This window comes from Streptomyces sp. NPDC002386 (assembly GCF_053593175.1).
Window position 1 is genome coordinate 9661 of the sequence record NZ_JBSFBX010000005.1, and the last position, 223125, is coordinate 232785.

At 73.6% G+C, this 223125-nt stretch carries 202 protein-coding genes and 5 pseudogenes (1 of these 207 only partly in view); 103 read left to right on the top strand and 104 right to left on the bottom strand.

Annotated features, from left to right (window positions below):
- A pseudogene (locus ACWCPN_RS12010) lies at positions 1-1204 on the bottom strand (hypothetical protein); the annotation flags it as partial.
- A gap of 460 nt (positions 1205-1664) precedes the next feature.
- Between ACWCPN_RS12010 and ACWCPN_RS12015 the strand changes: the two are divergent.
- Together ACWCPN_RS12015 and ACWCPN_RS12020 are read left to right on the top strand one after the other, a co-directional pair.
- Complete coding sequence (locus tag ACWCPN_RS12015) at positions 1665-3701, top strand: DUF1996 domain-containing protein (RefSeq protein ID WP_451204558.1); 2037 nt, start codon at positions 1665-1667, stop codon at positions 3699-3701.
- Positions 3702-3835: 134 nt separating this feature from the next.
- A complete protein-coding gene (locus tag ACWCPN_RS12020; protein ID WP_451204560.1) occupies positions 3836-4468 on the top strand; it encodes a GNAT family N-acetyltransferase in 633 nt (210 codons plus the stop codon).
- Positions 4469-4494: 26 nt separating this feature from the next.
- On the opposite strand, the gene ACWCPN_RS12025 is transcribed toward ACWCPN_RS12020, so the two are convergent.
- Positions 4495-5196: a lipoprotein gene (locus ACWCPN_RS12025; protein ID WP_451204562.1), complete on the bottom strand. Its 702-nt coding sequence runs from the start codon at positions 5194-5196 to the stop codon at positions 4495-4497.
- A 228-nt stretch (positions 5197-5424) separates the two neighbouring features.
- Here ACWCPN_RS12025 and ACWCPN_RS12030 point away from each other — a divergent pair, with 228 nt between their 5' ends.
- Positions 5425-6726, top strand: coding sequence for a lipase family protein (locus ACWCPN_RS12030; RefSeq protein ID WP_451204564.1), 1302 nt, complete (start codon positions 5425-5427; stop codon positions 6724-6726).
- Between the two features lie 15 nt (positions 6727-6741).
- Here ACWCPN_RS12030 and ACWCPN_RS12035 read toward each other — a convergent pair whose 3' ends face one another.
- Positions 6742-7383 carry a class I SAM-dependent methyltransferase gene (locus tag ACWCPN_RS12035; RefSeq protein WP_451204566.1) on the bottom strand — a complete coding sequence of 214 codons (642 nt, stop codon included), beginning with the start codon at positions 7381-7383 and terminating at the stop codon, positions 6742-6744.
- 123 nt (positions 7384-7506) lie between these two features.
- Here ACWCPN_RS12035 and ACWCPN_RS12040 point away from each other — a divergent pair, with 123 nt between their 5' ends.
- From ACWCPN_RS12040 to ACWCPN_RS12060, 5 genes are all read left to right on the top strand, one after another.
- Complete coding sequence (locus ACWCPN_RS12040; protein ID WP_451204568.1) at positions 7507-7965, top strand: flavodoxin family protein; 459 nt, start codon at positions 7507-7509, stop codon at positions 7963-7965.
- 210 nt (positions 7966-8175) lie between these two features.
- Complete coding sequence (locus tag ACWCPN_RS12045; protein WP_451204570.1) at positions 8176-10311, top strand: acetoacetate decarboxylase family protein; 2136 nt, start codon at positions 8176-8178, stop codon at positions 10309-10311.
- Positions 10312-10345: 34 nt separating this feature from the next.
- Positions 10346-10684, top strand: a complete 339-nt coding sequence (locus ACWCPN_RS12050) for a hypothetical protein (protein WP_451204572.1) — start codon at positions 10346-10348, stop codon at positions 10682-10684.
- Complete coding sequence (locus ACWCPN_RS12055) at positions 10681-10980, top strand: acylphosphatase (RefSeq protein ID WP_365129330.1); 300 nt, start codon at positions 10681-10683, stop codon at positions 10978-10980. The genes ACWCPN_RS12050 and ACWCPN_RS12055 overlap by 4 nt, the downstream gene beginning before the upstream one ends.
- Before the next feature lie 142 nt (positions 10981-11122).
- Positions 11123-11620, top strand: coding sequence for a hypothetical protein (locus ACWCPN_RS12060; protein WP_365129328.1), 498 nt, complete (start codon positions 11123-11125; stop codon positions 11618-11620).
- Between the two features lie 132 nt (positions 11621-11752).
- On the opposite strand, the gene ACWCPN_RS12065 is transcribed toward ACWCPN_RS12060, so the two are convergent.
- Positions 11753-12742 carry an aldo/keto reductase gene (locus tag ACWCPN_RS12065; protein ID WP_451204574.1) on the bottom strand — a complete coding sequence of 330 codons (990 nt, stop codon included), beginning with the start codon at positions 12740-12742 and terminating at the stop codon, positions 11753-11755.
- 338 nt (positions 12743-13080) lie between these two features.
- Here ACWCPN_RS12065 and ACWCPN_RS12070 point away from each other — a divergent pair, with 338 nt between their 5' ends.
- Positions 13081-16455, top strand: coding sequence for a pyruvate carboxylase (locus ACWCPN_RS12070; RefSeq protein WP_451204576.1), 3375 nt, complete (start codon positions 13081-13083; stop codon positions 16453-16455).
- A gap of 87 nt (positions 16456-16542) precedes the next feature.
- Here the strand turns inward: ACWCPN_RS12070 and ACWCPN_RS12075 are convergent, their stop codons facing one another.
- The 3 genes from ACWCPN_RS12075 to ACWCPN_RS12085 all read right to left on the bottom strand — a co-directional run bounded on the left by ACWCPN_RS12075 (position 16543) and on the right by ACWCPN_RS12085 (position 18985).
- Positions 16543-16998 (bottom strand): hypothetical protein, encoded by a 456-nt coding sequence (locus ACWCPN_RS12075; RefSeq protein WP_451204578.1) that lies wholly within the window; start codon positions 16996-16998, stop codon positions 16543-16545.
- 149 nt (positions 16999-17147) lie between these two features.
- Positions 17148-18365 carry a chitinase gene (locus ACWCPN_RS12080; protein WP_451204580.1) on the bottom strand — a complete coding sequence of 406 codons (1218 nt, stop codon included), beginning with the start codon at positions 18363-18365 and terminating at the stop codon, positions 17148-17150.
- A 191-nt stretch (positions 18366-18556) separates the two neighbouring features.
- Entirely contained in the window at positions 18557-18985 is a 429-nt protein-coding gene (locus tag ACWCPN_RS12085; RefSeq protein ID WP_451204582.1) for a PaaI family thioesterase, read from the bottom strand.
- 262 nt (positions 18986-19247) lie between these two features.
- Between ACWCPN_RS12085 and ACWCPN_RS12090 the strand changes: the two genes are divergently transcribed.
- From ACWCPN_RS12090 to ACWCPN_RS12105, 4 genes are all read left to right on the top strand, one after another.
- The gene (locus tag ACWCPN_RS12090) at positions 19248-20423 is read left to right on the top strand and encodes an FAD-dependent oxidoreductase (RefSeq protein WP_451204584.1); all 1176 of its coding nucleotides are present in this window, start codon (positions 19248-19250) and stop codon (positions 20421-20423) included.
- A 64-nt stretch (positions 20424-20487) separates the two neighbouring features.
- Complete coding sequence (locus ACWCPN_RS12095) at positions 20488-21294, top strand: inositol monophosphatase family protein (protein WP_451204585.1); 807 nt, start codon at positions 20488-20490, stop codon at positions 21292-21294.
- A 150-nt stretch (positions 21295-21444) separates the two neighbouring features.
- A complete protein-coding gene (locus tag ACWCPN_RS12100) occupies positions 21445-23985 on the top strand; it encodes a discoidin domain-containing protein (RefSeq protein ID WP_451204587.1) in 2541 nt (846 codons plus the stop codon).
- A 664-nt stretch (positions 23986-24649) separates the two neighbouring features.
- Positions 24650-24886 carry a chaplin gene (locus tag ACWCPN_RS12105; protein ID WP_199213115.1) on the top strand — a complete coding sequence of 79 codons (237 nt, stop codon included), beginning with the start codon at positions 24650-24652 and terminating at the stop codon, positions 24884-24886.
- 49 nt (positions 24887-24935) lie between these two features.
- Here the strand turns inward: ACWCPN_RS12105 and ACWCPN_RS12110 are convergent, their stop codons facing one another.
- The 8 genes and pseudogenes from ACWCPN_RS12110 to ACWCPN_RS12145 form a co-directional block, all read right to left on the bottom strand.
- Entirely contained in the window at positions 24936-26621 is a 1686-nt protein-coding gene (locus tag ACWCPN_RS12110; RefSeq protein ID WP_451204590.1) for a PP2C family protein-serine/threonine phosphatase, read from the bottom strand.
- Positions 26605-27669 carry a SpoIIE family protein phosphatase gene (locus ACWCPN_RS12115; RefSeq protein WP_451204592.1) on the bottom strand — a complete coding sequence of 355 codons (1065 nt, stop codon included), beginning with the start codon at positions 27667-27669 and terminating at the stop codon, positions 26605-26607. The genes ACWCPN_RS12110 and ACWCPN_RS12115 overlap by 17 nt, the downstream gene beginning before the upstream one ends.
- Positions 27669-28115, bottom strand: a complete 447-nt coding sequence (locus ACWCPN_RS12120) for an ATP-binding protein (protein WP_451204594.1) — start codon at positions 28113-28115, stop codon at positions 27669-27671. Before ACWCPN_RS12120 ends, ACWCPN_RS12115 begins: the two co-directional genes overlap by 1 nt.
- Positions 28115-28492 carry an STAS domain-containing protein gene (locus tag ACWCPN_RS12125; protein ID WP_451204596.1) on the bottom strand — a complete coding sequence of 126 codons (378 nt, stop codon included), beginning with the start codon at positions 28490-28492 and terminating at the stop codon, positions 28115-28117. Before ACWCPN_RS12125 ends, ACWCPN_RS12120 begins: the two co-directional genes overlap by 1 nt.
- On the bottom strand, positions 28489-29385 hold the full coding sequence (locus tag ACWCPN_RS12130; RefSeq protein WP_451205251.1) for an STAS domain-containing protein: 897 nt from the start codon (positions 29383-29385) through the stop codon (positions 28489-28491). Before ACWCPN_RS12130 ends, ACWCPN_RS12125 begins: the two co-directional genes overlap by 4 nt.
- 212 nt (positions 29386-29597) lie before the next feature.
- The gene (locus tag ACWCPN_RS12135) at positions 29598-30101 is read right to left on the bottom strand and encodes an SRPBCC family protein (RefSeq protein WP_451204598.1); all 504 of its coding nucleotides are present in this window, start codon (positions 30099-30101) and stop codon (positions 29598-29600) included.
- A 123-nt stretch (positions 30102-30224) separates the two neighbouring features.
- The gene (locus ACWCPN_RS12140) at positions 30225-31412 is read right to left on the bottom strand and encodes an acyltransferase family protein (RefSeq protein ID WP_451204600.1); all 1188 of its coding nucleotides are present in this window, start codon (positions 31410-31412) and stop codon (positions 30225-30227) included.
- Between the two features lie 482 nt (positions 31413-31894).
- Positions 31895-31989: pseudogene (locus ACWCPN_RS12145) on the bottom strand.
- 290 nt (positions 31990-32279) lie between these two features.
- Here ACWCPN_RS12145 and ACWCPN_RS12150 point away from each other — a divergent pair.
- The 3 genes from ACWCPN_RS12150 to ACWCPN_RS12160 all read left to right on the top strand — a co-directional run bounded on the left by ACWCPN_RS12150 (position 32280) and on the right by ACWCPN_RS12160 (position 35857).
- Positions 32280-32717: a Fur family transcriptional regulator gene (locus ACWCPN_RS12150; RefSeq protein ID WP_451204602.1), complete on the top strand. Its 438-nt coding sequence runs from the start codon at positions 32280-32282 to the stop codon at positions 32715-32717.
- A 73-nt stretch (positions 32718-32790) separates the two neighbouring features.
- Complete coding sequence (gene katG, locus ACWCPN_RS12155) at positions 32791-35022, top strand: catalase/peroxidase HPI (protein WP_451204603.1); 2232 nt, start codon at positions 32791-32793, stop codon at positions 35020-35022.
- A 232-nt stretch (positions 35023-35254) separates the two neighbouring features.
- Complete coding sequence (locus tag ACWCPN_RS12160) at positions 35255-35857, top strand: Rv1733c family protein (RefSeq protein ID WP_451204604.1); 603 nt, start codon at positions 35255-35257, stop codon at positions 35855-35857.
- Between the two features lie 99 nt (positions 35858-35956).
- On the opposite strand, the gene ACWCPN_RS12165 is transcribed toward ACWCPN_RS12160, so the two are convergent.
- Both ACWCPN_RS12165 and ACWCPN_RS12170 read right to left on the bottom strand, forming a co-directional pair.
- A complete protein-coding gene (locus tag ACWCPN_RS12165; protein ID WP_365129310.1) occupies positions 35957-36892 on the bottom strand; it encodes a serine hydrolase in 936 nt (311 codons plus the stop codon).
- Complete coding sequence (locus ACWCPN_RS12170; protein ID WP_451204606.1) at positions 36889-37866, bottom strand: LysR family transcriptional regulator; 978 nt, start codon at positions 37864-37866, stop codon at positions 36889-36891. Before ACWCPN_RS12170 ends, ACWCPN_RS12165 begins: the two co-directional genes overlap by 4 nt.
- 140 nt (positions 37867-38006) lie before the next feature.
- Here ACWCPN_RS12170 and bla point away from each other — a divergent pair, with 140 nt between their 5' ends.
- A complete protein-coding gene (bla, locus tag ACWCPN_RS12175) occupies positions 38007-38927 on the top strand; it encodes a class A beta-lactamase (protein ID WP_451204607.1) in 921 nt (306 codons plus the stop codon).
- A 244-nt stretch (positions 38928-39171) separates the two neighbouring features.
- Positions 39172-39345, top strand: a complete 174-nt coding sequence (locus ACWCPN_RS12180; RefSeq protein WP_365129304.1) for a hypothetical protein — start codon at positions 39172-39174, stop codon at positions 39343-39345.
- Positions 39346-39358: 13 nt separating this feature from the next.
- On the opposite strand, the gene ACWCPN_RS12185 is transcribed toward ACWCPN_RS12180, so the two are convergent.
- From ACWCPN_RS12185 to ACWCPN_RS12205, 5 genes and pseudogenes are all read right to left on the bottom strand, one after another.
- The gene (locus ACWCPN_RS12185; RefSeq protein ID WP_451204609.1) at positions 39359-40378 is read right to left on the bottom strand and encodes a phosphotransferase; all 1020 of its coding nucleotides are present in this window, start codon (positions 40376-40378) and stop codon (positions 39359-39361) included.
- Positions 40379-40436: 58 nt separating this feature from the next.
- Positions 40437-40531 (bottom strand): annotated as a pseudogene (locus ACWCPN_RS12190).
- Positions 40532-40702: 171 nt separating this feature from the next.
- On the bottom strand, positions 40703-41461 hold the full coding sequence (locus tag ACWCPN_RS12195) for a polysaccharide deacetylase family protein (RefSeq protein ID WP_451204611.1): 759 nt from the start codon (positions 41459-41461) through the stop codon (positions 40703-40705).
- Positions 41462-41686: 225 nt separating this feature from the next.
- Entirely contained in the window at positions 41687-42079 is a 393-nt protein-coding gene (locus ACWCPN_RS12200; protein ID WP_199213128.1) for a RidA family protein, read from the bottom strand.
- A gap of 65 nt (positions 42080-42144) precedes the next feature.
- Complete coding sequence (locus ACWCPN_RS12205; protein WP_451205254.1) at positions 42145-42915, bottom strand: isoprenyl transferase; 771 nt, start codon at positions 42913-42915, stop codon at positions 42145-42147.
- 119 nt (positions 42916-43034) lie between these two features.
- Between ACWCPN_RS12205 and ACWCPN_RS12210 the strand changes: the two genes are divergently transcribed.
- On the top strand, positions 43035-44003 hold the full coding sequence (locus ACWCPN_RS12210) for a TAXI family TRAP transporter solute-binding subunit (protein ID WP_451204613.1): 969 nt from the start codon (positions 43035-43037) through the stop codon (positions 44001-44003).
- A gap of 23 nt (positions 44004-44026) precedes the next feature.
- Here ACWCPN_RS12210 and ACWCPN_RS12215 read toward each other — a convergent pair whose 3' ends face one another.
- The 8 genes from ACWCPN_RS12215 to mdlC form a co-directional block, all read right to left on the bottom strand.
- On the bottom strand, positions 44027-45394 hold the full coding sequence (locus ACWCPN_RS12215) for an ATP-binding protein (protein ID WP_451204615.1): 1368 nt from the start codon (positions 45392-45394) through the stop codon (positions 44027-44029).
- A complete protein-coding gene (locus ACWCPN_RS12220; RefSeq protein ID WP_451204617.1) occupies positions 45391-46092 on the bottom strand; it encodes a response regulator transcription factor in 702 nt (233 codons plus the stop codon). The genes ACWCPN_RS12215 and ACWCPN_RS12220 overlap by 4 nt, the downstream gene beginning before the upstream one ends.
- 71 nt (positions 46093-46163) lie before the next feature.
- Positions 46164-47540 (bottom strand): MFS transporter, encoded by a 1377-nt coding sequence (locus ACWCPN_RS12225; RefSeq protein ID WP_451204619.1) that lies wholly within the window; start codon positions 47538-47540, stop codon positions 46164-46166.
- Between the two features lie 210 nt (positions 47541-47750).
- Positions 47751-48500 (bottom strand): GNAT family N-acetyltransferase, encoded by a 750-nt coding sequence (locus tag ACWCPN_RS12230; protein ID WP_451205256.1) that lies wholly within the window; start codon positions 48498-48500, stop codon positions 47751-47753.
- A gap of 286 nt (positions 48501-48786) precedes the next feature.
- The gene (locus ACWCPN_RS12235; RefSeq protein ID WP_451204621.1) at positions 48787-50040 is read right to left on the bottom strand and encodes a PP2C family protein-serine/threonine phosphatase; all 1254 of its coding nucleotides are present in this window, start codon (positions 50038-50040) and stop codon (positions 48787-48789) included.
- Positions 50041-50213: 173 nt separating this feature from the next.
- Positions 50214-51497, bottom strand: coding sequence for an MFS transporter (locus tag ACWCPN_RS12240; protein ID WP_451204623.1), 1284 nt, complete (start codon positions 51495-51497; stop codon positions 50214-50216).
- Between the two features lie 120 nt (positions 51498-51617).
- Complete coding sequence (locus ACWCPN_RS12245) at positions 51618-53072, bottom strand: benzaldehyde dehydrogenase (RefSeq protein WP_451204625.1); 1455 nt, start codon at positions 53070-53072, stop codon at positions 51618-51620.
- A gap of 63 nt (positions 53073-53135) precedes the next feature.
- A complete protein-coding gene (gene mdlC, locus ACWCPN_RS12250) occupies positions 53136-54716 on the bottom strand; it encodes a benzoylformate decarboxylase (RefSeq protein WP_451204627.1) in 1581 nt (526 codons plus the stop codon).
- A gap of 98 nt (positions 54717-54814) precedes the next feature.
- Here mdlC and ACWCPN_RS12255 point away from each other — a divergent pair, with 98 nt between their 5' ends.
- Complete coding sequence (locus tag ACWCPN_RS12255) at positions 54815-55750, top strand: LysR substrate-binding domain-containing protein (RefSeq protein WP_451204629.1); 936 nt, start codon at positions 54815-54817, stop codon at positions 55748-55750.
- A 99-nt stretch (positions 55751-55849) separates the two neighbouring features.
- Positions 55850-56293, top strand: coding sequence for a universal stress protein (locus ACWCPN_RS12260; protein ID WP_451204630.1), 444 nt, complete (start codon positions 55850-55852; stop codon positions 56291-56293).
- Between the two features lie 15 nt (positions 56294-56308).
- Here ACWCPN_RS12260 and ACWCPN_RS12265 read toward each other — a convergent pair whose 3' ends face one another.
- Positions 56309-56992 carry a CBS domain-containing protein gene (locus ACWCPN_RS12265; protein WP_451204632.1) on the bottom strand — a complete coding sequence of 228 codons (684 nt, stop codon included), beginning with the start codon at positions 56990-56992 and terminating at the stop codon, positions 56309-56311.
- Between the two features lie 73 nt (positions 56993-57065).
- Positions 57066-57410, bottom strand: coding sequence for an STAS domain-containing protein (locus tag ACWCPN_RS12270; protein WP_392294229.1), 345 nt, complete (start codon positions 57408-57410; stop codon positions 57066-57068).
- 309 nt (positions 57411-57719) lie between these two features.
- On the opposite strand from ACWCPN_RS12270, the gene ACWCPN_RS12275 reads away from it, so the two are divergent.
- The 4 genes from ACWCPN_RS12275 (at position 57720) to ACWCPN_RS12290 (ending at position 61247) form a co-directional block, all read left to right on the top strand.
- Entirely contained in the window at positions 57720-58790 is a 1071-nt protein-coding gene (locus ACWCPN_RS12275; protein ID WP_451204634.1) for a zinc-dependent alcohol dehydrogenase family protein, read from the top strand.
- 97 nt (positions 58791-58887) lie between these two features.
- Positions 58888-59538 (top strand): helix-turn-helix domain-containing protein, encoded by a 651-nt coding sequence (locus tag ACWCPN_RS12280; protein WP_451205259.1) that lies wholly within the window; start codon positions 58888-58890, stop codon positions 59536-59538.
- Positions 59539-59897: 359 nt separating this feature from the next.
- Entirely contained in the window at positions 59898-60599 is a 702-nt protein-coding gene (locus tag ACWCPN_RS12285; RefSeq protein WP_451204636.1) for a CBS domain-containing protein, read from the top strand.
- 42 nt (positions 60600-60641) lie between these two features.
- Positions 60642-61247 carry an Rv1733c family protein gene (locus tag ACWCPN_RS12290; RefSeq protein WP_451204638.1) on the top strand — a complete coding sequence of 202 codons (606 nt, stop codon included), beginning with the start codon at positions 60642-60644 and terminating at the stop codon, positions 61245-61247.
- 5 nt (positions 61248-61252) lie between these two features.
- On the opposite strand, the gene ACWCPN_RS12295 is transcribed toward ACWCPN_RS12290, so the two are convergent.
- The 4 genes from ACWCPN_RS12295 to ACWCPN_RS12310 all read right to left on the bottom strand — a co-directional run bounded on the left by ACWCPN_RS12295 (position 61253) and on the right by ACWCPN_RS12310 (position 64545).
- Positions 61253-61903: a CBS domain-containing protein gene (locus ACWCPN_RS12295; protein ID WP_451204640.1), complete on the bottom strand. Its 651-nt coding sequence runs from the start codon at positions 61901-61903 to the stop codon at positions 61253-61255.
- 26 nt (positions 61904-61929) lie between these two features.
- Positions 61930-62391, bottom strand: a complete 462-nt coding sequence (locus ACWCPN_RS12300) for a Crp/Fnr family transcriptional regulator (RefSeq protein WP_199213143.1) — start codon at positions 62389-62391, stop codon at positions 61930-61932.
- 325 nt (positions 62392-62716) lie between these two features.
- Positions 62717-63754 carry an L-idonate 5-dehydrogenase gene (locus ACWCPN_RS12305; RefSeq protein WP_451204642.1) on the bottom strand — a complete coding sequence of 346 codons (1038 nt, stop codon included), beginning with the start codon at positions 63752-63754 and terminating at the stop codon, positions 62717-62719.
- 20 nt (positions 63755-63774) lie between these two features.
- Positions 63775-64545 (bottom strand): SDR family oxidoreductase, encoded by a 771-nt coding sequence (locus ACWCPN_RS12310; RefSeq protein WP_451204644.1) that lies wholly within the window; start codon positions 64543-64545, stop codon positions 63775-63777.
- Positions 64546-64711: 166 nt separating this feature from the next.
- On the opposite strand from ACWCPN_RS12310, the gene ACWCPN_RS12315 reads away from it, so the two are divergent.
- The 6 genes from ACWCPN_RS12315 to ACWCPN_RS12340 all read left to right on the top strand — a co-directional run bounded on the left by ACWCPN_RS12315 (position 64712) and on the right by ACWCPN_RS12340 (position 69166).
- The gene (locus ACWCPN_RS12315) at positions 64712-65497 is read left to right on the top strand and encodes an IclR family transcriptional regulator (protein ID WP_451204646.1); all 786 of its coding nucleotides are present in this window, start codon (positions 64712-64714) and stop codon (positions 65495-65497) included.
- Positions 65498-65605: 108 nt separating this feature from the next.
- The gene (locus tag ACWCPN_RS12320; protein ID WP_451204648.1) at positions 65606-66280 is read left to right on the top strand and encodes a helix-turn-helix transcriptional regulator; all 675 of its coding nucleotides are present in this window, start codon (positions 65606-65608) and stop codon (positions 66278-66280) included.
- 55 nt (positions 66281-66335) lie between these two features.
- Positions 66336-67529 carry an alanine racemase gene (locus tag ACWCPN_RS12325; RefSeq protein ID WP_451204650.1) on the top strand — a complete coding sequence of 398 codons (1194 nt, stop codon included), beginning with the start codon at positions 66336-66338 and terminating at the stop codon, positions 67527-67529.
- A gap of 78 nt (positions 67530-67607) precedes the next feature.
- Positions 67608-68576: a threo-3-hydroxy-L-aspartate ammonia-lyase gene (locus tag ACWCPN_RS12330; protein WP_451204652.1), complete on the top strand. Its 969-nt coding sequence runs from the start codon at positions 67608-67610 to the stop codon at positions 68574-68576.
- Positions 68577-68637: 61 nt separating this feature from the next.
- Positions 68638-68952: a DUF6400 family protein gene (locus tag ACWCPN_RS12335; protein ID WP_451204654.1), complete on the top strand. Its 315-nt coding sequence runs from the start codon at positions 68638-68640 to the stop codon at positions 68950-68952.
- Positions 68939-69166, top strand: coding sequence for a hypothetical protein (locus ACWCPN_RS12340; RefSeq protein ID WP_143633568.1), 228 nt, complete (start codon positions 68939-68941; stop codon positions 69164-69166). The genes ACWCPN_RS12335 and ACWCPN_RS12340 overlap by 14 nt, the downstream gene beginning before the upstream one ends.
- A 25-nt stretch (positions 69167-69191) precedes the next feature.
- On the opposite strand, the gene ACWCPN_RS12345 is transcribed toward ACWCPN_RS12340, so the two are convergent.
- The gene (locus tag ACWCPN_RS12345; RefSeq protein ID WP_451204656.1) at positions 69192-69770 is read right to left on the bottom strand and encodes an AMIN-like domain-containing (lipo)protein; all 579 of its coding nucleotides are present in this window, start codon (positions 69768-69770) and stop codon (positions 69192-69194) included.
- Positions 69771-69872: 102 nt separating this feature from the next.
- Positions 69873-70946 carry an NAD(+)/NADH kinase gene (locus ACWCPN_RS12350; protein ID WP_451204658.1) on the bottom strand — a complete coding sequence of 358 codons (1074 nt, stop codon included), beginning with the start codon at positions 70944-70946 and terminating at the stop codon, positions 69873-69875.
- A gap of 217 nt (positions 70947-71163) precedes the next feature.
- Here ACWCPN_RS12350 and ACWCPN_RS12355 point away from each other — a divergent pair, with 217 nt between their 5' ends.
- Positions 71164-71877, top strand: coding sequence for a DUF4232 domain-containing protein (locus ACWCPN_RS12355; RefSeq protein ID WP_451204660.1), 714 nt, complete (start codon positions 71164-71166; stop codon positions 71875-71877).
- An 82-nt stretch (positions 71878-71959) separates the two neighbouring features.
- Entirely contained in the window at positions 71960-72871 is a 912-nt protein-coding gene (locus tag ACWCPN_RS12360; RefSeq protein WP_451204662.1) for an NAD-dependent protein deacetylase, read from the top strand.
- Positions 72872-72981: 110 nt separating this feature from the next.
- On the opposite strand, the gene ACWCPN_RS12365 is transcribed toward ACWCPN_RS12360, so the two are convergent.
- Entirely contained in the window at positions 72982-73848 is an 867-nt protein-coding gene (locus ACWCPN_RS12365) for a serine hydrolase (RefSeq protein ID WP_451204664.1), read from the bottom strand.
- Positions 73849-74028: 180 nt separating this feature from the next.
- Here ACWCPN_RS12365 and ACWCPN_RS12370 point away from each other — a divergent pair, with 180 nt between their 5' ends.
- Together ACWCPN_RS12370 and ACWCPN_RS12375 are read left to right on the top strand one after the other, a co-directional pair.
- Positions 74029-75480 (top strand): purine-cytosine permease family protein, encoded by a 1452-nt coding sequence (locus tag ACWCPN_RS12370; RefSeq protein ID WP_451204666.1) that lies wholly within the window; start codon positions 74029-74031, stop codon positions 75478-75480.
- A 169-nt stretch (positions 75481-75649) separates the two neighbouring features.
- Complete coding sequence (locus tag ACWCPN_RS12375) at positions 75650-76531, top strand: NmrA/HSCARG family protein (protein ID WP_451204668.1); 882 nt, start codon at positions 75650-75652, stop codon at positions 76529-76531.
- Here the strand turns inward: ACWCPN_RS12375 and ACWCPN_RS12380 are convergent.
- From ACWCPN_RS12380 to ACWCPN_RS12390, 3 genes are all read right to left on the bottom strand, one after another.
- A complete protein-coding gene (locus tag ACWCPN_RS12380) occupies positions 76526-77332 on the bottom strand; it encodes a ribonuclease BN (RefSeq protein WP_451204670.1) in 807 nt (268 codons plus the stop codon). The genes ACWCPN_RS12375 and ACWCPN_RS12380 overlap by 6 nt on opposite strands.
- 236 nt (positions 77333-77568) lie before the next feature.
- On the bottom strand, positions 77569-78207 hold the full coding sequence (locus ACWCPN_RS12385) for a hypothetical protein (RefSeq protein WP_451204672.1): 639 nt from the start codon (positions 78205-78207) through the stop codon (positions 77569-77571).
- 53 nt (positions 78208-78260) lie between these two features.
- A complete protein-coding gene (locus tag ACWCPN_RS12390; protein ID WP_199213155.1) occupies positions 78261-78752 on the bottom strand; it encodes a peptidylprolyl isomerase in 492 nt (163 codons plus the stop codon).
- A gap of 174 nt (positions 78753-78926) precedes the next feature.
- On the opposite strand from ACWCPN_RS12390, the gene ACWCPN_RS12395 reads away from it, so the two are divergent.
- From ACWCPN_RS12395 to tpg, 3 genes are all read left to right on the top strand, one after another.
- Entirely contained in the window at positions 78927-79784 is an 858-nt protein-coding gene (locus ACWCPN_RS12395) for a class I SAM-dependent methyltransferase (RefSeq protein ID WP_451204674.1), read from the top strand.
- A 69-nt stretch (positions 79785-79853) separates the two neighbouring features.
- Complete coding sequence (gene tap, locus ACWCPN_RS12400; protein ID WP_451204676.1) at positions 79854-82148, top strand: telomere-associated protein Tap; 2295 nt, start codon at positions 79854-79856, stop codon at positions 82146-82148.
- 8 nt (positions 82149-82156) lie between these two features.
- Positions 82157-82714: a telomere-protecting terminal protein Tpg gene (gene tpg / locus ACWCPN_RS12405; protein WP_451204678.1), complete on the top strand. Its 558-nt coding sequence runs from the start codon at positions 82157-82159 to the stop codon at positions 82712-82714.
- A gap of 35 nt (positions 82715-82749) precedes the next feature.
- Here the strand turns inward: tpg and ACWCPN_RS12410 are convergent, their stop codons facing one another.
- Positions 82750-84543: a coagulation factor 5/8 type domain-containing protein gene (locus ACWCPN_RS12410; protein WP_451204680.1), complete on the bottom strand. Its 1794-nt coding sequence runs from the start codon at positions 84541-84543 to the stop codon at positions 82750-82752.
- Positions 84544-84839: 296 nt separating this feature from the next.
- Here ACWCPN_RS12410 and ACWCPN_RS12415 point away from each other — a divergent pair, with 296 nt between their 5' ends.
- The 6 genes from ACWCPN_RS12415 (at position 84840) to ACWCPN_RS12440 (ending at position 93287) form a co-directional block, all read left to right on the top strand.
- Complete coding sequence (locus tag ACWCPN_RS12415) at positions 84840-85907, top strand: DUF1996 domain-containing protein (RefSeq protein ID WP_451204682.1); 1068 nt, start codon at positions 84840-84842, stop codon at positions 85905-85907.
- Positions 85908-85934: 27 nt separating this feature from the next.
- Positions 85935-87689 (top strand): discoidin domain-containing protein, encoded by a 1755-nt coding sequence (locus ACWCPN_RS12420; protein WP_451204684.1) that lies wholly within the window; start codon positions 85935-85937, stop codon positions 87687-87689.
- Positions 87690-87723: 34 nt separating this feature from the next.
- Positions 87724-90165: a glycoside hydrolase family 3 C-terminal domain-containing protein gene (locus ACWCPN_RS12425; protein WP_451204686.1), complete on the top strand. Its 2442-nt coding sequence runs from the start codon at positions 87724-87726 to the stop codon at positions 90163-90165.
- Between the two features lie 66 nt (positions 90166-90231).
- Entirely contained in the window at positions 90232-91272 is a 1041-nt protein-coding gene (locus tag ACWCPN_RS12430) for a LacI family DNA-binding transcriptional regulator (RefSeq protein ID WP_451204688.1), read from the top strand.
- 224 nt (positions 91273-91496) lie between these two features.
- A complete protein-coding gene (locus tag ACWCPN_RS12435) occupies positions 91497-92627 on the top strand; it encodes an MFS transporter (RefSeq protein WP_451205261.1) in 1131 nt (376 codons plus the stop codon).
- Positions 92628-92711: 84 nt separating this feature from the next.
- Positions 92712-93287 carry a DUF6174 domain-containing protein gene (locus tag ACWCPN_RS12440; RefSeq protein ID WP_451204690.1) on the top strand — a complete coding sequence of 192 codons (576 nt, stop codon included), beginning with the start codon at positions 92712-92714 and terminating at the stop codon, positions 93285-93287.
- On the opposite strand, the gene ACWCPN_RS12445 is transcribed toward ACWCPN_RS12440, so the two are convergent.
- Entirely contained in the window at positions 93238-93789 is a 552-nt protein-coding gene (locus tag ACWCPN_RS12445; protein ID WP_451204692.1) for a TetR/AcrR family transcriptional regulator, read from the bottom strand. The two genes, ACWCPN_RS12440 and ACWCPN_RS12445, sit on opposite strands and share 50 nt — an antisense overlap.
- 378 nt (positions 93790-94167) lie before the next feature.
- On the opposite strand from ACWCPN_RS12445, the gene ACWCPN_RS12450 reads away from it, so the two are divergent.
- Positions 94168-95013: an SGNH/GDSL hydrolase family protein gene (locus tag ACWCPN_RS12450; protein ID WP_451204694.1), complete on the top strand. Its 846-nt coding sequence runs from the start codon at positions 94168-94170 to the stop codon at positions 95011-95013.
- Between the two features lie 96 nt (positions 95014-95109).
- A complete protein-coding gene (locus ACWCPN_RS12455; RefSeq protein WP_451204696.1) occupies positions 95110-95913 on the top strand; it encodes a maleylpyruvate isomerase family mycothiol-dependent enzyme in 804 nt (267 codons plus the stop codon).
- A gap of 240 nt (positions 95914-96153) precedes the next feature.
- Here the strand turns inward: ACWCPN_RS12455 and ACWCPN_RS12460 are convergent, their stop codons facing one another.
- Positions 96154-97314, bottom strand: a complete 1161-nt coding sequence (locus ACWCPN_RS12460; RefSeq protein ID WP_451204698.1) for a PP2C family protein-serine/threonine phosphatase — start codon at positions 97312-97314, stop codon at positions 96154-96156.
- A gap of 193 nt (positions 97315-97507) precedes the next feature.
- On the opposite strand from ACWCPN_RS12460, the gene ACWCPN_RS12465 reads away from it, so the two are divergent.
- From ACWCPN_RS12465 to ACWCPN_RS12480, 4 genes are all read left to right on the top strand, one after another.
- The gene (locus ACWCPN_RS12465; protein ID WP_451204700.1) at positions 97508-98773 is read left to right on the top strand and encodes a glycosyltransferase family 4 protein; all 1266 of its coding nucleotides are present in this window, start codon (positions 97508-97510) and stop codon (positions 98771-98773) included.
- Positions 98770-99591, top strand: a complete 822-nt coding sequence (locus ACWCPN_RS12470) for a transferase (RefSeq protein ID WP_451204702.1) — start codon at positions 98770-98772, stop codon at positions 99589-99591. Before ACWCPN_RS12465 ends, ACWCPN_RS12470 begins: the two co-directional genes overlap by 4 nt.
- A gap of 95 nt (positions 99592-99686) precedes the next feature.
- Positions 99687-100445 carry an IclR family transcriptional regulator domain-containing protein gene (locus tag ACWCPN_RS12475; RefSeq protein ID WP_199213165.1) on the top strand — a complete coding sequence of 253 codons (759 nt, stop codon included), beginning with the start codon at positions 99687-99689 and terminating at the stop codon, positions 100443-100445.
- A gap of 258 nt (positions 100446-100703) precedes the next feature.
- Complete coding sequence (locus ACWCPN_RS12480) at positions 100704-101810, top strand: PP2C family protein-serine/threonine phosphatase (protein WP_451205264.1); 1107 nt, start codon at positions 100704-100706, stop codon at positions 101808-101810.
- Between the two features lie 32 nt (positions 101811-101842).
- On the opposite strand, the gene ACWCPN_RS12485 is transcribed toward ACWCPN_RS12480, so the two are convergent.
- Positions 101843-102268: an ATP-binding protein gene (locus ACWCPN_RS12485; RefSeq protein ID WP_451204703.1), complete on the bottom strand. Its 426-nt coding sequence runs from the start codon at positions 102266-102268 to the stop codon at positions 101843-101845.
- A gap of 200 nt (positions 102269-102468) precedes the next feature.
- On the opposite strand from ACWCPN_RS12485, the gene ACWCPN_RS12490 reads away from it, so the two are divergent.
- Together ACWCPN_RS12490 and glpK are read left to right on the top strand one after the other, a co-directional pair.
- A complete protein-coding gene (locus tag ACWCPN_RS12490; protein WP_199213167.1) occupies positions 102469-103236 on the top strand; it encodes an IclR family transcriptional regulator in 768 nt (255 codons plus the stop codon).
- A 45-nt stretch (positions 103237-103281) separates the two neighbouring features.
- Complete coding sequence (gene glpK / locus ACWCPN_RS12495; RefSeq protein WP_451204705.1) at positions 103282-104796, top strand: glycerol kinase GlpK; 1515 nt, start codon at positions 103282-103284, stop codon at positions 104794-104796.
- A 44-nt stretch (positions 104797-104840) separates the two neighbouring features.
- Here glpK and ACWCPN_RS12500 read toward each other — a convergent pair whose 3' ends face one another.
- Positions 104841-105632: an SDR family NAD(P)-dependent oxidoreductase gene (locus ACWCPN_RS12500; RefSeq protein ID WP_451205267.1), complete on the bottom strand. Its 792-nt coding sequence runs from the start codon at positions 105630-105632 to the stop codon at positions 104841-104843.
- Between the two features lie 82 nt (positions 105633-105714).
- Between ACWCPN_RS12500 and ACWCPN_RS12505 the strand changes: the two genes are divergently transcribed.
- From ACWCPN_RS12505 to ACWCPN_RS12525, 5 genes are all read left to right on the top strand, one after another.
- Entirely contained in the window at positions 105715-106320 is a 606-nt protein-coding gene (locus tag ACWCPN_RS12505) for a TetR/AcrR family transcriptional regulator (RefSeq protein WP_451204707.1), read from the top strand.
- A gap of 133 nt (positions 106321-106453) precedes the next feature.
- Entirely contained in the window at positions 106454-107140 is a 687-nt protein-coding gene (locus ACWCPN_RS12510; RefSeq protein WP_451205270.1) for a FadR/GntR family transcriptional regulator, read from the top strand.
- A complete protein-coding gene (locus ACWCPN_RS12515; RefSeq protein WP_451204709.1) occupies positions 107137-108564 on the top strand; it encodes a hypothetical protein in 1428 nt (475 codons plus the stop codon). Before ACWCPN_RS12510 ends, ACWCPN_RS12515 begins: the two co-directional genes overlap by 4 nt.
- On the top strand, positions 108561-110393 hold the full coding sequence (locus ACWCPN_RS12520) for a GMC family oxidoreductase N-terminal domain-containing protein (protein WP_451204711.1): 1833 nt from the start codon (positions 108561-108563) through the stop codon (positions 110391-110393). Before ACWCPN_RS12515 ends, ACWCPN_RS12520 begins: the two co-directional genes overlap by 4 nt.
- 59 nt (positions 110394-110452) lie before the next feature.
- A complete protein-coding gene (locus tag ACWCPN_RS12525; protein ID WP_451204713.1) occupies positions 110453-111019 on the top strand; it encodes a hypothetical protein in 567 nt (188 codons plus the stop codon).
- 33 nt (positions 111020-111052) lie between these two features.
- Here ACWCPN_RS12525 and ACWCPN_RS12530 read toward each other — a convergent pair whose 3' ends face one another.
- Both ACWCPN_RS12530 and ACWCPN_RS12535 read right to left on the bottom strand, forming a co-directional pair.
- The gene (locus tag ACWCPN_RS12530; protein ID WP_451204715.1) at positions 111053-112465 is read right to left on the bottom strand and encodes an FAD-binding oxidoreductase; all 1413 of its coding nucleotides are present in this window, start codon (positions 112463-112465) and stop codon (positions 111053-111055) included.
- A gap of 69 nt (positions 112466-112534) precedes the next feature.
- Positions 112535-115756 (bottom strand): BTAD domain-containing putative transcriptional regulator, encoded by a 3222-nt coding sequence (locus ACWCPN_RS12535; RefSeq protein ID WP_451204717.1) that lies wholly within the window; start codon positions 115754-115756, stop codon positions 112535-112537.
- A gap of 104 nt (positions 115757-115860) precedes the next feature.
- Between ACWCPN_RS12535 and ACWCPN_RS12540 the strand changes: the two genes are divergently transcribed.
- Positions 115861-116292 carry a hypothetical protein gene (locus ACWCPN_RS12540; RefSeq protein ID WP_451204719.1) on the top strand — a complete coding sequence of 144 codons (432 nt, stop codon included), beginning with the start codon at positions 115861-115863 and terminating at the stop codon, positions 116290-116292.
- Positions 116293-116336: 44 nt separating this feature from the next.
- Here ACWCPN_RS12540 and ACWCPN_RS12545 read toward each other — a convergent pair whose 3' ends face one another.
- The 6 genes from ACWCPN_RS12545 to ACWCPN_RS12570 all read right to left on the bottom strand — a co-directional run bounded on the left by ACWCPN_RS12545 (position 116337) and on the right by ACWCPN_RS12570 (position 126700).
- Positions 116337-117566, bottom strand: coding sequence for an FAD-dependent oxidoreductase (locus ACWCPN_RS12545; protein WP_199213768.1), 1230 nt, complete (start codon positions 117564-117566; stop codon positions 116337-116339).
- 76 nt (positions 117567-117642) lie between these two features.
- Entirely contained in the window at positions 117643-118680 is a 1038-nt protein-coding gene (gene sbnA, locus ACWCPN_RS12550; protein ID WP_392403106.1) for a 2,3-diaminopropionate biosynthesis protein SbnA, read from the bottom strand.
- Between the two features lie 32 nt (positions 118681-118712).
- Positions 118713-119783: a 2,3-diaminopropionate biosynthesis protein SbnB gene (gene sbnB / locus ACWCPN_RS12555; RefSeq protein WP_451204721.1), complete on the bottom strand. Its 1071-nt coding sequence runs from the start codon at positions 119781-119783 to the stop codon at positions 118713-118715.
- Positions 119780-120784: a TauD/TfdA family dioxygenase gene (locus tag ACWCPN_RS12560; RefSeq protein ID WP_451204723.1), complete on the bottom strand. Its 1005-nt coding sequence runs from the start codon at positions 120782-120784 to the stop codon at positions 119780-119782. Before ACWCPN_RS12560 ends, sbnB begins: the two co-directional genes overlap by 4 nt.
- 41 nt (positions 120785-120825) lie before the next feature.
- A complete protein-coding gene (locus ACWCPN_RS12565; RefSeq protein WP_451204725.1) occupies positions 120826-124089 on the bottom strand; it encodes a non-ribosomal peptide synthetase in 3264 nt (1087 codons plus the stop codon).
- A 13-nt stretch (positions 124090-124102) separates the two neighbouring features.
- Positions 124103-126700 carry a Pls/PosA family non-ribosomal peptide synthetase gene (locus ACWCPN_RS12570; RefSeq protein ID WP_451204726.1) on the bottom strand — a complete coding sequence of 866 codons (2598 nt, stop codon included), beginning with the start codon at positions 126698-126700 and terminating at the stop codon, positions 124103-124105.
- A 444-nt stretch (positions 126701-127144) separates the two neighbouring features.
- Here ACWCPN_RS12570 and ACWCPN_RS12575 point away from each other — a divergent pair, with 444 nt between their 5' ends.
- On the top strand, positions 127145-127855 hold the full coding sequence (locus ACWCPN_RS12575) for an FAD binding domain-containing protein (RefSeq protein WP_451204728.1): 711 nt from the start codon (positions 127145-127147) through the stop codon (positions 127853-127855).
- Between the two features lie 27 nt (positions 127856-127882).
- On the opposite strand, the gene ACWCPN_RS12580 is transcribed toward ACWCPN_RS12575, so the two are convergent.
- Positions 127883-128419, bottom strand: coding sequence for an isochorismatase family cysteine hydrolase (locus ACWCPN_RS12580; RefSeq protein ID WP_451204730.1), 537 nt, complete (start codon positions 128417-128419; stop codon positions 127883-127885).
- A 101-nt stretch (positions 128420-128520) separates the two neighbouring features.
- On the opposite strand from ACWCPN_RS12580, the gene ACWCPN_RS12585 reads away from it, so the two are divergent.
- Positions 128521-129477, top strand: coding sequence for a hypothetical protein (locus ACWCPN_RS12585; protein ID WP_451204732.1), 957 nt, complete (start codon positions 128521-128523; stop codon positions 129475-129477).
- A gap of 18 nt (positions 129478-129495) precedes the next feature.
- Here ACWCPN_RS12585 and ACWCPN_RS12590 read toward each other — a convergent pair whose 3' ends face one another.
- The gene (locus ACWCPN_RS12590; RefSeq protein ID WP_451204734.1) at positions 129496-130305 is read right to left on the bottom strand and encodes an SGNH/GDSL hydrolase family protein; all 810 of its coding nucleotides are present in this window, start codon (positions 130303-130305) and stop codon (positions 129496-129498) included.
- 351 nt (positions 130306-130656) lie between these two features.
- Here ACWCPN_RS12590 and ACWCPN_RS12595 point away from each other — a divergent pair, with 351 nt between their 5' ends.
- Positions 130657-131829 carry a S1 family peptidase gene (locus ACWCPN_RS12595; protein WP_451204736.1) on the top strand — a complete coding sequence of 391 codons (1173 nt, stop codon included), beginning with the start codon at positions 130657-130659 and terminating at the stop codon, positions 131827-131829.
- A 122-nt stretch (positions 131830-131951) separates the two neighbouring features.
- On the top strand, positions 131952-132461 hold the full coding sequence (locus ACWCPN_RS12600; RefSeq protein WP_451204738.1) for a GNAT family N-acetyltransferase: 510 nt from the start codon (positions 131952-131954) through the stop codon (positions 132459-132461).
- Between the two features lie 118 nt (positions 132462-132579).
- On the opposite strand, the gene ACWCPN_RS12605 is transcribed toward ACWCPN_RS12600, so the two are convergent.
- From ACWCPN_RS12605 to ACWCPN_RS12620, 4 genes are all read right to left on the bottom strand, one after another.
- Positions 132580-133524: a carbohydrate ABC transporter permease gene (locus tag ACWCPN_RS12605; protein ID WP_451204740.1), complete on the bottom strand. Its 945-nt coding sequence runs from the start codon at positions 133522-133524 to the stop codon at positions 132580-132582.
- 1 nt (position 133525) lies between these two features.
- Positions 133526-134431 (bottom strand): carbohydrate ABC transporter permease, encoded by a 906-nt coding sequence (locus ACWCPN_RS12610; protein WP_451204742.1) that lies wholly within the window; start codon positions 134429-134431, stop codon positions 133526-133528.
- Positions 134432-134465: 34 nt separating this feature from the next.
- Positions 134466-135809, bottom strand: coding sequence for an ABC transporter substrate-binding protein (locus ACWCPN_RS12615; protein WP_451204744.1), 1344 nt, complete (start codon positions 135807-135809; stop codon positions 134466-134468).
- 131 nt (positions 135810-135940) lie between these two features.
- The gene (locus tag ACWCPN_RS12620; protein WP_451204746.1) at positions 135941-137767 is read right to left on the bottom strand and encodes a glycoside hydrolase family 2 protein; all 1827 of its coding nucleotides are present in this window, start codon (positions 137765-137767) and stop codon (positions 135941-135943) included.
- A gap of 159 nt (positions 137768-137926) precedes the next feature.
- On the opposite strand from ACWCPN_RS12620, the gene ACWCPN_RS12625 reads away from it, so the two are divergent.
- The gene (locus ACWCPN_RS12625) at positions 137927-138949 is read left to right on the top strand and encodes a LacI family DNA-binding transcriptional regulator (RefSeq protein ID WP_451204748.1); all 1023 of its coding nucleotides are present in this window, start codon (positions 137927-137929) and stop codon (positions 138947-138949) included.
- A gap of 261 nt (positions 138950-139210) precedes the next feature.
- Here the strand turns inward: ACWCPN_RS12625 and ACWCPN_RS12630 are convergent, their stop codons facing one another.
- From ACWCPN_RS12630 to ACWCPN_RS12650, 5 genes are all read right to left on the bottom strand, one after another.
- The gene (locus ACWCPN_RS12630; RefSeq protein ID WP_451204750.1) at positions 139211-140245 is read right to left on the bottom strand and encodes an ABC transporter permease; all 1035 of its coding nucleotides are present in this window, start codon (positions 140243-140245) and stop codon (positions 139211-139213) included.
- Complete coding sequence (locus ACWCPN_RS12635) at positions 140242-141204, bottom strand: ABC transporter permease (RefSeq protein ID WP_451204752.1); 963 nt, start codon at positions 141202-141204, stop codon at positions 140242-140244. Before ACWCPN_RS12635 ends, ACWCPN_RS12630 begins: the two co-directional genes overlap by 4 nt.
- Positions 141197-142714, bottom strand: a complete 1518-nt coding sequence (locus ACWCPN_RS12640) for a sugar ABC transporter ATP-binding protein (RefSeq protein ID WP_451204754.1) — start codon at positions 142712-142714, stop codon at positions 141197-141199. The genes ACWCPN_RS12635 and ACWCPN_RS12640 overlap by 8 nt, the downstream gene beginning before the upstream one ends.
- A 1-nt stretch (position 142715) precedes the next feature.
- Positions 142716-143813, bottom strand: a complete 1098-nt coding sequence (locus tag ACWCPN_RS12645) for an ABC transporter substrate-binding protein (RefSeq protein WP_451204756.1) — start codon at positions 143811-143813, stop codon at positions 142716-142718.
- Between the two features lie 167 nt (positions 143814-143980).
- The gene (locus ACWCPN_RS12650; RefSeq protein ID WP_451205273.1) at positions 143981-144994 is read right to left on the bottom strand and encodes a LacI family DNA-binding transcriptional regulator; all 1014 of its coding nucleotides are present in this window, start codon (positions 144992-144994) and stop codon (positions 143981-143983) included.
- A 159-nt stretch (positions 144995-145153) separates the two neighbouring features.
- On the opposite strand from ACWCPN_RS12650, the gene ACWCPN_RS12655 reads away from it, so the two are divergent.
- Positions 145154-147757, top strand: a complete 2604-nt coding sequence (locus tag ACWCPN_RS12655) for a PA14 domain-containing protein (protein WP_451204758.1) — start codon at positions 145154-145156, stop codon at positions 147755-147757.
- 215 nt (positions 147758-147972) lie between these two features.
- Positions 147973-148140 carry a hypothetical protein gene (locus ACWCPN_RS12660; RefSeq protein ID WP_199213182.1) on the top strand — a complete coding sequence of 56 codons (168 nt, stop codon included), beginning with the start codon at positions 147973-147975 and terminating at the stop codon, positions 148138-148140.
- A 51-nt stretch (positions 148141-148191) separates the two neighbouring features.
- On the opposite strand, the gene ACWCPN_RS12665 is transcribed toward ACWCPN_RS12660, so the two are convergent.
- On the bottom strand, positions 148192-149004 hold the full coding sequence (locus ACWCPN_RS12665; RefSeq protein WP_451204760.1) for a class I SAM-dependent methyltransferase: 813 nt from the start codon (positions 149002-149004) through the stop codon (positions 148192-148194).
- Positions 149005-149292: 288 nt separating this feature from the next.
- On the opposite strand from ACWCPN_RS12665, the gene msrA reads away from it, so the two are divergent.
- The gene (gene msrA / locus ACWCPN_RS12670; RefSeq protein ID WP_451204762.1) at positions 149293-149814 is read left to right on the top strand and encodes a peptide-methionine (S)-S-oxide reductase MsrA; all 522 of its coding nucleotides are present in this window, start codon (positions 149293-149295) and stop codon (positions 149812-149814) included.
- Positions 149815-149947: 133 nt separating this feature from the next.
- Here msrA and ACWCPN_RS12675 read toward each other — a convergent pair.
- From ACWCPN_RS12675 to ACWCPN_RS12685, 3 genes and pseudogenes are all read right to left on the bottom strand, one after another.
- Positions 149948-150178: pseudogene (locus tag ACWCPN_RS12675) on the bottom strand (3-beta hydroxysteroid dehydrogenase); the annotation flags it as partial.
- Between the two features lie 88 nt (positions 150179-150266).
- Positions 150267-150434: pseudogene (locus ACWCPN_RS12680) on the bottom strand (asparaginase); the annotation flags it as partial.
- 257 nt (positions 150435-150691) lie between these two features.
- Positions 150692-151279, bottom strand: coding sequence for a TetR/AcrR family transcriptional regulator (locus tag ACWCPN_RS12685; protein ID WP_451204764.1), 588 nt, complete (start codon positions 151277-151279; stop codon positions 150692-150694).
- A gap of 274 nt (positions 151280-151553) precedes the next feature.
- Here ACWCPN_RS12685 and ACWCPN_RS12690 point away from each other — a divergent pair, with 274 nt between their 5' ends.
- The 4 genes from ACWCPN_RS12690 to ACWCPN_RS12705 are packed head-to-tail and all read left to right on the top strand — an operon-like array spanning position 151554 to position 156382.
- On the top strand, positions 151554-152129 hold the full coding sequence (locus ACWCPN_RS12690; RefSeq protein WP_392294276.1) for a (2Fe-2S)-binding protein: 576 nt from the start codon (positions 151554-151556) through the stop codon (positions 152127-152129).
- On the top strand, positions 152126-153118 hold the full coding sequence (locus ACWCPN_RS12695; RefSeq protein WP_451204766.1) for an FAD binding domain-containing protein: 993 nt from the start codon (positions 152126-152128) through the stop codon (positions 153116-153118). The genes ACWCPN_RS12690 and ACWCPN_RS12695 overlap by 4 nt, the downstream gene beginning before the upstream one ends.
- Positions 153115-155250, top strand: coding sequence for a xanthine dehydrogenase family protein molybdopterin-binding subunit (locus ACWCPN_RS12700; RefSeq protein ID WP_451204768.1), 2136 nt, complete (start codon positions 153115-153117; stop codon positions 155248-155250). Before ACWCPN_RS12695 ends, ACWCPN_RS12700 begins: the two co-directional genes overlap by 4 nt.
- Complete coding sequence (locus ACWCPN_RS12705; RefSeq protein ID WP_451204770.1) at positions 155243-156382, top strand: XdhC family protein; 1140 nt, start codon at positions 155243-155245, stop codon at positions 156380-156382. The genes ACWCPN_RS12700 and ACWCPN_RS12705 overlap by 8 nt, the downstream gene beginning before the upstream one ends.
- Positions 156383-156525: 143 nt before the next feature.
- Here ACWCPN_RS12705 and ACWCPN_RS12710 read toward each other — a convergent pair whose 3' ends face one another.
- Positions 156526-157398, bottom strand: coding sequence for a trypsin-like serine protease (locus ACWCPN_RS12710; RefSeq protein ID WP_451204772.1), 873 nt, complete (start codon positions 157396-157398; stop codon positions 156526-156528).
- A 261-nt stretch (positions 157399-157659) separates the two neighbouring features.
- On the opposite strand from ACWCPN_RS12710, the gene ACWCPN_RS12715 reads away from it, so the two are divergent.
- On the top strand, positions 157660-158469 hold the full coding sequence (locus ACWCPN_RS12715) for a hypothetical protein (protein ID WP_451204774.1): 810 nt from the start codon (positions 157660-157662) through the stop codon (positions 158467-158469).
- A 19-nt stretch (positions 158470-158488) separates the two neighbouring features.
- On the opposite strand, the gene ACWCPN_RS12720 is transcribed toward ACWCPN_RS12715, so the two are convergent.
- Entirely contained in the window at positions 158489-160555 is a 2067-nt protein-coding gene (locus ACWCPN_RS12720; protein WP_451204776.1) for a discoidin domain-containing protein, read from the bottom strand.
- Positions 160556-160741: 186 nt separating this feature from the next.
- Between ACWCPN_RS12720 and ACWCPN_RS12725 the strand changes: the two genes are divergently transcribed.
- Positions 160742-161872 (top strand): sulfite oxidase, encoded by a 1131-nt coding sequence (locus ACWCPN_RS12725; protein ID WP_451204778.1) that lies wholly within the window; start codon positions 160742-160744, stop codon positions 161870-161872.
- Positions 161873-162146: 274 nt separating this feature from the next.
- On the opposite strand, the gene ACWCPN_RS12730 is transcribed toward ACWCPN_RS12725, so the two are convergent.
- On the bottom strand, positions 162147-163037 hold the full coding sequence (locus tag ACWCPN_RS12730; protein ID WP_451204780.1) for a DMT family transporter: 891 nt from the start codon (positions 163035-163037) through the stop codon (positions 162147-162149).
- Positions 163038-163435: 398 nt separating this feature from the next.
- Between ACWCPN_RS12730 and ACWCPN_RS12735 the strand changes: the two genes are divergently transcribed.
- Both ACWCPN_RS12735 and ACWCPN_RS12740 read left to right on the top strand, forming a co-directional pair.
- Positions 163436-164242: an SDR family NAD(P)-dependent oxidoreductase gene (locus ACWCPN_RS12735; protein ID WP_451204782.1), complete on the top strand. Its 807-nt coding sequence runs from the start codon at positions 163436-163438 to the stop codon at positions 164240-164242.
- Between the two features lie 66 nt (positions 164243-164308).
- A complete protein-coding gene (locus ACWCPN_RS12740; RefSeq protein ID WP_451204784.1) occupies positions 164309-165103 on the top strand; it encodes a polysaccharide deacetylase family protein in 795 nt (264 codons plus the stop codon).
- 21 nt (positions 165104-165124) lie between these two features.
- Here the strand turns inward: ACWCPN_RS12740 and ACWCPN_RS12745 are convergent, their stop codons facing one another.
- Positions 165125-166204, bottom strand: coding sequence for an MGDG synthase family glycosyltransferase (locus ACWCPN_RS12745; RefSeq protein WP_451204786.1), 1080 nt, complete (start codon positions 166202-166204; stop codon positions 165125-165127).
- Between the two features lie 355 nt (positions 166205-166559).
- On the opposite strand from ACWCPN_RS12745, the gene ACWCPN_RS12750 reads away from it, so the two are divergent.
- From ACWCPN_RS12750 to ACWCPN_RS12760, 3 genes are all read left to right on the top strand, one after another.
- The gene (locus tag ACWCPN_RS12750) at positions 166560-167471 is read left to right on the top strand and encodes a DMT family transporter (RefSeq protein ID WP_451204788.1); all 912 of its coding nucleotides are present in this window, start codon (positions 166560-166562) and stop codon (positions 167469-167471) included.
- A 252-nt stretch (positions 167472-167723) separates the two neighbouring features.
- The gene (locus tag ACWCPN_RS12755; protein WP_451204790.1) at positions 167724-168113 is read left to right on the top strand and encodes a hypothetical protein; all 390 of its coding nucleotides are present in this window, start codon (positions 167724-167726) and stop codon (positions 168111-168113) included.
- A gap of 155 nt (positions 168114-168268) precedes the next feature.
- Positions 168269-169636 (top strand): alkaline phosphatase PhoX, encoded by a 1368-nt coding sequence (locus ACWCPN_RS12760; RefSeq protein ID WP_451204792.1) that lies wholly within the window; start codon positions 168269-168271, stop codon positions 169634-169636.
- Between the two features lie 85 nt (positions 169637-169721).
- On the opposite strand, the gene ACWCPN_RS12765 is transcribed toward ACWCPN_RS12760, so the two are convergent.
- Together ACWCPN_RS12765 and ACWCPN_RS12770 are read right to left on the bottom strand one after the other, a co-directional pair.
- Positions 169722-169895, bottom strand: coding sequence for a hypothetical protein (locus tag ACWCPN_RS12765; RefSeq protein WP_451204794.1), 174 nt, complete (start codon positions 169893-169895; stop codon positions 169722-169724).
- Positions 169896-169977: 82 nt separating this feature from the next.
- On the bottom strand, positions 169978-170334 hold the full coding sequence (locus ACWCPN_RS12770; RefSeq protein ID WP_451205277.1) for a PRC-barrel domain-containing protein: 357 nt from the start codon (positions 170332-170334) through the stop codon (positions 169978-169980).
- A gap of 111 nt (positions 170335-170445) precedes the next feature.
- Between ACWCPN_RS12770 and ACWCPN_RS12775 the strand changes: the two genes are divergently transcribed.
- Together ACWCPN_RS12775 and ACWCPN_RS12780 are read left to right on the top strand one after the other, a co-directional pair.
- Positions 170446-170847 carry a PPOX class F420-dependent oxidoreductase gene (locus tag ACWCPN_RS12775; protein ID WP_199213197.1) on the top strand — a complete coding sequence of 134 codons (402 nt, stop codon included), beginning with the start codon at positions 170446-170448 and terminating at the stop codon, positions 170845-170847.
- 96 nt (positions 170848-170943) lie between these two features.
- Entirely contained in the window at positions 170944-171267 is a 324-nt protein-coding gene (locus tag ACWCPN_RS12780) for a hypothetical protein (RefSeq protein WP_451204796.1), read from the top strand.
- Between the two features lie 5 nt (positions 171268-171272).
- Here the strand turns inward: ACWCPN_RS12780 and ACWCPN_RS12785 are convergent, their stop codons facing one another.
- Entirely contained in the window at positions 171273-172067 is a 795-nt protein-coding gene (locus tag ACWCPN_RS12785; protein WP_451204798.1) for a L,D-transpeptidase family protein, read from the bottom strand.
- A 256-nt stretch (positions 172068-172323) separates the two neighbouring features.
- Between ACWCPN_RS12785 and ACWCPN_RS12790 the strand changes: the two genes are divergently transcribed.
- The 3 genes from ACWCPN_RS12790 to ACWCPN_RS12800 all read left to right on the top strand — a co-directional run bounded on the left by ACWCPN_RS12790 (position 172324) and on the right by ACWCPN_RS12800 (position 177835).
- Entirely contained in the window at positions 172324-173517 is a 1194-nt protein-coding gene (locus ACWCPN_RS12790; protein WP_451204800.1) for a carboxylate-amine ligase, read from the top strand.
- Positions 173518-173768: 251 nt separating this feature from the next.
- Positions 173769-175553 (top strand): N-acetylglutaminylglutamine amidotransferase, encoded by a 1785-nt coding sequence (locus ACWCPN_RS12795; RefSeq protein WP_451204801.1) that lies wholly within the window; start codon positions 173769-173771, stop codon positions 175551-175553.
- Entirely contained in the window at positions 175526-177835 is a 2310-nt protein-coding gene (locus tag ACWCPN_RS12800; RefSeq protein WP_451204803.1) for a prolyl oligopeptidase family serine peptidase, read from the top strand. Before ACWCPN_RS12795 ends, ACWCPN_RS12800 begins: the two co-directional genes overlap by 28 nt.
- A 37-nt stretch (positions 177836-177872) precedes the next feature.
- Here ACWCPN_RS12800 and ACWCPN_RS12805 read toward each other — a convergent pair whose 3' ends face one another.
- The 4 genes from ACWCPN_RS12805 to ACWCPN_RS12820 all read right to left on the bottom strand — a co-directional run bounded on the left by ACWCPN_RS12805 (position 177873) and on the right by ACWCPN_RS12820 (position 183182).
- Entirely contained in the window at positions 177873-178301 is a 429-nt protein-coding gene (locus ACWCPN_RS12805) for a hypothetical protein (RefSeq protein ID WP_451204804.1), read from the bottom strand.
- A gap of 143 nt (positions 178302-178444) precedes the next feature.
- On the bottom strand, positions 178445-179791 hold the full coding sequence (locus ACWCPN_RS12810; protein WP_451204806.1) for an MFS transporter: 1347 nt from the start codon (positions 179789-179791) through the stop codon (positions 178445-178447).
- A gap of 8 nt (positions 179792-179799) precedes the next feature.
- Positions 179800-181812, bottom strand: a complete 2013-nt coding sequence (locus tag ACWCPN_RS12815; protein ID WP_451204808.1) for a PEP/pyruvate-binding domain-containing protein — start codon at positions 181810-181812, stop codon at positions 179800-179802.
- Positions 181809-183182, bottom strand: coding sequence for an ATP-grasp domain-containing protein (locus ACWCPN_RS12820; protein ID WP_451204810.1), 1374 nt, complete (start codon positions 183180-183182; stop codon positions 181809-181811). The genes ACWCPN_RS12815 and ACWCPN_RS12820 overlap by 4 nt, the downstream gene beginning before the upstream one ends.
- A gap of 334 nt (positions 183183-183516) precedes the next feature.
- Between ACWCPN_RS12820 and ACWCPN_RS12825 the strand changes: the two genes are divergently transcribed.
- On the top strand, positions 183517-184803 hold the full coding sequence (locus ACWCPN_RS12825) for a helix-turn-helix transcriptional regulator (RefSeq protein WP_451204812.1): 1287 nt from the start codon (positions 183517-183519) through the stop codon (positions 184801-184803).
- 260 nt (positions 184804-185063) lie between these two features.
- On the opposite strand, the gene ACWCPN_RS12830 is transcribed toward ACWCPN_RS12825, so the two are convergent.
- A complete protein-coding gene (locus tag ACWCPN_RS12830) occupies positions 185064-186023 on the bottom strand; it encodes a GlxA family transcriptional regulator (protein WP_451204814.1) in 960 nt (319 codons plus the stop codon).
- A gap of 533 nt (positions 186024-186556) precedes the next feature.
- On the opposite strand from ACWCPN_RS12830, the gene ACWCPN_RS12835 reads away from it, so the two are divergent.
- The 4 genes from ACWCPN_RS12835 to ACWCPN_RS12850 all read left to right on the top strand — a co-directional run bounded on the left by ACWCPN_RS12835 (position 186557) and on the right by ACWCPN_RS12850 (position 188926).
- A complete protein-coding gene (locus ACWCPN_RS12835) occupies positions 186557-186856 on the top strand; it encodes a putative quinol monooxygenase (RefSeq protein ID WP_392294145.1) in 300 nt (99 codons plus the stop codon).
- 55 nt (positions 186857-186911) lie between these two features.
- The gene (locus ACWCPN_RS12840) at positions 186912-187463 is read left to right on the top strand and encodes a PaaI family thioesterase (protein ID WP_451204816.1); all 552 of its coding nucleotides are present in this window, start codon (positions 186912-186914) and stop codon (positions 187461-187463) included.
- 93 nt (positions 187464-187556) lie between these two features.
- Positions 187557-188357: a thioesterase family protein gene (locus ACWCPN_RS12845; RefSeq protein WP_451204818.1), complete on the top strand. Its 801-nt coding sequence runs from the start codon at positions 187557-187559 to the stop codon at positions 188355-188357.
- 164 nt (positions 188358-188521) lie between these two features.
- A complete protein-coding gene (locus ACWCPN_RS12850) occupies positions 188522-188926 on the top strand; it encodes a hypothetical protein (RefSeq protein WP_451204820.1) in 405 nt (134 codons plus the stop codon).
- Positions 188927-189023: 97 nt separating this feature from the next.
- Here ACWCPN_RS12850 and ACWCPN_RS12855 read toward each other — a convergent pair whose 3' ends face one another.
- Positions 189024-189500, bottom strand: coding sequence for a glutaredoxin domain-containing protein (locus ACWCPN_RS12855; protein ID WP_451204822.1), 477 nt, complete (start codon positions 189498-189500; stop codon positions 189024-189026).
- 170 nt (positions 189501-189670) lie between these two features.
- Between ACWCPN_RS12855 and ACWCPN_RS12860 the strand changes: the two genes are divergently transcribed.
- The 3 genes from ACWCPN_RS12860 (at position 189671) to ACWCPN_RS12870 (ending at position 192636) form a co-directional block, all read left to right on the top strand.
- Entirely contained in the window at positions 189671-190951 is a 1281-nt protein-coding gene (locus ACWCPN_RS12860) for an ATP-binding protein (protein ID WP_451204824.1), read from the top strand.
- A 90-nt stretch (positions 190952-191041) separates the two neighbouring features.
- Positions 191042-191647, top strand: coding sequence for a TetR/AcrR family transcriptional regulator (locus ACWCPN_RS12865; RefSeq protein WP_451204826.1), 606 nt, complete (start codon positions 191042-191044; stop codon positions 191645-191647).
- Positions 191644-192636 (top strand): DMT family transporter, encoded by a 993-nt coding sequence (locus tag ACWCPN_RS12870; RefSeq protein ID WP_451204828.1) that lies wholly within the window; start codon positions 191644-191646, stop codon positions 192634-192636. Before ACWCPN_RS12865 ends, ACWCPN_RS12870 begins: the two co-directional genes overlap by 4 nt.
- Positions 192637-192666: 30 nt before the next feature.
- On the opposite strand, the gene ACWCPN_RS12875 is transcribed toward ACWCPN_RS12870, so the two are convergent.
- Positions 192667-194748 (bottom strand): SpoIIE family protein phosphatase, encoded by a 2082-nt coding sequence (locus ACWCPN_RS12875; protein WP_451204830.1) that lies wholly within the window; start codon positions 194746-194748, stop codon positions 192667-192669.
- A gap of 171 nt (positions 194749-194919) precedes the next feature.
- On the bottom strand, positions 194920-195858 hold the full coding sequence (locus ACWCPN_RS12880) for an amidohydrolase family protein (RefSeq protein ID WP_451204832.1): 939 nt from the start codon (positions 195856-195858) through the stop codon (positions 194920-194922).
- Positions 195859-196110: 252 nt separating this feature from the next.
- Between ACWCPN_RS12880 and ACWCPN_RS12885 the strand changes: the two genes are divergently transcribed.
- The 4 genes from ACWCPN_RS12885 (at position 196111) to ACWCPN_RS12900 (ending at position 199414) form a co-directional block, all read left to right on the top strand.
- Entirely contained in the window at positions 196111-197529 is a 1419-nt protein-coding gene (locus tag ACWCPN_RS12885) for an MFS transporter (RefSeq protein ID WP_451204834.1), read from the top strand.
- A gap of 188 nt (positions 197530-197717) precedes the next feature.
- Positions 197718-198362 carry a lytic transglycosylase domain-containing protein gene (locus ACWCPN_RS12890; RefSeq protein WP_451204836.1) on the top strand — a complete coding sequence of 215 codons (645 nt, stop codon included), beginning with the start codon at positions 197718-197720 and terminating at the stop codon, positions 198360-198362.
- Between the two features lie 66 nt (positions 198363-198428).
- A complete protein-coding gene (locus tag ACWCPN_RS12895; protein WP_451204838.1) occupies positions 198429-198926 on the top strand; it encodes a hemerythrin domain-containing protein in 498 nt (165 codons plus the stop codon).
- A gap of 95 nt (positions 198927-199021) precedes the next feature.
- A complete protein-coding gene (locus ACWCPN_RS12900; RefSeq protein WP_451204840.1) occupies positions 199022-199414 on the top strand; it encodes a DUF2267 domain-containing protein in 393 nt (130 codons plus the stop codon).
- Positions 199415-199474: 60 nt separating this feature from the next.
- On the opposite strand, the gene ACWCPN_RS12905 is transcribed toward ACWCPN_RS12900, so the two are convergent.
- Positions 199475-199900, bottom strand: a complete 426-nt coding sequence (locus tag ACWCPN_RS12905; RefSeq protein WP_199213213.1) for a DUF6003 family protein — start codon at positions 199898-199900, stop codon at positions 199475-199477.
- Positions 199901-200290: 390 nt separating this feature from the next.
- On the opposite strand from ACWCPN_RS12905, the gene ACWCPN_RS12910 reads away from it, so the two are divergent.
- Positions 200291-200629 carry an alpha-amylase gene (locus ACWCPN_RS12910; protein WP_451204842.1) on the top strand — a complete coding sequence of 113 codons (339 nt, stop codon included), beginning with the start codon at positions 200291-200293 and terminating at the stop codon, positions 200627-200629.
- 82 nt (positions 200630-200711) lie between these two features.
- Here ACWCPN_RS12910 and ACWCPN_RS12915 read toward each other — a convergent pair whose 3' ends face one another.
- The 5 genes from ACWCPN_RS12915 to ACWCPN_RS12935 all read right to left on the bottom strand — a co-directional run bounded on the left by ACWCPN_RS12915 (position 200712) and on the right by ACWCPN_RS12935 (position 205122).
- Complete coding sequence (locus ACWCPN_RS12915; RefSeq protein ID WP_451205279.1) at positions 200712-201575, bottom strand: class I SAM-dependent methyltransferase; 864 nt, start codon at positions 201573-201575, stop codon at positions 200712-200714.
- A 130-nt stretch (positions 201576-201705) separates the two neighbouring features.
- A complete protein-coding gene (locus tag ACWCPN_RS12920; RefSeq protein WP_451204844.1) occupies positions 201706-203469 on the bottom strand; it encodes an MOSC domain-containing protein in 1764 nt (587 codons plus the stop codon).
- Between the two features lie 177 nt (positions 203470-203646).
- Positions 203647-204336, bottom strand: coding sequence for a hypothetical protein (locus ACWCPN_RS12925; protein WP_451204846.1), 690 nt, complete (start codon positions 204334-204336; stop codon positions 203647-203649).
- 51 nt (positions 204337-204387) lie between these two features.
- Positions 204388-204774: a nitrilase-related carbon-nitrogen hydrolase gene (locus ACWCPN_RS12930; protein ID WP_451204848.1), complete on the bottom strand. Its 387-nt coding sequence runs from the start codon at positions 204772-204774 to the stop codon at positions 204388-204390.
- A gap of 18 nt (positions 204775-204792) precedes the next feature.
- On the bottom strand, positions 204793-205122 hold the full coding sequence (locus ACWCPN_RS12935; protein WP_451204850.1) for a helix-turn-helix transcriptional regulator: 330 nt from the start codon (positions 205120-205122) through the stop codon (positions 204793-204795).
- Positions 205123-205221: 99 nt separating this feature from the next.
- Between ACWCPN_RS12935 and ACWCPN_RS12940 the strand changes: the two genes are divergently transcribed.
- Positions 205222-205755, top strand: a complete 534-nt coding sequence (locus ACWCPN_RS12940; protein WP_451204852.1) for an STAS domain-containing protein — start codon at positions 205222-205224, stop codon at positions 205753-205755.
- On the opposite strand, the gene ACWCPN_RS12945 is transcribed toward ACWCPN_RS12940, so the two are convergent.
- Both ACWCPN_RS12945 and ACWCPN_RS12950 read right to left on the bottom strand, forming a co-directional pair.
- Complete coding sequence (locus tag ACWCPN_RS12945; RefSeq protein ID WP_451204854.1) at positions 205677-207362, bottom strand: RecQ family ATP-dependent DNA helicase; 1686 nt, start codon at positions 207360-207362, stop codon at positions 205677-205679. The two genes, ACWCPN_RS12940 and ACWCPN_RS12945, sit on opposite strands and share 79 nt — an antisense overlap.
- Positions 207363-207575: 213 nt before the next feature.
- A complete protein-coding gene (locus ACWCPN_RS12950; protein WP_451205282.1) occupies positions 207576-208502 on the bottom strand; it encodes an SDR family oxidoreductase in 927 nt (308 codons plus the stop codon).
- A gap of 287 nt (positions 208503-208789) precedes the next feature.
- Here ACWCPN_RS12950 and ACWCPN_RS12955 point away from each other — a divergent pair, with 287 nt between their 5' ends.
- Positions 208790-209119 (top strand): WhiB family transcriptional regulator, encoded by a 330-nt coding sequence (locus tag ACWCPN_RS12955; RefSeq protein ID WP_451204856.1) that lies wholly within the window; start codon positions 208790-208792, stop codon positions 209117-209119.
- Positions 209120-209161: 42 nt separating this feature from the next.
- On the opposite strand, the gene ACWCPN_RS12960 is transcribed toward ACWCPN_RS12955, so the two are convergent.
- The 4 genes from ACWCPN_RS12960 to ACWCPN_RS12975 all read right to left on the bottom strand — a co-directional run bounded on the left by ACWCPN_RS12960 (position 209162) and on the right by ACWCPN_RS12975 (position 211061).
- Positions 209162-209548, bottom strand: a complete 387-nt coding sequence (locus tag ACWCPN_RS12960) for an SRPBCC family protein (protein WP_451204858.1) — start codon at positions 209546-209548, stop codon at positions 209162-209164.
- 55 nt (positions 209549-209603) lie between these two features.
- Positions 209604-209867, bottom strand: coding sequence for an HU family DNA-binding protein (locus tag ACWCPN_RS12965; protein WP_451204860.1), 264 nt, complete (start codon positions 209865-209867; stop codon positions 209604-209606).
- Between the two features lie 346 nt (positions 209868-210213).
- Positions 210214-210693 carry a DUF3618 domain-containing protein gene (locus ACWCPN_RS12970; protein ID WP_451204862.1) on the bottom strand — a complete coding sequence of 160 codons (480 nt, stop codon included), beginning with the start codon at positions 210691-210693 and terminating at the stop codon, positions 210214-210216.
- The gene (locus tag ACWCPN_RS12975) at positions 210690-211061 is read right to left on the bottom strand and encodes a phage holin family protein (protein WP_451204864.1); all 372 of its coding nucleotides are present in this window, start codon (positions 211059-211061) and stop codon (positions 210690-210692) included. Before ACWCPN_RS12975 ends, ACWCPN_RS12970 begins: the two co-directional genes overlap by 4 nt.
- A 323-nt stretch (positions 211062-211384) precedes the next feature.
- Here ACWCPN_RS12975 and ACWCPN_RS12980 point away from each other — a divergent pair, with 323 nt between their 5' ends.
- Positions 211385-211864 carry an ATP-binding protein gene (locus ACWCPN_RS12980; RefSeq protein WP_451204866.1) on the top strand — a complete coding sequence of 160 codons (480 nt, stop codon included), beginning with the start codon at positions 211385-211387 and terminating at the stop codon, positions 211862-211864.
- 45 nt (positions 211865-211909) lie between these two features.
- On the opposite strand, the gene ACWCPN_RS12985 is transcribed toward ACWCPN_RS12980, so the two are convergent.
- On the bottom strand, positions 211910-212899 hold the full coding sequence (locus tag ACWCPN_RS12985; RefSeq protein WP_451204868.1) for a magnesium and cobalt transport protein CorA: 990 nt from the start codon (positions 212897-212899) through the stop codon (positions 211910-211912).
- Between the two features lie 312 nt (positions 212900-213211).
- Here ACWCPN_RS12985 and ACWCPN_RS12990 point away from each other — a divergent pair, with 312 nt between their 5' ends.
- Positions 213212-214135 carry a class I SAM-dependent methyltransferase gene (locus ACWCPN_RS12990; protein ID WP_451204870.1) on the top strand — a complete coding sequence of 308 codons (924 nt, stop codon included), beginning with the start codon at positions 213212-213214 and terminating at the stop codon, positions 214133-214135.
- A gap of 41 nt (positions 214136-214176) precedes the next feature.
- Here the strand turns inward: ACWCPN_RS12990 and ACWCPN_RS12995 are convergent, their stop codons facing one another.
- Positions 214177-214809, bottom strand: coding sequence for a TetR/AcrR family transcriptional regulator (locus tag ACWCPN_RS12995; RefSeq protein WP_451204872.1), 633 nt, complete (start codon positions 214807-214809; stop codon positions 214177-214179).
- A 65-nt stretch (positions 214810-214874) separates the two neighbouring features.
- Between ACWCPN_RS12995 and ACWCPN_RS13000 the strand changes: the two genes are divergently transcribed.
- Entirely contained in the window at positions 214875-215489 is a 615-nt protein-coding gene (locus ACWCPN_RS13000; RefSeq protein ID WP_451204874.1) for a peroxiredoxin-like family protein, read from the top strand.
- A 48-nt stretch (positions 215490-215537) separates the two neighbouring features.
- On the opposite strand, the gene ACWCPN_RS13005 is transcribed toward ACWCPN_RS13000, so the two are convergent.
- On the bottom strand, positions 215538-216095 hold the full coding sequence (locus ACWCPN_RS13005) for an ATP-binding protein (RefSeq protein WP_451204876.1): 558 nt from the start codon (positions 216093-216095) through the stop codon (positions 215538-215540).
- Between the two features lie 180 nt (positions 216096-216275).
- Here ACWCPN_RS13005 and ACWCPN_RS13010 point away from each other — a divergent pair, with 180 nt between their 5' ends.
- Positions 216276-216911, top strand: a complete 636-nt coding sequence (locus ACWCPN_RS13010; protein ID WP_451204878.1) for a TetR/AcrR family transcriptional regulator — start codon at positions 216276-216278, stop codon at positions 216909-216911.
- Positions 216912-216998: 87 nt separating this feature from the next.
- On the opposite strand, the gene ACWCPN_RS13015 is transcribed toward ACWCPN_RS13010, so the two are convergent.
- The gene (locus tag ACWCPN_RS13015; protein ID WP_451204880.1) at positions 216999-218267 is read right to left on the bottom strand and encodes an MFS transporter; all 1269 of its coding nucleotides are present in this window, start codon (positions 218265-218267) and stop codon (positions 216999-217001) included.
- A gap of 163 nt (positions 218268-218430) precedes the next feature.
- A complete protein-coding gene (locus ACWCPN_RS13020) occupies positions 218431-219120 on the bottom strand; it encodes an ArsR/SmtB family transcription factor (protein ID WP_451204882.1) in 690 nt (229 codons plus the stop codon).
- A 47-nt stretch (positions 219121-219167) separates the two neighbouring features.
- Between ACWCPN_RS13020 and ACWCPN_RS13025 the strand changes: the two genes are divergently transcribed.
- Positions 219168-219371 (top strand): hypothetical protein, encoded by a 204-nt coding sequence (locus tag ACWCPN_RS13025; protein ID WP_451204884.1) that lies wholly within the window; start codon positions 219168-219170, stop codon positions 219369-219371.
- Between the two features lie 25 nt (positions 219372-219396).
- Here the strand turns inward: ACWCPN_RS13025 and ACWCPN_RS13030 are convergent, their stop codons facing one another.
- Positions 219397-220047 carry a hypothetical protein gene (locus ACWCPN_RS13030; RefSeq protein ID WP_451204886.1) on the bottom strand — a complete coding sequence of 217 codons (651 nt, stop codon included), beginning with the start codon at positions 220045-220047 and terminating at the stop codon, positions 219397-219399.
- Between the two features lie 829 nt (positions 220048-220876).
- Between ACWCPN_RS13030 and ACWCPN_RS13035 the strand changes: the two genes are divergently transcribed.
- Positions 220877-222061 carry a type III polyketide synthase gene (locus ACWCPN_RS13035; protein ID WP_451204888.1) on the top strand — a complete coding sequence of 395 codons (1185 nt, stop codon included), beginning with the start codon at positions 220877-220879 and terminating at the stop codon, positions 222059-222061.
- A 97-nt stretch (positions 222062-222158) separates the two neighbouring features.
- Here ACWCPN_RS13035 and ACWCPN_RS13040 read toward each other — a convergent pair whose 3' ends face one another.
- Positions 222159-223125, bottom strand: the final stretch of a protein-coding gene (locus ACWCPN_RS13040) for a SpoIIE family protein phosphatase (RefSeq protein WP_451204890.1). It continues 1196 nt past the right edge of the window; only the last 967 of its 2163 coding nucleotides appear in the window; its start codon lies beyond the right edge, outside the window; it ends in the stop codon at positions 222159-222161.

Below are 223125 nucleotides of genomic sequence, written 5' to 3' on the forward strand. Positions count from 1 at the left end.
CCGGGAAAGCGCCGGTGTCCGTGCCGGCGTCGCCCAGGGGGTGCGTGAAGGAGCCGGTGCCGACGGTGTCGGTGACGGCGAACCCCGGGAAAGCGCCGGTGTCCGTGCCGGCGTCGCCCAGGGGGTGCGTGAAGGAGCCGGTGCCGACGGTGTCGGTGACGGCGAACCCCGGGAAAGCGCCCGTGTCCGTGCCGGCGTCGCCGAGAGGCCGCATGAAGGAGCCCGTGCCGCCGAGGGGGTCGGCGAGGTCATGGGTCGCTGCCGGGGCGGGCGCGCCTGCCGTGGCCGTCGTACCGGGTGCCGTCCACGCGGGCTGCTCCCACTCGGCGGTGAGGGGCTGCGACGTCGTCGCGGGGGCCGTGAGCCGGGCGGCATGCCGGGCCAGCAGGTCGCGGGCCGCGGTCAGTCTGCGGCGGTGGCCCGCCTTGGACTCGGCGGGGGAGGGGCGCCGGGAGGCGGGGCCGGGGGCGGATGGGTCCCTCGGTATCGGCGCCGGGGCGGTCCGCGGCACGGGAAGGGTGCCGACGGGCAGCACGGCCGTCCCCGCCGGGCCTGGGAGACTCGTCTCCGAGGCGCCGGGGCGAGCCGGTTCCGCCGTGCCCCAGCCGCTCGCCTCGATGGGTATCGGAGCGGACAACTCGTCCTGCTTCGGCGTAAGTTCGGCGGGGCGGGCGACCGCGAGCCCGGCCGGACCCGCGACCGCGAGTTCCGCGGGACGAGCGGCCGGGAGTTCCGGACGGCCCCCCGGCGCGCCGGACGGGGCGGCCTCCAGAGCGGCCCGGGGACGGCCGTCCGGTGCCGCCGAGGGCCCGCCCGTCAGCTCGGCCACCGCGCGATCGGAGGCCCGGCCGGCGGAGCCGGGAGCGAGTTCGGGCAGCGCGACGCTGAACGCGTCCCGGTCCCCGCCGTTCGCGCGGTTCCACGACCGCGCCGGGCCGACCGGGGTTTCGGGCAGGCGGTCGGCCGGCAGCACGGCCGCAACCGTCGGGCCACGCATGGCGCGCGCCCCGTCGAACCACTGCCGGGCCACCGCGTCGAGGTCCGCGTCCGCACGCGGCCCGGACCTCTTGGACAGCGCGACCCCGCGGTTCCTCCCGGCCGCCGACATGGCCCGGGTGGCGTTGTAGTTCCCCGTCGCGTTCTCGGCCTGTTCGTAGAGGAAGTCGATCCGCTGCCGAACCTCGTCGCGGCCCTCCGGCACCATGGAAGACGTGCTCCTTCCTTGCCCCGCGGGGCAGTTGGGCCGATCCCGGGGTCGGTCGAGCCCCGGCCCCGGACGCCACGGCGAGTTCGTCGGCGCGGTCCGGCGGCCTGGCGGTCAACCTAGCCAACTTGTGTGCTCGGTGTGAAGGTTGCAGGGCGGAATGTCCGATACGTATTTGTGATGTTCGCGGTGCTGTCCGAGTGGGAAAGCTCTTCGGTCTTTTCATGGCCCTGCCACCCGCCTCGCGTTGCCGTACGCTGCCGCCGCCGGTGTGACCACGGTTTCCTGTGAGATCCCGGTGAATCACCGATTCGGCTGAACGCCGCGGGCCCGCCCTGCGTATGGGACGCGGGAACTCCATGCCCGACCGACCGCTCCACACAAGGGGACCACCGTGGTAAGCAACAGGCGCAGACGCCCGACCGGCGCACGACGCGCGACCTTCGCAGCAGTCGCCCTGATGCTGGGCGGAGGTGGCCTCGTCGCCGCGAACGTCTACGCCTCGGCCACGGAGGGCGGTTGGGGCGGCGGCTCCGGCCAGGACGCCACCGGACAGGTCAGGTCCGCCGGTATGGCCACGATCGACTGCCCGGACGTGGGGAGCCGTCTGACCTCGGTCCCGGACGACGCCCGCGCCGACGTCGACCGTGAACTCGCCGACCTGGACCAGCAGACGGCTGCCGCCTACCGGCAACTCCAGGCGTCCGCCCAGGAGATCCGCCAGGACCCGAACGCCGCCGACGGCGCCATCATGGACCCGCTGAAGGAGAAGCGGACGGCGACGATCGAGCGCATCGCGGTCGCCATCGACCGGGTCGGGGACCGGCCGGAGGGGCTGGAGTCCCTGGCGGCCTGCACTCTGCGCCCCGGCCAGGACGGCGCGGACGGCGGCGCGGACGGCACCGGCCAGGCCACCGCCTCGCCGAGCGGCGCCGGACAGCAGGGCGGCGGCCAGGGGCAGAACGGGGCCGGACAGGCGGGCACCGGCCAGGGCGGCAACGGGCCCGTCGCCTCGGACTACACGGACATCACCGCAGTGCAGCCCAACGCGCCGAAGCCGCCCCAGGGGGACGGCGCCTCGCGCGGCACCTTCACCACCGAGTGCGGCGTCAACGCGAACGGCCTGTTCAACTCCGACAACGTCATCGTGGCCCCCGGCGTCTCCAACGGCGCCCACCACTTCCACGACTACGTCGGCAACCAGTCCAACACCGCGTTCGCCAGCGACGACGACCTGGCCAAGGCCGACACGAGCTGCGTGGACAAGGGTGACAGGTCGACGTACTACTGGCCGGTGGTGCGCCTGCAGAACGGCAAGCAGGAGCGGGACGCCGGTGCGCCCGGCGGCGGCACCGAAGGCAACGCGGGTCAGATCGTCACGCCGAAGGACGTCACGCTGACCTTCGTCGGCAGCCCCCAGGGCAAGGTGACCGCCATGCCGCGCCTGCTGCGCATCATCACCGGTGACGCCAAGGCCTTCGTCAACGGCCCCACGAACGCCAACGCCTCCTGGAGCTGCACCGGATTCGAGGACCGGCAGCTCAAGGACAAGTACCCGCTGTGTCCGTCCGGCAGTGACGTGGTGCGTACCTTCCGCTTCCAGAGCTGCTGGGACGGCCGCAACATCGACAGCGCCAACCACCGTACGCACGTGGCGTTCGCGGCGCCCGACGGCGCGTGCCCCGCGGGCTTCCAGGCGATCCCGCAACTGGTGCAGCGCATCGTCTACGACGTCAAGGCGCCGAGCCTGAACGACGGCGGGCGCACGGTACCGCTGTTCGCGGTGGACTCCTTCCCGGAGCAGCTGCACAAGCCGGTCACCGACCACGGCGACTTCATCAACGTCTTCGACGAGGGCCTGATGCGCGAGATGGTCGACTGCATCAACTCCGGCCGCACCTGCGGTGCGGGCGGCGACGACTCCGGTGCCACCGCGGCCCCGAGCGGGAGCCCCGGCGACGGCGCGTCGGACGCCCCCGGCGACGGTGCGACGGACGCCCCCGGCGGCGGGGCCTCGGGCGATCCCGGCACGGGTGCCACGGCCACGGCCGAACCGAGTTCCTCCGCCCCGGCCGAGGAGCCCAGGACCGACGCGACGACCGAACCGGCGAACACCACCAAGCACGGCAAGCCGGCCAAGGACGGCAAGCGGACCGAGCCCGCCGCTGACGGCAACCGCACCGAGGCGGCCGAGGACGGCGGGAAGACCGAGGGCGACACGGTGACGTCGGACGGTTCGGACGGCAAGGGAGAGGTCGGCCGGGCCACCCGGACGGCGCCCGCGCCGGCGGCCGACGGCGGCAGCGGCACCCAGACCCCGGCCGCCCAGGCCGCGGACGCGCAGTCCCAGGCACCGGTCGCCCAGACGGAACCGCAGGCCGCCGGACAGGGCGGACTCGCCGAGACCGGGGCCGACCTGTGGCCCGCGGGCATCGGGATCCTGCTGGCGCTGGCGGGCCTGTTCATGCTGATCAAGGGCAAGCGCATGACCCACTGACCATCCCGCCCGGTCCCCGGCCCGGGCCCGGTCCACGAACGGCGGCCCACCCCCTGCGGGTGCGGCCGCCGTTGCGCCGTCCGGACCGGGCGCACATCCTGTGGGAGCGCTCCCATGGGCGTGAGGATGTCCCCATGCCGACCGATGCCCCCAGCCCCTTCGTCCGTCCCTATCGCCCCGCCGACCGTGACGCGGTCGGCGACGTCTGCGTCCGCACCGCCCACAACGGCGGCGATTCCCGGGAGCTGTATCCCGACCTTCGCCTCATGCCGGCGATCTTCGCCGAGCCCTACTGCCACTTCGACCCGGACCTCGCCTTCGTCCTGGACGACGGCAAGGGCCGGGCCGAGGGCTATGTGATCGGCACGGCGGACACCGAGCGTTTCGTCGAGGACTTCCGGCGGACCTGGATCCCCCGTCTGATCGACCGCTACCCGGCCCCGGCGGCACCTCCGTGTACGCCGGGTGAGGAGATGATCGGTCTCCTGCACCGTCCCGAGCGCATGCTGGTCCCCGAACTCGCCGCCTATCCGGCCCACCTGCACATCGACCTGCTGCCCGCGCGGCAGCGCCGCGGACACGGCCGTCAGTTGATGGGCGCGCTGCTCGACGCCCTCCACCAGAAGGGTGTTCCGGCCGTCCACCTCGGCATGGTCACCGCCAACACGGCCGCCCGCGCCTTCTACGACCGTCTCGGCTTCCACGAGATCCCGGTTCGCGACCCGGGCCCGCTCACCTATCTGGGCCGGGTCACGGCGAACGGCTGAACCGGGCCGCCGGCCGAACCCGGCCGTCAGTGGACGCGCAGGGTCCGCTTGGCGAGTTCGTAGGCGGGCCGCATCTCCTCGTGCTCCTCGGTGTCCATGCCGCCGAGGTGCAGCACGACCGGTCCGTCGGGCGTGCCGACCGCGAGCGCGGTCTCCTTCTTGGTCTCGTCGAGGAGCTTGCTCGTGTAGAGGTACTCGACCTCCACGCCGGCCACCCCGCCGGACGTCCTGAAGGAGTGGTACTTCTCCTCGCTGACGCCGTCCTCGGCCGCCACGAACTCCCGCAGCGCGCCGCGCGCGCCGGGGCCGCCGGGCCTGCCGGTCCACACGCGCAGGAAGCCGATGTTGCCCGCGGGCTTGGCGTCGATCTCGCAGGCGGTGGTGACCGGTCCCTGGCGCAGGAAGGCGTCGGCGAGGTCGCCCGACAGGCCGCCGCCCGAGTCCTTCGACGTCTTCGACAGCTCCGCCTCGGCGTCGATACCCTTCGCCTTCCAGTGCTTGGCCATGTCGAAGCTGACGGGAAGTTCGCAGGCCGAACCGGCGGCGCCGATCGTCCCTCCGCTCGCCGCCGTTCGGGCCGCCGCCGCCGCCGTCGCCGTCGAAGCCGGCCGGCCCTCGCCGCCCGTGCCGGACGACCCGGCGCACCCGCTCGACACCGCCGCGAGAAGAGCCGTCCCGGCCGCCAGGCCCACTGCTCCGCCGCGCACAATCCCCACCTTGACCTGCACCGTCTTCTCCCCAATGGTCCGGCCGGACACTGTATCCGAGAGGTCGGCGGCACCGCGGGGCATATCCGCGCGGGACGCTTGCTGACGGTGCGTCTCATTGCCCAACCGTGACCTACCGCGGGCTACCGCGAGTAACTTACTCAAAAGTAAGGTCCGTGCCACCCACTTCGGTACCCCCTGCCCCACCACTCGGGAGGTCCGCCATGCCCGCACACACCCGTACTCCCGGTGCTCGCCGTCGCCGTCGCCGCCTGCCTGGGCGCACAGACCGCCGCCGCACTCCCCGCCACGGCCTCGGAGACCGTCGTGTCCCGGGGCGTCACCATCCCCGCCTTCTACGATCCGCCCGCCACCCTGCCCGCCGCCGACGGCTCCCTGGTCCGCAGCGAGCACCTCCCGCTCGCCCTGAGTCTGCCCGGCCTCGACAGCCCCCTGCCGGGCCGGGCCACCCGCCTGATGTACAAGTCGACCGACTCGACCGGGAGTCCGGTCGCCGTGACCGGCGCCTACATCGAGCCGGCCGCCGCCTGGAGACACGGCGGGCCGCGCCCTCTCGTCGCCGTCGCGCCCGGCACCATGGGGCAGGGTGACCAGTGCGCCGCATCACTCGGCCTGGAACACCCGCTCAGCCTCAACGGCCGGACCGTGTCGGTCGGTTACGAGGACCTGGCGATCTACCGGATGCTCGCCAGGGGCGTCGCCGTCGTCGTCACCGACTACGCGGGTCTGGGCACCATCGACCGGCTGCACACCTACGTCAACCGCCTCGACGGCGGGCACGCCGTGCTGGACGCCGTACGCGCCGCCCGGAACCTGGCGGGTACGTCCGTGACGGCCGCCTCGCCCGTCGGGCTGTACGGCTACAGCCAGGGCGGCGGCGCCACGGCCGCCGCCGCCGAACTCCAGCCCGCCTACGCCCCCGACATCACCCTCGCCGGCACCTACTCGGGCGCGCCGCCCGCCGATCTGACCGCCGTCACCAGGGCCATCGACGGCAGCGACCTGGCCGGTGCCCTCGGCTGGGCGGTCAACGGCTTCCTGCAGGCCGACCCGGCCCTGCGGCCGATCGCCGACAAGCGTCTCAACGCGGCGGGCAAGGCCGCACTGGCCGACCTGTCGACGATGTGCGTCGGGGACGCGCTCCTCTCCTACAACTCCGCCCACAGCACCGCCTGGACGGCGGACGGCTCCTCCATCAGCGACGTCATCGGGGCGGAGCCGGCCCTGCGGGACTTCCTCGACCGGCAGCGCATTGGCCGGACGAAGCCGACGGGCCCGGTCAGGGTGGCGACCGGCGTCAACGACGACCTCGTCCCGCACGCGCAGGCCCGCGCGCTCGCCGCCGACTGGTGCCGCGAGGGCGCCGACGTCACCTATGTGCCGGTCATGGTGCCGCCGTTGGGCCGCTCCCTGATCAACCACTTCACCCCGCTGATCGCCGACCAGGGCGACGCCATCGACTGGCTGGCCGACCGCCTCGCCGGCAAGCCCGCCGGCTCCGCCTGCCGGGCGTTGCCCGTCCAGCCCTGACCGCGGCCGGCGCCCTCAGCCGGAGGCGTGCCGGCAGTGCAGGAACAGGTGCGGCTCGGGGACGGCGCCGGGATGGGCCGGGGCGAACACGGCGTGCTCCTCCGCCAGGACCGTCAGACCCGCCCCGGTCACCAGCGCCGTGAAGTCACCGGCCGCGAAGCTGGTCACCCGTACCGGCTGCCCCATGAACTGCCCCTCGACGGCCTCCAGGTCGAGGGGCACGGTGGCCAGCACGGCGTACCCGCCCGGCCGCAGTGCCCGCGCCAGCCGGGCCACCACGGCCGACTGCTCGGCGCGGGACATCTGCAGCAGTGAGAAGTACACGCACACCGCGTCGAACGAGGCCTCTTCGAGGGGCAGTTCGCGGATGTCGCCGAGGCGGAAGACGGCGCCGGGGACCTGCCGGGAGGCGACGTCGACCATGACGGGGGAGACATCGACGCCGAGCACCTCGTGCCCCGCGTCGCTGAGCGTCCCCGCGGTCGGCCGCCCCGTACCGCTGCCCACGTCCAGCACCCTGCTGCCCGGCTCCAGCCGTTCCAGCAGCCACCGCAGGGAGTCGCGGTGCGCCTCGGAGGCGGCGAACGCCTTCTCGTAGTCGAGACCCAGCGCGTCGAACAGGACCGCTGCCGGCGCCCGGTGATCGTCCTCGGCCAAGACGGCCCCTTCCGTCGTCCCCTGCGGGTGCCCGGCATCGTCGCACTCCCGGCGTGTGCCCCACAACGCCGCGCGCCGGGCGCGGTTTGCGGGGCACGGCACCCACAGGGCAGGGTTCGGGACGTGCCCACCCTGCTGATCGTGCATCACACCCCCTCACCCCACTGCCAGGCGCTGTTCGAGGCCGTCGTCTCCGGCGCGACCACACCGGAGATCGAGGGCGTGCGCGTCGTGCGCCGGGCCGCGCTGTCCGCGACCGCCACCGACGTCCTCCAGGCCGACGGCTACCTCCTCGGCACCCCGGCCAACCTCGGCTACATGTCGGGCGCCCTGAAGCATTTCTTCGACCAGATCTACTACCCGTGCCTGGACGAGACCCGGGGCCGGCCCTTCGGCTACTACGTGCACGGCGGCAACGACGTCACGGGCGCCGTCCGCGCCGTCGAGTCCGTCACCACCGGCCTCGGCTGGCGCCGTACGGCCGACGCGGTGACCGTCACCGGCGCACCCGGCAAGGCCGACGTCGAGGCCTGCTGGGAACTGGGTGCCACGCTCGCCGCCGGGCTCATGGACGACGCCTGAACGACGCCGCCGCACCGGCGTGGCCGCCCCGCCCGCCGATGGGCCGTTCGGGTGCCCGACCGACCGGGCCGAATTCCGTTCCGCCTGGTCAGGACGGGGCCGCCCGGCAGGTGGAGGTGCGGGCGCGATGTCCCTCGCCCACGATGGGACCGCGGCCGGCCTTCGCGGATCCGGTCGCGCACGCACGTCATCGAGCCGAGGGAGCGTCGGATGCGAGCGGACGGCCACGCTCCCGGACAGCCGGACGGGCAGGACGCCGGGGAACTCCTCCGCCGGTGCGCACAGGACGTCCTGGACGTCGCCGAGGGCATCCGCGCGGTCTCCGCGCGGACCGGCGCCGCGCTGCTCGACCCGGGGCTCACCGGCTCCGCACCCCGCCGGCCCCGCACCGCCCTCGCCGCCCGCTGGGCGCTGCTGCGCGCCCTGACCGGCGGGCAGGGCCTCGGCAGCCCGGCGGTCACGCCCCCCAGGGGTCCGGCCCGGCTGCCCGGCCGTGCGGGCCTGCCCGCGTGGGTGGCGGTCACCGCGCTGCGGCTGAGGGCCGCCGCCGTGCTGGCCGGTCACCCCGGGTTCGCCCGGGACCCAGGCATGCGACGGCTGACGGACGCCCTCGCGCCCGGCCGCGACCCCGCCGCCGTACGCGCCCTGCGCGCCCTCTTCCAGGACCCGGGAGCGCAGCGCGCCCTGTCCGGCCTCACCCCCCTGATGGCCGAACTCAGCGCCGTACGCGAGCTCCTGGAGGGGAGAGCACAGGGTGACAGGCCCGGCTGGGCGCTCGTACCCGGACCGCCGGACGGGCAGCCGTCCGCCCGTCACGTCCCCCCGCCCGGGGCCCGGGACGGGGGTGAGGCCGCCGCCGACGCCGTCGGCCTCACCGACCAGGAGCGACAGGCCATCGCCACCGAGGGGTCCTTCCTCGGCTTCCTGCGCAACATCAGGGCACTGTCCACCGACGGGCGGATCCTGGTGCAGAACGTGCGCGGGCCCGACGGCGTCGGCCGCTACGTGGTCCAGGTCCCCGGCACCTCACCCGGCCGGCCCCGCGACGACGGCCCCCGTGACTTCGCCGACGCCTGGCACGACCTCTTCGCGACCGACTCCCCCTCCACCCGCTCGATCCGGCTCGCTCTCGCGGAGTACGGCATGCCGCGCGGCGCCGACCTCGCCCTGATCGGGCACGGCGAGGGCGGCACCGCGCTGCTGAACCTCGCCCGGGACCCGGAATTCTGCCGGACCTACCGGGTCACCCACGTCATAACCGTCGGCTCCCCGGCGGCCGGCCGCCGGACCGCCGACCCGCGCACCTGGGTCGCCGCCATCACCGACCAGCACGACATGGTGCCCGACCCCGGCGGCCCGGACGCCGGCCCCGACCCGGACCCGCACCCCAACCGGTACGTGCTGCACTACCCCGGCCCCGCCGGCCCGGACGCGGTGCGCCGCACGGTGCGCGACTACATCGAGCATCTTCGGTCCGTCGTCCCGCAGGCCCGCGAGATCGTCGACGACGCGCTCACGCCCTACCGGGGTCCGGTCGTGCGCACCCGGGCCTACCGGATCCGCGACCGTGCCCACCCGCCCGAGGGGCACCCCTTCCTCACCCTGCCGACCGCGTCCGTCCCCACCGCGACCGGCGCGGTGGACGTGCCGGTGCGCTACTACGACTCCTCCGCCGTCCACCTGTGCTACCTCGTCGACGCCGGCGCGGCGCACGCGCTGCTGCCCGCCGGGACCCGGACGGTGCCGGGCAGGCCGGGCGGCCGGGCGCTGGCGGTGCTGTCGCTGTACGAGCACCGCTGCTCCACCATCGGCCCCTACACGGAGGTCGCCCTGTCGGTGCCGGTGGCCGACCTGTGGCGGCCGCGCCCCTACGACGTCGCCGCCGATCTGCTGCGCCGCGCCGACCTGCGCCGTACCGGCCGGCACGTCCTCTCGCTCGCCGTCAGCAGCGAGGAGGCGCGGTCCGTCGCCCGGGAGATCTGGGGCCAGCCCGCCACCCTCGGCTCGGCCGTGGCCGACCTGATGGGCCGCCATTTACGGTTCGCCACCATGGAGACCGGCCTCGTCGTGGCGGGCCGCCTCGGTCCCGGCGTCCGCTGCCCGGAGGCGGACTGGGTGCTGTACGGCCGGCGCGACGAGAGTACGGTCCGCACCCTGGTCCGCGCGCACGGTGCGCCACGGCTGCACTCCGGCGCCCGGGTGCGGCTGCGTCTGGACACCGCGGCGGCCGAACCCATGGCCGGACAGCTGCGCCGGCTCGGCATCGACGCGGCCCGGCCCCTCTTCGTGCTGCACAACCCGCGGTTCACGGCACACCGCAGCGCCGGCGCCGTCCTTCCGCGCTGAACCGAACGCACCGATCGACGAGTTGGGAGCTTTCGTGACCGAGCTGCTGTCCCGCACCGTGCCGTCGCCCGCCGGCCTCCTCGACCGGGCGATCGCCCTGCGCACCGACGCCGACCTGCTGGACGGGTACGCCCGGCGACTGCTCGCCACCGCCGCGGCACTGACCGGTACCGCGGCACCGGAGGGGAGCCGCGACGCCCTCGAACGCCAGGCGGCCGCGTGCCGCGCGTCGGCCCGGCGGCTGCGCACCGCCGCCGGGGCGCTGCTCGCCCACCGGCGCCCCAGCGGGACCGTTCGGGACGGAGCACCGGCCCGCACCGGCCGGGACGTGACCTGGACGGGGCCGGGCGAGGACGGGGGCGCCCGGGGATGACGGTCCGGCAGCACGTGCGCGTCAGCGGCCGCGTCCAGGGGGTCTTCTACCGGGACACCTGCCGCCGGCTCGCGCAGGAGCGGGGCGTGGCTGGGTGGGTGCGCAACCTGCACGACGGAGACGTGGAGGCCGTGTTCGAGGGGCCGCCGGACGACGTCGCCCACCTCGCGCGCTGGGCGGCGCAGGGCCCGCCGGCGGCCACCGTGACGCGCTGCACGGGCGCCGCCGAGGACCCCGAAGGACTGTCCGGCTTCCGCGTACTGCCCGACGCCGCGCCCGGCGACCGGTCCGACTGAAGGGCGGGCCGGCGGGAAAGAAGGGGAAAGAGACGGAAAAGAGAGGCGGGGGAGAGGGAACCGGCGGAAGGTAATCGGGGTCTTACGGTCCGTCGGCGTCCGGGATCGGCCCGGTCGCGAATAAAACGGGGGAATGAGAAAGATGCCCGTCCGCAGTCGCAGGACTCTTCTGACCGCCGTCACCGTCACGGCCGGCCTCACCCTGGCCGCCGTCACGCCCGCCCTCGCCGGTACCGGCGCGGACCACGCCCGCCCCGGCGCCGTGACCTCGGCCCACGGCGACCCGCGCGACGCCACCCAGCGCGTGGCCGACTTCTACGGCGCGTACATCGACTCCGTCTGGGCCGCCGACGACCCGGCGGCCGCCGCCAACGCCAAGGCGCTGCGCGCCTTCTACCTGTCCGCCGCCGCCCAGAAGAAGGCCGGCGCCTACGAGAAGAAGAACCACGCCGACGGCATCCTCTTCGCGCAGAACGTGCCGGTGAGGTGGAAGGTCGCCTACACCGGCTCCGGCATGGGCCACTCCACCAGCAGGGTCACGCTGACCTGGAGCGACGGCGGCAACGCCCAGGTCACCAGGATCGACGTCCAGTCCGACCTGAAGACCCTGAAGATCACCGGTCTGAAGCCGGCGGACTGACCCCGTGAGCGGGCCCGCGGTCCCGCCCCGCCCCACCCGGGGCGGGGCCGCGCGGTCGTCGGCGCCGGCCCGGGGCCGAGCCGTATCGGCCCGGGTGCCCCGCGCGGCGTACCAGCGGCCGACGGGACCGCCCTAGCGGTTGACCGACCGCATCCCGGCCTCGTCGTAGCGCTCGCCCGACGCCTGCGGCAGCTCGGCGTCGATGCGGGCGAGGTCCTCCTTGGTCAGCTCGATGTCCGCCGCGGCCGCGTTCTGCTCCAGATAGGTACGGCGCTTGGTGCCCGGGATCGGGACCAGGTCCTCGCCCTGCGCCAGTACCCAGGCGATCGCGAGCTGGGCCGGGGTCACGTCCTTCTCCGCGGCGATCTCCTTGACCTTCGCCGCCAGCCGCTGGTTCGCCTCGATGTGGGCGTCGGTGAAACGGGGGCTGCTGCGGCGCCAGTCGTTCTCGTCCAGCTCGTCCGGGGAGGAGAAGCGGCCGGCGAGGAAACCGCGGCCGAGCGGCGAGTACGGCACGAAGCCGATGCCGAGCTCCCGGCAGGCCGGCAGCACCTCGGCCTCCACGTCCCTGCTCCACAGCGAGTACTCGCTCTGCACGGCGGTGACGGGGTGCACGGCGTTCGCCCGCCGGATGGTCTCCGCGCTCGCCTCGCTCAGCCCGATGTACCGGACCTTGCCCTCGGCGACCAGTTCTCCGAGGGCACCCACCGTCTCCTCGATCGGCACCTGGGGATCGACCCGGTGCTGGTAGTACAGGTCGATGTGGTCCGTGCCGAGGCGCTCCAGCGAGCCGTGCACCGAGCTGCGCACATGCTCGGCGGAGCCGTCCTGCCGGCCCACCGTGCTGATGTCGCCCGGCACCGCGTCGTCCATCCGGTAGTTGAACTTCGTGGCGATCACGTACTCGTCCCGGTGCCCCCTGATCGCCTCGCCGACCAGTGACTCGTTGGTCAGCGGCCCGTACATCTGTGCGGTGTCGAGGAAGTCGATGCCCAGTTCGAGGGCGCGGCGGATGGTCGCGATGCCCTCGTCCTGGTCGGCGGTGCCGTAGAAGGCGGACATTCCCATGCAGCCGAGGCCGATGGCCGATACCTGGAGATCCCGCAGACTGCGCTGTCGCATGTGCTGTCCCAGCCTTTCCGTGCCCACTCGATCGTGATGCGTCTCCGTACGCCCGGGGGCCCTCGTCCATCCAAAGACGGATCCGGCCGCCCGGCATCCCGTGCGGCGGACCCGGCGGCGCGGGCCCGGTGTCACGAGACGCCGGTGACGCTACGAGCTGGAGCGCGCTCGAAGTCAACCCGGCCCCGAGGGACCCGGGCCGGAGGTCCGCAAGCGTCAATGTGACGCTTTTCGCACTTCGACATGTACGGGTACCCCCTAATGTTGCCGCGACGTACGGCAGGGCATGGCTGACACCATGGTGTTTGTCGCCGCCAGGCAGCTGAAGGGAATCCAGGATGTTCCGCAAGGTGCTGGTCGCCAACCGTGGGGAGATCGCGATTCGCGCGTTCCGCGCGGGCTACGAACTCGGTGCGCGCACGGTCGCCGTGTTCCCGCACGAGGACCGCAACTCACTGCACCGGCTGAAAGCCGACGAGGCGTACGAGATCGGGGAACCGGGGCACCCCGTGCGGGCCTACCTCTCCGTCGAGGAGATCGTGGGCGCGGCCCGCCGGGCGGGCGCGGACGCCGTCTACCCCGGGTACGGATTCCTCTCCGAGAACCCCGAACTGGCCCGCGCCTGCGAGGAGGCGGGCATCACCTTCGTCGGCCCGGACGCGCAGACGCTGGAGCTGACCGGCAACAAGGCCCGCGCGGTCGCCGCCGCGCGCGCCGCCGGCGTACCCGTGCTCGGCTCCTCCGCGCCCTCCAACGACGTGGACGAACTGGTGCGGGCCGCCGAGGAGATCGGCTTCCCGGTCTTCGTCAAGGCGGTCGCCGGCGGTGGCGGTCGCGGTATGCGCCGGGTGGAGGAGCCCGCCCAGCTGCGCGAGTCCATCGAGGCCGCCTCCCGCGAGGCCGCGTCCGCGTTCGGCGACCCGACCGTCTTTCTGGAGAAGGCCGTCGTGGACCCGCGCCACATCGAGGTGCAGATCCTCGCCGACGGCGAGGGCAACGTCATCCACCTCTTCGAACGCGACTGCTCGCTCCAGCGCCGCCACCAGAAGGTCATCGAACTGGCGCCCGCGCCCAACCTCGACCCCGGGCTGCGGGAGCGGATCTGCGACGACGCGGTGCGCTTCGCGCGCGAGATCGGCTACCGCAACGCGGGCACCGTGGAGTTCCTGCTCGACCGCGACGGCAACCACGTCTTCATCGAGATGAACCCGCGCATCCAGGTCGAGCACACGGTCACCGAGGAGGTCACCGACGTCGACCTCGTCCAGGCCCAGCTGCGCATCGCCTCCGGCCAGACCCTCGCCGACCTCGGGCTGTCCCAGGACACCGTCACCCTGCGCGGTGCCGCCCTGCAGTGCCGCATCACCACCGAGGACCCGGCCAACGGCTTCCGCCCGGACACCGGCCGGATCAGCGCCTACCGCTCCCCGGGCGGCTCCGGCATCCGACTGGACGGCGGAACCACCCACGCGGGTACGGAGATCAGCGCCCACTTCGACTCCATGCTGGTCAAACTGACCTGCCGGGGCCGGGACTTCCAGGCGGCCGTCGGACGGGCCCGGCGCGCCGTGGCCGAGTTCCGCATCCGCGGCGTGGCCACCAACATCCCGTTCCTGCAGGCGGTCCTGGACGACCCCGACTTCCAGGCGGGCCGGGTCACCACCTCCTTCATCGAGCAGCGCCCGCACCTGCTGACCTCCCGGCACTCCGCCGACCGCGGCACCAAGCTGCTCACCTACCTGGCCGACGTCACCGTCAACAAGCCGCACGGCGAACGGCCCGAGCTGCTCGACCCGGTCAGCAAGCTGCCCTCGCTCCCGGCCGGGGAGCCCGCGGCCGGCTCCCGGCAGCGGCTGGTCGAACTCGGTCCCGAGGGATTCGCCCGGCAGCTGCGCGAGTCGCCGACCATCGGGGTCACCGACACCACCTTCCGCGACGCCCACCAGTCGCTGCTGGCCACCCGGGTGCGCACCAAGGACCTCCTCGCCGTCGCCCCGGTGGTGGCCCGCACCCTGCCGCAGCTGCTGTCCCTGGAGTGCTGGGGCGGCGCCACGTACGACGTCGCGCTGCGCTTCCTGGCCGAGGACCCCTGGGAGCGGCTGGCCGCCCTGCGCGAGGCCGTGCCCAACATCTGCCTGCAGATGCTGCTGCGCGGCCGCAACACCGTCGGCTACACCCCGTACCCGACCGAGGTGACCGACGCCTTCGTGCAGGAGGCGGCCGCCACCGGCATCGACATCTTCCGCATCTTCGACGCCCTGAACGACGTGGGCCAGATGCGGCCGGCCATCGAGGCCGTGCGGGAGACCGGCACCGCGATCGCCGAGGTCGCCCTCTGCTACACCGCCGACCTCAACGATCCGGCCGAGCGGCTCTACACCCTCGACTACTACCTGCGACTCGCCGAGAGAATCGTCGAGGCCGGCGCCCACGTCCTGGCGATCAAGGACATGGCGGGACTGCTCCGCGCCCCGGCCGCCGCCAAGCTCGTCACCGCGCTGCGCCGCGAGTTCGACCTGCCCGTGCACCTGCACACGCACGACACCGCGGGCGGCCAGCTCGCGACCTACCTCGCCGCGATCCAGGCGGGCGCCGACGCGGTCGACGGCGCGGTGGCCTCGATGGCCGGTACGACCTCGCAGCCCTCTCTGTCGGCGCTCGTGGCCGCCACCGACCACTCGGACCGGCCCACCGGCCTCGACCTGGGCGCCGTCGGCGACCTGGAGCCCTACTGGGAGGGCGTGCGCAGGATCTACGCCCCGTTCGAGGCGGGTCTCGCCTCCCCGACCGGGCGGGTCTACCACCACGAGATCCCCGGCGGGCAGCTCTCCAACCTGCGCACCCAGGCCGTCGCCCTCGGCCTCGGCGACCGCTTCGAGGACATCGAGGCGATGTACGCCGCCGCCGACCGGATCCTCGGCCGGCTGGTCAAGGTGACCCCGTCGTCCAAGGTGGTCGGCGACCTCGCGCTGCACCTGGTCGGCGCCGGGGTCTCGCCGGAGGACTTCGAGGCGACCCCGGACCGGTTCGACATCCCGGACTCGGTGATCGGCTTCCTGCGCGGCGAGCTGGGCACCCCGCCCGGCGGCTGGCCCGAGCCCTTCCGCACCAAGGCCCTGCAGGGCCGGTCGGCTGCCAGGCCGGCGCCCGAGCTGTCCGCCGAGGACCGCGACGGGCTGGCCAAGGACCGCCGCGCGACCCTCAACCGGCTGCTGTTCCCCGGCCCGACCCGCGAGTTCGACACGCACCGCCAGAGCTTCGGCGACACCAGCGTGCTGGACAGCAAGGCCTTCTTCTACGGCCTGCGCCCGGCCAAGGAGTACGCCGTCGACCTGGAGCCCGGTGTCCGGCTGCTGATCGAGCTGCAGGCGGTCGGCGAGGCCGACGAGCGCGGTATGCGCACCGTGATGTCCTCGCTCAACGGCCAGATCCGGCCCATCCAGGTGCGGGACCGGGCGGCGGCCTCGGACGTGCCGGTGACGGAGAAGGCGGACCGGGGCAACCCGGGCCACGTGGCGGCGCCGTTCGCCGGCGTGGTGACGCTCGCCGTGACCGAGGGTGACGAGGTGGCTGCCGGCGCCACCGTGGCCACCATCGAGGCGATGAAGATGGAGGCGACGATCACCGCGCCGAAGGCGGGCCGGGTGTCCCGGCTGGCCATCAACCGGATCCAGCAGGTGGAGGGCGGAGACCTGCTGGTGGAGATCGCCTGACGGCGGCGCCCGCGCGCCGCGGCCGGATGTCACCGGCCGCGGCGCGCGGGCGTACGGACCGGCTCGGTGCCGGTCGGGAGGTGCCGGTCAGCTCGGCAGCGGGTAGCTCACGACCTGGTCGAAGCCCGCGGGCCGGGCGCCCTCGTAGGTGAGGGTGATCCGGCTGAACCGCTGGACGCCGGGATGCTTCTGCCACGGGGCCGGGCTGTCCAGCCGCACCGTCACCCGGTACGAGTGGAACTTGCCGGCCGCGCAGTACGGCTTGCAGTCGTTGACCGCGTTCAGGCCCTCGGCCACGGCCGCCCGGGAGCCCCACTTGGTCCAGTGCAGCCCCAGCAGGCGGCTGTTGCCGTCGCCGCAGGCCAGGATGTAGTCGGCCGGGCGGACGGTGCGCTGGAAGGAGCAGTCGACCAGCACCGGCTGCGTCCGCCGGGCCTGCGCGGCCGACGTGCCCGGCGGAGTCGCGGAGGCCGTCGTCATGGCCGCCGTGAGCATGGCTCCCGCCGCGAGCGTGACTGCCGTTCCCACCAATGATCCGCGCATGGCCGCTCCCACTGCCGTTCCGTGTCCGACCGCGTGCACATCGACGCTACGACCGTACGCCCGGATGTACCAATCGCGCAGGTCGCGCCGTGTGTCCGCGGTAGGGACAGCTGTTCGGCGCCAGGTTTGGTCCGAGCACGTCAAGCGGCTCAGCAGGCGCCCTCGTCCTGCCAGGGACCCCACTCCGAGGCGCCGGGCACCTCGTTCTGGGTCCACCACTTGGCCTTCCAGTTGTGCTTGCCGTACGAGACCTCGTTGTCCTTCGTGTACACCGCGGCCGAGCTCCAGGCGGTCTTGCAGGAGGTGCCCGGAGACGGGGTCGGGGTCGGGGTGGGAGTGGGTGTCGTGGTGGGCGGGGTGACGCCCGCGAACTTCACGGAGTACTTGGCGAAGTCCCAGGAGCTCTGCGCCACGCTCGAGCAAGTGCCGGACGTGCGGCCTCCGTTGTCGGCCGGCGTGCACTGGCGGTCGCGGTTCAGGGACCAGAACGTGAACCGGTCCATGTGGTGACCGGTGGCGTAGTCCAGCACGGTCTGGAAGTCGGCCTGGGAGAAGTACTCACCGGTGTCGCTGCGGCCGTTCATGCCGGAGAAGCCCTCGTGGGCGTAGGCGGTCGCCTGGTCCCAGCCGAAGGTCGACCGGAGGATCGAGTTGAAGTCGGTCAGCGCCGCGGTCTGGCTCGCCGCCCCGCTGAAGCCGCCGTCGAACGGCATGATGGAGAAGTTGTTCGGGGTGAACCCCTGGGACTTGGCCTCCAGCAGCATCTGCTTGCCGAACCAGCCGGTGCCGTCCGCCGTGCCGGCGGTGGTCACGGAGACGTACAGGCCCGGATTGTTCTGCTGGAGGATCTTCGCGGCGCCGATCTCGTTCCTGATCGCGGCGCTGTTCTCGTACTCCGGCTCCTCGAGGTCGAAGTCGATGGCGTGCAGGCCGTACTTGGTGATCACCTGCTGATAGGCCGCGGCCGTGGCGGCCGGGTCGGCGCACGCCTGGCCGAGCTTGGTGCCGCCGTAGCCGCCGATGGAGACGGAGACGTCACCGCCCTTGGCGCGGATGGTGTTGATGACCGACTGGACGGCGGTGTCGGAGGAGACGGGGGAGGTGCCGCCCCAGGTGGGGGAGCAGCCGCCGCCGTTCGGGGCGAGGACGAAGGCGAGCTGGAACGCCTTGAGGCCGGTGGCGTCCATGATGGCGGCCGCGTCCGGCGGGTCGTTGTCCGTCGGCATCAGGTAGGGGGCCGCGGCGTACCACCGGTCGCTCAGCGCGTTGGTGGCGCCGGAGGCGCTGGTGGTGACGAGGGCGGTGGTGCCCGCGGCGGCCAGTGCGACGGCGGCCGCCGCACCCAGACATGCGCGAAGAGGTCTCACTGCGTGCCTCCAGGGGGTGGGGGTGGGGGTTGCCCAGCGGGGAGTCGCCCCAGCGTCCGGGAGCTGTTGCGGTCACGTCAATGAGTTGGTCTAGTCCAAAGAGGTCCTTGGACTAGACCATACGTTTTCTTTACTCCATTGCCCGCTCGCGGCGCGGGGAGTGCGAGGGGCGGGGCGGTGTCAGCCCGGGATCAGGACCCGCTCTTCCGCAGCACGATCTGGGTCTGCGTGGTCAGGCCGACCAGCCGGTCCCGGTCGTCCCGCAGCTCGGTCTGCACCACCACGAGGGTGCCGCCGACGTGCAGCGGGCGGGCCGTGGCGCGGACGTGCCCGGCGGTGACCGCCCGCAGGAAGTTGGTCTTGGACTCCACCGTCGAGGTGCCGGTGGCCCCCGCCGGCAGGTTGAGGTGGGCGCACACGGCGCCGACGCTGTCCGCCAGCGCCATCAGCGCGCCGCCGTGCAGCGCGCCACCCGCCGTGCAGATCTCCGGGGACCAGGCGAGAACGCCGACCGTGCGCTCGGCGCCGGCCTCGGGCAGCTCGATGCCCAGGCCCGCCGCGAAGGGCATGGCGGCCAGCAGATCGGCGGGCCGCGGAGCGGCCGGCTCGGACAGGGACATGGTGTACCGCCTCTCGTGGACGCCGTGCTGCTCCGCACGTCGATCAGGCAGTGTGCCAGCGGTGCCCGGCACGGGCCGGGATCATGGTCGTCATCGCGCCAGTCGCCGCCCGGTCTCCCGAACGGCCCGGGGCCCGGTCCCTGTGGCCGCCCGTCCCTTGCGGAGGCGACCGGATGTGGGCGTGCCGGTTTGCCCGCCCGGCCGTCGATGGCGTAGCTCTGCCACCCGTCGGGGCACGCGAACGGAACGGTGGGTGGTACCGATGGCACGCATTCTGGTGATCGGCGGCGGTATCGCGGGCACGGCGGCCGCGCTGGGCCTGCGCAAGGCCGGGCACGACGTCGCCGTCTTCGAGGCGCACCCCGGCACCGCCGAGGACCTCGGCGCCTTTCTGACCCTCGCGGCCAACGGCATGCGTGCCCTGGCGCAGATCGACGCCACGGACGCCGTCACCGCCATCGGTTTTCCGCTGACTTCCCTGCGCCTGCTTGACAGCGGCGGCGGCGAGGTGGCGCGCGCGCCGCTCGCCGGTGCCGACGACCCCGCGCTGCGCTACCGCTGCCTGCGCCGCGGCGATCTCAACGCGGCCCTGCAGGCCGAGGCGGTCCGGCGGGGCACGCCCCTGCGCCACGGAGCCCGCCTGGTCTCCGTGGACGAAGCCACCGACGGCGTGACCGCGCGATTCTCCGACGGCAGCAGCGCCACCGGAGACCTGCTGATCGGCGCCGACGGCCTGAACTCGGCCGTACGCCGGCTGGTCGTGGCGCCCGCCGCCCGGCCCCGGTACGCGGGCCAGCGCGTCTACTACGGCTACACCGGCGCGGCACCCGCGCCGGGCGCGACCGGCGTCATCACCATGGTGCGCGGCAGCCGGGCCGCGTTCGGGTACGCGGTCTCTCCGGCGGGGGAGACGTACTGGTTCGCCCGGGTCGACGGCGACCCCATGCCCGCGGGCGGCGCCGCGAGCCCCGCACCCGCGCAACTGCGCGGCGAACTGCTCCCGCTGCTGCGCGAGGACGCCACGCCCGCCGGAGACATCGTCGAGGCCTGCGGCGAGACCCTCATGGCCACCGACGCCACCGAGATGCCGCTGGGCATCCCGTGGCACACCGCCCGCGTCCTCCTCCTCGGCGACGCGGCGCACGCGGCCTCGCCGGCCACCGGCCAGGGCGCCTCCATGGCCCTGGAGGACGCCGTCGTCCTCGCCAAGGCCCTGCGCGACCTCCCGGACCCGCGGACCGCCTTCACCGCGTACGAGCGCCACCGCCGACCGCGCGCCGAGCGCAACATCACCGTCAGCGGCGCCATCTCGCGCGGTACCCACAGTCCGGCGCGGGACGGTTCCGCGGCCCCCGGCGCGCCCCGCGAGGACGACATGCCGAACCGCCGGCTGGACTGGGAGACCCCGCTCGACGAGGTCTCCCCGACGGAGTGCTGAACGGGTCAACTCGACCGGGAGGAGGTGAAGTTCGGCGGAAGGGGGAGACGGCTATCCTGCCCGCATGCAGATGACCGACTCGGGGTCCGACGCCCACCTCGCCCGTACGGCGGCGCGGGCGGGAGCCGCGGTGGTCCGCGAGATGTACGGCAGGCGCCTGGACCGCTTCGAGAAGTCGGCCGGTGACTTCGCGACGGCGGCGGACCTCGCGGCCGAGAAGGCCATCCTCGACGTCCTGCGCACCGCGCGGCCCGGCGACGCCGTCACGGCCGAGGAGAGCGGCAGCAGCGGTGCCGCGGGCAGCCGGCGCCGCTGGCTGGTCGACCCGCTGTGCGGCACCCTCAACTACGCCGTGCGGAACATGCTGGTGGGGGTGAACGTGGCGCTGCGGGAGGGCGACGGGATCACCGCGGCCGCGACGGCCGACCCGTTCGGCGACGAGGTGTTCTGGACCGACGGCCACCGCGCCCTGGTCCACCGCGACGGCCGGGACGAGAAGCCGGCGCCCTCGCCGGAGTCCCGGCTGGTGGACGTCAACCTCGACCCGCCGTTCCCCAACGCTCCCGGTTTCCAGGCGGTCCGGCTGCTGGCCGACCCCGGCTTCGGCCGGCGGTTCCGCCCCCGAGTGGTGTCCACCACCCTCGCGGTCGCCTGGGTCGCCGCGGGCCGCAGGGCCGCGTACGTCACCGACGGCGACCTGCGCGACAGCGTGCACTTCGCCGCCGGGATCGCGCTGTGCCAGGCCGCCGGCTGCACGGTGACCGGCATCGACGGCCGGCCCCCGCACAGCGGCGCGGGCGGACTGATCGCGGCCGCCGACGACGAAACCCACGCCGCGCTGCTGGAAATGGTCAAGAACCAGACGCGGTAGCGGAGTTGGCGCACGGGCACGCCAGGTCGCGCGTATTTCAGGTTTTGACTTCCGAAGGCTTGCCGCCCGCTTGGCTCATCACTTAAATCAAAACATGAACTAAGCCATGGGGTCAGCTTCCTGACCTCCGCAGCCGCATGGAGCCACCACATGAGACTGAGATCCCTGGGCATCGCGCTGGCCGCCACGGCGGCACTGATCGCCCTGCCCACCACCCATCCACCCGCCGCCGCGGCCGAAACCCCGCTGTCGCAGGGGAAGACGGCCACCGCGTCCTCCGAGGAGAACGCCGGCACCTCCGCCGCCAAGGGCGTCGACGGCGACACCGGCACCCGCTGGTCCTCGGCCGCCACCGACGACCAGTGGTACCAGGTCGACCTGGGCGCCACCGCCACGGTCAGCCAGGTCGTCCTCACCTGGGAGGCCGCCTACGGCAAGGACTACAAGGTCCAGCTGTCCAAGGACGGCAGCACCTGGACCGACCTGAAGTCCGTCACCGGCTCCGACGGCGGCGTCGACACCCTCGACGTCTCCGGACAGGGCCGCTACGTGCGCATGCTCGGCATGCACCGCGCCACCCAATGGGGCTACTCCCTCTGGGAGTTCCAGGTCTACGGCACGACGGGCGGCGGCCGGACCGGCTGCGGTACCGCCAACGCCGCGCAGGGCCGGCCCGCCACCGCGTCCTCCACCGAGAACGCCGGCACCCCCGCCTCCGCCGCCTTCGACGGCGACACCGGCACCCGCTGGTCCAGCCAGGCCACCGACCCGCAGTGGCTCCGGGTGGACCTCGGCGCGGTCAAGGACCTCTGCCGGATCGACCTCAGCTGGGAAGCGGCGTACGGCAAGGACTTCCAGCTCCAGGCGTCCTCCGACGGCCAGACGTGGAACACCCTGAAGAGCGTCACCGGCGCGGCCGGCGGCACCGCCTCCTACGACGTCAGCGGCACCGGCCGCTACGTCCGGGTCTACGGCACCGCCCGCGGCACCGGCTACGGCTATTCCCTGTGGGAGGCCGCCGTGCACACCGGCTCCGGCGACGAACCGCCCGTCCAGGGCGGCGGCGACCTCGGCCCCAACGTCATCGTGGTCGACCCCTCCACGCCGAACCTGCAGCAGAAGTTCGACGACGTCTTCAAGCAGCAGGAGTCGAACCAGTTCGGCACCGGCCGCTACCAGTTCCTGCTGAAGCCGGGCACCTACAACGGCATCAACGCCCAGATCGGCTTCTACACCTCGATCTCCGGCCTCGGCATGAACCCCGACGACACCCAGATCAACGGCGACGCCACCGTGGACGCGGGCTGGTTCAACGGCAACGCCACCCAGAACTTCTGGCGTTCGGCGGAGAACCTCGCCATCAGGCCGTCCAACGGGACCGACCGCTGGGCGGTCGCCCAGGCCGCCCCGTTCCGCCGCATCCACGTCCAGGGCGGCCTCAACCTCGCCCCCAACGGCTACGGCTGGGCCTCCGGCGGCTACATCGCCGACTCGAAGATCGACGGCACCGTCGGCCCCTACTCCCAGCAGCAGTGGTACACCCGCGAGAGCTCCGTCGGCGGCTGGACCAACGGCGTCTGGAACATGACCTTCTCCGGCGTGCAGGGCGCGCCCGCGACCAACTTCGACAACGGCCCCTACACCACCCTCGACACCACACCGGTCTCGCGCGAGAAGCCGTTCCTCTACCTGGACGGCACCGCCTACAAGGTGTTCGTCCCGGCCAAGCGCACCAACGCCCGCGGCGTCTCCTGGCCGGCCGACGCGGGCACCTCCCTGCCGCTCGACCAGTTCTACGTGGTCAAGCCGGGCGCGACCGCCGCCACCATCAACGCGGCCCTCGCCCAGAGCCTCAACCTCCTCTTCACCCCCGGCGTCTACCACCTCGACCGGACGATCGACGTCACCCGCGCCAACACCGTGGTCCTCGGGCTCGGTCTCGCCACCCTGGTCCCGGACAACGGCGTCGACGCCATGCACGTCGCCGACGTCGACGGTGTGAAGCTCGCCGGTTTCCTCATCGACGCGGGCCCCGTCAACTCCGACACCCTGCTGCGGATCGGCGAACCCGGTGCCACCGCCGACCACTCGGCCAACCCCACCACCATGCAGGACGTGTTCGTCCGGATCGGCGGCGCCGGACCCGGCCTCGCCACCAACTCCGTCGTCGTCAACAGCGACGACGTCATCGTCGACCACACCTGGATCTGGCGCGCCGACCACGGCAGCGGCACCGGCTGGGACACCAACCGCGCCGACTACGGCCTGCGCGTCAACGGTGACGACGTCCTCGCCACCGGTCTGTTCGTCGAGCACTTCAACAAGTACGACGTGTACTGGAGCGGAGAACGCGGCCGCACGATCTTCTTCCAGAACGAGAAGGCGTACGACGCCCCGAACGCCGCCGCCATCACCCACGACGGCATCGTCGGCTACGCGGCCTACAAGGTCGCCGACTCGGTCACCACGCACGAGGCGTGGGGCCTCGGCAGCTACTGCAACTACACGTCCGATCCCACGATCGTGCAGGCGCACGGCTTCCAGGTCCCGGTCACCACGGGGGTCAGGATGCACGACCTCCAGGTGATCTCCCTCGGCGGCAAGGGCCAGTACGCCCATGTCGTCAACAGCACGGGCGCGCCCACCTCGGGGACGGACACCGTTCCCTCCAAGGTGACCTCGTTCCCGTGACGCACGCCCCGCTCCCGCGCGTCCGCCCGGCGCGCGGGAGCGGGCTCGGTCGTCGGCCGGCGCCGGCCGAACTGCGCGGTCCGCGCGCAGCACCTAGGGTGGCGAATGCGGGCGGCCGTGTGCCGGTCCGCTCGCGGGTCAAGCAACGGCCCTCCTCCGAACCCGTTTTCGGCTGGGGGCGGTTGACCCCGCCGACGGTACCCGGGTCCGGGTGCGTGTCCGAAGGGCCGGAAGCGCGGACGACACTCCGCGTTCCCGACCCGACTTCACCCCACGGGACAGGCCGCACGGCTCCCCGGTTTCGGACGCCCCGGCCCGGGGCCCTCGGTGCGCCGGCCTCCGCCGGCCCCGACGGGTCCCGGGACCGTTCCCCCACGTGAAAGGCCGGCGCCCCTCCCCGGCCGAGGACGGCGAGAGCGCGCCGAAGACGGCGGGCGTCCCGCTCGACGCCACCGGGCGCGGCCCGCGGCGACGGCGCCCCGCCGTGGAGCGGCGACGTGGCCAACTGCGGGCGACGACCCGCTCCGGAAACGCTTCCTCCGCCTCCTGAACCGCCCCTGACCTGCGCCGGTCACCCAACGGCGTATTCCAACAGGCGGCCGCCGCGCCCAGCCGGTGTGATGAGAGGGTCCCTACGTCAACCAGTGAGGCAACACACATGCGTATGCGTAGCTTTGCCACGGCGGCGGTTCTCGCGGGCTCCCTCGCGCTGGCCGGCACGACGGCCGCCCACGCGGCCGACCCGGACCCCACGACCGGTACCGCCAGCAACAGCCCGGGCGTCCTCTCGGGCAACGTCACCCAGATTCCGGTCGACCTCGGCCTGAACCTGTGCGGCGACAGCATCGACGTCATCGGGCTGCTGAACCCGGCCGGTGGGAGCACCTGCTCCACGCAGTGACGTCGTCGCGTGCGCCGGCCCCCTCGCGCGGGGGCCGGCGCACGGCTGTTCAGGACTCCGAGGTGCGGCAGAGCAGCAGACAGACGTCGTCGTCGTGCTCGGAGTCGTGCAGCATCGGCTTCAGCAGCGACTCGGCCGCCGCGTCCAGGTCGTCCAACTCCGCGGCCCCGAGGGCCTCCAGGGCCCGGGCGAGCCGGTCGATGCCCGCGTCGATCCCGGCCGACCGCCGCTCCACGAGACCGTCCGTGTAGAGCGCCAGCGTGGAGCCGGCCGGCAGTCGCACCGAGTGTTCCTCGTACTCGTACGCCAGGGGCACACCCAGCATGATCCCCGGCTTGAGGTCCAGGACACCGACCCTGCCGTCGGGATCCCGGGTGACGGCCGGCGGATGCCCGGCGGCGGCCCACACCACCGTCGGGTCGCCCGGGGTGAAACGGGCGACGGCGCAGGTCGCGTACAGCTCCGGCTGCTGGTGGCGGAGCATCCGGTGCAGCAGGGTGAGGATGCGGGCGGGGCCGTTGCCCTCGACGGCGTACGCGCGCAGGGCGGTGCGCAGCTGACCCATGATCACCGCCGCGCGCAGCCCGTGCCCCGTGACGTCCCCTATCACCGCGAGGACGCTGCCGTCGGGCTGCGGGAACGCGTCGTACCAGTCGCCGCCGATGTTCAGGCCGCGGGTCGCGGGCAGATAGCGCGCGGCCAGTGACACCCCCCGGACCTCGGGCAGTTCGGTGAGCTGCGCGCGCTGCAGCGCCTCGGCGACGTCCCGGTGCTGCTCGTACTGGCGGGCGTTGTCCAGCGCGATCCCCGCCCGCCGGCCCAGCTCCAGCAGCATCACGGTGGAGTCCGGGTCGAATCGCTCGCCCGGCGCGGTCAGCGTCAGCACCCCCTGCACCGTGCGCGCGCCGAGCGGGATGCACAGCAGCGGCCGTTCGGGGGAGAGGGGGGAGGGCGGCAGGTCGTCCACGCCGGGCAGTTCGCCGGGGTGCCGGGCCGCGTGCTGCGGGCGGCCCGTGCGGGCCGCGGTGAGCGTGGCGACCGCCCGGGTGTCCGTCGGCGTGCGCCCGTCGTCGGCGAGCCAGATGTCGACGTCGGCGGCGTACTCCGGGACGAGCAGGTCGGGCAGCCTGCGCAGGATGTCGTCGTGTTCGAGGGAGGCGTTCAGGGCGGCGCTCGCGTTCGCCAGGAACGTCAGCAGCCGCCGGGCGTTCTCCGCCGCGGTGCGTGCCGCCCGTTCCGCGTCCAGCAGTTCGTCCTGCGCCAGCGCCGCCGCCTCCAGCTCGGCGTGCAGCGCCAGCACCCCCTGGTTGGTCTGGTGGAGTTCGTCCCGGTGGAAGGCGACCATCTCCTCCGTCTCGGTCAGGCTCTCCAGTACCGCGTCCGCGTCCGCGTCGGCGTCCAGCAGCGCCTCGGCGAGCCGCGTGCCGTCCAGCTCGGCGGGCGTGGGCAGCGGTGTGGCCACCGGGCGGGGACAGGTCAGGGTGTGCCGCCACGCCCCGGGCCGGCCGGGTCGCCGTACCGCGACGTGCAACTGCCCGGAGGCGTCGGCGCGGACGGTGACCTCGGCGCCGCCCTCGCCGATACAGCGGCGCAGCCGCGCGGTGAACGCGGTCAGGAACCGGGCACGGTCGAGCGCGGGCAGGCCGGCGTCCGCCGTCAGCCGCGCGAGCACGGCACGGGCGCGGGCCGCGTCGGCGGTCGAGTCGATGGTCCAGAGGTCACGGGCGGCTGTCATGGGAGCTGGTCCGGCGGTCGGGGGCCAGTACGGCCACACTGGTGTCGTCGCGTACGGGGCGGGCGGGGCTGCTCGCGTCGCGGAGGATCGTCGCGGCGACCACCGTCGGGTCGCGGGCGAGCAGCCCGGGGTCGTCGGGCGGCGCCCAGCGGCCCGGCAGCCCGTCGCTGTGCACGACGAGCAGGCTGTCCGCGTGCCACGGCATCCTGCGCAGCGGAACCTGTGCCGGGAAGTAGGCCCCGACGATGCCCGGATGGGAGATCAGGGACGTCCAGGTGTCTCCCGTGCGCAGCCGGGCGCCGGCGTTGCCCACCCCCGCGAAGCGCAGTTCCCGCCGCTCGGTGTCCACCTGCGCCACCACGGCGGCCGCGCCCCGGGTGCGCCGCAGGGCGGTGTGCAGACGGCGCAGTATCTCGACCGGTGGCAGATGCGCGGTACCGCGCAGCTCCTCGACCGCGGCGGTGGAGGCGTGGGCCGCCTTGGCGCCGTGCCCGAGACCGTCGGCCAGCAGCAGCGTGAGCAGGGGACCGGAGCGCGCCCAGCTCCAGGAGTCCCCGGAGTGCTCCGCATGGTCGAGCGCGACGGTGATTCCGCCCACCGGTACCTCCCGCGCCGAGGCGCCGCCGGCCCGGGCGGCGGCCACCTGGTCGACGCGGGCCGTCGCCACCGTTCCGCTGCCGGGGACGCTGTGCAGGTGGAAGGCGTTCGCGAGCCGATGGCAACTGCCCAGGCCCGCCCCGAGGGATCCGTCGGCGGTGCTGAACCCGTCCCGCAGGGCCGTGCCGACGTCCGCGATGCCCGGCCCCTGGTCGAGCGAGCACAGCTGCACCGACGGCGCGTCGCCGTCCGGCCCGTCCACCAGGTTCAGCACCATGCGGCCCCCGTCGGCGTGCTTGAGCAGATTGGTCGCCAGCTCGGTGGCGACCAGCGCGGCCGCCGCGGTGCGCTCCTGACCGAGACCCGCGACGGCGCTCGCGGCCTCGGCCGCGACCCGGACGTCCCGGACCCGTGTCGAGTCGTGCACCGGGATCTCCCACACCCGGCCCATCACACCGCCGTCCTGGCCGGCGGCACCGGAGTGACCCAGGCGACGGCCGTCACCGTGGTGCCCCGGCCGGGCGCGGTGTCCACGGCGAACTCCTGTACGAGCCGCTTGGCACCGCTCAGTCCCAGACCCAGACCGCCGCCGGAGGTGTAGCCCTCGGTCATCGCCAGGTCCAGGTCCCGGATGCCCGGGCCCTCGTCGGTGAAGCGCATCCGCAGCCCCGGAACGCCGCCGTGCTCCAAGGGGGTGATCTCCGCACGCCCGCCGCCGCCGTGCACCAGCGTGTTGCGGGCCAGTTCACTGGCCGCGGTCACCAGTTTGGTCTGCTGCACCAGGCCGAAGCCGAGCGCCGCCGCGGACTGCCGCACCTGCTGCCGGACGTAGGCCAGATCCCCGTCCGAGCCGATGGGCAGACGGGTCGAGCAGGCCTGGCCGGACGACGCCGGCATCACTTCTCCTCCGGTGAGAGCAGTTCCATGGCGCGGTCGACATCGAGAGCGGTGGTCAGACCGGGCAGGGTCAGCCCCAGCTCGACCAGGGTGATCGCGACCGCCGGCCGCATACCGGCCAGCACCGTACGGGCGGCGAGCAGCCGCGCCGTCGACGCGATCTCCGCGAGCACCCGGCCGAGGAAGGAGTCCACGATCTCGACGCCGGAGATGTCGATCACCACACCGGTCACCCTGCTGGCGGCGACACGGCTGGAGATGTCGTGCTGGAGCTGTTCGGCCATGCCGTCGTGCAACTCGCCCTGCAGCGAGACGAGCAGTATGTCGCCCAGCGCCAGGACGGGCACCTGAACCTGACCGGAGAAGGGCTGGATCACCGCGTGCCCGCCCCGGCGCCCGTGCGGGCGGAGACCTCGATGCCCTGCCGGCCGAGCGCGTAGGCGAGCGCGTCGGCCAGCGAGGACCGGGTGACGACCGTCCCGAGGTCGATGCCGAGCTGCACGATGGTCTGCGCGATCGCCGGCCTGATGCCCGAGACGATGCACTCCGCGCCCATCAGCCGCGCGGCGGCCACCGTCTTCATCAGGTGCTGCGCGACCAGCGAGTCCACGGTGGGCACACCGGTGATGTCCAGGATCGCGTACCGGGCCCGCTGTTCGACGATCGCCTCCAGCAGGGACTCCATGACCACCTGGCTGCGCGCGCTGTCCAGGGTGCCGATCAGCGGCACGGCGACGGTGCCCTCCCACAACTGGATGACGGGCGTGGCCACTTCGAGCAGCTGCTGCCGCTGCCGGTGGATCAGGTCCTCACCCGCGTGCAGCGCCGTCTCCATCACCACCAGACGCAGGGTGCCCATGATCAGGGTCAGGGCGAGCTGACCCTCCTGCGCCTCGGGTCCCGACGGATCGGAGAACTCCTCGCGCAGCAGATCGACCGCCGGGCCGCGCAGCGAGGCCACCTCGTCGGAGATCTGCCCCGGGCTGGAACCCGTACGGGCCCGGGTCGCGGCCATACGGCCGAGCTGCTCACGCACCGTGCCGAAACCGGGGGCGTCGATGTCCTCGAACCGGCCGCTCATCGCCACGTCCGCGAGCGCGTCCAGCACGGCCTTGCACGCCTCGACCGCTTCGTCGCGGGAGACGGTGAACACCGAGCGGAACAAGGGAGCGTCCGCCCAGCGCTGCGCGATCTGCTCCTGACGCCGCTCCAGAAACGTGCTCACCACACGAGACGCCGACGCGGCCGCATCCTGCTCCGGCACGTGAATCCTCTCCCTTCCGCGCGGCCCGGCTCCGCTCCCGTCCGGCCGGTTGCGGGCCGATGGCCTCCGTACGACAGACAGCAGGGGCCCACGCCGCGAGCGGCGGAACCCCGGACGGCCCGGCGGCCGAGGCCGCCGGGCCGGTGTCGGAGGCCGTCTACCCAGGATCAGGAAGACCTCTCCGTACTGTTAGACACATCACTCGGGCGCGCGACGGATCAGATCGTCCCGCCGCCGCCCGGACCGGCCGTCGGGCTGCCGCCCGGACCGGCCGTCCCGCCGCGCCACGCCCCGGTCTCCCGGCCGCCGCGCTGCTCGATGAAGTCCTTGAACCGGTGCAGATCCCCGGAGACCCGCCGCTTGACGACACCGAGCTTGTCGCCGACCGTCTCGGCCAGCCCCTCGGGCTCGAACTCCATCTGCAGCATGACCTTCGTGGTGGAGTCGTCGATGCGGTGGAAGGTGACGACACCGGCCTGCTTCGCCTCGCCGTCCACGGTGGTCCAGGCGACCCGCTCGTCCGGCCGCTGCTCCGTGATCGCCGCGTCGAACTCCCGCCGTACACCGGCGACGTTGGTCACCCAGTGGGTGAGGGTGTCGGTGCGCTGCTCGATGCGCTCCACCCCCTCCATGAACTCCGGGAACGTCTCGAACTGGGTCCACTGGTTGTAGGCGGTGCGCACCGGGACGCCGACCCGCACGGACTCCTCGACCTGCGACATACAGGAACACCTCTCGTTCTCGTCGGCTGTACGAAGAGCGGGTTCCTGTTCGGCGCCAGGTCATGCACGCGATCCCGCGAACGGGTGACGCGGGGCAGGTGCCGAAGTCGCGGGCGGCGCCCGTCAGTCCCGGGCGGGCGCCGGGGCCTCCCGCGTTCCGGCGACCGGCTCGCGCGGCTCTCGTGACTCGCCGCCGGTCCGCCGGCGGCGCAGCAGCAGGCGCCTCGCGGGCCGCTCCACCGCCTCGTACAGCACCCAGGACAGCGCCAGCGACACGGAGAAGGCGACCGCCGTCACCGTCAGGCCCGCGAGCAGACCGAAGTGCGGTTTCGTGCCAAGCAGTTGGGTGCCCGCGCGCAGGACCAGCAGGTGGATCATGTAGAAGGCGAAGGACAGCTCCCCGAGCCGCACCAGCCGCCGGCGCCGCCACAGCGACGGCAGGCCACGCAGGTCAGCGTCGGCCGCGGCCGGGATGAGCAGGGCGAACCCGGCGATGGTGCAGACGGTGGCCGAGTAGCCGGGTGTCACCTGGGGCACCAGGAAGTAGCCGATGACCGCCAGCGCCAGCGAGGCCTCCAGGCCGGGTCCGCGCCACCGGCCGAGCAGTACCAGCCGGGCCGCGACGGCGCCGAGCACGAACTCCGGGAGCCGGGCGGCGGGCATCGAGTACAGGGCCTGCTCCGTCCAGTGGTGGGCGTCCGCCCGGGCCAGGACGAGCACGGCCACCACCGACAGCACGCCGAGCACCGTCGCGCCCCGGGCGCCCAGTCGGCGCAGCAGCAGGAACAGCAGCGGGAAGGCCGCGTAGAAGAACGCCTCGCAGGCCAGCGACCAGCTCACCGGGTTCAGCGTCTGCCACCAGGGACGCCACCACGAGTGCACCAGCAGCAGGTTGGACAGTGCCTGTCCGGAGGTGGGTCTCGGCTGGTGGGGCAGTGCGTACGCCATGAGCAGGGCGATGCCCAGGGTGACCAGGTGCACCGGGTAGACGCGCGCGATGCGCCGTCGCCAGAAGGCGGGTGCGCGGTCGTGGGGGCGCGCGGACCACGTCAGTACGAAACCGGACAGCACGAAGAAGAACGACACCCCCGTGGCGCCCGCCCCGAAACCCCACAGGACGATGCGGCCGGCCTCGCCGCCGAAGTAGCCGAAGTTGTTCACGTGCAGTCCGAAGACCAGCAGTGCCGCTACCCAGCGCAGCCCCGTGAGGGACGGCAGGGCGGGCCGGGCGGCTGGCGGGGCGGAACCGGCCCTGGTATCGCCGGTTCGTGTGGGCGGCGTCCGGGTGGTCCGGGTCGTCGCCGTGGTCATCACATCACCTGCCGCGGGAGGGTTGCGTGGGGCATAAAGGGGAACGTTGCCCGTTCGCGCCTTTGCATTCACGTCGCGTTGCAGACATCACACTGCTGCCGAACGAATCGGCCCGGTGCATGCCACGGACGGCGCCACCCTGGCATCCATACGAGTGAAAGGCCCGTGTCCCCGCAACGCTGCCCCGTTGCCCGACGGCGGTGCCGTGGCCGGTGCGCCCGGCGTGTCGCGGCCGACCGTGACGGCAGTGGGCGACGGTGGGAGCGGGTCGACCGCCTCGCCGGTTCCGCCGGCTGCGGATGCCGGCGCAGGAGCGGGCAGGGCCGGCGTTCGTTCCGCCGGTGGGGGAGCGGCGGGCGAGCGGGTGCGGTGGGTGGGCCGGTGGCCCAGGCGTCGACGCGCGACGGCCGGGACGCGGCGGTCGGTACGCGGCGGTCGGCACCCGACGACGGCGACGCACCGGTGCCCGGGGCTCACGGCGGCGGAGAGGGCAGGATTCGAACCTGCGTGGACCCCTCGCGGGGTCCGACCTCGAGCGTGCTCTCGGTCCCCGATCAACCACTCCGGGCACCTCTCCCTGTTCCCGGCCCGGTCTCCCGCGCCGTTCACACGCATCACTGTGGCAGCGGTCGCTGACCGGGCCCTGACATCGCGCTGACGTCGATCTCCCCGCGCTCACCCGTTCGGAGGACCCGTCGGCTCGGCGCGCCGTCCGGTGAGCGGTACGGCCACATGATGCGTTCACACGACGCCTCCGGCGATGCCGGGCAGAGCCACGCGCAGGCGAACGCCGGGTGTCGGCAGGAATCCAGAATTGGATGCTTCGTTTCATTGAACCCTTCGTGTTTACAGGGGTAGGTTCGGCCCATGACCGCATCCGGTGCTCCGACCACCGCCGAGGAGCTGCGCGGTGCCGGCCTGCGCGTGACGGCGGCCCGTGTCGCGCTGCTGGAGACAGTCCGGAACGGTGACCACCTCGGTGTCGAGGCGATCGCCTCCGGGGTCCGCGACCGCGTGGGCCACATTTCCCTGCAAGCCGTCTACGAGGCACTGCACGCGCTGACCGCGGCCGGCCTCGTGCGGCGGATCGAGCCGGCGGGCAGCGCCGCCCGGTTCGAAGGCCGCGTCGGCGACAACCACCACCACCTCGTGTGCCGGTCGTGCGGTGCCCTCGCCGACGTCGACTGCGCGGTCGGCGACGCGCCCTGCCTGACCGCGTCCGACGACCGCGGCTTCTCGATCGACGAGGCCGAGGTCGTCTACTGGGGCACCTGCCCCGACTGTTCCACCGGCCGTATTTCCTGAGTTCCCGAGTTCCCGAGTTCCCGAGTTCCTGAGTTCCTGAGCACAGAGTTCCGTTCCGTTCGGAAGGATTGCCATGACTGAGAACCACGAAGCGATCGTCACAGACGCGAAGTCGGAGGAGCCGAGCGGCGGCTGCCCCGTCGCGCACGGGCGAGCCCTGCACCCCACCCAGGGTGGTGGCAACCGTCAGTGGTGGCCGGAGCGGCTCAACCTGAAGATCCTTGCCAAGAACCCGGCCGTCGCCAACCCGCTGGGTGCCGACTTCGACTACGCCGCGGCGTTCAAGTCGCTGGACCTGCCCGCCGTGAAGCAGGACATCGCCGAGGTGCTCACCACCTCCCAGGACTGGTGGCCGGCCGACTTCGGCCACTACGGCCCCTTCATCATCCGGATGGCCTGGCACAGCGCGGGCACCTACCGCATCAGCGACGGCCGCGGCGGCGCCGGCGCCGGCCAGCAGCGCTTCGCCCCGCTGAACAGCTGGCCCGACAACGCCAACCTGGACAAGGCCCGCCGGCTGCTGTGGCCGGTCAAGAAGAAGTACGGGCAGAGCCTGTCCTGGGCCGACCTCCTGGTCCTCGCCGGCAACGTCGCCCTGGAGTCCATGGGCTTCGAGACCTTCGGCTTCGCCGGCGGCCGCGAGGACGTGTGGGAGCCGGAGGAGGACGTCTACTGGGGTCCCGAGACCACCTGGCTCGACGACAAGCGCTACACCGGTGACCGCGAGCTGGAGAACCCGCTCGGCGCCGTCCAGATGGGCCTGATCTACGTCAACCCGGAGGGCCCCAACGGCAACCCGGACCCGATCGCCGCGGCCCGCGACATCCGTGAGACGTTCCGCCGCATGGCGATGAACGACGAGGAGACCGTCGCGCTGATCGCCGGCGGCCACACCTTCGGCAAGACCCACGGCGCCGGCCCCGCCGACCACGTCGGCCCCGACCCGGAGGCCGCGGGCTTCGAGGAGCAGGGCCTGGGCTGGCGGAGCACGTACGGCACCGGCAAGGGCGCCGACGCGATCACCTCGGGCCTCGAGGTCACCTGGACCACCACGCCCACCCGGTGGAGCAACGGCTTCTTCGACAACCTCTTCGGCTACGAGTGGGAGCTGACCGAGTCCCCGGCCGGCGCCAAGCAGTGGAAGCCGAAGGACGGCGCGGGCGAGGGCACCGTCCCGCACGCCCACGACTCCTCGAAGAAGATCGCCCCGTCGATGCTCACCACCGACCTGGCGCTGCGCCTCGACCCGATCTACGAGCCGATCTCCCGCCGCTTCCACGAGAACCCCCAGGAGTTCGCGGACGCCTTCGCCCGCGCCTGGTACAAGCTGACCCACCGCGACATGGGCCCGAAGTCGCTCTACCTCGGCCCGGAGGTTCCGGAGGAGACCCTGCTCTGGCAGGACCCGCTGCCGGAGCGCGAGGGCGAGCTGATCGACGACGCCGACATCGCGGCCCTCAAGACCAAGCTGCTCGACTCGGGTCTGACCGTCACCCAGCTCGTCACCACCGCCTGGGCGTCCGCCTCCACCTTCCGCGGCAGCGACAAGCGCGGCGGTGCCAACGGCGCCCGCATCCGCCTCGAGCCGCAGCGCGGCTGGGAGGTCAACCAGCCCGACCAGCTCGCGCTGGTGCTGCGCACCCTGGAGAGCGTCCAGCAGGAGTTCAACGCCTCCTCCGGCGCCAAGCGGGTCTCCCTCGCCGACCTCATCGTCCTCGGCGGTGCCGCCGCGGTGGAGAAGGCCGCGAAGGAGGGCGGCTTCCAGATCGAGGTGCCCTTCACGCCGGGCCGGGTCGACGCCGGTGAGGAGCACACCGACGCCGAGTCCTTCGAGGCGCTGGAGCCGACCGCCGACGGCTTCCGCAACTACCTCGGCAAGGGCAACCGCCTGCCGGCCGAGTTCCTGCTGCTGGACCGGGCCAACCTGCTGACGCTGAGCGCTCCGGAGACGACCGTCCTGGTCGGCGGTCTGCGGGTGCTGGGCGTCGGCCCCGAGGGTTCCCAGCTCGGTGTCCTCACCACGACCCCCGGCTCGCTGACGAACGACTTCTTCGTCAACCTGCTCGACCTGGGCACGACGTGGTCGGCGACCTCCGAGGACCAGACCGCGTTCGAGGGCCGGGACGCCGCCACGGGTGAGGTGAAGTGGGCCGGCAGCCGCGCCGACCTGGTCTTCGGCTCGAACTCCGAGCTGCGCGCGCTGGCCGAGGTCTACGCGGGCGACGACGCGAAGGAGAAGTTCGTGAAGGACTTCGTCGCCGCCTGGGACAAGGTCATGAACCTCGACCGGTTCGACCTGGCCTGACCGGCCGACCGAGGGCGTCCGGCCCGGCCCGCACGGGCCTGGCCGGGCGCCCTCGGCGTGCCCGGGTGCGGTGGGAACCGGCCACGGGACCGCCGCCGGTACTGCGGTCGCGGCGGTCGGGGTGCACGATGGTGGGGTGGCGATCCGGATCCCGGTCCGGATCCTCCGGACGCCGAGCGGGCCCGCGCGCTCCGGCACGTGGCCGCCGGCATGCGAGAGGAGGCGGCGGCCGATGACTCGGACACCTCCCACGACGGTGACTCGGGACCGGCTGTGGCGCTGGCGGCGCAACCCACTGCGCCGGCACAGCGACGTCGTCGAGGGCTGGGTCGTGCTCGCCACCTGGATCCTCGCTCTGCTGGGCGCCGTCATCGGCGGCTGGGCGGCGGCGCACTCCGTGGACTCGACACTGACCGCACGGCGGGCCGAGGTGCACGCCGTCTCCGCGGTCCTCACCGACGGCGCGGTGAAGACCCCGGCCACCGGCAGCGGCTACGACGACGGCCGGGTCTGGGCCACGGCCCGCTGGACGGGCCCGGACGGCAAGGTGCACATGGGCCGGACGAAGGTCCTGCCCGGCGCTCCGGCCGGAACCCAGGTCACGGTGTGGACGGACCGCACGGGCCGGTCTGTGCCCGCACCGGCCTCCTCGGCCGAGGCCATGCTGCAGACGGTCCTCACCGGCGCCCTGGTCGCCCAGGTCACCGGCACGACGGTCTGGGCCGGCGGCTGGCTGGTCCGCAACGCGCAGGTGCGGCGCAGGCTGGCCGAATGGGACGAGGAGTGGAAGCGCGTCGGCCCCGAGTGGCGGAACTACAGCGGCGGCCGAGGCTGAGAGCCCGCCGCCGGTCCGCGAGCCTCACCCGTACTCGCCCCATCCGCCTGACCGCCACCCACCTGCCCGCCACCCACCTGCCCGCCGCTCGCCCGCGCCTCACCGCCGCAGCGCCTCGAACGCCTGCCGGGCGCCGATTCCGATCGCCAGGTCGATGTCCGGTGCCTGGGCCGCCCGCCGGTCCGCACGGGTGAGCGCGGCCAGGGCCACCCGGGTCCCGGAGTCCGCTTCGACCACGCCGATCTCGTGCCGCAGATGCAGGAACGTGCCCGTCTTGCCGCTCAGCCGCAGGCTGTCGGCGCGCAGTTCGCTCGCCAGTCGCTGGGTGAAGACCTGGTGTCCCATCAGCCGCCGCAGTTCGGCCGTGGCCCCGGGCCGCGCCACCTCGTCGCGCCACACCCGCCCGAGCAGGCCGACCAGCGCCGAGGCGGTGCCGAGGTTGGCGTGTGCGGGGTCGAGCGTCTCGATGGTGTGCCGTCCCGCCCGCTCGTCGCGCACGGCCAGTTCCAGAGCGAGGGAGAAGTCGTTGCCCGCGGCACCCGCCGCGCACTCGTACATGTGGTTCATCCGGTGCCGTACCCGGATGCCGGAGCACCCCCAGGCTCGCAGCCGGGCGTCCACCTCGGCGACCGGCACCAGGTCGAACAGCGCGTCGGCGGCGGCGTTGTCGCTGACCGAGAGCATCAGGAGGAGCAGGTCGGCGACGGCCACCGTGACCGGGTGGCGGAACGCCGCGATGCCGGTGGGGCCGACACTGGCGACGGCCGGGTCGACCGTCACCTGCTGGGCCGGATCCAGGTCGCCGCTCGCGATCAGGTCCAGCACGACCAGCGCGAACGGCACCTTCACCACGGACGCGAGGGGAACCGGCTCCTCGGTGTCGAAGCCGAGCTGCTCGCCGCTGTCGATGTCGCGGGCGAGGAACGAGCCGCGGACGCCGAGTGCCGCCCAGTCCCGGGCGATCTCCTCGGCGACGTCCAGAAGGGCGCCGTCACCGCGGAGCTGAGCCGGACGGTACGCCGTGTCCCCCGTCATCCGCGCGCCGCCAGCCGCGACGTGGCATCCGTGGGCTCCGGCCCCCCGGCGGCGCGTACGGCGGCCTCGGCACCGGCCGCCGCCGCCAGCACCGCGCACAGCCACTCCGGCACGTCGCCGCGGTGCCGACGCCGGGCGCCCAGCACGTCGTACCCCCGGTGCAGGGAGGCGTTGGCGAGCGGCGTCCAGCCGGCGCCGTGCCGCCGTGCGAAGGGTTCGTCGCACAGCAGCATCGCCCGCCCGGCCAGGGTCTCGGCCAGCGCCGTGGCCGCCGGCCCGGCCGGCCGCACCAGCCGCTCGGGCAGCCCGGCGCGGGCCGCGGCGCGGACCAGCCTGTCCCGCGCGTAGGGCACTTCGTCCTCCGTCGGAGTCAGCACCGGCAGGGGAACGGTCCGTTCCCCGGTGGCGGCGGCGCGGCGCGGCCGCAGGTCCTCGAGATGGACCGGACGCCCCCGCGGGGCGCGCGGCGGCCGCTCCGTGCCGAGGGGCGGCGCGCCCGCCAGGCCGAGCGGCACCCGGTACGCGGCGTGTTCGGGCGGGACGCGCAGCAGCGCGTACGCGAGCGAGCCGTCCGCCAGCCGGACCGCCCGCTCCTGGGGCGGCAGTTCGCGCACCGCGAGGGTGATGCCGCGTTCCGCCGCCGCGCGGATCACCCGTGCCAGTGCCGCCGGCGCACGGTCGGCGGGCACCCCGACGGCCTGTGCCTGGGCCCGGCGGGCGGTCCTGGCGGCCTGTTCGAGGCGCTGGGCGCGGTCCAGGACGTCCTGCGCGTACGGGAGCAGCAGCAGGCCCAGTTCCGTCGTCGCGACCTGCCGCCGGGAACGGTCGAACAGCAGGCCGCCGAAGTGGGCCTCCAGCGTCTTGATACGGCGGCTGAGAAGCGGCTGGGCGATCCCGAGCCGGTCGGCGGCGCGCGAGAAGCTCGCCTCGTCCGCGGTGGCGACATACGCCTCGAGGTGTGCGAGCAGATCCATCCAGCAGTCATATCAATTGGGTATGGGACCTTCAAAGTTCACTCTTGGACATGGGTGGAGTCCTGCTGTTTCGCTGTCCCGGTCGACGAAGATCCACCGAGCCGACGCCCGATCACCGACGACCCGGGAGAACTCCGCACATGACCAGTGCCAGCCCGATGCCGCGCCGCCGCCTGTTCAAGGCCGGTGTCGCCCTCACCACCGCCGCCGCGATGGCCCCAGCCCTGACCTCCACTCCCGCCACGGCGGCTCCGGACGCCCGGCCGGACGAACTCCGGGCCCGTTTCGCCGATCTGGAGCGGCGCTACGGCGCGCGAATCGGCGTTCACGCCCGGAACGCGCGCACCGGCCGCACCGTGGCGTACCGGGCGGGGGAGACGTTCGCGATGTGCTCCACCTTCAAGGCCTTCGCCGCCGCGGCCGTGCTGCGCGACCACGGGGACTGCGCGCCGCTGGACAAGGTGATCCACTACCCGCCGCACGACATCCTCGCCAACTCCCCGCGGACGGAGGCCCATGTGGCCACGGGGATGACGGTGGGCGACCTGTGTGCCGCCGCGATCCAGTACAGCGACAACACCGCCGGGAACCTGCTGCTGCGTCAGCTCGGCGGTCCGGAGGGGCTCACCCGGTTCTTCCGGTCGCTCGGTGACCCGGTGAGCCGCCTCGACCGCTGGGAGACCGACCTGAACACCGCCGTCCCCGGCGATCCGCGCGACACCACCACGCCCGAAGCCCTCGGTGCCGCCTTCCAGCGGCTGACCCTGGGGCGGGCCCTCGCCCGTGCCGACCGCGAGCGGCTCATCACCTGGCTGAAGGGCAACACCACCAGTGGCGAGCGGTTCGGCGCCGGACTGCCACAGGAATGGGTCCTCGCGGACAAGACGGGTACCGGCGACTACGCGACCGCCAACGACATCGGCGTCGCCTGGACCACCCGGGGGACGCCCCTGCTGCTCACCGTGCTGTCCACGAAGGACACCAGGGACGCGCCCGTCGACAACCGGCTGATCCGCGACGCGGCCGCCGTGCTGGCCGAGGCCCTCGCGCCCGGCGAGTAGGGCCGGCCGTGCCGCTCTGCTCTCCGGGCGGACCTACGGCAGCACCTCGTACTCCGGGGCCCTCGGCTGGTCCCTCGCCCCGGACAGGAGCCTCGTAGGCAGCGGGGCGCCGTGACCCGGCGTCCCGCTCCGGCCGGGGAAACCGCGATTTTCCACTACCGCAAGTAACGTGATGATCTTCTCCGCAGTTGTACCAGTCAGTCAATTTGCACGTCCGAGGGGCGTGCTCTGCCCGGAGAAGTCCATGTCCTCTGAAGCCTTCGAGAACGCGCGCCTCACGTACGAGCACCACATGCGGACCTGCCGCCAGTGCCATGTGGACACCGTGCCCTGCGCGGTGTCCAAGCACCTGCTGCGGATCTGCAACAACGCCCGCCGGGAGCTGCTGCGCACGGGCGGGCGGGCCGCCCAGGCCTGAACCCGCCGCCCGGCTACAGCGGGGGCTCCTCGGCGAGTTCCAGCAGCGAGCGGGCGCTCTCGGCCGTCAGGGGGGAGGACTCGGCCGCGGCCGGGAACAGGCCGCCCCAGGCGCGGGCCCGCCCCAGGGCGCTCAGCCGCCAGGCGAGACGTGCCGCGCGCCGGAGCTCCGCGGCCGTGCGGCCGGCTCCCGTCCACGGCTCCAGATAGGCGTCGAGCAGGCGCGGCAGTACGTCCGGCCCGTACCGTTCGCAGGCCTTGCGAGCCGGTACCCGCAGGCTGCAGAACGGGTGCGAAACGGCCGCGTCACCCCAGTCGAAGAAGGTGAACCGGCCCGGCTCCGGGTTGAACAACTGCCCGTCGTGCAGGTCCACATGGTCCAGCGAGTCGGGCACGCCGAGGGCCGCGAGCTCGGCGCACCACTCCACCACCCGGGGTCTCAGTCCCGCCAGCCGGGCGCGTTCGTCCGGCCCCAGCGCCGGACTGTCGGCGACCAGCTCGTCGTAGGCGTGCGGCAGTTCGGTGGTGCGGACGCTCGGTACACCCAGGAGTTCGAGTTCCCGCGTGTGCGGGACCAGCGCGCACTGCATGGCCGCGTACTGGCGCAGCAGCGCCTCCCACGCCTCCGGCCCGACGGGCTCCCGGTCGAGCACGTCCCGGAAGAGGGCGCCCCCGTCGGGCAGCAGCGACCAGCCGCGGCCGGGGTCGACCGCCAGCGGCGCCAGGACGTCCCGCGGCACCCAAACGGCGAGCGCGGCGGTGAGCGCGCCCTCGAAGCCGCTGGCCGGCGGATTCGCCTTGAACCAGACCGTCCTCCGCTCCGCGGCGGCCTGCCGGTCCGTCACGGGCACCCGCGCCAGCACGGACCACGGGCGGAGCCGCACCCGCAGCCCGCCGGCCATCCGCAGCCCGTTGGCGGTGAGTCCGTCCTCCAGCCAGCGGAGGGCCGCGGACCGCCAGCTCTCCTGCTCCCAGGGGGTCACCGCGTCCGGGTAGGCTCCCCGGTCCACGGTCGGTGACGCAAGATCTCGCATCCGGCCATCCCAGCACGGAGCATGCCGTCCGGCCAGCGGTTTTCCATGTCACGAGCGGCGGAGAGGGCAGGATTCGAACCTGCGTGGACCCCTCGCGGGGTCCGACCTCGAGCGTGCTCTCGGTCCCCGATCAACCACTCCGGGCACCTCTCCCTGTTCCCGGCCCGGTCTCCCGCGCCGTTCACACGCATCACTGTGGCAGCGGCCGCTGACCGCGCTCCGACGCCCCGCTGACACCCGCGTCGGATGCGCGCCCCTGCCCACCGCTTCCGGACCGCTGCGGGGCGGCCACCGGGCAACTCCGGCGCCCCGCCCACGTCCCGCTCAGCGCACCGGGAAGCCGAAGGAGTAGCCCTGCTGCTTCAGCCACGGCAGTACGGTCCGCAGGGCGGCCACCGTCTGCGAGCGGTCACCGCCGGCGTCGTGGAAGAGCAGGGTGGGACCGTTGGGGAGTTCCCGCTGGACGGTCGCGACGATGGCCTCGGTGCCGGGCCGCTCGAAGTCCTTGGAGTCGACGTTCCAGCCGAGCGGCCGCATGCCGTGGGAGGCCGCGAGATGCCGGCTGTAGGGGGTGAAGGCGCCGCCGGGGGCGCGGTAGTACATGGGGCGCACCCCGCCGGACGCCTTGGTGATCTGGCGTTCTGCGGTGAGGATCTGCTCCGACTGGTAGGACTGCGGCTTCTTGTCCATGGTGGTGTCGTGCGACACCGTGTGGTCGCACAGCCGGTGCCCGGCCGCCACCACCCGCTTGACGAGGTCGGGGTGGGCCTCGGCCTGGGGCCCGACCATGCAGAAGGTCGCCTTCACACCGTTGTCCCGCAGCACCTGGAGCACCTGCGGGGTCCAGGCGGGGTCCGGGCCGTCGTCGATGGTGATGTTGACGGCGTGGTCGCCGCCGTCGGAGGCGTGCACGATACCGGCGGACACGGGGGCCGCCTTCGGGGCGGCGGGCTTCGCGGCCTGGTTCCCGCCCGCGGGACCCGCCTGCGCGGTCCACACCGAGGTCGCGGCCGCCACCGCCGTCACCCCGACCGCCGCCGCGACCACCCGGCCGTACCATCCCCGCCCGCCGTGCCGTGCCATGTCCCGCCCCGTTCCTGCCGTGTTGGTGTCCCCGTGCACCTGACAGGACGGGCGGGAACGGTCCGGGGATCCCGCTGTTACCGATCAAGGACAATTCCGGGGTGCTTCCGGGACAACGAAGCGAGCCCCGGGACGGGAACGGCCCTCCGCCGCCCGGGTCACCCGGTTGGTCCGCCGCCCGGGTCACCCGGCCGGTCCGGTCCCGCAGCCGGGTCCGTGACTCCGTCAGACCGTGGCCGGGCGGCGCGCGTACACCTCGATCTCGATCTTCATGCGGGGGTCTGCGAGACCGCACACGAGCATCGTCGCGGCCGGCCTGATCTCGCCGAAGCGGCGGCGCAGCACCGGCCAGCAGGGCTCGAAGTCGGCGCGCTCGGGCAGGAGATAGCGCACCCGCACCACGTCGGGGAAGCCGCAGCCGGCCTCGGCGAGCGCGGCCCCGATGTTCCGCAGGCACTGCTCGGCCTGCTCCACCACGTCGTCGGAGATGGTCATCGTGGCGTAGTCGAACCCGGTCGTCCCGGACACATGCACCTGGTCGCCGTCCACCACGGCGCGGGCGTACCCGATCTGCTCCTCGAAGGCGGAACCACCGAGGATCGCGCGTCGCATCGTCATGCGCCGCACGCTAGGCGGCCCGCACGGATCCGTCCAACACCGGCCCCCGGGCGCCGGGATCGCGGTCAGCGGCCGTAGCGGCGGTCCCGGGCGGCGTACGAACGCAGGGCGCGCAGCAGGTCGATCTGACGGAAGGCTGGCCACAGGACGTCGACGAAGTGCACCTCCGCGTAGGCGGACTGCCACAGCAGGAAGCCGGACAGCCGCTGTTCGCCCGAGGTCCGGATGATGAAGTCGGTGTCGTCACCGGCCGGCGAGTACAGGTTGTCGCTGATGTGCTCCAGGTCGAACTCCGCCGCCAGGTCCCGCGGATCGCCACCCGCCCCGATGTGCTTGTCGAAGGCCGCCCTCACGGCGTCGACGATCTCCCGGCGGCCGCCGTAGCCCACGGCGACGTCGACCTTGAGCCCGCCCCGGCCGGCGGTGCCCGCCGCGGCCTCCTTCAGGACACGGGCGGTGTTCCCGGGCAGCAGGTCCAGCGCGCCGATGATCTCGATCTCGCCGGGCTCCCCGGGAGCGCAGACCCGCTGGACGGTCTCCTCGATTATGGCGAGCAGGGGACCGAGTTCGTCGGCCGGCCGGTGGAGGTTGTCGTCGGACAGCATCCACAGCGTGACGTGCCTGATCCCGGCGTCGGTGCACCAGTGCAGGAAGTCCGTGACCTTGGCGCCGCCGACGCGGTAGCCCTCGCGGACGTCGCTGTGGCCCGCGCCCCGGGCCCAGCGCCGGTTGCCGTCCAGCATGATCGCCACGTGCCGCGGCCGCGGCAGGCCCTCCAGCTTGCGGTTCAGACGCCGTACGTAGACCGCTTCCAACGCCGCACGCAAGGCCTTCATCGCCACACCGACATCCTTTCTCCGAGCCGTGTTAGAGGGCGCAACGATAGTCCCACGTCCGCCGCGGGGACATGCGGAGCCCCGTCGTCCGCGGTGCCGGTAGCCGCTACGCTGCGGGCGTGACCGGTCGACCGATGAGCCGCCGCGGGCTGCTGCGGGCCGCGGGCCTCGGTCCGGCCGCCGTCGCCGCGGCCGGCTGCTCCGGGGACACCGGGCCCGGGCCGCGGCTCAGGCTCGCGACGGGAGCGCCGGGCGGGCCGTACCACGCCTTCGGCCGGGCACTCGCCGCCGAGGCCGCCCGCGGCGACACCCCGTTGCGCATCAGCGCGCTCAGCACCTCGGCGAGCGTCGACAACCTGCGCATGCTGGCGGACGGTTCCGCCGACCTCGGCCTCGCCATGGCCGACGCGGCCGAGGACGCCGTCCGCGGCCGGGCACCGTTCGCGCGCCCGACGGGGGTGACCGCCCTCGCCCGTGTCTACGTCAACTACGCCCACCTCGTCGTGCCGGCCGGCGGCCCCGTACGGTCGGTGCGTGACCTGGCCGGGCGTGCCGTGGCCACCGGCGCGGCGGGGTCCGGCGGACAGGTGCTGGCCGGCCGGCTGCTGCGGGTCGCGGGACTGACCGGCGCGCGGTCGGTGCGGCAGCGGCGGTTCGGACTCACCGCCTCGCTGGAGGCCCTGCGCACGGGCACGGTCGACGCCCTGGTCTGGGCCGGCGGTGTCCCGACCCCGGCCCTGGCCGTCCTGGCCCGCGAACTGCCCCTGCGTTTCCTGCCGCTGGAGTCCGCCGCCGGGACCCTGCGCGACACCTACGGCCCTGTCTACACCACCGTCACCCTCCCGGCGGGCGTGTACGGGCTCACCGCACCGGTCGCCACCATCGGCGTGGGCAACTACCTGCTGGCGCGCCCCCAGGTGCCCCGACGGGCCGCCGAGGACGTGCTCCGGGTGGTGTTCGACCGGTGGCGGGTGCTGCTGCGGGAGGTGACCGCGGGAGCCCGGCTCGAACCCCGGTTCGCCGTCGCCACGGGTGACGTGCCCCTGCATCCGGGGGCGGTGGCCTACTACCGGTCGGTCTACGGCTGATGCGGGAGCGCGGGCCGCCGGGTTCAGACGGCCGGCAGCCGCAACTCCACCACCAGGCCGTGTGGATGGTTCCGGGCCGTACCGAGCCGGCCGCCGCTGAGCCGGGCGATCTCGTCCGCGATGGCCAGTCCGAGGCCGCTGCCGGGCACGTTCTGGTGCTCGGGAGCCCGCGCGAAGCGCCGGGTGAGCACGGGAAGCCGGTCGTCCGGTACGCCCGGCCCGTCGTCGGTGACGCGGACCACCGTCTCGCCGTCCGCGACCGTGGCCGCCACCACGACGGCCCCGCCGGACGGGACGAACTTCACCGCGTTGTCCAGCGCGGCGTCCAGGATCCGGCCCACCGCGTCCGCCACCGCGCGCGCCCGCGGCCCCTCCGGTGCGCACGTGGCGCTCAGCGTCAGCCCCGAGGCCTCGAAGACCGGCTGCCACGCGGCCACCCGCTCGCGCACCGCTCGCGACACGTCCTGCTCCGTCCGCCGCGCCGCACCGGACTCCACCCGCGCCAACGCGAGCAGCCCGTCAAGGAGTTCCTCCAGGCGCTCCGCCTCGTCCAGGGCACGCGCGTGCTCCTTCCGGCCGGGGCCCGGCACCAGATGCGGCTCGACGTTCTCCAGTTGCAGGACCAGCGTCGCCAGCGGATTGCGCAGCTGGTGCGAGGCGTCCGCGACGAAGGCACGCTGCCGCCCCAGGGAGTCGGCGACCGCCTCCGCCATGGCGTTGAAGTGCTCCCGCAGACTGCGCAGTTCGGGCGGGCCGGTGTGGGAGCCGGCCCGCGTCTGCAGACTGCCGGAGGCGAACCCCGCGACGGCCCGGTCGAGATCACGCACCGGGCGCATCAGCCAGCGCGTGATTCCGGCCGCGACCAGCGCGGCGGCCGCGAAGGCGGTGAGCGCACCGCAGGCGATGAGAGCCCAGCGCACGGTCACGTCCCGCCGGGCGGCCGCCGTCGGCACGGCCAGCAGCACCGCCCCGCTGACCCGCTCGTCCCGCCCCACCGGCTCGGCCAGCACCGCCCGGTGCGGGCCCCAGGGCCGCACGGTGGGCAGCCGCTCGGTGGACCGGCCGGTCAGCGCCCGGTCCAGGACCTCCTGCGCCGAGGACGCCGGGACTCCCGTCCCCACCCGCGCCAGGGTCCGCCCCGCGGAGTCCACCACGGTCACCGAGGCGCCGTACAGGCCGGCGTACCGGCGGATCTCGGTGGACAGCTCGGCGCGGTCGGCCGCGGTCCGCGCCCGGTCGGCGAGGTCGGCGAACCGTGCCGCGTCGGAGCGCCGTTGCAGCAGCAGATGCTCCGTGCGCCCGCTCGCGTAGGAGCCGGCCAGCGGCACCGACAGCAGCAGCGTGGCGGCCCCCATGAGGACCATCAGGACGGCGAGCAGCCGGCGCCTCACCGGCCCTCCGGCCCCGCCGCCGGGCCGTCCGGCGCCCCCAGCCGGTACCCGAAACCCCGCACCGTGCGCACCAGCGCGGCCCGGCCCGTCTTCGCGCGGATGCCCGCCACATGGACGTCCAGCGAGCGGGAGGCGGCGAGGAAGGCGTCGCCCCAGACCCGGTCCAGGATCTCCTCCCGCGAGTGCGCCTCCTCGGGCCGCGCCGCGAGGACGGCGAGCACGTCGAACTCCCGCCGGGTGAGCCGTACTTCCGCGCCCTCGACGGTGACCGTACGGCCCGCGACGTCGATCTCCACGTCCCCGGCCCGCACGGGACGCCCCCCGGTGCCGGCGCGGGACGGCGCCGCCCCGGTACGGCGGCGCACGGTGTCGATCCGGGCCATCAGCTCGTTCATCCGGAACGGCTTGACCACGTAGTCGTCGGCGCCGGCCCGCAGCCCCTGCACGATGTCGCGTTCCTCGCAGCGGGCCGTCACCACGATCAGCGGGGCGTCGCAGACCGTGCGCAGCCGGCGCAGCAGTTCCAGCCCGTCCAGGTCGGGCAGCCCGAGGTCGAGCAGGACGAACTGGGCCTCGTGGACGTGCCGCAGGGCGTCCAGGGCGCGGGCGGCCCGGCGCACGGTGTGCCCGCGCTGGGTGAGGGCCGTGGCCAGCGCCTGGGCCATCCGGTCGTCGTCCTCGACGAGCAGCGCGTGCATGGGGAGTCCTCGTGCCGTGGTGACCTGGGCGGCAGCTTACGCAGACGGCGCGGCCCAGGTCACCACCCCGGTCAGCGGACGGCCCGCGCCCGGGCCGGACCGGGGCCGGTGTCAGCCTCCGTGGCCGCCTCGGCCCGGCTGAGCGCGGCGTCCCGGGTGTCCGGCATCAGGACGTAGGTGACCAGCGAGACCAGCGCACAGCCCGACACGTACCAGAAGAACAGCTTCTCGTGACCGGCGTCCTTGAACCACAGGGCCACGTACTCGGCCGTGCCGCCGAACAGCGCGTTGGCGATCGCGTACGGCAGCGCCACGCCGAGGGCCCGTACCCGGGTGGGGAACAGCTCCGCCTTCACCGCCGCGTTGATCGAGGTGTAGCCGGTGACGATCACCAGGGCCAGCAGGGACAGACCCAGCGCCGGCCAGTAGGACGACGCCGTACCCAGCGCGGTCATGATGGGGTACGTGCCCACCGTGCAGCCCACCGCGAAGGTGATCAGCAGCGGTCGCCGCCCGATCCGGTCGGACAGCGCCCCGGCGAGCGGCTGGAGCAGCGCGAAGACGGTGAGCGCGGTGAAACTCACCAGCGTGGCCGTGGACTTGGCCATGCCGGCGCTGCCGATCAGGTACTTGGTGAGATACGTGGTGTACGTGTAGTACGCCACCGTGCCGCCCAGCGTGAGCGCCATGACGAGCCCGGCCTGGCGGCGGTGCTGCCACAGCGCGGCGAGCGTGCCGCGCGCGCTGTCCGGGCCCGCGTCCGCGCCGGACTCCTCGGTGAAGGCCTCCGTCTCCGTCAGCCGCCGCCGCAGCCAGTACACCACCACGGAGAACAGCGCACCGAGCACGAACGGGACGCGCCAGCCCCAGCTCTCCAGCTGACCGGTGGTCAGCGTGTGCTGCAGCGTGATCAGCACGGCCAGCCCGAGGAGCTGACCGCAGGTCATCGACACGTACTGGAAGGAGGAACCGAGGCCGCGCCGGTTCCGGGCCGACACCTCGGTCAGATACGTGGCGCTGGCGGCGTACTCGCCGCCGATGCTCAGCCCCTGCAGCAGCCGCGCCAGCAGCAGCACCAGGGCGCCGAGATAGCCCGACCGGCCGTAGGTGGGCGCGAGGGCGATGAGCAGGGCGGCCACCGACATCAGGGTGACGGTGAGGGTGAGCGCGCTCTTGCGGCCGTGCCGGTCCGCCGCCCGCCCGAGGATCCACCCGCCGACCGGGCGCATCAGGAAGCCGACGGCGAAGATGCCGGCCGTGTTCAGCAGTTTGGTGGTCTGGTTGTCGCCGGGGAAGAACGAGTCGGCGAAGTAGATCGCGAAGCTCGCGTAGACGAACCAGTCGTACCACTCCACGAGGTTGCCCAGGGACCCGCCGACGAGGGCGAGGCGGCGGCTGCCGGGGGAGTGGCCCGGTGGCGTCGCGGGCGGGGCGGCGGAGGATGACATGGCGGCTCCAGGTGGGGAATTCCGGTGGGAACCGGGGAACGGGGCGGCTGCCCCCGGGACCTGAACGCGCCCGAGCATGCGGGTGCCCGCCGCCACCGGACAAGCACCGGCGCGCAGATCTAACGTGCCGCTAAGAAAGCCGCACGGGCTCGGACCGGGAGCGCCGGCCGGCCGGGACCGGGCGCCGCCCGGCCCCCGCCGGCCGGCGGATCACAGGGTCAGGTAGAGCCGCGTGCCCCGGGGCCGGAAGCCGACCCGTTCGTACACGCGGCGGGAGCCCTCGCCCGAGTACTCCAGCCACACGGACGACGTGCCGCGGCTGAACGCGGCCTCGGCCAGGGCGGCGGTGACGGCGGCCGCGACGCCCCGGCCCCGGTACGCGGGACGGGTGCCGACGCCCGCCAGTTCCGCGGTGTCCTCGGCGGGCGCGGAGCACAGGGCACCGCCGGCGCAGGTCCCGTCGGGCGCGCGCACGAAGCGGACGGCGCCGCCCTGCTCCTCGGTCCGCCGCAGCCGGGCCGCGCCCGCCTCGGAGGGGCCGAACTCGCCCGCGAACGCCTCGGACAGCGCGGTGTCGATCGCCCGGTAGTCCTCGCCGGAGCGCGGTGCCCGCACGGCGGGGCCGCCGTCGCCGCCCGGCACCGCCAGGGTCACGGGGGTGCAGACCAGGTACTCGTGGACCGCCTCGGTACGGAAGCCCGCCCGGCGCAGCGCGGGTTCGACGGCGGGTGCGGCGTCCGGGGCGAACTCCAGCCGAGGCCGCAGACCGCGTTCGCGGAACGCCCGGATCAGGGCGGTGACGTCCCGGTCGGCCGGCTCGGCGCCGGGGAACGGGGTGGCGTAGTTGACGTACGGGCTGTCCGTCGCGGGATCGAAACCCGCGACGAAGCCTCCGGTCTCGACCGGCGCCGGACGGCGGAGCAGATGGGCGACGGCGAAGTTCTGCACATGGTCGTGCACGATGATGTCGGACCTCACGGTGAAGGGCAGCCGTCAGGGCTGCGGAACCGGCCTCGGCCGGGGAGACGGGACGCGCGTGGGGCCGCCGTGAGGAGACGCGAGGGCACCGGGCGCCGCCGTGGTGGCGGGCTTCGTCAGTGCCGACGGCGGCCGCTGGGGGACGCCGCGATCAATGGCTTCAGTCCTTCGCCGTGCATGAATCCGCGTGGATCGGTCGATCGACTCGGCGGATGCTGCCACACGTCGGTTCGCACGCACAAGCCCCCGGCCGCCGGTCCGGGGCTGCTCACAGCCGGACCACGACCAGGGCGATGTCGTCGCGGCCGCCGCTGGCCACCCCGAGTTTGGTCAGCAGCGTGTCGGCGAGCCGCTCGGCGCCCAGGCTGCCGCACTCCGCCAGGGCGCGCGTCAGCCGGTCGAGACCGACATCGATGTCCTCCTTGCGGCGTTCGATGAGCCCGTCGGTGTACAGCACCAGGGTGTCGCCCGGCGCGTACGGGATGCTGGCCTGGGGCCGCGGCACATGCATGGGACGGGCGCCCAGAGGCGGGTCGGTGGCCCGGTCCAGCAGGTCCATGCGGCCGTCCGGGTGGGCCAGCACCGGCGGCGGGTGGCCGGCGCAGCTGTAGGTGATGAGGTGGCTGCGCCGGTCGACGATCGCCTTGACCGCCGTGGTGCCCAGGGCTCCCTCGATCGAGCGGGCGTACAGCCCCAGGACCTCCAGCGCCTGCGCGGGCCGCTCCAGAGCCCGGATGGCAGCCGACAGGGCGCTGCGCAGCATGCCCATCACCGCGGCGGCCTCCAGACCGTGCCCGATGACGTCGCCGACCGCCAGGGCGAGCTGGTCGGGCGGGATGTCGACCACGTCGTACCAGTCGCCGCACACGTTCAGCGAGCCGATCGCGGGCAGGTAGCGCACCGCCACGTCGTGCGGATGGTGGGCCAGGTCGGGGGCGTGCAGCATGGCCTCCTGCAGCGTGACCGCGACCTCCCGTTCCCTGGTGTTGGCCTGCCGCAGCTCCTCGTTCAGCCGTTGCAGCTCCCGCGCCCGGGCGTACAGCTCCGCCTCCAGCGTCTGGGCTGCTCCCAGACGCTTGCCGACCCGGACCCCGGTGGGGTTGCCGGCCTGGTGGGCCTTGACGAACGCGGTCACGTCCTCGACCCGGTGGATGATCCACGCGACCTGCCCGTCCGCCCCCATGACCGGCGTGTTCACCGGGGACCACCAGCGCTCCTCGAACTCTCCGGGCCGGAGCACGACGGGGATGTCGTACTTCTGCAGCGCCATCGTGTCCTGCTTGCGGGTGGACAGGACCCGGTGCAGGGAGGCGTTGAGGTTCCGCGTCCCGTCCGCCTCCGGGTCGTTCGGGTTGTCCGGGAACGCCTGGAAGACGTGCTGCCCGATCAGGTCGTCGCGGGTCCGCCCGGTCGCCTCCAGATAGGCCCGGTTGACGTCCACGATCACCAGGTCCGGCCTCAGGACGAGGTACGGGCTAGGGGTGGCGGCGAACAGCGCCGCGTGATCGACCTCCGCCGGCATCCTCCGCTCCCTGTTCCACTGGTGGCCTGCACACCCAGGCTGCACCAGGCGGACGCGTCCCGCTCTCCCAGCGGTCCCCGGGACACGTCGGCAGGCCGGCGTACGACCGAGGCACGGACCGGGTCCGGTCCGTGCCTCGGTCGTACGGTGCGGGAGCCCTCGTCCCGAAAGCGTCAGACGGCGGGCCGGACGGCCTCCGCCTCGGTAGGTGCTTCGGTGTGCGCCCGGCCCGGCAGGGTGAGCACGGCCAGGAAGCCGAGGACGGCCACGGCGGCGAAGAAGTAGAAGCCCCACGGGTGACCGACCCCGGAGGCGACCAGGGCGCCGGTGATCGACGGGCCGACGATCGACCCGATGCGGCCGATGCCGGAGGCCGAGCCGAGCGCGGTGCCGCGCACGGCGGCCGGGTAGAAGTTGGTCACGTAGGCGTAGACGAGCACCTGCGCCGAGAAGACGAACACACCCGTCAGGAAGACCACGGTGTCGAGCAGCAGGTCGCTGTCCATCCGGATGCTCAGGCAGGCCAGCATCACCACCGAGACCGCGAACCACCCCAGCGTGACCGGCTTGATGCCCCGCCGGTCGGCGACGAGGCCGCCCAGCACCAGCCCGGCCACACCGCCGGCGTTGAGGATCAGGAGCTGGGTGACGGCCGTGGGGACGGGGTAGCCGGCCTCGTTCATCAGCTTGGGCAGCCAGGTGTTGAGGCCGTAGACCAGCAGCAGGCCCATGAAGGAGGCGACCCAGATGCCGATGCCCGCCCGCAGGTGGGCCGGCTTGAGCAACTCGGTGAACGGCACGCGCTGGACCCCGGTCTCCTTCCGGGCGCGTACGAACGCCTCCGACTCCGGCAGCCGGAACCACTGGACGGCCGCGACGACGAGCCCGGCCGCGCCGAGGACGTAGAAGAGCACCTCCCAGTCGTCGGTCACCTGCAGGGCCAGCAGCGAGGTGATCACGGCACCGGTGTGGTAGCCGGTCATCGTCAGCGTGCTGGCGCGTGCCCGGCGCCTGGCGGGCATGTGCTCGGCCATCATGGTGAGCGACACGGGCATGCAGGCGCCGAGGCCGACACCGGCGATCAGCCGCAGCACGGCGAACATCGCCACGGACGAGGCGAGCGGCACCAGCAGGGTGAAGACGGAGAACAGCACCACCGACCCGATGAGCAGCAGGCGCCGCCCGAGCCGGTCGGCGAGCGGACCGACCAGGACCGCGCCGATGGCCACACCGACCAGCGAGAGCGTGGCGATGGTGGTGGCGTCCCCGGCGGTGATGCCGAGGTGCTTGGTCTTGATCAGGGTCGGGATGATCGCGCCGAGGACGACGAGGTCGTACCCCTCGAGCATGACGGTGATCCAGCACAGGACCACCGTCCAGAGGCTGCGGCCGGCGGCGCCGGTGCCCGCGGAGGTGTGGGACGCGTCGGACGCGTCGGAAGAGACGACGGATGCCATGGTGACATTCCCCCCAGAGCGGCTACGGGAGACGGAGGTGGGTGAGCGCAGGAGGCCGGAGCGGCCGCGCGGCGAGCCGGAGGGGTCGCGCGCGGGTCCGGCGGAACGGGAACGCGGGGATCAGAACGGGTAGTCGGCGATGTCCGGCCGGACGGTGACCCACTGGGTCTCGGTGAAGGCCTCGACGTTGGCGGCGGCTCCGCCGAACCGGGACCCGGTGCCGGACGCCTTGACCCCGCCGAACGGGGCGTGTGGCTCGTCGGCGACGGTCTGCTCGTTGATGTGGATCTTGCCGGAGTCGATCCGGTCGGCCAGCTTCATCGCGGCGCCGACGTCCCCGAGGATGCCGACGGACAGCCCGTACTCGCAGTCGTTGACGAGCCGCGCGGCCTCCTCCGGCGTGGAGAAGCCGATGACGGGCGCCACGGGACCGAAGATCTCCTCCCGCCAGGCCGGCATGTCGGGTGTGAGGCCGGTGAGCACGGTGGCCCGGTACCCGGCGCCCACGATCTCGCCGCCCGCGGCCAGCTTGGCGCCCGCCGCGACGCTGTCGGTGACGATGCCGTGCACCCGTGCGAGCTGCCGCCGGTCGATGATCGGGCCCAGCGCCACGTCCTCCCGGGCCGGGTCGCCCACCGGCAGTGCCTCCGCCTTCGCGGCGAGCACCGCCGAGTACTCCTCGAGCAGCGACTCGTGCACGATGTGGCGGCCGGTCGTCATACAGATCTGCCCCTGGTGCAGATACGAGCCGAACGCGCCGGCGGAGGCCGCCTTGCGCACGTCGGCGCCGGGCAGCACCACCAGGGCGTTGTTCCCGCCGAGTTCGAGGTGGGCCCGCTTGAGCAGCCGGCCCGCCCGTTCGCCGATCGCCCGGCCGACCCGGGTGGAGCCGGTGAAGGAGACGACCCGCACCTCGGGCGCCTCGACGACCGCCTCGCCGACCGGTCCGTCGCCGGGCAGCAGGTGCAGCAGACCGGAGGGCAGCCCGGCCTCCTCGAAGACACGGGCTATGACGACGCCGCCGCTGACCGCGGTGCGCGGGTCCGGCTTCAGCAGTACCGCGTTGCCCAGCGCCAGCGCGGGCGCCACCGAGCGCAGGCCGAGGACGAGCGGGAAGTTGAACGGCGAGATCACACTGACCACCCCGGCCGGGCGGCGCCGGGCGAACGACCAGCGGGCCTCCTCCGAGGCCAGCACCTCGCCCTGCGGATGCGTCGGCAGCGCCGCGCACTCGAAGCACTCGCCCTGGGCGAGCCCCACCTCGAAGGCCGCCTTGGACCGCACCGAGCCGGCCTCCCGCACCAGCCAGTCCTCGATCTCGGCGGCGTGCTCGGTGAACAGCTCGCCCGCGCGGCGCAGCACGGCCGCCCGTTCCGCCGCGGGCGTCGCCGCCCAGGTCCGCTGGGCCTCGGCGGCGCGGCCCGCGGCCCGGCCGGCGTCCTCGGCCGTGGCCAGGCCCACGGTGCCGAGCCGGTCGCCGGTCGCCGGCTCGGTCACCGGCTGGTCGAGTGAGGCGTCCCGCCAGCCGTCGCTGAGGAACTTCCCGCCCCAGACGGCGCTGTCCAGGAGTGTCATCGGTTTCCCTTCCGCCCCCGTCGGGGGCGAGTTGTCTGAGAGGGGCTCGGGCGGGAAGGGCGGTCAGGACGGCGTGGTGAGCTCCGTGTCGACCTGGACCAGCCGGGGGCCGTCAGGACGCTCGGCCAGCACGGCCCGCAGTTCGTCCACCCCGCCGACGTGGCGGGCGGGCACCCCGTAGCCCTCCGCGATACGGGTGAAGTCCAGGCCCGGGATGTCCAGGCCCGGCGCGTCCGGCACGCCGAGGAGCCCGCTGAACCAGCGCAGCGCCCCGTACGTCCCGTTGCGCAGCAGCACCACGGTGAGCGGGACCCGGTGCCGCGCGGCGGTCCACAGCGCGGTGATGCCGTAGTTGGCCGAGCCGTCCCCGATCACACCGACGACCGGCCGGCCGGGCTGGGCCATGGCGACGCCGACGGCGCCGGGCAGTCCGAAGCCGAGGCCGCCGGCCGCCGGGAAGTAGTAGGAGCCCGGCTCGCGCAGATCCATCTGGCGCCACCACGCGGAGTTCGTCGAGGTCGACTCCACGACGTAGGCGGTGTCGCCGGGCTGCTCGTCCCGCAGGGCGGCGAAGACCTGCTCGGGGTGCAGGCGCGGGGCCTCGGCGGCCGCCGGCGGGGGCACCGGCCGGAATGCGCCGGACGGCGCCGCGGGCGCGTCCAGCTCCTTCAGCAGCAGCTCGATCACCGCCCCCGGGTCGGCCACCAGGGCCTCGCCCATCGGAGCCCGCGCCGCGGCCTGGGCGTCCCCGGTCACCTGGATCAGCCGGGTGCCCTCCGGCAGGTACCGCCCCGGAAGGTACTCGTGGTACCGGAACACCGGGGCGCCGAGCACCAGCACCAGATCGTGGCCCTCGAACGCCCGGGACACCGGCTCGATACCGGCCGGCAGCACACCGCGGAACAGCGGATGGCGGTTGGGGAAGGGCAGCCGGAACTGCGACGGCGCCGCCCACACCGGACCGCCCAGCCGTTCGGCGAGGCGCACCGCCTCGTGGAACAGGCCGGCCGAGTCGATGTCCCCGCCCAGCACCAGCGCGGGCCGGCGCGCTGCGGCGACCCGCTCGGCCAGGCGGCGTCCCTGTTCCGGGCCGGGCACTCCCGCGAGGTCGACCCGCCGGTCCAGGACGGCCGGGGAGTTCTCGCCCGCGTCGGCCGCCCAGTCGTCGTACGGCACGGAGAGGTACGTGGGCCGGCGCTGCAACCGGGCCTCGAAGACCGCCTGGGCGAGCGCGCGGGGCACGTCCTGCGCGCACGCCGGTTCGGCGGCCCAGCCGACCAGCGGCCGCATCACCGCGGGAGCGTCGACGTTGGCCAGGTTGGCCTCCGGCCCGATGGCCGGCCGTACCTGCTGGCCGGCCACGATCACCAGCGGGGTGCGCGAGGCCACCGCGTTCGTCAGCGCGCCCATGGCGTTGCCGGAGCCGGACGCGGCGTGCAGGTTGACCAGGACGGGACGGCCGGTCGCCTGGGCGTAGCCGTCGGCCATGCCCACCACGGCCCCCTCGTGCAGACCCAGGACGTAGCGGAACCCGTCCGGCAGACCGGCGAGGAAGGGCAGCTCGTTGGAGCCGGGGTTGCCGAAGACGGTGGTGAGCCCCTGACGGCGCAGGAACTCGTGGGAGACATGACGCACGGATGGCACGGCTGCTTTTCCCTTCGGAAGTGACGCAGCACACGCTAGGGAGCCCGCGACCTGGTCACCAATAAATGTTGCCCGGCTCCGATATAGACTCCATCGATATGAGCAGCTTCGACCTCAACCTGGCCCGGGTCTTCGTGCTGCTCTACGAGACCGGCAGCGTCACCGCGACCGCCGAGACCCTGCACGTCACCCAGCCCACCGTCAGCTACAGCCTGGGCAAACTCCGCCGCCACTTCGGCGACGACCTCTTCCGCCGGACGGGCCGCGGTCTCACCCCGACCGCCGGCGCCCGCCGCCTGTACGAGCCGCTGCAGCGCGCCCTTGCCGACATCGACGGGGCGATCCGGCAGTCCGACGACTTCGACCCGGCGACCATGGGGGGCCGCTTCACCGTCTCCTTCTCCGACCTGGGCGAAGTGACCCTGCTACCGCGCCTGGTGGCCGCGGCGCGCGAGCGCGCGCCCCGGGTGTCCTTCGCCGTCCGCTCCCTGGACGTGGACGAGGCCGAGAGCCGGCTCCGCAGCGGCGAACTCGACGCCTTCGTCGCCACACCGGTGCTGACGTCCCACCGCACCGTGCGCATCCCGCTCTTCCACGAGCGCTACGTCGGCATGGTCGCCGCCGACCACCCCCGTGTCCGCGGCGCCCGCGTCACCCTGGCCGAACTCGCCGTCGAGCACCACGCGTCGGTGTACGGGCCCAGCGGCCACGTCGTCCCGCGGTCGCTGCTGGCCACCCACGGACTGCTGGACCGCGTGGCCGTGGACGCCACCCGCTTCTCGGTGCTGCCGTACCTGCTGGAGCGGACCGACCTGATCGCGATCGTCCCCGAGTACGTCGGCGAGGTCTTCACCGCCTCGCACCGCCTGCGGCTGGTCCGTCTGCCGTTCGACACCGAGCCGATCGAGATCGCCCTCTACGCCCGGCACGAGGCGTCCCGCAGTCCTTCGCAGCGCTGGCTGGTCCACTTCATGGCCGAGGTCCTGGGCGAACTGGTCAGCCCCGCGCAACTGCCGCCGACCGCCATCCGGTAGGGCGCGCTCTTCTGGCGGTGCGGCGCCGTCTCCCGCACCGTGGAGGGGAGTGGATGGACCGTCCAGGCGGGCGCACGTTCCGCGAGAGAGGTGGGACACGTGGACAGCAACGTCTCCGGGCCGAAGGTCGTGGTCGGCGTCGACGGCTCGCCGTCCTCGTACGCGGCGCTGCGCTGGGCCCTGCGCTACGCCGATCTGGTCGGCGCCACCGTGGACGCCGTCACCGCGTGGGAGCTGCCGGGCCTGTACGGCTGGTCGGGGCCCGCGGTGGACATGGACGTCGACCGGGACGAGGCCCGGGACCGGATGCGGCAGGAACTCACCGACGTGCTCGGCGCGGAGGCGGCCGGCTCGGTGCGGACCCATGTGGTGCACGGCAACCCCGCCGAGGTGCTGCTGCGCGCCGCCGAGGGAGCCGAGGCGCTGGTCGTCGGCAGCCGGGGCAGGGGCGGTTTCGCCCGGGCCCTGCTGGGCTCCGTCGGCCAGCACGTGACGCAGCACGCGACCTGCCCGGTCGTGCTGGTGCGCCCCGAGCCGAAGTAGGCCCGCCCGGGGCGGTCACTCGGTGGCGGCGCCCTGCCCGGCCACCGCGCCGTGGCCTTCCGGCGGCAGATCGAACCGTACGTCGACCACGCCCTCGACGGCCCTGACCAGGCGGGCGGCCACCGGTACCAGGGCGGTGTCGCGCACCCTGCCGACGAGCGTCACCACCCCGTCCTCGACCACCACGTGCAGGGACGAGGCCGGCGGCGGGAAGAGGTAGGACACGATCTCGCGCCGGACCTGCTCGGCGATGTCCTCGTCCCCGCGCAGGAAGACCTTGAGCAGATCGGCGCGGCTCACCACGCCCTGCAGCAGCCCGAGTTCGTCCACCACCGGCAGCCGCTTCACCGCGGCCCGCGCCATCACCCGGGCGGCCTCGGCCAGGGTGGCGTCGGCCCGTACGGTCACGGCGGGCGAGGACATCAGGTCCCCGGCGCTGAGCGCGCCGGCCTTGGCCAGGTCGGCGGGGCGGCGCAGCCGCGTGTACTCCTCGGAGGGGTGGTCCCGCAGCTCCTCCGTCGGCAGCAGGTCGGCCTCGGAGACCACACCGACGACCCGGCCCTCGCCCTCGATCACCGGCAGGGCGCTGACCCGCCAGTCCTGCATCATCTCCACGATCTCCTTGAACGGGGCCCGGCGGCCGACCGCGGCGACCGTGTGCGTCATGACGTCGCTGACGATGTGCGGGGTGCCGTACATGGGGACTCCAGGGTGGGGCTCGGCGGTCGGCGGCGGATCCGGCGGTGGGCCGGGTCCTGCGGCGGCCCGGGTGCTAGGGCAGTCGCGAGTGCACCTCGAAGACCCCTCCCAGGCCCGTGAGGCGCAGCATGCGCAGGAAGCCGGTGCTGTCGTCGGCGACCAGCCGCAGCCGGCCCCGGCGCTCCAGCGCCCGGTTCCGCGTCCGGCACAGGACGCCCAGCCCGGCGCAGTCGATGAAGGTGGCCGGACGCAGGTCGAGCACCAGATCGGGGCGCGGGCCCGCGGTGAGCGTGTCGAGCCGTTCGGCCAGCTCGTCCGCGGACAGCAGGTCTATCTCCCCGTTCAGGGCCACGACGGTCGCGCCGTCGGCCCCGCGGAGCGCGGAGGCCGGGCCGGGCGTCGTGTGGTTCTCGGACATGCAACGAGACAACCGCCCGCGGGGGTCTCGGCGGAAGGGCCGGTCGGCCCCATCCCGGGCACGACGTGACACCCGGGACCCGTGGGTGGGCGGCGCCCCGGGGTCCGGATGGGGGGTCCGGCGGGGGCGATGGATCCGGACGGGCGCCCTCCGGCCGGTGGAGAGGGCCGGTCGGCCCCATGCGGGACCCCCGCGCACCGCACAAGCTGAACATGTGGGGCACTTCCGGTACCCCGCCGGAGTCCGTCCGGCGCCCGCACGTCCGCCGGAGGTCCTGGTCCCGCGCCAGACCGAGAGGTGAGGAGCGTCATGAAGGGCTATGTCTTCCACGGTCCCGGGCAGGCCTCCTGGCAGGACGTCCCGGACCCGGCGATCAAGGAGCCGACCGACGCGATCGTACGGGTCGGCGCCGTGACCATCTGCGGGACGGACCTGCACATCCTCAAGGGCGACGTGCCCGAGGTACGCCCCGGCACCGTGCTCGGCCACGAGGCGGTCGGCGAGATCGTCGAGGTCGGCAGCGACGTGAACACCGTGCGCCCCGGTGACCGGGTGCTGATCTCCTGCATCAGCTCCTGCGGCCGGTGCCGCTTCTGCCGGGACGGCTCCTACGGCCAGTGCCGCGGCGGCGGGGGCTGGATCCTCGGCCACCTGATCGACGGCACCCAGGCCGAGTACGTCCGCGTCCCCTACGCCGACCTGTCCGTGCACCCGCTGCCCGGCGCGGTCCGCAGTGAGGACGCGGTACTGCTGGCCGACATCTTCCCCACCTCGTACGAGGTGGGCGTCCTCAACGGGCGGGTCCGTCCCGGCGACACCGTCGCCGTCGTCGGCGCCGGTCCCATCGGCCTCGCGGCGATCGTCACGGCGCACCTGTTCTCGCCCGAGCGGATCATCGCCGTCGACCTGGCACCGGCCCGGCTCGAGGCGGCCAGGCGGCTCGGCGCCGACGCGGTGGCCGACGTGCACGAGGCGCCCCGGCAACTGGTGGCCGACCTGACCGACGGGCTCGGCGCGGACGTCGTCATCGAGGCGGTCGGCGTCCCCGAGAGCTTCGAGCTGTGCACCCGCATGGTCCGCCCCGGCGGTCACGTCGCCAACATCGGCGTGCACGGGCGGCCCGCGACCCTGCACCTCGAGGACCTGTGGATCAGGAACGTGACGATCACCACCGGCCTGGTGGACACCTACTCCACGCCGACGCTGCTGCGGATGGCCGCGGCCGGCCGGCTGCCGACCGGTCAACTGGTCACCCACACCTTCCCGTTGCAGCAGATGGAGGAGGCGTACGACATCTTCTCCCGGGCCGGCGAGACCGGTGCGCTCAAGGTGGTGCTCGGCGGGGAGCAGCACGCCGAACTGGCCGTCCCCGCGGCCTGACCGAGAAGCGAGAAGGAGGCGAACGAGCATGACCGGCAGGACGAGGACGAGGACGGCGGGCCCTTCCGCGGGAACCGCGAAGGACGCCGCCGCGGAGATGGACACGCGCACCGCGCTGGGCGATCTCGGCCGGCGGCTGGCGGCCCGGCGGTTGCAGCTCGGTCTGACCCGGCGGCAGGCGGCGACCCGCGCCGGGATGGCGGCCAGCTATCTCAGGTACCTGGAGGAGCACCCCGGCGCCGCGCCGGGCACGGGTGCCCTGATGAACCTGGCCGAGGCACTGGAGACCTCCGTCACGGAACTCACCGGCGGCGGTGTCGACCTGCCGCCGGGCACCGGCAGGGCGGGCCGCGCACCGGAGTTCAGCAAGCTGCGCCCCAGCGAGTGCCGCACCCTGCTGGCCATGCACGGTGTGGGACGGCTCGCGGTGCCCACCGCGTCGGGGCCGGTGATCGTGCCGGTCAACTACACCGTGGTGGACGGCGCGATCGTCTTCCGCACCGCGCGCGGCGCGACCCCCTCCCTGGCCGCGGGACTCCAGGTGGCGTTCGAGGTGGACCGCATCGACGACGCGTTCAGTCAGGGCTGGAGCGTGCTGGTGCGCGGTCCCGCCCGGGCCGTCACGGACCGGCACGAGCAGCTCAGGCTGGCGGAGCGGGCGTACAGCATGCCCTGGGCCGGGGGTCCCCGGAGCGTATGGGTGCGCATCGATCCGTTCACCATCACCGGACGCCGGATCACGGTGTGAGGGAACCGGCGCCGGGGCCGGGGGCCGTCCCGCCGGATGCGGGGCGACGGATGCGCCGGGCGGGAGACGACGGAGCGACACCGCGGGGGATCGGTGCCGCTCCTGCGACCACTGTCACCCACGCCATGCCCGGTCCGTAGTGCCGATGGGCCCTCAGCAGGGACCACAGGTCCCTCGGAACACGTGGCCGACCGTGGCCCGGGCCGCTCCGCCCCCGGGAACGGGCCACTCGGCCCCTCCCGCGCACGGTGCTTCGGCCGCACGCTGGAAGGTGTCCCGGTAAGGGATCTCCGGCACAGGCCCCCAGGGACCGCCAGGAAGGGATCCCGGCAAGGGATCCGAGCCTCCGGGAGGACGTCATGAACGGCACTCCGACCGTCGTGGACGACGTGATGACCCGCACGGTCGTCGCCCTGCGCACCGGCGCCGTCTTCAAGGAGATCGTGCAGGCGATGCAGGAGTGGCGGGTGAGCGCCCTCCCCGTCCTGGACGCCGACGGCCGGGTCGTGGGCGTCGTGTCCGAGGCCGATCTGCTGCCCAAGGAGGAGTACCGCGAGGGCGACCCGGACCGGTACGCACAGGGGCGGCACCTCGCCGACCTCCGTAAGGCCGACGCGGTGACCGCGGGGGAGCTGATGACCTCCCCGGCCGTCACCGTGCCGCCCGGGGCCACCCTCGCCCACGCGGCGCGCGTGATGGCCCGCCGCGGGGTCAAGCGTCTGCCGGTCGTAGACCAGGACGGAACCCTCCAGGGCGTCGTCAGCCGCTCCGACCTGCTGAAGGTGTTCCTCCGCACCGACGAGGACATCGCCGAGGACGTGCGCCGGGAGGTCGTCGTGCGGCTGTTCGGCACGGGCGAGGCGCCGGTGCGGGTCGAGGTGCGCGACGGGGTGGTCACTCTCACCGGGCGCGTCCACGACGTCGTCCTCGTGCCGCTCGCCACTCTGCTGGCCCGGTCGGTCCCCGGTGTCGTCGACGTGCGCTGCGCCCTGACCGGCCCGCGCCGCCACCCGCACGCAGGTCCGGAGCTTCCGGAGCCCCGGCGGACGGCTCCCGCCTGACCGTGGCCGACGGCAGGCGGAGCCGAGAGGAGGCCACCCCCGATGCCGGCGAAGACCCCCCGCCCGGACAAGTCCCGCGTCCTGCTGTGGCGTTGGCGGCACAACGCGCTGCGCAGGCACAGCGACATCGTCGAGGCATGGATCGTGCTCGGCATCTGGCTCCTCGTCGTCGTCGGCGGAGCCGTCGCCGGGCTGGTGGCGGCACGGACGGTGGAATCGGACTTCGCCGCGCGCCGGGCCCGCGCGCACGCGGTGGCCGCCGTGGTCACCGACGTCACGCCGGCGACGCCGCCCACCGCGAGCGGACGGGACGACGGCCGGGTGTGGGTCACCGTGCGCTGGACCGACGCGGACGGCTCGGTGCACCAGGACAAGGCCAAGGTGCTGCCGGGCGCCCCGGCCGGCACCCGGCTCACGGTGTGGGCGGACAACGCCGACCGGGTGGTGCCGGAGCCCCTGGGCAGGACGGCGGCCGCCGTCCAGGCGGACCTGACCGGCATCCTCTTCGGCCCCCTCGCCGCCGGGGCGATATGGGCCGGCGGCCACCTGCTCCGAGCCGTCCTCGTACGCCGCCGCCTGACCGAATGGGACGAGGAGTGGAAGCGCGTCGGCCCGGAATGGCGCAACCTCAGCGGGGGACGGGGGTGAGGGAGTCAGCCGTCCGCCGAGGTGAGGTGGCAGTCCACGCCCACCACGCCCTCGACGGCGCGGACCATGCCGACCGCCAGGGGGATGCGGGTCGCGTCGGTGACACGGCCGGTCAGGGTGGCGACGCCGTCCGAGACCGTGATGTGCACGGGCTCGACCGGGGCCGGGAAGAGGACGTCGACGACGTCGCGCCGGATCTCGTCGGCGAGGTCGTCGTCCGGGCGCAGGAACACCTTGAGCAGGTCCGAGCGGCTGACGACGCCCTCGAGCACGCCCTCGGCGTTCACCACGGGCAGCCGCTTGACGTGCCGCAGCGCCATGATGCGGGCCGCCTCGGCGAGCGTGGCGTCGCCGTGCACGGTGACGGCCGGGGTGCTCATCACCTCGTCCGCCGTCACCGCCCCGGCCTTGGCCAGGTCGGGCAGCCGGCGCAACTGGGTGCGCCGGTCCGGGTCGCTGTCCCGGAACTCCTCCTTGGGCAGCAGATCGGCCTCGGAGACCAGGCCGATCACCCGGCCGTCGCCCTCCAGCACGGGCAGCGCGCTGACCTTCCACTGCTCCATGCGCTCGACGATGTCCTTGAACAGGGCCTTGCGGCCCACCGCGACGACGGCACGCGTCATCACGTCGTTCACCCGGAACGGGCTGCCTGCCATGGTGTCCTCCTCGCCCGGCCGGGTGCTCACACCAGGCCGCCGCTGCCGTAGGGGCCGTAGAGGTCGAGCAGCCGGATCCGGGACGCGTGCAGGCGCTGCGCGACCACCCGGCCGACCCAGACCGCGATCGCGCGGCCGAACTCCGGGTCCTCGGCGCACATGTCGAGGACGGTCCCGGCGTCGAACTCCCAGGCGCGCACGGGACTCAGCGCCTCGGCGCCCAGCTGCCAGATGTGCGGCGGGTAGTGCCAGGACCAGCCGATCAGGTCGCCGTGGCCGAGCGACTCGATGACGGCGGGGCGGCGGCCGGGCACCCGCAGGTCCAGGGCCACGGTGCCGGTGCGCACGATCCAGAAGCGGTCGGCCCGCCGGCCCTCCTCGAACAGGCGGGTACCGCTCTCGAACGAGACCTCGCGGGCGGCCCGCATCAGGCGTTCACGGTGTTCGGCGGGCAGAGCCGCGTTCACGGTGGTGGTGGCGGAGGTCATGGCACCGGCTCCCTTCAAGGCGTCTGCTGCCAGCGTGGGCCTCCCGGACCCCTGGCACCACGGGCCGCTCGGGCCCGAACCGGGGGTCCTTCGGCCCGTACGCGAAGGCCGGGAAGGACGCATGACGGGAAGGGCGCATGACGGGCGGGAAGGACGCCATCCGCTTCTCGTGGATCCTGATTGCGCGGTGCACGGCCGCCAGCCGCTTCTCCGCGTCTCCAAGGAGTCCTTCCCGCTACCTCCAGCACACCACGGGAAACGCCCGTCCACCAGTAGTGTCCGGCCGCCGGTCCCCTTCAGCCACCCCAGCCCCTCCAGTCCCTCCTCAGTCCCCGGACAGGTCGAGCAGGACCTTGGAGGCGACCGTGCGGTCCCGGGCCACGGCGAACGCGGCGGCGGACCGCTCCAGCGGGAAGACGTGGGTGACGGCGGGCTCCACGTGCAGGCCCCGGGTCAGCAGCGTCAGCGCCTCGTCGAACTCGGTGTCGAAGCGGAAGGCGCCGCGCAGCTCCAGCTCGCGGGTGACCGCGACATTGCCGAGCAGCCCGATCTCGCCCGGCGGCAGCAGTCCCAGCAGTACGACGGTGCCGCCACGGCGCGCCCGCTCCACGCAGGTGCGCAGCCCCGCGGGCGCGCCGGACGCCTCGACGGCGACGTCGAACTCCCCGGACCAGGCCGGATCACCGTGCCGGTCGGCTCGGGCCGTGGCGGTGGCGCCCATCGCGGAGGCGATCCGCAGCGGCTCCTCGTGCAGATCGCTGACGACGATCTCGGCGGCCCCGGCGTGCCGGAGCGCCGCCACGACCAGGCAGCCGATCGGTCCGGCGCCGGTCACCAGGACCCGTCTGCCCCGCACTCCGCCCGCTCGGCGCACGGCGTGCAGCGCCACCGACAGCGGCTCGGCGAGCACCGCGCGCCGCAGGCTCAGGCCGGCCGGCAGCGGCCGGACCTGGCCGGCGGGCACGCTGATGAGCTGGGCGAAGCCGCCCTGTACGTGCGGGGTGTGGGCGGCGCTGCCCAGGTACCGGCTGCGGCCGCAGATGTTGCGCCGGCCGCGCGCGCACTCCTCGCAGGTGCCGCAGGGGGTGGCCGGGTGGATCGCGACCGGGGTGCCCGGCGCGGGTCCGTCCGGTGCGCCGGTGCCGGGTCCCTGGTCCGCGACATGGCCGACCACCTCGTGCCCGAGCACCATCGGCTCGCGCAGCGCGAAGTCGCCCACGCGGCCGTGGTGGTGGTAGTGCAGATCGGATCCGCAGATCCCGCCGAGGGCGACGGCGACCGCGATCTCACCCGGTCCGGGACCGGTGAACGGCCGCTCCTCGACCCGCAGATCGCCGGCTCCGTGGACGACACAGGCTCGCATGGTCGGGGGCTCCTTCACGGTCACAGGACGGAGAGCATGCCGCCGTCGACGTACAGCAGCTGCCCGTTGACGAAGTCGGAGGCCGGGGAGGACAGGAAGAGCAGGGCGCCGACGAGGTCCGCGACGTCGCCCCAGCGCCCGGCCGGGGTGCGTCCGCGCACCCAGGCGCTGAACTCCTCGTCGGCGACCAGCGCGGAGGTCAGCTCGGTGTCGAAGTAGCCCGGGCCGATGCCGTTGACCTGGAGGCCGTGCGGCCCCAGGTCGGCGCACATGCCCTTGGTGAGCATCTTCAGGCCGCCCTTGGTCGCGGAGTAGGGCGCGATGCCGGGGCGCACCGCCTCGCTCTGCAGCGAGCAGATGTTGACGATCTTGCCGTGCCCACGCGGCACCATGCGCCGGGCCACCTCACGGCCGACCAGGAAGGCGCTGGTGAGGTTGGTGTCCAGCAGGGTGTGCCAGTCCTCGTCGGTGAAGTCCAGCAGGGGCGCGCGGCGCTGGGCCCCGGTGTTGTTCACCAGGACGCCGACCGGTCCCACCTCGTCCTCGATCCGGGCGACGGCGCCGGCTACCGCGGCGGAGTCGGTGACGTCGAACGCCTCCGCGACGACCGCGTCCCCGAACTCCGCGGCCAGCTCCGCGCGGGCCGCCTCCAGCGCCGCGGCTTCCCGGCCGTTGAGGACGACCGTGCAGCCCGCCTCCAGCAGGCCCCGGGCCAGTGCCTTGCCGATACCGCGGCTCGAGCCGGTGACCAGGGCCACCTTGCCGGTGACGTCGAAAAGGGGATGGCTCATGTGTGTCGTCCTCCGGGTGGCCTCGACCGCGTTCCAGGACCAGTCTTTCCATTGAATGGAAAGAATCTCTGCTCAGCGGAAAGCATCGTGGTCACGGCCGAGGATCAATGTCAACCACTGAATGAAATGCCTTTCCACTGAATGGAAAGTCGAGTATCTTGCGGCTGTGACCTCCAGTGACTCCAGTGATCCCGGCGCGGCTCCGGCGGACGTCGTGGGCCGGGCGATCCGGCTGCTCGTCCTGGTCGGTGAGCACGCGCACGGCGGCACCCTGTCCGTGCTGGCCCGCGAGAGCGGCGTCCCCGTGAGCACCGCCCACCGGCTGCTCAACACGCTGCGCCGCGAAGGCCTGGTGGAGTTCGAGCCCGACGGCAAGCGCTACAAGCCGGGGCTGAGGCTGTTCCAGCTCGGCCAGCAGGCCGCGCAGGCCTACGGTTTCGCCGGCACCGCCCTGCCGGTCATGCGGCGCGTGACCCGGCAGACCGAGGAAGCGACCCTGATGTCGGTGCTCGACGGCACCCGGCACCTGTACGTGCACTACGTGGACGGCCCCCTGCCGGTCGGCGTGCGCAGCGAGCCGGGCCGGCACGGGCCGCTGCACTGCACCTCGATGGGCAAGGTGCTGATGGCCTTCGCGCCCGACGAGGTACGCGCCGACCTGCTGGACCGCGTCGAGCTCACTCCGTACGGACCGAACAGCATCACCGACCGCGACGTCCTGCGCGCAGAGGTCGCCCGCGCCGCCGGCCTCGGCTACGCCACCGTCGACGAGGAGCACCACGCGGGGCTGCGGGCCGTGGCCGTGCCCATCCTGCGGCCGGACGGCAGTCTCTTCGGCGCCCTGTCCACCGCCGCCCCCGCGTTCCGGCGCGACATGGACGACCTGGTGGCCCTCGTCCCCGTGCTGAAGTCGGCCGCCGCCGAGCTTGGCGTCCGCCTGCCCGCCCGCTGAGCCCGGGCGGATTCCGGCACTGGACGGGGGCGAGGCGTCGGCATTAGCCTTTCGGTCCAGAGTTGGATTATCAGTCCAGATTCGAGGCGGATGCCGATGGACCACGTCATGGACGGAGCCGAGCCGCACCGGCGCACCGCCGCGGCGGCGTCCGCGTCCGTCGAGGCGGACGAACATCTCCTCCGCGAGGCGGAGAAGATCGCCGTCGCCCTCGGACGCATGTTCCCGGGTCTGTGCGAAGTGGTCCTGCACGACCTGCGCGACCCCCGGCACGCCGTCCGGGCGATCGAGAACAACCTCTCCGGCCGCCGGGTCGGTGACCCCGCCACCGAGCTGGGCCTGGCCCGTATCGCCGACCCGGAGTACCCCGGCGTCATCCAGAACTACCCCAACCGGTTCCCCGACGGCCGCCCCGCGAAGAGCACCTCGATCGGCATCAGGAACGCCGCCGGCGACTACATCGCCGCCCTCTGCCTGAACCTCGACGTCTCCGTGCTCTCACCGGTCACGCTCGCCCTGTCCAGCCTCGTCGCCACCGACACCGGCCACGGCGAGCAGCCACTGGAGACACTGCGCGACCGCAACGCCCGCGAGCTGCGCCGGGCGGTCGAGGCGCTCGCCGCGGAGCGCGGCGGGACACCGCGTTCGCTGAGCCGGGACGCCAAGAAGGCGCTCGTGCGGCACCTGCAGGCCGAGGGCTACTTCGACTCGCGCGACGCCGCCCGGACCATCGCCGACCTGCTCGGCGTGTCCCGTGCCACCGTCTACAACTACACCAGGTGAGAGGCCACCCATGACCGCCGCGGACCGTCGTCTGCCCGAAGGTGGGCAGCGGCCTGTGACCACCACCGCCCCCACCACCCCCGCGCGGACCGCCCCCACCACCCCCGCCCGGACCCTGGCCGACCCCGACACGCCTTTCGCGGTCGTCGACGCGCACCGGGTGCGGCGCAACGTCGAACGGCTGGCCCGGCACGCCGACCGGCTCGGCGTCACCCTGCGCCCGCACGTCAAGACCGCCAAGAGCCTCGACGTCGCAGCGCTCCTGCACGACGGGGCACCCGGCCCCGTCACCGTCTCCACCCTCGCGGAGGCCGAGGCGTTCGCCGACGGCGGCCACGACGACATCACCTACGCCGTCGGCATCGACCCGCACAAACTGCCCCGGGTGATCGCCCTGCTGCGCCGCGGCGTCACCCTGCGCGTCCTCCTCGACAGCGCCGCACAGGCGACGGCCGTGGCCGAAGCGGCCAGGGAGGCGGGTGTCGCCGTCCCCGCCCAGATCGAGATCGACTGCGACGGCCACCGGGGCGGCCTGCGCCCCGACGCGCCGGAACTCGTCGACGTCGGCCGCGTCCTGCACCAAGCGGGCTGCCTCGACGGCGTCCTGACCCACGCGGGCGAGTCCTACTTCGCCCACACCGCCGAGGAGCGGCGCCGGGCGGCGGAGGGGGAACGCGACGCCGCCGTCGCGGCGGCCGGGCGGCTGCGCGCCGCGGGCCTGCCCGTGCCCGTCGTCAGCGTCGGCTCCACCCCCACCGCCCACGCCGCCGAGGACCTGACCGGCGTCACCGAACTGCGCGCCGGGAACTACGTCTTCTTCGACCTCGTCATGGCCGGCCTCGGCGTCTGCGACCTGGACGACCTCGCCCTGTCGGTCGTCGTCACCGTCATCGGCCACCGCCCCGAGTACGGCTGGATCATCACCGACGGCGGCTGGATGGCCATGTCCCGGGACCGCGGCACCTCCGCCCAGCCCCAGGACCAGGGCTACGGACTGGTCGCCAGCCTCGACGGACGGCTCGTCCCCGGACTCGTCATGACCGCCGCCAGCCAGGAGCACGGCACCCTCACCGCCCGCGACGGCGCCCGCCCGCCCGACCTGCCCATCGGCACCCGGCTGCGCGTCCTGCCCAACCACGCCTGCGCCACCGCCGCCCAGCACCACGGCTACCACGTCGTCGACGGCACCCCGCCCGCCCCCTCCGCGCCCGCGATCCGGGCGGTCTGGAACCGCGTCGCCGGCTGGTGACACCCGCCGAGCCGGCCGTGTCCACCGGCCGCCGTCCCGCCCGTCAACCCCGCCCGCTCCTGCCGTAAGGAACCAGCAATGGCCGCCGCATCACCCGTCACGTTCGACGACGTCCGGGCGGCCGCCGCCCGCCTCCGGGGCATCGCCCACCGCACCCCCGTCCTCACCTCCCGCACGCTGAACTCGGCCGTCGGCGCCGAGGTGTTCATCAAGTGCGAGAACTTCCAGCGGGTCGGCGCCTTCAAGTTCCGCGGCGCCTACAACGCCGCCGCCCAGCTCTCGCCCGCTCAGCTCGCCAAGGGCATCGCCGCCTACTCCTCCGGCAACCACGCCCAGGCGACCGCGCTGGCCGCCCGCGAACTGGGCACCAGCGCCGTGATCCTGATGCCCGAGGACGCCCCCCGCTCCAAGCTCGCGGCCACCGCCGGATACGGCGCCGAGGTCGTCACCTACGACCGCTACGCCCAGGACCGCACCGCGCTCGGCGAGGCCCTCGCCGAGGACCGCGGCCTGGCCCTGATCCCGCCCTACGACCACCCGCACGTCATCGCCGGCCAGGGCACGGCGGCCCTCGAACTCCTGGAGGAGACCGGGGAACTCGACGCCCTCCTGGTGCCGGTCGGCGGCGGCGGTCTCATCGCCGGCAGCGCCACCGCGGCCAAGGCGCTGCACCCCGGCATCCGCGTGGTCGGCGTGGAGCCCGAAGCGGGCGACGACACCAGGCTCTCCCTGGCCAGTGGCGCGCGCGTCACCATCCCGGTGCCCCGCACCATCGCCGACGGCCAGGCCCTCGCCACGCCCGGCGAGATCACCTTCCCGATCAACCAGCGGCTCGTCGACGCCGTCTGCGTCGTCAGCGACGAGGAGATCGTGGACGCCATGCGGTTCGTCTTCGAACGCCTGAAGATCGTCCTCGAACCGAGCGGCGCGAGCGCCCTGGCCGCCCTGATGGCCGGGCGCGTCGAGAGCCCGCCGCGGCGGATCGGCGTCATCGCCTCCGGCGGCAACATCGACACCGAGAGGTTCGCCGGACTCGTCGCCCGCTGACCCTGTGACTTCTCCCACCTGCTCTTGCCGCGGCGGCCTGGGCGTACCTACGTTCGGACGCATGTCCACCCATGACCCCATCATCAATGGCGAACCGGACGAATCCGTCACGACGGGCGCGCCCCCGGCCGGCCGGCCCGGCACCGCCGAGCCGGTCGAGTTCACCGTCGACCTCAGCTCCCACGAGATGCTCCGGCGCACGCACACCGTGGCCGCCCTCGGCGCCGGATGGGACCCCGTCGCGGCGCTGCACGGTGAGGAGGCGGCGTACGACCTGCTGTACTCCGGCCTCGACGACGAACAGCAGCGGCTGTACGAGGAGCTGATCGCGGCCGGTGTGCTGCCGCGGCGCGGCGGCGGCGATGCTGCCGCTTGATCCGCAGGCCGACATCGGCCGCCGGGCCTGGGTGGCCTGCCCGAACTGCGACGACCGCCGCGGCTGCGCCACGTGCGAGCAGGGGCGCCCGTGCCGTGGGCACTGGCGCTACCTGCTCTCCAACACCGGCAGCCTGCTGCACCTGCAGTGCCCGTCCTGCCGTCACGTCTGGAACCACGAGACGCACTTCGGCGCCACCCGCTCCCAGATGTGACCCGGGCCGGGAACCGCGGCCGCGGTCAGCGGCCGCCCGTCCAGTTGTGGGCCACGTCGACGACCAGGCGGCCCGACACCTGCTGGACCCGGAACGGCAGCCGGGCCCGTACGCCGAGACCCACCTGCGTCTCGCCCTCGAAGCTGCCGGCGAACCGGGTGTCCCGGAAGGTGCGGTACCCGTGGACGTTCACGCCCGGCAGGGTGCGGCCCACCCGCCCCGGGTACGTGACCGCGCCGGTCTCCGGGTCGTAGCTCGGCGCGCCGACATGGACGTCCAGCACGGCCCCGCCGCCCACCGGGATGATGTGCCCGGTGGCGCTCTGCCGGAGCCGGTCCACGTACCGGACGGAGTAGCCGACCGCGCGGCCGCCGCCCGGAACGTCGAACACCATGCGGTCGTAGCAGTCGTGCCGGCCGGTCCTGATGTTCCTCAGCGGCACCGCCCCGGTGGCCGTACCGCCCTTGGCCCCGCTGCCCCAGCCGGTCGGACAGGCCGTGGCCCGCGCGGCGGCCGCCGGAGCCGCGTCCGCGGCCGCCGCCACGCCGCCCAGTCCGGCACCCGCCAGGACGAGAGCTGTCGCTATTACCCCTGTTCTCCGCATGATGTCCCCCTTGGTCACGCCATGCTGTTATGAGATGAGACATGCGGATATGGCGAATGGTTGCACGCGGAGCGGGGGGAACTGCCGCGAGTTCGCCGAGGGTCAGGACAGGGGCGGCGCCGGACGCGGGGCGGTGGGCAGCGCGAGGTGCGCGAGGTCGCCCGGCGGAGGTGTGGTCACCGGCCACAGGGGAGCCACGTCGCCGTCGGCGAGCGCGGCGGGAGCGTCCGTGAGGTTCATCCGCTCGCGCAGCCGGCCGTAGAAGTCCACCGGGCCCAGCCGGACCGCCTTGAGCCGGCGGGGAGCGGCGTACACGCCGATCCAGTCCCCGGGGTTCAGCACCCCGCGCACCTGCCCGTCGATACTGACGGCGGCCTGCCCGGACCGTTCCAGAACGCGCAGCGCGATCGGCTCGTCCGGGGCGGCCACGACCGAGCGGTTGAACGCCATGTGCGGGGCGACCGGGGTGAAGATCAGGCCCTCCGCGCGGGGTGAGACCACCGGGCCGCCCGCGGCGAAGCTGTACGCCGTCGAGCCCGTGGGCGTGGCCACCAGCAGGGCGTCGGCCGAATAGGCGGCGAGCAGCCGGCCGGCGAGATAGACGCCCACCGAGACCTGCCGGTCCCGGGTCAGCTTCTCCAGCACCACGTCGTTCAGCGCGACCACGTTCAGGGCGACGCCCCAGTCGTCACCGACCTCGCACTCCGGGCGCACCCGGGGCGGCGGCAGCATCGGACCGCGGCCGTAGCGCACCAGCGCCTCCATGTGCTCCGGCACCTCCAGCCGGCACGAGGCCCGCAGGGTGAGCAGCATCCGGTTCTCGACCGTGATCCGCTCCTCGCGCACGGCGTCCAGCGCGGCGCGCACCGCCGGAGCGGGCACCTCGGTCAGGAAGCCCACCCGGCCGAGATCGACGCCCAGCACCAGGGCGTCGTTCTCCGCCGCCAGCCGGGCACCGCGCAGGAACGTCCCGTCACCGCCCAGGGTGACGATCAGGTCCGGATCACCGGCCGTGGCCATCTCCTCCCGGGCACTGTGCCGCTCGCCCTCCTGCCACACGTCGATGTCGGCACAGGCCACCGCGTACTCCGCGCACCACTCGCGCGCGGCACGCGCGGCGGCCACGGCCTCCGCCCGTCCGCCGTGCACGACGAGGCCGACACGGTTCACCGTCATACCCGCCTCCCAGCCGGTCGCCCAGAACTCCATCGTCGCCGGGAATCACGGCGGCCACCTCCCGCGGGCGGGTTCCGTGCCGATCCGAACCCGTTACCGTCACCGCCTTGTCACAGGTGAGCCGCCGCGGAACCCCTGGTCAGGCCCCTCTGTCTGGGTGGTTGAGCACCGGCGCCGAGCCGGGCGACCTGAGCACTTCGAACCATCGGGGGATCTAATGCAGCACCGCAGCACCGTCCGGGTCACCACATCCGCCGCCGCCGTGATCGCGGCCGTCCTGTCGCTGGCGGCCTGCCGGTCCGGCGACGAGCCGGCCGCCGGGGCGTCCCCGGCAACGGCGACCACCGCCGCTTCCCCCACCGCGTCCGCCGGACACGCCTCCACGCCCACGAGCCCGGCGCCCGCGGCCTCCGGGCCCGCCGCCGGCGGCACCCCGACCGCCACGGCGGTCCCCGCCTCACCGGTGTCCCACACCTCGGCGAAGCCCGCGCCGCCGTGCCCGGCCACGGCTCTGAAGGCCAGGGCCTACCAGGCCGCCGACCGCCCGGACGGCACGGGCACCGGCGCGGCGGTCGTGGAGTTCACCAACGTCTCCGGCGGTGCCTGTGTGCTGCGGGGCCACCCCACGGTGGCCGGGGCGGGCAACGGCTCGCCCGAGCACAACACGCCGCTGTCGGTCACCCCGCAGGGCACCGCGGCCGGCGTGCAGCTCGCGCCGGGCGGCAAGGCGTGGGTGAAGCTGACCTTCGTACAGGTGCAGGGCGAGGGCGACGGCTACTGCGCGTCCGGCGCGGAGCCCGCCGCCTACCCGACGCTGGTGATCGGCCTGCCCGGTGCGGGAGCGCACCAGGTGGCCCTGGACGACGGGGTCTTCGCCGAGTGCGACAACACGGTCACGGCGACCGCGGTGACCTCCGTCAAGCCGGTCTGACCCGGGCCCCGCGCGGCACGCCGGGGGAGGGGGCGACCTGAGCGCGGGCGGGCCGCGGCGGCCGGTTCCGTACCCTGGCGGCATGCGCATGCGCCCCACCCTGAGCTGGACCCCCGCCGAGGACCTGCCTCCGGCCACCACGGACCTGGAGCCGGTCGCCGACGCGCTGGGCACCGGCGGTGTGCTGGTGCTCAGCGGGGCCGGCATCTCCACGGAGTCGGGCATCCCCGACTACCGGGGCGAGGGCGGCAGCCTGAGCCGGCACACCCCGATGACGTACCAGGAGTTCACCGCCGACGCCCTGGCCAGGCGCCGGTACTGGGCGCGCAGTCACCTCGGCTGGCGCACCTTCGGCCGCGCGCGGCCGAACGCCGGTCACCGGGCCGTGGCCGCCTTCGAACGGCACGGCCTGCTCTCCGGCGTGATCACCCAGAACGTGGACCGCCTGCACCAGGCCGCGGGCACCGTGGCTGCCGTGGAGCTCCACGGCAGCCTGGACCGGGTCGTCTGCCTGTCCTGCGGCACCTTCAGCCCGCGCCGCGAGCTCGCCCGGCGCCTGGAGGAGGCCAACCCGGGCTTCGACCCGGTGGCCGCGGGCATCAACCCGGACGGAGACGCCGATCTGACCGACGAGCAGGTCGGCGACTTCCGCGTGCTGCCCTGCGCGGTCTGCGGCGGCATCCTGAAGCCCGACGTCGTGTTCTTCGGCGAAGCCGTTCCGCCGGAGCGGGTCGAGCACTGCCGCGCCATGGTCCGCGGGGCCGCGTCACTGCTGGTGCTCGGCTCCTCCCTGACGGTGATGTCCGGCCTCCGGTTCGTCCGTCTGGCGGCCCAGTGCGAGAAGCCGGTGCTGATCATCAACCAGGACCCCACCCGGGGTGACCGCCATGCCCGCACCCGCGTCGCGCTCCCCCTGGGAGCGGCCCTGACCGCGGTGGCGGGGCGGCTGGGCATTCCCCTCGACCGGCCGGCCGAGGGCCTGGCGACGCCCTGAGCGAGCCGGGCCGCGGCCCCGCACGACGGTGACCCGCCCGGGTGGTGCCCGTACGGGCGCCCTCGCCGTGGCACCGGGGCCGTGCCGTGTGACCTAGGGGGAGACGCCCCCTAGGGGGCCGTCGTGGTGGACACGGCGGTCCGCGCCGCCCGCTCCACCAGCGAGACGCCGTCCTTCATCGTCTTGCTGCCGTCCGTCAGGACCGCGACCAGGTAGTGGTGTCCGCCCGCCGTGACCCGCCCGACGCTGTTGACGTCCCACAGGTCGGTCGTGTCGCGCTGCAGCCAGCCGTTCTTCAGGGCCCACCCGGAGCGGCCGGCCGCCGAGACGCCCCATGACTGGTCGTCGGCGACGTGGCTCATCAGTGTGCGGACGCAGGCGCGGGACGCGGCGCTCAGCGCCGGCCCGGAACCCGTCTTCGTGGCCGGTCCGGCGTCGAACACCGCGCGCAGCAGGCGTATCTGGTCGGCGGCCGTGGTCCGGGTCAGGCCCCACTTGCCGCCGGGGCCGCCCTTGGTCTCGGTCAGCCCCAGCCGCTTGTTCGCCGCCTGGAGACCCGGGGCGAGCCCGATGCGCCGCCACAGGGTGTTCGCCGCCGCGTTGTCGCTGTGCTCGATCATCTTCTTGGTCTGCGCGCGCTCGTCGGAGGTCAGGGAGCGCCCCGAGTCCTGCGCCTTGAGCAGCAGCGCGGCGAGGATGTCGACCTTGACGATGCTGGCCGTGTCGTAGGGCGCGCTCTTGCCGAACACCGTGGGTGTGTGGCCCGGGCGGTCCAGGTCGAGGACCGCGGCGCTCACCCGCGCCTTGCCGTGCGCGCCGACCGACGCCGGGAAGTCCGCCGGTCCGGCGGCGGCCCGCGCCGTCGCGGGGGCCGCCGAGGCGGCGGACGTCAGCAGCGTCACCGCGGCGGCCGCGAGCGCGCCGCAGGCGGCCGCGCGCTTGCCCGGACGCGGGAAGGGGGAGGTTCGGAACGGCATGGTGGCAGGCCTCGGCGGTGCGGGGTCAGGGACACGGACTTGCGAACGTAGCCAGAACACCCCCGCGGCGAAGTGACCACTGCCACGAAAAGGCCCCTTCGGGGCGATTTGTGAGCAGAGCAACAGATCCCGCTGGGCGCAGAATGAGACCACGGAGGCGCGACACGTCCGGGAGGCGTCATGAGCACATCAGGCGAGTCCAGGGTGTCCGGGCTGGAGGTCCGGTCCATCGACTACGTGCCCCTGAACGAGCGGCACGGCAGGCTCTGGCATCTGGGGCCGCTGTGGTTCATGTCCAACGCGCAGATCGCCACGCTGGCGGTGGGGCTGATCAGCATCACCGAGGGCGGCAACCTGATCTGGTCGCTGCTGGCCATCGTCGCCGGCACCGTCATCGGCACCTTCTTCATGGCCTTCCACTCGGCCCAGGGCCCGCAGCTCGGCCTGCCGCAGATGATCCAGTCGCGGCCCCAGTTCGGCTACGTCGGCGCCCTGCTGGTGTGGCTCTTCGCCTATGTGCAGTACGCGGGATTCAACGTCTTCAACAGCATCCTCGCCGCCGACGCCCTGCACACCACGCTGCACGGGGGCGTCAAACTGTGGGTGGTCGTGGTCACCGCCGTCGCACTGGTCATCGCGCTGGTGGGCTACGACATCATCCACAAGGCCGAACGCTTCCTGACCTACACCTTCCTCGTCGTCTTCGGCGTCTTCACCATCGGCGTCCTGGTCACCCTGCACTACCCGGCGGGCTCCTTCGACCTCGGCGGCTTCCGGTGGACCCCGTTCCTCGCCCAGTTCGGCGTGGTCGCCGGCTACCAGATCAGCTGGGCCATCTACGTCTCGGACTACTCGCGTTACCTGCCGCCGGACGTGACGGTCCGCAAGACCTTCTACTGGACCTACTTCGGCTCCGCGCTCGGCGGCATCTGGCTGATGGTGCTCGGCACCCTGCTGGCCGCCTGGGCCGGCAAGGACTTCGACACGATCCGGTCCATCAACGCGGCCGGCGACAAGGTGTTCAACGGGTTCGGCGCGATCGTGCTGCTCTTCGCCTCCCTGGGCCTGGTCTCCGTCACCGCGCTGAACATGTACGGCGGTTCGCTGACCCTCATCAGCGGTATGGACTCCTTCCGGCGGGTGCGGCCCACCCTGGGCGTACGGCTGCTGACCCTCGGGCTGACCGCGGCGCTCTCGCTGGTCGGCGCGCTCGCCGCGACCGCCCACTTCCTGGAGAACTTCAACGACTTCCTGCTGCTGGTGCTCTACCTGTTCATCCCGTGGACCGCGGTGAACCTCATGGACTACTACGTCGTGCGCCGCGGCCACTACGCGATCGCGGAGATCTTCAACCCCCGGGGCATCTACGGCCGCTGGGGATGGCACGGCATCATCTCCTACCTGGTGGGCTTCGCCGTCATGGTGCCGTTCTTCGCCGTCGGGAAGCTGTTCGTCGGCCCCGCCGCCGAGGCGCTGGGCGGAGCCGACATCTCGCTGTTCATCGGGCTGCCGGTCTCCGCGGCCCTGTACTGGTGGCTGACACGCTCCGTCGACGTGGAGGCCGAGACCCGCCTCGCCGAGGCCGAGGCGGAGGCCCTGGAGCAGGCGGCACACGAGCACCGCGAGCCCTGAGCGTCCGCCTCTCGGGGCGGAGGACGCCGGTCGCGCCGACATTGCCTGCGCGACGCAGGAGATTCGGGGTATGTTTCTGCGTGACGCAACCAATGTGCCGTGCGGCGTCCGCCGCGCGCCATCCCGCGCCCACTCCGAGACCCGACTCCCTTTCCCGAGGAGCCCTGCCATGCTCACCATCGCCGTCACCGGCGCGACCGGCGCCCAGGGCGGTGCCACCGCCCGCGCCCTGCTCGCGGCCGGACACCGCGTCCGCGCCCTCACCCGCGACCCGGCCGCACCGGCGGCCGAGGCCCTGCGCCGGCTCGGCGCCGACGTCCGCCGTGCCGACTTCGACGACCGTCCCTCCCTGGACGCTGCCCTCGCGGGTGCCGACTCCCTCTTCGCGGTGACGACCCCGTTCGGTACGGACACCGCGACCGAGGTGCGCCAGGGCAGGACCCTGCTGGACGCGGCGGCGCACGCCCGTCTCGGGCACGTCGTGTTCACCTCGGCGGCGCACGCCGACCGCCGTACCGGCATACCGCACTACGACAGCAAGGCCGAGATCGAGCGCCACCTGACGACGACGGGCGTTCCCTGGACGGTCGTCGCCCCGGCGGCCTTCATGGACAACTTCGCCTCCGGCTGGACGCTGGAGGGCCTGCGCGAGAACATCTTCGCCTGGCCCATGCCGGCCGACCGCCCCCTGACCCTCGTCCCCGCCGAGGACATCGGCGCCTTCGCGGCGCTGGCCCTGGTGCGCCGCGCGGAGTTCACCGGCCGCAGGATCGACATCGCCTCCGACGAACTCACCGCCGCCGGTATCGCCGCGGTCCTGGCCACCGTCACCGGCCTGCCGATAGGGCACCACGAGGTGCCGCTGGCCCACGTCCGCACCCACTCGCACGACCTCGCGGCGATGTTCGGGTACTTCGGCACCACCGGTCTCGAGGTCGGCGTCACCGCCCTGCGCCGCGCCCACCCCGAGGTCGGCTGGCACACCTTCGCCGACTGGGCCGCGGCCCAGGACTGGCCGGCCCTGCTCGCCGCGCCCGCCCGCGCCTCATGAACGCGAGCCGCGCTCCTCGTGGGACGGCATCCAGTGGTGCTCGCAGAACCAGCGGCCGAACAGCGCACCCCCGTACACGACGAAGCCCACCCCGATCAGCCATGACTCGACCACCAGCACCGTCCCCACCGCCCCGTAGTTCAGCGCGTTGGTGACGATGAGCGGGGTGAAGACGAGGTACGAGAAGACGCGCAGCCCGGCCAGACCGGCGACGGTGGCGATCGCGCCCGGCAGCAGGCGGCGCCAGTTGACCTGCCCGCCCAGCAGGAAACGCTGGCCCCACCAGAAGAACAGCACCCCGCTCAGCACGGACACCACGATCCGTACCGTCCCGTGCAGCGCCGGGCGGGTCTGGACCTCCTGGTAGAGGTAGCCGGTCAGCACCACGAGCCAGGTCGCCTGCCGCCACACCCGGTGCCAGGGGCCGGCCGCGAGGCCCCAGACGCGCTCGTACCCGTTCTGCACACTGCCCGCGAACGACACCCCGAACACGGCGAGCAGCACCAGGCTCAGCGCGCTGGTGGTGCCGATGACCTTGCGCGGCGGGCTGATGATCCCGGTCAGCGCGTCGGCGGACTGCCCGGACAGGCCCATGCCGTCGGTGAGCCAGGACGCGAAGCCTCCCCGGACCAGCGGATCGCCGGCGGCGACCACGATCAGCAGCGGGGCGAGCGTCACCAGCGCCAGGGTCGCGAACCCCATCGCCCTGTGCATCAGCTCGAGATCGCGTCCGCGCCGGAACAGCGCGCGCACACCGAGCCACTCCCACGCGCGGTGGAGGCCGCGCCGCCACTGCCTCACGGGTCCCTCCCGTGCTCGCCGCACCCGGGCTCGTCGCCGACGGCCGTACGTCGCCCCTGGAGCGGGCGGCGCCGGTCGAGCCCCTGCTGCCATGATCCGACGAAAGGAGCCGGTCCGCTCGGTCCCCTCCGGTGCGCGGCACCGTCAGCTCCGGCCGCCGGGTCCCCGCCGCCGGAAGCGGACCGCCCGCGCGGACGGCTCCGGGAGCCCGGCTCCCGGCCGGTCCGCGGACATCGTCACCCGGGTGTCTCCCGCACCGTGGTGGTCACGCGGACGACGGACGGCCGGCGGGGAGTGGAGCCGAAACCGAAGCGCACGGGCGGGGCGACCGGTGCGAGCGCGCCCAGGTCCCGGCCCTCGAAGGTGGCCGTCGCGGTGGTCAGCGCGCGCAGATCACGCGCCCCGTACCACTCGCGTCTGCCCCCGCCGGCGCTCCCGCGCGTGCGAACGCCCATCAGCAGGCGGGCGAGCGGATCCGTCACGGCCGTCCAGGCCGGCGAGGCGGCCAGCGCGCCCGGGACGGCCCTCAGCAGCAGCCCCGTGGCGCCGCGCCGCCCGGCGGTGAAACACAGCCGGAGCAGCGGCTCGGCCTCGACGGTCCAGCGGCGGCCGTCGTCACGCACCCGTACGGGCACGACCCGCACCTCGTCGAAGGTGTAGGTACCGGCGATGAACCCCGCCGTGCGCGGGGTGGGGGCCAGCAGCAGCCGGTGGCCGTCGGCCCGTTCGAGCATCACGTCGCTGAACGGGCCGAAGGGCGAGCGGACCCAGTGCCCCACCACCAGACGGGTGCCGGACGACGTCCCGACCCCCGCGATCCAGCCGTCGAAGCGCAGCGGAGCGGGCCGGGCCCGGTTCCGGGCGCGGCCGCTCACCGGCGCGGGCCGGGCGGGGGCGGCGTCATCGGGCGGGTCCGCCCCGGTGGCCGCTAGACCGTCCCGCTCTCGGAGATCGTGACCTTCGCGCTCGGCGTGCCGCTGCGGCTGCCGAGACCCTCGATGCGCTTCACCAGGTCCTGGCCCTCGACGACCTCGCCGAAGACGACGTGCTTGCCGTCGAGCCAGTCGGTGACGACCGTGGTCACGAAGAACTGCGAGCCGTTGGTGTTCCGGCCCGCGTTGGCCATGCTCAGCAGGTACGGACGGTCGTGCTTGAGGTCGAAGTTCTCGTCCTCGAACTTCTCGCCGTAGATGCTCTTGCCGCCGGTGCCGTTGCCCCGGGTGAAGTCGCCGCCCTGGAGCATGAACTGCGGAATGATGCGGTGGAAAGAGGAACCCGCGTAACCGAAGCCGTTCTGGCCGGTGGCCAGCTCGCGGAAGTTCCTGGTGGTCTTGGGGACCACGTCGTCGAACAGCTTGAAGACGATCCGGCCGGCCGGCTCGTCGTTGATCGTGATGTCGAAGTACACGTTGTCACTCATGGCGATCAACCTACCGTCGAGCGGCGTCCCGGCGCGCGGAAGGGTCCGCCCGGACGCCGGTGTCGTGGCCGGCGGCCGAGGCGACTCGGACTGCCGGCGCCTCAGTGCACCCTACCGGAACGGGCGCCGTGACATGATCGCCCGGGACCGATCCGGTGGGGGAGAGGGGCCGCCGTGGCCGAGGGCTGGACCTGGGACGAGACCCTGTTCGCCGGCACGGCCGTCCACTACGAGCGGGGCCGGCTGCCCTACGCCCCCGCCCTGGTGCCGCGGCTGGCCGAGGTGCTCGCACCGGACGGGACCGGCCGGCTGCTGGACGTGGGATGCGGGCCCGGCACGCTGGCGCTGCCCCTGTCGCGCCTGTTCGCCGAGGTGGTCGGAGTGGACCCCGACCCCGGGATGATCGCCGAGGCGGCCCGCCGGGCCGCCGGCGGGGAGGCGGCCGGGAACGCGCGATGGGTACGGCTGCGGGCCGAGGACCTTCCGGCGGGCCTCGGGACGTTCACCGCCGCGGTCTTCGCCCAGTCCTTCCACTGGATGGACCGCGATCGGGTGGCGGCCGCCGTGCGCCGGATGCTCGTGCCCGGCGGGGCCCTGCTGCACGTGTCGGACCTGAAGGGCGAACGGCGTGACGTGGAGGGCCTGCCGTATCCGGTGGTGCCGTACCCGGCCATCGTCGAACTGGTCAAGGAGTACCTGGGCCCGGTCCGCCGGACCGGGCGCGGGGTGCTGCCGAGGGGCACGCCGAGCGGCGAGGCGGCGGTGCTGGCCCGGGCCGGATTCCTAGGACCCGACCGGCATGTGGTGCCCGGCGGGCAGGCGCTGGAACGCGAGGTGGACGACGTCGTCGCCTGGGTCTTCTCCCTGTCGTCCTCGGCGCCCGGCCTCTTCGGCGAGCGTCTCGGAGCCTTCGAGGCCGACCTGCGCGCGCTGCTGCGGTCCCGGTCGCCCGAGGGCCGCTTCTCCGCGCGCGTGCCCGGCAACGAGGTCCTCGTCTGGCGCACGCCCGCACCGGCCGGGCCCTCCCGATGAACGCGTCATGCACGCGGTTCGTACGCGAAACATGCGCTTGACGCTACGCTTCGGGGCAGGAGGTGCCGCATGTCCGAGCTGTTCGACGCCGTCGACGCGCTGGTCGCGTCCCGGGCCACACTGCCGCCGCCGGCCGAACGCAGGAGGCTGCGCCAGGCCCACGGCCTCACGCTGGACGAGGTGGCCACCGCGCTGCGGGTACGCCGCGCGACGGTCAGTGGCTGGGAGGCGGGCCGGACCGAACCCCGCCCCCCGGAACGCGACGCCTACGCCCGCCTGCTGAAGCGACTCGCCGAGCTCTACCCCGCCGGTACGGCGGAAGCCGGGGCCGGGGCTCCCGAGGGTGCGGCCGGGAGCGGGCCCACGGATGCCGCGAAGCCCAAGGGCGCCGCCGGACGCGGGGCCGCCGCGGGGCCGGCACCCGGCGACGAGCCGTCGGCCGGCGCCGAGCCGGGCGGCACCGCCGGGTCGGGGACGGAGTCCGGCTCACGAGGCGCCACGGCGGATGCCGCCGGGCCGGGGACCGAGGGCGTACCCCGGCCGGCCGCGGGTGCGGCCCGGTCACCGGTGCCGGGGAGCAGGCTGGCGAACCGGCCCGCGGTGAGGAGCGAAGCACGCTCCGCGCCCGGGGCCGATCCCTACGCGCACGGGCCGCTGCTCGTGGTCGACGCGGGGGAGGACCGGCGGGTGACCGGGTACGGGATCGGGGGTCTGGTCGTCGACGTGCCCGCCAAGTCGCTGCCCGCGCTGGTCGAATGGGCGCTTGCGGAGGCCCGGCTCGGGGCCGCGCGGCTGCACGGCTCGGGCAGGGACGCCGACCCGCTGCTGGTCCTCACCGAGGCCGCGTGCCGGCGCTACGGGCTGCCGGCGACGCTGTCCCAGGAGGAGCGGCTCGCCGGACGCCTCCCGGACGGACACAAGGTGCTCGGGCAGCTCGACCGCGCCGACTGGCGGCTCACCAGACGCGGTTTCGGCCCCTGGGCGCGCGTCTACCGCCCCGTCCAGGGCGGCCGCAGGCAGTGCGTGCAGCTCTGCCTGCCGTCCTGGGGCGCGCTGGATCCCCGCTCCTGGCGCCACGCGGCCGAGCTGGAGCCGGCCGGACTCGCCCGCGTCCTCGGCACCTACGCCCGGCGGGTGACGACACCGCGCGGCTCCACCGCCGTGACCGGCCTGGAGCTGATGACCGCCCTCAACCCGCCGACCCGGGCGAGCGAGCCCGACGCGGACGGCCGGCGGCACAAGGAGCACCGGCCCGGCTCGCTGGGCGAGGCCCCCCTCGACTGCGCCCCGTGCGAGGCACCCGACGGACATCCGCTGCTCGCCGGGCTGCCCCGCTTCCACCAGCGCGGCCCCGACGAGATGCTGTTCGAGGAGGCGTACGACTGGGCCCGTGAGCTCACCGACGACGAGTGCATGCGGCGTCACCTGGTCGGCATCGACGTCAACCTCGCCTTCGGCGCCGCCGCCAACGGCGCGGTCGTCGGACTGGCCGCGCCCCCCGTGCACGTCACCGATCCGGAGTTCGACCCGGCGCTGCCCGGCTCCTGGCTGGTCGACCTCTCCCACGTCGACCTCTCGCACGTCCTGGTGGCCAGGCAATGGCGGCGCCTGGAGGGCGAGTTGCTGCCCAGCCCCTTCACACCGTCCGGCGAACGCCCGGCCGGCCCCGCCTGGTACGCCACCCCGACCGTGGCGTACGCGGTGGAACTGGGCTACGAGGTGGCCCCGGTCGAGGCCTGGGTGCGCCAGGACAGGGGCAGGTACCTGGACGCCTGGTACAAACGCCTCCGGGACGCCTACGTCGACACCATGGCGGACCTGGGCGTGGCGGAGAAGCTTCCCCCGGAGCGGTTCCTGTCCGCCATGGAGGGCTGCAAGGAGCGCGACCCGGAGCTGGCCGTCGTCCTGGACGCGGTCAAGTCCACCGTGAAGGGCGGCATCGGCAAGCTGCGCGAACGGGCGCGCGGCGGCGGCTGGAAACCGGGACAGGCGTGGCCCGCCCTCGCACGGCCCACCTGGCGCCCCGACATCCGCGCCGCCGTCATCTCCCGCGCCCGCGTCAACATGCACCGCAAGATGCTCGCCCTGGCCGCGGCCACCGGACGCTACCCGGTGGCCGTCCTGTCCGACTGCGCCGTGTACGCGGCCGACGGTCCCTCACCGCTGGACGTCCTGCCCTACGACGCCGAAGGGAAGACGGTGCCCGGCGGCTTCCGGCTCGGGGTGTCCCCTGGCATGGTCAAGCACGAGGGCACCCGGACCACCCTGTGGGCGGAGGAAGTACGCGAGAAGTACGGCGCGAACCTCAACCTCGCCCGCTACATCAAGACGGGCGAGGTCACCGCCCACGACGACGGAGAGTAGGGGAGCCGATGGACACCGTCGGGGAAGGGCTCGACAAGGCGGTGCGGGGCGCGTTCACCCGCCCCCTCCCCAAGTCCGCGGGGGCGAGGATGCGTTACCTGGTCCGGCAGCACCGCGGCAGCACCCGACGGGTCGCCGAACTGCTCGGCATCACCCGGCGCACCGTCGAACGGTATGTGAAGGACCAGATCAGGCATCCGAGGCCGGACCTCGCGCAGCGCATGGAGCGCGAGGTCGCCAGGCGCTGGCAGCCGCAGATCCGCGCCCGGGCGAGGCGGGCCGCGGCCACCAGTACCGGCATGGTCATCGACACCCGCGCGCGGTTCGGCTACACGGCCGCTCCCGGTTCGACGGACGACGCCCGGCTGCGCCACCTCACCCTGGCCCTGCCCCCGCGGCACGCCGCCCGTCTCTTCGAGGCGCAGGAGGCGGGGGCCACCGAGGACCGGCTGCGGGAGATCGCCGCGCAGGCCCTGGGCGAGGTCTACTTCCGCGACAGCGGCCGCCGCGCCCACGGCCTCGAGGTGGAGTTCACCGACCTCGAGCACGTGGAGTTCGACCTGTAGCCCCGCCCGCGCCGCCGCCTGCGCGCGCCGGAACTCTACGGGTACGACACCACCGTGGAAGGCGTCGTCGACGTGCCGGAGGTCGGCGCCCCCGTCTCGTTGATCACGTGCTCGTACTGCCCGTTGCCGCCGAGCGAGACCACCAGCAGGTCGTGGAACCTCACGCCCGGCCGGTCCGGCGCGGAGAAGCCGTGGTGCTGCACGATGCCCGGGTCGACGTTGTAGTAGCAGTAGCTGCCCAGGCCCCAGCCCTCGTGCGCGGTGACGTGGTCACCGACCTTGTAGGCCGCGTAGCCCTTGACGCTGCCGTTCTGCACGGCGGCCTGGTTCGGGGCGTCGTACGCCTTCTCGTTCTGGAAGAAGATCGTGCGGCCCCGCTGGCCGTTCCACTGCACGTCGTACTTGTTGAAGTGCTCCACGAACAGCCCGGTGCAGAGCACGTCGTCGCCGTTGACCACGACTCCGTAGTCGGCGCGGTTGGTCTCCCAGCCGACACCGGTGCCGTGGTCGGCGCGCCACACCCAGGTGTGGTCGACGATGGTGTGCCGGTTGTTGATCACCATGCTCGTGGTGGCCTTGCCGGCGCCCGCGCCGCCGATGCGCACGAAGACGTCCTGCACCGTGGTCGGGTTGGCCGAATGGTTCTTGGCGGCGCCGGCCGGACCGATCTCCAGCAGGGTCCGGGAGTTGACCGGCCCCGCGTCGACGAGGAAGCCGGCCAGCCGCACGCCGTCGACGTCGGCGACCTTCAGGACCGTGGTCCCGTTGTCGGGCACGAGGGTGGCGTAACCGAGGCCCAGGAGCACGGTGTTGGGACGGTCGACCCGTATCGGGCGGTCCACGTGGTAGACGCCCGGAGTGAGCAGCAGGTGCAGGCCCTGCGCGAGCGCCTGGTTGAGGGTGGCCGCGCTGACGCCCGGCTTCGCGACATAGAACCGTGACAGCGGCAGGGACGTGCCCCTGGGCGTGCCGTTGCCCCAGGTCACACCGCGGGCGTTCGTCCGCTTCTCCGGCAGGAAGACCCGGAACTCGCTGCCGCTGAGGTACAGGAACGGCTTCTCGCGGGAGACCGGGGTGGTGTCCAGCGTGGTGTACACCGGATTCGGGAAGCCCTGCGCCGGTGCGCCCTGCACGCCGGAGAACACCATGTTCCACACGCCGTTGAGCCAGCTCCCGATGACGCTGTCGCGGGTGTACCACTGCTGCTGCGAGTACGGGCCGACCTGGCCGTCGACGCGGCTGTCGGCGATGTAGCCGCCGCTCGCCCAGCCGTAGCCGGACGGCGCGAGGTCGAGCCCGCCCCGTACGTGCATCCGGCGGAACGGAGCCGCCTGGGCGACGGCCCACCGGTTCGTGCCGTTCACGGGGACCAGGGCCAGGTTCTCCGCCGAACGCCAGAAGTTCTGTGTGGCGTTGCCGTTGAACCAGCCCGCGTCGACCGTCACGTCGCCGTTGATGGTCGTGTCGTCCGGTGACAGGCCCAGGCCCGCGATGGAGGTGTAGAAGCCGATCTGGGCGTTCAGGCCGTGGTACGTGCCGGGCCTGAACAGCAGCGCGTAGCGTCCGGTGCCGAACTGGGCCGACTCCTGCTTCGCGAAGACCTCGTCCAGCTTGGCCTGGATGCCGGGCGTCGACGGGTCGAAGACGAGCACGTTCGGACCCAGGTCGCCGCCACCGGGCAGGGCGCGCGGAGACCTGCGGCGGCCGGTCGCGGCGCCGGCCGGCGCGGCCGCGCCGGCCAGTACCGGAACGGCCGCCGCCGCGGCGCCCAGCACGGTCCGGCGGCCCACGGACGGCGAGGAGGGGGAGGTGGGGGAAGAGGGGGGCATACGCGGCTCTCCTGGTTCAGGAAGTGAACGATGCGGGGCTTGGGAGCGCTCTCTCGACGTTGGATGCTTCATTGGCGTGAACGATGCGTCAAGAGTTACGCCGGGATTTCCCCGTGACACCCCTGAGCGACCGTCACATTCCCACCCATGCCTTCGAGAAGTGAGCGAAAGGCCATCGCTGATCCTTTGGCCGATTCCCTTGACACCTCTCGTCGCCGCCCCAACACTCCAGCGATGGGAGAGCGCTCTCCCACTCCGTACGGCCTCCAGCCCCCACCTCCCTCCGAGGAGTCCCCATGTCACGGAGATCGAAGATCCTCTCGGGCGCGCTCGTCACGTCCGCCCTGCTGCTGACCCCGATCGGCCTCGGCGGCGTCGCCGCGTCCTCCACGCCCTCCGGGGCCGTCGTGCACACCGGCCACACGATGGCGCTGTCCACCGCCTCCTCACCCGAGGACCCCGACGGCGACGGCTACATCCCCGCGAACCCCCCGGTCACCGGCGTCACGCCGTCGACGCAGAACCCCCCGCACCGCTACTTCCACGAGTTCCAGGCCAATTGCTCGGTCAGCCACACCAGGCCCGACGACCCGATCGTCTACCCGCAGCAGCCCGGCAAGTCCCACGACCACACGTTCATGGGCAACACCACCACGAACGCGGGCAGTACGACCGCGACCCTGAGCGCGGGCGGCACCACCTGCAAGGCCCCCGGTGACCTCTCCGGCTACTGGATGCCCACCCTCTCCAACGGGGACGAGCCGGTCCTTCCCGTCGGCCCGCAGGTCATCTACTACAAGGCCGGCGTCACCGACTACACCAGCGTCCGTCCCTTTCCCAAGGGGCTGCGGTTCGTGGTCGGCAGCCCCATGCAGAGCGCCGACGAGTTCCGCCACCATCCCGGCTTCGTCGAGGGCTGGGAGTGCGGCGACAGCTTCTTCAACACCGAATTCCCGGCGAGCTGCCCCTCCCGGCCCGACGTACAGCTCAACATCCGTTTCCAGGCGCCCAGTTGCTGGGACGGCAGGTACCTGGACACCCCCGACCACAAGAGCCACATGGCCTACCCGGTGGTGAAGCCCGGCACCAACGACAACATCTGCCCCGCCGACCACCCGGTGGCCCTGCCGATGATCGAGTTCAAGATGGCGTTCCCGGTCAACGGCGACATGTCGAAGGTGCGGCTGGCCAGCGGTCCGGGCCACAGCTTCCACTACGACTTCTTCAACGCCTGGGACGACCGCACGCTCAAGGCGCTGGTCGACCACTGCGTCGTCGGCGGACTCCAGTGCGACGCCCGCGGCTACGACGAGACGCACCCGCAGGCGGGCGCGGCCCTCGGCACCGACTACCGCCTGCCCTAGCCCCCCACACACCGGAAGACCCACACCATGACCCCACCACCCCGCACCCGGGCGCGACGCCTCGCCGCGCCCCTCGCCGCCGGCGTGCTGACCGCCGGCGCCCTCACCGCCCTGCCCGCCGCGCAGGCCCACGCGGCCGGCAGCGTCGTCAAGGTGACCGGCACCCAGGGCGACTGGCAACTGGCCGTCGACGGAAAGCCGTACCAGATCAAGGGCCTGACCTGGGGCCCGTCCATCGCGGACGCCGACCGGTACCTGCCCGACCTGAAGTCGATGGGCGTCAACACCATCCGCACCTGGGGGACCGACGCCTCCAGCAAGCAGCTGTTCGACTCCGCCGCCGCGCACGGCGTCAAGGTCATCGCCGGGTTCTGGCTGCAGCCCGGCGGCGGACCGGGCAGCGGCGGCTGCGTGAACTACGTGACCGACACCGCCTACAAGAACCAGATGCTGGACGAGTTCCCCAAGTGGGTCCAGACCTACAAGGACAACCCCGGTGTCCTCATGTGGGACGTCGGCAACGAGTCGGTGCTCGGCCTGCAGAACTGCTACGGCGGAACCGAGCTGGAACGGCAGCGCGACGCCTACACCTCCTTCGTGAACGACGTGGCGAAGCGGATCCACGCCGTGGATTCCAGCCACCCGGTGACCTCCACCGACGCCTGGGTCGGCGCCTGGCCGTACTTCAAGAGGAACGCGCCCGACCTCGACCTGTACGCGGTCAACTCCTACAACGCGGTCTGTGACGTGAAGTCCGCCTGGGAGCAGGGTGGTTACACTAAGCCGTACATCATCACCGAGACCGGGCCGGCCGGTGAGTGGGAGGTGCCCGACGACGCCAACGGGGTGCCCCTGGAGCCGGGCGACCGCGCCAAGGCCGACGGGTACACCCGCGCGTGGGGCTGCGTCACCGGGCACCGAGGGGTCGCCCTCGGCGCCACGATGTTCCACTACGGCACCGAGTACGACTTCGGCGGCATCTGGTTCAACCTCCTGCCCGCCGGCCAGAAGCGGCTGTCGTACTACGCGGTCAAGAGGGCCTACGGCGCGGACACCTCCCGCGACAACACCCCGCCGGTCGTCTCCGGCCCGACCGTCGAGGGCGACGCGGGCCGGGTGCAGGCGGGCCGGGACCTGACCCTCGCCGTCAGCGCCACCGACCCGGACGGGGACGCGCTCTCCTACGAGGTCCTGGCCAACAGCATGTACATCGACAAGGGCAAGGACCTCACCCCGCTGCCCCACACCGACCTCGGCGGCGGCCGTCTCAGGGTCACCGCGCCCGACCGGCCCGGGGTCTGGAAGATGTACGTCAAGGTGACCGACGGCCACGGCAACGTCGGCGTCGGGACCCGGTCCGTCAGGGTCGTCCCGCCCACCCCGGGCGGCACGAACCTCGCCCTCGGCAGACCCGCCACCGCCTCCTCGTACCAGCCGGGTTACGGCGACTGCCCGTGCACCGCCGCCAACGCGGTCGACGGGAACCAGAACACCCGCTGGGCGAGCGACTGGAGCGATCCGCAGTGGCTCCAGGTCGACCTCGGCACCCGCACCGCCTTCCGGCACGTCCAGTTGCTCTGGGAGGCCTCGTACGCGAAGGCGTACACCGTGCAGACCTCGGACGACGGGCAGAACTGGCGCACCGTGCGCACCGTGACGGACGGCAACGGCGGCGTGGACGACTTCGACGTCACCGGAACCGGCCGCTACGTGCGCGTCAACGGCACCGCGCGCGGCACCGGCTACGGCTACTCGCTGTACGAGTTCGGCGTCTACGGCTGACCCGGGCGGCCGGCGAAGAGAGGAAGGGGTGGGGATGGCCGACGAGGACGAACTCGACCGGCTGCTCGACAAGCTGACCCTGCGGACCGCGGTCCGCCTGCTGACCGGCGCCACCACCTGGCGCACGGCAGCCGAACCCTCGTTGGGACTGGGCCAGTTGGTGCTGTCGGACGGTCCGGCGGGGGTGCGCGGGGAGGGCTGGGACGAGCGGGACACCGCCGTCCTGCTGCCCTCGGCCACCGCGCTCGCCGCCACCTGGGACGAACCGCTGGTCGAGGAACTCGGCGGCCTCCTCGCCTCCGAGGCCCGGCGCAAGGGCGTGCACGTCGTCCTCGCCCCGAACCTCAATCTGCACCGCAGCCCCCTGGCCGGGCGGCACTTCGAGTGCTTCTCGGAGGACCCGCTGCTGACCGCCCGGACCGGGGCCGCCCTGATCAGGGGCATCCAGGCGCACGGGGTCGCCGCCACCGCCAAGCACTTCGTGGCGAACGACGCCGAGACGGACCGGCTCACCGCCGACGCGTCGATCGACGAGCGGGCGCTGCGCGAGGTCCACCTCGCGCCGTTCGAGGCGGCGGTGGCGGCGGGCGTCCGGCTGGTGATGGCCGGGTACAACCGCGTGAACGGCACCACCATGACCGCGCACCGCCTCCTGACCACGCCACTGAAGGACGAGTGGGGGTTCGACGGCCTGGTCGTCTCCGACTGGGGCGCCGTACGCGGCACCCTGGACACCGCCCGCGGCGGTCTCGACCTCCAGATGCCGGGCCCCGCGGGGGAGTGGGGCGAGTCGCTGGTGCGGGCCGTGGAGGCGGGCGAGGTCGAGGAGCGGACCGTGACCGGCAAGGTGCGCCGGCTGCTGCGGCTGGCCGCCTGGTGCGGCGTCCTCGGCGGCCCGGACCGCCCGGCGCGGCCGCTGCTGCGGTCCCGGCAGGCACGGCTCCTGGCCCGGCGGGCGGCCTCGGCCGGAGCCGTCCTGCTGACCAACCGGGACGTCCTCCCCCTGGACCCAGGACGCCTCGGCACGGTCGCCGTCATCGGCGCTCCCGCGGCCCGCACCCGCACCCAGGGCGGCGGCAGCGCCGGCGTCTTCCCCCAGGACGAGGTCCCGCTGCTGGACGGCATCCGGGCCGGCCTGCGCGGCCGGGCCCGGGTCGTCCACGTCCCCGGCCCGGCCCCGGACGGCCCGCCCCCGCCCCTGGACATGACCCTCGCCGGCGACCCGCGCACCGCCACCCCCGGCGTGCTGCTCCGCGTCCTGGACTCCTCCGGTGCCGAGCTGTACGCGGAACACCGGCGCGGCGGCCGGCAGCTGGAACCGCCGCTGCCGGCCGGCGCGCACACCGTGGAGATCAGCGCGCGGCTGCACCCCCGCACCTCCGGCACCTGGCGGATCGGCATCGCCGGATTCGGCCGTCTCGGCCTGGAGCTCGACGGACACCCGCTGCTGGACGGCGTGTTCGCCGCCACGACCGACGACCCGGCCGTCATCCACGTGAGTCCGCCCACCCAGGTCGTCACGGCGCGACTGACCCGCGGTACGACCCCGTTGCTGGTCGCCCGCCGGGAACTCGCCCCCGGCACCGGCCGGGCCACCGTCGTCGGCGCCGCACCGCCCGCGCCGGGCGCCGCCGAGGCCCTCGCGGCCGCCTCCCGGGCGGCGCGCGAGGCGGACGTGGCGGTGGTGGTGGTCGGCACCGGCGAGCAGCAGGAGTCCGAGGGACGCGACCGCACGCACCTCGGCCTCGGCCCGGAACAGGACGCCCTGGTCCGCGCGGTCGCCCGGGCCAACCCGCGCACGGTGGCCGTCGTCAACAGCGGCGGCCCGGTGGAACTGCCCTGGCGGGACGAGGTCGGCGCCCTGCTGCTCGCCTGGTTCCCCGGCCAGGAGGCGGGCGGCGGCCTGGCCGACGTGCTGCTCGGCCGCACCGAGCCCGGCGGGCGGCTGCCCACCACCTGGCCCGCCGTGCTCGCCGACGCCCCCGTCACCCGCACCCGGCCGGACGCCGGCCGGTTCTCCTACGACGAGGGTGTGCACGTCGGCCACCGCGGCTGGCTCCGCGCGCGGCGCGCCCCCGCGTACTGGTTCGGGCACGGACTGGGCTACACCACCTGGGAGTACGGGGAACTCTCGGGCCCGGAGCGGACGCCGGCCGGGGAGGATTTCACCGTACGGGTGCTGGTGCGCAACACCGGGCCGCGCGCCGGACGCGAGGTCGTGCAGATCTACCTCGCCCGCCCCGGCCCGACCGCCGTCGACCACCCGCAACGATGGCTCGCCGGCTGGGCGGCGGTGCGGGCCCGGCCCGGCGAGACCGCCGTCGCACGGGTGCGCGTCCCGGCCCGCGCCCTCTGCCACTGGGACGCCGGGGCGGGAGCCTGGCGGACGGAACCCGGACCCTGCCGGGTACTCGCCGGGCGCTCGGCCGGGGACCTGTCCCTGAGTCTGGAGGTGGAAGTGTTCCACCGGAGCTGAGGGAGTCGCGCGGCGACGCGGAGAGCGCTCTATCCGCGCCGGCCGCCGGGCCGTTAGGGTGCGGGCATGAGCAGACAGGCCCCCACGCTGGAGGACGTCGCCCTGGAGGCCGGTGTCTCCCGGGCGACCGTCTCCCGGGTCGTCAACGGCGTGCGCAACGTGGACCCGGCGATCCAGGAGGTCGTCCGCCGGGCCATCGAACGGACCGGGTACGCGCCCAACCGGGCCGCACGCTCCCTCGTCACCCGGCGGGCCGAGACGGTCGCCCTGGTCGTGTCCGGCGCCGGGGAGACCTCCGACGAGGCCCAGGCGGCCTTCGCCGCCCGGGTGTTCGCCGACCCCTTCTTCGGGCGGGTGGTCGCCGGGATCGTGGGCCGTCTGCGCCCCCGCTCGGTGCACCCGGTGCTGATGTTCGCCGAGTCACCCGAGGCCCGCCAGGAGGTGCTGACCTATCTGCGGCAGGGCCGGGCCGACGGCGCGCTGGTCGTGTCGAGCCACGCCGACGACCCGCTGCCCGCCCTGCTGGCCGAGGCCCGGCTGCCCGCGGTGCTCTTCGCCCGCCCCTCCCGCCCGGTCCCGCTCAGCTACGTCGACCTGGCCCACCGGGACGGCGGCCGGCTGGCCGCGGAACACCTGCTCGCCCGCGGCCGGCGCAGACTGGCCACGATCTCGGGCCCGTTGGCGGTCGCCGCGAGCCAGGAGCGGCTGGCCGGCTTCCGCGACACCCTCGCCCGCCACGGCCACCCCTTCGTGCCCGTCGCCGAGGGCGGCTTCACCCAGGACAGCGGCATCGCGGCGATGACCGACCTGCTGGCCGGACACCCGGATCTGGACGGGGTGTTCGCGGCGAACGACCTGATGGCCCAGGGCGCCTGCCAGGTGCTGCGCGAACACGGCCGCCGGGTGCCCGAGGACATCGCGGTGGTCGGCTTCGACGACTCCACGGTCGCCGCCACCTGCCGGCCCGCGCTCACCACCGTCCGTCAGCCGGTGGAGGACATGGCGGCCGAGATGGCCCGGCTGCTCGACGAGCACATCCACGGTGTCCGTACCGCCCCCACCTCGGTCGTGTTCGACCCGGAGCTGGTGGTCCGGGACTCGGCCTAGGGGGCGTCTCCCCGATCTTCGTGGATCAGGCCGCGGCGGCCGTCCCGCCGCCCGGCGGAACCGCGCCGGGCCCCGAACGGGCGATCCTCGGTACGCGGCGGCCCGGTGTGCGGTGCCTAAGGTGGAGTGTGATCAGTAGCGCCACAGAGGACCGCGGGCAGGACCGGCGGACGGGCCGGCGGCGGCCGGGCTATCTGGCCGCGGCGGCCGTCTTCGCCGTCGGGATGCTCGGCACCACGTTGCCCACACCGCTGTACGGGCTGTACCGGCAGCAGCTCGGCTTCTCCGAACTCGTCGTGACGGTGGTGTTCGCCGCCTACGCGGTCGGCGTCGTCACCGCCCTGCTGGTCGCCGGTGGCTTCTCCGACGTGCTGGGGCGGCGGCCGGTGCTGCTGGCGGCGCTGGGTCTGTCGGCGCTCAGCGCCGTGTGCTTCCTGACGGAGGGCGGACTGCCACTGCTGTACACGGGCCGGGTGCTGTCGGGTTTCTCGGCCGGGCTGCTGAGCGGCACCGGTACCGCGGCCGTCCTCGAACTGGCCCCGCCGGGCAGACGCGCCCGGGCCGGGTTCGCGGCCACCGCGGCCAACATGGGCGGTCTGGGGCTCGGCCCGCTGTTGTCGGGCATCCTCGCCGAATACGCGCCGCGGCCGCTGAAGTTGCCGTTCGCCGTCCATCTGGTGCTGCTCGCGGTGGCGGCGGCGGTCGTCCTCCTGCTTCCCGAGACCGTCCACCGCTCGCATCCGAGGGGGTCGCTGCGGCCCCAGGGGATGAAGGTGCCGCCGGAGGTGCGCGGGGTGTTCGCGCCCTGTGCCCTCGCCGCCTTCGCGGGCTTCTCGATGCTCGGGCTGTTCACGGCGGTCGCCCCGGCCTTCCTTGACCAGACCCTGGGGGAGCGGAACCTGGCGGTCGCCGGCGCCGCCGTCTTCTGCGTGTTCTGCGCCTCCACCTGCGGACAGCTCCTCATGGGCCGGATCGGTGCGCGCCGGGCCCTGCCCTGGGGCTGCGCGGTGCTCGTCGCCGGCCTCCTCCTCATCGCGCTGTCGCTGCTGCTGACATCCTTCCCGGTGCTGCTCGCCGGCGCGCTGACCGGCGGCGCGGGCCAGGGCATGGCGTTCCGCGCCGGGCTGAGCGAGGTCAGCTCGGCGGCCCCGGAGGCCCATCAGGGCGCCACCATCTCGGCGTTCTTCGTCGTCGCCTACGTGGGGATCTCCCTGCCGGTCGTCGGGGTGGGCGCCCTGACGTCGGCGCTCGGACTGCGCGGCGCCGGGCTGGTGTTCGCGGGGTGCGCGGTCCTGCTCGTCGCGGCCGTCGGCGTACGGGTGAGCCGCACCCTGTCCCGGGACTCCGGCCGGTGACGGATCCGCCGCGGATCTCCGGTGAACGTCCGGCCGTCCACCGGCGTCGAAGGAGGGACAGCCGGCGAAGCTGAAAGGCGCCCCATGACACGCGTACGTCCGACATCCCGCTCCCCGCTGCCGCGCCTCGCGTTGATCGCGGGGCTGGTCTGCGCGGCCGCCGCCTGCCAGGGACCGACCGTGTCCACCCAGCCGGAGCCGACCGCCGGCACCACCTGGCGGGAGCCGTCCGCCTACACGTACACCCTGCGCTCGACCGGCGGGGAGCGAGCGCTGATCGGCACGTTCCGGGTGAGCGTGCGGGCGGGAAAGGTGGTGCGCGCGACCGGTCTGGACGCGGAGAGCCGGGCCGTGGTCCGGCGCTCGCCCATGATCGTGCCCACCATCGGCGCGCTGGTGCGCGAGCTGAAGCGGGCGCGGCGCGACGGCGCGGAGCGGGCCGAGGCGGAGTACGCGTCCGCCGGGTATCCCCGCCGGATCACCGTGGACGGGTCGGCCGACGCCGTCGACGACGAGGTCCGTTACGAGGTGAGCGACTACACGCCCGGCGGCAGTCGACCCGGCGTGGGCCGGGCACCGTTCGCGAAGGAGGCGCGAGCCCGGGAGTCCGTCAGGCGCGGGGGGTCAGGACCTCCTGGAGGAGCGCGCCGTAGCGGGTGATGAGTTCCTTGCGGTCGGTGCGGAGCAGGCCCTCGTCCCGGGCCACCCACAGTCCGTAGAGCAGTCCGCCGGACATCGACGCCGCGAGCCGGGCGCGCAGGTCGGCGTCGGGTCCGCGCAGCCGGTCGCGCAGGGGCGCGATGAGCACCTTCTCGTGGGTCTCGCGCAGCCGGTCGAGGATCTGCGGTTCGCCGCTGCCGTGCACCAGGGCCAGGAAGATCCCCCGGGCGGTGCCGTCGAGATCGAGGAGGAGTTCGGCCAGCCGCTCGCCCAGCCGGTCGAGCGGTACGTCGAACAGGGGCTCGCTGTCGATCGCCAGGTGCATCGTCTCCAGGAACAGCAGTTCCTTGCTCTTGAAGTGACGGATCACCAGCGCCGGATCGGTCCCGGCGGCCGCCGCGATCCGGCGGACGGTGGTCCTGGCGAATCCCCGGTCCCGGAACAGACGGGCGGCGGCCTCGTGGATGGCGTCACGGGTGGAGGAACCGGAACCGGTCAGCATGCGGCACAGCCTATGCGGCTGCCCGCCCGGCTTCGCGGGCTCTTCCCGACCACGCGGCGAACAGGGCGGGAACCGGCCCCTCACCGGCTGGAAGATCGAGTTACGTGAGCGTTTCAAGAAGTTCGGTCAACATTGTTGACTCGCCGCTGCGGCGCCCGCACATTACCTATCGGTAGAACCGTCCGGTAATCCCGTGACGGTCCTTCACGGCCGTCGGTGTGCGCCGCTGCGCCCACGCTTCGCCGGCCGGCGCTCCCCCCTGCTCGAGCCGCCCCGTTCTCGCGCACCAGGTCCGCGGGCACCGCTGTGCCCGCGTGCTCCCCACGCGCCCCCACCGAGAAGAGAGAGCAGATACTCATGCCCGCATTGCGCCGTGTCATGACCGCGACAGCAGCCGCCGCCGGCGCGCTGGCGCTCGGCCTCACCGGTACCACCGCCCAGGCCACCACGCCGCTGAACTACGCGGCCCTCGGAGACAGTTACAGCGCCGCCTCGGGCGTCCTGCCCGTTGACCTCTCCAGCCCGCTCTGCCTGCGTTCCACGGCGAACTACCCGCACGTCCTCGCGTCCCGGACCGGCGCCCGCCTGACGGACGTCACCTGCGGCGCCGCCCGGACCAAGGACTTCACCGCGTCCCAGTACCCCGGCGTCGCGCCGCAGGCGAACGCCGTCACGGCCGACACCGACCTGGTGACCCTGACGATCGGCGGCAACGACAACGGCACCTTCATCAACGCCATCCTGTCCTGCGGCACCGCCGGCGTCCTCACCGGCGGCAAGGGCAGCCCCTGCAAGGACAAGTACGGGACCTCCTTCGACGACGCGATCGACGCGAACACCTACCCCGCCCTCAAGCAGGCCCTCGGCAGCGTCCGGGCCAAGGCGCCGGGGGCCCGCGTGGCCGTGCTCGGCTACCCGTGGATCACGCCCGCCGCCGCCGACCCGGACTGCTTCGTCAAACTGCCCATCGCCTCCGGCGACGTCCCCTACCTGCACGCCATGCAGGCCCATCTCAACGCCGTCGTCCGGCGCGCCGCCGAGGAGGCCGGGGCGACGTACGTCGACTTCGCCCAGGCGTCCGCGGGCCACGACGCCTGCCAGGCCGTCGGCACCCGCTGGATCGAACCGCTGCTGTTCGGGCGGAACATCGTCCCCGTCCACCCCAACGCCCTGGGAGAACAGCGCATGGCCGAGCGCACCATGACCGTCCTCGGACTCGGCTGACCGACCGCCGGCCGGCCCGGCTTGCCTTCGAGCGGACTCCAGCGTCCACACTGGGCCCGACGGAATCCGCAACCGGGACGAGGACGGGCGCAGCCGATGGACACGACGAGCAGGACAGGGCACCCGCTGCCGTACGACACCTACCGTGAGGCGATCGCACGCGAGACGCTCCGCTTCACCGAGGCGGTCGACGGCGCCGACCCCACGAGCGCGGTGCCCTCGTGCCCCGACTGGACCCTGGCCGACCTCACCCGGCACGTGGGTGCGCTGCAGCGCTGGTTCTGCACGCTGCTGACCCGGCTGGCGCAGGAGCCGCCCCGCTCCCGTGACGTGGAGCTGGGGCTGCCGGACAGCGCCGCCGCGTACCCCGGCTGGGTGGCGGCCGGGGTGCCGGCGGTGGCGGCCGTGCTGCGGGACACCGATCCCGAGGCGCCGATGTGGGCCTGGGGTGAGGACCAGCACGCGCGGTTCTGGGCCCGCCGCATGCTCTTCGAGACACTCGTGCACCGGGTGGACGCGGAGCGCGCCGCCGGCCTGGATCCGGACATCGACAGCGCGCTGGCCGCGGACGGCGTCGACGAGTTCCTCGTCAACCTGCCCCACGCGGGCCTCTTCGCCCCCGGCGTGCGGGAACTGCGGGGCGACGGCGAGACCATCGCCTTCAGGTGCGCCGACACCGGCGAGGAATGGCGGGTCCGGCTGGACCCGGACGGCTTCCGCCCGCTGCCGCCCGCGGCGGACGGCGCCGACCGGCCCGAACCGTGCGCCGCCGCGGTGTCCGCACCGGCGGCGGACCTGCTGCTCCTGCTCTACGGCCGCAGGACGCACGAGGAGCCCGGCTTCGACGTCTCGGGCGACGCCGAGGCCCTCGGCCACTGGTTCGCCCACACGGCCTTCTGATCCGGCCGCCGGTGCCCAGGAGCCCGTCCGACCATGCGCGCCTGCCGCGCGGCGTCGGACAGGCCCTAGGGCCTGTCTGACAATTCCCGCCTGCCGCGCGACGCCATGCACGCACTCTCGCCGCACCGGCCCCAGACCCAAGTACGTCCAGTACGCGGCCCTGGAGCCGGCCCGCCGAGAGCACGCACCTGACGCCGCGCGGCCGCCCTTCGGGCGACGACGCGAATTGTCAGACAGGCCCTAGGGGGCCCTCGGCTCGCCGGAGAGCAGACAGGCGGCCAGCGCCGCCGTGTCGTCCTGCAGGCAGTCGCCGCTGTAGTCCAGCAGGTCGTGGTGGAGCCGGTCCAGCAGCTCCCCGGGCGGCAGCGGACCCCACAGGCGCAGCCGCTCGGTCAGCGGGTAGAAGGCGCCGGCCGCGTCCCGTGTCTCGGTGACCCCGTCCGTGTACAGCAGGAGCTGGTCACCGGGCCGGAACGGGTAGGCGTCCACGTGATACGCGTCCCCGACCAGCACGCCGAGGTTCAGCGGCGGCGCCGACCGGCCCCGGTCCAGCTCGCGCACCTCCCCGGGAAGGATGAGCAGCGGCGGCGGATGGCCGCAGTTGACGACGCGGACGACCTGGCCCTCGCCGGGGATCTCGGCGAACACGGCGGTCACGAACCGCTCGCCCGCGTCGTTCCCGCCGAGCTGCGACGCCCGGCGGCTCATGCTCGTCTCCACCCGGTCGGCCAGGGCGGCCAGATCGGGCTCGTCGTGCGCCGCCTCGCGGAACGCGCCGAGCAGCGCGGCCGCGGTCTCCACCGCGAGCAGCCCCTTGCCGCGTACGTCGCCGATGAGCAGCCGGACCCCGAACCGGGTCGGCACGGCCTCGTACAGGTCGCCGCCGATGCGGGCCTCCGCAGCCGCCGAGAGGTACAGGCTCTCCAGGCGGAGGTTGCCGATCCGGTGCGGCACCGGCCGGAGCAGGACCCGCTGCGCGATGTCGGCCACGAAGCGGACGTCCGCCAGGGTGCGCTCGCGGTGGACGCGGTGCGTGGCCAGGATCGTGCCGAGGGCGCCGACCAGAGCGGTGCACACGTACGCGGCCACGTAATGGCGCTCCCACAGGTAGCCCACCTGCCGGCCCGCGCAGCACGGGGTGCCGGCCAGCACCCCTTCGAGGAACACGGCGAACGCGGTGGCGGCGACCACGACGACCGGCCGGTGGGCGAAGGCGGTCACCAGCGGCAGCGCGATCAGCACGAAACTCACCGGCCACTGCACGGGGGTGACGGGTTCGAGCAGCAGCACGGCCGCGACGAACATGACCGGCAGCCAGCGCATCCAGGCCGGGGCCGCCGGTAAGCCGATCCGCGAGACCGTGCCGTCCACCGGGCCGTGACCGGCACGTCCGTGCTTCACCCCTCGCACCCGCCACTCCCGTCACACGATCCCGACCGGGACCCAGCCTGGTGCGCGGGGCCCCGGCGCACCGGTCATTGCTCCACCCAGCGGCATGTTCCACCGTCCGCCGGCGGCGCACCGGCCCGGCGTCCGGAGACACGAACTGATAACAGCGCACAACTGGATCGCGGTTGACGCGGTCTGCACCGGCATGAAGATCTCTTTCCTGCTCCACAACGCCTACGGCATCGGGGGGACGATCACCACGACGTTCAACCTGGCCCAGGCACTGGCCGAGCGGCACGACGTGGAGATCGTCTCCGTGTTACGGCACCGCGAGCGCCCCCAGATCACCCCCGACCCACGGGTGAGCCTGCGGCCGCTGGTCGACCTGCGGCAGGAGAAGGACCACGCGTCGCACCGCGAACCGGCGAGGGTGTTCCCCTCCGCCGAGTACCGCTACCGCCAGTACAGCCGGCTCACGGACGAGCGGATCGCCGAGTGCCTGGCGGCCACCGACGCCGACGTGGTCGTCGGCACCCGGCCGGGACTCAACGTGCACCTCGCGCTCCAGGCCCCCGACCGGGTGCTGCGCGTCGGCCAGGAGCACCTCACGCTCGACAACCATCCGGCACCGCTGCGCACCGCGCTGCGCCGGGCCTACCGGCGCCTCGACGTGCTCACCACGGTCACCGAGGCGGACGCCGACGACTACCGGCGCAGGATGCACCTGCCCGGCGTCCGCGTCGAGGTCCTGCCGAACAGCGTGCCCGACCCCGTGCTGCCGCCCGCCGACGGCCACGCGAAGATGATCGTGGCGGCCGGCCGGCTCGTCCCGGTGAAACGCTACGACCTGCTCATCCAGGCGTTCGCCCGGGTCGCCGGCGAGTACCCCGACTGGCACCTGCGCATCTACGGGGCCGGCGAACAGCGGGACGCGCTGCGGGCCCGCATCGAGCGGCTCGGACTGAGCAACAACGCCTTCCTGATGGGCCCGGCGGCGCCCATGGAGGCGGAGTGGGTCAAGGCGTCCATCGGCGTGTCCACCTCCTCCTTCGAACCGTTCGGCATGACCATCGTCGAGGCCATGCGCTGCGGACTGCCGGTCGTGAGCACCGACTGCCCCTACGGCCCCGCCGAGATCATCGAGGACGGGGTGGACGGCCGGCTGGTGCCGGTCGGCGACCGGGACCGGCTGGGCTCGGCGCTGCTGGAGCTGGTCCGCGACGACGAGCGCCGCCGGGCCATGGGACGAGCGGCCGCCGAGAACGCCCGCCGCTTCGCTCCCCGGAGCGTGGTGGCGCAGGCGGAGCGCCTGCTGGAGGAGGCCATCGCGGCCCGGTCGGCGGGCCGGTGCGCCACGGCGGCACCGCGCGACGTGCGGCGGAACCTGATGAGCCACGGGTTCGCGGCCCGCGACATCGCGCACACCGCCACCGGGCGGGTGCTGAGGACTCTGCGCAGGGGGCAGCGGTGACCACGGAGAACGGCGCCGGAGCGCGCGTGAACTGCGTCGTGGACGCCGAGGGCCGCATGACCCTCGAACTGCCGACGGCCGCGGGGGCTCTTCGGCCGCACCTGCTGCTGCGGCTGCGGCCGAAGAAGGGGGACCCCGTCATCGTCCGCAGGATCGTTCCCCTCGAAGCCGCGGGGAACGGACCCGCGCGTGCCGTGCTGGAACCCCTGCCCGCCCTGGAGGAGGGCCGCTGGGACGCGTTCCTGCTGGACGGACCCGACGACACCGCACCCGTACGGCTCCGGCCCGGCCTTCGCGACCTGCGGGCCCTTGTCGACGGACACCTCAGGGCCCGGCCGTCCCCGGTGGCGGTGCGGATCCCGTACGTGACCAAGGAGGGCTATCTCGCGGTGCGGGCCTGGCTGCGCACGGCCCACGCGGAGGCCGGCCGGATCGACGTCGGCGACCGGTCGACGACGGTCACCGCCCGGCTGCACGGCGCCACCTTCGAGGACGGCGCCGTCGTCCGCCTGCGGCCGCGGGGGAGCGACGCCCCCGGGCACGAGGTGCGGCCGGTGACCGACGGAGACCGGCGGGGCTTCGGCTTCACCCTCGACCACGAGGCCCTGGCCGCCGCCACCACCGCCGAGGGCGGCATCTGGGACGTCTTCGTCCACCCCGCGGCGGACGCCGCCCCGGTCCGGGTCGCCCGGCTCCTGGACGACGTGGCGGACCGCAAGGCGTCGTTCGTCCACCCGGGCGCGCGCGCCGCCGGGGCCGTCCTGCGGCCCTACTACACGCTCGACAACGACCTCTCCGTCCGGGTGAGTACGGGCTGACGGCCCGGCGGCCGCGGGGGACACGGGCCGGGGCCGCGCGGCGGGGCCCCGGCCCGTGCCTTGCCCCCGCCGGGCGCCCGGCGCACCCTGTTGCTATGCGCGCGCACGACAGCCCCACGCTGATCACGTCCGTACAGCGCGCCTTCCGCCTGATGGAGGCGGTCAGCGCACACGAGAACGGCGCGCCCGCCAAGCAGCTGGCCCGGGAGACCGGACTGCCCCTCGCCACCGCCTACCACCTGCTGCGGACGCTGGTGCACGACGGATACCTGCGCAAGCTCGACGACGGCGGCTTCGTCCTGGGCGACCGGCTCCAGACGCTGCGCACCACCAGCCGCGCGCAGGTCCTGCTCAACCGGGTCCGGCCGACCCTCGCCGCGCTGCGCGACGAACTGGCCGGCGCCGCCTACCTCACCTTCTACGAGGACGGCGAGATCAGGGTCGCCGAGATCGTCGACGGGCCCCGCGCGCCCCGGGCCGACCTGTGGGTGGGTTTCGAGGACGCGGGCCACGCCACCGCCCTGGGCAAGTCGGTGCTGCGCGAACTGGACGACGAGTCCCGCCGCGACTACCTCTCCCGGCACCACCTCGCCGACCTCACCCCGCGGACCGTCACCAGCCTGACCGAACTGCTCAGGCGGCTCGACTCCGCCCCGCTGGCCCCGGCCGTCACGGACCTCGAGGAGTACTCGCTCGGCACCGTGTGCGTCGCCGTGCCCGTGTACAGCGGGGACACCCTCGGCTCGCTCGGCGTGTCCCTGCCGGTCGAGCGGCTCTCCCGGCTGCCGGAGATCGGTGCCCGGCTGATGCCGACCGCGAGCCGCGTGACCAGATGCCTCTCGCTCACTATCTGAAAACCCGCTCCTTGAAGCGGTTCCGCCGAGCCCTTTTCCTTGAATACGGAAACAAGGCAGGGGACCGGGCAGGGGAGCACCCCGCACAGGCGAGGGACAGCGCGACAGGTGAGCGATTCCGGACAGAACTCGAGCAGGCGCCGGGAGCACGGTGGCGAGCACTGGGCGTCACGGCTGCACAGGGCGGCCGGCCCCGGCGCGTCGGCGCCACGGCGAGCCGCCGCACAGGCGGCGTCCGCGCTTCCGGTGGTGCTCGTCATGGTCATCGTGCTCGTCGACCTGCTGACCGGAGCCGGACTGCCCTGGCTGCCCCTGATGGCGGCGGGGCCCGCGCTGGCGGCCACCACCAACGGGCCGCGCGGTGTCCTGTGCGTCGGTCTCCTCGCCGCGGCGCTGTGCGCGGCCCTCAGCACGGTCTACACCGTGCCGGGCCGTGAGCCGGTGGCCGTGCTGAGCGCCGTGCTGGCGGTCACCGCGGCGAGCGCCCTGGCGAGCGAGCTGCGCGGCCGGCGGGAGCGGGTGCTCGCGGCGGTCCGCTCGGTCGCGGAGGCCGCCCAGCACGCCCTGCTCAAGCCGGTCCCGGAGACCGTCGGCCCGTTCCAGGTGGCGGTCCGCTACAGCGCGGCCGCGGCGGAGGCCCGTATCGGCGGGGACCTCTACGCCCTGGTGCCCACCCCGCACGGCGTCCGGCTGATCGTCGGAGACGTGCGCGGCAAGGGGCTGCCGGCGGTGAGCACCGCCGCGCTGGTCCTCGGTGTCTTCCGCGAGGCCGCCTACGACGAGCCCGACCTGCTGGCCGTCGTCGGCAGGATCGAGCGGAGCCTGGCCCGCAACCTCGGACCGGACGACTTCGTCACCGCCGTGGTCGTGGGCTGTCCGCGGCCCGGGGAACTGGAGGTGGTCAACTGCGGGCACGCGCCCCCGCTGCTGATAACCGAGGCCGGGGAAGTGGAGCCGGTGGAGCCCGTCCGTCCCGCCCCGCCCCTCGGGCTGCGCGCGCTGTCCGGTGAGCATCCCGAGCTGCACCTGCTGCCCTTCGCCGAGGGCGACCAGCTCCTGCTCTACACCGACGGGGTCACCGAGGCCCGCGACCACGCGCGCGAGTTCTACCCGCTGGCCGAAGGCGTGGCGCGGCACGTGTCCGACGAGCCGGCCCGCACCCTGTCCGCGGTGCACGCCGACCTCCTGGCGCACGTGGGCGGCCGGCTGCACGACGACGCGGCCCTGCTGCTGCTCAGGAAGTCGATCGAGGAGCCGGCCGGGAACGAGCCGGACGAGACCGACCACGCGGACGCCGGGCGCGGAGTCGTGCCGGTGCGGTCCGAGGCCGTGCCGGTGGCCGCCACCTGCCGCGGCGGCCGCTGAGCGTGCTGATCAGGCCGCCGCGCGAGCGCTGATCAGGCCGCCGCGAGGTCGGCCCAGCGCGTGCATCCGCCGGGGTGGGTGCGCATGCCGTGCCGGTCGGCCAGGGCGTGCACGATGTCCTCGCCCCGCCCGTGTTCGTCCGGGTCGTCCCAGGCGGGCGACGCCCCCGCCGGCCGGGCCGGCCCCGCGTCGGTGACCTCCACCCGCAGCACCCCGGGACCGTCGCCCGGCACCCACGAAAGCCGCAGCACCGCCGGGGGCAGGGCGTGCACGATCGCGTTGGTCAGCAGCTCCGACACCACCAGCAGCGCGTCCTCGACGATCGCCGGGGACACCTTCCAGCCCGCGAGGATCGCGGCCACCCGCCGGCGTACGACCGAGACGGCCCCGGCGAAGGGCGGCAACACGAAGACCTGCTCGCGGGTCTCCCGCGCCAGCGTATTGAGCTGTACCGCCATGTTGGTCTCCTGGGGGGTGAAGCACTGCGGGCCATGCCGCGCCCCGGCATGTGCCGGGCCTTGTAGGCACGCTAGGGAGGACCGGCGCGCCGGTCAATGAACAGGGGTCGGCATTGCCGAACGCTCCCGCCCGAGCGGGGTTACCGGACGGTCCCGGCGCACGCGGAGCGAATCCCCGGCAACGGTAATAGGCTCGCTTCATGGCCGGTCCGGTCCAGTCGATCGAACGGGCGGCGGCGATTCTGCGCCTGCTCGCCGGTGGGCCCCGACGGCTCGGGCTCGGCGAGGTGGCGGCTTCGCTGGGGCTGGCGAAGGGAACCGCCCACGGCATCCTGCGCACCCTGCAGCACGTGGACTTCGTCGAACAGGACGCGGCGACGGGCAAGTACCAGCTCGGGGCCGCCCTGCTGCACCTCGGCACCAGCTATCTCGACGTCAACGAACTGCGGTCGCGCTCCATCAACTGGGCCGACGCCCTGGCCGCCCGCAGCGGGGAGGCGGTGCGCCTGGGCACCCCGCTGGAGGGCAAGGTCCTGGTCGTCCACCATGTCTTCCGGCCCGACGACAGCCTCCAGACCCTGGACGTGGGCTCGCTGCTGCCGTTGCACGCCTCCTCGCTGGGCAAGGTGCTGCTGGCCTTCGGCACCGCGCCCTTCGAGCAGGCCCTGGAGTCCGGACTGGAGACGTACACCCGGCACACCCTGGTCAGCCCCGAACGGCTCCACCAGGCGCTGGCCGAGGTGCGCGACCACGGATGGGCTGCCGAGATCCAGGAGATGAGCATGGGCGAGGCCGGCATCTCCGTGCCGATCCGGGGACACGGCGGTCTCGTGGTCGGCGCCATCGGGCTGTCCGGGCCGGTCGAAAGGATCTGTGACAACCAGGGCCAGCCCCGGCCGAACCTGATCACCCTGATCCGGGAGGCGGCACGCGCCATCTCCAGAGACCTGGGCGCGGCCCGCTGGTAGTCCCCACCCGCCCCCGACGCGACGCATCGGAAGGTGAACCCGATCATGGTTGACCGGTATGTGATGTCCATCGATCAGGGCACCAATTCCACCCGCTGCATCCTGTTCGACCACCGGGGACGGCTGGTGTCCGTGGCGCAGCGGGAACACGAGCAGCACTTCCCGAAACCCGGCTGGGTGGAGCACGACGCCGTCGAGATATGGCAGAACCTGCGTCGGGTGGTGCCCGAGGCGCTCTCCGGCGTCGGAGTCGAACCGGACCGGATCGCCGCCATCGGACTGGCCAACCAGCGGGAGACGACCGTGCTCTGGGACCGGCGCACCGGCGCGCCGCTGGACCGGGCGATCGTCTGGCAGGACACCCGCACCGAGCCGCTCGTCGAGGCCCTGGGCCGGGACCCCGGCAGGGAGTTCTTCCTCGACCGGTGCGGCCTGCCGCCCTCCACCTACTTCTCGGCGCTGCGCCTGCGCTGGCTGTTCGACCACGTCAAGGGCCTCGAACAGCGCGCCAGGGACGGCGAGGTGCTGTTCGGCACGATGGAGAGCTGGCTGATCTGGAACCTCACCGGGGGCTCCGACGGCGGTCTGCACATCACCGACGCCACCAACGCCAGCCGCACCATGCTGATGAACGTCCGCACCCTCACCTGGGACGACGAACTCCTGGCGTTCTTCGGCGTGCCCCGCGCGATGCTGCCGGAGATCAGGTCCTCCGCGGCGCCCTACGCCGAGTCCCGCGCCCTCCTGCCCGGGGTGTGGATCACGGCGGCCCTCGGCGACCAGCAGGCCGCCCTGTTCGGCCAGACCTGCTTCTCCCCGGGCGAGGCCAAGTGCACCTACGGAACGGGCAGCTTCCTGCTGCTCAACACCGGCACCGAACTGGTCCGGTCCCGGCACGGCCTCCTCACCACCGTCGCCTACCAGATCGGCGACCGGCCACCGGTCTACGCCCTCGAGGGGTCGATCGCCGTCACCGGCTCCCTGGTCCAGTGGTTCCGCGACCGGCTGCGGCTGATCAACAGCGCGCCGGAGATCGAGACCCTGGCGCGGACGGTGGAGGACAACGGCGGCTGCTACATCGTCCCCGCCTTCTCCGGTCTCTTCGCACCCCGCTGGCGCAGCGACGCGCGCGGGGTCATCGTCGGCCTCACCTCGTACATCACCAGCGGTCACCTGGCCCGGGCCGTCCTGGAGGCCACCGGCTGGCAGACCCGGGAGGTCGTCGACGCGATGAACGCCGACTCCTCGGTGCCGCTGCGGGAGCTGAAGGTGGACGGCGGCATGACCGCCAACAACCTGCTGATGCAGTTCGTCGCCGATGTGCTCGACGTCCCGGTGGTGCGGCCCATGGTCGCCGAGACCGTCTCGCTCGGCGCCGCCTACGCCGCCGGACTCGCCGCCGGCTACTGGCCGGACCTGGAGGTCCTGCGCCGCAACTGGCACCGGGCCGCCCAGTGGCTGCCCGACATGGACCCCGCCCTGCGCGACGCGGAGTACGAGGACTGGCAGCGGGCCGTCGAACGCTCCCTGGGCTGGGTCAGACCGCCCCGCTCGTCCTGACCCCGGGCGCGGCGGACGCCCCGGCGCCCGCCGCCCGCCCCCGCTCAGCGGCTCGCGCGCTGCGCCGTCACGATCGTCTCCAGCGTCCGCTCCGCCCCCGCCCTGCGCTGCACCCGCTCCGCGAACCCCGGGAACTGCGACGCGACCCTCGTCAGGAGGCGCAGTTCGAGCGGTGCCACGTTGATCTCCGCGACATCGCGCTCGATCGCCCGGACCACGCCCCTGACCACCTGCTCCGGCGCCACCGTGCGGACACCGCCCGGGGTGGGCGAGCCCGTTTCGGCGAACATCCCCAGCTCGCGCACGAAACCGGGCTGCACGATCGAGACGCCCACACCCGTGCCGTGCAGGTCCTGGCGCAGGGCCAGCGAGAAGCCGCGCAGGCCGAACTTCGTGGCGTTGTACAGCGACGACGACCTGGTCGCCGCCACCCCCGACAGCGAGCCCACGAAGCAGAGGTGGCCGCGCCCGCCGGCCACCATGGCGGGGGCGAGCAGGCGGGCGAGCATCGCGGGCGCGCGCAGGTTCACCGCGAGCGCGCGGTCGATCTGCTCGGGTGTGTAGTCGAGCAGGTCGCCGCTGGACGGCAGCGCCGCGTTGGCGAGCAGGATGTCCGTTCCGGCGGCTTCCTCCGCCAGGCGCGCCACGTCGTCGGCGTCGCCGAGGTCGGCCAGGATCATGCGCGCGCCGTACCGCTCCGCCAGGGGTTCCAGCGCCTCGCGCCGCCGGCCGGTGAGGACGAGCCGCGCGCCGCGCGCGGACAGTTCCGCGGCGAGCGAGCCGCCGATCCCGCCCGTGACCCCGGTCAGCAGAACAGTTGCCCCAGCAATGCGCACGGCCATCCTCCAGAATGTTGTTCGTTCGAACGAACAATAGGCAGGAGGGGAGGCCGTGTCCACTGGTGGAACAATGCGGGGCATGCAGAACGACGCCCCCTCGGCCTCCGCCCCGACGCGCCAGCGCATCATCACCGCCGTCCTGCGGATCATCGGCGAGGACGGCGTCGCGGCCGTGACCAACCGGCGGATCGCCAAGGAGGCGGGAGTCTCGCTCGGCTCGGTCACGTACCACTTCGAGACCCAGCACGATCTGCTGCGGGAGAGTCTGCTGCACTTCGTGCGCGAGGAGGCCCGGCACTTCACCGAGCTGGCCGACCAGTGCCAGACGGACGGCCTCGACATCGCGGACGCGGCCACCCTCGCCGGCCAGGTCGCCTGCGGCGCGGCGCTCGACAGCGCCCATCTGGCGCCGTTCGAGCTGTACCTGCACGCCGGGCGCGACGAACGGCTCCGGGAGTCGGCGGCGGAGGCGTTCCGGGCCTACGACCGGCTCGCCACCCAGATCCTCACCGCGCTGGGCGTCCCGGACGCCGGACGCCTGGCGGCCACCACCGTCGCCCTGGTGATGGGCCTTCAGCTGCGCCGCCTGGCCACCGGCAGCCCCGCGGACGACCTCGCCGACGCCCTGCTGCTCCTCGTGCGCGGAGCCGTCGGGCCCTCGGCCGGGCGCGGTCCCGCGGCCTGACGGGACGCCACGCTCCATACCGGCGGAGCGAGTTGTAGGGCGTTCGGAACTCCGGCCCGTCACGTCATTGCCATTGACGGCGCACGCCGACGTTGGTTGAGTGGCTCATCCACTGAGCCACTGGGAGGACCGCGTGGAGGCACTGCCCCGGGAGACCATCGTCGACGTGCTGGAGGGCCGGCTGCGGGAGGACATCCTCACCGGACGCCATCCCGCGGGCAGTTACCTGCCGCCCGAACGCACCCTCGCCGACGGCTACGGCGTCACCCGCACCACCCTCAAGCACGCCTTCGGGCGACTGACCCAGGCGGGACTGCTGGAGACCCGGCACGGCGTCGGCACCCGGGTGCGCGACTACCTGCGACTCGGCGGTGCCGATCTGCTGCCGATGCTCGTCCGGCACAGCCCCGACTGGATCCGCGAGGTCTTCGAAGTGCGGCGCGGCATCGGGGCGCTGATCGCCGAGCGGGCCGCCGCCCGGGCCGGCGCCCGGCAACGGGCCGAACTGCGCGAGCTGCTCGCGGCCGTCGGGGACGCGGCGGACACCGACGCCGTGCAGCTCGCGGACATCGAGGTCCACCGGGCCCTCGCCCGCGCCACCGGCAACCGCGTCTACGTCCTGCTGACCAACACCCTCTTCAACGCCTACCTGCCGGTCCGCGCCGCGCTCAGCGGTCCGTTCACCGACGCCGGCGTGGCCCGCGAACGCCTGGCGCCGGTGGTCGGGGCGGTCCTGGCCGGTGACCGGGCCGGCGCCCGGAGCGCGGCCGAGCGGTACCTGGCCACGACCGAACGGATCATGCTGGAGGACCTCGCATGAGCGACGGCACCCGCGGCCGCTCCGGCACGGCCGCCCGCGGCACCTCCTTCGCCGAGACGATGCTCGGCACGCTGCGGCTCGACGGCGAGGACCGCGCCCGCCGGATCCGCCTCGACCTGGCGGTCCGCGCGGACCGGCCGCTGCGACTCCTCGGTACGACCGAGGCCCGCGCCACCGGACGGATACGGGTGGCCGGCTGGGCCGACGACCCGTGCGCCGAGGGTGAGCTGGAGATCTCGCCGGTGGCCCGCCGCCGCATCCACTACCGCCTCGCGTTCGGCGCCGGCGGCCGCCGGCTCACCCTCGACGGCTGGAAGTCGGTCACCGCGCTGAGGCCCGTCGCCTCGATGACCGTGCTGCCGTACACCCTCCTGGAGGACGGACGGCGAATCGGCACCGGCACGCTCCGATTCCCGCTCGGCACCCAGCTCCTGCCGTTCCTGGCGAGCTTCCGCTTCCCGCGGACCGGGAACCGAGGAACCTTCCTCGCGCCCCGCTGGCGCGGCGAGCCCGGCCGTACCGAGGTCTGGTACACCACCCTCACCGACCCGGAGAGCGGCAGCGGACTGTGGCTGCACCACGAACTGACCGCGCCCGCCGACGGATCCCGGCCGTACGCGCACGGCTGGGCCGCCGTGTTCCCCAAGGACGGCCCCGTGCGGCACGCCCGCTTCGGCCCAGCCGCATGGACACCCGGAACGACCGGCTTCCACGCCGCCGGGGCCACGGCCGAACCGGGGCGCCTGACCGGCACCGCCGAGGACGGAGCCCTGCACTGGGACCTCACCGAACGTCCCACGGACGAGCCGCTGTTCACCTTCCCCCGCTGGTCCTGGCGCCGCCCCCTGCTGCCGGCCGCCCAGATGCTCCCCGCCGCCCGCGCCGCCTACGACGGCACCTTCACCCACGACGGCACCACGCTGACCCTCACCGCGGCCCCCGGCGCCTCCGCCCGGATCTACGGCCACGGCAACGCCCGCCGCTGGGCCTGGCTGCACGCCGACCTCGGCGGTGGCGACGTCCTGGAGATCGTCGCCGCCGTCTCCACGCGCCCGGGTCTGCGCAGGCTTCCGCCGCTGGTCTTCCTGCGGCTGCGCCGCTCCGGCCGCACCTGGCCCCGCCGCCCCGAACGGGCGGCCGTCGGCTGGGCCGGCGCGGGCCGGTTCCGGGCCGGCCTCGACCTGCCCACCTGGACGGTCACCGGCCGCAGCGGCCTGCGCCGCATCCGGGTCGAGGTCACCCAGCCCCCGGAGGGCACCCTCGCCCTCGACTACACCGACCCCGACGGCAGCCACGCGACCTGCCGCAACAGCGAACGCGCCGACGCACACGTGCTGCTGGAGCGGTGGTGGGCAGGCGGCTGGCGCACCGAGGCCGAGTGGACGCTCGACGGCACGGCCCACGCGGAGGTGGGCACCCGATGAGCCTCACCGGACTGGTGTCCGCCCTCCTCGCCGACGACGGCGGCGCCGACTGGCCCCGGCGCGTCCCCGGCAGACTCCGCACGGTCCTCTCGGCGATGCCGCTGCCCGCCCGGGCCGGCCTCCGGGCGGCGGCCGGCGCCGTCGACGCCTACGCCGTGGCGCGCACCGGACGCACCCTGGACACCCTCGGCGCGCCCGAGAGGCAGTCCGTCCTGGACGAACTGGGCGCACGGCCCGCCCTGCTGCCGCTGCTGGACGTCCTCAAGGTGCCCGTCCTCCTGGCGGCCGGAACCGAGCGGATGCTCCAGGACGGGCCCGCGCCGCGCGGCCCGGCCCGCGAGGACCCGCCGCTCGACCTGACGCCCGCGGCCGACTGGCCCGCCCGGTCGCGTGCCGACGCCGTGGTCGTCGGCTCCGGCGCGGGCGGGGCGATGGCCGCACGGACCCTCGCGCGGGCCGGACTCGACGTCGTCGTCCTCGAAGAGGGCCGGCACCACTCCACCGAGTCCTTCGGCGGGAGCGCGCCCCTCGACCGGTTCACCCGGCTCTACCGGGACGGAGGAGCGACGGTGGCCGTGGGCCGGCCGCCGCTGCTGCTGCCCGTGGGCCGGGCCGTCGGCGGCACCACCGTCGTCAACTCCGGTACCTGCTACCGCACTCCCGGCCATGTCCTCGCCCACTGGAGCCGGGAGCTGGGGTTCACGCTCGCCGACGGCTTCGACCGGCACCTGGACGAGGTCGAGCGCACCCTGAGAGTGGCGGCCCAGCCCACCGACGTCCTGGGGAACAACGGCCGACTCGCCCTCGCCGGCGCCCGCGAACTCGGCTGGCGGGCCGCGCCGCTGCGCCGCAACGCACCCGGCTGCCGGGGTTCCTGCCAGTGCGTGGTGGGCTGCCCGGCCGGCGCCAAACAGAGCGTGCAGCTCTCCGTGCTGCCCGAGGCCTGCGCCGCCGGGGCCCGGATCGTCACCGGTGCCCGGGCCGAGCGCGTCCTCGTCGATCCCGACCGTCCCGGCGGCCCCCGGGCGGCCGGCGTCCGCGTGCGCCGGGCGGACGGCGCGTTCGAGATCCTCGCGCCGCTGGTCGTCGTGGCCGCCGGCGCGCTGGAGTCCCCGCCGCTGCTGCGCCGCTCCGGACTCGGTCGGCACCCCCGCCTCGGCCGCAACCTCAGTGTCCACCCGGCCACGAGCGTCGCGGGACGCTTCGCCGAACCGGTCACCGCGTGGGAGGGCGTGCTGCAGAGCGTCGGCGTGGAGGAACACCACGCCGACGGCATCCTCATCGAGGCCACCGCGACCCCGCCCGGCATGGGCTCCTTCGTCCTCCCCGGGCTGGGCGGCGAGCTGCGCCGCGAACTGGAGGGCGCCGACCGGCTCGCCACACTCGGCGCGATGATCGCCGACCGCCCCTCGGGCCGGGTCCTCGGCCGGGACCGCACCCTGCTCCGCTACGACCTGGACCCCCGCGACGCCGGCCGGCTCATGCGGGCCGTACGGGCCATGGGGGAGCTGCTGTTCGCGGCGGGCGCCGAGGAGGTGCTCACCGGCATCCCCGGCACACCCCGCGTCCGCCGGCTCGCCGAACTGGACGCGCTGCTCGCCCGTACCACGGCGCGGCAGCTCCATCTGTCGGCGTACCACCCCACCGGCACGGTCGCGGCGGGGGCGGATCCCCGGCACTTCCCGGCGGACCCCGCCGGCCGGCTCCGCGGGGTGCACGGGGTCCTGGTCGCCGACGCCTCGGTGCTGCCGAGCTGCCCGCAGGTGAACCCCCAGCTGAGCGTCATGGCGGCGGCCCTGGCGATCACAAAGGCGCACACGGGGGCCTGAGGGGCGACTCGCGGGGCGCGGTCGTTGCCCGGGGTACCCGTGGTCGTCAGCATGGTCGGGTGCTTCTCGTTCCCGGCTGGGTGTGGCAGGGGGGCCCGGTGCGCAGGGCGCTGGGCGCCGGACTGGCCGCGGGTGTGTTCTTCGGCCTGTTCGTCCTCCTGGAGTCCGGAGCCTGGGCGGCCGCCGCCGTCGTCCTCCTGGTGCTGACCCCGCTGCACGGTGTTCGGGTGGCGCGGCGGATGAGCAGGGTCTGGCCCGCCGGCGCGGACCTCGCTCCGGCGGACCGGGCGGCGGTGGTACGGGCCACCCGGAGCGGCGGGACCGTGGCGGACCCCCGGCTCGCGCCCGACGTCGTCCGCCACGCCGAGGCGCTGCGCGTCACCGCGGAGCAGGACCGGCTCCGCCGCTGGGTGATGGTGCTGGTGGCCGTGGTGGCGCTGGCCCTCGCCGGGTACGACACCGTGGCCGGGACGGAGCGGGAGGCCCTGGTGTCGTGGCTGGTGGTCGCCCTGGTGGCGCTGGATCTGGTCTGGTGGCCCCGGCGGCGGGACCGCCTGATGGCCAGGGTGGGGCGCGCCGAGGCGGCGGCCCGCGCGCCGGAGCGGCGCGACGCGCCGGGCGGGTGAGGGACCCGTGCCCGGCGCGCCGCTCTGGTCCGGTCAGGCCGCCGCCGACGGGCGGATGTTCTGGTTGAGACGGAACAGGTTGGTCGGGTCGTAGGCGTCCTTCACCCGCACCAGCCGCTCGTACACCGCGCCGGGGTACGAGGCCCGCACCCGGTCCTCGGCGGCGTCACCGGTGAAGTTCACGTACATCGAGCCGTCGCCGTGCCGCGCGATGTCCTCACGGGTCTCACGGGCCCAGGCGACGTGCGCGTCGAAGTCCGCCCCGTCGGGCGACCGCGCGATCACGTTGCACAGCACGCCCGGCGACCGCCGGCTGAACGCCGTCGCCTCGGCCGGGACCCGGGCGAAGGCTCCGCCGAGCTGGTGCAGATGCACCTCGCTGAAGGGCGTGGGCGTCGTGAGGTGGTGCCGCAGCACCGCGTCGAGGGCGTCGTCGGACGGCTCGACGAACGCCGAGGTGAAGTAGTTGTGGGCGCCGGGCGTCCACAACGGGTCGAGCAGGGACTGCATGCCCGTGTACGGCATCGGGCCCATGAGGTCGGCGACGGGTGTGCCCAGGGTGCGCAGCGGGCCGACGGCCGCCTCGCCCGCCGCCGGGTCGCCCGCGTACATGCCGGCCAGCACCACGACGCGGGTGCCGTGCGCCTCCGGCGGCAGGAACGGCAGCGGGGGCGCCGTCGTCAGGACGGCCATGGTCGTCAGCTCGTCGGGCATGCCGCGGGTCAGGTCGCGCCAGCCGGTGATCACCTGCCGGGCCTGGTCCAGGGGGTAGAAGATCAGGCCGCCCAGCACCTGGGGGCCGACCGGGTGCAGCCGGTACTCCAGCGAGGTGACGACCCCGAAGTTGCCGCCGCCCCCGCGCAGCGCCCAGAACAGCTCGGAGTTCTGCTCTGCGTCCGCGCGGACCACACGCCCGTCGGCGGTGACCACCTCGGCCGCCGTCAGGTTGTCGGAGGCCAGCCCGTGGCGGCGGACCAGCCAGCCGACCCCGCCGCCGAGAGTGAATCCGGAGATGCCGGTGGAGGAGACCAGCCCGCCGGTCACGGCGAGGCCGAAGGCCTGCGTCTCGTGGTCGAGGTCGCCCCAGGTCATGCCCGCCTGGGCGACGACCCGCCGGCGCACCGGATCGACGACGGCCCCCTTCATCGGCGACAGGTCGATGACGATGCCGCCGTCGCAGGTGGAGAACCCGGCGATGCTGTGCGCGCCGCCGCGCACGGCGACGAGCAGGTCCTGGCTGCGGGCGAACTCGACGGCACGGATCACGTCGGCGGTGCCGGCGCAGCGCACGACGAGCGCCGGCCGCTTGTCGTGCGCTGCGTTCCAGACCGCACGCGCCTCGTCGTAGTCGGCGTCGCCGGGGCGGACGACGGTGCCGCGCAGGCCTGCCTGGAGTTCGGCGACGGTGGCGTCTCCCAGGACGCCCTGTGCCGTGTCGATCGACATGGTCGGCTCCTCGGTCACGAGTGCTTGTGCTGATGTCCGTGACCGTAGGCAGCGCCTCTTAGCAACCACTCAGCAACCGCTTTGATCCGTCGGCGGCGGCACCGGACGCCGCAGCGCGGCGAGGCCCCGCCGGTCGCCCAGGCGGGCGAACTGGGCCTCGGCCCGGGCGGCCGCCGCGGCGGCCGCGTCCTCCTCGCCCCGTTGCCGGAGCAGATCCGCAAGCATCAGCTCGACCCAGCCGGCGGCGGGCACCGACCCGGCGACCTGTTCCAGGCTCCGGGCGCGGGTGAACAGGGCGCGCGCCCGGTCCCGGTCACCCGCGGCCCGGGCCACGAGCCCGAGGTGCAGCAGGCTGTTGGTGGCGCCGGGGCGGTCGTCCGCCTCCTGGAAATCGGCGAGCACCGTCTCGAAGGTGGCCTGTGCGCTGCCGGTGTCACCGGCGGCCAGCTCCAGCAGTCCGAGGCAGCCGAGGGTGATGCCCTCCTCCCGGCGGTCGCCGAGCCGGCGTCTCATGGCCAGGGCCGCCTCGAGGTGCTTGCGCGCCACGTCGTGGCCGCCCGTGCCGCGATGGATGTTCCCGAGCACGTTGAGCCCCATGGACTCCCCGTGCCGGTCGCCGAGCGCGCGGAAACAGTCGGCGCCGCTCTCCGCCGCGGCCGTGGCGGCGTCCGTGTCCCCTTCCAGCCGGGCGGCCCACGCGAGGGTCGTCAGGACGTACCCGCGGGCCCGGGCCGGGCCGACCGTGCGGCCGCTGAGCACGGTCTCCTCGAAGAGGACCGACACCTGACCGCGGCCGTCGGCCTCCACCACGTAGCCCGGGGTCATGACCGGGAAGAAGGGACCGGTGGCCACCGTGACGTCGTCGAGCAGCCGCAGACTCTCCGAGCAGGCGGCGCGAGCCGTCGCCCCCTCACCGCGACAGGCGGCCCGGACGCAGTCCAGGTGTGCGACGGCGGCGAGCACCGACGGCTCGCCGGCCTCCTGCGCGAGCGCGCGCGCCCGGTCGAGGGCGGCGCGCCCCCGGGCCCACGCACCGCGCATCCACAGCAGGATCGCCTGCTGGTAGCAGGCGTACGCCAGGGCCGCCCGGTCCGGTCGGCGCTGCTGGATGCCGACGATCTCGGCGGCGATGTCCTCCAGCGGGGAGCCGTCACCGAGCCGGATCGCCAGCACGGCCCGGCCCATCAGGGCCTTCGCCCGCTGCGGTGTGGGCTCCGGGGCGGCGGCCAGCGCGTCGTCCAGCCAGCGCCGGCCCTCGGCGAGCCTTCCCCGCTCCGGCCAGAACGAGCGCAGCGCGACCGCCAGGCGCAGTCCGCTCTCCGGCCGGTGGCGCAGGAACGAGCGCAGGGCGGCCCGGAGATTGCCGTAGTCCGCCTCCAGTTCCAGTGCGGTCGCGCCGGCGACCCCGGTGGCCGGCTCACGGTCCCGTGCCTCGGCCAGCCGCAGGTAGAACTGCCGGTGCCGGGTCTCCACTGCGGTCGATTCCCCGCTGCCGCGCAGGAGTTCGGCGGCGTACTGCCGGATCGTCTCCAGCAGCCGGTACCGGGACTCGTGCGGCCCGGGCTCCACGCACACCAGGGACTTGTCGGCCAGCCGGCCGAGGAGGTCCAGCACCGAGCCGGCCGGCACGCCGTCCGCGCAGACGTCCTCGGCCGCCGCGAGCGAGAACCCGCCCGCGAAGACCGCGAGCCTGCGGAACAGGCACTGCTCCTCGCCGTCGAGCAGCCGGTGACTCCACTCCAGGGTGGCCAGCAGCGTCTGCTGCCGGGTCGCGCCGTGCCGGCTGCCCCGGCTGAGCAGGGCGAGCGCGTCGTCGAGCCGTTCGGCGATCTGGTCCGGGGCCAGCAAGTGCACCCGGGCCGCCGCCAGTTCCAGGGCCAGGGGCATCCCGTCGAGCCGGAAGCAGATCTGCGCCACGGCCGCCGCGTTCGGGGCGGTCAGCCGGAAGTCCGGTGCCGCGTCGGCGGCGCGGTCCAAGAACAGCCGCACGGAGGCGAATCGGGCCAGTTCCCCGACGGGCGGCAGCCGCCGTGGATCCGGCAGCCCGAGCGACGGCACCCGGAACGTGCGCTCGCCGTAACTGCGCAGCGGCTCCCGGCTGGTGGCGAGCACGGCGACCCCGGGGCAGCGGGCGGTGATCTGCGCGACCAGGGCGGCACACGCGTCGATCAGGTGCTCGCAGTTGTCCAGGACGAGCAGCGTCCGGCGGCCGCCGAGCTGTTCGAGCAGCGCTTCCCGGGCCCTTCCGGACGGCGGGAGCCGCAGCCCGAGCACGGCGGCGACGGCCTCGGGGACCAGGTCCGGCTCCGTCAGCGAGGAAAGGTCCACGAACCACGCCCCGTCCCGGAAACCGTCGCCGCACCGGTCCGCCACGGCGAGCGCCAGCCGGGTCTTGCCGCAGCCGCCGGCCCCGGTCAGGGTGAGCAGCCCGCCGCGCCCGAGCAGCCGTTGAACCTCGGTGATCTCCCGCTCCCGGCCTACGAGCCCGGTCGCCGGTGCCGGCAGCCGGCCCCGCCGCCCGTCCGCCGGCCGCTCGCCGGGGTCCACCGAGTCGGCCAGCAGGGTCCGGTAGAGGCGGCGGGTCTGCGGATCGGGATCGGCACCGGTGTCCCGGCGGAGCGTGTCGCGCAGCCGCTCGTACACCGCCAGTGCCTCCCTGCGCCGCCCGGACTCGGCCAGCGTCCGCATCAGGGCCCGCAGGCCCGGCTCGTCCAGCGGGTCCCGGGCGACCAGGTCCCGCAGCACCTCGACCGCCTCGGTCGTGCGGTGATCGCGCTCCAGCGCCTCGGCCAGCGCCAGCCGGACGGCCGCGAGCCGGGTCTCCAGCGACCCGGCCGCCTCGGCCACCCAGGTCTCGTAGCGGTCCTCGGGCAGCAGTTCGGCGTCGGCCAGGGCCAGCGCGGCCCGGCAGTCCGCCGCCGTGCCGCCGGACGCGGCCCGCCGGATCGCCTCGTCGAGCCGGTCCAGGTCGACGCGCACACCGCCGTCCGGCCCCAGCAGCACCATGTCGTCGCGCAGTACGACGATCTCGTCCCGCCCCCCGGCGGAGGCCAGCGCGCGCCGTACGGCGTGCAGCACCTGGTGCAGGTTGTTCGACGCGGCCGTCACATCGAGGTCCGGCCACAGGAGGTCGTAGAGCCGCTCCCGGTGCAGCCGGTGGCCCGGTGCCAGGCAGAGCAGTTTGAGCAGGGTCCGCGCCTTGCGCAGCCGCCACGCCCCGGTGGCCACCGGGCGGTCCTCGACCGCCACGGCGAAACCGCCGAGGAGCCGGATACTCACCTCATCGGCCATGACTGTCCTCACGAGCAGGTTACCGCCGGTTGCGCGGCCCCACCCCCGCACCGGCCCGGCACGAGGCCACGTTTGCGGGCTGCGTGAGGGGCAAGCCGCATTCCATGAGTGAACCGAACAAGGGCACGAGCCAGCAGATGCAGGACAAGAAGCGCAACGCCGCCTCGGCGGCCCGGCGCACCGCCGCCAAGGCGACCGCACCGGCCTCCGGCGCCGCGAAGAAGGCCGAGACCGCGGCCGGTGACGGAGCGTCAGCGGCGAAGAAGGCCACCGGGCGCGCCGCCGACGGCATGGCCGGCACGGTGAGCGCGGCGGCCAAGGGCGTCGAAGCGGGACGGCGGGCGGCCGTCGCGGCCTCGGGCCGGGTCGCCACGGTGGCCACGACCGCGTGGGCGGTCCTCGCCCACCGCAAGATCGTGGCCGCGGGCGTGAGCGCCGGTGTGACCGCGGTGGGTGTCGCCTCCTACGCGGCCGGCCGCCGCTCGGGCCGCCGCACCCAGGGGCCGATCACCCGCCTCACCGGCGGCCGGATCTGACGTCCGGCGGCCCGGGGTGCGGCGGGACGGTCCGCGGACGGCGGCTACCGGACCGCCGCATCCGGCGGGCGCTCCCGCAGCGCGCCGTACCCGATGAAGTACGCCGGGAGGCGGCCGAGCCGCGATCCGGTGACCAGCGCGGCGAGGCGCCGGGCGCGTGCCGCGCTCCCGAGGGGCGGCCGTCCGTCCAGCACCGGAGCGACGAAGCGGGCGTGGGCCGCCCGTTGCAGCGCCTGGGTGAGGACCGTGGTGGGGCGGCGCCGGCGCTGCACCCTGCGGACGTCGCGCAGCCCCACGGTCCCGCGCCCGAGCGGGGCGGCCAGGTACCGCGCGGCGGCCACGGCGTCCTCGACGGCGAGGTTGATGCCGATGCCGAAGACTGGGGACATCGCGTGCGCGGCGTCGCCGATGCACAGCAGTCCCGGCCGGTGCCAGCGGCGCAGCCGGTCCAGGCGTACGTCGAGGAGCCTGACCTCGTCCCATGAGGCGAGCTGCCCGGTGCGGTCCGCGATCCAGGGGACGGCGGCACCGAACTCGGCCCGGAACCGGTCCAGGCCGGCCGCCCGGCGCTGCCGGTCGCTGCCCTTGCGGATGAGCGCCGCGCACTGCCAGTAGTGACCGCGGTCGATCATCGCGGTGAGGAAGCGGTCCCCGGCGCCACCGACCAGACCGCTCGGGTCGCTCTCCCGGCGCGGCAGCCGGAACCACCAGGCGTCCATCGGGCAGCCGAAGCGGCGCAGCCCGAGTTCCGGCCGTCCACGCGCCAGGGAGCCCCGGCCGTCGCAGGCGACGGTGAGCGTGGCGCGCAGTTCGCCGGTGCGGCCGTCGGAGGTGCGGTAGCGCACCCCGGTCACCCGGCCGCCCTCGGTCAGCAGGGCGGTCGCCTCGGTGTTCATGCGCAGCCGGAACGTCGCCTCCCGTCCGGCCTCGGCGGCCAGCAGGTCGAGCAGGTCCCACTGGGGGACCATCGCCACGTAGTTGTACGGGCCGCGCAGCACCGAGAGGTCGGCGACCGTGACCTGCGACCGCCCGTCGCCCACGGGCAGCCGGACGGTACGCACCCTGCGCTGCGGCAGCCGGGCGAAGCGCTCGGCCAGCCCCAGGTCGTCCAGCAGCGCCAGGGTCGAGGGGTGCACGGTGTCGCCGCGGAAGTCGCGGAGGAAGTCACCGTGCTTCTCCAGCACCGTCACCTCGACGCCCGTCCGCGCCAGCAGCAGGGCGAGCACCATCCCGGCGGGACCGCCTCCCACCACACAGCACGTGGTCCGCTCCATCATGCCCCCGTCTCTCCGGAGAACATTAATTCATCGACTGATGAATACTGTACTCCACGACGGGGGCACGGGCTCCCTACCGCCGTCGGCGGCGTTCCGGCGAGCGGCCGGCGGAGCCGACCTCCTGGGAGCCGCCGTCCACCTGGACCGGGTCCCGGACCGTGTCCAGGATGTGCTCGCCGTACAGGTCCTGCAGCCAGTTGGTCTGGTAGATGGTGTCGAGGTAGCGCTCGCCGAGGTCGGGCGCGATGGCCACCGCGGTCGTGCCGCCGGTGTCGTGCTCGGCCAGCCAGTCGGTCGCCCCGCTGACCACCGTGCCGGTGGAACCGCCGAACAGGAAGCCGCGCCTGGCCATCCGGTGGCAGGTGCGGATGGTGTCGGCCTCCTCCACCCGGATCACCTCGTCCACGTAGGACTCGTCCAGCAGCGGCGGGCGCATGCTCATCCCCAGGCCGGGGATCATCCGGCGGCCCGGCTCCCCGCCGAAGGCCACCGAGCCCACGCTGTCCACCGCGACGATCCGCACCGGGCGGTGCCACTGCCGGAAGAAGCGCGCGCAGCCCATCAGGGTTCCGGTGGTGCCCGCACCGACGAACAGCACGTCCAGACGCGGGAAGTGACTGGCGATCTCCGGCCCGGTGGTCCGGTAGTGCGCGCGCCAGTTGCCCGGGTTCGTGTACTGGCTGAGCCACACGTACCGGTCGTCGGACTCGCACAGCGACCGGACGTACTCCAGGCGCGTGCCGAGGAAGCCGCCGTTCTCGTCCAGGTCGGCCACCACGTGCACCTGGCTGCCCAGGGCCTCCATCAGCAGCCTGGTCGACAGGTTGCAGCGGGCGTCCGTGACGCACAGGAACCGGTAGCCCTTGCTCGCGGCGATCATGCTGAGCGCCACGCCCAGGTTCCCCGAGGAGGACTCCACGAGGACGGAGTCCGGCTTCAGGATCCCGTCCCGCTCGGCGCTCTCCACCATCTCGTTCGCGGCTTTCAGCTTGATGGAGCCGGCGAAGTTGAAGCCCTCGCATTTCAGGTAGAGGGGGCACCCGAAGATCGACTCCAGGTCGACGAAGAGGTTGCCTTCGTTGAAGGCGTTGGGGGAGGAAATGACGGGCACGGCGGGCCTCCTGGTCCCGGCTGAGAGGGGGCTCAGCCGTACCGACGCAGGTCGTGGAAGAAGTCGTCGACGAGGCGGAGGTTCCCCGTCCGGGCCACTTCGTCGTAGACGTACTTGCCGACGGCGAGATCGAGGACGCCCAGACCGAAGGGCGAGAAGATCACCGGCTGGTCGGGCGGCGGCGCGGCCCGGCCGAGCATCACGTCGTTGAGGGTGCCGTTCAGGAAGTCGCGGTCGCCGGTGCGCTGCTCGACCAGATGGGGGGAGGTGTCGGCCTTCAGGCAGTGCTCGACGTCGTCGACGAAGTTCGCCGCGCCGAGCAGGACCTCGGGGGCGAGGTCGCGCAGCGACACGTGCAGCACCACGGGGTTGTGGTCGAACCAGGCCGGCGACGTGACGTGCGGCCGGCCGGCGACGGTGGCGAAGACCACGAGGTCGCTGGAGCGGACGAGCGCCTCGGCGCTGTCGTGGACGGTGATCCGCGCCGAGGTGCCGGTCCCGCGCAGATAGCCGCTGAAGCCGGCCGCGCTGTCGGGGGACACGTCGTGCACGCCGATCGAGTCGAACGCCCAGCCGGTGCCGGCCAGGAAGGTGTGGATGTACCGGGCGATCAGACCGGTGCCGAAGAAGCCCACGCGGGTGGGCCGGGCACGGGTGCGGCTGAGCCAGTCGGCGGCCAGCGCGGCGGACGCCGCCGTCCTGGTGGCGCTGATGATGGAGCTCTCCATGCACGCGAACGGGTAGCCCGTGTCGTGGTCGTTGAGGATGAGCACCGCGGAGGCCCGGGGCAGCCCGGCGTTCACGTTCTCCGGGAAGCTGGAGATCCACTTCACACCGTCCACGTGCACCGAGCCGCCGATGGAGGCGGGCAGCGCGATGATCCGGGAGGTGGGCCGGTCGGGGAAGCGCAGGAAGTACGACGGCGGGTTCACCGAGTCCCCGGCGCCGTGCAGCCGGTAGGTCGCCTCGACCAGCTCCACGATCTGTTTCTCGCGGCCGCCGAGCGCCTGCTGCACCTGTTCGCCGGAGATCACCGCGAACGTCGGCACGGTGGCCGGGACGGACGTGGCCGGCTGGGTACCGGCCGACAGAAGATGGGTCATCGCTCACTCGCCTCCGGGGTCGGGCAGCCGTCGGCCAGGCGCTGAGGCTCGGCCATGCCGACCACCACCCGCCGCTCGCCGGTGAAGGGCTCCCTGCTGTGCGCGGTGCGGATGTTGTCCACCAGCAGCAGGTCACCCGTCTGCCAGGGCTCGCGCCTGGTGTGCTTCTCGTACGTTGCGTTGAGCAGCTGGACGACGTCCTCGCCGATCGGGGAGCCGTCGCCGTAGCGGGTGTTGAACGGCAGGCCGTCCGCGCCGTACTCGTCCACCAGGTACTCGCGCACCTCCGGGGCGAGCGTCCACTCGTTGAGGAACGCGATCTGGTTGAACCAGCAGCGCCCGCCGGTCACCGGGTGCCGCACCACGGCGCTGCGGCGCTGCTCGGTGCGCAGCGAACCGTCCGGCTGCCAGTGGAAGTCGATGGCGTGCGCACGGCAGTACCTTTCGATCTCCGCGCGGTCCTCGGTGCCGAACGACTCCGCGAGCGAGGCCCCGATCTCGTCGTTGTAGCTGCGGGTCAGCAGCCAGCCCTCGCGCTCGAACCGCTCGGTCAGACCGGCGGGCAGCGCCCTGAGCACCTCTTCTGCGTCGGCCACCGCCGTGGCGCCGCCCCCGTCGGGCGCGGTCAGGCAGGCGAACAGCATCAGGCCGGGCACCTCCAGCGTGTAACTCAGCTCGTGGTGCATGCACATCGGCTGGTTGGCCGGCCAGGCGGTCGAGGAGTACAGCCCCGGGCCGAGGGGCTCCCGGGGGGCGAACGCCTCCCGCTCCGTCATGAGGGCACCGGCCAGCTTCGCGAAGACCGCTCCGGCCCCGTCCGCGTCCCGCAGCCCCAGCCCGCGGACGAGGAGCGCCCCGTGCTCGGTGACCTGCGCGCGCAGCGACTGACGGTGCTCGGCCGCCCAACCCGCGGCGTCACCGGGGGAGTCGACGCGCACGATGGCGGGACTGCCCGGCCGGGGCTCCACGTCGAGCGAGGGGGCCAGAGGTGAGGAGGACATCTCGGATTCCTTTCGTTGCCCGGCTGCGGGCTCGGCGAGGTTCAGGAAGGGGCCAGGGGCGCCGCGGCGGTCAGGACGGCCCGCGCCGCCTCGGCCGGCCGCGTGCGCGGGAAGTAGTGGCCCCCGTCGGGGAGTTCGTGCAGCTCCACGTGGTCGGCCAGCAGCAGCCAGTCCCGGTGGCGGTCGGCGTGCCCGGCGGTGTGCGGGTCGTCGGCGGCCACGACCACGGAGACCGGAGCGGCCAGCCGTACCGCCGGCGGATTGCGCAGGGCGTCACGGAAGTAGCGGTGCGCGGACACGCAGTCGTGCCGGTAGGCGGCACCGATGAGCCCGGCGTGCCGGGCGTTCAGCTCCGCGAGTTCGGTGTAGCCGCTGTCCGAGGTCAGCCGGGCGGCGATCTCCGCGTCGCTGCGGCCGCTCAGCTCCTCGGCGGCGGCCCGCCGCTCGTCGGCGGTGCCGAGCAACTGGGCGCCGAGGAACACCCGGGACACGGTCACCCCGCGCTCCTCGAGCCGTCTGGCCGTCTCCACGGCCGGCGCGGCACCCGACGAGTGGCCCCAGACCATGACCCGGGTCAGACCGCGCGCGGCGATCTCGTCCACGACCCGCTCCGCCACCCGCGCGATCGACGCGAACGGCTCGGGACGGTCGGACAGGTCGTGCCCGGGCAGGTCGACCGCGAGGACCCGCAGGCCGCTGTCCGCCAGCACACCGGCCATCGGCTGGTAGTTGACGGCGTTGCCGCCCGCGTAGGGGAAGCAGATCAGGGCGCACTGCGCGGTACCGGCCGCCGGCGACAGCGGCTGGAGCAGCTCGGTGCGCTGCCGGCCCGCGCCGTCGAGCAGGGCCGCGAGGTCGGCGAGGACCGGCTGCCGGGTGATGTCCTTCAGGGACACCGCGCGGTCGAGCGCGATGGTGAGCCGGACCGCCGTCAGGGAGGTGCCGCCGGAGTCGAAGAAGTGGGCCGTCCGGCCGATCCGGTGCTCGGGCACACCCAGCAACTCGGCCCAGGCGGCGGCCAGTTTGCGCTCGGTCGGGGTGAGCGGCGCACCCTCGCGCTCCTCGGAGCCGTCGCCCGCCGCGGGTTCCGGCGTGCGCTCGGCCAGCGCGGTGAGCGCCTTGCGGTCGGTCTTGCCGTTGGCGGTCAGCGGCAGTTCCGGCTGCCAGTGGAAGGCCGAGGGCACCATGTAGCCGGGCAGCACGCCTCCCAGCGACTCCCGCAGCGTCTCCACGGTCTGCCGCTCACCCGTGTAGTAGGCGATGAGGTGCTTGCTCCCGCCGCCCTGCTCGGCGACGACCACCGAGGCGTCCCGCACCCCGGGTACCCGCAGCAGCGTGTTCTCGATCTCGCCGATCTCGATCCGGAAGCCGCGGATCTTGACCTGGTTGTCCCGGCGGCCCAGGAACTCCAGCCTGCCGTCCGGGTGCCAGCGCCCCCAGTCGCCGCCCAGGTAGAGCCGCTCACCCGGCCGGTAGGGGTCCTCGCGGTACGCCTCCCGGGTGCGCTCGGGGTCGTTGACGTACCCCCGGCCCACGCAGACACCGGAGAACGCGATCAGGCCGGGGGCGCCCATCGGTACCGGCGCCAGCCGCTCGTCCACGACGTGGACGCGGACGTTGTTCACCGCGCGGCCCAGCAGCACCCGTTCGGGCACCCGGTCCATGACCTCGTGGTTGGTGTCGTCCGAGGTCTCCGTCAGGCCGTAGGCGTTGACCAGCCCGATCCCCGGCCGGCTCGCGAACCACCGCTGGACCAATTCCCGTTTCAGCGCCTCACCGGTCACCGACACCCGGCGCAGATCGGGCAGCGCGCGGGGGTGCCGCTCCAGGTACGCGACCACGACCTCCAGGTACGAGGGCACGACCTGCGCCACGGTGACCCGGCCCTCGGCCAGGGTGTCGACGAACCGCTCCACGTCCACGATCACGTCCTGCGGGACCAGCAGCGTCCGCCCGCCCACCAGCAGCGCGGACACCAGTTGCCACAGCGAGATGTCGAAGCACTGCGGAGCCGTCTGCGCCACCACCGAGCCCTCGCCGATCCCCAGGTCGTCGATCTTGGCGAAGAGGTGGTTGAGCATCCCCGCGTGCTCGCACATCGCGCCCTTCGGCTCGCCGGTGGAGCCGGAGGTGAAGTAGATGTAGGCGAGCTGTCCCGCGTCCACCCGCACTCCGGGGTCGTCCTCGGCGTGCGGTTCCGCGTAGGCCTCCTCGACCAGCAGCTTCGCGGTGTCCGAGAGCGTGGCGAGCGCCTCGTCGAGGGTGGCGGTGCTGCCGGACTCGGTCAGCACCAGGCGGCAGCCGGCCCGGGACAGGGTCGCCGCGATCCGGCCGGCGGGGAAGTGCGGCTCGATCGGCAGGTACACGCCCCCCGCCTTGAACACCGCCAGCGTCGCGGCCAGCCAGTCGAGGTCGCGTTCGGTGACCACGGCGACCACGTCCTCGCGGCCGATCCCGCGGGCCAGCAGGGCCCTGGCCAGCCGGTTGGCGCGCGCGTTGAGCTCGCCGTAGGTCCACTCCCGGTCGCCCCGCACCGCGGCCACGGCCTCCGGGTGCTCCCGGGCCCGCCGCTCGAACAGTTCGTGCGCCCGCGCGTCCGGCAGCGGCCGGTGCGGCCCGGCGAACCCCTCGAGCTGCTCGCGCACCTCGTCGTCGTCCAGCAGGCTCCGCTCCGTGTGCCCGGCGTCCACGTCGGCCGTCATCAGCCGCAGCGCCGTCAGGTGGTAGCCGGCGATCCGCTTCGCGCAGGCGGCGTCCAGCACGTCCGTGCGGTACCGCAGCCGCAGCACCGGCCGCTCTTCCCCGCCGGTCCAGCGCACCTGCAGCACGCCCTCGTCGGCGAAGGTGTCCGCGGCGTCCGGGGGCCCGAGCACGACCTCGTAGGAGGGCTCGGTCAGACCCAGCTCCCGCCGCAGTTCCGCCACCGGGAACTCCCGGTGCTCCCGAACCTCGGCCTCGGCCCGCCGGGCGGCGGACACCAGGTCCCGCCAGGATCCCGGGGGGACGGTGAGACGGCAGGGCAGGGGTTCTCCGCGCGGGCCCGCGGCGTACCCCGTCACCACGTCCTGCTCGCCGGAGAGGGCGGCCAGCACCTTGGCGTGCGCCGCCAGCAGCAGCGCGCCGGCCGGCGCCCCGCACCGCTCGGCGAGGCCGCGCACCGCCTCGGCGACGTCGCCCGGTACGGCGGCCTCGAACTCCGCCGTTCCCGGCACCGGCTCCCGGACCCACCGCGGCACCGAGGTGGCGCCGCCGGCTGTCAGCACACGGCTCCAGAACTCCCGGTCCGCATCCACGCGCGCTCTCATCGAATGGCCTTCCTCAACTCACCGTCACCGAAGTGGCGCCGGCCGGGCACGGGGGTGCCGCCAGGTCGCCGTCACCGGGCCGGCCGGCGGCCTCGGGCATGTCCACGGCGGGGTTGCCGCCCCACCGCGCGTGCGGCGGGACCTCCTCGCCCTTCATCAGGAAGGAGTCGGCCGCCAGCACGGCGCCGTCACCCACCGTCACGCCGTAGTGCACATGGGAGCCGACGCCCAGCGTGCAGCCGACCCCGAGGGTGGTGCCCTCGGACTTGAACGTGCCGTCCTCCTGCGAGTGGCACTGGATCTTGCTCCCCGCGTTCAGCGTGCAGTCGTCGCCGATGACGGTCAGCGTCCGCTCCGTCAGGTAGCAGCCGTCGTCGAACACCCTGCGGCCGATGCGCACGCCCATCAGGCGCCAGGCGAGGCTCTTGAAGGGGGTGCCGTTGAAGATGTTGAGGTGACGGTCCGGGACCTTCCACAGGCGCTCGTGCCGCCAGAACAACGGGTCGTAGATGGAGCACAGCCGGGGCCGCAGCCTGCGGAACCGCATGATCAGGCGTTCCACCAGGACGTGGTAGAGCGTGGTGAAGAGCAGCGTGACCGCCAGATAGAGGGCGATGACCACCTGCCCGGCGACGCCGTACAGGTCCACCGAGACGAGGGCGAACAGGGTGAGCCCGAAGGTGTGCACCCACCTGGCGAACAGCATCACGCCCATCGAGCGCAGGTTGTAGCGGTTCTTCGCCGCGAGCCGCCGGCGCAGCGTCTCGCCGGTCCTGAGGTCGTCGAAGCGCGCGTCCCGGTCCACCGTCCGGGGAATCTCGAAGCACGGCGAGCCGAGCAGCCCGACGCCTTCCCTGACCTCCCCGTCGAGCGGCACCATCACCTTCGTGGCCAGCAGGCAGTTCTCGCCGGTGCGGCCCCCGGCGGGGTACGCGATGTTGTTGCCCAGGAAGTTGTGCGCCCCGATCGACGTCCGGGAGAGCCGGAACGACGTGCTGGAGTAGTCCGCGTTCAGGACGGAGAGTCCGTCGGCCACCATCGTGCCGCTGCCCACGGACACCAGGAACGGGGTCTCGTGCTGCACCTCGGTGCCGAAGTTCGATCCCGTCTGCTCCACGTGCGACAGGTCGTATCCGAGCCCGCGCAGATAGTGCACGATGTAGGAGCTGTCGCCGAACAGCCAGGCGAAGAACCTGATGTTCGTCATCCGGGCGGTCGCCCGGTGCGCCGCGTAGTGGAACCCGTAGAGGGGGTAGACGCGGTCGGGCCGGACCAGCAGCCTCAGCAGGCGCGGCACGGTGTACAGCACCAGCAGCCCGCCCACCAGGAAGCCCCCGAAGAGCACGAGGGACAGCAGCAGCGCGTCGGGGATCAGCTCGGCCCGGGACAGCGCGGCCGTCTGGGGCTCCAATCGCTTTCCGAGTGCCGGGACCTCGGTGAACAGCATGTAGATTCCGCCCACGGCCACGGGGATGTACAGGAAGAAGAGCTGAGCCAGCGTCACGAACCCGAACCAGGCCCGGCGCGCGCTGCCGCACGCGGCCGGTTCGACGCGCACGTAGTCGGGGCCGCCGGGCTCCGCCGGGGAGCCGTGCCAGCGCTCGCCGTCCGGGACCGCCTGGCCGCGGTGCAGCGCCGAGGAGTGGCCGATCTGCGCGTCGTCACCGATCGAGGTGTCGATGTCCAGAATGGTCTTCTCACCGACGAAGGCGCCCCGGCCGAGGGTGATCCGGCCGGTCTGGATCCGTCCGGAGTGGGCCCGGTAGCCGAGGAGGAAGGAGTCCTTGCGGATCACCGTTCCGGCGCCGATCGTCACCAGGTCGGTGCAGACCGGCACGGAGCGGGTGAGGATCGTGACCCCCTTGCCGACGCGCGCGCCGAGGGCCCGCAGGTACAGCACGTACAGCGGGTTCCCGACGAAGAGGATCATCGGGTTCGCGTGCAGCAGTACCTTCAGGAGCCAGAAGCGGAAGTAACGCGGGCCCCAGAGCGGGAATTCGGCCGGCTTCCAGCGGCCCACGAGCACCCACTTGGCGACGACGGGGAACACGCACAGGGCGATGAACCCGAGGCCGCCGAACAGCAGCGACCGCACGTAGATGTCGGCCGCTCCCGAGCCGGCCGCGATCCACCGGTAGCCGCGGTCCGTGACGAACCCGGCGACCAGGGAGTACGACAGGAAGACGAGCAACTGGGACAGACCGCAGAGGAAATGGCTACGGCTGCTCGGGCGCGGTACCCGGTCGGGCACGGCGTCCGGTGCCTGTGACGAGACGGCGGGAGCGGCCGCGGTGGCCTGGGGGGCGGTTTCCGCGAGAGCGGCCGCGAGGCTCCGGATCGTGGGGTACCGGTAGATGTCCTTCATGGACGGGGAAGGAAGGTCGGTCCGCTTCCTGACGCGGGCGCAGAACTGCGCCATCACCAGGGAGTTGGCGCCGAGGTCGGTGAAGAAGTGCCCGTCCACCGGTACGGTCGCGACGCCCACGACGTCGGCCAGCGCGACGGCGAGTTCTCTCTCGGTGTCCGCTTCCGCCGGACCCGCGTCGTTCCGACTGGTGACCGTGCCTTCGTCCGGTCCTGCTATCTGGACCTCGGAGGACTGTTCCACCATTCGATCTCCTGCAGGGCTTCTGGGGCAGCCGACGGCGGGGCGCGGCCGGTCCGCGGTCCGCGTGGACCGAAGGTCGGCCCGGCCGGGCCGTCGGAGGTTCCTGGCGTGTCATTCCTGATCACGAACCGCCAGCTTCAGTTTCGTTCGATCACCCTGAGGCTGCCACTTCGCGGCCTTGGCCATGTTTATTACGAATGACACGGATGCCGGGATTTACCGGCCCTCCGGCCCCCGGGGGCGCGGGGCGGATCACCCGACCGGCGGTCCCCGGCACACCCCGCGGAAGGCCGTCCGAGACCCCTCGGGCCGAAGCGCCCATGCTCGCGTGAGCCCTGTACGCGCCCCCGCCGGGGCGAGCAGACTCCGCCGTGCCGGCGAGCCCGACACCGGGGCGCCGCCACGCCGGCTGCCCAGTCGTCCCCTTAGGAAGGCAGGTCGGCCACCGTGCTGCTGCGTCTGCCCACGTCCGTGTCCGAAGCGCAGGAGTGCCTGGCCGAGGGAGCCGTGCCGGTCGGCGGGGCGACCCTGGTCTGGGCCGCCTGGCAGCGGGACGGCTTCCCCGCGCGGGCCATGTCCCTGCGGGAACTGCCGGAGGCCAATGTGATCGGCCGCGAGGAGCTGGGCGCCGCGGTGGTCCTCGCCCGCCTCGACGACCGGGTGCCGGACGTGCTGCGCCGCGCCGCCGCCTCGGTGGGCACCGGAGCCGTGCGCCGGACGGCCACGGTGGGCGGCAACCTCGTGGGCAGCACCCTGCGGTGTCTGCTTCCGCCCGCGCTCGTCCTGGACGCCCGCGCGAGGGTGCTGGGTCCGGACGGTGTCCGGGAGACCGGCCTCGCCGAGGCCGCGGCCGGACGCGCGGTGCTGCTCGGCGTGCACTGGCGGGAGCCGGTCGCCGCCGCGTACCGCAAGTTCCCCGGCGCGGACGGCGGCCCGCCGCCCCTGGTCGTCGCCTCGGCGCTGCACGACGGCAGGCGGGGCCCGCGCCTGCGCGTCGCCGTGCGCGCCGGCTACGACGTGCTCAGCGGGGACGTCGTCCGCGGCGCGGATGCCGAGGACGCCCTCGGCGCGCTGGGCAAAACGCCTCTCGGCGCGCTGCCGCCGGTGGCCTGGGAAGCCGTCCGGGAGCAGGTGTCGGGCCTCCTGGACCGGCCGTAGGGGCCGTGGAGAGGTGGTCGCGAGGTCTCAGGCCCACAGCTCCCGGCTCTCGCACACCCGGGCCCCCATGTTCCGCTCCATCATGCGCAGGGCCGCCTCCGCCAGGTCCGCGTGGATGTGCGCCACCGCGTCCCGGGGGACCACCACGTCGAAGTGCCTGATGTGGGCGTCGAGGGAGGAGTAGAGCACGCACTGCTCGGTGACCTGGCCGGTCAGCACCAGCCGGTCGGTCCCCTGCTGGTGGAGCAGGTACGTCAGCGGGGTGTCGAAGAAGATCGAGTGGCGGGCCTTGACCACGAACAGGGACCTCCGGTCGGGCCGCAACGGCTCGACCAGCTCGGCGTGCGGTCCGGCCAGCGCGTGCTCCAGCAGTTCGCCGTGGTGGGAGCGCCACTCGCCGAAGTTGTCGTTCACGTAGATCACCGGCACGTCCTCGCGCCGGGCCCGCCCGAGGAGCCCGGTCAGCACGGGCACGACGGAGGTCACCGAGGGGAGCAGCAGCTCGGCGTCCTTGTGGTCGTAGGTGTTGATCATGTCGATGACGATCAGCGCGGTCCTGCCCATGCCGGCAGAGTTCCACTCCTGGGGGCGGGCAATCGGTCGGTGACAGATAACGATCTCGGCGAACACCTTGCGTTATCCCCATGCCCCTCTAGCCTCCGGCCATGGCTTTTCTATCGCGCCGCCGCCGAGGGGCACGCCTGGCGCCGGAACTCGGCGACCAGGATCTGGGCAGGCTGCTGAAGTCCCTGCTGGCGACCACGAGGACCGGAACGATCGCGACGACGGACCTGTGCGCCGCCCAACTGTCCCGGCTCCTCAGCCAGGAGCCGGGGGACTGGGACCGCCGTACGCACCGGATGGGGGTGCTGGGCGGATTCCTGGCCGGATCCCATCTGGCGCGGTCCTGGGCCGCCCGTGAGCCGGGGGACGTGAACGCGCTCGTCCTGCACGCCTGGACCGAGGTCGCCCACGCCCGCGCGAGGGGCGGTCTGGAGGACGCGGCCGGCACCGTGGACCGTTGTCTGCGGGCCGCCGAACTCGCGCCGGAGGACCCCACCCCCTGGGTCGCCCTCCTGGCGGTCGCGCGTGCGGAACGCTGGGCGCAGCCCCGGGTGTTCGGGGTGTGGAACGAGGTGCTCGCGCGTGACCGCTGGAACCGTGAGGCCTATCTGAGCATGCTGGGCTATCTGAGCCCGGAGGAGGCCGGATCGCGCATCCAGGTGCTGGAGTTCGTGGACACCCTGCGGGCCCGGATGCCCGCGAACGCCCCCTGCGCGGCGACGGAACTCACCGCCCAGGTCCAGCAGTACCAAGCCGTGCTCGACCGGGGCGGGTTCGAGGCGCTGGTGGCGCGCAACCACTGGTCCCAGGCCATGGCGGCGCAGGCCCTCGACCGGGTCGTCCACACCTGGGTGCGGCCGGGGTTCCTGAACCACGCCGCGGCCCCGGCCGATCTCAACGTCCTCGCCTACGCGTTGCTGGCCGCCGACCGGCGGGTGGAGGCCCGCGCGGTCTTCGAGCTGCTCGACGGCACCGTCACCGCCTGGCCCTGGCAGGCCGGCGGCGACCCGGTGGAGGAGTTCGAGCAGGCGCGGCGCAAGGCGACGGCCGGTATGTGACCGGCACGCGGCCCCGTCTCAGAGTGCGGCGGTGAGCAGGGGGAGGTAGCCGAGGGACTGGCCGGTGGCCGTCGGGTGGTAGGACTCGCCCAGATCCAGCCAGTCGACACTGTGCAGCCAGGGTTCGGACGAGCAGATACCGTGCCCGTCGAAGGCGGTCCGCACGTCGACGAAGGTGAAGCCGTGGGCGGCGGCGCGCGCGGCGATCACCTGGTTGAGATGGTCCGAGGCGTCGTTGAGCGCGGACCGTTCGGTGTCCGGCAGGCCGCCCGAACACGCGCCGTTCAGCTCGTACAGGCGCGGATAGCCCAGCACCACGACGCGGGCTGCGGGCGCCTTGCCGCGGATGGCCGAGTAGAGACGGTCGAGGTCGCCCGGCAGCGTGCCGTCCGTGGCGGAGCGCGCCTTGGCCACGGCGGACAGGCACGTGCCGCTGCCGCCCAGCACGCAGGCCGCCATCACACTCGTGAAACCCGCGTCCCGGCCGCCCGCCGTGAGGGTGACCAGACCGGTGTGCGGTCCGAGCGGGCCGAGCTGCTTGCTCAGCACGTCGCCGGTCTTGGCGCCGTCGCAGGCGGTGAAGCTGAACGACGAGGGGGAGTGCGCCGCGGCCCACAGGGCGGGGAAGGACAGGCTGCTGCGCAGGCAGCGCGGCGCGGCGGTGAGGTAGCTGCCGGCTCCGACCCCCGCCGAGTAGGAGTCACCGAGGGCCACGTACCCCGTGGCCGCGATGCCGGGTGCGGCCGCCGTGGCAGCGGGACCGGCGAGGGTGCAGGCGGCCGCGAGGAGGAGGGCGGCCGCCCAGGGGACTATGCGGGACTTTCTCATGACTCTCCTCTATCCCGGCCCGGCCGGTACCGCCCGCGCCCGCTCCCCGTGCGGCCCGGTCCGGTTGACGGACGCCGCCGGTCATGGCGCCGGCGGCGGCGCCCGGTGACGGCGGGAGTGCGGACCGCGTCCGGGCACCGCCGTGCGGTGCCGACTCCCGGCGGACTTCACCCGATGGGCCGTCACCCGACCGGCGGAGCACCGGTGGCCGCTTGCATCGTTGAATCGGTGCATGCATTGGCATGGACCTGACGTACGAACCGGGGCTAGGCTCTGCCCCGCCACACATGAGAGCGCTCTCAGACATCGGCTGTTCCACCCCCACTCCTGGAACGACGAAGGGCAACCCCCATGAGACGCACCAGACTTGCGCACACCGCCCTGGCCGCACTCCTCGTCCTCGGCGGACTGAGCGCGGCCGGCACCTTCCCCGCCTCCGCGACCGGCTCGGCCGCCGGACCCGCCACTACCGCACGGTCCGCCGAGCCCGCCTCCGACGGGATCGTCACCGCCATGCGGCGGGACCTCGGCCTGACCCGCACCCAGGCGGTGGCCCGGCTCGCCGCCGAGAAGGCCGCCGCCGCCCTCGACCCCGAGGTGCGCCGCACGGCGGGCACCGCCTACGCGGGCTCCTGGTTCGACGCCCCGAGCGGGCATCTGACCGTGGCGCTCACCCGCAACGCCCCGGCCACGACCCGCCGGGCGATCGAGCGCTCCGGCGCCACCGTCCGCACCGCCGAGCGCAGCGCCCGGCAACTGGACGCGGCCAAGGCGCGCATCGACCGGCTGACCGCCCCCTCGGGCATCAGCGGCTGGCACGTCGATCCGAAGGCCAACACGGTCGTCGTCGAGGTCGTGCGCGGCGAGCGGTCCGACAACGATGTCCGGCGCTTCCTGGCCCAGGCGCGCCGGACCGGGCCCGTCACCGTCGAGGCCTCCTCGGCTCCGCGGACCCTCGCCGCCGGCACCGTGGGCGGCGACCCGTACTACACCGGCAACGTCCGCTGCTCCATCGGCTTCTCGGTGTACGGCGGCTTCGTCACCGCCGGGCACTGCGGGCAGCCCGGCGCCGGGGTCAGCGGCTGGGACCACTCCTACATCGGGACCTTCCAGGGCTCCTCGTTCCCGGACAACGACTACGCCTGGGTCAGCGTGGGCAGCGGCTGGTGGACGGTGCCGGTGGTGCTCGGCTGGGGCACGGTGCCGGACCAGCTCGTACGCGGTTCGAACGTGGCGCCCGTCGGCTCCTCCGTCTGCCGTTCGGGATCCACCTCGCACTGGCACTGCGGCACGGTGCTGGCGCTGAACGAGACCGTCAACTACAGCCAGGGCGCGGTGCACCAGCTCACCAAGACCAGCGCCTGCGCCGAACCCGGTGACTCGGGCGGCTCCTTCATCACCGGCGACCAGGCACAGGGCGTCACCTCCGGCGGCTGGGGCAACTGCTCCAGCGGCGGCGAGACCTGGTTCCAGCCGGTCAACGAGATCCTCAACCGGTACGGTCTGACCCTGCACACCTACTGACCGCACGCGGCGGCCCGGGGGGTTCCGCGTCCGGCGCGGAACCCCCACCCGCGACCCCGGCGCCACGGGGCGGCGAGAGCGGCCGCGTGACGACACCACCGCGGAACGGATCTCCACCCACCATGCGCGACACCTGGACCACCCGCCCCGAGGCCACCGCCGACGCGGCCGCCGTCCGCGAGATCCATCTCGCCGCCTTCGACACCGCGCTGGAGGCCGACCTCGTCGACGCCCTGCGCGCCGACCCCGCGTGGATCGACGGGCTGTCCTGGGTCTGCGCCGGGGCGGACGGCACACCGGTGGGCCACGCGCTGCTGACCCGGTGTCACATCGGTGACGTGCCGGCCCTGTGCCTCGGCCCCGTCGCCGTCCGCCCCGAGCACCAGCGCACCGGCGCCGGATCGGCGGTCGTGCGCGGCGCGCTCCGGGCCGCCCGGGCGCTGGGCGAGCGGTACGTCGTGGTCCTCGGGCACCCGGAGTACTACCCGCGCTTCGGGTTCACCCGTGCCTCCGCCCACGGCATCGCCCTGACCGTCGACGTACCCGACGAGGCCCTGATGGTCCTCACCCTGGACGCCGGCGGCCCGCCGCCCGCCGGAACCGTGCGCTACGCGGAACCGTTCGGCATCTGAGGCCGTTCGTGCCGTTCGTGCCGTTCGTGCCGTTCGTGCCGTTCGTGCCGTTCGTGCCGTTCGTGCCGCGCGGGGCGCCCCGGCCCGGCGCGGCACGTCGTCCGGGACGCCCGGCGGGTCACTGACCGCCGAGACCGGTCGTGGCGACGGACTTGACGATGTGACGCTGGAAGAACACGAAGACCACGACGAGCGGGAGCGCCGCGAGCACGGCGGAGGCCATGGTCTGCGCGTACTGGATGCCGTAGGCGTCCTTCACCGAGGTGATGCCGACCGGCAGGGTCATCAGTCCCGGGTCGGACGTCGAGACGAACGGCCAGAGGAAGTTGTTCCAGGCCCCGATGAACACGAAGATCGCGACGGCGGCCAGCATGGGCCGCGACAGCGGCAGCAGCACGGACCAGAAGACGCGCCAGTGGCCCGCGCCGTCGATGCGGGCGGCCTCCTCCAGCTCCCGCGGCAGCGAGTCGAAGTGCTTCTTCAGGATGAACACCATGACCGGCGCCACCGTCTGCGGCAGGATCACCGCCGCGTAGGTGTCGACCAGGTGCAGGGTCAGCATCTGCCGGAACCACGGCACGATGAGCAGCTGCGGCGGTACCAGCACCGCCGCCACGGTGAGCGCGAACAGCCAGCGGCGCCCGGCGAACACCGTACGGGAGAAGGCGTACCCGGCCATGGCGGACACCAGCACCGTGATGACGGTGACCGCCGTGGACACCAGCAGGCTGTTGAGCATCCACAGCGGCAGGTCGCCGCGCTCCCACACCGTCGAGAACCCGTGCAGGGTGAAGCCGTGCCGGGGCAGGAACCACTGCCCGGGATCACTCGCGTCCTGCTCGGACTTGAACGCGGTGAGCAGGGCCCAGGCCATCGGCAGCAGCCACACCAGGGCCAGTACCGCGAGCACGGCCAGGGCCAGTCCCCGGGCGAGCCGGCTCTCCCCGAGGGTGAGGTTCCGGTCCGGCCGGGCGGCCCGGCGCGGTCCGGCCGGGCCTCTCGGCGGGCGGACCGCGCGGCGGCCCGGCGCGGCCGGACGGACGGGCAGTTCGGTGGAGGTCATGTCACTTCTCCCGGCGGCGGAGGGCGGCGTACTGGGCCGCGGAGGCGATGAGGACGAGGGCGAAGAAGACGTAGCTGACCGCCGAGGCGTAGCCCAGCCGGTAGCCGGTGAAGCCGACGTCGTACATGTACTCGATGACCGGGCGGGTCGAGTTGTTCGGGCCGCCCTTGGTCAGCAGGTACACCTGGTCGAACACCTTCAGCGAGGCGAGGATCTGCAGCACGGTGACGACGCCGGTGATCCGGCTGAGCTGCGGCAGCGTGATCGACCACAGCCGCCGCCAGGCGCCCGCCCCGTCGATGGCCGCCGCCTCGTACAGGTGGTCCGGAACGGCCTGCAACGCGGCCAGGCAGAGCAGGAAGTTGAAGCCGACGGTCCACCACAGGGTGGTCAGCACGATCGCCCACATCGCCACGGACTCGTCGCTCAGCCAGGACACCGGTCCGAGGCCGGACGTCTCCAGGAGGTGGTTCAGGAGTCCGAGGTCCGGCTGGTAAAGCCAGATCCACAGCAGGCTCACCACGCCGACCGGGAGCAGGTAGGGCGCGAAGAACGCCAGCCGCCACACCCACTGGCCCGGCAGGCCGGTGTGCACGAGCAGCGCCATGCCGAGCGCCACCGCGACGAGCGGGACCGTGGACAGGACGGTGAACCACACGGTGTGGCCGAGGGAGCGCCACATCTCGGCGTCCCCGAGGGCCTCGGTGAAGTTGTCCAGGCCGACGAAGGACGGGGTGTGGGCCGACAGCGAGGTGTCGGTCAGGCTCATCCACAGGCCCTGGACCAGCGGCCACACCATGAAGAGGGCGAACAGGACGAGGAAGGGCAGCGCGAACAGCAGGCCCGGGGGCAGCAGCCGGCGCGCCGACGGGGCCCCGGTGCGGGGCGAGGCGTGGTGAGAGGACATCGTTGTGCCTCCTGCGCGGTGGATCGCAGCCGGGTCAGGCCGGGCTGGGCTTGGAGAGGAAGGTGTTCAGGCGCCGCACCATCGCGCGCGCCGCGCGGTCGGGGGCGAGACCGTCGAGCAGGGCCTGCTGCAGGACCTGCGACATGGCGTTCTGGAAGTCCGAGCCGGCGCCCGCGAACCACACGGACGGGTCGAGCACCACGTGGTCCTGGGCCTTCGCGTAGTGCGACTGCGGCTGGAGCCCGGCGTACGCCGCGGTACGGGTGACCGGGCCGTAGGCGGGGATGTGCCCGGCCGTCGCCCAGATCTGGCCGGCCTTCAGCAGTGCCGCCACCGCCTGGTGGGTACGGCGGCGGCGCCCGGGGTCGGGGTCCGGGTGGTGCGGAAGGACGAAGGAGTGCGAGTCGGCGTAGACGGCCGGGGTGCCGAACACCGTGGGGAAGGGGGCGGCCCCCACGTTCTTGTCCGCGGCGCGGAAGGTGCCCAGTTCCCACTCGCCGGAAAGGATCATCGCCGTCTGCCGGTTGGTGAAGGCGGCGATCGCCGAGGCGTAGTCGAGCCGCCCGGGGTTCACCCGGCCGTCGACGATCTTGGCCATGAAGGCGATGACCTCGGCCATCCGGTCGACGTCGACCTCGGCGGGCCCGCCCGGCGGCAGCCGGAACGCCCCGCCGGTCTGGCGGTACAGGCCGTAGAACAGGCGCCATCCCTGGGCGGTGTCGGTGACGTACCCGAAGGCGATGCCCTGCTTGCCCGAGGCCTTGGCCAGTTCGCGGCCGGCCGCCAGGAACTGGCCGGGGGAGGAGAACGCCTCGGTGTCCAGCGCCCCGTCGCTGGTGAGCAGGCCCGCCTCGCGGGCCGGTTCCGGGTGGTAGAAGACGATGAAGGGGTGCGTGTCCAGCGGGATCGCGTAGGTGTGGCCCTCGAACTGGGTCCGGGACCACACGGCTTCGGTGAAGGCGTCCCGAGTGACGCCGTACTCCGCCAGGACGTCCAGGTCCCACGGGTCCAGCAGCCCGGTCGGGGCGTAGCCGGCCAGCCGGGACATGTGGGAGACGGCCACGTCGGGGCCGCGCCCGCCGGCCGAGGCCATGGCGAGTTTGGTGTAGTACGGGGTGCCCCATTCCAGCACGGTGCGCTCGACACGGGTGCCCGGCATGTCGGGACGCGCCGCGCGCACCATGTCGTTGAGCAGTCCGCCGTCGGCCCCGCTGAACAGGTCCCACAGTCGGACGGTCGAGGCGTCGGCCGCCTGGGCGGAACCGCAGCCACTGAGCGCACCTGCGCCCAGGACCGCGGCACCGGAGGCGAGCGCGGCCGTCAGCACCCGGCGCCGCGAGGGTGCGGGCGGACCGACGGGTGCGGGTATGCCGGTCATACAGCTCCTCTCCTACGGGCGGCCGCCCGTAGGACGCCCCTCGCGTCCCACGGGTGCCACCCCATGGACATACATCGATGTAAATCGCATGGTCGTGCGCCCCTCCCGCGCAGGCGGGGCGGGGCCGGACGTCACCGGTCGTTCTCGAACGCCGCAGGACGGGTCTGGGCGGCGCGCAGCAGCGCGGTGTCGACCTTCTCGGAGCGGTCGAAGCGGTAGACGCCGTTGCGCTCCTGGAAGACGTCGGTGAGCTGGGTGTAGCAGTACCCGAACATGTCCGGGTCGTCGAGGAGCACACCGGTCAGCCCCGTGAAGCGCTCGACGAACTGCTCCGCGGTGCGCGGGCGTTCGCCGTAACCCCAGGAGGCCTCGCTGTCGTCGCCGGCGGCGTTCGCCGCGGCCTCGGGATCCCACCAGACGCCGCCGAACTCACTGCAGAAGTACGGCTGTCCGCGGTAGGGCAGCGACCAGGTACGGCCGTCGGGGCCGGTGTTGACGTACGGCCGGTCCGCCGCGAGACCGGCCATCGTCTTCGCGAAGGCGGCCGGATCCTGCTCGTAGCAGTGGGAGTCGTAGACGTCCGTGTCGGCCACCCGGTGGGCGTAGCCGGAGGCGTCGACGACGGGCCGGCTGGGGTCCGCCTGCTTGGTGGCGAGGAACATCGCGCGGGTGACGTCGTCGAGCACGGTGATGCGGTCGTGCAGGTGCTGGTAGGTCTCGTTCAGCGGGCACCAGCCGACGATCGAGGGGTGCGAGTGGTCGCGCTCCAGCGCCTCCAGCCACTGGGCGACGTAACTCGCGTCCGGGCGCTGGTTGTCGTCCCGCACGCCGGTCTCGCACCCCCAGTCGCCGAACTCGCCCCAGACCAGGTAGCCGAGGCGGTCGGCGTGGTACAGGTAGCGCTCCTCGAACACCTTCTGGTGCAGCCGGGCTCCGTTGAACCCCGCCGCGAGCCCCAGTTCGATGTCGTGCACCAGGGCGGCGTCGCTGGGCGCGGTCATCAGCCCGTCCGGGTAGTAGCCCTGGTCCAGGACCAGGCGCTGGAAGACCGGTTCGCCGTTGAGCAGCAGCCGCTTGCCGTGGACCGCGACGGAGCGCAGACCGGCGTAGGAGCGGACGGAGTCGACGGCCTCGCCGCCGGCGTCAAGCACCTCCAGGAGGAGGTCGTACAGGTGCGGGTCGGCGGGCGACCACACCCTGCGCCGGTCCTCCGGTACGGCCAGCACCAGACGGGGGGCGAGGTCGAGGTCGGCCCGGGACTCGGCGGTGACGACGGGGCCGTCCTGGTCGCTCAGGGTGGCCCGGACCCGTTGGCCCGGGGCGTTGGCGGTGAGCGGCAGTTCCACGTGGAAGGAGCCGGAGGCCAGGTCGGGTGTGACGCGCGGGCGCCTGAGGGCGGCCGGGCGGGGCACCGGCTCCATCCACACCGTCTGCCAGATGCCGGTCGTGCGGGTGTAGTGGCAGTGCGAGTTGGCGTACCAGGTGGCCTGCTTGCCGCGGGCCTGGATACCGTGCCGGCTGTCCCGGGCGCGGACCACGACGGTCAGCTCCCGGCCCGGGGCGGCCAGGTCGCCGAGGTCCGCGCTGAACGGGGTGAAGCCGCCCCGGTGCCGGGCCACCTCGGTGCCGTCCACCCACACCGTGGTGTCGTGGTCGACGGCGCCGAAGTGCAGCAGCACCCCGGCGTCGGTCCAGTTTTCGGGGACCGTCACGGTGCGTCGGTACCAGACCGCCTCCAGGAAGTCGGTCTCGCCGACGCCCGAGAGCTCCGACTCGGGGCAGAACGGAACGACGATGCGGCCGGCGAGCGCGCGGTCCCTCAGCCCGCGCTCCAGACCGGTGTCGGACCGGTCGATCTCGAACTGCCACTCGCCGTTGAGGTTCAGCCATGCCTCACGGACGAACTGCGGCCTGGGGTACTCGGGTCGGGGCAGATCCGTGGAGTGCGGGACGGACATGGTGCTCCTTGGCGTCCGGGGTGCTGTTCGGTGCGAGCACATGGCACCATGAGATTTACATCGATGTAAATACCCGGGACGGAAGAGGACCGGGGCCGGAGCCGTCGGCCCGGAACGGCTCGGACGTGGCCCTCGGTATGATCCACGGCAGGCGGGAGGATGATCGGCGTGGCAGCCAGACCGAGGATCAAGGACGTGGCGGAGTACGCCGGGGTCTCACCCAAGACCGTCTCCAACGTGATCAACAACTTCGAGCACGTCTCGGACCGGACCAGAACCGCCGTCCAGGAGGCCATCGACGCCCTGGGCTACCGGGTCAACATCGCGGGACGCCAGCTCCGTCAGGGCCGTACCGGGATGATCACGCTGGCCGTTCCGGAACTGGACGTCGCCTACTTCTCCGAGCTGGCCAAGCACGTGACGGCCGAGGCGGACCGCCGCGGCCGCACCGTGCTGCTGCACCAGACCGGGGGCTCGCGGGAGCGTGAACTCGCCGCGCTGCACGGCTTCGACGCGCAGTTCTCCGACGGAGTCGTCCTCAGCCCGCTGTCCCTGCTGCCGCGCGACCTCGCCACCCGTGACCGGCGACTGCCCGTCGTCCTGCTCGGCGAGCGCTCCGCGGCCGGCACCACCGACCACGTGGGCATCGACAACATCGGAGCCGCCCGCGAGGCCACCGAGCACCTGCTCTCCCGCGGGCGCCGGCGCATCGCGGTGATCGGCGGCTCGGTCCGGGGCCGGCAGGGCACCGACCGGCTGCGCACCGACGGCCACCGCGAGGCGCTGGCCGCCGCCGGATTGCCCTTCGCGGAGGACCTCGTGGTGCCGGTGCGGGCGTACCACTGGCAGGACGGCGCCCGTGCGGCCACCGCGCTGCTGGACCGGCCCGCACCACCGGACGCCCTGCTCTGCCTCAACGACCACCTGGCGCTGGGCGCGCTGCGCGCCCTGCACGAGGCGGGCCGGTCGGTACCCGGCGACCTCGACGTCATGGGCTTCGACGACATCGAGGCCTCCCGCTTCAGCATCCCCTCCCTGACGACCGTCGCCCCCGACAAGGAGGAGATCGCCCGCAGTGCCGTGTCCCTCCTCCTGGACCGCATCGACGACCCGGAGTCCGGCTCCCCGGAGGACCGGGTCGCGGGCCACCGGGTGATCGTGCGGGAGAGCACGGGAGGCTGAGGGGCCCGACGATCCCCTCTGTCACCGCGTACCTGTTGGCCGTGCGCCGGACCCGGCACCGGCCACGGACCCCCGCGGCCCGGCGCCGCCCGCGGACGCACCCGGACCCGGCACGACCCGCAGGCCCGCGGGCCCGGTGCGTGTTCACGGGCGCGCGGGCCTGCGGGGGTCTCGGCGAGGCCCGACGCACCGGGACCGGCGCTGCCGCGAGCGGCGCCGGGCCGGCGGTTCACAGCACCGGCGGTTCACAGCACCGGCGGTTCACAGCACCCGGCGCCGGCGTCCCAGCCATGTCTGGGCGATGACGACCACCGCCAGGAAGGCGCCGCTCACCACCTGCTGGTAGGCCGAGTCCAGGGAGCCGATCTGGTTGATCACGTTCTGGATGACCTTCAGCAGCGCCACGCCGACGAGCGAGCCGCTGATGAACCCGAACCCGCCGGTCAGCAGCGTGCCGCCGATGACCACCGCCGAGATCGCCTCCAGTTCCATACCGGAACCGAGGATCGTCACCCCCGACAGCAGCCACGCCGCGTTCAGCGCGCCCGCGAGACCCGCGCACAGCCCGGACACCGTGTAGACGGCGACCTTGGTGCGGGCCACCGGAGCGCCCATCAGCGCCGCCGCGTCCTCGTTGCCGCCGACCGCGTACACGTACTGACCGAAGCGCGTGCCCCGCAGCACCACGGCGCCCAGCACGAACAGCGCCACCGTGATCCACACCGGCACGCCGACGCCGAGCAGCGAACCCTGCCCGAGCCGGGTGAAGAACGAGCCCTTGTCGACGAGATACGTCCGCGAACCCTCGTCGGTCAGTGCCAGCAGGACACCGCGCGCACCGAGCATGGACGCCAGGGTCACGATGAACGGGGCCAGCCCCGAGCGCGCGATGAGCAGCCCGTTGAGCAGGCCGACGAGCCCGCACACCACGAGCGGCAGCAGCAGCGCCACCACGGTGCCGTACCGCGAGCCCCACGCCGCGAGCACCCCGCCGAGGGCGAACAGCGAGCCCACCGACAGGTCGATGCCCCCGGTGACGATCACGAACGTCATGCCGAGTGCGACGACGGCCAGGAACGCCGACGACAGCGCCATGTTCCCGAGGTTGTCACCGGTCAGGAAGGTGTCGAAGCTCAGCGAGGCGACGACCATCGCGATCACCAGGGTGACCAGCGCGCCGTGCTGCTGGGCGAGCGCGCTCAGCCGCTCCGAGCGGCTCGCACCCGGCGGACCGTCGCCGGCGTGGGCGGGCGGGGGCTCCTTCCGCAGGGTGGCCTCCCCGGCGTCCGTGGTCATCGCTTCCCCCGTTCGCGTGCCGCGTAGACGGCACCGACGATCACCACGGCCTGCGCGATCTGAGTCCACGAAGGGGGCAGGTCGTGCTTGATGAGCGTGGTGGTGAGCAGTTGGATCAGTACGGCGCCCGCGACGGTGCCGCCGATGCGGACCCGGCCGCCGCTGAGCGGGGTGCCGCCGACGACCACCGCGGTGATGGCGGACAGCTCCATCAGGGTGCCCAGCGACGTCGGGTCGCTGGCGGCCAGCCGGGCGGTCGCCAGCACACCCGCGATCGCGGCCAGCGCGCCGGAGCACACGTACACCACGACCAGCACCCGGCGCACGGGCAGTCCCGCGAGACGGGCGGCCGGCCGGCTGTCGCCGATGGCCAGCAACTGCCGGCCGAACGTGGAGCGCCGTACGACGAACGCCACGAACAGCGCCAGCGCCGCCGCGATCAGCACCAGATGGGGGACGCCCAGCACGTCCCCGGAGCCGAGGGACGCCAGACCGGGGTCGTGGACGTCCTTGAGCTGGGGGAGCAGCACCAGGGCCAGCCCCCGGGCGGCCACCATCAGGGCGAGCGTCGCGACGATCGGCTGGACACCGACGAGGGCGACCAGCGCACCGCTCGCGAGCCCGGCCGCCATGCCCCCGGCCACCGCGATCAGCGTGGCGATCCAGGGCCCGTACCCCAGGTACAGCGACAGCAGCGAGGTGGACAGCGCCATCACCGAGCCCACCGACAGGTCGACGCCCTCGGTGCCGATGGCGAGCGCCATGCCGAGGGCCACGATCAGCACGGGCGCCACCTGCACGGCCTGGGTGCGGAAGTTCTCCGTGGAGGCGAAGTGCGGGGTGAAGACGAAGTTGAACAGCAGCAGGACCACCACACCGCCGTACACGCCGTAGTCCTGCAGCAGGCGCAGCGCCCGGTCCCGGTCCACCCCGCCCCGGGCGAGGCTCAGTTCAGTCATCGTGCCCTCCGGCCGGTACGGCGGCGATCGCGCGCATCAGCTCGTCCTCGGTGACGGCGTCGCCGGTCAGCTCGCGCACCACCGCCCCGTCCTTGAGGACGATCACGCGGTCGCTGCCCTCGATCAGTTCCTCGGTGTCGGAGGAGATCAGCAGCACGGCCAGGCCGTCGTCCGCCAGTTCGTCGACGAGTGCCTGCACCTCCGCCTTGGCACCCACGTCGATGCCCCGGGTCGGCTCGTCCAGCAGCAGCACCTTGGGGTGCAGGGCGAGCCACCGGGCGAGCAGCACCTTCTGCTGGTTGCCGCCGGACAGTTCGCCCACCTTCTGGTGCGGTCCCGCCGCCTTGATGCGCAGCCGCTTCATGAACGTGTCGACGATCCGGTCGACGCGGGCGTCGTCGACCAGGCCGAACCGGGACAGCCCCGGAAGCGCGGCGAGCGCGATGTTCTCGCGCACCGACAGGCCCGGCACGATGCCCTCGGTCTTGCGGTCCTCGGGGAGCAGGCTGATGCCGGCCCGGATCGCCGCCGCGGTCGAGCCGCCGCGCACCGGCTCCCCGGCCACCACGACCCTCCCGCCGTCCACGGGCAGGGCGCCCGCGATGGCCTTCGCGGTCTCGCTGCGCCCCGAACCGAGCAGCCCGCCGAGCCCGACCACCTCGCCCGGCCGCACGGACACCGACACGCCGTCCAGCTGATGGCGGACGCGCAACCCCTCGGCTTCGAGCACCGGTTGGGCGGCGGTGTCGTGCGAGCCGGTGAACTTGGTGAGCCCCTCCGCGCGCACCTCGCCGATCTCCCGCCCGAGCATGAGCGCGACCAGCCGGAGCCGGTCCAGATCCGCGAGCCGCCCGGTGTGCACCACCCGGCCGTCCCGCAGCACGGTGACCGCGTCGCAGATCTCGTACAGCTCGTCCATGCGGTGACTGACGTAGATCACCGCGATGCCCCGGTCCCGCAGGGTGCGGATCACCCCGAACAGGGTGCGCACCTCGCGGGGTTCCAGCGAGGAGGTGGGCTCGTCCATGATCACGACCCGGGCGTCGATCGCCACCGCGCGGGCCAGCGCGACCATCTGCTGCGCCCCGACGCCCAGTTCGCGCAGCGGTCGGCGGACGTCGACCCGGATGCCCATGGCGCGCAGGGTCTCCTCCGCCTCCCGGTGCATCCGGCGGAAGTCGATCAGGCCCAGCCGGCCGCGTGGCTCGCGGCCGAGGAACAGGTTGCGGGCCACGCTCATCAGCGGGACGAGGTTGACCTCCTGGTAGATCGTGGAGATGCCCGCCTGCTGCGCCTGCAGCGGTGTGGCGAAACGGACCGCGGAGCCGTCGTAGGACATCTCGCCGGCGTCCGGCTGGTACACGCCGGTGAGCACCTTGATCAGCGTCGACTTGCCCGCGCCGTTCTCGCCCACCAGGGCGTGCACCTCCCCGGCGCGGGCGGTGAAGTCCACCTCGGACAACGCCCGTACGCCGGGGAAGGTCTTGCACAGTCCGGTGACGTCAAGCATCTCAGAAGGCCTTGCCCAGATCGGACTTGGCGTTGGCCTCGGTGTAGGAGCTGTCCTGAATGACGATGTCCTGCGCGACCTTCCGGCCCTGGGTGAAGCTGTCCAGGGTGGAGAAGGCCAGCGGCCCGAAGCGCGGGTTGGACTCGATCACACCGGAGATCCAGCCGTCCACGATGCCCTGCACGGCGTTGCGCGTGCCGTCGATCGTCACGATCTTCACGTCACCGGGCTTCTTGCCCGCGCTCTTGAGGGCGTTGACCGCGCCGAGGCCCATCTCGTCGTTCTCGGCGTAGATCCCCTTGATCCCCGGCTTGGACTGGATCAGGTTCTCGGTGACCGACTGGCCCTTCTCCCGGGCGAACTCGGCGGTCTGCCGGAACACGATCTTCAGGCCCGGCGCCTTCTCCTTGACGCGGTCCTCGAAGCCCTTGGTGCGTTCGGTGGTGACGTTGTTGCCGGCCGCGCCGAGCAGGATCGCGATCTCGCCCTTGCCGCCGGTCGCGGCGATCATCTGGTCGGCCGCCCGCTTGCCCTGCTCGACGAAGTCGGAGCCGATGAAGCTCACGTAGTCCTTGCAGGCGGTGGCGTTGATCTTGCGGTCGACCGTCACGATCGGGATGTGCTTGGCCGCCGCCGTGCGCAGCACGGGTTCCCAGCCGTCCGAGTTGAGCGGCGCGATGACCAGGAGGTCGGCGCCCTTGGCGATGAGGTCCTGGACGTCGCTGATCTGCTTGGAGAACTGCGACTGGGCGTTGGCGGTGAGCAGTTTGACGCCCCGCTTCCGGGCCTCCGCCTTGATGGAGGCGGTCTCCGCGATCCGGAAGGGGTTGGCCTCCTTCTCGGACTGGGAGAACCCGACGGTGGCGGACTTCAGGTCCAGCTTCTCGCCGCCGTAGGCGTCGATGGCGCAGGACGGCCCGGAACCGCCGCTCGGCGAGGCGACGACCTGGCCGGCGTCCTTGTCCTGCGAGGCGGCGTTGTCGCCGCCGGAGTCGTCCTCCGACTTGGCACATCCGGTCATGAGGGCCAGGCTCGTGGCGAGTCCGGTGGCGATGAGGGTCCGCGTACAGGCGCGACGCAGTGGTGCTGTGGGCTTCATGGGAGTCCCCAAACGGCGTGGCCCCGGCGCGCCGTCGGCGCTCACGGGGGTAGGACGGCTTGCGGTCAACTCGGCGTGCACGTCGTTCAGGGGAGGTTTTTACATCGTTGGAAGAGCGCTGTAAACCCTCCCGTCCGAAATCCCGGCCGGGCGCCCGGAGTTCCCCCTCACCGTCGCCCGAGCGTGCTCTCCCGCTCCACCAGCCGGAATTCGGCGATGAGTTCGCGCCCGCCGGGCTCCTCGCGGCCCGACAGACTGCGCAGCAGCGAGCCCACCGCCATCCTTGCGATGGCCTGCTTGTCCGGTGCGATCGTGGTGAGCGACACCGCGCCGAAACGGCCTTCCGCGATATCGTCGAAACCCACCACGGCGACGTCCCACGGCACCCGCAGACCCCGCTCGTGCAGCACCCGCATCGCGCCGATCGCGATCAGGTCGTTCAGCGCGAACACCGCGTCCGGCCGCACGCCCGAGTCGAGCAGCTCGGCCATGGCCCGGGCGCCGTCGTCCCGGTCCCAGCCGCCGACCGGGACCACCAGGTCGTCCGGCGCCGGCACCCCGGCCGCCGCCAACTCCTGCCGCCAGCCCACGAGTCGCAGGTGGGCGGGGCGGTTCGCGGAGTCCGTGCGGGCACCCAGATAGGCGATCCGGGTGCGGCCCCGGCTCAGCAGATGGTGCACCGCGGCCCGGGCGGCGGCCACGTTGTCGATGGCGATGTGGTCGTGCGGGGCGTCGTACTCGCGCTCGCCGAGCAGCACCAGCGGGACGTCGTCGGACCGTCCCTGGAGGTCCTCGGCCTCCAGCTCCAGCGGGCTGAGGATCAGGCCGTCGATCACCCGGGCCCGGAAGCCCTGGCTGACCAGTACCTCCTGCTCGCGCCTGCCGCGGGTGTGGTCCAGCAGCACGGTGAACTCGTGCTCCGCGGCCGCGTCCACCACCGCGCTCGCCAGTTCGGCGAAGTACGGGTTGCCCAGCTCCGGCACGGCCAGCGCGATGATGCCCGTGCGGCCCTTGCGCAGGTGCCGGGCCGTCAGGTTCGGCCGGTAGCCCAGCTCGTCGATGGCCTGCTGGACCCGGGCCCGCATCCCCGGGGTGACGTGCGGATAGTTGTTCACGACGTTGGACACGGTCTTGATCGAGACGCCGGCCCGCTCGGCCACGTCCTTCAGGCTGACCCGCAAGGGGATCTCCTCGGCATCGATGGGTGCTCCGAAGGGCGGAGCCATGTCATGACTCTGGACAGCGGCCGGGAGCCGTGCTCTCATGCCAACTGCCGTGCTTCCAACGTTGTACAGACTGAAGCAGAGAGCCGCCACCCTTCCTCAGCCACAGGGAGATCCGTGCGCACCAGATCACTCCGACATCGCCTCTCACTCCTCCTTGCGGCCGCCCTCGGCGCGGCCGGACTCGCCGCGGCGCCCAGCGCCACGGCGGCGGACGACCCCGTCGAGGTCCATGGCCTCAAGGGCGAGTACTACACCCAGTCCGCCCCCGGAGCCTTCGACTTCGACCAGCTCAAGGCAACCGGATTCGACCCGGAACTCGACTTCGACTCCCTGGAGTCCCGCCTGAACTCGGCCACCGGCCGGTCGGACGACGTCAGCGTCCGCTGGACCGGCCGGATCGTGCCCGAGAAGACCGGTGCCACCACCTTCTCGATCATCGGCGACAACGGATTCCGCCTCTGGGTCGACGGCGGACTCGTCATCGACCACTGGGTCGACGACTGGGACCGCGAACAGACGGGCGCTCCGGTCGAGCTGACCGCCGGCAAGGCGTACGACATCAAGGTCGAGTACTTCGAGCACTACGGAGGCTCCAACCTCCACCTGCGCTGGACGCCGCCGGGCGGCACCAAGACCGCCGTACCCCGGTCGGCGTTCCTGCTGCCCGAGGGATACGCCTACGACGGCGCCATCGCCACCACCGTCCTGAAGGACGGCCGCACCCTGCGGCTCGACTTCGCCCAGGCGCTGGCCAAGCCCACCGCGGCGCTGACCCGCCACCTCGACGCCGTCATCGGCGGCGCCACCTGGCCGCTCGGCAGCGCCCGGCGGGACCCGGCCGACCCCAGATCCCTGCTGGTCTCCCTGAAGGAACCGGTCGTCGGGAACAAGACGGGCACGGCGTCCGGCCTGGCGGACGTCCGCTACGACGGCGAGGGTGGACTCACCGGCGAGGATGGCAACGTTGTCAGCGCGTTCTGGAGCAGTGGCGGCAACCACTCCACCTACGAACTGCGCACCAAGTGGGCCGACGACGTCACCCCGGCCAACGCCCACCGCGAGTACCCCCGGCCGCAGTTGACCCGGGACGCCTGGCAGAACCTCAACGGGAGCTGGCAGTTCGCCGCGGCCGAGCAGGGCGAGCGGCCGCCGGTCGGCCGCACCCTCGGCGAGCGGATCCTGGTCCCGTACCCCGTCGAGTCCCAGCTCTCGGGCATCGAACGGCACGAGGACCGCATGTGGTACCGGCGCACCTTCACCGTCCCGGCCGGCTGGAAGGTCGGCGGCCACAAGCGGCTCCAGCTGAACTTCGGCGCCGTCGACTGGCAGGCCGACGTCTACGTCAACGGCACGAAGGTCGCCGAACACAAGGGCGGCTACGACAAGTTCAGCGCCGACATCACCGACGCCCTGAAGCCCGGCCGCACCCAGGAGCTGATCGTCGGCGTCTACGACCCGACGGACGCCTCGGGCGGCGAGAACCCGCCGATGGGCAAGCAGCGTCTGGACCCGAGCGGCATCTGGTACACCCCGTCCTCCGGCATCTGGCAGACCGTGTGGCTGGAACCCGTCGCCGCCGACCACGTCGACCAGCTGAAGCTGACCCCGCACGTCGACACCGGCACGCTCACCGTCGAGCCACAGGGCGTGCGCGACGGCGTACCGGTCACCGCGACCGCGTACGACGGCAGGCGCCCGGTGGCCACGGCCACCGGCAGCACCGGCGGGCCCCTCACCCTGAAGATCCCGAAGGCCCGTCTGTGGTCCCCGGACGACCCGTTCCTCTACGACCTCGAGGTCAAGGTCGGCGACGACCGGGTGGGCAGCTACTTCGGGATGCGCTCCATCGCCGTGGAGAAGGTCGACGGCGTGCCGCGCACGGTCCTCAACGGCAAGCCGGTCTTCATGATGGCCACCCTCGACCAGGGCTTCTGGCCCGACGGCCTGCACACCGCGCCCAGTGACGAGGCACTCGCCCACGACCTGAGGATGCACAAGCGGATGGGCTTCAACGCCGTCCGCAAGCACATCAAGGTCGAACCCGACCGCTGGTTCTACTGGGCCGACCGGCTCGGCCTGCTGGTGTGGCAGGACATGCCGGCCATGACGGCCGGGGTGAACCCGTCGACCGCCGCCCGCTCCGAGTACGAGCGGGAGATGAAGCAGATGATCGACGAGCACGTCAGCAGCCCGTCGGTCGTCATGTGGGTGGTCTTCAACGAGGGCTGGGGCCAGTACGACATCGGCCGCGTCGCCTCCCAGGCCAAGGCCTGGGACCCCACCCGCCTGGTGAACAACATGTCCGGCCTCAACCTGGGCGCGGACGGCGGAGCCGGCGACATCATGGACGAGCACGGCTATCCGAGCCCGGCCCTCCCACCGCACCCGGACGGCCGACGCGCCCTGGTCGCGGGCGAGTACGGCGGTCTCGGCCTCGCGGTGCCGGGCCATGCCTGGTCGGTGCAGCAGTCCTACGTGGACGTCGACCCCAGCACCTACACCGACGACTACCTGGAGAAGCTGGGCGAGGTGCACGCCCTGGCCTGCAAGGGCGGCAACGGCGCGGTCTACACGCAGATCACGGACGTCGAAGGTGAGCTCAACGGCCTGATGACGTACGACCGCAAGGTGACCAAACCCGACGTGCGGCGCCTCAAGGCGGCCCAGGACGCGCTGATCGACGACGCGTCGCGGGCGGTCGTGGCGGGCTGCGTCTGACTCCCGGGGCCACGGCGGCTGTCGCCTCCCCGCCAACCGCCGTGGCTCCACGGGTGCGCTGACGTGACCGTCCCGGTCCGGTCACCCGCCGCATCGGCGAAGGGCGGACCGGGACGGTCACGTACGGGCGAGGAACGGAGGGTTCCGTGCGTCTGCCCCGGCGTTCAGGGGGCAGACGGGGCAGGGAAGGAACTTCTCAGGAGAGGAATCCACCCATGCTCGGCATAGGCGCGGCAGTACTGTTCTTCATCTCATTCCTGATCAACGCGGCGGACCTCAGCACCAACGACACGTTCTCCTCGGTCAACGTGATGCTGCTGGGCCTGACCCTGCTGGCGCTGCACGTGGCGGGCATCGGCTCGGGCTGGTCCCGCAGACGCTGAGCCGCGACGCCCGGCGGCCGGTGACGATCCGTCACCGGCCGTTCGGCGTTCTCAGGGCCGCCGTCCCCAGGCCATCACCATGCCCGGGCCCAGCTCGGCGAACCGGGGCGAGGCCAGGTAGGCCTGCGCCTCGTCGATGACGGCGCCGTCCACCCGTCCGGTCCCCTCGAGTTCGGGACGCATCCGGTTCCACGTCTCGGACCAGAAGAGGGACAAGGGGCTGCCCGCGACCAGCGGCGGACAGTACAGCTCCGCCGCGACGTCGCACAGGCCCTCCTCCCGCAGGAAGCGCGGGTACGCCGGGACGGACGAGGTGTCGGTGCCGATCGTCGACCTCAGCGCCTGCCACATGGCGTCCATGACCCGCCGGTAGACGGACGAGGTGTCCAGCGGATCCGGCACCTCGACGGCATCGGCGAGCACCAGCCGGCCTCCCGGGTTCAGCCATCCCGCGAGCCGGGAGATGATCCCGCGCCGCCCGGGCAGGTGCATGAGCACGAACCGGGCGTGGATCAGGTCGAAGGTGCCGGGCCGCAGGCTCTCGTCCGTGAGGTCGGCGGTGAGCACCCGCAGCCTCGGGTCCGTCAGGGTGCCGAGGCCGGTGGTGTCCCGGTCCAGCGCGACGACCTCCGCCGCTCCGGTCTCCTCCAGCAGCCAGCGGGTCACCGTGCCGGTCCCGGCCCCGACGTCCAGGCAGCGGCTGCCGGGGCCCACGCCGAGCGCCCGCAGCCGCCCGGTGGTGACGGGGTCGTACGCCAGGGCACCGGCGTCGATGCGCTCCGCCTCCTGGGGGTGCCCCGGCTCGAACAGGGCCTCCCCGTAACGGCCGTCGCCGCTCGCCCCGCCGGGCGGCCGACCGGTCATGACCGGGCCTCGCGCCGCTCGGCGGGGCCGGGGTCGTGCGGGCTGCCGAGGAGCCGGGGCGGGGGTGCCGGCCGTCCGGCGGGCGCGGTCTCACTCGGCATGCGGCGAGCGTCCGCCACGGTGCCGAGGCTGTCAATCGACACACCCGGCGGACGGCCGGACGTACGCCGGACGGCTGTGCGGATTCGCCTCCGCTCCTGATCACCCGAGGCCCGGGCCGGGGAATATCCAGGCCCGGTGTGACCTTAGGCTGGACGAACGTAGAAGCAGCAGGCGAGGGAGCGACCGATGACTGTGGGAACCCAGCGAGCCGTACTGGCCGGCGGTTGTTTCTGGGGCATGCAGGACCTGATCCGCAAGCAGCCCGGCGTCGTGTCCACGCGCGTCGGCTACTCCGGCGGTGACACGCCGAACGCCACGTACCGCGATCACGGCGACCACGCCGAGGCCATCGAGATCCTCTTCGATCCGGCGGCCACGAGCTACCGCGACATCCTGGAGTTCTTCTTCCAGATCCACGACCCGACCACGCGTGACCGCCAGGGCAACGACATCGGTCGCAGCTACCGGTCCGCGATCTACTACGCGGACGAGGAGCAGCGCCGCGTAGCCGTGGACACGATCGCCGACGTCGAGGCGAGCGGACTGTGGCCGGGGAAGGTGGTCACCGAGGTCGAGCCCGTCGGCGACTTCTGGGAGGCCGAGCCGGAGCACCAGGACTACCTGGAGCGCTATCCGAACGGCTACACCTGCCACTTCCCGCGCCCCGGCTGGAAGCTGCCGCGCCGGGCCTCGTCCACGGCGAACTGAGTTCGGGCCGCCGGCCGGGACCCGCCACCGGGCGGAAGTCCCTTCCGGCGGCGGGATCCCGTCACTGGCCAAAGACCCCTCGCCGGTGCGGGGGTCCCTCGACCGGCCTTGAGCGCGGCCGGCCCTCGGACCCTCAGGCCGTGGGGGCCGGCACCGCGAAGTAGTGGCCCTTGCCGAGGTCGGCGAGGAGTCCGGGCTCGACGGGCCGCCGGCCCAGCAGTTCGCGGGTAAGCGCGTTCGACGCCGGTGCGTCGAGGCCGAGGAAGCCCCCCAGCCAGGTGAAGTGCCCGGCCGCCGCCTCCGGTGCCACGGAGGTCACCGGCACGTCGAGGTGGCGGCCGATCACCTCGGCGACGTCCCGGATGGGGAGGCGCCTGATCTTCGGCGCCCGCCGTCGACCGGCTGGTGGGGCGGGCGCCGAGGGCCGGCGGCCGCCGCCCCGGCGCTCGGACTCAGAAGACCGGCAGGACCTCTCCCACCTCCCGGCCGCCGCCCAGCAGGGGCACGCGGCCCACCCGGTCGATCACGGGCGCGGTGACACCGGCCATGCGCAGGGCACGGGCCAGGACCGGGCCCAGGGCCCGGCCGCCGCCGTCCTCGATCTTGAGGGCCAGGGCGCGTCTGGGCGACGGGGCGGACCGGAAACGGCTGCACGGGTGCGTGGCCGGCGTCGGGGACCGCGTCCGCGGGTGCGTCCCGGGTCGGGGTCGTGTGCGGGCCGGAGGCGGGGTGCGCTCCGGGCAGGCCCGCGGGGGGAGCAGGTGGAGCGCGCGGGTGTGTCTCGGGTCGTGGCGCGTGAGGGGCGGAGGCGGGGCGTCCTCGGGACGGGGTCGCGCAACCGCCGCCTGCCCCGCACACCCTTCGTGGTCGCGCGCCCCTACCGTCCCCGCGGCCCTGGCGCCCCCGTGCGCAGGCCGTCCATGACGAGGTCGAGGAGCCGGGTGGCGCGTGACCGCCAGTCGTCGTGCGGGTCGAGCTGCCAGAGACCGGCGATGGCCAGGATGAAGTCGTCCGCCGTGATGCCGGGGCGGATGGCGCCGGCCTCCTCGTTGGCGCGCAGCAGCAGTTCCGCCGCGGAGGTCACCGGAGTGTGCGTCGGCTTCGCCGGGCTGCCCGGCGTGCCCGTGACCTGGCGGATGGCGTCGGCCAGGCCGGCCTTGGCCATGGCGAACTCGGCCAGCCGGTCCATCCAGGCGCGCAGGGCCTCCTCGGGCGTCCGGGTCCGCAGGAGCTGGGCCGCGCTGTCGGCGACCTGCTGTATCTCGTGCCGGTAGATCTCCAGGACCAGCGCCTCACGATTGGGGAAGTTCCGGTAGAACGTGCCCTGCCCGACACCGGCCTTCTTGGCGATCGCGCTCAGCGGGGCGTCGGCGCAGCGCGTCAGCTCCACGAGGGCCACCTCCAGGATGCGCTCACGGTTGCGCTGCGCGTCCGAGCGCCGGGGTGAGTCGTCTCTGAGTGGCACTCGTCCTCCTCGCAGGTCCGTGGCCGAACCTCGCCCTTGCTAACCGGACAGCTGTCCGTTAGGTTTTCCAGGTAGCGGACAGCTGTCCGGTTGTTGCGTCCACGATAGCCGGGGCCGCGAACCCGCGGCAGTCCGCGTCCGTCCTTTCGGTCCAAGCGCCCCGCACCTCGCTTCGCCCACAGCGGCAACGGCCCGCACCACGCACTCTCCGCACCGTCCGGCACTCCGTCGCCGGGCCACCCCCCATCTTCTGGAAATGCGAAAGAAGCTGCTCATGGCCTCATCGACGTCCAGTGTCATCACCCTGAAGATCAACGGCGAGAAGTACACACTGCCCGTCGACCACCGCACCACCCTGCTCGACGCCCTGCGCGAGCGCCTCGATCTCACCGGCACCAAGAAGGGCTGCGACCAGGGCCAGTGCGGCGCCTGCACCGTCCTGGTGGACGGCCGCCGGACCGTGGCCTGTCTGCAACTGGCCGTGGCGGCCGAGGGCCGCGAGATCACCACCGTCGAGGGTCTGGCCGACGGCGATCAGCTCCACCCCGTGCAGCAGGCCTTCCTCGACCTGGACGGCTTCCAGTGCGGCTACTGCACACCCGGCCAGATCTGTTCGGCGATCGGGGTGATCGAGGAACACGCGGCGGGCTGGCCCAGCGCCGTCACCGGTGACCTCAGTCCCGAAGCGGGACCGCCACCCCTGACCGCCGAGGAGATCAGGGAGCGGATGAGCGGGAACCTGTGCCGCTGCGGCGCGTACGTCTCCATCGTCCGGGCGGTGGCCCGCGCGGCGGGGACCGAAGCGGACGCCGCCGCTCCCGCGCCGGGCACGAAGGAGGCCGTGGCATGAGGGAGTTCGGCTATCAGCGGGCGTCCGACGTCGCCGGTGCCGTCGCCGTGCTCGGCGCCGACCCGGACGCGCGTTTCCTCGGCGGCGGCACCAACCTCGTCGACCTGATGAAGACCGGTGTGGAGCGGCCGGGCCGGCTCGTCGACATCCGCGAACTGCCGCTGGACGAGATCGAGTCGACCGGCGACGGCGGCCTGCGGATCGGCGCGACCGTCACCAACGGCGACCTGGCCGCCCATCCCGCGGTCCGACGCCACTACCCGGTGCTGGCACAGGCGGTGCTGGCCGGGGCGTCCGGGCAGCTGCGCAACATGGCCACCGTCGGCGGGAACCTGCTGCAGCGCACTCGCTGCGGCTACTTCACCGACATCTCCAAGCCCTGCAACAAGCGTGTCCCCGGCAGCGGTTGCCCCGCCCTCCAGGGCGAGCACCACAACCACGCCATTCTCGGGGCCTCCGACCACTGCGTCGCCGTGCACCCCTCGGACATGGGTGTCGCGCTCACCGCGCTCGACGCCGTCGTCCACTTCGAGACCGCGGACGGACCGGGGGAGTCGCCGCTGGCCGACTTCTACCTGCCCGTCGGCGACACCCCGCACCACGAGACCGCCCTTCCGCCGGGCGCCCTGATCACCGGTGTCTCGCTGCCGCCCGCGCCGGTCGCCGCCCACTCCCGCTATCGCAAGGTGCGTGAGCGGGCCTCGTACGCCTTCGCGATCGGCTCGGTCGCGGCCGCGCTCGACATCCGGGACGGCGTGGTCCGGGACGCGCGTCTGGCCCTGGGCGCGGTCGCGTCCCGCCCCTGGCGGGCCCACGCGGCCGAAAGCGTCCTGACCGGCGCGCCCGCCGGCGCCGACACCTTCGCCGCCGCCGCGGACGCCGAACTCGCCGCGGCCCGGCCACTGCCCCACAACGGATACAAGGTGACCCTGATGCGCAACCTGGTGGTGGCCGTCCTGACCGAACTCGCCGAGGAGGCCGCCCGATGACCACCGTCACGACCGGCACCCCCGCGCAGGCGGCCTCCGTCGGCACCGCGCACACCCGCGTGGAAGGCAGGGACAAGGTCACCGGAGCCGCCCGCTACTCGGGGGAGATCCCCTTCGCGGGTATGGCGCACGGCTGGCTGGTCCTCTCCACGGTGGCCCGCGGCCGCATCACCGCCCTCGACACCGACGCCGTCCTGGCCATGCCGGGCGTCGTCGCCGTCCTGGACCACCGCGAGGCCCCGCGTCTCAACACCGACTACGTCGGAATGCTGGGCACGCCCCCCGACCCCACCTGCGCCGTCTTCCAGCACGACCGGGTGCCGCATCTCGGCTGGCCGGTGGCGCTGGTCGTCGCCGAGACGCCGGAACAGGCCCGGGAAGCGGCCGAATCGCTCGTCGTGCACTACGAGCAAGAGCCCCACGACATCGACTTCGACGGCGAGCACCCGGACGCCTACCCGGTGGACGGCTTCATGCCGGCGGTGACCGGGAAGGGCGACCTCGACGCCGAACTGGCCGCGTCCGCCCATGTCGTGGACGCCGAGTACACCACCCCCGAAGAGCACCACAGCATGATGGAGCCGCACGCGGCGACCGCCCGCTGGGACGGCGGCCGGCTCGAGGTGGTCGACTCCAACCAGGGCGCCACCTGGGTCGTCGGTGAACTCGCCAACCTCTTCTCGCTCGACCCGGCCTCGGTGCGGGTGCGCTCCGAGCACGTCGGCGGCGGCTTCGGCAGCAAGGGCGTCCGCGCCCACCAGGTGGCCGCCGTGATGGCCGCGACCGCCCTGCGGCGCCCCGTACGCGTGGTGCTGACCCGGCGCCAGATGTTCTCGCTGGCCGGCTACCGCAGCCCGACCACGCAGCACGTCAGGCTGGGCGCCGACGCCACCGGCCGGCTGCGCGCGCTTGAGCACCGCTCGGTGAGCGTCACCTCCACGGTGCACGAGTTCGTCGAACCCAGCGCCGGGGTGGCGCGGGTGATGTACGACGCCGACGCCCACCACACCGCCAACCGCGTGGTACGGCTCGATCTGCCGACGCCCACCTGGATGCGGGCCCCCGGCGAGGCGCCGGGCTCGTTCGCGCTGGAGGCGGCGCTGGACGAACTCGCCGAGCGGTGCGGCATCGACCCGATCGAACTGCGCCTGCGCAACGAGCCGGAGCGGGGACCGGTCTCCGGGCTGCCCTTCGCCGGCCGCAGCCTGCCCGCCTGCTTCGAGGAAGGCGCCCGCAGGTTCGGCTGGGCGGACCGCGACCCGCGTCCCGGACGGCGCCGCGACGGCCGCTGGCTGCTCGGCACCGGCACCGCCGCCGCCTCCTTCGGCGCCGGCGCCGCACCGTCCACCGCCACCGCGACCGCCCACCCGGACGGCACCTTCACCGTCCGTATCGCCGCCGCCGACATCGGAACCGGAGCCCGCACCGCGCTGACCCTCGTCGCCGCGGACGCCCTGGGCGTCGCCCCCGACCGCGTCCGGGTCCGCATCGGCGACAGCGACTTCGGCCCGGCGATGATCGCCGGCGGCTCCATGGGCACCCGCTCCTGGTCCTGGGCGGTCACGACGGCCGGCGCCGAACTGCGCGAACGACTCGCGCTGAGCGGGGACATCCCGGCGGAGGGCATCACCGTACGGTCGGACACCACCGCCGCCATCGGAGCCCTCGCACCCGCCGAACGGCACTCCTACGGCGCCCAGTTCGCGGAGGTCGCCGTGGACGTGGCCACCGGCGAGGTGCGCGTGCGCCGGATGCTCGGCATCTTCGCCGCCGGCCGGATCGTCAACCCGCTCACCGCACGCGGCCAGTTCCTGGGCGGCATGACCTGGGGCATCTCCATGGCCCTGCACGAGGAGGCCGTCCGGGACCGCGCCAGCGGCGGCCACGTCGGCGCCGACCTCGCCGGATACCACGTGGCCACGCACGCCGACGTCCCGCACATCGAGGCCGACTGGATCGAGGACACCGATCCCGACGACCCGGTGGGGATCAAGGGCATCGGCGAGATCGGCATCGTGGGCGCCGCGGCCGCCATCGCCAACGCGGTCTGGCACGCGACCGGCGTTCGCCACCGCAACCTGCCGATCCGGCCCGACCGCGTCCTCGCCGCCGGAGGAGCGCCGGATGCTTGATCTGGCCGAGGAGCTGGACCACTGGATGCGGGAGGGCCGGGAGTTCGCCGTCGCCACCGTGGTGGCGGTCGCGGGCAGCGCGCCCCGCGGACCCGGCGCGGCCCTCGCCGTCGACCGCGAGGGCACCGTCATCGGCTCGGTCTCCGGCGGATGCGTGGAGGGCGCCGTCTACGAGCTGTGCCGGCAGGCGCTGGAGACCGGCGAGAGCGTCCTGGAGCGGTTCGGGTACAGCGACGAGGACGCCTTCGCCGTCGGCCTGACCTGCGGCGGCACCATCGAGGTGCTGATCACGCCGGTGGGGGCGCCGGCGCCCGCCCGCACGGCCCTGGCGACGGCTCTGTCGGCTGCCGCCCACGGCCGGCCGGCCGCCCTCGCCCGGGTCGTCCGGGGCCCGGCCGAACTCCTCGGCCACGCACTGCTGGTACGGCCCGACGGCACGCACGAGGGTGGTCTCGGCGGCCACCGGGACCTGGACCGGACGGCGGTGGCCGAGGCCGGGGCACTGCTGGAGGCGGGGCGCACCGGCACGGTGGACGTCGCCGAGGACGGCTCGCGCTGCCCCGGCGGCATCACCCTGCTGGTCGAGTCGAACGTGCCGCCCCCGCGCATGATCGTCTTCGGGGCGGTGGACTTCGCGTCCGCGCTGGCCCGGGCCGGAAAGTTCCTCGGCTACCACGTGACCGTCTGCGACGCCCGGCCCGTCTTCGCCACCCGGGCCCGCTTCCCCGACGCCGACGAGGTCGTCGTCGACTGGCCCCACCGCTATCTGCGGCGGACGGAGACCGACGCCCGCACGGTGCTGTGCGTCCTCACCCACGACGCGAAGTTCGACGTACCGCTGCTGAAGGTGGCCCTCGCGCTGCCGGTGGCGTTCGTCGGCGCGCTCGGCTCGCGCCGCACCCACGAGGACCGTGCGCGGCGGCTGCGGGAAGAGGGCGTGAGCGCCCGGGAACTGGCCCGGCTCCGGTCCCCGATCGGACTCGACCTCGGTGCCCGCACCCCGGAGGAGACGGCCCTGTCGATCGTGGCGGAGGTCGTCGCCGCCCGGCGGGGCGGCACGGGCGTCCCCCTCACCGGCACGGACACCCCGATCCACCGCGACGCGGACCACGGAGGGGCGACGGCGGCCTGAACCGGAACCCGGCCCGCTCGGGCCGGACCTGACGCAGCGCCGTCCGGGTTCCACCCCGGACGGCGCTCCGTCGAAGACGGGGCAGTGCCGCGGCCGGCCCGCGAGTCGTGGTGCGGCCGGCCGGCGGCGGCGTCGTGCGGTTGTTACGGGAGTTTCACGAACGGGGACAGGAACGCCCGGGCTCCGGGTGTGTCGAGGCGGTAGGTGACGTTCGTGGCGTAGCACGGGGTGTCGCCGGTGATGGTCGTGGAGGTGAGGACCCTCTTGCCGCCGAGCAACGCGAAGTTGGGGCCGCCGGAGTCGCCGTAGCAGGCACCGCCGTTGCCCTGGGGTGCCGTCATGGCGAGGCGGACCCATGCCGTGTTGAGGGCGTTGAAGCCCACGGGGGCCTTCATGCGGACCCCGCCGCCCGGGTGCGTCTGGCCGCCCGGGCCCCGCGCCGCCTCCTGGGTGCCGTACCCGGCGACGACCCAGTCGGTGGAGTCCAGCTCCTTCGACGTGAGGGTGCCCAGCTGGTTCGCGGCCGGCAGGGTGGCCGGGGTGAACGACCAGCGGGACGCGACCTTCGCGGCGGGCAGTTCGATCACCGCGATGTCGTGCGTGTCGGAGGCTGGGCCCGGATAGTCGGGGTGCGTGTGCGCGGTGCCCTCCACCGCGACGGCGTTCGCCTGGGCGGCCGGGTCGCCGGGGTAGCGCTTCGCGGCGGCGTCGAGCCCGGACTGGACGTCCTGGTCGAGGGAGACGTAGAACCTGACGCCGGCCGGCCAGTCGCTGGTGCAGTGCGCGGCGGTCAGGAAGGTGCCGGCGTCGACCATGGTGCCGGAGCACACCCAGTCGGCGCGGTCCGGGGTCGCCGGATCGCCGTCGTCGTCCCAGGTGGCCACGAGGGCGCCCACTTCGGTGCGTTCGGGCGCGGGAGTGGCGTTGTACGAGTTGATCGCGGAGGACGGCAGCGCGGCGGCGAGGACGAGGGCGCAGGTGGCCGCGGTGACGGCGGTGGCGCGGATGGCGGTCAAGAAGAACCCCTTCACTGGGTGTGTGGGACAGGTGTTCTCCTGTGGGGAGGTAGGGAGCATTGAAGTGGCTGGGGCGGCTCTCCACAAGACGGCGCCGCGTGAACCGAGCGCCGGCCACCGGACCGCCCGTGGTTCGTTGCCGAGGTCCGGCAGGCCCGCCGGGGTGTCGCTGCCGGTGCCGGGCCTGGGCGGTCCCGGGCCGGCGTGATCGAGTACGCGCACGGAACGTCGCGGGGCGGGTGGGCGAGGAGGCAGGGCGGGGTGGGGGAGCACGACGGGCTGCGGGGTGTGATGTGGCTGCTGATCGCCGTGGTGGCGCTCGGCGGGGGAGTGGCGACGGCCTGTGGGATGCGGGGGGCGCTGGAGCGGGAGCGCGCGTACCGGGCCGCGCCGGCGTGTGCCTCCGTGCCGGTGAAGCCGTCGGGCTGCGTGTGGCGGCAGGATTTCACCGTCCGCACGGCCGACCTGCACCGCGGGAAGCGCGGTGAGTCGCCCGAGGCCCGGTTGGCGCTGCCCTCCGGCAGGCCGTGGCGGGTGACGTTCCGGCAGGCCGAGCCCGTGGCGTCCGAGCTGGAACCGGGCGACGAGGTCGTCGGGCTGATCTGGCACGGCCGTGTCGTCGAGGTGCGGGACGCCGAGGGGCGGCGGCAGCAGACGTCCGACGGGCCGGTGGGGTGGCCCGAGGACCGGCTCGGTGGCACTCTGGCCTGCGGCTCGTTCGGCGTGACGGCGCTCGTCGGGGCGGTGTGGTCCCTGCTCGCCCGGGGCGACCGGCGGCACGCCCGCGCGGCCGCCGTGGTGCGGTGGCACGGTGCCGGCATGGCCGTCACCGCCGTCCTGGCGCTCTGGGCGCAGTCGGCCAACGACTGGCCGATGTGGGCGGTCCCGGCGCTCTGGGGGCCGCTCGCCCTGTTCCTCCTCGCCTCCATGGTGGCTTTCGCCATGGCGGCCCTGCGCGGCGACCTGGACGACGAGGCCCCGGCCGCCCCGCCGTCCACCGGTCCGGCTCCGCCGCCTGCGCCGGAGGGTGTGCCGGGCGGGACGGCGGGGTCGGGGAGCGGCCGCTCCTGAGCGGCCGGTGACGCCGGTGTCAGCCGCTGTGGACGCCGACCTCGTACAGCGAGTAGCCCCACTGGGTCCCGCGTCCGGTGCCCGTGACGCGGACCCAGCGGGCCGGTGCGGGGGTGAAGCGCGCGGTGTCCAGACCGCCGTCGCCGGTGGTGGTCGACCAGGCGGTCCGCCAGTTCTCCCCGTCCGTCGAGAGCTCGATCCGGTACGAACTGCCGTACGCCCGCTCCCAGTCGAGCGTGACCCGTCCGACCAGATGGGTCGAGCCCAGGTCGATCCGCAGCCACTGGCCGTCGCTCCAGTCACTGGCCCACCGGGTGTCCCGCCGGCCGTCCACCGCCCGGCCGGGAGCGTAGCTGGTGAACGGGTTCCACTCGGAGGAACTGGCCGTGGCCGGCGCCCCGTCGGCGAGGTCGACGGACGCCTGGTGCCGTTCGGCCGCGCCCCAGGTGCCGAGGTAGGACTCGGCTCCGCGGAAGAGGTCGTTCACCGTGTCCTGGCCGCCCACCCGCCGGATGTCCTCGATCCAGTCCGGCACCATGCCGTAGTGCGCGGCCCCGTCGGTGTTGAGGTCCCAGGTGCGCTCACCGGTGGTCTGACGGTCGATCAGTGAGCCGCCGTCGACGCTGCGGAAGGGGTAGACGACCTTGTCGGGTGCGTCCGCGCCCCGGGGTCCCGGCCAGCCGCCGACGCCGTTCATGTCCGTGCCGTAGCCGTAGCCGACGCCGTACTTCTCCCGCAGCGCCTTGGTGCGGTTCGCCTCGGCGACGAACCCTTGCGAGCCGTTCATGTACTGGGCGACGAACCCGCCGAGGCCGTAGACCCGTTCGGTCCAGTTCATGTCCATCCAGCTGTGCGAGGAGATCACGCCGGGATAGGAGTCGGCCTCCAGGATGTCGAGCGCGCGGCCCACGGCCTTGACGCTCATGTGGTCGATCTCCAGCATCATCTTGCGCTTCATCATGCCGCGCACGGCGTACTCGCCGAGACCGGTGAGTCCGCGGACGTTGCACTGCGCGTCCGCGTCGTACGCGGGGACGCTCACGCCGGCGGGAAGCTTCGCCTCGGCTCCCGGCGCGGCCGCCGAGCCGATGGGGTTGTCGTGCTGCGGGCCCGCGCACTTCTCGGTCTTCCAGAAGGTGCCGGTCGACAGGAACTGCCCCACGTTGATGGCCGTTCCCAGTCCGCCGGAGTCGAAGCGGACCCCGCACAGCGCGTTGTCGAACTTGTGGCAGAGGAACATGCTGCGCACGCCGAGCGCGTACAGCTCGTCCAACCCTGCGTCGATGTCGTGCCGGTCGCACTGCGGGACGTCCAGGATCTGCTTGCAGCCGAACGGCTCGGAGGTCTCCACGCCCAGCACGACCGCGAGTTTGCCCTGCTCGATGACCTCGCGGGCCTGCGCGCTGTCGGTGACGATGCGGAACCAGCCCTTGCCGGGGCCGCCGTACATCCGGTCGACGTAGGACTGGAGGTCGTACGTCAGCTTCGCCTGCAGCCGGATCGAGGTCATCTCGTCGCAGCCGCGGTCCTTGAAGAAGTAGACCGAGCAGATCACGCCGTTGGTGACCAGGTCGTTGACGAGCACGCGCTGACCGCCGCGCCAGGCGCGCTCCACCCACGCGTAGTAGTTCTGCTGGTGGGTCAGCGAGTCGTGCGCGGGCCAGTCCTTGAACGTCGGCCAGCCGACCGGGTCGTGCCTTCCGTCGCCGCCCTTGGTGATGAAGTCGAAGACGGCGAGCGAGCCGTCGGGGTAGTGCTCGGGGCAGTCCTTGAGCGCGTCGGCGATCCCGGCCTCGGAGAACACCTTGCCGCAGATGAGACGGCCGCCGAAGGCCTCGTTGGCGAACAGGTGGTCGTGGGCGTCGGCGAACCCCCGCACCCGGCCCTGGGCGTCGGTGCCCTTGAACGGCTCGCCGGTGACGTCGATCCGCGCGTCCGGTGCGGGCCGTGCCACGGGTGTCCACCAGTCGTTCCCGGCCGCCGCCGAACTCGGCGTCGGGCTCAGGACGACGGCCAGCACCAGGAGCAGCGCCGCGAGGACGCCCGCCTCCTTGCGGTGGCGGTACGGGCTTCTGCGTACGGTCACGGCCCACGTCCCTCGGTCGGCGGGATGGCGCGGTGTCGTCCAGGCAGGGTTGTCATGTACGACACAATCTGCCCCGAGGATCGCCACTGCCGCCCGGGACGTCAAGACGCCGGCCGCACCCCGCGAGCGCGGGCCGCGCCGATCCAGCCGGTGCGCGAGCGCGGGGCGAGGCGAATAATCGACGGCATGGGGCGTCGACTCACCGACGTGAGCGCTCCTGCCCGGCTGGCCGCCGCGGGCGAGGGCCTCGGGCAGGACGAACTGGCGCTGGCCGCCCGCAACCACGGCCTGCCGCTGGAGGCCCTGCGCTACGACCTGACCCCGCCGGGCCTGCACTACGTCCTCACCCACTACGACATCCCTGACGTACCGGACGACGCGGCCTGGCGGCTGACGCTCGACGGGCGGGTGCGGCGCGCCCTCACCCTCTCGGCCGCGGACCTGCGCGCCTTCCCCGCCGTCACCACGCGCGTGACCCTGGAGTGCGCCGGAAACGGCAGAGCCCTGCTGTCGCCGAGACCGGTGAGCCAGCCCTGGCTGCTGGAAGCGGTGGGCACGGCGGACTGGACGGGGGTACCGCTGCGCCTCCTGCTGGCCGAGGCCGGTGTCGCCCCCGACGCCGTCGACGTCGTCTTCACCGGCGCCGACCACGGAGTGGAACGCGGTGTCGAACAGGACTACGAGCGCGCCCTCCCGCTCGGCGTCGCCACCGGCACGGAGCCCGAGGTCCTGGTGGCCTACGCCATGAACGGCGCGCCCCTGCCGCCGCAGCACGGCAGACCCCTGCGCCTGGTGGTGCCCGGCTGGTACGGCATGGCCCAGGTGAAGTGGCTGCGCGCCATCACCGTCGCCGACCGGCCCTTCACCGGCTTCCAGCAGTCCGTCGCCTACCGGATCAGGCAGGAGCCGGACGAGGCGGGAGCGGCCGTCACGCGCATCGCTCCCCGGGCGCTGCTGATCCCGCCCGGCTTCCCCGACTTCATGTCCCGCACGCGGGTCGTCGCACCGGGCTCCGTCCGCATCGAGGGACGGGCCTGGTCCGGGCGCGCCCCGGTGACGGCGGTGGAGGTCAGCACGGACGGCGGCGCGAGCCACCACCCGGCCGATCTCGAACCGGACCACGGACACCGCTGGGCGTGGCGCCGGTGGAGTCACGAATGGACCGCCGATCCCGGCGACCACGTACTGAGCGCCCGCGCCCACGACGCGGCCGGGAACACCCAGCCGCTGGAACAGTCCTGGAACCGGGGCGGCTTCGCCAACAACCTCGTCCAGCGGGTACCGGTGTTCTGCACGGACCCACGCGACACCGTGTGACGGTCCTTGGACCGTGGCGTCGCGTTCCCACGGGGCGTCAGGGAGGGTATCCGGCCGCGGGCCGACCGGGGGAGGAGACCGGAGCGATGACCGTCACCTCCTTCCCGCCGCACGAGCACGCGCTGCACGCCCGCGCGCGGTCGGCGGACGGGGAACCTGCGCCCCGCTCCGTTCGGCACCGCCCGGCGCCGTCCGCGCGGCACCCCCCGTGCTTTCGTCCACGCCCTGCTGCTGGAGAGCGCCGCCCGGCCCGCCGCTCGCACCCCGCAGTCGGTCAGTGCCGGTGGATCAGATGGTGCGGTGGCGGCTCGGGGCGGCGTTCGCCACTCGGCATGACCGGATGCCGGCCGAGTACGAAGACCCCCGTGAGCGCCGCCACCACGCCGGCCGCCTGCCAGGCCAGCGCGCCCGGTGTCGTGCGCAGTTCGTCGTTGAGGAAGCCGATGCCGCAGGCGATGCCGCTCAGCGGCTCGGCGGCGCTCAGCGCCGGCAGGGACAGCCGCAGCGGCCCGGCCTCGAAGGCGCTCTGGACGAGCAGCAGCCCCACCACCGCGAGCGCCACCACGCCCCAGGGCTCCCAGGAGGCCAGCAGTCCGGTGAGCCCCTCGGCGCCGAAGATGCCGCCGCAGACCCGGGTGAGCGCGTCCTGCAGGCCGTACAGCGTGCCGGCCGCCGCGGCGAGCAGAGGCGGCCGGTGCAGCAGCCGCAGCCGCTGGGAGATGACCACGAGGATGCCGGCGACCCCCAGCACGCAGCCGATCACCACCCAGTGCCGCAGGGCGCCGACCTCGCCCTGGCCTTCGTGCGGGCGTCCCGCCAGCACGAAGGCCGCGACCCCGCCGCTGAGGGCGAGCGCCCCCAGCCACCCCGACCAGCCCAGCGGCTGGTCGCCCATCCACCGGGCCAGCGCCATCGCGAAGAGCAGGTTCATGGTGAGCAACGGCTCCACCTGGGCGAGGCTGCCCTGCGTAAGCGCCAGCGCGCCGAGCACCTGGCCGACCACCATGCAGCCGATGCCCGCCAGCCACAGCGGCACCCGCATCAGGTCCAGCAGCAGCCGGAAGGACAGCATCAGGGACAGCGGTTCGCGTTCGGCCGCGTGCTGCTGCAGCACGAAGCCGAAGCCCAGCAGACACGCGGCGGGAAGGCCGAAGAGGTACACCACGGCGGGCCATCCTCCCGTCCCGGCCGGGCGAAGGCTCCGGACGGCGGGACCCCGGCCGGGACCGTCCCGGAAAGAACACCCGCATGGCTCATCGCCGTGCCGTTCGCGCGCCGCCGTCCGGCGCCCCGGAGCGCCGGACGGCCGGTAAGCGGTCAGCTCACCGGTTTCGGCGCGGCGGGCCCCCGGCGTTGCGGTGCCCGAGCGGCTCCCGTGCCCGCGGGGCCGGGGCCGCCGCACGTTTGAAAGCCGTGAGGTCCGGCTATCCCTCGATGGTCGCCGGCACGGACGGGCGCACGGCGCACGGACGCACGGGGACGGGCGGGGCGGAGAGAGTGCGCTCATGAGCGGCCGGCGGTCCCCGAGGCCGCCCCGGGGACCACCACTCGAGGAGGTTCAGCTTGGGACGCGCGACGGCGGATCCGTACCCCGCCCCGTCCACCCTCCTGCCGGGCACCGTGCCCACGACGGGCGTGGCGCTCGTGACGGGCGCGTCCTCCGGGATCGGCGCGGCGGTCGCGCGGGCCCTGGCGGGGGAGCGGTGGACGCTGCTGCTGTCCGGGCGCGACCGGGCCCGGCTGGACGCGGTGGCGCGCGAGACGGCGGGCGTCGCGATCCCCTGCGACCTGGCCGGCGCGGACGGCGCCCGGCAGCTCGCCGAACGGGCCCTGAGCCGGGCACCGGGCGTCGATCTCCTCGTCACCGCGGCCGGAGTGGGCTGGGCCGGACCGTTCACCTCGATGCCCGGCGGCGAGGTGGACCGGGTGCTCACCGTCGACCTGGCCTCGGTGATGCACCTGGTCCGCCAGGTGCTGCCGCACATGGTGGCGCGCGGCCGGGGCCGGCTGGTGCTCATCGGCTCCGTCGCGGGATGCGTCGGGGTGCGCGAGGAAGCGGTGTACTCCGCGGCCAAGGCGGGCCTCGGCGCCTTCGCCGACGCGCTGCGATACGAGCTGAACGGCACCGGCGTCGGGGTGACCCACGTCGTACCGGGCGTGGTGAACACCCCCTTCTTCGCCAGGAGAGGGGTTCCCTACTCCCGCCGCCGCCCGCGTCCGGTCCCGCCCGAGCGGGTGGCCGCGGCGGTGGTCGAGGCGGTACGCGGCGGACGCCACGAGGTGTTCGTGCCCGGCTGGCTCCGCATCCCGGTCGCGCTGCGCGGCCTGGCACCCACGCCGTATCGCCGCCTGGCGGCCCGGTTCGGCTGACGACCGGACCGGGACCCGTCCCGCCCGGCGACCGAGGGACCGCAGCGGACATGAAGGGAGACGCGCATGCGGAGCTCTGCCCACCGCGGCCGGCTGCTCACCGCGGCCGTCGCCACCGCGCCCCTGCTGGCCGCCGCCGCCCACATCGTCCCGGCCGCCTCCTGGCTGCCCGGACCGCGCCGCGCCTGGCTGCCGGCCCTCGCCGGCGCCGGGCGTGCCGACCACGTGGCGCTGACCTTCGACGACGGCCCTGATCCCCGCTCCACGCCCGCCTTCCTCAACGCGCTGGACCGGCTGGCGGTCCGCGCCACGTTCTTCGTGCTGGGCGAGCGGGTGCCGGCCCACGGGCGGCTGACCCGGGAGATCGTCCGGCGCGGCCACGAACTCGCGGTGCACGGCTGGACGCACGACCGCCCCTGGCGGCCCGCACCGGTCAGGGAGACCCGGCGGCTGGCCCGGGCCGCGGACGCCGTGGCGGAGGTCTCCGGCACGAGCCCCGTCTGGTACCGGCCCCCGTACGGCATTCTGACCGGCGACCGGCTGCTGGCCGCGCGCCGTACCGGGCTGCGCCCGGTCCTGTGGACCGCCTGGGGCCGCGACTGGACGGCCGATGCCACCGCGGCCTCCGTGCTGGCGACCGTCCTGCCGGATCTCGGGGGTGGCGGCACGGTGCTGCTGCACGACACCGACCGGCACGCGGCACCCGACTGCTGGCGGGCGGCGCTGGGCGCGCTGCCTGGGCTGGTCGCTGCCTGCCGCGAGGCGGGTCTGACCGTCGGACCGCTGGGCGAACACGGCGTCGCGCGTCCGGCACCACCGGCACCACCGGCACCCCCGGGCCGCACGGCCCGCGACGGTTGACCCGGGTCACGTCCCCTGGCCTCAGGAGCAGAGACGTTCCAGCGGGCTCACGACGTCGCCCCGGACCAGGCCGCGGGCGGCCGCGTCGCGGCGGCCGGATCCCGGGCCGCCCGAGGTGAGACGGTCCAGGGACTGCACGAGCTGCCACGGGTCGGCGGCGTGCTCGGTCAGGCCGAGCGCCGCCATGCGGTGCACCCCCTCGGCGCCGTGACCGGGGATCGGACGGTACCCGACGACCGGCACCCCGACGGCCAGCGCTTCCAGCGACGTCTGCCCCGCCGCGTTGTCGACCACCGCCGCGCACGCCGAGAGCAGACCCGGCATGTCGTCCACCCATGCCGGCGCGAGCGTTCCCGGCACCTTCGACACCACGCGGCGCAGGCGCTCGTTCCGCCCGCACAGGACGACCGGCAGATAGCCCGCCCCGGCCAGCAGCCGGGCCGTCGCGCCGAGCCGGCTGCCCGCCCCCCACGCGCCCGCCGACAGCAGGACGGGCGGGCCTGCGCCACCCGCCGTGAGCCGCCGGCGCCAGGACGCCTCACCCGCGGGGTGCGGCCGGAAGCGGTCCGCCAGCAGCGGACCGCAGGCGGTGGCGGGGCGCCCCAGCCGGTGCTCCACCTCCCGGGCGATCCGCGGGGTGAGACACAGGTGCAGGTCGTTGCCCCGGTGCAGCCACTGCCGGTGCACGGCGAAGTCGGTGATGACCACCGCGCTGGGCACCGCCAGCCGCCCCCGGGCCCGCATCCCGCCGGTGAGCTGGGCGGCGAGGTGGAAGACCGACACGACCGCGTCGGCGCGCTCGTGCGCCACCTCCGCCCGCAGCCGGTCGCCGGCGAGCGCGGCGAGCGGCGCGCTGCCCGGCCGCGGCCCCGTGCCGCCCCTGAAGAAGGCGGCGTAGATGCCCCCGTAGAGGGCGGGGACGTGCCGGATCGTCGCGCGGTAGAAGCCGCGCAGCCCTGCCCCGACACGGGCGGGCAACAGCTCCAGCACGTCCCGGTGCACGGCCTCGTGCCCGCCGGCGCGCAGCCGCCGGGCCAGCTCCCGGGCCACCGCGTCGTGGCCCGACCCCATGCTCGCGCTGACCACCAGCAGCCGGCTCACGGCAGACGCCGCACCGGCGTGACGGCGGTGGTCCGTCCGGCCGAGCGGACCCCCGGGACGGAGCGGTGGGCCGGCGGGTACGGGCACGGCCGGGGGCACGTGTGCGGCATGGTCACCTCGAAGGAACTGGGAACTGGGAACTGGGACTGAAGACTGGGATCTGGGACGACGGGTGTCCGTGACACCGGCCGCCGACAGGCGGTGACCGGTTCCCACCCTTCGCGTACGGCCGGTATGACCAGGTTTATCACCGTGTACGGCGGATACGTCTTTGTTCGCTTTGGCTATCTTTGTCCGCCTACCGAGCGTGCGGTGGCCGCCCGCCGGGATCATCCCGCGAACGACAGGCAGTCGCATGAACGTGCTCACCGTCATCACGGCGCTGCTGTCCGCGCTGTCCAACGGGGCGGCGTCGGTCCTGCAGCGGCGGGCCGCGGTCGAGCCCGACGCGGTCTCCGGTCACGGCGTCCGCGCGGCGACGGCCCGCCTGGCGGGACTGCTGCGGCGCCCCTTCTGGTGGGCGGGAGCACTGGCCATGGCGGCATCCGCGGTCTTCCAGGTGATCGCCCTGGACTCCGGGCAGCTCTCGCTGGTCCAGCCCCTGCTGGCCACCGAACTGCTGTTCACCCTCCTCATCGGCGCGGTCGTGTTCCGCCGCCGCCCCTCGGCCGGCACCTGGCGCTCCTTCGTGATGCTGGCCGGCGGCCTGGCGCTCTTCCTGCTCAGCGCCTCCCCGGCACCCGGCGGCGACCGCGCCTCCGACTGGCACTGGCTCGCCGTCGGCGGCGGGCTGACCTGCTGTGTCGCCGTCCTCCTGACGGCCGCCCGGCGCATGCGCGGGCCCCTGCAGGCCGCCACCCTCGGCACCGCGACCGCCGCCTGCTTCGCGGTCACGGCAGCGCTGATCAAGGAGGTGACCGGCCGGTTCCCCGAGGGCGTGACCGGGGTCCTGACCACCTGGCACACCTATGCGGCCGCTCTCACCGGTCTGCTGAGCGTCCTGCTCCTGCAGTGGGCGCTGCGGGCCGGCACGCTGGCCGCCTCCCAGCCGGCCCTGACCCTTGGCGACGCGCTGATCAGCGTCATCCTCGGCGGACTGCTCTTCGGGGAGAGCATCGCCCTCGGGTGGCGGGTGCTGCCCGAGATCGCCGGGGTCCTCCTCATGGCGCTGGGCATCATCGGTCTGACCCGGTCGCCGGTGATGTCCGCCGGACGGAGCTGGGACGCGGCGCAGCCGGAGCCCACGCGGGCCCGACGGGACGCCTGACCCGCGCGGCGGCACCCGGGCGCCGGCGGGAGGGTCCCCCGGCCGGACCGGGGGAGTGGACGCCGCGCGGGCCGGGACTTTCGGGGCCCGGACGGTGGGCGCGGGGCCGTGTTCCAAGAGCCGGGCCGGTGCGGGACGCGGTCGGCGCACGGGCGATTGTCAGTGCCGTCTGATTAATTCCGGTGCAGCGAGATCGATATGGCCCGAAGCGGGTAATCGGTCGTCAGTTCCTGCGGTTGGAGGCCGTTCTTGATGCAGATGCTCCCGCGTCACCAGAGGTCCCAGGGTGCCCGGCTCGGTCGTGGCGCCGCCGATCTCCTGCGCATCATCGCGGACCCGGGCACCACGGTCTTCCTGACGGTCCACGAGGGGGGACGCCGACGGTACGCCTACTGGCAGCCGTTCGACCCGTCCACGGGCAGGGGCGCCGGATACGTGGCCCTGCCCGTGGACGAGTGCGACGCGCTGCACGCGGCCGGCCGCATCGTCCTCGGTGACCCGCTCGTCGACCCCGGCAAGGTCACGTATCGCGTCAGATCCGCCCCCGCTCGGTCCGCCCGGGGCAGCGCCGTCCGGGAGAGCGCCGTCCGGCAAAGCGCCGTCCGGGGGAGCGCCGTCCGCTCGGTGGCCCGGGCCGCCTGAGCCGTTCGCGGGCCCACCGGGCCGCCGCCGTGGCGCCGATCGCGTCCTCCCCGGCGGTGTGACACGGGCGACAGGCGTGGTTCCCGAGGCCCGCACCAGGTGATAGACACAGCGGCGTCACAGTTCCTGTCCGCCAGCAGGAAGGTTGCTGCCGCATGTCCGCAACACGCCGTCAGGTCCTGGCCCGGGCAAGTGCGGTGGGGGCGGGTATCGCCTTCACCGGGGCCCTGTCCGAACTCTTCGCCGGCACCGCCTTCGCGCGGAGTCCGGGCGACACCGGCTACGGTCCGCTCGTGCCCGACCCCAACGGTCTGCTCGACCTGCCGAAAGGTTTCCGCTACACCGTGCTCTCCCGCGAGGGGGACCAGCTCCGCTCGGGAGAGGGCCCGGTGCCCTCCAACCACGACGGGATGGCCGCCTTCGCCGGCCGAGGAAGCCGTACGCACCTCGTCCGCAACCACGAGAACCGGGTCACCGCCAGGATCCCGGTCCCGACGGTCGCCGGTCTCACCTATGACCCGGCGGGCAAGGGCGGCTGTACGGCCCTGACGCTCGACGCGGGACGGCGCGTGCTGTCCGAGCGGGTCGCCATCGCCGGCACGGCCGTCAACTGCGCCGGTGGCCGCACTCCTTGGGGCACCTGGCTGACCTGTGAGGAGACCGAGGACCGGGCCGGTACCAACGGGTACACCAAGGACCACGGCTTCATCTTCGAGGTCCACCCCACCGACCCGCACCGCACCGGCGCCGTCCCGCTGACCGCGATGGGCCGCTTCCAGCACGAGGCGATCGCCGTGGACCCGCGCCACGGCGTCGTCTACGAGACCGAGGACGCCTTCGACCGGCCCTTCGGCCTCTTCTACCGGTTCCTGCCCCAGAAGCCACTGGGCGGCGTCGGTTCGCTCCGGGCGGGAGGCCGGCTCCAGGCGATGCGCGTGCCCGGCGTACCCGATCTGTCGACGATCCAGGAGACCGGAGCGCACTTCGACGGCGTCGAATGGGTCGACGTGCCCGATCCGTCGGCCGCGGCCACCCCCACCCGGCTGCAGGACTACGGTCCCCGCGGCATCACCCACGCGCAGAAGCTGGAGGGCTGCTACTGGGGCGGAAGTTGTGTGTACTTCGTGTCGTCCTTCGCCCGCAGCGCGGACGGCTCGGCGGCCGACCACTACGGGCAGATCTGGCGCTACGACCCGGCGCGCCGCCGGCTGACCCTGGTCGTCGTGTTCGGCCCGGACACCGATGTGCAACTGCCCGGCGAGTCCCCGGACAACATCTGCCTGGCCGCCGACGGCGGCCTGATGGTCTGTGAGGACGGCAACGGCGCGCAGCACGTGTTCGGCGTGACGCGCGGCGGGGAGGTGTACGCGATGGCCCGGGGCCGGCAGAACATCGGGACGGACCAGGAGCCCGAGTGGGGCGAGTTCGCCGGCGTCACCTTCGCGCCCGACGGCCGCACGATGTACGTCAACTGCTACACCCCCGGCACCACCTTCGCGGTGACCGGGCCGTGGCGCCGGTAGGAGCCGTACGGCCTCCGCGTCATGGCGGGTCGGGGCACCGGCCCCGCCATGACGCGGAGGCCGGGACGCCCGGCCGCGGGCGCCGCTACCGCGCGGCGCGGTGCCGCCGGCCGCCGCGGCGCAGGCGCACGGCGCCGTACCCGAGGTCGGCGAGCAGTACGACGGCCCCGATGACCAGCAGGTAGAACAGGCCGTGGGCGGCGAACCCGATGATGCCCAGGACGAGGGCCACGAGGATCAGGAGCAGAAACAGACTCATCGGCTCTCCAGGTGGCCTCGGCCGCTCGGCGGCGGACGGTTCGACGGTGGCGGCTGTGCCGCGGTGGTTCGGAGGCGGGTCCTCAGCGGCGCCCGAGGCGGCGTTCGCCACCGGCGCCCGGCGCGTAGTCGAGTTCGTAGTGCGCGAAGACGGCCGGCTCGTGCGACGCAGGCAGCTCTCCGTCGGTGTCGATGGCGGGAGCCTTCTTCACCGCGTCCTTCGCGAAGGCGACCCGCAGATACCCCGGACCGACGGTCGCGCCGGTGAGCGGCACGAACGCCAGCCGGCGGCGGGTGGGGAGCCCCACGGTCACCGTGGCGAAGAACGGCTTGTCGGTGGCGGTGTCGACGTAGACCGACTCCAGGGCGCCGATCCGGCGCCCGCCGGGGTCGACCACGTCGTGCCCCCGCCACTCACGGATGTCTCCCGCCTCGAACATCATGAACCTCCACAGAGCTGGTACCCGGGTCGGGGCGCCTGATGTCCTCGCGTCACCCGGTCCGACGTTACGTTTGTCCCAGCAGCCGCCGAACGACCCTGGAGAGCACCGGTGCCCGTACCCCTCGGTGAGGACGTGGTGGCGCTGCTGCGCCGCCCCAGCACCTGCTACATCGCCACGACGATGCCCGACGGCTCGCCCCAGCTCACCCAGACCTGGGTCGACACGGACGGCGAGCACGTACTGATCAACAGCGTGGAGTCGCACCAGAAGACCCGGAACATCGCCCGTGACCCACGGGTGGCCGTCGCGGTGTCCGACCCCGCGGAGCCGTCCTCCTACGTCCAGATCCGCGGCCGGGTGGTCCGGGTGACCACCGAGGGCGCCGTCGACCACATCGAGGCGCTCTCGCGGAAGTATCTCGGTGGCCCCTACCCGTGGTTCGGCGGGCGGGACCAGGTCCGGGTGATCTACGTGATCCGGCCGGAACGCGTCAGCGGTCCACGCGGCTGAGCCGGGGCGCCCGGACCGACGGCTGCGAACCGGCTCCGTCCCTGGTCAACGGCCGTCCGGGGGCCGACGGGGCCGACTGCGGGCAGAATCGACGGTGTGGACGCGCAGCAGTCACAGGAGAAGACGCCCGACGGACACTTCGTCGTCATCGGCGGGCGGCGCTGGCGTGCGACCGACCCGTCGCTGCCCGAGGAGGCCGCCGCCCGCCTCCGAAGCCATCTCATGGCGGCTCGCCGCGCGGTACGGTCCGCGACCTCCGCGGGCGACCCGGGTGCCGAGCGGACGGCACGCGCACGCGTGCACCGCGCGAAGGTCGCGCTGGGCGAACGCGGCACACCCTGGTGGGAGCAGTCCGGGGACGAACGCCGCCGCCGCTGGCGGGACGGGCTCGCCCGGCTCGACGAGGACGGCCCCCGTTGACCCGCTCAGGACATGAGGCGCTCCCGGTCCCCCATCACGACCACGGGGTGGTCGCCGGGATCAAGGGTCCGCAGCAGGGTCCGCATGCCGGACTCCGGGACCGTGACACAGGCGGAGGTTCCGTCCCCGTGGTCCAGGTGCAGCCAGATGCCGCCGCCCTTCTCCACCCCGTCGGGCCGGGACCAGTCGTAGGGCGGGGCGCCCACCAGCCGGTTGTAGTTGATGGCGATGACGTAGTCGAAGTCGTGGGCGTGTGCCTCGTCATCGGTGATCGTGGAGGCGAAGGCATGGTCGTCGTGCCAGTACGGCAGGCGGCTGCCGGGGTTGCCGAGCGTGCCGCCCGCGTCGGTCAGGCCGAACACGCCGACCGGAGTGCGCTCGTCGTCCATGCGGTGGTCCGTGGTCCAGCCCAGCCTGCCGTTGTGCGCGGGCCAGGCCGCCGTCCGCTCCCAGCCCGCGGCCCCCCTCTCGTAGAGCACGAGGAGGCTGTCGGGCGAGTCGCGGCGATCGCCGTAGACGACCACGACCTGGCGGGACGCGGCCGGCACCTGCTGCCACATCCGGTCCCCGACCCCCGGGAGGCGCGAGCCCACGGACGCCGGGGGAGAGGGCGACATCGCCGGGTTGTTCGTGCCCGGCGCGCCGCCCGGGCTCGACGGCTCACCGGTGCCGCAGGCGTCCGTCGCTCCCAGCAGCAGACCGCAGGCGAGGGCCGCGCATATGGCGTGCCGCGCACCGCCGTGCCGCAGCCGCCGAGCGGTGGACCCCGGGACGGACCCGGTAACAGTGGATTTCCGCATGATCAGGATCCTCGGGCGCGGGAACCCCGCACGCATCCACACACGGCATCCGGCCTAACCCGGCCGACCCGACGCCCGCTTCGGACCGATGGGCGCGCCATACACGTGTGCGCTCACATGTGAAACACGAGAGTCAGATGTGCAGGACGAGTTGATTGACACCGACTGATCAGGGAACCCGGGCCGCGTCAACCGGCCGGTGCGGACTGCCACGTCAGCGCACCGGCGGCTGTGGTCCACTCGCAGGGGAGAAGTCGTGACACCACGCCTCGGAGCGGAAGAAGAGTTCCATGTACTGGACGTGGAGAGCGGCCGACTCGTCCCACGCGCCGCTGAACTGATAGGGCGTCTCGCCAGACCGGGCTTCACCACCGAGCTGCAACGGTCGGTGGTGGAGAGCAACAGCGGCGTACACGGCACGCTCGAGGAGCTGTACACCGACCTCTCCTCGACCCGGCTGCGGCTGGAGTCGGCGGCCGCCGGCCTCGGCCTCGCCGTCGTGGCCGCGGGCACCGTGCCGCTCGCCCGTGTGCGCCCCCTGGACGTCACCGCCGACGCCCGCTACGAGCGGATGGTCGACGACTACCGGATGGTCGCCGACGAACAGCTCATCTGCAGCGCGCAGATCCACGTCGACGTCCCCGACCGGGACACCGCAGTCCGCGCCATGTGCCTGGTCTCGCCCTGGCTGCCGCCGCTGCTCGCCCTGTCGGGCAGCTCGCCGTACTGGCTGGGGTCCGACACCGGGTACGCGAGCTGGCGGACCATGCTGTGGCAGCGGTGGCCGACCGCCGGACCGGCCGGCTGCCACCGGGACGCCGCCGACTACGACAGCTCGCTCGAGGAACTGATCCGCTCGGGCGTCATCAGCGACGCCGGCATGGTCTACCACGACGTCAGGCCGTCGGCCCATCAGCGCACGCTCGAACTGCGCATCTGCGACGCCTGCCCGCGGGTGGAGACCGTCGTACTCGTCGCGGGCCTCTTCCGGGCCCTGGTCCGCGACGCCTGCGAGCGCCTGGCACAGGCGGACGGCCCCCTGTGCGACGGCCGCCACGACTGGCTGCGCGCCGCCTCCTGGCGGGCCGCGCGGTCCGGTCTGGAGGGCCAGCTCGTCGATCCCGCAAGCCGCAGCGCGGCGCCCGCCGGAACGGTGCTGCGCGGCATGCGGGCCCGGCTGCGTCCGGCGCTGGAGGCGTCCGGCGACTGGGACACCGTGCACGCGCTCATGGAGGAGGCACTGGCCCTCGGGAGCGCCGCGCACCGGCTGCGCCGCGTCGCCCGGACCGGAGGCCTGCTCGCCGGCGTCGACATGCTGACGGCCGAGACCCGCGGCGAGCGCCCGGCGGGCCGTCCGTCGGCGCGGCCGGCCCGGCCCACCGCGTGGTGGGACCCCGTCGGAGCACCCGTCCCCGGCCACGGCACCGCCGCGCCGGTCCGGAGCGCCTGAGCCCGCCCGGTCTGCGGCGGCCCCGGGCACCCAGCCCCACGAGCCGCTCCGGAGCCCCGGCCGACCAGGACGCCCCATCCGTCGATCTAGGAGAGTCACGTCCCCATGCACACCTCGCCGCATCCCCCGGCCCCCGAACACCACCGACCCGGGCGTGCCGCGCCCACGCGCCCGCCCGGGGCGCGGCACGGGCGGGGCGCGAGCCCCCCGGAGCCCGCTCGGAGCACGGGCGGGGGACGGAGGACCAGCTGATGTGCGGACTCAGTGGAGAGATACGTCTCGACGGGGAGCGGCCGGACGTCGCCGCCGTGGAGCGGATGACCGACCGGCTCGCGTCCCGCGGCCCCGACGGCCGCGGTGTGTGGTCCCAGGGGGCCGTCGCGCTCGGCCACCGCCGCCTGAAGATCATCGACCTCTCCGAGGACGGCGCGCAGCCCATGACCGACCCGCGCTCCAGGATCGCGGGCGTCTTCAACGGCTGCGTCTACAACTACCGTGAGCTGCGCGACGAACTGCGGGCGCTCGGCCACCAGTTCTTCTCCGACTCCGACACCGAGGTCGTGCTCAAGGCCTACCGTCAGTGGGGCACCGACTGCGTCCGGCACTTCCACGGCATGTTCGCCTTCGCGCTCGTCGAGCTGGACAGCGGGCGGCTCGTACTGGGCCGGGACCGGATGGGCGTCAAGCCCCTCTACCTGACGCGGACCGCCGACCGGCTGCGCTTCGCCTCCTCGCTGCCCGCCCTCCTGGCGGGCGGCGGCGTCGACACCTCCCTGGACCCCGTCGCGCTGCACCAGTACTTCAGCTGGCACGCCACCGTGACCGCGCCCCGCACCGTCCTCAACGGCGTGCAGAAGCTCCCCCCGGCCACGGTGCGCGTCATCGAGCCCGACGGGACCCAGCACGACCACCGCTACTGGCAGCCGTCGCACACCCGCCGGCCCGAGTTCGCCGCCCTGGACGCCGAGGACTGGACGGACGCCGTGCTGGACGCGCTCCGCACCGCCGTGCGCCGCCGGATGGTGGCCGACGTCCCGGTCGGCGTCCTGCTGTCCGGCGGGCTGGACTCCAGCCTCATCGTCGCCCTGCTGGCCGAGCAGGGGCAGCACGATCTCGCGACCTTCAGCGTCGGGTTCGAGGCCGAGGGCGGCGAGGAGGGGGACGAGTTCCACTACTCCGACCTGGTCGCCCGGCACTTCGACACCGCGCACCGCCAGCTCCTGGTGGCGTCGGACCGCATCCCGGGGGCGCTGGAGTCGGCGGTGCTCGCGATGAGCGAACCGATGATGAGCCATGACGTGGTCGCCTTCCACCTGCTGTCCGAGCAGGTCGCCAAGGAGGTGAAGGTCGTCCAGAGCGGCCAGGGCGCCGACGAGGTGTTCGCGGGCTACCACTGGTACCCGGCGATGTCCGGCGTGCCCCGGCGGCAGGCCGCCGAGGCGTACATCGACACCTACTTCGACCGGTCCCACGGCGAGCTCGCCCGCATCCTGGAGCCCGGCATGCTGGCCGGGCGGGACGTCTCCGCCGAGTTCGTGCGCGCCCACATGGCGGCCGAGGGCGCGGAGACCGCGCTGGACGCAGACCTCCGGCTGGACACCCAGGTGATGATGGTCGACGATCCGGTCAAGCGCGTGGACAACATGACGATGGACTGGGGTCTGGAGGCCCGCGTCCCGTTCCTCGACCACGAGCTGGTCGAACTGGCCGCCGCCTGTCCGCCCGGGCTGAAGCTCGCCGACGGCGGCAAGGGGATCCTCAAGGCCGCCGGGCGCAGAGTCCTCCCGGCGGAGGTCGTCGACCGGCCCAAGGGCTACTTCCCGGTCCCGGCGATCAAGCACATGGCGGGTCCGGTGCTGCAACGGGTCCGCGAGGCCCTCACCGCGCCGGAGGCGAAGGAGCGCGGCGTCTTCCGCCAGGAGTACGTCGCGGAACTGCTCGAAGCACCCAACGCGCACCGCACCAGGCGAGGAGCGAACACACTGTGGCAGGTAGCGCTGCTGGAGACATGGCTGCAGACGCACGGAATCCGCTGACCGCGACCGGCCCGGACACGTGGGTGCCGGCGCCGCCGGGCGCGGGCACCGCCACGGCGACCGGGCCCCGCGGCGGTGGACGGCGGCCCGCGGGGGCACCTCCGGCGGACTCCCCGAGCATGCTCACGGGCGCCGACGCCGAGCCGGCCGGGGGCGGCACGGCGGCGGCCCGTCCGGCGCCGGAGCCGGTGCTCCTCACCGACGCCGCCGCCGCGCACGACGTACCGCAGCGGCTGACCGCGCACGGCTGCTGGTACCCCTCCGTCGACCCCGGCGGCCGCCACGTCGCCTTCATCTGCGACCGGACCGGGGTGCCGCAACTGTGGACCGGCCCGGTGGACGGCGAGGAGGCACGGCTGCTGGACGCCGACCCGGACCCGGTCACCGAGGTCTCGTGGTCGCCGGACGGGCGCTGGATCGCCTACACCACGGCCCCCGGCGGCGGCGAACTCACCCGGGTCCTGTGCGTGCGCCCCGACGGCACCGGGCGCCGGCTGCTGGCCGGCGGCGAGCCCGGCGCCTCCGCCTACCTGGGCTGCTGGACGCACGACGGCTCGGCGATCGCCGTGACGCTCACCGAACCCGCGCCCGCCGGCCGGAGCCGGCCCGGCCCCGACGGACCCCTGGCGGACCTTCCGGAACCCGCCCACACCGGCGGCTGGGCCGGCCGCGACGGCCGCGCGGTGCTGCTGGGCGGACCGCCGCTCGGCGCCCCGCAGGGAGGGGACGTGACCGTGCTCCGGGGGCCCGGCGCGTCGCCCGCGCGCGAACCCGGCCCCAGGGCGCTGGCGGCCTATCTCGTGGACCCCGAGGGCGCGACCGCGCCGGTGCTGGTGGCGAGCGAGGCGGGGGCACCGACCCTCCGCGTCTGCGGGCTCAGCCGGGACGGCAGGTTCGCCCTGCTGCGCCGGGGTCCGCGCGGCCGGCGCGAGGCGCTCGTGGTCCGCCGCCGGGACCGGGCCGTCACCTGTGCCGTCCGCGCCGCCGACGGCGATCCGTGGATCGGGGGCTTCGCCCCGGACGGCCGCACCCTGTGGCTGCGCAGCGACAGCGACCGCGAGTTCGCGGCGCTCCTCGCGGTGCGGCTGGGCCGGCAGGGACAGCGGCTGGCGCAGTGGCCGGTCGCCGCGCGCCCCGACTGCGACCTGGAGCTGCTCAGTCTGCACCGGGACGGGCGGCACGCCGTGCTGTCCTGGAACGTGCGCGGGGTCAGCGAGCTGGAGGTCACCGAACTGCCCGCGACCGCCCCCGACGGGGACGGCCCGGCCCCCCTGCGAGGCTCCGCCCCGCCATCGGCCGGGACCTCCCGCGGCATCCCGCTGCCCCACGAGGTGGTCACCCGGCTCGCGCCCGCCCCCGACCCGGACGGCCCCGTCGTGGCCCTGTCGGGATCACGGCGCCGTCCCGGCGTGTGGTGGCTGCCCCACGCCTCGGCCCTGCGCACCCCCTGGTCCTCGCGCGACGAGGACGCGGTCCCCGACGCCGGCCACGCACCCGTGCAGCCGTTTCCGGTCCGCCCCGTCGCCCGGGACGGGCTGGCCCTCGGCGGCTGGTACTACAGGGCGCCCGGCCGCTCCCCGGGCGAGGCGGCCCCCTGCGTGCTGCACCTGCACGGCGGTCCCGAGGAGCAGGAGCGCCCCGTCCTGCAGACCCTCTACCACGAGCTGCTCGGCCGCGGACTCGACGTCTTCGCCCCCGACGTGCGCGGCTCGTCCGGATACGGCCGTTCGTTCGTGGACGCGGACCTCGGCACCAGCCGGTTCGCCGCGATCGAGGACGTCGCCGCCTGCGCGGCCCACGTCGTCGTGGCGGGCCTGGCGGATCCGCAGCGTCTGGCGGTGATGGGCCGCTCCTACGGCGGTTATCTGACGATGGCGTCCCTCGTCTGGCATCCGGAGCTCTTCCGCACCGGCGTGGCGGTCTGCGGGATGTCCGACCTCACCACGTTCTTCGCCGGCACCGAACCGTGGATCGCCGAGTCGGCCGCCCACAAGTACGGGCACCCCGAACGCGACCACGAACTGCTGCGGTCCCTCTCCCCGATGAGCCGTGTCGACGCCCTGCGCGTGCCGGTGCTCGCCGTGCACGGGGAGCACGACACCAACGTGCCGGTGGGGGAGTCACGGCAGTTCGTGCGGGCGGCACGGGAACGAGGTCTGGAGGCCGAGGTCCTGATGCTTCGTCAGGAAGGACACGACTTCCGCCGGGCCGACAACCGGCGCCTCTTCCGCAGGACCGCCGCCGACTGGATCCAGCGGCACCTGACGAGCCGGCCCGCCTGAGCCGCCCCGCCGCAAAGACCCCCGTCGTGCCGCCCGCTCACGCGATCGACGGGTCGTGCTCCTCCCGCACGGACCAGGAGGCGAGGACGATCACCACTCCGGAGAGCACCCCGCCCGAACCGGCGGCCAGCCGGGTGAGCACCAGCGGGGTCAGCAGGAGAAGGACGGCGCCCGTCGTACGGCCCGCCTGACGCGCGGGAAGGGGCAGCCGGCGGGGCGGCGGCGGCACTCCCGGCGCCGACGGCACCTGCCGCGGCGCCGACGGCACGTCCGGGTCGAGCCTGGGCGCCGCGCGGCCGGCGAGCGCCCATCCGCCGGCCGTGACCAGGGCCGCACCGAGGGCCGAGAGGATGTCCCAGCGCGGCGCGGGCGCGTCGTAGCGCAGGAAGACCAGGGACAGTGCCTCGGCCGCGCACGCCAGGGCGGCGCCGCCGAGGGCTCGGGTGATCAGGGTGGAGCGTCGCATGGGCGTCCTTCACCGAACGGGGAGCCGGGGTGGGGGGGGGCACCGTCTCGCGAGGCCGGACTGGCACGGGCGCGCACCAGTTTCCTACCTGATCGGCAACCGAGTAAAGGAATGGCCGGCCGGCTTCCGGTGCCGCGCCCGGCTCAGGGGCGGGGCGCGGCACCCTCGTCGACGGGCAGCGCCACCGGCTCCTCCGCGGGCGGTGCGGTTCGCGCGCCGGGCGCACCTGCCTTGCCCGGGCGGTCACTTCGCGTGTGCGCGCGGCGCAGCGCCAGCAGGAGCACCGGCATCAGCACGCAGGTGACCGCGGCGCTGTGCCAGAGCAGCGCGTCGAGCCGGCCCGCCGCCAGATAGGCGCCCGCGGCGACGGCGGCGAGCGCGCACACGCCACGGTCCACGATGCTCTCCACCGACAGCAGGGTGGCCCTCGGCGCGTCCGCCGGGATGGCGTCGTTGACGAGTTTGCGCTGCACCGGATAGACGAACCCGGTGATCGCGGCGAACGCGCACAACAACGCCACCACGGCCCAGGGCCCGCCGACGGCCGTGCCCGCGAGCGTCCCGGCGAGCGCCACGCTCAGCAGGGAGACCCACACCACCGGCGGCAGCCGGCGGCCCAGCCACTGGGGACGGGCCGAGGTCACCGCCTCCGCGACCGTCATCGCCGCGAGCACCCCGCCGTGCGCGTTCTCCCCGATGCCGTGTTCCAGGAGCACCGGCTGGAACAGGTTGACCTGGCAGATCCGGGACAGCGTGAACACGGCCACGCCCTGCACCATGAGCAGGGCCAGCCACGGTGACGACCGCAGGGCGCGCAGGGCCGCCCGCGTGTCGCGCAGGAGGCTCCCGTCGCGACGCGCCCGGGCACCCGGGCGTACCGGCCCGCCCCCCGGTGCGGCGAGCCGCGGCAGGGCGAGCGCGCAGCCGAGGGAACCGGCCGCGCTCGCGGCACTGAGCACGTAAGGGGTCTGCGGCGCCAGCATCATCAGGGGGCCGACCAGCGGCCAGCACACCACCTTGGCGGCGAGACCGAGGGCCCGGGCCGTGCCCTCGGCCCGCAGATAGTGGGCCTGCGCCCCCTCGGCCCGCAGCCCGTCGTACAGATAGGCGCTGGCCGCGCCGGACGTCAGCGAACGCCCGGCGGCGATGGCGAGGAAGTGCACCAGGAAGCCCGGGTACGACGGGGACAGGACCGGCGCCAGGTTGGCCGCCGTCATGACCACCGCGCCGGCACTCAGGCAGTTGCGGGCGCCGATGCGGTCGGCGACGACCCCGGTCGGTATCTCGAAGAGACAGAAGGCGATGTAGTAGATGCTCTGGATGCCGAAGATCTGGTCGTCGGACAGGCCCGCGTCCCGCTGGTAGGCGTAGAAGACGGGCATCCACCAGAGCAGGTTGAACAGGAGCTGGAACCCGTTGTTCAGGCGGATGACGCGCCGCGCGGCCGGACTCGGGAGCGGCGCCGGTGGGGTGGACCGCAGGATCGGCATTCCGGGCCTCACCGGGAGTAGGGGCGGACCTGGACCAGGCGGAACGCCCCCTCGGTGGTCATGAGCCACTCGATGTCCAGGGCGCCGTCGGGGTCGTCCGCGCCGAAGTGGGACTGCAACAGCCGCCCGGCCAGGGCCAGTCGGGCCAGCGCGGCGCGTGTCGCGGCCGGCAGGTCCTCGCCCGACGAACCGACGTCGACCGTGCGTCCGCCGCCCTCCACGGTGTTGTAGAGGTACTGCTGCGGCAGGATCGTGCCGTCGACCACCCGCTCGGGCGAGCCCGGCGCGCAGTTGATGTACACGTTGCGGAAGTCCTCGCGGCGGGTCGGATTGCAGGTCACCAGCACACCCCCGAGGCCGGCCGGCACGTACTCCTGGACGATCACCCCCATGTAGGTGTCGTCCAGCGGGATGCCGGCCTGGTGCCGCAGACGCACACTGCGCGGCGACACCAGCGACGCCCACACCTGCCGCACGGCGTCCATGAGCTGGTCCGTGCCGCGTACGGTGGTGACCGAGTCGTAGATCCCGGCGGCCGAGAACCCCGGCAGATCCTCGGCGTTGGAGGAGGAACGCACCACCAGACGGCGTCCGTCGGCCGACAGCGGCGCCACCGACGCGGTGATCGCGCGTTCCACCTCGTCGGGCATCGGCGTGGTGCGCGTCAGCTGCTGGAGGCTGAGCGCCAGGGAGTCGATCACGTCGAACGCCTCCAGTTCGAGCGCCATCTTCAGCTTGCCGATGCCCTGTTGCAGCGCGGGCGACGAGGTCAGGAAGAGGTGGTGCAGCCGGAACGGCAGCGCCACGCCCTCGGGTGCGCGGACCGTCTCCGCCACCCGTGCCGCCGCCGCGGCCCGCAGCCGCTCCGGTGACGCGCCGGGCTCGCCGAGCCGGGCGGCCAGATGACCGAGCAGGTCGGGCCGGGGCGGACGCGGACGCGCGTAGAACGCGGTCAGGTCCGCGGTGCGGCTGTCCAGGACGTGGTGCAGTTCCCCGAGGCTCGCCGCCTTGGTGCCGTAACTGTCCCGGTCGGCGCCGCGCAGCCGGTGCAGCGCGAGGACCGGGGCGTCCTCCAGGAACGGCGCCTCGAGACGGATCCGCTGCTGGTGCCAGGCGGGCCTGGTCAGGGCCGGTGCGCGGGACAGCCGTTCCAGGGTGACGGCGTCCTCCTGGGCGCGGTAGCGCACCCACGCGCCGTCGAGCCCGTCGCGCCGCACGACGTCGTCGAGGTCGCGGACGATCGCGTTCGGGATGCCCCAGCCCGAGGCGAGGACGTTGGTGTGGGAGAGCGGCGTGATGGGGGCCGTGTTGATGATCCCCGCGACGCGCGGCACGTCGTCGGGCGGACAGGGCATCGCGACGATGTCCGACCAGCCCAGCTCCCCGGCCGCGCTCTCGTACTCCGCCGTCGTGCGGAAGTAGCGCAGCCTGCCGCGCGCCTCGCCCGGGTTGAGGCAGGTACGGGTCCGGTTGCCGAACAGCTCGTGGCTGAGGATGCGCGGTACCCGCGTCTCGCTGACGTGGGACAGCTCGTGCTCCTGCCCGTGGTTGGCGGGCTTCAGCAGCAGCGGCAGACGTCCGTCCACCCGGCCGCGCACATAGCTGTAGAACTCCTCCAGCAGCGCGCCGTGCATGGTGTCCGCCTCGGTCGTCTCCAGCACCAGGAAGGGCCGTTCGGCGCCGTCGGCCTCCTCGTCGGTGTGCAGGGACAGCACGCCCAGCAGGAACCGCCGCTCGGGGTCCGTGTAGACGGAGGCGTTGAACGCGTCCAGGTCCGCGTCGAGCTGGTCCAGCGTCAGGCCGAGGACACGGGTCGCGATGTAGTTGACGTGGAAGGGGTGGACCCGGGTGTCCAGCAGGTGCCAGGTGTCCTCGGACCGGTCCACCACCACCTTCAGGTAGGGATGCCCGGCCAGCACCCCGGACAGGGTGCGGAACAGCGGCAGCGAGAGGTTGGCCCCGACCACCGTCCGGTCGCCGGCCGCGTCGGGCACGTCCGTGGAGTCCAGTGCGAGGGTCATGCCCGCACCCCCTCGCCGGCGTGCGCGGGCAGGATGCGCGGCAGGGCGTCCACCAGCGCGGTGAGGTCGCGGACCACCGACTGCGGCCGGTCGGCCGACAACAGGCACAGCCCCGCCATGGTGTTGGCGCCGGCGGCCGGGTCGTAGACGGGTACGGGGGTGCCCTGCGGCAGGGAGTTCTCGTGGACGACGGACAGCGAGCTGCCCACGCCGATCGGCGCGCCGCGCAGCACCGCCGCCGGGTCCCACAGATGGCGCCGCTCCCAAGGAGCGCCGTCACCGTCCACCGCGAGGACCACCAGGGAACCGGCCGCGCCGTCGGCGTCCTCGCCGGTCAGGGTCCGCGCCGGCCACTCGGGGGCGCGGCCGAGCAGCTGGTCGGTGAACAGGCCCACCAGGTCGAGCCCGAAGACCTCCTCGATCTGCGGCACCGTCATCGCGCCGCCGAACCGCGCCGCCGTCTCGATGACCCACATCCGGCCGTCCGAGCCCAGCTTGATCTCCGTGTGGGTCCCGCAGTTCTCCAGGTCCAGGGCCTCGACGGCCTGCCGGGCCAGTGCCACGATCCGGTCCTGCGCGTCACCGCCGAGCGCCGCCGGGGTGATGCCGGCGCGCTCCGTGAACGGTGCCACCGTCGGCATCCGCCCGCTCACGCACACCGGGCGGAACACGCCGTCCACGACCACGCCCTCGACACTGACGTAGTCACCCCAGCCCGAGCCGTCGAACCACTCGCCGGCACAGCCGCTGACGATCTCCTCGACGATGAAGTCCTCGCCGGCGCCCGCCACATGGAGCTCCGCGAACCCCAGCAGCGCCGACTCCGTCATCACCGCCCGCGACCGCCGCCAGGCCTCCCGCGCCTGTTCGGGCGCCTCGATGATCTGGTGCGCCGTCGAACCGGCGCTCCAGGCGGCCTTCAGCAGCAGGGGGTACGACAACTCGGCCGCCGCGGCGTCCAGTTCGGCGGCGTTCGTGACCGAGCGGAACCTCGGCTGAGGTATCCCGCGGCGCTCCCACGCCGCGCGCATCAGCCGCTTGTCGCGGGCCAGCGCCGCGGCGGGTCCCGCGCCACGCAGCCCGAGCCGCCGGGACGCCTCGGCGACCGCGACCACCGCGTACTCGGAGAACGTGACCACCGCGTCCGCGCCGACCTCGCGCGCCCGTCCGGCGATCAGGCCGACGAGGTCGGCACCGGGAAGATCCTCGATCGTGACGACCGACTCGCACAGTCCGCCGGCGTCCGCCGCCACGGCGGACGGCAGCTCGCTGAGCGCCAGCAGGTGCACCGCGGCCCTCGCGGCCACCCGCGACAGGGCGTGCCCCACCGGGGGGCCGCCCTTGGCATGCACGTACAGCACCCTGCTCACGAATACCCAACTCCTCTGATAGCGCTGTCGGTTGAGGCGCGTCACGCGCCAAGTGCGTACGGCGGGACCGCGGCTGCGCCGTACGCGCCCGCCGTCTCACCGCCTCCTTCAAGCGAACCAGTCGCGTGCCCCGCCCGAGGGCCCGTGATACGCGAAGGGCTCAGGCAAATGCCCTACTGCCGAGGGCGTTCCACGTCCTGCGCGGGGCCGGTGATGCGCTACGTCCGCCGCCCCGGAAGCGCCGCTTCCGGCCACCCCGCATGTCCGCCGGGCTACGGGAAACGCATGATGTGTTACGCAAAGTAATGTAGTAGACGGTTGAAGGAGTTGGGCCGTGGACGAAGCCGATTTCAAGGCGCTGCTCGAGACCCTTCCGGTGTCCTGGTGGGAAGCCGACGGCGGACTGACCGTCGTGGACAGCGGAGGCGGCGCGTTCGACGACGAGCACACCGCCCGGCGCTTCCTGGAAGCCCTCTGCGCCGACCGCGGCGGCACACCCTTCCCCTCCGGCGCCGGCCCGTACCAGACGTCCTTCGAGGGCCGGACCTTCGACGTGAACTGGCCGGCCCGCAGCAGGGGCCCGGAGCGGCACGCCAGCAGGGGAGTTGCGGTGGAGGTGGGCGGCCGCGCCGAGGGAAACCCGTACGCCTCGTTCGCCGAACTCACCCCGGCCGCGGCCTTCGTACGCGACGCGGGCGGCCGCTACCTGTGGGCCAACCACGCCTACGCCCACCTGTACGGCACCACGCGCGACGCGGTGATCGGCCGTCACCTCGCCGACGTCGACGAACCCGACGACGCCGAACGGTTCCTCGCCCTGGACCGCGAGACCCTCTCCTGCGGCACCCCCGTCCGGCACACCCTCACCTACCGGCGCTCCGACGGATCACCCGGCCACGCCGCCGGGTACCGCTTCCCCGTCCGCTGGGGCGCCGCGCGCTGCGTGGCGGGCATCTACGTCGACGTCACCGAGCACGCCCGGGCACTGGACCAACGGCACCGGGCCGAGGCGGACTTACGCGCTCTGCGCGACCACAGCGGCCTGCCCTGCGTGCGCCTGTCCGCGGACGGACTCGTGGAGGAGGCCGGCACGGCGGTCGCCGAACTCCTGCGCGTCCGCCTCTCCGACCTCATCGGCCGGCCCGCCGACTCGCTGCTCGCGGAGACCCCCGAACGCACCGGCCTGCACCGGATCTGGCACGACCTCGTCGGCGGCCGGCGCCGCAGCGCGCGTGCCTGCGCCGTGCTCGTCGACGCGGACAACCGGCAGCGCCGGGCCCTGATCCAGTTGACCGCCGTGGACCGCGTCCCGGGGCGGGCGGCCGGTGTCTGGGCCGTCCTCGCGCACCTGGGCCTGCCCCACGAGGCACGGTCACCCCTGACCGCCGCCCAGGTCCGCATACTCGCCCTGCTGGCCGCCGGGCGCAGCAACGCGGAGATCGCCAGGGCCCTGCACCTCTCCCGGCAGACCGTCGACTACCACCTCAGCCGCCTGCGCGAGATCCTGGACGCCGCCACCCGCCCGGCCCTGGTGGCGCGCGCCTACGTGCTCGGCATCCTCTCCCCCCAGGCCTGGCCCCCGAGGTCCGCCACGGCGGCGCACCCCCTGAGCCCGGTCTGAGCGGCCCCTTTCGGGCCCGGGTTCCCCGTGCCCCCGGGACCACCGGCCGGCCGCCGTCGCGACGCCGGCCGGTGGCGGGGCCGGGCGAGGGAGTGAGTCCGGGTGTGCACGACGTCCACCGAGGAGCCGTCACCCCGGCCGCGGAGCGGACCGCCGCCGCGCCGGACGGCCGAGTGGTCAAGGCCTCGGCACCACCCTCGCCGGCCCGCTCCGCACCGGCGGATCGGCCCGTCCGCCGGACGTGCGCCCGCCCGCGCCGCTCAGCGGCCGCGCAGCCCCGCCGTGGTGGTACCGGTGCGGTCGCGCAGCAGGGCGCGCAGGGTGGCGGCGTGTTCGTAGCCGACCCTGCGGGCGATGGTCTCCAGGGACAGGTCCGTCGTGCGCAGCAGATGCGTGGCCTGTTCGACGCGCAGATCCTGCACGAACCTCACCGGCGTCGTGTTGAGCACCCGGCGGACGGTGCGCTGCAGCGTGCGCTCGCTGACCCCGAGGGCGCGTGCCGCGGCGGCCAGGCTGTCCGGCGTGTCGAGGTGCAGCCGCGCCCACCGTTCGAAGGCGGCGACGAGCGGATCGCTCTGGGCCAGGGCGCTCGGGATGGTGTACGCGGACTGCGAGGGCCGTTCGTCGACGACGAGGTAGCGGGCCACGAGGTCGGCCAGGGCCGGGCTGGCCGCGCGGACGACGGCGAGGGCGAGGTCGACGTGCCCGAACGCGGCTCCCGCCGTGGTCACCCCCTCGGACGTGATGACCATGCTGCTCTCGTCGAGCGCGACGTCCGGGTAGCGGCGGCGGAAGACGGGCGCCAGCCACCAGGTGGTCGTCGCCCGGCGGCCCGCGAGGGCTCCGGACTCGGCGAGCAGGAAGGTGCCCGTGCAGGCGGAGGCGAGGGGCTTGCCGCGGTCCCGGCGGTCGGCGACCAGTTCCCGGACGCCGGCCAGGTCCGGTCCCGCCACCCGCTCCAGGAGGGCGTCCGGCCGGCGCTCGGCGAGTGCGGGAACCAGCAGCAGACCGGCGGTGGCCGCGGCGGAGGCCGGTTCGGCCGTGACGAGGTGCCCGGCGCCCGTGCGGACCTGGCGGCTGAAGCCGACCGTCGTCACGTTCCAGGCGGGTGGCGGCTGGGGGAGTTCGCCGCGCATCGCGTTGGCGGCCTCCAGGACGTCCAGTACGGCACAGAGCCCTGAGTCGAACACGCCGTCGTACACCAGCACCGAGACGTCCATGCCGGAAACGCTAACAGGCGAGCCGTTCCCGACACCGCGGCCCGCTGTGGCGGAGCGGGGCACAGCAGCGCGGGCGAGGCCGTGGCTGGGGTGCGTACGCGCTGCCCGAAGGCGGCCGGCCGCGCCCCCCGGCCGGCCGAAGTCGTCGCCGTGACCAGGTATTTGGCCCCCGCGCGGCCCGCCGTCCCGGGACCGGCGGGCCCGACGCCTCGGTGGACGCCGACGCGGGGTAGTCGGAACCTACGCGCCCGCCGATTGAAACGGAAGCCCCAATTCCTTTTGACCTTGGACGAGCGCGACGGCCCCGCTCGGGCGTGCTGTCGGCGGGTGTCGAAGTGCCTGTCGGAAACGATGCCAGGAGTGTCGTTTACGACACTGGGACCGGACCGTGGACCGGCCTAGCGTGGATGGTGTCCCCGCAGGGAGGACCCGACACCGGCCGGTGCCGGCACCGCGTGCCGCGCGCTCGCGCCAGTACACCCGCCAGGCGCCCGTCGTACGAGGCGCCGGACAGAACCAAGGAGCCCGCCATCATGAACAACATCGGTCTGCTCGCCCGCATCGAGGCCAAGCCGGAACACGCCGACGACGTCGCCCGCATGCTGACCGAGGCCGTGCACCTCGCCGAGGAGGAGAAGCGGACCCTCACCTGGTTCGCCTTCCGCGAGAACGCCACCACGTTCGGCGTCTTCGACACCTTCGAGAGCGAGGAGGACCGCGCCGGGCATCTGCGCGGCCGGATCGCCGCCGCCCTCATGGGAGCCGCGGACACCATGCTCGCGGCGGCGCCGGACATCCGGCCCGTGGACCTGCTCGCGGTCAAGCTGCCGTGAACGAGCCCGCCACCCCGCACCCCGCAGTTCCACCCGTACAGGAGGTCCACCGCCCATGACACCGACGACGCCCGCCCCGGCCGCGGCGCTCCGGGAGCCGCTCGGCACGCCTCCGGCAGCCCGCTCCCGCACGCACACCTGGGAGCCGCCGACCGGCTACGCCGACGGCGCCGGACGCTCGGGTCTCGAGGTGCTCCGCATGTGCCTCGACGGCCGCTTCCCCCAGGCGCCGATCTGCGGAACTCTCGGCTTCCGCCTGGTGGCGGCGGAGCCGGGCCGGGCCGTCTTCGAGGGCGACCCCGGCGAACACCTGCTCAATCCCATGGGCACCGTGCACGGCGGCTTCCTCGCCACGCTCCTGGACTCCGCCCTCGGCAGCGCCGTGATGTCCACGCTCCCCGCGGGACGCGCCTACTCCACCGTCCAGCTCGGTGTGCACATGGTGCGCCCCGTCCTCGCGGGTGCCCCGACGCTGCGCTGCGAGGGCACGGTGGTCCACGCCGGCCGCACCACCGCCACCGCCGAGGCCAGGATCACCGGCACGGCGGACGGAAAGCTCTACGCGCACGGCACCACCACCTGCGCGGTCTTCGCCCTGCCGGAGTGAGCCCGGCCGCCCACCGCGTGGGGCCGCACCCCTCCTGAGGTGAGCAAGCGCTTGGTAAGGTGCCGGGAGGTTCGCGGAAAGGGAGGACGCGCCATGCCGTCGTCGCAAGCAGAGGCCTTCTACGAGCGGGAGGCCGCCGACCGGTTCCTCCCCACCGCCTACACCCGGGGTCCCTGGGACGCCGGTTCCCAGCACGCCGGCCCGCCGGCCGCGCTGCTCGGGCTCGCCGTGGAGCGACGCCCGGGCGGCCGGCCGGACATGCGGGTCACCCGGCTCACCTACGAGATCACCCGGCCCGTCCCCATACGGCCGCTCACCGTGACCACCCGCGTGCTGCGCGCCGGGCGCAACGTCGAACTCGTCGAGGCCGCCCTGACACCCGACGGCGGTACGGAGGTGATGCGGGTGACGGCCCTGCTGATGCGGACGGCGCCCGAGTCGGTACCGGAGGTGTCGCCGGGCCCGCAGGTGCCGGGGCCCGCGGCCGTGGCACCGCAGGCGTTCTTCCCCGTCCCGTGGGACCAGGGCTACCACACCGCCATGGATGTGCGCTTCGCCGCGGGGTCGTTCCTCGAACCCGGCCCGGCCGCGGCGTGGATGCGGATGAGGGTGCCGCTGGTCGCGGGCGAGGAGACCGCCCCGCTCAGCCGGGTGCTGACCGCCGCCGACTCCGGCAACGGCGTCAGCTCGGCACTCGACTTCCACCGCTACGTCTTCGTCAACGCCGACCTCACCGTCAGCCTGCACCGCCACCCCGAGGGCGAGTGGGTCTGCCTGGACGCGCGGACGATGGTGGACGGGGCGGGCATCGGTCTCGCCGAGTCCGCCCTGCACGACGAGAAGGGCCCCCTCGGCCGCGGCACACAGAGCCTGTACGTGACCGAACGCGGCTGACCGGCCGACGCCGGGCCGGCGGACCGGACGCCGTTCCGTACCGGTCGGGCGGGGGAGCGCGTGGCACCTGGCCGTGCCACGCCGCGTGCCGACAACTCCTTTGCCCCACAAGCAACTTGCTTCCTACACTGACCCGTCGAAACAACGAGTGAGAAAGGTAGGAAATGCACCGACTCCTGCAGACCGCGTTCGCCGCCTCCGCGGCCGCGCTGCTGAGCGTGGGGCTGACCACGTCGGCACACGCCGACGGCTCCAACGTGAGCATCTACACCTACAACCAGGCGGGCATGGCGACGTTCAAGCCGTACGGCGAACATCTCCTCGTCAACGACCTGTCGGCCGACGGCTGGTCGGCCGTGGCCCGCCTCGAGGTGGAGGGTTACGGCACCTACTACTACTGGGACCGGCAGGGCGCGGACGCGCCGGCGCGCGACGTCGACCTGTCGTTCGCCGAGGGCCACAGCGTCGCCCTGACGGCGTTCCTGGGCAAGTGGCAGGGCACCGCGGACGGCGGCATCGACTGGTCCAGCTACGACCACATGGTCGACTCCGTCCACACCACGACCTGACGGACGGCACCCGCGCCACCGGCCGTCGCCTCCGCCGCACGCGGGGCGACGGCCGCGTCCCACGACGCCCGGGTCCCGGCGTACGGAGCGGGACCGGTCACCGGCGGCCTTCCGGGTCCTCCGCCGTCCCGCCGCCGCGAACGGCGGGGGAGAGCCGGCCGCGCAGCCAGGCGGGATCGGGATTGACGTACGGGTGGCCCCCCATGACGACGGTCGGTACGGTCTCGTCGCCGCCGTTGACCGCCCTGACCTCCGCCGCTCCCGCCGGATCACGCCAGATGTCCACCCAGTGCAACCGGTCGGCGTCGCGGCCCAGCCGGATCCGCAGCCGAAGACAGTACGTGCAGCCGGGCCGCCAGTACACGATCGGCCGGCCGTCGACCGCGCCGCGACGCCGCGCCTCCTCCGCGCCGACCGGCCTCGGAAAGATCACCGGCGAGTACACGACGGCCAGCAGCACGAACCACACCAGGACCGGTGCGGCCGCGCCCGGGCCCCTGCCGAGGAACAGCCCGGTCGCGAGCACCGCACCGCAGAGCCCGATCAGCGGCGGCGCCGTCCAGCTTCTAGTCATGAACACGCAGGCTATCGGCGCCCCGAGCGATCGCGGAACCCGGCGGCCCGCTGCTTCCCGGGGACCAGGTGGCCCCGGCACGGTCGCCCGCGGGGGCGTGCCTTGACTCGTCATCGCGCGCGCCCGCGGCGGACAATGGGATCTCCACGCCGAGCGAGGTGGTGGTGACGATGCCCGTATGGCACCTGCGCGACTATCACGACGACGATCTCGACCAGGCCATCCGGATCTGGGACCAGAGCCGCGGAGCCGACGAGGACCGGGTCTTCCCGGTCTCCGAGGTCATGGCGGCGGCGAAGTCCGGGCAGACGGCGGTCGTCGCCGTGGTCGGTGAGGAGCTCGTGGGCATGGCCGTGGCGGAGTCCTACGCCAAGCGCGGCTGGATCCTCCTGGTGGCACTCGCCTCCCGCTGGCGTGAGCGCGGGATCGGCAGCGCCCTCGTCGCCGAGCTGGAACGGCGGCTGCGGGCGGCCGGAGTCCGTCACGTCAGCGCGCTGCTGCCCGCCCACGCCGCCGGGACGAAGGCCCTGGCGAACTCCGGCTACCAGTCCCGCGACGACCTCACCTACTTCGAGAAACTCGAACCGCCGGGCACCGCCGACGCCGACGTCCTCGCGGCCCTGGGCGGCCGCATGCTGCCCGAGGGGCTGTGGGACGCGATGGCGGGCATGGAGCGGGAGAAGCAGGTCATCGAGCGCCGTGTCGTGCTGCCGCTGACCGAGCCGGTGCTGGCCGACCGCTACGGGGTCGTCCCGCCGAAGGCGGTCATGCTGTTCGGCCCGCCCGGCACCGGGAAGACCAGCTTCGCCAAGGCCGTGGCCTCGCGGCTCGGCTGGCCGTTCGTGGAGCTCTTCCCCTCCCGCCTCGCGGCCGACACCAGGGAAGGACTCGCCGCGGCCCTGCGGGAGGTGTTCGCGGAACTGGCGGAACTGGACTCGGTCGTCCTCTTCATCGACGAGGTCGAGGAGATCGCCGCCGTGCGGTCCGGGAAAGCGGTCGATCCCGGACACGGGGTGACCAACGAACTGCTCAAGCTCATCCCCGTCTTCCGCGAGCACGACGCACGCCTGCTGGCCTGTGCCACCAACTCGGTGCGCTCGCTCGACCCGGCCTTCCTCCGGCCGGGCCGGTTCGACTACGTCATTCCGATCGGCCCGCCGGACCCGGCCGCCCGTTCCGCGATCTGGGCCCGCTATCTCAGCTCCTCCGCCTCCGACTCCGTCGACCTTCCCCGGCTGGTGGAGGCCAGCAAGCTGTTCACCCCGGCCGACATCGAGTACGCGGCGCGCAGGGGCGCCCAGGCGGCGTTCGAACGGGAGGTCACCGAGCGCCGGGGCGGCCCGGCGACCACCGACGACTACCTGACCGCCATCGGCGACACCAGGCCGACGCTCACCGCCCGGGCGATCGAGGAGTTCACCGAGGACATCGACAGGCACAGCCGGCTCTGAGGAGGGTTCGGGCACCTCGCTCGCCGGCCCTGGCCTCGGACGCCGCGGGCATCTAGTCTAGGTAGACCTACCTACCTAGTTTGGATGGCGATGAGCGAGACCGACTCGAATCCCCCGACCCGCGGAAGGCGGCGTCCCGCCCGGGAGCGGCTGCTGCGGGCGGCGGCGCGGCGCTTCTACGCCGACGGTGTGGCGGCGACCGGCATCGACACGATCACCGCCGAGGCCGGCGTCGCCAAGATGAGCCTGTACAACAACTTCTCGTCCAAGGCCGAGCTGGTCCGCGCCTACCTCGACGCCCGGCACGAGGAGTGGCTCGGTCTCTACCGGGCGCGGCTGGAGTCGGCCCGAGGGCCGCGGGACGGGGTCCTCGCGGTGTTCGACGCGTACGCGGACCACGCCGCGTTCGCGTACGAGCGGGGCTTCCGCGGCTGCGGTCTGCTGAACGCCGCCGCCGAGCTGCCCGCCGGGGACGAGGGCCGGGCCGTGGTCCGCGCCCACAAGGAGGAGGTCGAGCGACTGATCGCCGGGCACCTGGACGAGCTGCTGCCCGGCCGCCCCGACGAGGCCCGCGTGTCGGCCGAGCACCTGTCGTTCCTCCTGGAGGGGGCCATGGCCCGCGCCGGCCTGGAGGGCGACGGCGAGCGCCTGCGACACGCCCGAGCACTCGCGGCCGGCCTCCTGGACCGGCTGTGAGGGGCGCCGGCCGCGCCCGGTCCGCGGGCACCGGGGCGCTGTGCGTACTGGCGGCCTCCGTGCTGTGGGGCACGACGGGGACCGCCGCCACCTTCGCTCCGGACGTCGGCCCCCTGGCCATCGGCGCCGTCGCCATGGGGCTCGGCGGGCTCCTCCAGGCACTCGCCGCGGCGCGGCAGACCGCCCGCGACGCAGCCCGTCTGCGCGCCCGCCGCGGAACCGTACTCCTCGGCGCCGCCTCGGTGGCCGTGTACCCGCTGGCCTTCTACAGCTCCATGCGGCTGGTCGGCGTCGCCGTGGGCACCGTGGTGTCGATCGGCACCGCCCCCCTGGCCTCGGCGCTGATCGAGCGGGTGGTGGACCGTCGCCGCCTCACGCGCCGCTGGATGCTCGCCGCCCTCCTCGGCCTGTCCGGCACGGTCCTGCTGTGCGTCGCGGAGGCCGCGCACGCCTCCGGCGGCGCGGGCCGGCGGCCCGTGGCCGCCATGCTGCTCGGGGTCGGTCTCGGACTCGTCGCCGCCGTGACCTACGCCCTGTACTCGTGGGCCGCGCACCGGATGATCACCGGCGGGATCCCCCCGCGTGCGGCGATGGGCGCCGTGTTCGGCATCGGCGGCGTGCTCCTGGTCCCCGTCCTGCTGGCGACCGGCGCCCCGCTCGTGGCCTCGTGGTCCAACGCGGCCGTCGGCGTCTACATGGCGCTGGTCCCGATGTTCGCCGGCTACGTCCTCTTCGGCTGGGGGCTCGCGCACGTACCGGCCAGCACGGCCACGACGCTGTCCCTGCTCGAACCGGCCGTCGCCGCCGTCCTCGCCGTCCTGGTCGTGGGCGAACGCCTCCCTGCGGCCGGCTGGTCCGGCATCGCGCTCGTCGTCATGTGCCTCGCCGTCCTCACCGCGCCGACCGGCGCCCGCCCCTTGGCGCGGGGCGAGCCGGCACACCCGGGCGACACACCCGCGCCGGCGCGGGCGCACACCACCGGGGTCTGACCGGCCGATGAGCCGGGGATCCCCGGAGGCTCACGACGCGAGGGGCTGGGCGCGGGCGATGAGCAGGGCGACGTCGTCGTGGCCGGTCGAGTGCCGCAGCCGCCGCAGGAGCCGGTCGCAGGTCTCCTCCACGGTGCGGCCCGGCTCCGCCAGCAGGCGCAGCAGCGCGTCGAGACGTTCGTCGATGGCGTCGTCGCGGGTCTCGATCAGGCCGTCGGTGTAGAGGACCAGCCGGTCGCCGGGCAGCAGCGTGAGGGTCGTGGTGTCGAAGGAGGCGCCGCCCACTCCCAGCGGAAGTCCGGTGGGCAGGTCCAGCAGCTCGGGCGGCCGCCCCTCCCGGATCAGGACCGGGGGCAGGTGCCCGGCGGAGGCCAGGTGGAGCCGGGCACGCCGGGGGTCGTAGACGGCGTACAGGCAGGTCGCGATGTACGGGTCGAGCCCCAGGGTGATCCGGTCGAGGTGGGTGAGCACCCGGGCGGGGTCGAGGTCCAGATCGGCGAGGGTGGAGGTGGCGGTGCGCAGACGGCCCATGGTGGTGGCGGCGTCGATGCCGCTGCCCATGACGTCTCCGACGGTGAGCACGGTGCGGTCGCCGTCGAGGGGGATCACGTCGTACCAGTCGCCGCCCACCTGGTTGAAGGCCTGCGCGGGCCGGTAGCGCGCGGCCACTTCCAGGCCCGGATGCCGGGACGGCAGCTGCGGGAGCAGGCTGCGCTGGAGGGTCTCGGCGGCGCTGCGGATGTGCTCGTGCAGGACGGCGTTGTCGATGCTCAGCGCGGCGGTGGAGGCGAGTTCGCAGGCCAGCGCGAGATCGTCCTCGTCGAACGGCTGGGGGTTGCGGGCGCGGGCCAAGCCCATGACGCCGATGACGTTGTCGCGGGCGATGAGCGGGATGGCCATGTCGGTGTGCACGCCGGCCCGGGCGAGCAGACCCGCCTTCTCGGAGTCGGCGGCGATGCGGCCGTGGCCGCCGCTGTCCACATGGGTGATCAGCAGGGGCTTGCGGGTGCGGACGCAGTGGGCCGCCGGGTGGTCTGCGTGGTAGGTGGTGAGGGAGCCGGGCGGGACGATCGCCCCGGCGGCGTCGGTGGGGTAGGCGGTCTTGACCGCCATGGCGCGGAACTGCGCGAGGTCCTCGCCCAGTTCCGCCCGGCCCGTCTGCAGTACGGAGTCCAGCAGGTCCACCGCGACCATGTCGGCCAGGCCCGGCACCACGACGTCGGCCAGCTCCCGGGCCGTCCGCTCCACCTCCAGGGTCGTGCCGATGCGAGCGGAACCGTTCGCCATCAGCCGCAGCCGCTGCTGCGCCCGGTCGGCTCTGCGGGCGGCCCGGTAGCGATCGGTGACGTCGATGACCACGTTGGCGATGCCCAGTACGCGCCCGTGCGTGTCCTCCAGCCGGTACAGCGAGACCGCCCAGGCGTGGTCGTTGTCCGGGTCGGCGGCGGTACGGCCCACCACCTGCCGGTCCACCATGGGCGCACCGGTCGCCAGCACCTCCCGCATCGCGGTCTCGGCACTCCGGAACGGATCCCCGGGCAGGACGTCCCGGAACCTCCGGCCGACGTGCTCGGCCTCGGGCAGCCCGTGCATCTGGGCCATCGCCGGGTTGACCGCCAGGTACCTCAGGTCGTTGTCCAGCACGGACAGCCCGACCGGTGCCTGGGTGACCAGCCGGGTGGACAGGGCCACCTTGCGCTCCACCTGCCGCAGTGTGGCCCGGTCGGTGGCGAGCCCCAGGGCGTAGTGGTCGCCCAGGTGATCGGTCAGCCGCATGTTGCGGAACTCCACCATCCGGGTCCGGCCGTCCTTGTGCCGCACGGGGAACGCCCCCGCCCAGCCCCGGCCCGACTCCATCACCTCGGCGAAGAGCGTGATCGCCGCGTCGCGGTGCTCGGGGTGCAGCAGCAGCGGGGCCGCGTACTGCCCGACGGCCTCCTCCCCGGTGTAGCCGAACAGCTCCTCGGCCTGCGGGCTCCACATGTCGATCCGGCCGTCGCCCTCCACCAGGACCGCCGCGACACCGAGCAGGTCCAGCAATCCGCTCGGCTCCGCGAAGGCGCTCTCCGCGCGCTCCGTCGCCCACTGCGGGCGCTGCTCGGCTCGGCTCATCGGCCCCGCTCCCTTCCTCGCCGCGGCGCCACCTCTATCAGCAGAGCACGTGCGGAGGCTGCCCGCCGCCTCCACCGCCCCGCCGACGGTGCGCCCGAGCGTGCCACCCCACCGGGCCGGGCCCTGGGACGGCCCCCGCGCCACGGAGCCACCACGGCACATCCATCATGCTCACAGCCGGAACAGCTTCGCCGCGTTGTCGTGACACACCGCCCGCAGCCACTCCTCGCCGAGATCCAGCCGCTCCAGGGCGTACAACTGGTGCGCGTACGCGTACGGGATGTTGGGGAAGTCCGAGCCGAGCAGGACCCGGTCGCCGAGCCCGGCGAGCCTGGGCAGGGCCCGGCGCGGGAACGGCATGAGCTCCTCGGTGAAGTCGGTGAACGCCATCGTCGTGTCCAGCCGCACCTCCTCGTACCGCTCCGCGAGATGGAGGAACTCCTCGTACTCGGGCATCCCCAGATGCGCGACGACCAGCCTGAGCCCCGGATGCCGCGCCAGTACCCGCGCGATCGGCCCGGGACCGGTGTACGCGCCCGGCGCGGGCCCGGAACCGCAGTGGATCACCACGGGAACCTGGGCCTCGGCCAGCGCGCCCCAGGCCGGCTGGAGCAGCTCGTCGGCCGGGTCGTACGCTCCGACCTGCACATGCGCCTTGAACACGCGGGCGCCCGCCTCGACGGCCTCACGGACGTAGGTCTCGACGCCCGGCTCGGGGAAGAGCGTGGCGGTGTGCAGGCAGTCGGGGGTGCGGCGGGCGAAGTCGGCGGCCCAGCCGTTCAGCCACCGGGCCATTGCGGGCTTGTGCGGGTAGAGCATCGCCGTGAAGGCCCGGACACCGAACCGGCGCAGCAGGGAGGTCCGTTCCCGCTCCGCCTTCCGGTAGGCGATCGGCCACTCCAGCCCGGCGGTCAGCGGTCCCTGGGTGTCGAAGTAGTCCCAGACCTTGTGCAGGACCCGTTCGGGCATGAAGTGGGTGTGGACGTCGATCAGTCCCGGAAGGCCGAGCCGGCCCCAGAAGCGCTGGACTTCCGCGGCCTCGTCCGCGCCGGCGTCACTGGTGGAGCCCGGCGAACCGGCGGCCCCGGCAGGCGTGTGGTGATCACTCATGCCGCCCACGATCGGCCCTGCCGACCGCGCGGGTCCACCCCCGCAGCGGCCCGAACCCCTGCGCACCGCGTCGCCGCCGAGACCGAGGGCTCCTCACGGGATCTCACATCGTGGTACTTGCTTTCCGGAAAGCAAGACGGGTGAGATCGTTTGCATCGCCCGTACAGGTCGCACGGTCTTTCGGCGAGGGGATGCGTGCGGGACGCGGGCCTCCGGCAACCGATCTCCACCTCGCGCGCGAAAGACCGAGCAATGCCCGCACCAGCCACCGGTTCCGCCCGGACTCCCGTCAATCCGCGGTCCCGTGTCCTCATCGCCAGTCTCATCGGCACGACGATCGAGTTCTACGACTTCTACGTCTACGCGACCGCCGCCGTCCTGGTCTTCCCCTCCCTCTTCTTCCCGGGCGGCGACCCGGCCACGGCGCTGCTGTCGTCCTTCGCGGTCTTCGGCGCCGCGATGGTCGCCCGCCCGATCGGCGCCATCGTCTTCGGGCACCTCGGCGACCGCCTCGGCCGCAAACGGACACTCGTCGTCTCGCTGCTGACGATGGGCCTCGCAACGCTGCTGATCGGTGTACTGCCCACCTACGCCCAGGCCGGCTGGATCGCCACCGCGCTGCTCGTCCTCATGCGACTCGCGCAGGGCTTCGCGCTCGGCGGCGAGTGGAGCGGTGCCGCACTGGTCGCGACCGAGAACGCGCCCCGCGGCAAGCGCGCCCTGTACGGCACCTTCCCGCAACTGGGAGCCCCGCTCGGCTTCATCATCGGCAACGGCCTGTTCCTGATCATCGGGGCCCTGCTCCCGTCCGCGGCCGGAACCGACCCCACGCAGCCCTCCGACGCCTTCCTGAGCTGGGGCTGGCGCATCCCGTTCCTGTTCTCCGCCGTGATGGTCGCCATCGGCCTGTGGGTGCGGTCGCGGCTCGTCGAGTCCGCGGTGTTCGCCAGGACCCGCGAGGCCGGGAAGGTGCGCAAGCTGCCGCTGGCCGTCGTGGTCCGCGGCCACTGGAAGCAGCTCGTCCTCGGCACGTTCTTCATGCTGGCCACGTACGTGCTCTTCTACCTGATGACGACGTTCTCCCTGAGCTACGGCCGCACTCCCGAGGACGCCGCCGTGCCCGGGCTGGGGTACGGCTACACCACGTTCGTCCTGATGATGATCTTCGGTGTGCTGTTCTTCGCCGTGTTCACCCTGGTCTCCGGACCGCTCGCCGACAAGTACGGCCGGCGGACGACCCTGATGTGGATCACCGCCGCGATCGTGGTCTTCGGGCTGGTCTGGGTGCCTCTGATCGGCCTGGGCACGCTCGGCGTCGTCCTGTGGCTCGTGCTCGGATTCACGCTGATGGGCATGACGTTCGGCCCGATGGGCGCGCTCCTGCCCGAGCTCTTCCCGACGAGCGTGCGCTACACCGGATCCGGCATCTCGTACAACGTCAGCTCGATCCTCGGCGCGGCCGTCGCCCCGTTCATCGCGGTGGCGCTGTGGCAGGCCGGCGACGGCTCACCCTGGCTGGTCGGCGTCTACCTCTCCGCCATGGCCGTGCTGACGCTGATCGCGCTGTTCCTCGGTGAGGAGACCAAGGACGTCTCCCTGGAGGACGGCGAGAGCGCCTCCACGGAGGAGGGCGTCCGCGCCCCGGTCGCCTCCTCCACGGCCGCCCCGTAGATGCGGCACCTTCTTCGGCCCAGGCGCCACTCCCGGCCCCGGCCCCGCTTCCCGGCGGGGCCGGGGCCGTCGTCCGCCCGCCCTTCGCGCCGGATTGAGGGACCGCCGCGCGGGCAGGCGGACGTCACGACGGCGAAGCCAGGGCGGGTCGCCGCATCCGCCGGGGTGACCAGGGAGAGTGGGCAGGGATGACGCGGGAGACGATCGCGGCGTCGGAGGAATCGTCCGGGCCGGCCGGCCGGGGTGACGCCCCGACTCCGCCGCTGCGGCCGGGCGGGTACGACCCGGGCGACTACGCCGAACTCGTCGTGCGCAGCGCCGAGGACGCCGGAGTGTCGGCGCTGCTGCTGATGGGCGTGCTGCACAACGAGGCGTACAAGCCGCACCATCCGCTGCTGGAGCGGATGTGGCACTGGTGGAAGCCCGAAGCCTCCTTCGGCGTCGCCAACATGCACCAGGCGACCTTCGAACAGGTGCGGAGTGCCCACGGGTTGACGGGCCGGTGGGAGGACCTGCGCGACGATCCCGCCTTCGCCGTGCGGGCGGCCGCCCTCCACCTGAAGGACCTCGACCGGTGCCTGCCGCGGCGGCATGTGCGCCGCTACCGCCGGGACGAACTCCTCGCCCTCGGCTACAACGCCGGTGAGCGCAACATGCTGGCCTTCGCCCGGGGCGTGCCCCCGGGCCCCATGGCCCGGTCCTATCTCCGCCGCCTGCGGGCCAACCGCCACCGGTCGGCCGAGGCCCTCGCGTCGTTCGCCGGCCGGGGCGCCGCGGCGTCCGGGGCCTCCAAGGAGGCGCCTACCAGGGAGAATCGGGCAAACGGGGTATAAGGGGCATCCCTGACGAGGGTGCGGGTAACGGGATGTGAAAGTCACTCCGACAAGGAGGCGCATCCCATGACGCCGACTCAGGATGTCGTCGAGATGATCCTCGAGGATCACCGCACGATGGAAGAACTGCTCCGCCTGATGCGCAGCACGGAGGCCGACCGCCAGAGCGCGCTCCACGACTTCGCGCACCTGATGATCGCGCACGGTGAGGCCGAGAGGGCCTCGGTCCACCCCGTTCTGCTGTCCTTCGAGGACGCCGACACCGTCGAGCACGTCGAGGCCGCGCACGAGGAAGCCGTCAAGGTGCTCTTCGCGCTCCTCCAGGTGCGCCGGATCGGCTCAGCCGAATGGGACTGGAGGCTCCAGCAGTTGGCCTCCGTCACCGCCCGGCACACGGAGGCGGAGGAGCGCACCATGGTCAACCGGGTGCGGCAGAGCCTCAGTCGACGGTGCCGGGAGGAGCTGGGCGCCGGTTTCGCCAGGACGGAGGCCGAGTTGCTGTCGGCACGATGCGGCAGCGTCGCCAACGTCCACCGCATGGTCCACGACGCCGCACCCGCGTGATGTCGCGGCTGCTTCGTGAGGACCGGGCGACCGGGCCGTCCCGGCCGCCGCGGAGAACGGAACCACGCCCGGGGGAACCACGACAGGAGGCTGTCATGAACTGGACCCTGGACACCTTCCTCGCCCAGGTCGCCGAACGCGCGGGCTACGACAGGCCGCAGCAGGGAGCCAGGGCCGTGCGGAACGTGCTGGAGGTGCTCGGCGCGCACCTGGTGGGCGACGACCGCACGGACCTGGCCGCGCTCCTGCCCGGAGGCTGCGGAGCGCTGCTGACCGCGAGCGCACCGGCCAGCGAACCGCTGACACCCGCGTCGTTCGTCGAGGCCGTGGCCGACCGCAGCCACGAGGACCTCGCCGAGGCCAGACGCGAGGTCGACGCCGTACTGCCCACTCTCGCCGAACTGGCGGACCAGGCGCTGCTGCGCCGCCTCCTCACCCAGCTACCGCCGGGCCACGCCGGCCTGTTCGGCCGCACGGACCCCGGCTGACCGGCCCGGGCGGTCCGGTCGCCCGCCCGGGCACCGCGAACTCCGCGCCGGGCCGCCCGGTCAGTCCCCGACGGCCTGGAGGATGTCCTGCGGATCCAGGCCGGTGAGCTGAGCGATGCGGGGCGCGGGGATACCGGCGGTGAGGGCCCGGTGGACCAGTGACTGCCAGTCCTGCGTGGTGTCCCGGAACGTCAGCAGCTCGGACTCCAGGTCCGTCACGGACCGGGGCGCACAGGCGTGCTCGACCCGCAGCGTCTCCTCCTCGCTGAGCGGGACCGGCAGCCGCTCCGCCTCCTCCGGAACGAGCACCTCGGCCCCGGCCGGCAGGATCCTGACGTGCTCGGAGGAGGCGGGGATCCCGTGGGCGTGCAGCCAGCCCAGCACCGCAGGGCTGTCGGCACACTCCAGCTCACCGACCGCGGACAAGGCCGCACCCAGACGCGGATGACGCTCCGGGAGAACGAACAGCAGGGCCTCGTCGGCCATGGTCGGCACCTCTCTCACAACAACTGGGCAGGGACCCCATCCCTATCCCCTCCCCAGTCGATGTGCCCGCATCGCCATCGCTCACTCACTCCGTAGGCTGGCGGACTGATCGCGTGTGCGCATCCGAGGGGCCCGCCTCCAGGACAAACCGCGGGCGGCGCTCGCTTGCAGGCGCCGGCGCGCGCGGCGCACACCGACGGGCCGCCGGCTGCCGAGATGCGTGGCGAGTCCTCGCCCTGCCCTGAATCGGTTGAAGCACGATTCACGCACAGGACGCCCGGATCATACGTTTGCGCAGGCCGCGGAGGTCGGACATGGAAAGGAGCGGACCGCCCGAAAGGCGTCCTCCGTGTTGCGTCGGGTGCCGCGCCGTTGCCAGGCTTCCCCGGCATGCGACCCAGAAGCGAAGTCAGGCGCCGGTCCCACGGCGGGATTGCGGCAGCCGCGTGCACGGCCTCCCTGACCCTGACCGCCCTCCTCGCGGCACCGAGCGAGGCCGCGCCCCGGACGGCCTCGTCGGCCCCCTCCTGCGTGGCGATGTACCAGAGCTGGCGGTACACCGAAGCCGGCAACGACTGCGCCGGCCCGGCGAACGTGCTGGTCGTCTACGAGGACGGGTTCGCGGGCCTGTGTTCCACCGTGGCACCGTTCACGGTCCGGACGGTGGGTGAGGGGTATCTCGGCCCGCACGGCCGCGCCGACCACCTCGAGGCGTGTGAGCCGTCATGACGGTGTTCCGGCCGCTGCCCGCCGGGGGACGGGCTGATCAGGCCCGGCCGCCGGCACGTCGGCAGGGGGCAGGCCGCGTCGATCAGCCGGTGACGACCGGGGGAGTGGTGTCGCCGAAGACGGGCGCGCTCTGCCGGTGGACCGCCGAGACCAGTCCGCCGGGCAGCTCCTCCGCCCGCGGCGGGGTGCTGATCGGGCGGCCGTAGGCGGCGGCGCGCTCGCGCAGGGTGTGGCTGTCGGCCTCCCAGCCGTGCCCGGCCAGCCAGCCCACCGGGTCGTCGGGCATCTCCGAGATCCACATGGACGCCGCCGATCCCGGCGCGGCGTCCGCGCCGAAGCGCTCGATCACGCCGCGTGAGCCCAGTGTCAGCCCCAGCCGACTGCCTGCCGCCGACCGCGTGCCGATCCGGGCCAGCAGCAGCTCCACCGCGTCCTCGGGCAGATAGATCAGCAGTCCTTCGGCGATCCACGCGGTCGGCACGGCCGGGTCGTGCCCCGCCGCGGCCAGCGCGCCCGGCCAGTCCTCACGCAGATCCACCGCGACGGTGATCCGCTCGCAGCGCGCGACGGCCCGCTCCCGGCGCAGCACCGAGGCCTTGAAGTCCAGTGGGGCGGCGGTGTCGACCTCGAACAGCCGGGTGTCCTCGGGCCAGTCCATCCGGAAGGCCCGGCTGTCCATGCCGGCGCCGAGCAGCACGACCTGCCGGATCCCGGAGGCGGAGGCCTCCCGCAACAGGTCGTCGAGGAACCTCGTCCTGATGACGACGGAGAACGAGACGGCCTGGCGGCGGCGTCGCGCGGCCTCGTCATCGGGCAGCGGTGACGAGGAGGGCCACAGACCGCCGGCGGCGGCGAAGGCCTGTGCCAGGGGGTCGCGGAACAGCGCGTTCTCCCGCTCGGTCTCCAGCGCCCGTACCCTGGCCACCCCCACCGCCGTGGCCCACACTCCCGACGGCCGCACCCGCTGCTGCTCACCTGTCACCGGGTCAGCCTAGATGACCGGTCCCGAGGGGCCCGGCGAGTGGAACCGGCCGGATGTGAACGGGGCCTGCGTACCGGGTGCGGCGGCCGGCCGGCTACAGATCGAGGACGACTTCGTCCGTCGGCGCGCTGCAGCAGACGAGGACCGTGCCGGTCTCGGGAAGCTCCAGGGGCTGGGTGGTGTAGGTGATGTCGCCGGTCAGGAGTTGGGTGACGCAGGTGTGGCAGACGCCGGTGCGGCAGGACCAGCGGGTGGGGACGTCGCAGGCCTCGGCGAGTTCGAGGAGCGATGCGTGCGCGGGCGACCACGGGGTGCTCAGGGCGCTGCGCGCGAAGGTGACGAGCGGGCCCGTGCCGACCGGCCCGGGCGGCTGGTGCGGCCGGACCGCGGCGGCGGCCGTCACGCCGGGATTGATGGCGGACAGGGCGCCGAACCGTTCCGTGTGGATCCGTTCCTCCGGCAGGCCGTGATCGCGCAGGAAGCCGCCGAGGTCGTCCATGAAGGCGAGCGGTCCGCAGAGGTAGGCGTCGGCGTCGGCGGGGATGCCCATGGCCCTCAGCGACCGCGCCGTGGGACGGCCCCGGACGAAGCCGGGGACGCCCGTGTCCGAGGCCGTCGCGGCGGTGTAGTGGATGTGCTCGCGCGCGTCGGGGAGGCGGCCGAGAAGCGTGCGGGTCTCCGTCGCGAAGGCGTGGTGTGCGCGGTCGCGGGCGGCGTGTATCCACCAGACGGGACGCCGGTCCCGTGTGTCGGCGAGCTGGTGCAGCATGGCGAGCAGGGGGGTCGCCCCGATCCCCGCGGACGCGAGGACGATCGGTCGCGTGCCCTCTTCGAGCACGAACGACCCGCGCGGGCTCGCGACGTCCACGAGGTCCCCGGGCCGGAGCACGGCATGGATGTAGCCGCTGAGCTTCCCGTGCGGCTCGTGTTTGACGCTGATGCGGTAGGTGCGCGCCGTGGGCGCGGAGGAGAGCGAGTAACTGCGTACCACCGGTCCGTCGTCGCCTACCGGGATGCGGACGGAGAGGTACTGGCCCGCGCGGGGTCCGGGCAGGCGGGTGCCGTCGGCGCTGTCGAGGTGGACCGAGGAGATGGTGGGGGTCTCGGGCACGATACGGGTCACGCGCAGGCTCCTGAAGCCGGGCCACCCCGTGTCCCGCTCCGGTTGCCGGGGGCCGGCGCGCCCGTCCGCCCGTCCCTGCTCCCCCGCGGGCGGCCCGGCGTCGGCGAGTTCACGGAAGGACCGCTGCCATCCGGGGCTCAGGGCGGGGATGTTCAGTGCCCTGCGCAGTTTCGCGGGGTCGCGGTCGGGGAGGTAGAGCAGCGCGTCGGTGTCGGCCACGCTGAGTTCCTCCGGGCCCCTGCGGACCAGGGTGATGCCGTCACCGGCCCGGACGTGCCCCTCGGTGATCACACGCAGGTAGAAGCCGGGCCGGTGGTGGGCGACCAGGAGGGCGGCCATGGTGGGCTCTCCCAGGCGCATGCCGACCCGGTAGCAGGTGACGCGCGGCTGGGTGACCTCGAACTCGGCGTCACCGATGCGGTACCGGTCACCGATGCACACCTCGTGATCGGGCAGACCGTCCACGGTGAAGTTCTCCCCGAACATGCCGAAGACCAGGTCGTCACGGCCGAGCTCTTTACGCCAGTACTCGTAAGACTGCATCTGGTAGACGAGCACGGCGCGCATCTCGCCCCCGTGACCCGCCAGATCTCCCTGGCCGTCACCCTCGATGTTCAGCCGCCGGACCATGCGCGGCCCCTGAACGGCGGATTTCCAGGCCCCCGTGTGCACGGTTCTGCCCTGCCAGGAGACGTCCCGGGGCTTGCCTACGTTGACGGACAGCAGCGTCGCCATTGCGGACCTCCTGCGAAGTGGCAGGCCGGGGCAGTCGCTGACGGCGCCGGGTGCGCGCCGCGACCGATCCTAGTTCCGGCCCGCGCGTCCCGCCATCGAGGCCTGCGCGGCACGGACCTCCCGCTCCGGCACCGCGCCCGGCGGCACCTCCCGGGAAAGGGCCGGTCCCGGTGCGGTTCAGGCGCAGCCGTGCCGCCAGTTCCAGCCGACGAAGGTGTGCCGCAGCACCACCTCGAACCGGCAGGAGGCGGTGCCGTCGGCGCCGAGGCCGAGGTAGGAGTGGTGGCCGTTGGCGTACCGGTTCCCGGTCGCGTCGAAGATGCCCCGGTAGGTGAAGTCCGCGTGCGCCTCGGAACGGGATTCCGCGCAGCCGGCGGTGCAGTCGGTGCCGCGCGTGACCGATACCGGGGCCCAACCGGCGTTCCAGGGTTCGCGGTTGTGCCGCTCGGTGGCATCGGTGGCGGCGCCGGTGACCCGGCCGCCGTCGGTGGTCCAGTCGGACGTCGTGTACAGCGCGGTCATCCGGATGCCGCAGCAGTCGTACATCTCGTTCCAGCTGGAGAGGTGGTGGGAGCCGTCCGCCGCGCCGGCGACGGCGGCCCGTCGGTCGCCGGTGGTCCCCTGCCCGGCGCGGTCCACCGGCAGCAGCCGCACCGCACCGAACCTCGGGACGCAGTCCGCGCCGACGGAGACGTCCTGCTGCACCGCCGTGCCCGCGGGCGGTTCCGGCAGCGAGCTCGTCAGCCGCAGCGCGCCGCAGGAACGGGCCGCGGTCCCCGCCTCCTTCCCGACGGCCTGGGTGGCGGGGCCGACCGCGGCGAGGCCGGCGGCGGCGAGCATCATGAAGAGGGCGTACCGAGTGCGCAAGTCCCGTTCCTTCCGGTGGAGTCGGCTCCTGGCCGGTCTCAGACGGGAAACCTAACGTCCGGACGCGCACGCGCGGGGCCGTCGCCGGGAACTTGGCGGGAAGGTGCGGGTCCGCACATGGCCCGTCACCGGATGCGGGGCCGTTCGGGAGCCTCGACGCCGAGGACAAGGGACCACGATCAGCTCCGCGCCCGCGTCGAGCAGAGCCCGGAAGAGCTCCGGGAAGCGGAGGTCGTAGCAGATGGCGAGGCCGACCACGCCGAAGTCGGTCGGCACGGTGACGACGTCCGCACCCCCATCAGGGTCGCCTCGCCGGTGTCGAAGCCGTAGCGGCGGATCTTGCGGTAGCGGCCGCGCAGTTCGCCGTCCCGGTCGAAGAGGAGAGCGGTGTCGTCCAGCGTCCCGTCCTTGGCCGTCACCCCAGAACCGTTTCCGCACGGTCCCAGCGAACCCCGTCTAGTCAGTGTTCACCGTTCGGTGCGCTTCGTCCTGAGCGAGCAGCGAGAGCAGCGAGGCCACGGTCAGCCCGAGCCCGGCCTCCGCCGGATGGCGCAGCACCCTGGTGGGGTCGATCCGGTAGGTGTTGCTGCGCCCCTGCCGGGTGTGGGAGAGGTATCCGTCCTGCTCCAGATCGGTGATGATCTTCTGCACCGCGCGCTCGGTGAGCCGGCAGTGGGCGGCGATGTCGCGGATGCGGGCGTTGTGGTTGTCCGCGATGGCGGCCAGTACGCGGGCATGGTTCGTCAGGAACGTCCATCCGCTGTGTGACTCGGGCACTCCATCCATGTTTCAAGTTTACGGGCCCAGGCTTCACGCATCCAAAAACACGTACTTTATTTCCGGCATCGACTGACGTACTTTGATTCCGAGGAACGCGTCGAGCGGATGACGGAGGGAGCCATGTACGAGCCGGCCCAGCACGGAAAGTCCCTCGAGGTGCGGGAGGGCGCGGACGACGGCCGTGGCCCGGTGCCGCCGGGTCCGGTGGTCGTCACCTACGCGTCGAGCGGATGCCGCACCCGCGTGATCGTCCGCGGCGAACTCGATCTCAACGCCGGCCGCCATCTGCGCACCCGGCTCCACACCGCGCTCGCCGAGTCGGCCTGCGGTCTCGACCTGGACCTGGGCAGGCTCGACTTCTGCGACTGCGCCGGCCTCGGCGTCCTGCTGGACCTGCGGCAGCACGCCCTCCGCCAGGGCAAGACCGTCACGCTCCGAGCCGTCGGCCCGGCCGTCGCCCGGCTGCTCGACCTCGTCGGTGCCCGGGAGCTGTTCACCGCCCCGCACTCCTGCCCGGCGACGGCGCGGCCGGCCGTCCGCGAGCGCCGCCCGGCCGCCGGTCACTCCTCGCCGGACTCGCTCACCACCGTGAGCAGCTGTTCCCGGCCGGCCAGGGCGTCCAGGGAGAGCGTTCGATAGCCGACCTCGTCGAAGAGCACCGTGATGCGGTCCCCGTCCTCGCTCAGCACGGTGCCACGTCCCCACTCGGCGTGCCGCACCGGCGCCCCGGCCGGATAGGGACCGCCGTCCGACGGCACCACCCCGTCGCCGCCCCCGGCCTCCGGCCCGTCGCACACGTCGCAGTTGCCGCACGCCGGCTCGGACCGCTCGCCGAAGTAGCCGAGGAGGAAGCGCCGGCGGCAGCCGGTCGCCTCGGCGTACGCCCGGGCCATGTCCACCCGTGACCGGTCCATCCGCTTGTGCGCCTCCGCGCTGTCCGCGGCCCGTCGCACGGCGCTGGACGGCTTCATGCCCGGGGCCGGCCGGATGGCCCCCGAGCCGTCCGTGACCACGGCGCCGGCCTCCTCCAGCAGGTTCACGGCCGTGGTGACCCGGGTGCGGGACGTACCGACGTCCCGGCGCAGTTCATCCAGGTCCGGGGGATCGCCGGAGCTGTCGCGCACCGTCCGTGCGACCGCGTCCACGGTTTCCGGCCTGACCGTACGGCTGCTGAAGTACGCCTGCATCCCCGTGTCCTCGGCCCGGTAGTGCAGTACGGCGAGGGCGGGGCGCCCGTCGCGGCCGCAGCGGCCGATCTCCTGGTAGTAGGCGTCCAGGGAGCCGGGCAGGGCGGCGTGCAGCACGAACCGCACGTCCTCCTTGTCGATGCCCATGCCGAAGGCCGACGTGGCCACCACGACATCCGTCCCGCCCGCCAGGAACGCCTCGTGGACGCGCCGGCGTTCGGCGGCGCGCATACCCGCGTGGTACGCCTCGGCGGCGAACCCGAGAGAGGCCAGCTCCGCCGCGTACGACTCGGTGTCCTTCCGGGTCGCGGCGTAGACGATGCCCGGCTTCGCGGCGGCGGCGGCCGCCTCGACGACCACGCGCCGCCGCTCGGTGTCGTCCAGGTGGCGGCACGCCTCGAGTCTGATGTTGGGGCGGTCGAAACCGGTGACCAGCCGGCGCGGCCGGTCCATGTCCAGCCGCTCCACGATGTTCTGCCGCACCGGTGGCGCGGCGGTCGCGGTGAGCGCGAGTACGGGAGGCCGGCCCAGCCGCCGTGCTGCCTGACCGAGACGCAGGTAGTCGGGCCGGAAGTCATGACCCCAGGACGACACGCACTGGGCCTCGTCCACCACGAAGAGGCTGGGCCGCACCTCCGCCAGCCGCCCCACGACCTGTTCGTTGGCCAGTTGCTCGGGAGACAGGTAGACGTAGCGCACGGCGCCTTCCCGGACCGCTTCCCAGGCGGCATCCGCCTCGGCCGCGGTCAGGTCGGAGTTCACGGCGACGGCGCCCGGGCCGCCGTCGCCGCCGGGCAGCCCGGCGATCTGGTCCCGCTGCAGCGCGAGCAGGGGCGACACGACCACCACCGGACGGGGCAGCAGCAGAGCGGGAACCTGGTACACGGCGGACTTGCCGGATCCCGTCGGCATGACGACGAGGGCGTCCCGCCCCTCCAGCACCCACCGCATGGCGGTGAGCTGCTCAGGACGCAGCTTGTCCCAGCCGAACACCTCGGCCGCCGTCTCCCGCAGGCGCCGGGTCGGCCCTCGGCCCGTGTGCTGTGCTTCATCGGTCATGGCGCGACGCCCGTCCCATCCGGCGGTCCGCAGTGCGCCGCTCGACGCGGCGCTGCTCCGGGTCACCGGGTGCGTTCCCCGCAAACACGGCGCGGCGGCCGGACGAGGTCACGACACCGCCGTCCGGCCGCACCGTCCACACCTTCCGCTGCGGCACCGATGCCCGCCGCCCAGGCGTCCTGTACGCCGGGACCGACCCCGGCCGCGTCCGCCCTACGGCCGGCCGGGACCGGGGTGGGCCGCCAGGTACGCGTTCCAGTCGGCGCGGCCGCCGGCGCCCAGGACGGCGAGATCGGCCGCCAGCTCGGACGGCGAGTGGCGTCGCAGCTCACGTCGGGTGATCCGGGCGACCAGAGCCGGGAAGACCGGCCGCAGCGGCTGGCACCAGCGCAGCCACGGCGGGGCGTAGACGGAGCGGGCGCGGCGGGCGATGCCGGCGGCGAGCCAGTCGGCGACCTGGTCGGTGCTGTGGACACGGCGTGCGAAGCGTGGCTGGTTGCGGCGCAGGGCACTCAGGACGGGGTGGTCGTCGATACCGGCCACCATGTCGGTTCCGGTCCAGTGCAGGTAGGCGACGCCCACGGCGATGTGATCGGGTTCGACCTCGCCGCGCAGCGCCAGAGCGAACGATTCCGCACCGGCCTTGGAGGCGCAGTAGGCGCTCATCATGGGGGCGGAGCCGAAGGCGGCCGTGGAGGCGATCTGGAGGAAGTAGCCGCGGGTCCGTACCAACTGGGGGAGGAAGGCCCTGGCGGTGTTGGCGGCGCCGACGAGATTGACGTCGACGACCCGTTGCCACAGGTCCGCCGGAGTGTCGGCGAACGGGCCGCCCGCCGCGATACCCGCGTTGGCCACGACCACGCTCGCCGGGCCGAGCTCCCGCTCCACCCGGCCGGCGGCGTGTTCGAGCGCGGCGCGGTCGGTGACGTCGGCTTCGACGCAGATGGTCCGGTTCGGCAGGGAGTCGGCCGCCCGGTGGAGGGTCTCCTTCTCGCGCCCGAGCAGGGCCACGCTCATCCCGGTCTCGGACAGGCGGCGCGCCAGGGCCTCGCCCACTCCTCGCGCGGCCCCGGTCACGACCGCGACCCGACCGTGCAGCGGTGCGCCGCCACCGGGGCGGTGCCCGGCTCCGACGAAGATCTCACGCAATGCCAGCCCTCGTTCCCATAGGCGGAGACGGACGGCGCCGTCCCGGCTCGCATACCCAATCGAATCGGTCGTATACCGTGCGATTCGCCCGATGGCGGGAGCCGTGGCGCGCATGGCTCCTCGCGGCGGTCAGGCGGCAAGCGTCCAGGAGCTACTACCGCAAACCAGGCATCCACTATTACTCTGGACCGAACCTCTGCCGGGCCTGCGGCACGGTTCGCGCGCCGCAGCCGCCACCCGGGCTGCCAGTCGGCAGCCGGGCCGAGCAGAGGTGCCTCATGACCGGCTTTCTCCACCCGCGCCCGGAGCGCTCCGATTGGCGTGACCAGGCCGCGTGCATCGGCGAGGACCCGGAGGTCTTCTTCCCGCTCGCCGACTTCTCCGCCCCCGGTACCGAAGCGTCCCTGGCGCGGGCCATATGCCGTCGGTGCCCCGTGATCATCGCCTGCCGTACGTGGGCGATCGACCAGGGCGAGGACGACGGCATCTGGGGTGCCACGACGGCCGTGCAGCGCCGTGCCATCCGTCGCGCTTCGCCGGAGTCCGCCGGCCGTGGTGAACGCCGGCCGCGTGACCCCGCGGACGACTGGCTCGAGGGGGCCGGCTGACGCTCCGCCACCGCCTTCGCGGGTACCGCGCGCGGCGGCCGGTCAAGGCCGCACCAGGCGGCGCAGGGCCAGTCGGGCGAGTGGGGCGTAGCCCAGCAGGACGGGCCACGGGCCGCGCATGGTCAGGCCCGTGGTGCTGCCGTGCGTGTCTCCCCGCACGTCGTGCCCCAGGCGGAGCCCCGTCGGACCCAGACGGACCCGCCAGGTCCAGGTGTGGTGGTCGTCGTCGACGGATTCGACGATGAAGGCGACCCGCAGGCCCGCCACGGACTCCACCGTCCCGCGCATACCGGCCGTCAGCCGGCGCTCGGCCGTGTGCACGGCCTTGATCTGCGGGGACCACGACGCCCACTCGTCGACGCACGCGTAGCGCCGCCAGACCGTCTCCGGGGTGGCCGGGCCCGAGGCCCGCAGGGTCAGGCGGCCCATGGCGCATCCATGGGGCACCGAGCCGGGAAGGACGCCCCCGCGGTGCTCGTCGTCGTCATCCGGTCTGGTCCCGCAAGTACTCGGTGAGGGCCTTGCCGGGGCGGAACGAGGCCGTGCCGTCGGCGACGTGGAAGCTGCCGAAGCTGCCCAGGGTGACCGTCTCCTGGGTCTTGAGAGCCTCGGCGATCGTCCCCGCGTGCTCCACCGTGCCGAAGAGAGTGTCGATGACCCGGCCGATGCCGTCCGCGTCGAGATCGCCGCCGTCCGCGCGTTCGGCATGGCGGCGGGCGGTCGCTTCGATGAGCTTCGGCTTGTCCATGCGCACATTCCTCGTGGTGTTCCGGTGCTGGGGCTCTGCGCTTCCACCATCGCGGGGCTCCGGCCTCACCGCATCTCCCGGCGGGCGCCCGGGTGGGCTCGGACGGGTCACGCGCCGCCGCGACGCACCGAACCGGCTGCACCTCGCCGGTGGCGAGCAGTTCGAGGCGCCGCTCACCAGGGAGCGGCGAGACCCTGGGGGGTGGGGCGGGGCCGGACGAACTCTCCGGCCCCGCCTTCCTGCTGCCGGTCAGCGGGAGCGGACGCCGGCGGGACGGCCGACGGAGTCGGCACCCGCACGGTCGCCACCGGCCGCCCTGTGCGCGGCCCCGGCCGCCCTCACCGCGTCAGCCCCTCCTACGGCACATCAGCCACACCACGGCGGCCGCTCCGGCGGCGGCGAGCACCAGGCCGCGGTTGTCCCGCGCCAGCCGCGCGCCCCGGACCGTCCCGGCCCGTACCGGCTCGGGCACCTTCTCGTCCCAGACCTGGCCGGCCTGCGCCGCCTTAACCCGTGCCTGCTCGGCCACTTGTGCGGCCTGCTGCCGGACCGGATCGGGCAGCTTGTCCTGCACACGCGACACCGCCTGCGCGGCCGCGGTCCTGGCCTGCCCGGCCCTGAGCACCGCCTGCTCCCTCAACTCGCCCGCCCGGAGGGCCGCCTGGTCCTTGACCTCGGCGGCCTTCTCCTTGGTGCGGGCCTTGACGTCGGTCTTGGCCGCGAGCGCCTCCACCGTGTCCCCGAGTTCCTGGCGGGTGTGCTCCACCTGCTCGCGCAGCTCCTCCGGGGTGGCGGCGGTCGGCTCGTCGTGGGGCGGCTGGGTCATCGGTGCGCACTCTCCTTGATCTCGGCCACGTCGGCCTTCACGTTCTCGATCGTCGCCTCGGGCGCGGGCGGCGCGGCCTCGGCGAACTCCTTCTTCCCCGTCAGCGCCATCACCGCCACGACCACCGCGAGGACCGCGGTCACGATGAGGCCCGCGGCCCACACCGGCAGCGCCACCGCCAGCGCGGCGATCGCGGTGGCCACCATGGCCTGGAGCATCAGGAACCCGACCAGGCCGGCGCCGCCGAACAGCCCGCCACCCTTGCCGTACTTCCTGCCCTTCTCCTTCATCTCCGCCTGTGCCAGGCGCAGTTCAGCGCGCACCAGCTCCGTCAACTGCTGCGAGGCGCGCTGCACTAGCTCACCCACGGGCTCCGACCCCGCCGTCGCGTGGCCCGCGCCCTGACGCGGCTGCGTACTGGACGACAAGGCGATCACCTCCTCCGTGCTGGTCCCGTCATCCGGAAAGCGCACCGCGGCGCCCCCGTTGAGCGCGGGTACCCCGAACAGGTCGGTTCAGGACCCCGACTTCGCGTGTTCCCCGCGCGGCGGCGTGCGAATACCCCGCCCGAGCGCGGGGTCCCGCGGTGGAAGCGGCGGTGAGACGGATCCGACACAGGGGTATCCGGCGTCACTCATGACCGACGCGGGTATACGCGCGGAGGACGAACGGGGTGCAGAAGATGGCCGCGATGGAATCATTGCCCGTGGGCGAGGACGGCGTCACGCCGGGCGCACGGCTCGTACAGACCACGGTGGCCCTGGACAGGGACGGTACCGACATAGCCCAGGCCCGCCACCTGGCCGTCGACTTCCTCACCCGCGTCCGCACGGAACACGGGCTGCGGGTCTCCCAGCGCGCCATCGACCTCACCCGACTGGTCGTCAGCGAACTGGTCACCAACGCCCGCAAGTACGCTCCCGGCCCGGTGCTGCTGGACCTGCGCGTCGTCGGCGACGCGGTCGAGGTCGTGGTGTGGGACTCCGACCCGGAGCTGCCCCTGGCCCGGGCGGCGGACGCCGACCGGGTGGGCCAGCACGGCCTGGAGATCGTCATGGCCGTGGCCCAGGGCTTCGAGGCGCAGCGGGAACCGGTCGGCAAACGCGTCACCGCGCGCATCGCCCTGATCGACGACCCCGGGGGTGCCGTTTCCGGACGCCCGCCCCGGTAGAGCGACCGGGCCCGGTGCTCCCGCCCGGTTCGCGCGCACCCGTCTTCACAGCCAGCCGTTGCGGCGGAAGACCCGGTACAGCAGTCCCGCACCGAGCACCATCACCCCGAGCGCGCACGGGTAGCCGTAGCGCCAGTCGAGTTCGGGCATGTGGGCGAAGTTCATGCCGTAGATGCCGGCGACCATGGTGGGGACGGCGAAGATGGCCGCCCACGCGCTGATGCGGCGCATGTCGTCGTTCTGCCAGGTGGCCACCTTCGCGAGATGGGCGTCGAGGACGGAGCCGAGCAGGTCGTCGAGGGCGCGGACCTCGGCGTCGGTGCGCGCGAGGTGATCGGTGACGTCGCGGAAGTACGGCACGACCTGCTTGGGCCAGTCGTCCCGCGCCCTGGTGAACGGCTCTATGACCGGCACCAGCGGCTGCACGGCGTCGCGGAACTCCACCACCTCGCGCTTGAGCGAGTAGACCTGCTCGGTCAGATCGTCGCGGGCGGGCGAGAAGACGCACCGCTCCAGTTCCGTCAGGTCCGTGCGCACCTGGGTCGCGGCCCGGGCATAGGCGTCGACGATCACATCGGTCACCGCGTGCAGGACGCAGACGGGCCCGAGCCGGGTCATCCCGGGCTGCTCCGCGAGCCGCCGTGCGGCCTCCGCCGTGGGGTCGTCCGCACCGTGGCGCACGGTCAGCGCGAAGGACGGGCCGAGGAAGATCATCACCTCCCCGGTCTCCACGTCCGCGGTCCGCTCGACGAACCACAACGTCTTCACCGCGACCGCCAGCACGTCGCCGTACCGCTCCTGCTTCGGCCGCTGGCGGGCCTGCACCGCGTCCTCGACGGCCAGAGGGTGCAGCGGCAGATACTCGCCCAGCCTCCGCAGCTCCTCCTCCCGGGGTTCGTCCATCCGGATCCAGGCGAACTCGTCCGGCTTCAGCACCGCCAGCCGGTCCAGGACGACGTCGCATCCGCCGTCCGCCCGCCCGCAGTCGATGTGCTCGCCCTCGCCGGTCTTCTCCTGGTAGATCACGCACTCCATGTCTCTCTGAGTGCTTCCGATGACGCATTCCATGCGCCCGGGCCCGTCTCTCCGCCGCCACCCACGCCACCCGATGGAACGCGCAGGGCACGATCACCCGGTTGGCCGATCCCCGGGGAAGCACCGGAAGCCGCGTGCGTGCCGGCCTCGGTCAACGCGACGGGCACCACGGTCGGCGAGTGCGGCATCGACGACCCCGCCGACGCGAGCCTGTTCCACGCCGTCCGCTGGAACTGACGACGGCCGTGGTGCACCGCCCGGACCCGGCCGAGTGGTGCACCGCGGACTTCCACCGGTGTTGAATATGGCCCCATGAGCGGGAGCGGGAGCGGGCGTGCGGCGAGCCGGACGGCGGTGCTGGTCTGCCAGGGCCGCGCTGCCGCGAACGGGAGGGCTGCCACCGACCGGTTCGCGGATCCACTCGCGGTGGAACTGCTGCGCGCCGCGGAACGCGAGCCCGTGGACGCGGTACGCGCCGGCACCCCACCGCGGGGCTGGCAGGAGCGCACCGCCTACGAGAGTGTGCGGGCGTGTGCCGAGGTGGCCGTGGCACGGACGGTCGCGATCGACGGGGCGCTGCGGGCCCGTCCGACCGGTCAGCTCGTGATCCTGGGTGCCGGCCTGGACACCCGGGCGTGGCGGCTGCCCGGGCTCGCGCGGACCGATGTGTGGGAGGTCGATCATCCGGCCTCCCAGCAGGACAAGCGCGCCCGCCTCGCCGTCGCGGCGGCGGCGCTCCGAGGGCCTGACGAGAGCGGCCTGTCCACCACCGAGCCACCGCCCGTGGCCCGTTCGGTACGGTTCACCCCGGTCGACCTCGCCGTCGATGATCTCGGTGCGGCACTGGACGCCGCCGGGCACGACCCGTCCGTGCCGACGACATGGCTGTGGGAGGGCGTCGTCCCGTACCTCACCCGCGACGAGGTGCGCGCCACGGTGGCCGCACTCGCCGCCCGGACCGTCCCGGGCAGTGCGCTGGTCGTCAACTACCAGGCTCCGTCGGCGAGGGCGGCCGCCGGCCGGCTGCTGGCACGGGTCCTCGGCGGTTCCGTCACGTCGGGCGAGCCGTGGCGCTCGCTGTGGAAGCCGCGGCGGATGGCCGCATTGCTCGCGGAGCACGGCCTGCGAGTGGTGTCGGACGACGACCTCCTCACGTCGGCGCGGCTGCTCGGCAGCCCGGTACGCGGACGGACGTCCCTGCGGTCAGGGCGTGTCGCCGTGGCGGAGAGTCACTGACGACACAGCGTCGAGCCGTCGCGCGCGCGAGCGGAGCTGTCTCACGCGTCGAGCCCGTCAAGCCCGTCGAGTCCGTTGAGCAGCAGCCTGAGTCCCCCCAGGAACTCCCGGTCGGCGTCCATGGTCCGGGCGGTGCGGGCGGTTTCGGTCATGGGGGGGAAGTCGGTGGCGGGGAGTTGGGTGATGGCCGTGGTTCCCGGCCCGGTCAGGGGGCCCAGGTGTTCGAGCTGGATGGCTCCGATGAGGTAACCGAGCAGGGTGCGCAGCGCGACGACGCGCCGCTCACCGTCGATTCCGGCGCCGGTGAGGATGGTCAGCACGGTCTCCGACCAGCGCAGCACGGCGGGGGAGTGGTGCCGGTGCACCACGGTGAGCGGAACGACCTCCGGGTGGGCGCCCACGGTGTCCCGCAGGCGCCGCGCCATGAGCACGACCTGGTCACGCCATGACGCGCCGGCGTCCGGCAGGCCGGTGTCCACTTCGCTCAACACCCGTTCGACGACGAGTCTTTCGAGGTCCTCGCGGTCCTGTACGTACCGGTAGAGCCCCATGGTGCTCATGCCGAGTTCCTGGGCGACGGCACGCATCGACAAGGCCGTCAGACCGTCCCGGTCGATGACGGCCAGAGCGGCCGAGGCGAGCTGATGGGGGGTGAGTGAACGCGGGCGTGGCATGACGGTTGACAGCGTACGGCATACGCCTACGCTGGTGAGCGTACGTCGTACGCCTACGGGGAGGCATGCGCATGACCCGCAGCCCGGGAAAGCCCGGAAGTATCGTCGAGCGACGCGATCTCACCGCCGTCTCGGGGGATCACGTCGCCATCCCTGATCCCGCCCGCCTGGTTCACCTGCAGTTCCGGCGCTTCGCCGGATGCCCGGTCTGCAACCTGCACCTGCGCTCGGTGGCGCTTCGGCACCGGGAGATCGAGGCCGCCGGTGTGCGCGAGGTCGTGGTGTTCCACTCGCCTGCCGACGAACTGGCGCCGCACGTCGCGGATCTGCCGTTCGCGGTGGTCGCCGACCCGGACCGGCGGCTCTACGCGGAGTTCGGAGTGGAGCGGGCGCCGCGTGCGCTGCTCGACCCGCGTGTGTGGGGGCCGATCCTGTGGGCGGTCGTCAGCGGGGTCTGGAATGTCGTGCGCGGACGGGAGCGTCTGCCGGCCGGCAGGCCGCACGGCGGCCGGCTCGGTCTCCCCGGCGACTTCCTCATCGCGCCGGACGGCCGTGTGCTCGCCGCCAAGTCCGGCGAGCACGCCTACGACCAGTGGCCGGTCGGCGAACTGCTGGAGCTGGCGGCCCGCGCGGACGCGCGGGCGATCAGCGAGCGGCGGACGCCGGGCGCGGATGTCTGATCGGCACGGTGCGGGCCGGTCTTTTCGTGGAGCCCGGTCGCCCGGGTGTCACCGCCCCTGCTCGGGCCCGGTGGATCCGTCCGAGCGGTGCAGCGCGAACCAGACGCTCTTGCCGGTGGCCGTCCGAACGCTGCCCCAGGCATCCGCGAGCAGGTCCAGCAGTTCCGTTCCGCGACCGCCCTCCGCGTCCGGGCCGGCGATGTTGCGCACGGGGCCGGCGGACTCGGTGTCCTCGACCTCGCAGAGCACATGGGAGTCGCACAGTCGCAGATTGAGCCTGAGCGGACCGCGGGTGTGCCGCAGCGCGTTGGTGACGACTTCGCTGACCAGGAGCTCGGCGGTGTCGCCGAGGTCGGGCACGGCCCAGTCGGCGAGCTGTGCGGTGACCAACTGCCGGGCTCGGCGCACGGAGCCGAGGTCCTGGGCCAGAGGCCAGGAGGCGTCCCAGGCGGTTGCGCGTCCACGGGGTGCGTCCAGCGGACGCAGCGGCGCCAGCGCGCGGGACCACAGGGCCCACTGTCTGACGGCCCAGGCGCCTGCGGAGGCGCGCGAGAAGCGCCCCCTGCGGCGGGCGGCTGCGGGGAGGCCGATGGCCAGGACGGCCATGGGGAATCAGTCCTTTCTGGAGCGAGCGGTACGCCGCGGTGCGTGCTGGACGCGTTCGGTGGCGAACATGTAGCGGTTGCTACACCTAAAAATATACACGTAGCACCTGCTACAGTAAAGACCTATACAAAAGATCTCATATAGGACAGGCGTGGGATCGCCCCGTACCCAGGAGCCGCCATGCCCCGCCCACCGGACACGGCCAAACGACGTGAGCTCCTCGACCAGGTCCGCGACTACCTGCTGCGCAACGGTCTCGCGAACCTTTCCCTGCGACCGCTGGCCCAGGCGCTCGGCACCAGTGACCGCATGCTCCTCTACTACTTCGGCACCAAGGAACGGATGGTCGCCGAGGCTCTCGCCGAGTATGAGAGCCGTCCTCTCCTGCGCGCCCGCGAACTGCTGGAGTCGGTCGGCCCGCCCACCGACCCCACGTCCCTGCGCCGCTTCATGAGCGAGCTGTGGCGGCAGTTCAAGGACCCCGGCGTACGCGCCGCACTCCCTCTCTATCTCGAGATCATGAGTGCCGGTCTCCTGCACCCCGACCGCTACGGCTCCGTCATGCGCGACGTCCTCGGCTCGTGGACCGACCTGCTGACGTCCGTCTTCCAGGACCTGGGGCTGACGGAGGACCGGGCCCGCACCCAGGCCACCCTCCTCACCGACGCCTCCTTCGGCCTGTTGCTGGCCCCGCTGGCGGACGGTCACTGGGACCGCGCCGACCAGGCGTTCCACGCCCTCCTCGACAGCCTGGAGCCCGGGTGGCACGAGGGACCTCCGGGCGGGGACGCCGTCAGCGAGGCGGCGGCGTACTGATCGCGGCTCACCGGTGCTCGCCCCGGCCCTGGCCGGGGGCGGCCGCCAACCTCGGCTTGCCGGACGGCGGCGCCCCTGTCGGACGGATCAGCGGCGGTACGCCGTGGCGGCTGTGGCGGGCAGCAGGGCGAGGGAGAGGACGCCGCCGGTGAGGGCGAGGGCGGGATAGCTGGTGGCGTCGACCATGACGCCGGAGGCCAGTCCGCCGGTGGCGCCCGCGACGGCGATGGAGACGTCGACCAGGCCCTGGGTCCTGGCACGTGTGGCCGGCGGCACGGTGTCGGTGATGATCGCGGTGCCGGAGACCAGGCCGAGGTTCCAGCCCAGGCCCAGCAGAGCCAGGGCGAGGGCGAGGAGGGCGACGGAGTCACCGGGGGCGGTGGCGGCGAGGACGCCGGCGGCCAGCAGCGTGATTCCGGAGGCGGCGGCGATCGTCATGCGGCCGTAGCGGTCGACGAGCCGGCCGGTGACAGGGGAGGGGAGGTACATGGCGCCGATGTGGACCGCGATCACGAGGCCGGAGGCGGCCGTGCCGTGGCCGTGGTCGTGCATGTGCACCGGCGTCATCGTCATGATCGCGACCATGACGAGCTGGGTGAGGATCATGACCAGCGCGCCGAGGACCACACCTCCACGGCTCTCGACCCCGGTGACGGCGGTGACGTCGGCGGCCGGGCGCGTGGTGGTGCCGGCGTCCTCGGCCTCGGCGAGGGCGCGGGCCATGAGCAGGGGATCGGGGCGCAGACGGAGGGCGAGGACGAGCGCGGCCAGGGCGTAGGCGGTGCCGGAGAGGATGAACGGCCCGGCGAGGTTCGGGATGCCGAGGTGCTCGGCGAAGGTGCCGGTCGGCGCGGCGAGGTTGGGTCCGGCGACACCGCCGAACGTGGTGGCGACCAGGACGGTGGAGACGGCCCGTGCGCGGTGGCCGGGTGCGGCGAGGTCGGCTCCCGCGTAGCGGGCCTGGAGGTTGGTGGCGGTGCCGGCGCCGTAGACGAACAGGGCGATGAACAGCAGGACCGGGTTGCTCAGGACGGCGGCGGTGATGACGCCGGCCGAGCCGATCGCGCCGGTGAGATAGCCGGTGGCGAGACCGGTCCGCCGCCCCCGGGCCTGGGAGACGCGGCCCACGGCGACGGCGGCCAGGGCGGATCCGCCGGTGATCAGCGCGCTGGGCAGCCCGGCGAGGCCGGCGGAGCCGAGCATGTCCTGGGCGAGCAGGGCGCCGACCGTGACCCCGGCGGCGAGACCCGCGCCGCTGAGGACCTGGGAGGCGACCAGGACGCGCAGGACGCGGCGCTGTGCCTGCTCGGGGGTGGATATGTGGACGGTCGTGGCGGCGGGTCCGGTGCTGGTCATCTTCTCTTCCGGGGCAGGGGCGCGGGCGCGGCGGCGCACCGGCCCGGGATCGGTGCGCCGGTCCGGCGGGAGGCGGTCGGCCGGACGGCTCGGGGTGATGGTGCGCCGGCCCTCGTCGGAGGTGCGGGCGAGGTGGCCGGTGCGAGGCCGCTGTCGGGGCCGGTCACGCCGGGGCCGTGGCGTCGACGGGCAGCTCCGACAGGCGCCACTCCAGCATGCCGTCGTCGAGGCGGATCGCGCGGCGCCCGTGGCCGCTCAGCATCCGCACCGCGTCGTAGGCCAGGACGCAGTACTCGCCACGGCAGTAGACCACGATCTCCTTGTCCTCGGGCAGTTCGCCGATCCGCTCGGCCAGTTCCTGGACCGGGATGGAGACGGCGCGGGGGATGTGCCCGGCCCGGTACTCCTCGACCGGCCGCACGTCGAGCACGACGACGTCCCCGGCAGCGATTCGGGCCCGCAGTTCCTCACGGCTGAGTTCGACGGCGGCGTCCTCGCCGAGATAGGCGTCACGGGCGGCGGGCACCGCTGCCTGGTGGGCCTCGGCGACCTTGCGCAGCAGCGCGAAGAGCCGTGCCACGTCCTCGCCGGCGAGCCGGTAGTGGATGCGCACCCCTTCACGGCGGGTGGCGACGAAACCGGCCTGCTTCAGGGTCTGCAGATGCGCCGAGGCGGTGGTCAGGTTCAGCCCCGCCGCCTTCGCGAGCGCGTCGACCGTGCGCTCGCCCTGGGCCAGCAGGTCCAGCAGCTCCAGACGCCTTCCGCTGGCCAGCGCCTTGCCGCTGACCGCGAACGCGTCGTACAGCCGCGCCTTGGCCGCGCTCGTCATCCCGTTCGGCGTGTGCTCCCGCATGGCATCCTCCATGAATCCATGGAGGACTGTAGGTGCATACCGGGAGGTTGACCACACGCCCCGCTGCCCCGGCCGCACGCTCGGCACCACCGACGTGGGTCGCCGAGCGCGGAGCCGAGGGCGTCGAGAAGGTGCGAGAGCCGGCCGGCGGCGGCCGGCCGACCGGCCCGGTGACGGCCGGCCACCGGCCCGCCGACGGGCAGGCGTACGGCGTCACCCCGACCGGAGGTCCCGCTCCGGCCCGCGCCTGAATCGACGAGCTCCTCCCCTCCGGGATCAGCGGGACGTCGGCGTCCGCCGCGCCGCGCTGCGGTAGGTGGAGATGCCCAGGGCGAGTATCCAGTAGCTGAGGATCGCGCCCATCAGGGCGGTGGTGCCCCAGCCGTTCGCCGCGTAGAAGTGCGCGGGGGTGTTGCCGAAGAACAGGGACGGCACGAAGGCCAGGTTGACCGCTGCCAGCACGAACGCGGAGCGGCCGGTCCACCGCGGCAGCAGGTTCGTCCGGGAGATCGCGTAGCCCACGGCGGTCAGGAAGAGCGCGAGCATGAGGCGGCCGATCGACCCGTACAGGACGTAGGTGCCCTCGACCGTGATGGTCGGGTCGATCGGATGGTCGGTGGCGATGACCGCGCCTGCTTCCAGCCCGCTGGAGACCAGGGTGATCGTCGCGTAGACCAGTCCGGTAGCGAAGGCCGTCGTGCCGACCCATTCGCAGGCGGGGTCCGTCCTCCTGACGAGCTCACGGAAGGCGGTGACGAACACGATCAGGAACCCCAGTCCGAGGATTCCGACCAGCAGCCTGGCCAGGACGTTCGAGTCCGGTGGCGGGCCGGAGTAGATGAAGTACAGCGGTACTTCGACGATGAGAGCGGCCGCGGTGGCGATACCCGCGAGGCCCGTCAGGCGCCTGGCGTCGATGTCGTTCATGAATGTCCCCCTGGGCCCGTGTGACGGGGCCCTCGTCGGTTGGTTGCCGGTGAGGTGAATGCTGCCGCGCGGACCGCTCCTCGTCGCTGGGCGTGGACCCCGGAGGAGGGGTGGTCCTACCGACACCCCGGCCGCCCGCGGGCCTCGCCGGACGGGTCCTACCGGCCTGGAGATGCCGTGGCCGGAGTGGTGAGGCGCGATGGCAGACCGCCGGCGGCACCGTTCACGTGACCGCGTGACCACGTGAACGACGGTCAACAGCTGCCGCGCGTCGGCGCGTTGGCGCCCACCGCCGCCGCGTGGGCCCGGCACCGCCCGGACCGCGCACGCCGCCCCGCGTTGGGCGCTCGATCCAGCGCCCGGCCCCGCGTGCTCGACCTCGGCGCCGGAGAGCGAAGACCGAGCCGCCCGGCACGCCGCTCGCGCGGGCGGCTCGGTCACCGCCGTCGGGCCCGACCCGGCGAGTGACCCCGCTCACTCGACCGGCGCGCAGCGGACCGGCCGCAGGGTCGCGGCCTGCCCGGTGGCCCGCCCGCTTCCGAGCGCCGTAGGCGGGCTCCGCCGCTTCCTCGGTTGACGGCAAGTCAAGCTCGAAGCGTGTCCCCCCAGGGCCGCAGTCCCTCGCCGGTGTGTGCCGTGTCACGCACCCAAAATGCCGCCCAAGTTGTGTGTATCACAGCGCAAATGTCCCTTTAGCGTCCATCCTCGAAGCGGCTACCGGCTTCCGAAGTGGAGCCGACCGGCATTGCCTTGGGCGTGAAGTTCCGATGTGGCGCCTGGCATACCACTCGCGACGTTCCTCCTGTATCCCCCCTGGAAAGGTGCCATCATGGCCGCTTACCTCTGCCCGCCTGCCGTCATACACGGCCAGCACGCGGTGAAGACCAGCCAGATCGTGGCGGAGGTGCGCGACCGGCACCCGGATGCGGTGTGGGCGCCGCGGATCGACGGCATCGCGGCCAGCACGGGCATCGAGAGCCGCGGATGGATGCTGCCGCTGGAGACCGCCGTAGCGCCGGGCAGCGGCGGTGGCCTGCGGGACATGGGCGTCGGACGGGCCCAAGAGGCGCTCGCGCGCGACGGGTTCACCGAGCAGGACGTGGAGCGTGTGATCGCCGCCCTCGAGTCGGTACCCGCGCCCCAGACCGTCCAGGAGCGCACCGCACCGGCCTGGGAGGCCGTGCAGGCGTACGGCGAGCGCGCGGCGCGCGGCGCCCTGCAGATCGCCGGGCTGGACGTCGCCGACGTCGACTGCCTGATAACCAGTCACTCCACCACCCCGGCGCTGCCGGGCCTGGACGTCGCCCTGGCCAACAAGCTCGCGCTGCGCTCCGACACGATGCTGCTCCCGGCCACGCAGTGGGCCTGTGTCGCGGGGACCCGCTCCCTGGCGCTGGCGGCGGAGCTCGTCGCCGCGGACCCCGACCGGGTGGTCCTGGTCGTGATCGCGGAGGCGCTGAGCACGACCTACCAGCCCGCGGACGACACCCTGGAGTCCCTGATCGTCCGGCTGCTGTTCGCGGACACCGCCGTCGCCACGGTCGTCACGGGCCGCCCGCGGCGCGAGTCGGTGCTGCGGCTCGACGGCGCCTGGCACCACACCCTGCCCGGTACCCAGGACCTGCACCGCCTGGAGACGCGGGCGGACGGCACCCACTTCGTGATGGACCGGCGTGGTCCGCGCGCCGTGCAGGAGACCGTCACCGCGATGTGGGAGTGGCTGCGCACCCGGTACCAGGACGACCCCGACTCCTGGCACCCGGACGTACTGCTCGCGCACCCCGGCGGGACCCGGGTGCTGGAGTACATGGAGCAGACGATGCCGGACACCTGGCCGTCGGGGCTCCTGGACTACAGCCGGCAGAGCTACACCAGCGGAAACCGCGGCGGCGCGGCCGTGTTCGACATCATGCGGCGGGCGCACGACGCCGGGCAGAAGCCGGGCGGCCGCGCCGTCCTGTACGCGGCGGCTCCGGGGCTGACCGCCACCGCCCTGGCGGGGGAGTGGCTGTAGCCGGAACCCGCGGAGGCACGGCCGGCTGTGCCGGACGACCCGCCGGAGCCCACTGGCCGTCCGTACTGTGGCGCCGGGTGCGTGCGGCGGGCGCGCCTCACCGCGCGACCTCCGCCCAGATCACCTTGCCGGTGTCCGTCCACCGCACCCCCCACCGGCTGGTGAGCCCGTGCACGACGTGCAGGCCACGACCGCCGTCGTCGAGCGGACCGCCCCCGCCCAGCCGGGGCCTGCCGTTGCCCGTGTCGCCCACCTCGCACAGCAGACCGTGACCGGCCCTGATCAGCCGCACCGTGACAGGACCGGTGGCGAAGCGCACCGCGTTCGTCACCAGCTCGCTGACCAGCAGCAGCACGTTGTCCCGCGTGCTGTCCCGGGTGTGCCACTGCCGCAGCAGCGCGGAGACCAGCGCGCGGGCCCGGGCGGGCGCGTCGTAGCGGGCGGGCAGCCGCCAGGTCGCGGTGTCCTCCTTGCGGTAGCCGATCATGCGCGCGATCAGCAGGGTCACGTCGTCGCGCTGACGCGCGGGCGCCAGCGTGGCGACGACACGTCGCGCGGCCTGCTGCAGGGTGTCCCAGGGATGCACCGCGGACACGGCGTCCGCCAGTCTGCCGATGCCCTCGTCGATCGACACGGCCGGATCCTCCACCAGGCCGTCGGTGTACAGGGCGAGCAAGGAGCCCGGGGGCGCCTCGAACGTGTGCACCTGGAAGGGCTCCCGCAGCGCGAACTCGGCGCCCAGCCCGGGGTGAGGGCGGACCGCGAGCGGACCCGCGTGCCCGTCCGGAGACACCAGGATCGGGGGAAGATGCCCCGCGCTGGACAGCGCCACGTGATGACTGACCGGGTCGTAGAGGGCGATGCAGCAGGTCGAGCCGAGGGCGCTGTAGCCGGCCGCCAGCCCGGCCTCCGAGTCGTCCAGCATGGTGACGGTCTCGTCCAGGTGCTCCAGCACCTCGTCCGGCGCCAGACCCGCGGACAGCAGGGCCCGGGCCTCCATGCTCAGCTGGCCCATGGTCGCCGCGGCTCCCAGGCCGTGCCCGACGACGTCACCGACGACCAGC

What these genes read in the sequence shown, in the direction of transcription:
- ACWCPN_RS12985 (WP_451204868.1), bottom strand. Translation starts at nt 212,899, where the DNA reads ATGGAGTGCGTGATCTACCAGGAGAAGACCGGCGAGGGCGAGCACATC.
- ACWCPN_RS12635 (WP_451204752.1), bottom strand. Translation starts at nt 141,204, where the DNA reads ATGACTGAACTGAGCCTCGCCCGGGGCGGGGTGGACCGGGACCGGGCG.
- ACWCPN_RS12310 (WP_451204644.1), bottom strand. Translation starts at nt 64,545, where the DNA reads ATGAGCCATCCCCTTTTCGACGTCACCGGCAAGGTGGCCCTGGTCACC.
- ACWCPN_RS12760 (WP_451204792.1), top strand. Translation starts at nt 168,269, where the DNA reads ATGTCCGCAACACGCCGTCAGGTCCTGGCCCGGGCAAGTGCGGTGGGG.
- ACWCPN_RS12425 (WP_451204686.1), top strand. Translation starts at nt 87,724, where the DNA reads ATGGCCGACGAGGACGAACTCGACCGGCTGCTCGACAAGCTGACCCTG.
- ACWCPN_RS12305 (WP_451204642.1), bottom strand. Translation starts at nt 63,754, where the DNA reads ATGCGAGCCTGTGTCGTCCACGGAGCCGGCGATCTGCGGGTCGAGGAG.
- ACWCPN_RS12365 (WP_451204664.1), bottom strand. Translation starts at nt 73,848, where the DNA reads ATGCCGTTCCGAACCTCCCCCTTCCCGCGTCCGGGCAAGCGCGCGGCC.
- ACWCPN_RS12485 (WP_451204703.1), bottom strand. Translation starts at nt 102,268, where the DNA reads ATGGCGGTACAGCTCAATACGCTGGCGCGGGAGACCCGCGAGCAGGTC.
- ACWCPN_RS12255 (WP_451204629.1), top strand. Translation starts at nt 54,815, where the DNA reads ATGAGCAGCTTCGACCTCAACCTGGCCCGGGTCTTCGTGCTGCTCTAC.
- ACWCPN_RS12390 (WP_199213155.1), bottom strand. Translation starts at nt 78,752, where the DNA reads ATGAGTGACAACGTGTACTTCGACATCACGATCAACGACGAGCCGGCC.
- ACWCPN_RS12430 (WP_451204688.1), top strand. Translation starts at nt 90,232, where the DNA reads ATGAGCAGACAGGCCCCCACGCTGGAGGACGTCGCCCTGGAGGCCGGT.
- ACWCPN_RS12015 (WP_451204558.1), top strand. Translation starts at nt 1,665, where the DNA reads ATGCTGGGCGGAGGTGGCCTCGTCGCCGCGAACGTCTACGCCTCGGCC.
- ACWCPN_RS12660 (WP_199213182.1), top strand. Translation starts at nt 147,973, where the DNA reads ATGCTCGGCATAGGCGCGGCAGTACTGTTCTTCATCTCATTCCTGATC.
- ACWCPN_RS12800 (WP_451204803.1), top strand. Translation starts at nt 175,526, where the DNA reads ATGGCTGCAGACGCACGGAATCCGCTGACCGCGACCGGCCCGGACACG.
- ACWCPN_RS12170 (WP_451204606.1), bottom strand. Translation starts at nt 37,866, where the DNA reads ATGGATCTGCTCGCACACCTCGAGGCGTATGTCGCCACCGCGGACGAG.
- ACWCPN_RS12590 (WP_451204734.1), bottom strand. Translation starts at nt 130,305, where the DNA reads ATGAGAAAGTCCCGCATAGTCCCCTGGGCGGCCGCCCTCCTCCTCGCG.
- ACWCPN_RS12355 (WP_451204660.1), top strand. Translation starts at nt 71,164, where the DNA reads ATGCAGCACCGCAGCACCGTCCGGGTCACCACATCCGCCGCCGCCGTG.
- ACWCPN_RS12835 (WP_392294145.1), top strand. Translation starts at nt 186,557, where the DNA reads ATGAACAACATCGGTCTGCTCGCCCGCATCGAGGCCAAGCCGGAACAC.
- ACWCPN_RS12620 (WP_451204746.1), bottom strand. Translation starts at nt 137,767, where the DNA reads ATGTCCGTCCCGCACTCCACGGATCTGCCCCGACCCGAGTACCCCAGG.
- ACWCPN_RS12545 (WP_199213768.1), bottom strand. Translation starts at nt 117,566, where the DNA reads ATGGAGCGGACCACGTGCTGTGTGGTGGGAGGCGGTCCCGCCGGGATG.
- ACWCPN_RS12855 (WP_451204822.1), bottom strand. Translation starts at nt 189,500, where the DNA reads ATGACTAGAAGCTGGACGGCGCCGCCGCTGATCGGGCTCTGCGGTGCG.
- katG (WP_451204603.1), top strand. Translation starts at nt 32,791, where the DNA reads ATGACTGAGAACCACGAAGCGATCGTCACAGACGCGAAGTCGGAGGAG.
- sbnB (WP_451204721.1), bottom strand. Translation starts at nt 119,783, where the DNA reads ATGACCCATCTTCTGTCGGCCGGTACCCAGCCGGCCACGTCCGTCCCG.
- ACWCPN_RS12705 (WP_451204770.1), top strand. Translation starts at nt 155,243, where the DNA reads ATGCTTGATCTGGCCGAGGAGCTGGACCACTGGATGCGGGAGGGCCGG.
- ACWCPN_RS13035 (WP_451204888.1), top strand. Translation starts at nt 220,877, where the DNA reads ATGGCCGCTTACCTCTGCCCGCCTGCCGTCATACACGGCCAGCACGCG.
- ACWCPN_RS12615 (WP_451204744.1), bottom strand. Translation starts at nt 135,809, where the DNA reads ATGACCGGCATACCCGCACCCGTCGGTCCGCCCGCACCCTCGCGGCGC.
- ACWCPN_RS12900 (WP_451204840.1), top strand. Translation starts at nt 199,022, where the DNA reads ATGAACTGGACCCTGGACACCTTCCTCGCCCAGGTCGCCGAACGCGCG.
- ACWCPN_RS12275 (WP_451204634.1), top strand. Translation starts at nt 57,720, where the DNA reads ATGAAGGGCTATGTCTTCCACGGTCCCGGGCAGGCCTCCTGGCAGGAC.
- ACWCPN_RS12875 (WP_451204830.1), bottom strand. Translation starts at nt 194,748, where the DNA reads ATGAGCCGAGCCGAGCAGCGCCCGCAGTGGGCGACGGAGCGCGCGGAG.
- ACWCPN_RS12045 (WP_451204570.1), top strand. Translation starts at nt 8,176, where the DNA reads ATGCGAGCGGACGGCCACGCTCCCGGACAGCCGGACGGGCAGGACGCC.
- ACWCPN_RS12290 (WP_451204638.1), top strand. Translation starts at nt 60,642, where the DNA reads ATGCCGGCGAAGACCCCCCGCCCGGACAAGTCCCGCGTCCTGCTGTGG.
- ACWCPN_RS12065 (WP_451204574.1), bottom strand. Translation starts at nt 12,742, where the DNA reads ATGCGACAGCGCAGTCTGCGGGATCTCCAGGTATCGGCCATCGGCCTC.
- ACWCPN_RS12105 (WP_199213115.1), top strand. Translation starts at nt 24,650, where the DNA reads ATGCGTAGCTTTGCCACGGCGGCGGTTCTCGCGGGCTCCCTCGCGCTG.
- ACWCPN_RS12540 (WP_451204719.1), top strand. Translation starts at nt 115,861, where the DNA reads ATGAGTGAACCGAACAAGGGCACGAGCCAGCAGATGCAGGACAAGAAG.
- ACWCPN_RS12330 (WP_451204652.1), top strand. Translation starts at nt 67,608, where the DNA reads ATGGCCGCCGCATCACCCGTCACGTTCGACGACGTCCGGGCGGCCGCC.
- ACWCPN_RS12700 (WP_451204768.1), top strand. Translation starts at nt 153,115, where the DNA reads ATGACCACCGTCACGACCGGCACCCCCGCGCAGGCGGCCTCCGTCGGC.
- ACWCPN_RS12940 (WP_451204852.1), top strand. Translation starts at nt 205,222, where the DNA reads ATGACGGAGGGAGCCATGTACGAGCCGGCCCAGCACGGAAAGTCCCTC.
- ACWCPN_RS12895 (WP_451204838.1), top strand. Translation starts at nt 198,429, where the DNA reads ATGACGCCGACTCAGGATGTCGTCGAGATGATCCTCGAGGATCACCGC.
- ACWCPN_RS12850 (WP_451204820.1), top strand. Translation starts at nt 188,522, where the DNA reads ATGCACCGACTCCTGCAGACCGCGTTCGCCGCCTCCGCGGCCGCGCTG.
- bla (WP_451204607.1), top strand. Translation starts at nt 38,007, where the DNA reads ATGACCAGTGCCAGCCCGATGCCGCGCCGCCGCCTGTTCAAGGCCGGT.
- ACWCPN_RS12810 (WP_451204806.1), bottom strand. Translation starts at nt 179,791, where the DNA reads ATGCCGATCCTGCGGTCCACCCCACCGGCGCCGCTCCCGAGTCCGGCC.
- ACWCPN_RS12965 (WP_451204860.1), bottom strand. Translation starts at nt 209,867, where the DNA reads ATGGACAAGCCGAAGCTCATCGAAGCGACCGCCCGCCGCCATGCCGAA.
- ACWCPN_RS12225 (WP_451204619.1), bottom strand. Translation starts at nt 47,540, where the DNA reads ATGTCATCCTCCGCCGCCCCGCCCGCGACGCCACCGGGCCACTCCCCC.
- ACWCPN_RS12805 (WP_451204804.1), bottom strand. Translation starts at nt 178,301, where the DNA reads ATGCGACGCTCCACCCTGATCACCCGAGCCCTCGGCGGCGCCGCCCTG.
- ACWCPN_RS12110 (WP_451204590.1), bottom strand. Translation starts at nt 26,621, where the DNA reads ATGACAGCCGCCCGTGACCTCTGGACCATCGACTCGACCGCCGACGCG.
- ACWCPN_RS12340 (WP_143633568.1), top strand. Translation starts at nt 68,939, where the DNA reads ATGCTGCCGCTTGATCCGCAGGCCGACATCGGCCGCCGGGCCTGGGTG.
- ACWCPN_RS12910 (WP_451204842.1), top strand. Translation starts at nt 200,291, where the DNA reads ATGCGACCCAGAAGCGAAGTCAGGCGCCGGTCCCACGGCGGGATTGCG.
- ACWCPN_RS12095 (WP_451204585.1), top strand. Translation starts at nt 20,488, where the DNA reads ATGCAGATGACCGACTCGGGGTCCGACGCCCACCTCGCCCGTACGGCG.
- ACWCPN_RS12345 (WP_451204656.1), bottom strand. Translation starts at nt 69,770, where the DNA reads ATGCGGAGAACAGGGGTAATAGCGACAGCTCTCGTCCTGGCGGGTGCC.
- ACWCPN_RS12300 (WP_199213143.1), bottom strand. Translation starts at nt 62,391, where the DNA reads ATGACCTCCGCCACCACCACCGTGAACGCGGCTCTGCCCGCCGAACAC.
- ACWCPN_RS12830 (WP_451204814.1), bottom strand. Translation starts at nt 186,023, where the DNA reads ATGGACGTCTCGGTGCTGGTGTACGACGGCGTGTTCGACTCAGGGCTC.
- ACWCPN_RS12480 (WP_451205264.1), top strand. Translation starts at nt 100,704, where the DNA reads ATGGTCATCGTGCTCGTCGACCTGCTGACCGGAGCCGGACTGCCCTGG.
- ACWCPN_RS12740 (WP_451204784.1), top strand. Translation starts at nt 164,309, where the DNA reads ATGCGGAGCTCTGCCCACCGCGGCCGGCTGCTCACCGCGGCCGTCGCC.
- ACWCPN_RS12185 (WP_451204609.1), bottom strand. Translation starts at nt 40,378, where the DNA reads ATGCGAGATCTTGCGTCACCGACCGTGGACCGGGGAGCCTACCCGGAC.
- ACWCPN_RS12410 (WP_451204680.1), bottom strand. Translation starts at nt 84,543, where the DNA reads ATGCCCCCCTCTTCCCCCACCTCCCCCTCCTCGCCGTCCGTGGGCCGC.
- ACWCPN_RS12935 (WP_451204850.1), bottom strand. Translation starts at nt 205,122, where the DNA reads ATGGATGGAGTGCCCGAGTCACACAGCGGATGGACGTTCCTGACGAAC.
- ACWCPN_RS12970 (WP_451204862.1), bottom strand. Translation starts at nt 210,693, where the DNA reads ATGACCCAGCCGCCCCACGACGAGCCGACCGCCGCCACCCCGGAGGAG.
- ACWCPN_RS12205 (WP_451205254.1), bottom strand. Translation starts at nt 42,915, where the DNA reads ATGAAGGCCTTGCGTGCGGCGTTGGAAGCGGTCTACGTACGGCGTCTG.
- ACWCPN_RS12150 (WP_451204602.1), top strand. Translation starts at nt 32,280, where the DNA reads ATGACCGCATCCGGTGCTCCGACCACCGCCGAGGAGCTGCGCGGTGCC.
- ACWCPN_RS12625 (WP_451204748.1), top strand. Translation starts at nt 137,927, where the DNA reads ATGATCGGCGTGGCAGCCAGACCGAGGATCAAGGACGTGGCGGAGTAC.
- ACWCPN_RS12565 (WP_451204725.1), bottom strand. Translation starts at nt 124,089, where the DNA reads ATGAGAGCGCGCGTGGATGCGGACCGGGAGTTCTGGAGCCGTGTGCTG.
- ACWCPN_RS12570 (WP_451204726.1), bottom strand. Translation starts at nt 126,700, where the DNA reads ATGGTGGAACAGTCCTCCGAGGTCCAGATAGCAGGACCGGACGAAGGC.
- ACWCPN_RS12070 (WP_451204576.1), top strand. Translation starts at nt 13,081, where the DNA reads ATGTTCCGCAAGGTGCTGGTCGCCAACCGTGGGGAGATCGCGATTCGC.
- ACWCPN_RS13020 (WP_451204882.1), bottom strand. Translation starts at nt 219,120, where the DNA reads ATGCGGGAGCACACGCCGAACGGGATGACGAGCGCGGCCAAGGCGCGG.
- ACWCPN_RS12140 (WP_451204600.1), bottom strand. Translation starts at nt 31,412, where the DNA reads ATGACCACGGCGACGACCCGGACCACCCGGACGCCGCCCACACGAACC.
- ACWCPN_RS12475 (WP_199213165.1), top strand. Translation starts at nt 99,687, where the DNA reads ATGCGCGCGCACGACAGCCCCACGCTGATCACGTCCGTACAGCGCGCC.
- ACWCPN_RS13010 (WP_451204878.1), top strand. Translation starts at nt 216,276, where the DNA reads ATGCCCCGCCCACCGGACACGGCCAAACGACGTGAGCTCCTCGACCAG.
- ACWCPN_RS12845 (WP_451204818.1), top strand. Translation starts at nt 187,557, where the DNA reads ATGCCGTCGTCGCAAGCAGAGGCCTTCTACGAGCGGGAGGCCGCCGAC.
- ACWCPN_RS12600 (WP_451204738.1), top strand. Translation starts at nt 131,952, where the DNA reads ATGCGCGACACCTGGACCACCCGCCCCGAGGCCACCGCCGACGCGGCC.
- ACWCPN_RS12980 (WP_451204866.1), top strand. Translation starts at nt 211,385, where the DNA reads ATGGAATCATTGCCCGTGGGCGAGGACGGCGTCACGCCGGGCGCACGG.
- ACWCPN_RS12560 (WP_451204723.1), bottom strand. Translation starts at nt 120,784, where the DNA reads ATGTCCTCCTCACCTCTGGCCCCCTCGCTCGACGTGGAGCCCCGGCCG.
- ACWCPN_RS12060 (WP_365129328.1), top strand. Translation starts at nt 11,123, where the DNA reads ATGCCCGTCCGCAGTCGCAGGACTCTTCTGACCGCCGTCACCGTCACG.
- ACWCPN_RS12725 (WP_451204778.1), top strand. Translation starts at nt 160,742, where the DNA reads ATGGGGCGTCGACTCACCGACGTGAGCGCTCCTGCCCGGCTGGCCGCC.
- ACWCPN_RS12750 (WP_451204788.1), top strand. Translation starts at nt 166,560, where the DNA reads ATGAACGTGCTCACCGTCATCACGGCGCTGCTGTCCGCGCTGTCCAAC.
- ACWCPN_RS12665 (WP_451204760.1), bottom strand. Translation starts at nt 149,004, where the DNA reads ATGACCGGTCGGCCGCCCGGCGGGGCGAGCGGCGACGGCCGTTACGGG.
- ACWCPN_RS12595 (WP_451204736.1), top strand. Translation starts at nt 130,657, where the DNA reads ATGAGACGCACCAGACTTGCGCACACCGCCCTGGCCGCACTCCTCGTC.
- ACWCPN_RS12890 (WP_451204836.1), top strand. Translation starts at nt 197,718, where the DNA reads ATGACGCGGGAGACGATCGCGGCGTCGGAGGAATCGTCCGGGCCGGCC.
- ACWCPN_RS13005 (WP_451204876.1), bottom strand. Translation starts at nt 216,095, where the DNA reads ATGGCCGTCCTGGCCATCGGCCTCCCCGCAGCCGCCCGCCGCAGGGGG.
- ACWCPN_RS12200 (WP_199213128.1), bottom strand. Translation starts at nt 42,079, where the DNA reads ATGACGATGCGACGCGCGATCCTCGGTGGTTCCGCCTTCGAGGAGCAG.
- ACWCPN_RS12865 (WP_451204826.1), top strand. Translation starts at nt 191,042, where the DNA reads ATGAGCGAGACCGACTCGAATCCCCCGACCCGCGGAAGGCGGCGTCCC.
- ACWCPN_RS12955 (WP_451204856.1), top strand. Translation starts at nt 208,790, where the DNA reads ATGACCGGCTTTCTCCACCCGCGCCCGGAGCGCTCCGATTGGCGTGAC.
- ACWCPN_RS12535 (WP_451204717.1), bottom strand. Translation starts at nt 115,756, where the DNA reads ATGGCCGATGAGGTGAGTATCCGGCTCCTCGGCGGTTTCGCCGTGGCG.
- ACWCPN_RS12605 (WP_451204740.1), bottom strand. Translation starts at nt 133,524, where the DNA reads ATGACCTCCACCGAACTGCCCGTCCGTCCGGCCGCGCCGGGCCGCCGC.
- ACWCPN_RS12075 (WP_451204578.1), bottom strand. Translation starts at nt 16,998, where the DNA reads ATGCGCGGATCATTGGTGGGAACGGCAGTCACGCTCGCGGCGGGAGCC.
- ACWCPN_RS12160 (WP_451204604.1), top strand. Translation starts at nt 35,255, where the DNA reads ATGACTCGGACACCTCCCACGACGGTGACTCGGGACCGGCTGTGGCGC.
- ACWCPN_RS12920 (WP_451204844.1), bottom strand. Translation starts at nt 203,469, where the DNA reads ATGGCGACGCTGCTGTCCGTCAACGTAGGCAAGCCCCGGGACGTCTCC.
- ACWCPN_RS12990 (WP_451204870.1), top strand. Translation starts at nt 213,212, where the DNA reads ATGAGCGGGAGCGGGAGCGGGCGTGCGGCGAGCCGGACGGCGGTGCTG.
- ACWCPN_RS12115 (WP_451204592.1), bottom strand. Translation starts at nt 27,669, where the DNA reads ATGGGCCGGGTGTGGGAGATCCCGGTGCACGACTCGACACGGGTCCGG.
- ACWCPN_RS12815 (WP_451204808.1), bottom strand. Translation starts at nt 181,812, where the DNA reads ATGACCCTCGCACTGGACTCCACGGACGTGCCCGACGCGGCCGGCGAC.
- ACWCPN_RS12360 (WP_451204662.1), top strand. Translation starts at nt 71,960, where the DNA reads ATGCGCATGCGCCCCACCCTGAGCTGGACCCCCGCCGAGGACCTGCCT.
- ACWCPN_RS12585 (WP_451204732.1), top strand. Translation starts at nt 128,521, where the DNA reads ATGGCTTTTCTATCGCGCCGCCGCCGAGGGGCACGCCTGGCGCCGGAA.
- ACWCPN_RS12445 (WP_451204692.1), bottom strand. Translation starts at nt 93,789, where the DNA reads ATGCTGACCGGTTCCGGTTCCTCCACCCGTGACGCCATCCACGAGGCC.
- ACWCPN_RS12860 (WP_451204824.1), top strand. Translation starts at nt 189,671, where the DNA reads ATGCCCGTATGGCACCTGCGCGACTATCACGACGACGATCTCGACCAG.
- ACWCPN_RS12235 (WP_451204621.1), bottom strand. Translation starts at nt 50,040, where the DNA reads ATGCCGGCGGAGGTCGATCACGCGGCGCTGTTCGCCGCCACCCCTAGC.
- ACWCPN_RS12270 (WP_392294229.1), bottom strand. Translation starts at nt 57,410, where the DNA reads ATGTCCGAGAACCACACGACGCCCGGCCCGGCCTCCGCGCTCCGCGGG.
- ACWCPN_RS12245 (WP_451204625.1), bottom strand. Translation starts at nt 53,072, where the DNA reads ATGACACTCCTGGACAGCGCCGTCTGGGGCGGGAAGTTCCTCAGCGAC.
- ACWCPN_RS12795 (WP_451204801.1), top strand. Translation starts at nt 173,769, where the DNA reads ATGTGCGGACTCAGTGGAGAGATACGTCTCGACGGGGAGCGGCCGGAC.
- ACWCPN_RS12530 (WP_451204715.1), bottom strand. Translation starts at nt 112,465, where the DNA reads ATGTCGATCGACACGGCACAGGGCGTCCTGGGAGACGCCACCGTCGCC.
- ACWCPN_RS12265 (WP_451204632.1), bottom strand. Translation starts at nt 56,992, where the DNA reads ATGTACGGCACCCCGCACATCGTCAGCGACGTCATGACGCACACGGTC.
- ACWCPN_RS12085 (WP_451204582.1), bottom strand. Translation starts at nt 18,985, where the DNA reads ATGTCCCTGTCCGAGCCGGCCGCTCCGCGGCCCGCCGATCTGCTGGCC.
- ACWCPN_RS12220 (WP_451204617.1), bottom strand. Translation starts at nt 46,092, where the DNA reads ATGCACGCGCTGCTCGTCGAGGACGACGACCGGATGGCCCAGGCGCTG.
- ACWCPN_RS12840 (WP_451204816.1), top strand. Translation starts at nt 186,912, where the DNA reads ATGACACCGACGACGCCCGCCCCGGCCGCGGCGCTCCGGGAGCCGCTC.
- ACWCPN_RS12020 (WP_451204560.1), top strand. Translation starts at nt 3,836, where the DNA reads ATGCCGACCGATGCCCCCAGCCCCTTCGTCCGTCCCTATCGCCCCGCC.
- ACWCPN_RS12960 (WP_451204858.1), bottom strand. Translation starts at nt 209,548, where the DNA reads ATGGGCCGCCTGACCCTGCGGGCCTCGGGCCCGGCCACCCCGGAGACG.
- ACWCPN_RS12295 (WP_451204640.1), bottom strand. Translation starts at nt 61,903, where the DNA reads ATGGCAGGCAGCCCGTTCCGGGTGAACGACGTGATGACGCGTGCCGTC.
- ACWCPN_RS12885 (WP_451204834.1), top strand. Translation starts at nt 196,111, where the DNA reads ATGCCCGCACCAGCCACCGGTTCCGCCCGGACTCCCGTCAATCCGCGG.
- glpK (WP_451204705.1), top strand. Translation starts at nt 103,282, where the DNA reads ATGGTTGACCGGTATGTGATGTCCATCGATCAGGGCACCAATTCCACC.
- ACWCPN_RS12100 (WP_451204587.1), top strand. Translation starts at nt 21,445, where the DNA reads ATGAGACTGAGATCCCTGGGCATCGCGCTGGCCGCCACGGCGGCACTG.
- ACWCPN_RS12335 (WP_451204654.1), top strand. Translation starts at nt 68,638, where the DNA reads ATGTCCACCCATGACCCCATCATCAATGGCGAACCGGACGAATCCGTC.
- tpg (WP_451204678.1), top strand. Translation starts at nt 82,157, where the DNA reads ATGGACACCGTCGGGGAAGGGCTCGACAAGGCGGTGCGGGGCGCGTTC.
- tap (WP_451204676.1), top strand. Translation starts at nt 79,854, where the DNA reads ATGTCCGAGCTGTTCGACGCCGTCGACGCGCTGGTCGCGTCCCGGGCC.
- ACWCPN_RS12645 (WP_451204756.1), bottom strand. Translation starts at nt 143,813, where the DNA reads ATGAAGCCCACAGCACCACTGCGTCGCGCCTGTACGCGGACCCTCATC.
- ACWCPN_RS12120 (WP_451204594.1), bottom strand. Translation starts at nt 28,115, where the DNA reads ATGCCGGCGTCGTCCGGCCAGGCCTGCTCGACCCGTCTGCCCATCGGC.
- ACWCPN_RS12520 (WP_451204711.1), top strand. Translation starts at nt 108,561, where the DNA reads ATGAGCCTCACCGGACTGGTGTCCGCCCTCCTCGCCGACGACGGCGGC.
- ACWCPN_RS12610 (WP_451204742.1), bottom strand. Translation starts at nt 134,431, where the DNA reads ATGTCCTCTCACCACGCCTCGCCCCGCACCGGGGCCCCGTCGGCGCGC.
- ACWCPN_RS13015 (WP_451204880.1), bottom strand. Translation starts at nt 218,267, where the DNA reads ATGACCAGCACCGGACCCGCCGCCACGACCGTCCACATATCCACCCCC.
- ACWCPN_RS12765 (WP_451204794.1), bottom strand. Translation starts at nt 169,895, where the DNA reads ATGAGTCTGTTTCTGCTCCTGATCCTCGTGGCCCTCGTCCTGGGCATC.
- ACWCPN_RS12135 (WP_451204598.1), bottom strand. Translation starts at nt 30,101, where the DNA reads ATGTCGCAGGTCGAGGAGTCCGTGCGGGTCGGCGTCCCGGTGCGCACC.
- ACWCPN_RS13030 (WP_451204886.1), bottom strand. Translation starts at nt 220,047, where the DNA reads ATGAACGACATCGACGCCAGGCGCCTGACGGGCCTCGCGGGTATCGCC.
- ACWCPN_RS12695 (WP_451204766.1), top strand. Translation starts at nt 152,126, where the DNA reads ATGAGGGAGTTCGGCTATCAGCGGGCGTCCGACGTCGCCGGTGCCGTC.
- ACWCPN_RS12285 (WP_451204636.1), top strand. Translation starts at nt 59,898, where the DNA reads ATGAACGGCACTCCGACCGTCGTGGACGACGTGATGACCCGCACGGTC.
- ACWCPN_RS12450 (WP_451204694.1), top strand. Translation starts at nt 94,168, where the DNA reads ATGACCGCGACAGCAGCCGCCGCCGGCGCGCTGGCGCTCGGCCTCACC.
- ACWCPN_RS12880 (WP_451204832.1), bottom strand. Translation starts at nt 195,858, where the DNA reads ATGAGTGATCACCACACGCCTGCCGGGGCCGCCGGTTCGCCGGGCTCC.
- ACWCPN_RS12055 (WP_365129330.1), top strand. Translation starts at nt 10,681, where the DNA reads ATGACGGTCCGGCAGCACGTGCGCGTCAGCGGCCGCGTCCAGGGGGTC.
- ACWCPN_RS12350 (WP_451204658.1), bottom strand. Translation starts at nt 70,946, where the DNA reads ATGACGGTGAACCGTGTCGGCCTCGTCGTGCACGGCGGACGGGCGGAG.
- ACWCPN_RS12165 (WP_365129310.1), bottom strand. Translation starts at nt 36,892, where the DNA reads ATGACGGGGGACACGGCGTACCGTCCGGCTCAGCTCCGCGGTGACGGC.
- ACWCPN_RS12505 (WP_451204707.1), top strand. Translation starts at nt 105,715, where the DNA reads ATGCAGAACGACGCCCCCTCGGCCTCCGCCCCGACGCGCCAGCGCATC.
- ACWCPN_RS12580 (WP_451204730.1), bottom strand. Translation starts at nt 128,419, where the DNA reads ATGGGCAGGACCGCGCTGATCGTCATCGACATGATCAACACCTACGAC.
- ACWCPN_RS12785 (WP_451204798.1), bottom strand. Translation starts at nt 172,067, where the DNA reads ATGCGGAAATCCACTGTTACCGGGTCCGTCCCGGGGTCCACCGCTCGG.
- ACWCPN_RS12375 (WP_451204668.1), top strand. Translation starts at nt 75,650, where the DNA reads ATGCTCACCATCGCCGTCACCGGCGCGACCGGCGCCCAGGGCGGTGCC.
- ACWCPN_RS12320 (WP_451204648.1), top strand. Translation starts at nt 65,606, where the DNA reads ATGGACGGAGCCGAGCCGCACCGGCGCACCGCCGCGGCGGCGTCCGCG.
- ACWCPN_RS12280 (WP_451205259.1), top strand. Translation starts at nt 58,888, where the DNA reads ATGGACACGCGCACCGCGCTGGGCGATCTCGGCCGGCGGCTGGCGGCC.
- msrA (WP_451204762.1), top strand. Translation starts at nt 149,293, where the DNA reads ATGACTGTGGGAACCCAGCGAGCCGTACTGGCCGGCGGTTGTTTCTGG.
- ACWCPN_RS12640 (WP_451204754.1), bottom strand. Translation starts at nt 142,714, where the DNA reads ATGCTTGACGTCACCGGACTGTGCAAGACCTTCCCCGGCGTACGGGCG.
- ACWCPN_RS12240 (WP_451204623.1), bottom strand. Translation starts at nt 51,497, where the DNA reads ATGGCATCCGTCGTCTCTTCCGACGCGTCCGACGCGTCCCACACCTCC.
- ACWCPN_RS13000 (WP_451204874.1), top strand. Translation starts at nt 214,875, where the DNA reads ATGCGCATGACCCGCAGCCCGGGAAAGCCCGGAAGTATCGTCGAGCGA.
- ACWCPN_RS12090 (WP_451204584.1), top strand. Translation starts at nt 19,248, where the DNA reads ATGGCACGCATTCTGGTGATCGGCGGCGGTATCGCGGGCACGGCGGCC.
- ACWCPN_RS12455 (WP_451204696.1), top strand. Translation starts at nt 95,110, where the DNA reads ATGGACACGACGAGCAGGACAGGGCACCCGCTGCCGTACGACACCTAC.
- ACWCPN_RS12630 (WP_451204750.1), bottom strand. Translation starts at nt 140,245, where the DNA reads ATGACCACGGACGCCGGGGAGGCCACCCTGCGGAAGGAGCCCCCGCCC.
- ACWCPN_RS12435 (WP_451205261.1), top strand. Translation starts at nt 91,497, where the DNA reads ATGCTCGGCACCACGTTGCCCACACCGCTGTACGGGCTGTACCGGCAG.
- ACWCPN_RS12995 (WP_451204872.1), bottom strand. Translation starts at nt 214,809, where the DNA reads ATGCCACGCCCGCGTTCACTCACCCCCCATCAGCTCGCCTCGGCCGCT.
- ACWCPN_RS12755 (WP_451204790.1), top strand. Translation starts at nt 167,724, where the DNA reads ATGCAGATGCTCCCGCGTCACCAGAGGTCCCAGGGTGCCCGGCTCGGT.
- ACWCPN_RS12420 (WP_451204684.1), top strand. Translation starts at nt 85,935, where the DNA reads ATGACCCCACCACCCCGCACCCGGGCGCGACGCCTCGCCGCGCCCCTC.
- ACWCPN_RS12195 (WP_451204611.1), bottom strand. Translation starts at nt 41,461, where the DNA reads ATGGCACGGCACGGCGGGCGGGGATGGTACGGCCGGGTGGTCGCGGCG.
- ACWCPN_RS12440 (WP_451204690.1), top strand. Translation starts at nt 92,712, where the DNA reads ATGACACGCGTACGTCCGACATCCCGCTCCCCGCTGCCGCGCCTCGCG.
- ACWCPN_RS12905 (WP_199213213.1), bottom strand. Translation starts at nt 199,900, where the DNA reads ATGGCCGACGAGGCCCTGCTGTTCGTTCTCCCGGAGCGTCATCCGCGT.
- ACWCPN_RS12415 (WP_451204682.1), top strand. Translation starts at nt 84,840, where the DNA reads ATGTCACGGAGATCGAAGATCCTCTCGGGCGCGCTCGTCACGTCCGCC.
- ACWCPN_RS12180 (WP_365129304.1), top strand. Translation starts at nt 39,172, where the DNA reads ATGTCCTCTGAAGCCTTCGAGAACGCGCGCCTCACGTACGAGCACCAC.
- ACWCPN_RS12945 (WP_451204854.1), bottom strand. Translation starts at nt 207,362, where the DNA reads ATGACCGATGAAGCACAGCACACGGGCCGAGGGCCGACCCGGCGCCTG.
- ACWCPN_RS12490 (WP_199213167.1), top strand. Translation starts at nt 102,469, where the DNA reads ATGGCCGGTCCGGTCCAGTCGATCGAACGGGCGGCGGCGATTCTGCGC.
- ACWCPN_RS12370 (WP_451204666.1), top strand. Translation starts at nt 74,029, where the DNA reads ATGAGCACATCAGGCGAGTCCAGGGTGTCCGGGCTGGAGGTCCGGTCC.
- ACWCPN_RS12690 (WP_392294276.1), top strand. Translation starts at nt 151,554, where the DNA reads ATGGCCTCATCGACGTCCAGTGTCATCACCCTGAAGATCAACGGCGAG.
- ACWCPN_RS12465 (WP_451204700.1), top strand. Translation starts at nt 97,508, where the DNA reads ATGAAGATCTCTTTCCTGCTCCACAACGCCTACGGCATCGGGGGGACG.
- ACWCPN_RS12515 (WP_451204709.1), top strand. Translation starts at nt 107,137, where the DNA reads ATGAGCGACGGCACCCGCGGCCGCTCCGGCACGGCCGCCCGCGGCACC.
- ACWCPN_RS12770 (WP_451205277.1), bottom strand. Translation starts at nt 170,334, where the DNA reads ATGTTCGAGGCGGGAGACATCCGTGAGTGGCGGGGGCACGACGTGGTC.